197 protein-coding genes and 1 riboswitch are annotated in these 200,261 nt (G+C 70.2%); of the genes, 96 read left to right on the top strand and 101 right to left on the bottom strand.

Annotated features, from left to right (window positions below; translation table 11 throughout):
- Positions 1–193: 193 nt before the first annotated feature.
- On the bottom strand, positions 194–781 hold the full coding sequence (locus E8A49_RS18540) for a PEPxxWA-CTERM sorting domain-containing protein (protein ID WP_293384999.1): 588 nt from the start codon (positions 779–781) through the stop codon (positions 194–196).
- A gap of 488 nt (positions 782–1,269) precedes the next feature.
- Here E8A49_RS18540 and E8A49_RS18535 point away from each other — a divergent pair, with 488 nt between their 5' ends.
- Positions 1,270–3,120 (top strand): protease pro-enzyme activation domain-containing protein, encoded by a 1,851-nt coding sequence (locus E8A49_RS18535; protein ID WP_293384996.1) that lies wholly within the window; start codon positions 1,270–1,272, stop codon positions 3,118–3,120.
- 228 nt (positions 3,121–3,348) lie between these two features.
- A complete protein-coding gene (locus E8A49_RS18530) occupies positions 3,349–4,749 on the top strand; it encodes an amino acid permease (RefSeq protein WP_293384993.1) in 1,401 nt (466 codons plus the stop codon).
- On the opposite strand, the gene E8A49_RS18525 is transcribed toward E8A49_RS18530, so the two are convergent.
- The 8 genes from E8A49_RS18525 to E8A49_RS18490 all read right to left on the bottom strand — a co-directional run bounded on the left by E8A49_RS18525 (position 4,727) and on the right by E8A49_RS18490 (position 11,056).
- A complete protein-coding gene (locus E8A49_RS18525; RefSeq protein WP_293384990.1) occupies positions 4,727–5,737 on the bottom strand; it encodes a 2-oxoglutarate and iron-dependent oxygenase domain-containing protein in 1,011 nt (336 codons plus the stop codon). The two genes, E8A49_RS18530 and E8A49_RS18525, sit on opposite strands and share 23 nt — an antisense overlap.
- 11 nt (positions 5,738–5,748) lie before the next feature.
- Entirely contained in the window at positions 5,749–6,018 is a 270-nt protein-coding gene (locus E8A49_RS18520; protein WP_293384987.1) for a hypothetical protein, read from the bottom strand.
- Positions 6,019–6,029: 11 nt separating this feature from the next.
- Positions 6,030–6,590 (bottom strand): hypothetical protein, encoded by a 561-nt coding sequence (locus E8A49_RS18515; RefSeq protein WP_293384984.1) that lies wholly within the window; start codon positions 6,588–6,590, stop codon positions 6,030–6,032.
- Between the two features lie 24 nt (positions 6,591–6,614).
- A complete protein-coding gene (locus E8A49_RS18510) occupies positions 6,615–7,424 on the bottom strand; it encodes an ABC transporter ATP-binding protein (protein ID WP_293384981.1) in 810 nt (269 codons plus the stop codon).
- A complete protein-coding gene (locus E8A49_RS18505) occupies positions 7,421–8,299 on the bottom strand; it encodes an ABC transporter permease (protein ID WP_293384978.1) in 879 nt (292 codons plus the stop codon). Before E8A49_RS18505 ends, E8A49_RS18510 begins: the two co-directional genes overlap by 4 nt.
- A gap of 10 nt (positions 8,300–8,309) precedes the next feature.
- A complete protein-coding gene (locus tag E8A49_RS18500; RefSeq protein ID WP_293384975.1) occupies positions 8,310–9,410 on the bottom strand; it encodes an ABC transporter substrate-binding protein in 1,101 nt (366 codons plus the stop codon).
- Between the two features lie 77 nt (positions 9,411–9,487).
- Positions 9,488–10,465, bottom strand: a complete 978-nt coding sequence (locus tag E8A49_RS18495; RefSeq protein WP_293384972.1) for a TauD/TfdA family dioxygenase — start codon at positions 10,463–10,465, stop codon at positions 9,488–9,490.
- 132 nt (positions 10,466–10,597) lie between these two features.
- A complete protein-coding gene (locus tag E8A49_RS18490; RefSeq protein WP_293384969.1) occupies positions 10,598–11,056 on the bottom strand; it encodes an Rrf2 family transcriptional regulator in 459 nt (152 codons plus the stop codon).
- 254 nt (positions 11,057–11,310) lie between these two features.
- Here E8A49_RS18490 and E8A49_RS18485 point away from each other — a divergent pair, with 254 nt between their 5' ends.
- A complete protein-coding gene (locus E8A49_RS18485) occupies positions 11,311–12,282 on the top strand; it encodes a magnesium transporter CorA family protein (protein WP_293384966.1) in 972 nt (323 codons plus the stop codon).
- Between the two features lie 34 nt (positions 12,283–12,316).
- Here the strand turns inward: E8A49_RS18485 and E8A49_RS18480 are convergent, their stop codons facing one another.
- The 4 genes from E8A49_RS18480 to E8A49_RS18465 form a co-directional block, all read right to left on the bottom strand.
- A complete protein-coding gene (locus tag E8A49_RS18480) occupies positions 12,317–13,750 on the bottom strand; it encodes an efflux transporter outer membrane subunit (RefSeq protein WP_293384963.1) in 1,434 nt (477 codons plus the stop codon).
- Entirely contained in the window at positions 13,747–15,348 is a 1,602-nt protein-coding gene (locus tag E8A49_RS18475) for an MFS transporter (RefSeq protein WP_293384960.1), read from the bottom strand. Before E8A49_RS18475 ends, E8A49_RS18480 begins: the two co-directional genes overlap by 4 nt.
- Entirely contained in the window at positions 15,345–16,412 is a 1,068-nt protein-coding gene (locus tag E8A49_RS18470; RefSeq protein ID WP_293384957.1) for an HlyD family secretion protein, read from the bottom strand. Before E8A49_RS18470 ends, E8A49_RS18475 begins: the two co-directional genes overlap by 4 nt.
- A 116-nt stretch (positions 16,413–16,528) precedes the next feature.
- On the bottom strand, positions 16,529–17,227 hold the full coding sequence (locus E8A49_RS18465; RefSeq protein ID WP_293384954.1) for a CerR family C-terminal domain-containing protein: 699 nt from the start codon (positions 17,225–17,227) through the stop codon (positions 16,529–16,531).
- Between the two features lie 137 nt (positions 17,228–17,364).
- On the opposite strand from E8A49_RS18465, the gene E8A49_RS18460 reads away from it, so the two are divergent.
- The 3 genes from E8A49_RS18460 to E8A49_RS18450 are packed head-to-tail and all read left to right on the top strand — an operon-like array spanning position 17,365 to position 21,544.
- Positions 17,365–18,510, top strand: a complete 1,146-nt coding sequence (locus E8A49_RS18460) for an HlyD family secretion protein (RefSeq protein WP_293384951.1) — start codon at positions 17,365–17,367, stop codon at positions 18,508–18,510.
- A complete protein-coding gene (locus E8A49_RS18455; RefSeq protein WP_293384948.1) occupies positions 18,507–20,087 on the top strand; it encodes a DHA2 family efflux MFS transporter permease subunit in 1,581 nt (526 codons plus the stop codon). The genes E8A49_RS18460 and E8A49_RS18455 overlap by 4 nt, the downstream gene beginning before the upstream one ends.
- A complete protein-coding gene (locus E8A49_RS18450; protein WP_293384945.1) occupies positions 20,084–21,544 on the top strand; it encodes an efflux transporter outer membrane subunit in 1,461 nt (486 codons plus the stop codon). Before E8A49_RS18455 ends, E8A49_RS18450 begins: the two co-directional genes overlap by 4 nt.
- A gap of 21 nt (positions 21,545–21,565) precedes the next feature.
- Here E8A49_RS18450 and tdh read toward each other — a convergent pair whose 3' ends face one another.
- From tdh to E8A49_RS18435, 3 genes are all read right to left on the bottom strand, one after another.
- On the bottom strand, positions 21,566–22,591 hold the full coding sequence (gene tdh, locus E8A49_RS18445) for an L-threonine 3-dehydrogenase (protein ID WP_366928836.1): 1,026 nt from the start codon (positions 22,589–22,591) through the stop codon (positions 21,566–21,568).
- Between the two features lie 8 nt (positions 22,592–22,599).
- Positions 22,600–23,838, bottom strand: coding sequence for a glycine C-acetyltransferase (locus E8A49_RS18440; protein WP_293384940.1), 1,239 nt, complete (start codon positions 23,836–23,838; stop codon positions 22,600–22,602).
- A gap of 109 nt (positions 23,839–23,947) precedes the next feature.
- Positions 23,948–24,193, bottom strand: coding sequence for an alpha/beta hydrolase (locus E8A49_RS18435; RefSeq protein ID WP_293384937.1), 246 nt, complete (start codon positions 24,191–24,193; stop codon positions 23,948–23,950).
- A gap of 532 nt (positions 24,194–24,725) precedes the next feature.
- On the opposite strand from E8A49_RS18435, the gene E8A49_RS18430 reads away from it, so the two are divergent.
- Positions 24,726–25,082 carry a MerR family transcriptional regulator gene (locus E8A49_RS18430; RefSeq protein WP_293384934.1) on the top strand — a complete coding sequence of 119 codons (357 nt, stop codon included), beginning with the start codon at positions 24,726–24,728 and terminating at the stop codon, positions 25,080–25,082.
- 49 nt (positions 25,083–25,131) lie between these two features.
- Here E8A49_RS18430 and E8A49_RS18425 read toward each other — a convergent pair whose 3' ends face one another.
- Together E8A49_RS18425 and E8A49_RS18420 are read right to left on the bottom strand one after the other, a co-directional pair.
- Positions 25,132–25,731, bottom strand: a complete 600-nt coding sequence (locus E8A49_RS18425; RefSeq protein ID WP_293384931.1) for an XRE family transcriptional regulator — start codon at positions 25,729–25,731, stop codon at positions 25,132–25,134.
- 35 nt (positions 25,732–25,766) lie between these two features.
- Entirely contained in the window at positions 25,767–27,566 is a 1,800-nt protein-coding gene (locus E8A49_RS18420; protein WP_293384928.1) for a hypothetical protein, read from the bottom strand.
- A 150-nt stretch (positions 27,567–27,716) separates the two neighbouring features.
- Here E8A49_RS18420 and E8A49_RS18415 point away from each other — a divergent pair, with 150 nt between their 5' ends.
- From E8A49_RS18415 to E8A49_RS18395, 5 genes are all read left to right on the top strand, one after another.
- Entirely contained in the window at positions 27,717–29,300 is a 1,584-nt protein-coding gene (locus E8A49_RS18415) for a fibronectin type III domain-containing protein (protein WP_293384925.1), read from the top strand.
- Between the two features lie 112 nt (positions 29,301–29,412).
- On the top strand, positions 29,413–30,006 hold the full coding sequence (locus E8A49_RS18410) for a hypothetical protein (RefSeq protein WP_293384922.1): 594 nt from the start codon (positions 29,413–29,415) through the stop codon (positions 30,004–30,006).
- A 104-nt stretch (positions 30,007–30,110) separates the two neighbouring features.
- A complete protein-coding gene (locus tag E8A49_RS18405) occupies positions 30,111–31,382 on the top strand; it encodes a hypothetical protein (RefSeq protein ID WP_293384919.1) in 1,272 nt (423 codons plus the stop codon).
- A 111-nt stretch (positions 31,383–31,493) separates the two neighbouring features.
- Entirely contained in the window at positions 31,494–32,639 is a 1,146-nt protein-coding gene (locus E8A49_RS18400; RefSeq protein WP_293384916.1) for a phosphatidylinositol-specific phospholipase C1-like protein, read from the top strand.
- 124 nt (positions 32,640–32,763) lie between these two features.
- The gene (locus E8A49_RS18395) at positions 32,764–34,140 is read left to right on the top strand and encodes a sulfatase-like hydrolase/transferase (RefSeq protein WP_293384913.1); all 1,377 of its coding nucleotides are present in this window, start codon (positions 32,764–32,766) and stop codon (positions 34,138–34,140) included.
- Between the two features lie 16 nt (positions 34,141–34,156).
- Here E8A49_RS18395 and E8A49_RS18390 read toward each other — a convergent pair whose 3' ends face one another.
- On the bottom strand, positions 34,157–35,668 hold the full coding sequence (locus E8A49_RS18390) for a tetratricopeptide repeat protein (protein WP_293384910.1): 1,512 nt from the start codon (positions 35,666–35,668) through the stop codon (positions 34,157–34,159).
- 184 nt (positions 35,669–35,852) lie between these two features.
- Here E8A49_RS18390 and E8A49_RS18385 point away from each other — a divergent pair, with 184 nt between their 5' ends.
- Positions 35,853–37,307 (top strand): pyridoxal-dependent decarboxylase, encoded by a 1,455-nt coding sequence (locus E8A49_RS18385; protein ID WP_293384907.1) that lies wholly within the window; start codon positions 35,853–35,855, stop codon positions 37,305–37,307.
- On the opposite strand, the gene E8A49_RS18380 is transcribed toward E8A49_RS18385, so the two are convergent.
- Positions 37,260–38,483 (bottom strand): tetratricopeptide repeat-containing glycosyltransferase family protein, encoded by a 1,224-nt coding sequence (locus E8A49_RS18380; protein WP_293384904.1) that lies wholly within the window; start codon positions 38,481–38,483, stop codon positions 37,260–37,262. The genes E8A49_RS18385 and E8A49_RS18380 overlap by 48 nt on opposite strands.
- Positions 38,484–38,627: 144 nt before the next feature.
- Between E8A49_RS18380 and E8A49_RS18375 the strand changes: the two genes are divergently transcribed.
- Both E8A49_RS18375 and E8A49_RS18370 read left to right on the top strand, forming a co-directional pair.
- Positions 38,628–40,292, top strand: a complete 1,665-nt coding sequence (locus tag E8A49_RS18375) for a glycosyltransferase family 4 protein (RefSeq protein WP_293384901.1) — start codon at positions 38,628–38,630, stop codon at positions 40,290–40,292.
- Positions 40,293–40,304: 12 nt separating this feature from the next.
- Positions 40,305–40,502 carry a hypothetical protein gene (locus E8A49_RS18370; RefSeq protein ID WP_293384898.1) on the top strand — a complete coding sequence of 66 codons (198 nt, stop codon included), beginning with the start codon at positions 40,305–40,307 and terminating at the stop codon, positions 40,500–40,502.
- Positions 40,503–40,509: 7 nt separating this feature from the next.
- Here the strand turns inward: E8A49_RS18370 and E8A49_RS18365 are convergent, their stop codons facing one another.
- The 4 genes from E8A49_RS18365 to E8A49_RS18350 form a co-directional block, all read right to left on the bottom strand.
- Positions 40,510–41,727, bottom strand: a complete 1,218-nt coding sequence (locus tag E8A49_RS18365) for a glycosyltransferase (protein ID WP_293384895.1) — start codon at positions 41,725–41,727, stop codon at positions 40,510–40,512.
- Positions 41,728–41,737: 10 nt separating this feature from the next.
- On the bottom strand, positions 41,738–43,966 hold the full coding sequence (locus E8A49_RS18360) for a hypothetical protein (protein ID WP_293384892.1): 2,229 nt from the start codon (positions 43,964–43,966) through the stop codon (positions 41,738–41,740).
- 63 nt (positions 43,967–44,029) lie between these two features.
- A complete protein-coding gene (locus E8A49_RS18355) occupies positions 44,030–44,779 on the bottom strand; it encodes an ATP-binding cassette domain-containing protein (RefSeq protein WP_293384889.1) in 750 nt (249 codons plus the stop codon).
- A complete protein-coding gene (locus E8A49_RS18350; RefSeq protein ID WP_293384886.1) occupies positions 44,776–45,612 on the bottom strand; it encodes an ABC transporter permease in 837 nt (278 codons plus the stop codon). Before E8A49_RS18350 ends, E8A49_RS18355 begins: the two co-directional genes overlap by 4 nt.
- Positions 45,613–45,751: 139 nt before the next feature.
- Here E8A49_RS18350 and E8A49_RS18345 point away from each other — a divergent pair, with 139 nt between their 5' ends.
- Together E8A49_RS18345 and E8A49_RS18340 are read left to right on the top strand one after the other, a co-directional pair.
- Positions 45,752–46,831, top strand: a complete 1,080-nt coding sequence (locus E8A49_RS18345; RefSeq protein ID WP_293384883.1) for a glycosyltransferase family 2 protein — start codon at positions 45,752–45,754, stop codon at positions 46,829–46,831.
- Positions 46,828–47,205, top strand: a complete 378-nt coding sequence (locus E8A49_RS18340) for a hypothetical protein (RefSeq protein WP_293384880.1) — start codon at positions 46,828–46,830, stop codon at positions 47,203–47,205. The genes E8A49_RS18345 and E8A49_RS18340 overlap by 4 nt, the downstream gene beginning before the upstream one ends.
- On the opposite strand, the gene E8A49_RS18335 is transcribed toward E8A49_RS18340, so the two are convergent.
- Positions 47,186–47,935 carry a PIG-L family deacetylase gene (locus tag E8A49_RS18335; RefSeq protein ID WP_293384877.1) on the bottom strand — a complete coding sequence of 250 codons (750 nt, stop codon included), beginning with the start codon at positions 47,933–47,935 and terminating at the stop codon, positions 47,186–47,188. The genes E8A49_RS18340 and E8A49_RS18335 overlap by 20 nt on opposite strands.
- 1 nt (position 47,936) lies before the next feature.
- Positions 47,937–48,785 (bottom strand): GNAT family N-acetyltransferase, encoded by an 849-nt coding sequence (locus E8A49_RS18330; RefSeq protein WP_293384874.1) that lies wholly within the window; start codon positions 48,783–48,785, stop codon positions 47,937–47,939.
- Positions 48,786–48,900: 115 nt separating this feature from the next.
- Between E8A49_RS18330 and E8A49_RS18325 the strand changes: the two genes are divergently transcribed.
- Positions 48,901–50,283, top strand: a complete 1,383-nt coding sequence (locus E8A49_RS18325; RefSeq protein WP_293384871.1) for a hypothetical protein — start codon at positions 48,901–48,903, stop codon at positions 50,281–50,283.
- Here E8A49_RS18325 and E8A49_RS18320 read toward each other — a convergent pair.
- The gene (locus E8A49_RS18320; protein ID WP_293384868.1) at positions 50,229–51,041 is read right to left on the bottom strand and encodes a class I SAM-dependent methyltransferase; all 813 of its coding nucleotides are present in this window, start codon (positions 51,039–51,041) and stop codon (positions 50,229–50,231) included. The genes E8A49_RS18325 and E8A49_RS18320 overlap by 55 nt on opposite strands.
- A 152-nt stretch (positions 51,042–51,193) precedes the next feature.
- Here E8A49_RS18320 and E8A49_RS18315 point away from each other — a divergent pair, with 152 nt between their 5' ends.
- Positions 51,194–52,603: a hypothetical protein gene (locus E8A49_RS18315; RefSeq protein WP_293384865.1), complete on the top strand. Its 1,410-nt coding sequence runs from the start codon at positions 51,194–51,196 to the stop codon at positions 52,601–52,603.
- Here the strand turns inward: E8A49_RS18315 and E8A49_RS18310 are convergent.
- Genes E8A49_RS18310 through E8A49_RS18300 form a run of 3 tightly spaced genes read right to left on the bottom strand, consistent with a single transcriptional unit; the run spans position 52,600 to position 56,870 of the window.
- Positions 52,600–53,718: a glycosyltransferase family 4 protein gene (locus E8A49_RS18310; RefSeq protein WP_293384862.1), complete on the bottom strand. Its 1,119-nt coding sequence runs from the start codon at positions 53,716–53,718 to the stop codon at positions 52,600–52,602. The two genes, E8A49_RS18315 and E8A49_RS18310, sit on opposite strands and share 4 nt — an antisense overlap.
- A complete protein-coding gene (locus E8A49_RS18305; protein WP_293384858.1) occupies positions 53,715–55,793 on the bottom strand; it encodes a glycoside hydrolase family 99-like domain-containing protein in 2,079 nt (692 codons plus the stop codon). The genes E8A49_RS18310 and E8A49_RS18305 overlap by 4 nt, the downstream gene beginning before the upstream one ends.
- Before the next feature lie 42 nt (positions 55,794–55,835).
- Positions 55,836–56,870: a hypothetical protein gene (locus E8A49_RS18300; RefSeq protein ID WP_293384855.1), complete on the bottom strand. Its 1,035-nt coding sequence runs from the start codon at positions 56,868–56,870 to the stop codon at positions 55,836–55,838.
- A 122-nt stretch (positions 56,871–56,992) separates the two neighbouring features.
- Here E8A49_RS18300 and E8A49_RS18295 point away from each other — a divergent pair, with 122 nt between their 5' ends.
- From E8A49_RS18295 to E8A49_RS18285, 3 genes are read left to right on the top strand one after another with little or no spacing between them, the layout of a single operon-like run.
- Positions 56,993–58,945: a hypothetical protein gene (locus E8A49_RS18295; protein ID WP_293384852.1), complete on the top strand. Its 1,953-nt coding sequence runs from the start codon at positions 56,993–56,995 to the stop codon at positions 58,943–58,945.
- Positions 58,942–59,973, top strand: a complete 1,032-nt coding sequence (locus tag E8A49_RS18290; RefSeq protein WP_293384849.1) for a hypothetical protein — start codon at positions 58,942–58,944, stop codon at positions 59,971–59,973. The genes E8A49_RS18295 and E8A49_RS18290 overlap by 4 nt, the downstream gene beginning before the upstream one ends.
- A 2-nt stretch (positions 59,974–59,975) precedes the next feature.
- Positions 59,976–61,157: a hypothetical protein gene (locus E8A49_RS18285; RefSeq protein WP_293384846.1), complete on the top strand. Its 1,182-nt coding sequence runs from the start codon at positions 59,976–59,978 to the stop codon at positions 61,155–61,157.
- Here E8A49_RS18285 and E8A49_RS18280 read toward each other — a convergent pair.
- Positions 61,154–61,945: a DUF6270 domain-containing protein gene (locus E8A49_RS18280; RefSeq protein ID WP_293384843.1), complete on the bottom strand. Its 792-nt coding sequence runs from the start codon at positions 61,943–61,945 to the stop codon at positions 61,154–61,156. The genes E8A49_RS18285 and E8A49_RS18280 overlap by 4 nt on opposite strands.
- A gap of 223 nt (positions 61,946–62,168) precedes the next feature.
- On the opposite strand from E8A49_RS18280, the gene E8A49_RS18275 reads away from it, so the two are divergent.
- The 4 genes from E8A49_RS18275 to E8A49_RS18260 all read left to right on the top strand — a co-directional run bounded on the left by E8A49_RS18275 (position 62,169) and on the right by E8A49_RS18260 (position 69,263).
- Positions 62,169–63,896, top strand: coding sequence for a type I secretion system permease/ATPase (locus E8A49_RS18275; RefSeq protein ID WP_293384840.1), 1,728 nt, complete (start codon positions 62,169–62,171; stop codon positions 63,894–63,896).
- Entirely contained in the window at positions 63,893–65,305 is a 1,413-nt protein-coding gene (locus tag E8A49_RS18270) for an HlyD family type I secretion periplasmic adaptor subunit (RefSeq protein ID WP_293384837.1), read from the top strand. Before E8A49_RS18275 ends, E8A49_RS18270 begins: the two co-directional genes overlap by 4 nt.
- Before the next feature lie 213 nt (positions 65,306–65,518).
- Positions 65,519–67,468: a calcium-binding protein gene (locus tag E8A49_RS18265; protein WP_293384834.1), complete on the top strand. Its 1,950-nt coding sequence runs from the start codon at positions 65,519–65,521 to the stop codon at positions 67,466–67,468.
- Between the two features lie 139 nt (positions 67,469–67,607).
- Positions 67,608–69,263, top strand: a complete 1,656-nt coding sequence (locus E8A49_RS18260) for a glycosyltransferase family 4 protein (RefSeq protein WP_293384831.1) — start codon at positions 67,608–67,610, stop codon at positions 69,261–69,263.
- A gap of 204 nt (positions 69,264–69,467) precedes the next feature.
- On the opposite strand, the gene E8A49_RS18255 is transcribed toward E8A49_RS18260, so the two are convergent.
- Both E8A49_RS18255 and E8A49_RS18250 read right to left on the bottom strand, forming a co-directional pair.
- Positions 69,468–70,460, bottom strand: a complete 993-nt coding sequence (locus E8A49_RS18255; protein ID WP_293384828.1) for a M23 family metallopeptidase — start codon at positions 70,458–70,460, stop codon at positions 69,468–69,470.
- Between the two features lie 68 nt (positions 70,461–70,528).
- Positions 70,529–71,269, bottom strand: coding sequence for a sulfotransferase domain-containing protein (locus E8A49_RS18250; RefSeq protein ID WP_293384825.1), 741 nt, complete (start codon positions 71,267–71,269; stop codon positions 70,529–70,531).
- Positions 71,270–71,381: 112 nt separating this feature from the next.
- On the opposite strand from E8A49_RS18250, the gene E8A49_RS18245 reads away from it, so the two are divergent.
- The 8 genes from E8A49_RS18245 (at position 71,382) to E8A49_RS18210 (ending at position 77,698) form a co-directional block, all read left to right on the top strand.
- A complete protein-coding gene (locus E8A49_RS18245) occupies positions 71,382–72,077 on the top strand; it encodes an alpha/beta fold hydrolase (protein WP_293384822.1) in 696 nt (231 codons plus the stop codon).
- An 80-nt stretch (positions 72,078–72,157) separates the two neighbouring features.
- The gene (gene rfbF / locus E8A49_RS18240; protein ID WP_293384819.1) at positions 72,158–72,925 is read left to right on the top strand and encodes a glucose-1-phosphate cytidylyltransferase; all 768 of its coding nucleotides are present in this window, start codon (positions 72,158–72,160) and stop codon (positions 72,923–72,925) included.
- The gene (gene rfbG, locus E8A49_RS18235; protein ID WP_293384816.1) at positions 72,913–73,974 is read left to right on the top strand and encodes a CDP-glucose 4,6-dehydratase; all 1,062 of its coding nucleotides are present in this window, start codon (positions 72,913–72,915) and stop codon (positions 73,972–73,974) included. Before rfbF ends, rfbG begins: the two co-directional genes overlap by 13 nt.
- Positions 73,971–75,209 carry a class I SAM-dependent methyltransferase gene (locus tag E8A49_RS18230; protein ID WP_293384813.1) on the top strand — a complete coding sequence of 413 codons (1,239 nt, stop codon included), beginning with the start codon at positions 73,971–73,973 and terminating at the stop codon, positions 75,207–75,209. Before rfbG ends, E8A49_RS18230 begins: the two co-directional genes overlap by 4 nt.
- A complete protein-coding gene (locus E8A49_RS18225) occupies positions 75,209–75,739 on the top strand; it encodes a dTDP-4-dehydrorhamnose 3,5-epimerase family protein (RefSeq protein WP_293384810.1) in 531 nt (176 codons plus the stop codon). The genes E8A49_RS18230 and E8A49_RS18225 overlap by 1 nt, the downstream gene beginning before the upstream one ends.
- 8 nt (positions 75,740–75,747) lie before the next feature.
- A complete protein-coding gene (locus tag E8A49_RS18220) occupies positions 75,748–76,242 on the top strand; it encodes an acyltransferase (RefSeq protein WP_293384807.1) in 495 nt (164 codons plus the stop codon).
- Positions 76,239–77,048, top strand: coding sequence for an NAD(P)-dependent oxidoreductase (locus tag E8A49_RS18215; protein WP_293384804.1), 810 nt, complete (start codon positions 76,239–76,241; stop codon positions 77,046–77,048). Before E8A49_RS18220 ends, E8A49_RS18215 begins: the two co-directional genes overlap by 4 nt.
- Positions 77,045–77,698 (top strand): hypothetical protein, encoded by a 654-nt coding sequence (locus E8A49_RS18210; protein ID WP_293384801.1) that lies wholly within the window; start codon positions 77,045–77,047, stop codon positions 77,696–77,698. Before E8A49_RS18215 ends, E8A49_RS18210 begins: the two co-directional genes overlap by 4 nt.
- On the opposite strand, the gene E8A49_RS18205 is transcribed toward E8A49_RS18210, so the two are convergent.
- The 4 genes from E8A49_RS18205 to E8A49_RS18190 form a co-directional block, all read right to left on the bottom strand.
- Positions 77,695–79,971, bottom strand: coding sequence for a tetratricopeptide repeat protein (locus E8A49_RS18205; protein ID WP_293384798.1), 2,277 nt, complete (start codon positions 79,969–79,971; stop codon positions 77,695–77,697). The two genes, E8A49_RS18210 and E8A49_RS18205, sit on opposite strands and share 4 nt — an antisense overlap.
- Before the next feature lie 118 nt (positions 79,972–80,089).
- A complete protein-coding gene (locus E8A49_RS18200) occupies positions 80,090–80,359 on the bottom strand; it encodes a SemiSWEET family sugar transporter (protein ID WP_293384795.1) in 270 nt (89 codons plus the stop codon).
- 2 nt (positions 80,360–80,361) lie between these two features.
- Positions 80,362–80,826: a response regulator gene (locus E8A49_RS18195; RefSeq protein WP_293384792.1), complete on the bottom strand. Its 465-nt coding sequence runs from the start codon at positions 80,824–80,826 to the stop codon at positions 80,362–80,364.
- On the bottom strand, positions 80,823–81,518 hold the full coding sequence (locus E8A49_RS18190; RefSeq protein WP_293384789.1) for a sensor histidine kinase: 696 nt from the start codon (positions 81,516–81,518) through the stop codon (positions 80,823–80,825). Before E8A49_RS18190 ends, E8A49_RS18195 begins: the two co-directional genes overlap by 4 nt.
- A gap of 201 nt (positions 81,519–81,719) precedes the next feature.
- On the opposite strand from E8A49_RS18190, the gene E8A49_RS18185 reads away from it, so the two are divergent.
- The 3 genes from E8A49_RS18185 to phoB are packed head-to-tail and all read left to right on the top strand — an operon-like array spanning position 81,720 to position 84,323.
- On the top strand, positions 81,720–82,874 hold the full coding sequence (locus tag E8A49_RS18185; RefSeq protein ID WP_293384785.1) for an ATP-binding protein: 1,155 nt from the start codon (positions 81,720–81,722) through the stop codon (positions 82,872–82,874).
- A gap of 55 nt (positions 82,875–82,929) precedes the next feature.
- Positions 82,930–83,622 carry a phosphate signaling complex protein PhoU gene (gene phoU, locus E8A49_RS18180; protein ID WP_293384782.1) on the top strand — a complete coding sequence of 231 codons (693 nt, stop codon included), beginning with the start codon at positions 82,930–82,932 and terminating at the stop codon, positions 83,620–83,622.
- Between the two features lie 11 nt (positions 83,623–83,633).
- Positions 83,634–84,323: a phosphate regulon transcriptional regulator PhoB gene (phoB, locus tag E8A49_RS18175; RefSeq protein WP_293384779.1), complete on the top strand. Its 690-nt coding sequence runs from the start codon at positions 83,634–83,636 to the stop codon at positions 84,321–84,323.
- Here the strand turns inward: phoB and E8A49_RS18170 are convergent.
- Positions 84,320–86,443: a tetratricopeptide repeat protein gene (locus tag E8A49_RS18170; protein WP_293384776.1), complete on the bottom strand. Its 2,124-nt coding sequence runs from the start codon at positions 86,441–86,443 to the stop codon at positions 84,320–84,322. The genes phoB and E8A49_RS18170 overlap by 4 nt on opposite strands.
- A gap of 105 nt (positions 86,444–86,548) precedes the next feature.
- Between E8A49_RS18170 and purD the strand changes: the two genes are divergently transcribed.
- Positions 86,549–87,820: a phosphoribosylamine--glycine ligase gene (gene purD, locus E8A49_RS18165; RefSeq protein WP_293384773.1), complete on the top strand. Its 1,272-nt coding sequence runs from the start codon at positions 86,549–86,551 to the stop codon at positions 87,818–87,820.
- Between the two features lie 61 nt (positions 87,821–87,881).
- Here purD and E8A49_RS18160 read toward each other — a convergent pair whose 3' ends face one another.
- Positions 87,882–88,058 carry a hypothetical protein gene (locus tag E8A49_RS18160; RefSeq protein ID WP_293384770.1) on the bottom strand — a complete coding sequence of 59 codons (177 nt, stop codon included), beginning with the start codon at positions 88,056–88,058 and terminating at the stop codon, positions 87,882–87,884.
- A 210-nt stretch (positions 88,059–88,268) separates the two neighbouring features.
- On the opposite strand from E8A49_RS18160, the gene E8A49_RS18155 reads away from it, so the two are divergent.
- Positions 88,269–89,348 (top strand): phosphotransferase, encoded by a 1,080-nt coding sequence (locus E8A49_RS18155; protein ID WP_293384767.1) that lies wholly within the window; start codon positions 88,269–88,271, stop codon positions 89,346–89,348.
- 39 nt (positions 89,349–89,387) lie between these two features.
- Here E8A49_RS18155 and lpxK read toward each other — a convergent pair whose 3' ends face one another.
- Genes lpxK through E8A49_RS18130 form a run of 5 tightly spaced genes read right to left on the bottom strand, consistent with a single transcriptional unit; the run spans position 89,388 to position 95,340 of the window.
- Entirely contained in the window at positions 89,388–90,407 is a 1,020-nt protein-coding gene (gene lpxK, locus E8A49_RS18150; RefSeq protein WP_293384764.1) for a tetraacyldisaccharide 4'-kinase, read from the bottom strand.
- Positions 90,404–91,687 carry a 3-deoxy-D-manno-octulosonic acid transferase gene (locus E8A49_RS18145; RefSeq protein WP_293384761.1) on the bottom strand — a complete coding sequence of 428 codons (1,284 nt, stop codon included), beginning with the start codon at positions 91,685–91,687 and terminating at the stop codon, positions 90,404–90,406. The genes lpxK and E8A49_RS18145 overlap by 4 nt, the downstream gene beginning before the upstream one ends.
- Positions 91,688–91,698: 11 nt before the next feature.
- Positions 91,699–92,781: a cation diffusion facilitator family transporter gene (locus E8A49_RS18140; RefSeq protein ID WP_293384758.1), complete on the bottom strand. Its 1,083-nt coding sequence runs from the start codon at positions 92,779–92,781 to the stop codon at positions 91,699–91,701.
- Positions 92,782–92,812: 31 nt separating this feature from the next.
- Entirely contained in the window at positions 92,813–93,541 is a 729-nt protein-coding gene (locus E8A49_RS18135) for a lysophospholipid acyltransferase family protein (protein ID WP_293384755.1), read from the bottom strand.
- Entirely contained in the window at positions 93,538–95,340 is a 1,803-nt protein-coding gene (locus tag E8A49_RS18130; protein ID WP_293384752.1) for an ABC transporter ATP-binding protein, read from the bottom strand. Before E8A49_RS18130 ends, E8A49_RS18135 begins: the two co-directional genes overlap by 4 nt.
- A 142-nt stretch (positions 95,341–95,482) precedes the next feature.
- Here E8A49_RS18130 and E8A49_RS18125 point away from each other — a divergent pair, with 142 nt between their 5' ends.
- The gene (locus tag E8A49_RS18125) at positions 95,483–96,166 is read left to right on the top strand and encodes a sulfur transferase domain-containing protein (RefSeq protein WP_293384749.1); all 684 of its coding nucleotides are present in this window, start codon (positions 95,483–95,485) and stop codon (positions 96,164–96,166) included.
- 12 nt (positions 96,167–96,178) lie between these two features.
- Here E8A49_RS18125 and E8A49_RS18120 read toward each other — a convergent pair whose 3' ends face one another.
- Both E8A49_RS18120 and E8A49_RS18115 read right to left on the bottom strand, forming a co-directional pair.
- The gene (locus E8A49_RS18120) at positions 96,179–96,424 is read right to left on the bottom strand and encodes a DUF4170 domain-containing protein (RefSeq protein WP_293384746.1); all 246 of its coding nucleotides are present in this window, start codon (positions 96,422–96,424) and stop codon (positions 96,179–96,181) included.
- A 107-nt stretch (positions 96,425–96,531) separates the two neighbouring features.
- Positions 96,532–96,966 (bottom strand): helix-turn-helix domain-containing protein, encoded by a 435-nt coding sequence (locus tag E8A49_RS18115; RefSeq protein WP_293384743.1) that lies wholly within the window; start codon positions 96,964–96,966, stop codon positions 96,532–96,534.
- A gap of 126 nt (positions 96,967–97,092) precedes the next feature.
- Between E8A49_RS18115 and E8A49_RS18110 the strand changes: the two genes are divergently transcribed.
- Positions 97,093–97,716 carry a glutathione S-transferase family protein gene (locus tag E8A49_RS18110; RefSeq protein ID WP_293384740.1) on the top strand — a complete coding sequence of 208 codons (624 nt, stop codon included), beginning with the start codon at positions 97,093–97,095 and terminating at the stop codon, positions 97,714–97,716.
- A 35-nt stretch (positions 97,717–97,751) separates the two neighbouring features.
- Here E8A49_RS18110 and E8A49_RS18105 read toward each other — a convergent pair whose 3' ends face one another.
- The 4 genes from E8A49_RS18105 to E8A49_RS18090 form a co-directional block, all read right to left on the bottom strand.
- Positions 97,752–99,083 carry a TldD/PmbA family protein gene (locus tag E8A49_RS18105; RefSeq protein WP_293384737.1) on the bottom strand — a complete coding sequence of 444 codons (1,332 nt, stop codon included), beginning with the start codon at positions 99,081–99,083 and terminating at the stop codon, positions 97,752–97,754.
- A gap of 50 nt (positions 99,084–99,133) precedes the next feature.
- Positions 99,134–100,099, bottom strand: a complete 966-nt coding sequence (locus E8A49_RS18100; protein ID WP_293384734.1) for a hypothetical protein — start codon at positions 100,097–100,099, stop codon at positions 99,134–99,136.
- A 63-nt stretch (positions 100,100–100,162) separates the two neighbouring features.
- Entirely contained in the window at positions 100,163–100,564 is a 402-nt protein-coding gene (locus E8A49_RS18095) for an MAPEG family protein (protein WP_293384730.1), read from the bottom strand.
- A 78-nt stretch (positions 100,565–100,642) separates the two neighbouring features.
- Positions 100,643–102,169, bottom strand: coding sequence for a UbiD family decarboxylase (locus tag E8A49_RS18090; RefSeq protein ID WP_293384726.1), 1,527 nt, complete (start codon positions 102,167–102,169; stop codon positions 100,643–100,645).
- A 59-nt stretch (positions 102,170–102,228) separates the two neighbouring features.
- Between E8A49_RS18090 and E8A49_RS18085 the strand changes: the two genes are divergently transcribed.
- Positions 102,229–102,459 (top strand): hypothetical protein, encoded by a 231-nt coding sequence (locus tag E8A49_RS18085; protein WP_293384723.1) that lies wholly within the window; start codon positions 102,229–102,231, stop codon positions 102,457–102,459.
- Here E8A49_RS18085 and E8A49_RS18080 read toward each other — a convergent pair.
- The 3 genes from E8A49_RS18080 to E8A49_RS18070 form a co-directional block, all read right to left on the bottom strand.
- Positions 102,456–103,085, bottom strand: coding sequence for a PAS domain-containing protein (locus E8A49_RS18080; protein ID WP_293384720.1), 630 nt, complete (start codon positions 103,083–103,085; stop codon positions 102,456–102,458). The two genes, E8A49_RS18085 and E8A49_RS18080, sit on opposite strands and share 4 nt — an antisense overlap.
- A 122-nt stretch (positions 103,086–103,207) precedes the next feature.
- Complete coding sequence (locus E8A49_RS18075; RefSeq protein ID WP_293384717.1) at positions 103,208–103,555, bottom strand: MmcQ/YjbR family DNA-binding protein; 348 nt, start codon at positions 103,553–103,555, stop codon at positions 103,208–103,210.
- A gap of 20 nt (positions 103,556–103,575) precedes the next feature.
- Complete coding sequence (locus tag E8A49_RS18070) at positions 103,576–105,342, bottom strand: gamma-glutamyltransferase family protein (protein ID WP_293384714.1); 1,767 nt, start codon at positions 105,340–105,342, stop codon at positions 103,576–103,578.
- A 167-nt stretch (positions 105,343–105,509) separates the two neighbouring features.
- Between E8A49_RS18070 and E8A49_RS18065 the strand changes: the two genes are divergently transcribed.
- From E8A49_RS18065 to E8A49_RS18055, 3 genes are all read left to right on the top strand, one after another.
- Entirely contained in the window at positions 105,510–105,923 is a 414-nt protein-coding gene (locus E8A49_RS18065) for a DUF3830 family protein (protein ID WP_293384711.1), read from the top strand.
- 82 nt (positions 105,924–106,005) lie between these two features.
- Positions 106,006–106,335, top strand: coding sequence for a hypothetical protein (locus E8A49_RS18060; RefSeq protein ID WP_293384708.1), 330 nt, complete (start codon positions 106,006–106,008; stop codon positions 106,333–106,335).
- Positions 106,336–106,467: 132 nt separating this feature from the next.
- Positions 106,468–107,217 carry a methyltransferase gene (locus tag E8A49_RS18055; protein ID WP_293384705.1) on the top strand — a complete coding sequence of 250 codons (750 nt, stop codon included), beginning with the start codon at positions 106,468–106,470 and terminating at the stop codon, positions 107,215–107,217.
- A gap of 12 nt (positions 107,218–107,229) precedes the next feature.
- Here the strand turns inward: E8A49_RS18055 and E8A49_RS18050 are convergent, their stop codons facing one another.
- The gene (locus E8A49_RS18050; protein ID WP_293384702.1) at positions 107,230–107,634 is read right to left on the bottom strand and encodes a DUF3052 domain-containing protein; all 405 of its coding nucleotides are present in this window, start codon (positions 107,632–107,634) and stop codon (positions 107,230–107,232) included.
- 103 nt (positions 107,635–107,737) lie between these two features.
- On the opposite strand from E8A49_RS18050, the gene E8A49_RS18045 reads away from it, so the two are divergent.
- Positions 107,738–108,061, top strand: a complete 324-nt coding sequence (locus E8A49_RS18045; RefSeq protein ID WP_293384699.1) for a CHY zinc finger protein — start codon at positions 107,738–107,740, stop codon at positions 108,059–108,061.
- Between the two features lie 82 nt (positions 108,062–108,143).
- Positions 108,144–110,270, top strand: a complete 2,127-nt coding sequence (locus E8A49_RS18040; protein ID WP_293384696.1) for an ATP-binding protein — start codon at positions 108,144–108,146, stop codon at positions 110,268–110,270.
- On the opposite strand, the gene E8A49_RS18035 is transcribed toward E8A49_RS18040, so the two are convergent.
- Positions 110,267–111,136 carry a DUF2268 domain-containing putative Zn-dependent protease gene (locus E8A49_RS18035; RefSeq protein WP_293384693.1) on the bottom strand — a complete coding sequence of 290 codons (870 nt, stop codon included), beginning with the start codon at positions 111,134–111,136 and terminating at the stop codon, positions 110,267–110,269. The two genes, E8A49_RS18040 and E8A49_RS18035, sit on opposite strands and share 4 nt — an antisense overlap.
- 207 nt (positions 111,137–111,343) lie before the next feature.
- Here E8A49_RS18035 and E8A49_RS18030 point away from each other — a divergent pair, with 207 nt between their 5' ends.
- Positions 111,344–112,732 (top strand): Gfo/Idh/MocA family oxidoreductase, encoded by a 1,389-nt coding sequence (locus E8A49_RS18030; protein WP_293384690.1) that lies wholly within the window; start codon positions 111,344–111,346, stop codon positions 112,730–112,732.
- 70 nt (positions 112,733–112,802) lie between these two features.
- Here the strand turns inward: E8A49_RS18030 and E8A49_RS18025 are convergent, their stop codons facing one another.
- The 3 genes from E8A49_RS18025 to E8A49_RS18015 all read right to left on the bottom strand — a co-directional run bounded on the left by E8A49_RS18025 (position 112,803) and on the right by E8A49_RS18015 (position 115,580).
- Positions 112,803–114,023, bottom strand: a complete 1,221-nt coding sequence (locus E8A49_RS18025) for a pyridoxal phosphate-dependent aminotransferase (protein ID WP_293384687.1) — start codon at positions 114,021–114,023, stop codon at positions 112,803–112,805.
- Between the two features lie 182 nt (positions 114,024–114,205).
- A complete protein-coding gene (locus E8A49_RS18020; protein WP_293384683.1) occupies positions 114,206–114,958 on the bottom strand; it encodes a hypothetical protein in 753 nt (250 codons plus the stop codon).
- A gap of 10 nt (positions 114,959–114,968) precedes the next feature.
- Positions 114,969–115,580 carry an OmpA family protein gene (locus tag E8A49_RS18015; RefSeq protein ID WP_293384680.1) on the bottom strand — a complete coding sequence of 204 codons (612 nt, stop codon included), beginning with the start codon at positions 115,578–115,580 and terminating at the stop codon, positions 114,969–114,971.
- Between the two features lie 303 nt (positions 115,581–115,883).
- Here E8A49_RS18015 and E8A49_RS18010 point away from each other — a divergent pair, with 303 nt between their 5' ends.
- From E8A49_RS18010 to E8A49_RS17995, 4 genes are all read left to right on the top strand, one after another.
- Positions 115,884–117,005 (top strand): FAD-binding oxidoreductase, encoded by a 1,122-nt coding sequence (locus E8A49_RS18010; RefSeq protein WP_293384678.1) that lies wholly within the window; start codon positions 115,884–115,886, stop codon positions 117,003–117,005.
- 49 nt (positions 117,006–117,054) lie between these two features.
- A complete protein-coding gene (locus tag E8A49_RS18005) occupies positions 117,055–117,999 on the top strand; it encodes a carbohydrate kinase family protein (protein ID WP_293384675.1) in 945 nt (314 codons plus the stop codon).
- A complete protein-coding gene (locus E8A49_RS18000; RefSeq protein ID WP_293384672.1) occupies positions 117,999–118,649 on the top strand; it encodes a class II aldolase/adducin family protein in 651 nt (216 codons plus the stop codon). Before E8A49_RS18005 ends, E8A49_RS18000 begins: the two co-directional genes overlap by 1 nt.
- Before the next feature lie 69 nt (positions 118,650–118,718).
- Positions 118,719–119,441 carry an Ig-like domain-containing protein gene (locus E8A49_RS17995; RefSeq protein ID WP_293384669.1) on the top strand — a complete coding sequence of 241 codons (723 nt, stop codon included), beginning with the start codon at positions 118,719–118,721 and terminating at the stop codon, positions 119,439–119,441.
- Here the strand turns inward: E8A49_RS17995 and E8A49_RS17990 are convergent.
- Entirely contained in the window at positions 119,438–120,103 is a 666-nt protein-coding gene (locus E8A49_RS17990; RefSeq protein WP_293384665.1) for a heme-binding beta-barrel domain-containing protein, read from the bottom strand. The genes E8A49_RS17995 and E8A49_RS17990 overlap by 4 nt on opposite strands.
- Before the next feature lie 146 nt (positions 120,104–120,249).
- Here E8A49_RS17990 and E8A49_RS17985 point away from each other — a divergent pair, with 146 nt between their 5' ends.
- A complete protein-coding gene (locus E8A49_RS17985) occupies positions 120,250–121,260 on the top strand; it encodes a TIM44-like domain-containing protein (RefSeq protein WP_293384662.1) in 1,011 nt (336 codons plus the stop codon).
- Here E8A49_RS17985 and E8A49_RS17980 read toward each other — a convergent pair.
- The 4 genes from E8A49_RS17980 to E8A49_RS17965 form a co-directional block, all read right to left on the bottom strand.
- Positions 121,257–121,994: a sensor histidine kinase gene (locus E8A49_RS17980; protein WP_293384659.1), complete on the bottom strand. Its 738-nt coding sequence runs from the start codon at positions 121,992–121,994 to the stop codon at positions 121,257–121,259. The two genes, E8A49_RS17985 and E8A49_RS17980, sit on opposite strands and share 4 nt — an antisense overlap.
- A gap of 138 nt (positions 121,995–122,132) precedes the next feature.
- The gene (locus tag E8A49_RS17975; RefSeq protein WP_293384656.1) at positions 122,133–123,389 is read right to left on the bottom strand and encodes a Xaa-Pro peptidase family protein; all 1,257 of its coding nucleotides are present in this window, start codon (positions 123,387–123,389) and stop codon (positions 122,133–122,135) included.
- Positions 123,390–123,462: 73 nt separating this feature from the next.
- Entirely contained in the window at positions 123,463–124,722 is a 1,260-nt protein-coding gene (locus tag E8A49_RS17970) for a trypsin-like peptidase domain-containing protein (RefSeq protein ID WP_293384653.1), read from the bottom strand.
- A 67-nt stretch (positions 124,723–124,789) separates the two neighbouring features.
- Positions 124,790–125,131 carry a VOC family protein gene (locus E8A49_RS17965; protein ID WP_293384650.1) on the bottom strand — a complete coding sequence of 114 codons (342 nt, stop codon included), beginning with the start codon at positions 125,129–125,131 and terminating at the stop codon, positions 124,790–124,792.
- 139 nt (positions 125,132–125,270) lie between these two features.
- On the opposite strand from E8A49_RS17965, the gene E8A49_RS17960 reads away from it, so the two are divergent.
- Positions 125,271–125,696 (top strand): OsmC family protein, encoded by a 426-nt coding sequence (locus tag E8A49_RS17960; protein WP_293384647.1) that lies wholly within the window; start codon positions 125,271–125,273, stop codon positions 125,694–125,696.
- On the opposite strand, the gene E8A49_RS17955 is transcribed toward E8A49_RS17960, so the two are convergent.
- The 3 genes from E8A49_RS17955 to E8A49_RS17945 all read right to left on the bottom strand — a co-directional run bounded on the left by E8A49_RS17955 (position 125,693) and on the right by E8A49_RS17945 (position 127,781).
- The gene (locus E8A49_RS17955) at positions 125,693–126,532 is read right to left on the bottom strand and encodes a DMT family transporter (protein WP_293384644.1); all 840 of its coding nucleotides are present in this window, start codon (positions 126,530–126,532) and stop codon (positions 125,693–125,695) included. The two genes, E8A49_RS17960 and E8A49_RS17955, sit on opposite strands and share 4 nt — an antisense overlap.
- A gap of 38 nt (positions 126,533–126,570) precedes the next feature.
- Positions 126,571–127,233 (bottom strand): methyltransferase, encoded by a 663-nt coding sequence (locus tag E8A49_RS17950; RefSeq protein WP_293384641.1) that lies wholly within the window; start codon positions 127,231–127,233, stop codon positions 126,571–126,573.
- A gap of 137 nt (positions 127,234–127,370) precedes the next feature.
- A complete protein-coding gene (locus E8A49_RS17945; protein ID WP_293384638.1) occupies positions 127,371–127,781 on the bottom strand; it encodes a hypothetical protein in 411 nt (136 codons plus the stop codon).
- A 213-nt stretch (positions 127,782–127,994) separates the two neighbouring features.
- Here E8A49_RS17945 and E8A49_RS17940 point away from each other — a divergent pair, with 213 nt between their 5' ends.
- Positions 127,995–128,486 (top strand): GFA family protein, encoded by a 492-nt coding sequence (locus E8A49_RS17940; protein ID WP_293384635.1) that lies wholly within the window; start codon positions 127,995–127,997, stop codon positions 128,484–128,486.
- 142 nt (positions 128,487–128,628) lie between these two features.
- Positions 128,629–128,868: a hypothetical protein gene (locus tag E8A49_RS17935; RefSeq protein ID WP_293384632.1), complete on the top strand. Its 240-nt coding sequence runs from the start codon at positions 128,629–128,631 to the stop codon at positions 128,866–128,868.
- Between the two features lie 10 nt (positions 128,869–128,878).
- Here E8A49_RS17935 and E8A49_RS17930 read toward each other — a convergent pair whose 3' ends face one another.
- Positions 128,879–130,915 (bottom strand): amidohydrolase family protein, encoded by a 2,037-nt coding sequence (locus E8A49_RS17930; RefSeq protein WP_293384629.1) that lies wholly within the window; start codon positions 130,913–130,915, stop codon positions 128,879–128,881.
- A gap of 74 nt (positions 130,916–130,989) precedes the next feature.
- Positions 130,990–131,295, bottom strand: a complete 306-nt coding sequence (locus E8A49_RS17925) for a hypothetical protein (RefSeq protein ID WP_293384626.1) — start codon at positions 131,293–131,295, stop codon at positions 130,990–130,992.
- Positions 131,296–131,521: 226 nt separating this feature from the next.
- On the opposite strand from E8A49_RS17925, the gene E8A49_RS17920 reads away from it, so the two are divergent.
- Entirely contained in the window at positions 131,522–133,216 is a 1,695-nt protein-coding gene (locus tag E8A49_RS17920; RefSeq protein WP_293384623.1) for a hypothetical protein, read from the top strand.
- 6 nt (positions 133,217–133,222) lie between these two features.
- On the opposite strand, the gene E8A49_RS17915 is transcribed toward E8A49_RS17920, so the two are convergent.
- From E8A49_RS17915 to E8A49_RS17905, 3 genes are all read right to left on the bottom strand, one after another.
- Entirely contained in the window at positions 133,223–133,510 is a 288-nt protein-coding gene (locus E8A49_RS17915; RefSeq protein ID WP_293384621.1) for a hypothetical protein, read from the bottom strand.
- 90 nt (positions 133,511–133,600) lie between these two features.
- Positions 133,601–133,864 carry a hypothetical protein gene (locus E8A49_RS17910; protein ID WP_293384619.1) on the bottom strand — a complete coding sequence of 88 codons (264 nt, stop codon included), beginning with the start codon at positions 133,862–133,864 and terminating at the stop codon, positions 133,601–133,603.
- A gap of 78 nt (positions 133,865–133,942) precedes the next feature.
- Complete coding sequence (locus tag E8A49_RS17905; protein ID WP_293384617.1) at positions 133,943–134,302, bottom strand: helix-turn-helix transcriptional regulator; 360 nt, start codon at positions 134,300–134,302, stop codon at positions 133,943–133,945.
- 187 nt (positions 134,303–134,489) lie between these two features.
- Here E8A49_RS17905 and E8A49_RS17900 point away from each other — a divergent pair, with 187 nt between their 5' ends.
- The 3 genes from E8A49_RS17900 (at position 134,490) to E8A49_RS17890 (ending at position 137,304) form a co-directional block, all read left to right on the top strand.
- Positions 134,490–135,512 carry an NAD-dependent epimerase/dehydratase family protein gene (locus E8A49_RS17900; RefSeq protein ID WP_293384615.1) on the top strand — a complete coding sequence of 341 codons (1,023 nt, stop codon included), beginning with the start codon at positions 134,490–134,492 and terminating at the stop codon, positions 135,510–135,512.
- Positions 135,513–135,515: 3 nt separating this feature from the next.
- Positions 135,516–135,884 carry an MmcQ/YjbR family DNA-binding protein gene (locus E8A49_RS17895; RefSeq protein ID WP_293384613.1) on the top strand — a complete coding sequence of 123 codons (369 nt, stop codon included), beginning with the start codon at positions 135,516–135,518 and terminating at the stop codon, positions 135,882–135,884.
- A gap of 181 nt (positions 135,885–136,065) precedes the next feature.
- On the top strand, positions 136,066–137,304 hold the full coding sequence (locus E8A49_RS17890) for a hypothetical protein (RefSeq protein WP_293384611.1): 1,239 nt from the start codon (positions 136,066–136,068) through the stop codon (positions 137,302–137,304).
- Between the two features lie 3 nt (positions 137,305–137,307).
- On the opposite strand, the gene E8A49_RS17885 is transcribed toward E8A49_RS17890, so the two are convergent.
- Both E8A49_RS17885 and E8A49_RS17880 read right to left on the bottom strand, forming a co-directional pair.
- Positions 137,308–137,808 carry a GFA family protein gene (locus E8A49_RS17885; RefSeq protein ID WP_293384609.1) on the bottom strand — a complete coding sequence of 167 codons (501 nt, stop codon included), beginning with the start codon at positions 137,806–137,808 and terminating at the stop codon, positions 137,308–137,310.
- A gap of 50 nt (positions 137,809–137,858) precedes the next feature.
- Positions 137,859–138,821 (bottom strand): fatty acid desaturase family protein, encoded by a 963-nt coding sequence (locus E8A49_RS17880; RefSeq protein WP_293384607.1) that lies wholly within the window; start codon positions 138,819–138,821, stop codon positions 137,859–137,861.
- Between the two features lie 184 nt (positions 138,822–139,005).
- Between E8A49_RS17880 and E8A49_RS17875 the strand changes: the two genes are divergently transcribed.
- Complete coding sequence (locus E8A49_RS17875; protein ID WP_293384605.1) at positions 139,006–139,356, top strand: UrcA family protein; 351 nt, start codon at positions 139,006–139,008, stop codon at positions 139,354–139,356.
- Here the strand turns inward: E8A49_RS17875 and E8A49_RS17870 are convergent.
- A complete protein-coding gene (locus E8A49_RS17870) occupies positions 139,353–140,384 on the bottom strand; it encodes a UbiA family prenyltransferase (RefSeq protein ID WP_293384603.1) in 1,032 nt (343 codons plus the stop codon). The genes E8A49_RS17875 and E8A49_RS17870 overlap by 4 nt on opposite strands.
- 398 nt (positions 140,385–140,782) lie before the next feature.
- Here E8A49_RS17870 and E8A49_RS17865 point away from each other — a divergent pair, with 398 nt between their 5' ends.
- The 3 genes from E8A49_RS17865 to E8A49_RS17855 are packed head-to-tail and all read left to right on the top strand — an operon-like array spanning position 140,783 to position 143,628.
- Positions 140,783–142,570: an ABC transporter ATP-binding protein gene (locus tag E8A49_RS17865; protein ID WP_293384601.1), complete on the top strand. Its 1,788-nt coding sequence runs from the start codon at positions 140,783–140,785 to the stop codon at positions 142,568–142,570.
- Complete coding sequence (locus tag E8A49_RS17860) at positions 142,567–143,385, top strand: hypothetical protein (RefSeq protein WP_293384599.1); 819 nt, start codon at positions 142,567–142,569, stop codon at positions 143,383–143,385. Before E8A49_RS17865 ends, E8A49_RS17860 begins: the two co-directional genes overlap by 4 nt.
- A gap of 60 nt (positions 143,386–143,445) precedes the next feature.
- On the top strand, positions 143,446–143,628 hold the full coding sequence (locus tag E8A49_RS17855; protein ID WP_293384595.1) for a hypothetical protein: 183 nt from the start codon (positions 143,446–143,448) through the stop codon (positions 143,626–143,628).
- Here the strand turns inward: E8A49_RS17855 and E8A49_RS17850 are convergent.
- The 4 genes from E8A49_RS17850 to ppk2 form a co-directional block, all read right to left on the bottom strand.
- Complete coding sequence (locus tag E8A49_RS17850) at positions 143,625–144,695, bottom strand: hypothetical protein (protein WP_293384592.1); 1,071 nt, start codon at positions 144,693–144,695, stop codon at positions 143,625–143,627. The genes E8A49_RS17855 and E8A49_RS17850 overlap by 4 nt on opposite strands.
- Positions 144,696–144,698: 3 nt before the next feature.
- Positions 144,699–145,907, bottom strand: coding sequence for a winged helix-turn-helix domain-containing protein (locus E8A49_RS17845; RefSeq protein ID WP_293384589.1), 1,209 nt, complete (start codon positions 145,905–145,907; stop codon positions 144,699–144,701).
- 133 nt (positions 145,908–146,040) lie between these two features.
- Entirely contained in the window at positions 146,041–147,024 is a 984-nt protein-coding gene (locus E8A49_RS17840; protein WP_293384586.1) for an aldo/keto reductase, read from the bottom strand.
- Between the two features lie 39 nt (positions 147,025–147,063).
- Complete coding sequence (gene ppk2, locus E8A49_RS17835) at positions 147,064–147,840, bottom strand: polyphosphate kinase 2 (RefSeq protein WP_293384583.1); 777 nt, start codon at positions 147,838–147,840, stop codon at positions 147,064–147,066.
- Positions 147,841–147,885: 45 nt separating this feature from the next.
- Between ppk2 and E8A49_RS17830 the strand changes: the two genes are divergently transcribed.
- The gene (locus E8A49_RS17830; RefSeq protein WP_293384580.1) at positions 147,886–148,608 is read left to right on the top strand and encodes a 16S rRNA (uracil(1498)-N(3))-methyltransferase; all 723 of its coding nucleotides are present in this window, start codon (positions 147,886–147,888) and stop codon (positions 148,606–148,608) included.
- A 115-nt stretch (positions 148,609–148,723) separates the two neighbouring features.
- Positions 148,724–150,079, top strand: coding sequence for a glutamate--cysteine ligase (locus tag E8A49_RS17825; RefSeq protein WP_293384577.1), 1,356 nt, complete (start codon positions 148,724–148,726; stop codon positions 150,077–150,079).
- Between the two features lies 1 nt (position 150,080).
- Here the strand turns inward: E8A49_RS17825 and E8A49_RS17820 are convergent, their stop codons facing one another.
- Entirely contained in the window at positions 150,081–150,602 is a 522-nt protein-coding gene (locus E8A49_RS17820; protein ID WP_293384574.1) for a DUF427 domain-containing protein, read from the bottom strand.
- A gap of 181 nt (positions 150,603–150,783) precedes the next feature.
- On the opposite strand from E8A49_RS17820, the gene E8A49_RS17815 reads away from it, so the two are divergent.
- A complete protein-coding gene (locus E8A49_RS17815; RefSeq protein ID WP_293384571.1) occupies positions 150,784–152,547 on the top strand; it encodes an oligopeptide:H+ symporter in 1,764 nt (587 codons plus the stop codon).
- Positions 152,548–152,557: 10 nt separating this feature from the next.
- Here E8A49_RS17815 and E8A49_RS17810 read toward each other — a convergent pair whose 3' ends face one another.
- The 4 genes from E8A49_RS17810 to E8A49_RS17795 form a co-directional block, all read right to left on the bottom strand.
- The gene (locus E8A49_RS17810; RefSeq protein WP_293384569.1) at positions 152,558–154,678 is read right to left on the bottom strand and encodes a TonB-dependent receptor; all 2,121 of its coding nucleotides are present in this window, start codon (positions 154,676–154,678) and stop codon (positions 152,558–152,560) included.
- A gap of 217 nt (positions 154,679–154,895) precedes the next feature.
- Positions 154,896–156,326: a metalloprotease TldD gene (gene tldD / locus E8A49_RS17805; RefSeq protein WP_293384566.1), complete on the bottom strand. Its 1,431-nt coding sequence runs from the start codon at positions 156,324–156,326 to the stop codon at positions 154,896–154,898.
- Between the two features lie 242 nt (positions 156,327–156,568).
- Positions 156,569–157,477, bottom strand: a complete 909-nt coding sequence (locus tag E8A49_RS17800) for a hypothetical protein (protein WP_293384563.1) — start codon at positions 157,475–157,477, stop codon at positions 156,569–156,571.
- Between the two features lie 85 nt (positions 157,478–157,562).
- On the bottom strand, positions 157,563–157,934 hold the full coding sequence (locus tag E8A49_RS17795) for a DUF3140 domain-containing protein (RefSeq protein WP_293384560.1): 372 nt from the start codon (positions 157,932–157,934) through the stop codon (positions 157,563–157,565).
- A 257-nt stretch (positions 157,935–158,191) separates the two neighbouring features.
- On the opposite strand from E8A49_RS17795, the gene coxB reads away from it, so the two are divergent.
- The 10 genes from coxB to E8A49_RS17745 all read left to right on the top strand — a co-directional run bounded on the left by coxB (position 158,192) and on the right by E8A49_RS17745 (position 167,474).
- Complete coding sequence (gene coxB, locus E8A49_RS17790; protein ID WP_293384557.1) at positions 158,192–159,175, top strand: cytochrome c oxidase subunit II; 984 nt, start codon at positions 158,192–158,194, stop codon at positions 159,173–159,175.
- Positions 159,176–159,193: 18 nt separating this feature from the next.
- Entirely contained in the window at positions 159,194–160,879 is a 1,686-nt protein-coding gene (ctaD, locus tag E8A49_RS17785) for a cytochrome c oxidase subunit I (RefSeq protein ID WP_293384554.1), read from the top strand.
- 79 nt (positions 160,880–160,958) lie between these two features.
- Positions 160,959–161,960 (top strand): heme o synthase, encoded by a 1,002-nt coding sequence (gene cyoE / locus E8A49_RS17780; RefSeq protein WP_293384551.1) that lies wholly within the window; start codon positions 160,959–160,961, stop codon positions 161,958–161,960.
- Positions 161,957–162,109: a hypothetical protein gene (locus E8A49_RS17775; protein WP_293384548.1), complete on the top strand. Its 153-nt coding sequence runs from the start codon at positions 161,957–161,959 to the stop codon at positions 162,107–162,109. Before cyoE ends, E8A49_RS17775 begins: the two co-directional genes overlap by 4 nt.
- Positions 162,099–162,695: a cytochrome c oxidase assembly protein gene (locus E8A49_RS17770; protein ID WP_293384545.1), complete on the top strand. Its 597-nt coding sequence runs from the start codon at positions 162,099–162,101 to the stop codon at positions 162,693–162,695. The genes E8A49_RS17775 and E8A49_RS17770 overlap by 11 nt, the downstream gene beginning before the upstream one ends.
- Positions 162,696–162,833: 138 nt before the next feature.
- On the top strand, positions 162,834–163,700 hold the full coding sequence (locus E8A49_RS17765) for a cytochrome c oxidase subunit 3 (protein WP_293384542.1): 867 nt from the start codon (positions 162,834–162,836) through the stop codon (positions 163,698–163,700).
- Between the two features lie 7 nt (positions 163,701–163,707).
- Positions 163,708–164,064, top strand: a complete 357-nt coding sequence (locus E8A49_RS17760) for a DUF983 domain-containing protein (protein WP_293384539.1) — start codon at positions 163,708–163,710, stop codon at positions 164,062–164,064.
- Positions 164,057–164,818, top strand: coding sequence for an SURF1 family protein (locus E8A49_RS17755; protein ID WP_293384536.1), 762 nt, complete (start codon positions 164,057–164,059; stop codon positions 164,816–164,818). Before E8A49_RS17760 ends, E8A49_RS17755 begins: the two co-directional genes overlap by 8 nt.
- Positions 164,818–166,209, top strand: a complete 1,392-nt coding sequence (gene thrC / locus E8A49_RS17750) for a threonine synthase (protein WP_293384533.1) — start codon at positions 164,818–164,820, stop codon at positions 166,207–166,209. The genes E8A49_RS17755 and thrC overlap by 1 nt, the downstream gene beginning before the upstream one ends.
- A gap of 2 nt (positions 166,210–166,211) precedes the next feature.
- Positions 166,212–167,474: a pitrilysin family protein gene (locus E8A49_RS17745; protein ID WP_293385002.1), complete on the top strand. Its 1,263-nt coding sequence runs from the start codon at positions 166,212–166,214 to the stop codon at positions 167,472–167,474.
- 121 nt (positions 167,475–167,595) lie between these two features.
- Here E8A49_RS17745 and E8A49_RS17740 read toward each other — a convergent pair whose 3' ends face one another.
- Genes E8A49_RS17740 through E8A49_RS17730 form a run of 3 tightly spaced genes read right to left on the bottom strand, consistent with a single transcriptional unit; the run spans position 167,596 to position 169,790 of the window.
- Positions 167,596–167,913 (bottom strand): transcriptional regulator, encoded by a 318-nt coding sequence (locus tag E8A49_RS17740; RefSeq protein ID WP_293384530.1) that lies wholly within the window; start codon positions 167,911–167,913, stop codon positions 167,596–167,598.
- Positions 167,914–167,916: 3 nt separating this feature from the next.
- On the bottom strand, positions 167,917–168,528 hold the full coding sequence (locus E8A49_RS17735; protein WP_293384527.1) for a hypothetical protein: 612 nt from the start codon (positions 168,526–168,528) through the stop codon (positions 167,917–167,919).
- Positions 168,525–169,790, bottom strand: coding sequence for an acyltransferase family protein (locus E8A49_RS17730; protein WP_293384524.1), 1,266 nt, complete (start codon positions 169,788–169,790; stop codon positions 168,525–168,527). The genes E8A49_RS17735 and E8A49_RS17730 overlap by 4 nt, the downstream gene beginning before the upstream one ends.
- A 187-nt stretch (positions 169,791–169,977) precedes the next feature.
- Between E8A49_RS17730 and E8A49_RS17725 the strand changes: the two genes are divergently transcribed.
- Together E8A49_RS17725 and E8A49_RS17720 are read left to right on the top strand one after the other, a co-directional pair.
- On the top strand, positions 169,978–170,589 hold the full coding sequence (locus E8A49_RS17725; RefSeq protein ID WP_293384521.1) for a GNAT family protein: 612 nt from the start codon (positions 169,978–169,980) through the stop codon (positions 170,587–170,589).
- 123 nt (positions 170,590–170,712) lie between these two features.
- Positions 170,713–172,380, top strand: coding sequence for a bifunctional diguanylate cyclase/phosphodiesterase (locus E8A49_RS17720; RefSeq protein ID WP_293384518.1), 1,668 nt, complete (start codon positions 170,713–170,715; stop codon positions 172,378–172,380).
- Between the two features lie 6 nt (positions 172,381–172,386).
- On the opposite strand, the gene E8A49_RS17715 is transcribed toward E8A49_RS17720, so the two are convergent.
- The gene (locus tag E8A49_RS17715) at positions 172,387–172,950 is read right to left on the bottom strand and encodes a YqgE/AlgH family protein (protein WP_293384515.1); all 564 of its coding nucleotides are present in this window, start codon (positions 172,948–172,950) and stop codon (positions 172,387–172,389) included.
- A gap of 123 nt (positions 172,951–173,073) precedes the next feature.
- Here E8A49_RS17715 and E8A49_RS17710 point away from each other — a divergent pair, with 123 nt between their 5' ends.
- Positions 173,074–173,556, top strand: a complete 483-nt coding sequence (locus tag E8A49_RS17710; RefSeq protein ID WP_293384511.1) for a peroxiredoxin — start codon at positions 173,074–173,076, stop codon at positions 173,554–173,556.
- On the opposite strand, the gene E8A49_RS17705 is transcribed toward E8A49_RS17710, so the two are convergent.
- On the bottom strand, positions 173,553–174,257 hold the full coding sequence (locus tag E8A49_RS17705) for a thioredoxin family protein (protein ID WP_293384508.1): 705 nt from the start codon (positions 174,255–174,257) through the stop codon (positions 173,553–173,555). The two genes, E8A49_RS17710 and E8A49_RS17705, sit on opposite strands and share 4 nt — an antisense overlap.
- Before the next feature lie 110 nt (positions 174,258–174,367).
- Between E8A49_RS17705 and E8A49_RS17700 the strand changes: the two genes are divergently transcribed.
- Both E8A49_RS17700 and E8A49_RS17695 read left to right on the top strand, forming a co-directional pair.
- Entirely contained in the window at positions 174,368–174,928 is a 561-nt protein-coding gene (locus tag E8A49_RS17700) for a sigma-70 family RNA polymerase sigma factor (protein ID WP_293384505.1), read from the top strand.
- Positions 174,912–175,562 (top strand): DUF1109 domain-containing protein, encoded by a 651-nt coding sequence (locus E8A49_RS17695; RefSeq protein WP_293384503.1) that lies wholly within the window; start codon positions 174,912–174,914, stop codon positions 175,560–175,562. Before E8A49_RS17700 ends, E8A49_RS17695 begins: the two co-directional genes overlap by 17 nt.
- Positions 175,563–175,587: 25 nt before the next feature.
- On the opposite strand, the gene E8A49_RS17690 is transcribed toward E8A49_RS17695, so the two are convergent.
- The 6 genes from E8A49_RS17690 to E8A49_RS17665 form a co-directional block, all read right to left on the bottom strand.
- Complete coding sequence (locus E8A49_RS17690) at positions 175,588–176,376, bottom strand: EF-hand domain-containing protein (RefSeq protein WP_293384500.1); 789 nt, start codon at positions 176,374–176,376, stop codon at positions 175,588–175,590.
- A gap of 151 nt (positions 176,377–176,527) precedes the next feature.
- On the bottom strand, positions 176,528–177,247 hold the full coding sequence (locus E8A49_RS17685; RefSeq protein WP_293384497.1) for an amino acid racemase: 720 nt from the start codon (positions 177,245–177,247) through the stop codon (positions 176,528–176,530).
- Positions 177,247–178,263: a D-cysteine desulfhydrase gene (locus E8A49_RS17680; protein ID WP_293384494.1), complete on the bottom strand. Its 1,017-nt coding sequence runs from the start codon at positions 178,261–178,263 to the stop codon at positions 177,247–177,249. Before E8A49_RS17680 ends, E8A49_RS17685 begins: the two co-directional genes overlap by 1 nt.
- Before the next feature lie 79 nt (positions 178,264–178,342).
- Positions 178,343–178,723, bottom strand: a complete 381-nt coding sequence (locus E8A49_RS17675) for a DUF6491 family protein (RefSeq protein ID WP_293384491.1) — start codon at positions 178,721–178,723, stop codon at positions 178,343–178,345.
- A gap of 75 nt (positions 178,724–178,798) precedes the next feature.
- Positions 178,799–179,185 (bottom strand): hypothetical protein, encoded by a 387-nt coding sequence (locus E8A49_RS17670; protein WP_293384488.1) that lies wholly within the window; start codon positions 179,183–179,185, stop codon positions 178,799–178,801.
- Positions 179,186–179,249: 64 nt separating this feature from the next.
- Positions 179,250–180,074 carry an enoyl-CoA hydratase-related protein gene (locus E8A49_RS17665; RefSeq protein ID WP_293384485.1) on the bottom strand — a complete coding sequence of 275 codons (825 nt, stop codon included), beginning with the start codon at positions 180,072–180,074 and terminating at the stop codon, positions 179,250–179,252.
- 112 nt (positions 180,075–180,186) lie between these two features.
- Here E8A49_RS17665 and E8A49_RS17660 point away from each other — a divergent pair, with 112 nt between their 5' ends.
- Together E8A49_RS17660 and E8A49_RS17655 are read left to right on the top strand one after the other, a co-directional pair.
- Positions 180,187–180,945: a VOC family protein gene (locus E8A49_RS17660; RefSeq protein WP_293384482.1), complete on the top strand. Its 759-nt coding sequence runs from the start codon at positions 180,187–180,189 to the stop codon at positions 180,943–180,945.
- Entirely contained in the window at positions 180,945–181,724 is a 780-nt protein-coding gene (locus tag E8A49_RS17655) for a DUF1080 domain-containing protein (RefSeq protein WP_293384479.1), read from the top strand. Before E8A49_RS17660 ends, E8A49_RS17655 begins: the two co-directional genes overlap by 1 nt.
- A gap of 6 nt (positions 181,725–181,730) precedes the next feature.
- On the opposite strand, the gene E8A49_RS17650 is transcribed toward E8A49_RS17655, so the two are convergent.
- On the bottom strand, positions 181,731–182,429 hold the full coding sequence (locus E8A49_RS17650; protein ID WP_293384476.1) for a Crp/Fnr family transcriptional regulator: 699 nt from the start codon (positions 182,427–182,429) through the stop codon (positions 181,731–181,733).
- 378 nt (positions 182,430–182,807) lie between these two features.
- Positions 182,808–183,203, bottom strand: a complete 396-nt coding sequence (locus E8A49_RS17645; RefSeq protein WP_293384473.1) for a hypothetical protein — start codon at positions 183,201–183,203, stop codon at positions 182,808–182,810.
- 419 nt (positions 183,204–183,622) lie between these two features.
- Here E8A49_RS17645 and E8A49_RS17640 point away from each other — a divergent pair, with 419 nt between their 5' ends.
- Positions 183,623–183,985 (top strand): hypothetical protein, encoded by a 363-nt coding sequence (locus E8A49_RS17640; RefSeq protein ID WP_293384470.1) that lies wholly within the window; start codon positions 183,623–183,625, stop codon positions 183,983–183,985.
- 52 nt (positions 183,986–184,037) lie between these two features.
- Positions 184,038–184,508 (top strand): hypothetical protein, encoded by a 471-nt coding sequence (locus E8A49_RS17635; protein ID WP_293384467.1) that lies wholly within the window; start codon positions 184,038–184,040, stop codon positions 184,506–184,508.
- A gap of 22 nt (positions 184,509–184,530) precedes the next feature.
- Here the strand turns inward: E8A49_RS17635 and E8A49_RS17630 are convergent, their stop codons facing one another.
- Positions 184,531–184,737, bottom strand: a complete 207-nt coding sequence (locus E8A49_RS17630) for a helix-turn-helix transcriptional regulator (RefSeq protein ID WP_293384464.1) — start codon at positions 184,735–184,737, stop codon at positions 184,531–184,533.
- 120 nt (positions 184,738–184,857) lie between these two features.
- On the opposite strand from E8A49_RS17630, the gene E8A49_RS17625 reads away from it, so the two are divergent.
- The 4 genes from E8A49_RS17625 to E8A49_RS17615 all read left to right on the top strand — a co-directional run bounded on the left by E8A49_RS17625 (position 184,858) and on the right by E8A49_RS17615 (position 188,597).
- The gene (locus E8A49_RS17625; protein ID WP_293384461.1) at positions 184,858–185,205 is read left to right on the top strand and encodes a hypothetical protein; all 348 of its coding nucleotides are present in this window, start codon (positions 184,858–184,860) and stop codon (positions 185,203–185,205) included.
- A gap of 32 nt (positions 185,206–185,237) precedes the next feature.
- The gene (locus tag E8A49_RS23235) at positions 185,238–185,546 is read left to right on the top strand and encodes a helix-turn-helix domain-containing protein (RefSeq protein WP_366928835.1); all 309 of its coding nucleotides are present in this window, start codon (positions 185,238–185,240) and stop codon (positions 185,544–185,546) included.
- A gap of 28 nt (positions 185,547–185,574) precedes the next feature.
- Positions 185,575–185,670, top strand: a riboswitch (TPP riboswitch).
- A gap of 318 nt (positions 185,671–185,988) precedes the next feature.
- Positions 185,989–187,824, top strand: coding sequence for a phosphomethylpyrimidine synthase ThiC (gene thiC, locus E8A49_RS17620; protein WP_293384458.1), 1,836 nt, complete (start codon positions 185,989–185,991; stop codon positions 187,822–187,824).
- A 23-nt stretch (positions 187,825–187,847) separates the two neighbouring features.
- Positions 187,848–188,597: a pentapeptide repeat-containing protein gene (locus tag E8A49_RS17615; protein ID WP_293384455.1), complete on the top strand. Its 750-nt coding sequence runs from the start codon at positions 187,848–187,850 to the stop codon at positions 188,595–188,597.
- Between the two features lie 11 nt (positions 188,598–188,608).
- Here the strand turns inward: E8A49_RS17615 and E8A49_RS17610 are convergent, their stop codons facing one another.
- Entirely contained in the window at positions 188,609–188,818 is a 210-nt protein-coding gene (locus E8A49_RS17610; protein ID WP_293384452.1) for a hypothetical protein, read from the bottom strand.
- A 173-nt stretch (positions 188,819–188,991) separates the two neighbouring features.
- Here E8A49_RS17610 and E8A49_RS17605 point away from each other — a divergent pair, with 173 nt between their 5' ends.
- The gene (locus E8A49_RS17605; RefSeq protein WP_293384449.1) at positions 188,992–190,410 is read left to right on the top strand and encodes a M20 family metallopeptidase; all 1,419 of its coding nucleotides are present in this window, start codon (positions 188,992–188,994) and stop codon (positions 190,408–190,410) included.
- Positions 190,411–190,741: 331 nt separating this feature from the next.
- Here the strand turns inward: E8A49_RS17605 and E8A49_RS17600 are convergent, their stop codons facing one another.
- On the bottom strand, positions 190,742–191,182 hold the full coding sequence (locus E8A49_RS17600) for a cupin domain-containing protein (protein ID WP_293384446.1): 441 nt from the start codon (positions 191,180–191,182) through the stop codon (positions 190,742–190,744).
- 88 nt (positions 191,183–191,270) lie between these two features.
- Here E8A49_RS17600 and E8A49_RS17595 point away from each other — a divergent pair, with 88 nt between their 5' ends.
- Both E8A49_RS17595 and E8A49_RS17590 read left to right on the top strand, forming a co-directional pair.
- A complete protein-coding gene (locus E8A49_RS17595; protein WP_293384443.1) occupies positions 191,271–192,140 on the top strand; it encodes an SDR family NAD(P)-dependent oxidoreductase in 870 nt (289 codons plus the stop codon).
- 86 nt (positions 192,141–192,226) lie between these two features.
- Positions 192,227–192,556: a copper-binding protein gene (locus E8A49_RS17590; RefSeq protein WP_293384440.1), complete on the top strand. Its 330-nt coding sequence runs from the start codon at positions 192,227–192,229 to the stop codon at positions 192,554–192,556.
- 220 nt (positions 192,557–192,776) lie between these two features.
- Here the strand turns inward: E8A49_RS17590 and E8A49_RS17585 are convergent, their stop codons facing one another.
- Positions 192,777–193,670 carry a hypothetical protein gene (locus E8A49_RS17585; protein WP_293384437.1) on the bottom strand — a complete coding sequence of 298 codons (894 nt, stop codon included), beginning with the start codon at positions 193,668–193,670 and terminating at the stop codon, positions 192,777–192,779.
- 440 nt (positions 193,671–194,110) lie between these two features.
- Between E8A49_RS17585 and E8A49_RS17580 the strand changes: the two genes are divergently transcribed.
- Together E8A49_RS17580 and E8A49_RS17575 are read left to right on the top strand one after the other, a co-directional pair.
- Complete coding sequence (locus E8A49_RS17580; protein ID WP_293384434.1) at positions 194,111–195,898, top strand: long-chain-acyl-CoA synthetase; 1,788 nt, start codon at positions 194,111–194,113, stop codon at positions 195,896–195,898.
- Positions 195,899–195,966: 68 nt separating this feature from the next.
- On the top strand, positions 195,967–197,289 hold the full coding sequence (locus E8A49_RS17575; protein WP_293384430.1) for an amidohydrolase: 1,323 nt from the start codon (positions 195,967–195,969) through the stop codon (positions 197,287–197,289).
- On the opposite strand, the gene E8A49_RS17570 is transcribed toward E8A49_RS17575, so the two are convergent.
- Positions 197,273–198,058, bottom strand: coding sequence for a hypothetical protein (locus E8A49_RS17570; protein ID WP_293384427.1), 786 nt, complete (start codon positions 198,056–198,058; stop codon positions 197,273–197,275). The two genes, E8A49_RS17575 and E8A49_RS17570, sit on opposite strands and share 17 nt — an antisense overlap.
- Before the next feature lie 145 nt (positions 198,059–198,203).
- Between E8A49_RS17570 and uvrC the strand changes: the two genes are divergently transcribed.
- Positions 198,204–200,069, top strand: a complete 1,866-nt coding sequence (gene uvrC / locus E8A49_RS17565; RefSeq protein WP_293384424.1) for an excinuclease ABC subunit UvrC — start codon at positions 198,204–198,206, stop codon at positions 200,067–200,069.
- Positions 200,070–200,261 lie beyond the last annotated feature (192 nt).

Genomic DNA, 200,261 nt, shown 5'->3' with positions numbered 1-200,261 from the left:
GGCCATCGGGCCATGGACCGACGCTTACAACCTCACCCGACCCCACGCCGGCATCGCCGGCCTCACGCCCTCGGCCAGGGTGAACAACCTTCTTGGAAACGACACCCTAGGCCGCGGCTCCCGGTTGGACCCCCAACGGAAAACGCCGCCGGCTTGCGGCCGGCGGCGTTGCAGATCCGTGGCTGGTCCGGCGTCAGGCCGGCATGGCCGCCAGCGCCTTGCGTCGGCGCAGCATCGCGCCCAGGCCGCCGAAGCCTACCAGCATCAGCGCCCAGACGCTGGGTTCAGGCACCGCGGGAAGCGTGCCGAGCTCAATCGCCGCTTGGCCCGCGCCGAACGGCGACTGGATAGCATCGCCGGTGAGCGAGTAGACGCCGGGGTCCAGCGTCAGGGTGAGGTGGCTGTATTCCACGCCCAGACCGGGTTCGTCGAAGACCGCGCTCCAGTTGTCGAAGATGTTGTTGCCGTCGAAGATCGGCGTCGACGTGTCCAGCGTCTCGGTCGTGGCCGCCGTCAGGTTGTTGAGGGTCACCGAAAACTGGTCGCCGTCATTGTAGCCGTCGGTGATGCGCAGGGTGGTCGTGGCGGCGACGGTGAAGTCGAAGGTGATGGTATCGCCGAACAAGTCCTGGAAGGCCGGGAAATTGACGGTGTCGCCGAAATCGAAGGTGTTCCAGCCGCTGCCTTCGACGAGGGTTTCCGTGACCTGCGCCATGGCCGGCGCCGAGGTCAGCAGGGTCACCGCGGCCGCAGCCAACAACCCGTTGATGATCTTACGCATTTGACACCCCCTGTAACCGTCGCCTTGCGGCCGACGCCGATCGGTTAGAACCCGTTAAGAATGATGGCTAGCATTGCGGCGGGATTGCGACAAGTGCTGACACGCGACAGTGGAATTCGGGTCGCTTCTCAGGCGCGCGCAGGTTTTTTCTTGTGCAATAACGCCTTACGTCGGGTCGCCGACGTCCATCTACTCGCCTGAGAGGAGAAATCATGGAAATGTTAGCCCGCCAAATTGCGGCAAGCTGTGCCGTAGGCGCGCCAAGGCGCGATTGCGTGCTCTGATACTACGCTTTCAGACGGCGATAACTAGGCTGTCACCGAAATGCCGCGTGACCTACTTGCGCCGGGGTTAACCGTAAACTACCGTTTTGCAAAAGGGGGCGTCTGGGCGCCAGTCCAGCACTATCGGGTGGCGCTCCAGATCCGCTGCGGTTTTCTCAACGAAGGGCTGGGGCTATGAAAAGACATATCTTTGCTAGCGCGCTGATGGCGACGACGGTCCTGGGGACCTGCGGGGTCGCCAGCGCGACGACGCTGACCAGCGCCGCCACGCCGGTTCCGGCCACCCAGACCGTCAGCTTCTCGGTCTACCTGCCGTTGCGCAATACCGCGGCCATGCAGGCCCTGCTCACCGCGCAGCAGACCAAGGGCTCGGCGAGCTATCACAAGTGGCTGACGCCGGCCCAGGTGGCCGCGCAATTCGGTCCGACGCCGGCCGCCATGGCCCAGGCGCAGGCGGCCCTGACCGCCGCCGGCCTGACCGTCACCGCCACGCACCTGCGGTCCATCGACGTCTCCGGTCCGGCGTCGGCGGTGACCAAGACCCTGCAGGTCGCGCTGAAGACCGTGACCACCGCCAACGGCAATCCCCGGATTATCGCCAGCAGCAAGGTGGTCGTCCCGCAATCCCTGGCCGGCGCGGTCATCCCGACCTTCGCCGGGGTGCCGGAGCACAAGCCGCAGAGCGCGATGACGCCCGCGCCTGTCCCCGCCAACCGCAATGGCCCGGTGGGCTCCTACAACTACAACGACCTGAAGCAGGCCTACGACTATCCGGCCTACGGCGCCCTGGACGGCACCGGCATCAACGTGGCCATCGTGATGGAGGCCTCCGCCCGCAACGAAGACGTCGCGGCGATGTTCAACCACGAGGGCTTCACCGCCACGACCGGCAAGCCCCCGCCCACCTTCATCTACCAGCCGATCGACGGCGGCGGATCGTACGGCGGCCTCAACGACGGCGGCACGGACGAGGCCGAACTCGATGTGCAGATGGTGCTGGGCGGCGCGCCCGGCGCGACGGTCACCCAGTTCAGCATTCCGGATCTGAGCGACCAGCACATCATCGACGCTTACGTCGCGATCGTCGACTCGGGCGCCTATGACGTCGTTTCGTCGTCCTTCGGTGAATGCGAGCTTTTCTATACGGCCAACTACAACAACGGCTACGACTTCACCTCGACTCTGCAGCTCTACGACGAGATCTTCGAATTCGGGAGCCTTGAGGGCATCACCTTCATCGCCAGCTCCGGCGACGAAGGAGGCACGGGCTGCCCCTCGGTCAATATCATTCCGCACTTCGTGGCGAGCTTCAACGGCCCGGCGGTCACCGCCGGCAAGGGGGTCTCGACGCCCTCCGGCGACCCCAATGTGACCTCGGTCGGCGGCGGCAACCTGATCACCAGCTTCACGTCGGGGAGCCTCGACTCAACCTATGTGAGCGAGCAGGGCTTCGGCGATCCGGAGATTCCCTATGACGAGTTCGGCATCGGGGTGAACATCAACGGGCAATACTGGGGCGCCGGCGGCGGGGTCGGCACGATCTTCCCGCAACCGAGCTATCAGTCGGTGGTGAACACCGGATCCACCAAGTTCCGCACCCAGCCCGACATCGGCATGCTGGTCGGCGGTTGCCCGGGCGGCATCAGCCAATTGCCCTGCGGACCCGACCGGGCTTCCGTGGTGGTCACCATCGGCGCGCCGTCCGGCTCCAATGGCGTCGGGTTCCGGTTCGGCTTCATCGGCACCTCGGTCGCCGCGCCGGAGTTCGCCGGCGCCGTCGCCCTGCTCGACCAAGCCGCCGGGGGCCGGGTCGGCAATCTCAACTTCGGTCTGTATCAACTCGCGGCGCAGCAGATCGCCGCGGGCGGGGCCAGTGCGCCGGCCGCCATGCAATACTACCACATGAACCTTCCCGGCTTTGACGGCGTCTACTCCTCCGCGCCGCCCGCGGGGTACAACTACATCTTCGGCAACGGCAGCCCGGACATCCGCAACCTGTTCGGCCTGACGGCCCTGCCGGCGGCGGGAACTCCCCAGACCGCCAGCAACCCGTAAGACGCCGAGCTTCGGTCTTCCGGAGCGCGATCGTCGAACCGGCAGGAGGGGGCAGGCTTCACGGCCTGCCCCTTTTCCTTGCGCCCAGCCTGGCGGGTAGCGCCGGTGTCGCCGACCGCGTGAGGCCTCCTGAAATTCCGCGCGCGGAAGGCCGCCTCGTGTTGAAGTCGGCGATCCGGTGGGCGCCAACTGGCCATCGGTGGCGATCGGGACGTGGGAGAGGCAGTGATGGAACCGACCGCTTCAGGCGATCCGGGCGAGGGCCTGCGGCACACGCTGAGACGACGCCACATGACCATGATCGCCCTGGGCGGGGTGATCGGGGCGGGGCTGTTCGTCGGCAGCCGGGTGGTGATCCAGTCGGCCGGTCCGGCGGCGGCGGTCTCCTTCCTGATCACCGGCGGCCTGGTCATCCTGGTGATGCGGATGCTGGGCGAGATGGCCGTCGCCCAGCCGACCGTCGGCTCATTCTACGAATACGCCCGCAGCGCGCTCGGCGACTTCGCCGGCTTCCTCACCGGCTGGATGTACTGGTACTTCTGGGTGATCGTCGTGGCGATCGAGGCCATCGCCGGCGCCGACCTGATCCGCTTCTGGCTGCCGCAGGCGCCGCAGTGGCTGCTGGCCGGGCTGCTCATGCTGGCGATGACCGTCAGCAACCTGGTCTCGGTGCGCGCCTACGGCGAGTTCGAGTTCTGGCTGTCATCCGTGAAGGTCGCCGCCATCACCCTGTTCCTGGTGCTGGGCGCCCTGTTCGTCTGCGGCGCCTGGCCGGGCTGGACGCCGCATGTGGCCAACCTGAGCGCGCACGGCGGCTTCATGCCTCACGGGATCCTGCCGGTGCTGACCGGGGCGGTGGCCGCGACCGGCTTCTACTTCGGCGCCGAGATCGTCACCATCGCCGCCGCCGAGGCCCGCGAGCCGGCCGTCGCCGTGGCCCGCGCCACCAATTCGGTGATTGGCCGGGTGCTGGTGTTCTACGTCGGGTCAATCCTGCTGGTGGTCGCCATCGTGCCCTGGGATTCCAGCGCCATCGCCACGCCCTATGTGAGCGCGCTCAGCCTGATGGGCCTGCCGGCGGCGGCGCACCTGATGAACGCGGTGATCCTGACCGCGGTGCTGTCGGCGCTGAACTCCGGCCTCTACGCCTCGTCGCGGATCCTGTTCTCGCTGACCCGCAACGGCGACGCGCCGCAGGGGCTGGCGAAGATCGGCGCGCGCGGCGTGCCCCGGCGGGCGATCCTGGCCGGGACGGTCTTCGGGTTCGGGGCGGTGGTTGCGTCCTACGTTTCGCCCGACCTGGTGTTCGCCTTCCTGATCAAGTCCTACGGAACGGTCGCGCTTTTCGTCTATCTGCTGATCGCGCTGTCCGAGCTGCGCCTGCGCCGCCGCCTGGAACGCGAGGCGCCGGAGACCTTGACCCTGCGGATGTGGGGCTTTCCCTATCTCACCTATCTCGCCATCGCCGCCATGGTCGCCATCCTGGGCGCCATGGCCTTCATCCCGGACCAGCGTTGGCCGCTGGCCCTCGGCGTCGTGAGCCTTGCCGGATTGATGGCCGCCTATGCCTTGCGCCGCCGGTTCGGGGCGCCGGCGCACGCCGCGCCTAGCCCAGGGCGTTCTCGGTGAGCTGGGGGAAGACCTTGGCGACCTTGCCCAGCAGGTAGTCCCCGTAGGTCCCTTCGAAGGCGTGGACGCTGGCGCGGTCCCAGCGCTCGGCGCGGTCGGCCTCGATCCGCGCGGCGTCGACGGCGGCGACGGGCAGCGGATGCATGTGCGCGCGGAAATCCGGGTCGAAGAACAGCGGGAAGGACAGCCGGTCCTGGCCGCTGAGGTTGCGGACGCGGTGCGGCGTCGACCTGAACCGGCCGCCGGTCAGCCGCTCCAGCATGTCGCCGATGTTGCAGACCAGAGCGCCTTCGATCGGCGGCGCGTCGATCCAGCCGCCCGGGGTCTTCACCTGCAGGCCGCCGTGCCGGTCCTGGGCGAGCAGGGTGAGCAGGCCGTAGTCGGTGTGCTCGCCGACACCCCAGCTCCCGCGCCAGTCGGTCCCGGCTGGGCCGCTCGCCGGATAGTGGAAGATGCGGAACAGCACCGTCGGGTCGCCCGTGTAGGTCCGCGCGAAGAAGTCCGCGTCGAGGCCGAGGCTGAGCGAGACGCCCTGCATCAGCACCGCCGCCGCCGTGGTCGCGGCCGCCATGTAGGCGTTCGCCGCGGCCCGCAGGCCCGGCAGCTCCGGCGGCCAGAGGTTGGCGCCGTGCAGCGGCAGGCCGGCGCGGACGCGCGGATCGTCCGGCGGCAGCTCGGTTCCCAGGTAGAGGCCTTCCTTCAGGTCCGGGCGGCCGGAGGTCAGCTCGCCGCCGAGCGGGAAATAGCCGCGCCAGGCCCGGCCGCCGCGCGCCATGCCGATGGCCATCTTGGCCGCCTGCGGCAGGGCGAAGAAGCGGCGGCTCTCGGCCTCTAGGTCTCGCAGGACGGTGGGGGCGATCCGGTGGCCCACCAGGTAGAAGAAGCCGTGCGCCTCGCAGGCCGCGGCGATCTGGCCGGCGACCAGGACGCGCTCTTCGGACCCCGCGAACAGGGGCTCCATATCGATCACCGGCAGCGTGTCCGACATCGGCGGGTCCTTCAAGGATCGTCGGGCAGGGACCAGAGCACCTCGTCGATCGGCCGTCCGCCGGTCAAGCGGTATTCGGCCGCCTCGAAGCGCCGGACCCGTACGCGCAGCCGGCGCCGCGCGAGCTCCACCCCCAGGATGGCGGGCGAGAGGTCCTGCAGGCGATGTGCGCCGTCGCGGGCGGCGCCGAAGGCGGCGAGGCTGTCCGCCAGCAGGATTTCGGCCTGGGCCATCCCGGCCTTGGCCCGGTCGTAGTCCGCGAGGTCCTGGCGCCAGTCCATGCCGCGCTCCCTCAGTCCGCCGGGTAGCCGAGGGCGCAAAGGAAGTTGGCCCGCACCCGCTGACCGCGGAAGAACTCGAAGGAGGCGCCGGTGACGTCGAACTCGAACAGCACCGAGACCTCGAGGCCCAGGGCGCGCGCGGCGACGATCAAATAAGCGCCCTGCAGCATGCCGTTGCGCGAGGCCATCTCGTGCACGACCTCGGGGTTTTCCAGACAGCTGCGGCCGGCGGCGGCGCGCGGCAGGAACTCGACGAGCTGTTCGGCGAAGTCCACGTCGTAGCCGATCAGGGCGCAGGCCGGCGCCGCCAGGGCCTCCTCGCGCACCGCATCGCCCAGATAGGGCGACAGCCGCCGCTTGCCCCCGTCGCTGGCGATGAACAGCACCCGCGTCGGCGAGGCGTCGACCAGCGAGGGCCCGAGCGCCAGCAGGGCGTGCAGCTGCTCGATGACGTCGTGCGGGATCGGGCGCGGCGACCAGGCGGGATGGGCGGGCGCGGCATGCAGCACCTTGCGCAGCGCCTGCCGGGACGGCGTGGCGTGCTGGGCGAAGTCGTGGAGGGTGGCGCTCATCCGCCGAACGCCGCGAGGATGAGCCTAGGCTGTCGGGTCATGGCGGTCTCCGGGTTCGGCGGGATGGGACGTGGGTTCACGCTCGGCGACGCCGAGCCGGCCCAGCAACTGGCGGCGCAGGGCGGCGAAACGGACGCTGCGCTCAGGGTCTTCGGGCGGCAGGTCGACGGCGATGTCGGCGGCGACGCGGCCCTGCTCCAGGATCACCACGCGGTGAGCGAGCTCGATGGCCTCGTCGACGTCGTGGGTCACCAAGAGGACCGCCGGCCGGTGCGCTTCGGACAGCCGCTTCAGGAGCGCGTGCATGCGGATGCGGGTGAGCGCGTCCAGGGCGCCGAACGGCTCGTCGGCCAGCAGCACCTCCGGCTCGCGCACCAGCGAGCGGGCGAGCGCCACGCGCTGCTGCTCGCCGCCTGAGAGTTCGTAGGGCCAGGAGTCCTCGCGCCCCGGCAGCTCCACCTCCAGCAGGGCCCTGACCCCGCGGGCCTGGGCGTCGGCCCCGCCGAGTCCCAGGACCACATTGTCCAGCACCCGCTTCCAGGGGAGCAGCCGGGCGTCCTGGAAGACCACCGAGCGGCGTTCCGGCACGACGATCTCGCCGCCGCCCTCGGCCTCATGATCGAGGCGGGCGAGCGCGCGCAGCAGGGTGCTCTTGCCGCAGCCGCTGCGGCCCAGGAGCGCTACGAACTCGCCGCGGCGGATGTCCAGGTCGACGCCGTTCAGGACGCCCTTGGCCGTGAAGCGCCGGCTGAGGCCGCGGACCCGGACGACCGGCTCGGACGCCAGGGATTGGGACGCCAGGGATTGGGGCGGCGGGGCGAAGGGCGCGTTCATCGGCCGAAGGTCCGCCGCCAGCCGAGCGCGCGGGTTTCGATCTGCCGCACGGCGAGGTCGGAGGTCAGGCCCAGGAGGGCGTAGACCACCAGGCCCACGACGATGATGTCCGACTGGGCGTAGGTCCGCGCCAGGTTGATCATATAGCCGATGCCGCTGGTGGCGTTGAGCTGTTCGACCACCACCAGGGCGAGCCAGGCGGCCATCACCGCGAAGCGCAGGCCAAGCAGGAAGCCGGGCAGGGCGCCCGGCAGCACCACCTGCCGCACGAAGGCCCAGCGGCCGAGGCCCAGGGTCTCGGCCAGCTCGACGTAGCGGGTCTCGATGCCACGCAGGGCGGCGTGGGTGTTGAGGTAGATCGGGATGAAGGCCGAGATCGCGATGGCGGTGACCTTCATGGTCTCGCCGATGCCGAACCAAAGGATCAGCAGCGGGATCAGGGCCAGGGTCGGGATCGAGCGCTTCACCTGCACTAGGCCGTCGAAGACGTAGCCGCCCCAGAGGCTCAGGCCCGAGGCCAGGGCAACCAGGACGCCCGCCGCCACGCCGAAGGCCAGGCCCTGGGCGGCGCGCCAGGCGGAGATCGCCAGGTTGGCCTGCAGCCGGCCCTCGCGGATCAGGTCCAGGGCCGTCGACGCCGTGGCCCAGGGGGCGGGCAGCACCCGGGCGTCGACGAGGCCGCTCATGGACCCCAGCGTCCAGACCAGCAGCAGCAGGGCTGGGCCCAGCAGCCAGCCCAAGGGATCGGCCGGCGGTACGCCTAGGCGGCGGACGGGCCGTGGCGGCGCGGCGGCGGCGGTTGGCCGGAGCGCGGGCGCCGGGGCGGTGGGCCGCTCCAGGACGGCGGTCGACAGGGCGGGGCTGTGGGCGCGCATGGTCGTCCTTTCAGCGGGCGGCGAGGCTGGGCGCGCCGCCACCCGCCTGAGCGAAGGCGTCGGCGGGCAGGGTCTCGAAACGGCGGTCGAACAGGCGGTGGGCGTCGAAGGGCGCGTGGTGCGTGGCCTCGGCCATCAGGGCGATGGAGGCCTGCTCGCGGGCGATGGCCTCGGTCCAGTCGCGCGGCACGACGGTGCGGCCGAGCGCCTCGACCGTGTAGCGCGCGTCCTGCGGCGACAGGCCCTGGTCGCCCTCGTAGTAGACGCGGGCCCACTCATCGGGATGCTGGTTGATCCACGCCTGGGCGCGGGCCCAGACCTGCACCCAGACCCGCAGGGCGGCGGCCTTGCCGGGGTCCTTCAGCGTGCTTTCCGGCACGTACATGGTGACGAAATCGTCGCGCACGCCGGTGTTCAGCGCCTTGGCGCCTTGCGGCCCGAAGCGTTCCAGATAGCGCTTCAGCGCCGCGGCCGTACCCAGGGGCGCGACGTCGATCAGGCCGGCGGAGAGCGCGTTGACGTAGATGTCGGCCGAGGTGCTCGGCAGCTCCACCAAGGTGACGTCCCTGGCGCTCAGGCCCTGGGCCTGCAGCACCCGCTGGACGACCTCGCCCTGCACCTGGCCGGGGCTGTAGGCGATGCGCTTGCCGCGCAGGTCCTTCAGCGAGTCCACATGCGCCTTGGGCGAGATCGCGAGCTCGTAGGACGGGAAGGCCTCGGGGTCCGCGCGGAAGCGCACGGCGATCATCTTGACCGGCAGGCCGACCCAGATGGCGTGGATCGGCGGGATGTTGGCCACCGAGCCTACGTCGAGGGCGCCGGCGTGGAAGGCCTCGGTCACCGCCGGGCCGCCAGTGATCTCGGCCCACTTCACCTTGAACGGCAGGTCTTTGATCCAGCCGGTGTGCTCCAGCACGTGTTGAGTGACCGGGTCGCCGATGGCCAGCGTCACGCCCGGCGGCACGCTGGTCGGCAGGGGCGCATCGAGGGGTAGCCGCCCGGCGGTCGCGGCGGCGGCGGCCTGCGGGCCCGGCGCACGGGTCGCGGCATAGACCGATAGCCCCGCCGAGAGGGCGAGCAGGCCGATGGCGAGGTAGCCGGCGCGGATCACGCGGAGAGCCCTGCAAAGGGAGGAAAGGGAACGGCCCGCCGCCAAAGGGGGAGGAGCGGCGGGCCGGCCGGCGGCGTTCACCCGATCACGTTGAACAGCTCGCCTTCGAGCGCCTGCGACGTGAAGCCGTCGGCGCCCATGGGCAGCTCGCCGGCCACGGTGATGCGGCGCACCACCCGGGGCAGGTCGAAATGCTGGTAGTCGATGGGGCCGGCATGGGCGACGGCCTGGTTGTCCCAGACTACCAGTGAGTTGGGCGCCCAGCGGAAGCGCGCCTGGTATTCTGGCCGGGTGGCTTCATAGAACAGCAGGTCCAGCAGGGCCTGGCTCTCGGGCTCCTTCAGCTCCGGGATGTGGGTGATGACGCTGGGGTTGAGGAACAGGAGCTTCTCGCCGGTCTCCGGGTGGACGCGCACCAGGGGATGCAGCGAGACAAAGGGGCCCGTGGCGCGCCCGTCGCGTCGCGGCGCACGATTGGGCCCGCCGAACTCGGAGCCGGTCGTCTGATGGACCGCCTGCAGCTCGTCGATCAACCGCTGGACCTTCGGCGACAGGCCCTCATAGGCGGCGATCAGGTTGGTGAAGAGGGTGTCGCCGCCATAGGGCGGGATCTGCACACCGTGCAGGATGGAATAGCGGTTGGGGTTGGCGACGAAGGTGATGTCGATGTGCCAGCCCTTGTAGTCGCGCGGGCGGCGGCGGCCGGGCTTCAGGTTGTCGTTCTCGTTGCGCCGGTCACGGTACTCGCCGACCTGCCGCTCCCAGATTTCCGGATGGGCTTCCAGGCCCTCCGAGATCGGATGCGCCGGCGTCAGCGGCCCGAAGGCGCGGCCGAACGCCTTCAGCTGGTCGTGGGTGATGTCCTGGCCGCGGAAGAAGACCACCCGCCAGCGGTGCAGGGCCGCCTGGATGTCGGCGGCGGTGGCCGCGTCCAGCGGCTCGCGCAGGTCGACGCCGGACAGCTCGGCGCCGATGACCGGCGTCACCGGCTCCACGACAAGTTTCGATCCGGCCCGAACCTGGGCTTCGCGGGGCTGCAGTTCGGCGACGCTCATGACGATCCCTTTCGACAACGGCGACGTCGGAGAAGCGGCGTCGGCTGGGATCAAAGCCTATTCACGAGATATGGATTGAGGCCACGGCACTTCTCGTTGAAGCCCGCTCAGAATTTCTAGCTCGCCCGTCGCCTAAGCCGGGTCGCCTGGCGCCGCCTCGAGCATCGCCCGGCTGGCGGGCGAACCGGCGATGGCGTCGGCCAGGGTCGTCCGATCCAGGATCTCGGCGACCTGGTTGCGCACGCCGGCCATCACCCGGCGCAGGGCGCAGCCGGTCTCGTCCGCGCAGTCCTCACAGCGCTTGTAGAAGTTGCGGCTGGCGCAGGGCAGCAGGGCCAGCGGCCCGTCGGTCAGGCGGATGACCTCACCGAAGGTGATCAGGTCCGCCGGCCGCGCCAGGCGGTAGCCGCCGGACCAGCCGCGCGTGCTGTCCACCAGCTCGGCGCGGCGCAGTTCGGACATGATCGCCTCGAGATACTTCCGCGGGATCTGTTCGCTGGCGGCGATCGCGGTCACCCCGCGCGGTTCGCCGTCGCTGCGGCCGAGATGGAGAAGCGCCTTCAGGGCGTAGCGACCGCGTTGGGAGAGCATCAGGATCCATCTGTTCGCCGCGACGTCGCGGGCCTGCGCCTATCGGCCGGGAAGCAGCCCTTCCGCAAGGCCTGAATGCTTCAGCCAGCCGACAGTCTGCTGTGAGTCGAGGCGTGCGCATCGCGGCGCGCTTGACCCGCGGGGTGGGAGACGGCTTCTGACGTCGTGCGGGAACCTTGTGGCGGGGTCGTCCGCGGCGCTGCCCGTCAGGCGATTTCGGCTGCAGGGCTGTAGTTTTGGAAGGGCGTCGCCGGATGCTGAATTTCTTTCCCCAACCCCCGCCCCAGCCGTCTGGCGGGACCTCCAGCCCACCGCCGCCGATCTGGGCGGATCTCTGGGACGCCGACGCGGCTGAACTGGCCGAGGCCGAGCGGCGGCTGGGCGTGACCCTGCCGACCCGCGACCGCCTCAGCGAGATCGAGCGGTCCAGCCGCCTGCAGGTCCGTGACGGGGTCCTGACCATGAGCGTGCCCATGGTCGCCCATCTCGAGGCCGGCGGCGCGCAGGCGGCGCCGGTGGGGTTCGTGCTGTCGCGCGACCGCCTGGTGACCCTGCGCTACGCGCCCCTGCAGTCCTTCGACGCGGTGGCGAAGCGGTTCGACGATCCGGCGGCGCGGCCGACCTGTGGCCTGGAGGTGTTCGTCGAGCTCTGCGACGAGATCACCGACCGTCTGGCCGACGACCTCGAACAGGTGGCGGCGGATCTGCACGGCATCTCCACCGCGATCTTCCACGTGCCGGACAGCGAGGGCCGCGCGGCGATCCGCTCCAACCGCGAGATCCGCGGCCGGCTGCGGCAGGTCGGGCGTCTGGGGGACCGCGTGTCCGAGACCCGCGCCGCCCTCCTGGGCATAGGCCGGGCGGTGGACTTCGCCTGCGAGCTTACCACCGACTGGTTCGGTGGCGGCCTGGAGCCCAGGATGCGCAGCCTGCGCCAGGACGTGGCCTCGCTCAGCGACTACCAGGTCCACCTCTCGGACAAGATCCAGTTCCTGCTGGACGCCATGGTCGGGCTGATCGGCATCGCCCAGAACGAGGTCTTCAAGTTCCTGACCATCGTCTCCATCGTCGGCATCCCGCCGACCCTCATCGCCGGCATCTATGGGATGAACTTCAAGACCATGCCGGAATACGACTGGTCGTTCGGCTATCCCTACGGTCTGGCGGTGATCGCGCTCAGCGCCATCCTCCCACTGGTGTGGTTCAAGTGGCGGGGCTGGTTCTAGGCCGCCCCGAAAGCGCGCCTGACCGCGCGGGCCCTCAGGCCTGGCCCTGCCAGCCGCCGCCCAGGGCCTTGAACACCGCGATCTGGTCCTGCACCAGGGCGGCGTCGGATTGCGCCACCGCGGCGTTGGCCGCGATCAGGGTCTGCTCGGCGACCAGCACGTCCAGGGGGCTGATCGCGCCGGCCTCCAGGTCGCCACGCGCCAGGCGGAAGGCCTCCTGGGCGCGGGCCTGGACGTCGCCCAGGGCCTGGCGGCGGTCCAGCTCGGCGCTGTAGAGCGCCAGCGCCTGCTCGGTTTCCTTGAGCGCCCGCAGCACCACGGAATCGAAGCCGTCGAGGGCCGCCGCGGCGCCCGCCTGCGCCTGGCGCACGCGGGCCCGGGGGCCGGCCTGGTTGGGGAAGGTCCAGCTGATCGACGGGCCGACGCCCCAGACCAGGCCGGCGTTGCGGGTGAGGTCGGCGAGCGTGACCGCCGCGCCGCCGTAGAAGCCGCGCAGCGCCACGCGCGGATAGAGGTCGGCGGCGGCGACGCCCACCCGCGCCGTGGCGGCGGCCAGCCGGCGCTCGGCCTCGCGGACGTCCGGCCGGCGGCGCAGCAAGTCCGCGCCGTCGCCGACCGGGATCAGGGCGGTGAGCTTGGGCGGCGCCTCGCAGGCCAGCGCCTCCTGCGGCGCCTTGGCCGGCGTGCGGCCCAGCACCGCGGCCAGCTGGAACAGCGCCGCGCGCCGTTGGCCTTCCAGGGGCGGGATGGCGGCCCGCGCCTGGGCGGCCACGCCCTCGGAACGGGCCACGTCGAACTGGGTCCCGGACCCCGCCTCGCGGCGCTGGCGGGTGATTTGCGCCTCGCGGGTGGTCAGGTCGAAGGCGCGGCGGGCGACGGTGAGCTGGGCGCCCAGGGCGCAGACCTCGCCATAGGCGCGCGCTGTCTCGGCGGCCACGGTGGTCTTGACCAGGTCGCGGGCGGCGGCGGTGGCCTGGGCGTCGGCGCGGGAGGCCTGCACGGCGCGGCGGACCCGCCCGAACAGGTCGACTTCGTAGGAGACCTCGAAGGTGTCTTCGTAGAGCCAGATGCTCTCGGGCTTATGGCCGTCGATCTCCAGGATCTCGTCGGTCGCCGGGTCGCGGCCATAGACGCTCCCGGAGTTCAGCGTCGTTCCCGGATATCGGCCGGCGCGGGCGGCCTGCAGCACGGCCTTGGCGCCGGAGAGGTTGGCGTCGGCGGCCTTGAGGTCGGTGTTGGCGGCGAAGGCCTCGGCGACATAGGCGTCCAGGCGCGGGTCGGCGTAGAGCCGCCACCAGGCGTCGGGCGGCGCGGCGGGGCCGGCGGCCGTGGGCGTGGCGGCCGCCAGCGGCGCGGCCGCGCCGTCGGGCGGGGCCGGCGGCGCATACTTCGGGCCCACGACGCATCCGGCCAGCGCCGTGGCCGCCAGCGCCGCCAGGGCGCGGGGAAGGCGGCGCCGGGCGCTCACAGGACGGCCCTCCGCTGCGAGGCGAAGAGCGGCAGGTGCGAGGCGGGGCCGATCGGCGCCGGCTTGTGCGCCACCACCAGCATCAGGGCGATGGCCGTCAGGGCGCCGACCGCCACGAAGCTGTCGATCACCCCTTGCGTCGCCGCGGCGCTGCGGACGATGCCGGCCAGCGCGGTCGCGGCCTTGCCCAGGGCGGCGGTGGGGTCGCTGGTGCGCCGGAACACCGCCGCATAGGCGCCCAGCCGGTCCATCACCGCCCCGTCGCCGATCCGGACGTGCTGGCCGATCAGGTTGGAGGCGGTCTGGGTGCGGACGCGGGTCAGGGTGACCACGAAGGCCTGGCCCAGCTGGCCGCCCATCAGCCGCGCGGTCTGGACGGCGCCGCCGAAGGTCAGCGCATCCTCCGGCCGCAGGTGCAGCACCGCGAAGAACAGGATGCCGGAAAGCGCGAAGCTCTGGCCGATCGCCTGCAGCAGCTGGCTCGGCAGGAACTGCTCCGACCCCCAGAGCGGGGTCAGGTTGCGGGCCACCTGGACACAGGCCAGGCTCACGAAGATGAAGCCGATCGAGGCGACCAGCCGCGGGTCGGTGCGGCGCAGGAAAAGCGCCGCCAGCGGGCAGAACACCAGCTGCGGCGCGGCGATCCACACCAAGGTCTCGCCCACCTCCAGCGCCCGGTAGCCGCGCACCGCCTGCAAGTACTGCGGGATCAGATAGGCGGTCGACAGGATGGTGAGCCTGAGGAAGGCGACCAGGATCAGGAGCCGCGGCAGGGGCGGCGCGAACAGCACCTTCAGGTTGACCCCCGGATATCGCGTGCGGCTCTCGTGCAGCAGGAAGCCCGCGACCAGCAGGCCGCCGGCCGCCAGCAGGGCGACCACCACGCCGGAGTGCAGCCAGTCCAGGCGGTTGCCCTGGTCGAGGCCGGCGTAGATCAACGCCAGCCCGATGCCGCCGGCCGCCAGGCCGAAGAGGTCGGCGCGCGGCGGGTTCGGCGGCGGTGGCGTCCGCGCGATGCCGAAGTGCAGGCAGGCCACCATGCCCAGCGCCAGCGGCACGTTCTGCCAGAAGATCCACCGCCAGCTCATGTGGTCGACGTACCAGCCCTCCAGCGACGCCGAGATGTTGAGGGAGAGCTCCAGGTTCAGCGCATAGATCGCCACCCCGTAGGCCCAGAACTTCGGCGGCAGGGCCCGCAGGATGAAGCCGAGGGTGAGCGGCACGAAGAAGCCCGAGGCGAGGCCGCTCATGAACTGCAGGCCCAGGAACATCGGCAGGTTCACGGAGAAGGGGATGATCGCCGAAACCACCGCGAACGCCAGAGCGGCTTCCAGCAGCGCGCGGCGGGGGCCGTAGACGCCACCGACCCAGACCGCCACGGGGGCGATCAGCATCTGGGCCACGGTCTGGGCCGTGGTGATCCAGGCGCCGTCGTCGAAGCCGGCATGCAGCGCGCCGCGGATATCGGCCAGCCCGAAGGTGGAAAGCCGCCCGTTGAGGGTCGAGATGAAGGTGCCGAGCAGGACGGCGGCCAGGCCGAGCCAGGGGATCGGCGCGGGCGCGGCGGGCGCGGGATCGGCCGGAGGGGCGCCGCTCATCTGCGCGCCTCGGCGTCGATCCGGGCGACCACCGAGAGCCCGGGCCGGAGCCCGTCGCCCAGGCCCGCGACGTCGTCCAGGGCGATCTTCACCGCAACCCGCTGCACCACCTTGGTGAAGTTGCCGGTGGCGTTGTCCGGCGGCAGCAGCGCGAACTGCGATCCCGACGCCGGCGCGAAGGCCTCCACATGCCCGCGCAGGACGCGGCCGGGGAAGGTGTCCACGCGCACCTCCGCCTTCTGGCCCACCGCCATGTGGGTGAGCTGGGTCTCGCGGTAGTTGGCGATCACCCAGACGTGCGGCAGGGGCGTGACGGTGTCGACTTGGCCGCCAACGCCCACGAACTGGCCGGGCCGCACCTGGCGCTGGCCCAGCACGCCGTCCACCGGGGCGATGATGCGGGTGTAGCCGAGGTTGAGGCGGGCCTGCTGCAGGCTGGCCGTCTGGGCCGCGACGGAGGCTTGCGCCTGCTCCCGCTGGGCGGCCAGCACATCGCGCTGCTTGCGGGCCGCATCGGCCTGGGCGCGGGTCTGGACCAGCTGGGCCGAGAGCTGCTGGCCGGTGGTGTCCAGCCGCTCGCCGGCCTCCGCCGAAGAAGAGCCGCCCGCCACCAGGCGGTGCTGGCGGGCGACGTCGCGGCCGTTCTGCGCCAGGTTCGCCGAGACGCTGGCCACCTGGGCCGCCGCCGCGGCGACATTGGCCCCCTGCAGGGTCTCCTGCGCCGACAGGGCGGCTACCTGGGCCTTCGCCGCCGCCACGCCGGCTTCAGCCTGGGCCAGCGCGGTGCGGTAGTCATCGTCGGTGATCTCGGCGACCAGCTGCCCCGCGCGCACCCGCTGGAAGTCGGCGACCGGCACGATGCGCACATAGCCCGCGACCTTGGCGGCGATCGGGGTGATGTCGGCCTGCAGGTAGGCGTCGTCGGTGCTCTGCCAGCCCGTCCGGCCCTGCCAGCCGTTCCAGCGGGTGGTGACGACGATCAGGATGACCAGGGCCACGATGAAGACGAGGGCGCGCCAGGCGGCCTCCAGCAGAAAGCTCCGGTCGATCGTGAGCCGCTTCATGGAGAACCCCGTTCCCGCTCGCCATAAGCCTCCGGGATGACGGATTACCGCCGGCGCAGCAAGATCGTACAGCGCCCGTCAGGATTCTACCGGGGTCGGCGCCCGCGGCGCGGTCGCTAGGCGCCGCGCGGCGCCGTCAGCCGATAGACATGGTCGCGCAGCACCGCCATGGCCTCGGCGGCGCGCTCGCCGGCGAAGTCCTCCCACCCGAGGAGGGCGAGCAGTTTCTCACGGTGGGTGTGGAAGGCGTTGAGCTGGCTCATCAGGAGGATGCCGCGCAGCCGCGCCTCTTCATCGGCGGCGGGAAGGCCGAGCGTCTTGGCGACTAGGCCGATCACCAGGCTCTTGAACGGGGCGGAGATCCCCGCCTCGATGATCTCGAACGCCGGCCCGGAGTCGTCGGCCTGGCAGCGGTTGAGGAAGTGACTCCAGGCCTCGGTCTCCGCCTCGGCCATCGCCACCTCGGCCAGCCGCACGACGAGGTCGGCGAGGGCCGGCGCCGCGCCCGCCCGGTCAGGGGCGTCCAGCGCCGCCTGGGCGGCCTGGGTGGCCTCGGAGAGCTGGCCGGCGACATGGGCCACGACCGCCTCGGCGCAGGCCTTGTGCAGGCCTTCCTTGCTGTCGAAATAGTACTGCAGCGCCGGTGGGTTGACGCCGGCCTCCGCCGCGATCCGGCGGGTCGAGGCGCCCAGATAGCCCTCCTCGGCGAAGACGACGTAAGCCGCCTCGATGATCCGGTCCCGGGTTTCCGCGCCGCGGGCATAGCCACCTTCCGGGGGCCGCCGCCGGGGTCCGGGGACGTGTGATCCGTCCATTCCTGGTCCTCCAGAGGACAAGCTACACCGGCTTCATGAAATTTTCCATCCGACAAACATATTCCATTTGACAGACATCTGCCAACTGGACGAAATCGCGCATCCGGCGCTCCCCCGCCGGTTCCAGGATGACTCCGATGGCGGACCCAGCCCCTCAGTCCGACGGCGATGGCGCGCGCCCGCCGGGCGGACCCGACGTCCCGCCGAAGCGGCCGTCGCCGCTCGCCAACCCGCGGGTCCGCGTCGTGCTGCTGCTGGTAGGCATCGTCGTCGTGATCGGGGTCGCTGTCCTCGGCTTCCGCTGGTTCACCCATGGCCGGTTCGTGCAGAGCACCAACGACGCCTATGTCCGCGCCGACCAGGTGACGGTGGCGCCGAAGGTCTCGGGCTATGTCGAGGCGGTCTATGTCGCGGACAACCAGGCGGTCGCCGCCGGCCAGCCCCTCCTGAAGATCGACACCGCCAACTATGACGCGACACTCGCCACTCAGCGCGCCACGGCGGCGGCCCGCGAGGCCGACATCGAGGCGGCCCGGCGGCAGGTGGCCCAGCAGCAGGAAGCGGTGGCCCAGGCCTCGGCCCAACTCAAGGGCGCGCAGGACGCCGCCGCCTACGCCGACCATGAGGCCGAGCGCTACAAGCTGTTGTCGAGCCAGGGCGTCGAGACCCAGCAGCGCTACGCCCAGGCGGTCGACCAGCGCAATCAGGCTCAGGCCACCGCCCGCGCCAACGCCGCCGCCAAGGCGCAGGCCGAGCGCCAGGTCGCCACCTTGAGCGCCCAGGTCGGCCAGGCGGAGGCCCAGCTCAAGGCCGCGCAGGCGCAGGTGACCACGGCGCAGATCAACCTCGGCGACACCCTGATCCGCGCCGCCATCGCCGGGCGGATCGGCGACAAGAGCGTGCGCCTCGGCCAGTTCGTCCAGCCCGGCGCGCGGCTGATGTCGGTGGTGCCGGTGCAGGACGTCTACCTGGTCGGCAACTTCAAGGAGACCCAGATCGGTCGCATGCAGATCGGCCAGCGCGCCACGGTGAGCCTCGACGCCTTCGGCGGCCGCAAGATCGAGGCGGTGGTCGACAGCTTCTCGCCCGGCACCGGCGCCCAGTTCGCCCTGCTGCCGCCGGAGAACGCCACCGGCAACTTCACCAAGATCGTCCAGCGCGTGCCCGTCCGCTTCCGCCTGCGCCCGCCGCAGGACCTGCAGGGCCGCATCCTGCCCGGCCTATCGGCGACGGTCTCGGTGGACACCAGCGCGGCGCCCGAACGGCAGAGGGCGGCCCGGTGAGCGTCGCCGCCTCCGCCGGGGCGGAGCAACGCGCCTCCCTGGGGGACTGGATCGCGGTGATCGCCGGGGCGCTCGGCGCCCTGATCGCCTCCCTGGACATCTCCATCGTCAACTCGGCCCTGCCGCAGATCCAGGGCGAGGTGGGCGCCAGCGGTACGGAAGGCACCTGGATCTCCACGGGCTATCTGGTGAGCGAGGTGGTGATGATCCCGCTCGCCGCCTGGCTCTCGCGGCTGCTTGGCCTGCGTAACCTGCTGCTGATCTGCGGCGGGCTCTTCACCCTGTTCTCGATGACCTGCGGCCTGGCCCACGACCTGCCGACCATGATCCTGGGCCGGGTCGGGCAGGGGTTCTTCGGCGGCGCGCTGATCCCCACCGCCCAAACCATCGTGCGCACCCGCCTGCCGCCCAAGCAGATCCCCATCGGTATGACGCTGTTCGGCCTGATCGTGCTCCTGGGCCCGCTGGTCGGGCCGGTGATCGGCGGCTGGCTGACCGAGAGCGTCAGCTGGCGCTGGTGCTTCTTCCTCAACCTGCCGGTGGCCGGCGCGCTCTTCACCCTGCTGCTGCTCGGCCTGCCGCACGAGCGGATGAAGCTGGAGCGGCTGGTCGAGGCCGACTGGCTGGGCATCGTCGGCATGACCTTCGGCCTCTCCTGCCTGACCGTTGTGCTGGAAGAGGGCCAGCGCGACCGCTGGTTCGAATCCGGCTTCATCGTCGGCCTGACGGCGGTCTCGGCGCTCGGCTTCGTCCTGCTGGCGGTCGCCCAGGCCACCGCGCGCGAGCCGGTGATCAAGCTGCGGCTGATGCTCAACCGCTCCTACGCCAGCGTGATCCTGATCATCGTGGTGATCGGGATGGTGCTCTACGGCGTGCTCTATGTGCTGCCGCAGTTCCTGTCGCTGATCGCCGGCTACAACGCCGAGCAGTCGGGCCGCATTCTGGCGATTTCCGGCATCCCGGCCTTCCTGATGATGCCCCTGTTGCCGCTGATCCTGGGCCATGCGCCGCTGCGGCTGACGGTGCTGATCGGCCTGGGCTGCTTCGCGGTGAGCTGCTTCTTCAACACCAGCCTGACCGCCGACACCGGCGGCGACCACTTCTTCTTCTCGCAGCTGATCCAGGGCGTCGGGCAAATCCTCTGCTTCATGCCGCTGAACCAGGCCTCGGTCGGCTCGGTCTCGCGGGAGGACGCCGCCGATGCGGCCGGCCTGTTCAACATGGCCCGGAACCTCGGCGGCTCGCTGGGCCTGGCGCTGCTGGGCGTGTTCATCGACCGCCGGGTGGAATCCCACGCCGACGCCATCGGCCAGAGCGTCACCCAGAATTCCGAGCTCGCCCAGTCCCGCATCGCCGACCAGGCGGCCGGCTTCGCGGCGACCAACGGCGGCGACCTCGGGGCGGCGCAGACCCAGGCGCTGCGGAGCCTGGCGGGCACGATCCACCAGCAGGCCATGGTGATCACCTATGCCGAGGGCTTCTGGCTCCTGGGCATAGCGTTGATCTGCATGGCGCCGCTGGTCTTCCTGCTGCGCCCGCCGCCCAAGGCCGCCGCCGCGACGGAGATGATGCATTGACCCGCCCGCGCCTCACCCTCGCCCGTTTCTCCGCGCTCGGGGCCGCCGCGGCCCTGCTGGGCGGCTGCGTCGTCGGCCCGAACTACAAGGGCCCGCCTACCGTCGCGCCGCAGGCCGCCCATGCGCCGGCCTTCCACCGCGGCGACGCGGTGACCGCCGGCGAGCCCGCCTCGCACTGGTGGACCGCGCTGAACGACGCCGAGCTCGATGCGCTGGTCGACGAGGCCCTGCGCTCCAGCCCCGACCTGGCGGTGGCCCGCGCCCGCATCGTCCAGGCCCGCGCCGGGCTGAAGGGCGCGCGCGCCCAGGGCCTGCCCACAACCGGGACCACGGCGGCCTATCTGCGCGCCACGGGCCTGAGCGGCGCGCTGGGCGGCGGCCAGGCCAGCGGGCAGAGCGCCGCCGCGGCCGGCCTAGCCCTGCCCTCGACCCTGGAGATCTACACCGCCGACTTCGACGCCACCTGGGAGCTCGACCTGTTTGGCGGCAAGCGGCGCGGCGTCGAAGGCGCCAAGGCCAAGGCCCAGGCCGCTGACGCGGCCTTCGACGGCGCCAAGGTCAGCCTGGAGGCCGAGGTCGCCCAGGCCTACGTCACCCTGCGCCAGCTGCAGCAGCGCATGGCCCTGTCGCGCCGCGACGCCGACCTCGAGCGCCAGATGCTGGACCTGACCCGCCAGCGCCAGGCCGGCGGCACGGCCTCGGAGCTGGACGTCGAGAAGCTCAACAACCAGTTCCAGTCGACTCAGGCGCAGATCGTCCCGCTGCAGGCGCAGATCACCGAGCAGTTGGACCGGCTGGCGGTGCTCACCGGCCGCGAGCCGGGGGCGCTCGACGCCGAGCTCTCCGCCGCCGCCGCGACGCCGGCGCCGCCCGCCGTGGTGGCGGTGGGCGATCCGGCCGCCCTGCTGCGCCGCCGCCCCGACATCCGCCAGGCCGAGCGGCAGTTGCAGCAGGCCAACGCCGTGATCGGCGAACGCACCGCTGACCTCTTCCCGAAGGTCACGCTGCTGGGCTCCATCGGCTACACGGCCCCGGAGCTCTCGCACCTGTTCGACAGCTCCAGCCAGAGCACCATCCTGGCGCCCCTGCTGCAGTGGACGCCGTTCGACTTCGGCCGGGTCCGCGCGCAGATCGCCGAGGCCAAGGGCGCCGACGCAGAGGCGCTCGCTACCTACCGCAAGACGGTGCTGGAAGCCCTGCAGGACGCGGAGACCTCGCTCTCCCGATACGGCCGTCAGCGCGACAGCCTGGAGAGCCTCCTGCGGGTCCAGGCCTCGGCCGAGCGGTCCGCCACGCTGGAGGCCCTGCGCCAGAAGGGCGGCACGGCGACGACGCTGGAGGTGCTCGATACCGAGCGCCAGCGCGTCCAGGCCGAGCAGGGCGTCGCCGACGCCCGCGCCCAGCTCACCAACGACTTCATCGCCCTGCAGAAGAGCCTGGGCCTCGGCTGGAGCTGACGAGGCCGCGGCGTCGCGCCTCTACCAGCTCAGCACGACCTTGCCCGCCTGGCCGGAGAGGGCGGCGTCGAAGCCCTTATGGAAATCCTTGGCGTCCAGGCGGTGGGTGATCAGGGGCTCGAGGTCGAGGCCGTTGCGGATCAGGCCGAACATCTTGCGCCAGGTCTCGAACATCTCGCGGCCGTAGACGCCCTTGATGGTCAGCGCCTTCAGGATGATCCGCGACCAGGCCACGTCCATGGACTTTCCCGGGATGCCCAGCATGGCGAGCTTGCCGCCCATGGCCAGGGCGTCGACCGCCTGGTCGATGGCCTGGACCGCGCCGGACATCTCCAGGGCCACGCCGAAGCCGTTCTCGATCCCCAGCTCGTGCTGCACGTCGGCCAGGTCCTCGTGGGTCACGTCCACCGGACGCACGTCGGCGAGCTTCTCGGCCAGGGCCAGGCGATAGGGGTTCTGGTCGGTGATCACCACGCTGCGCGCGCCGGCCCGGCGGGCGACGGCGGCGGCCATGATGCCGATGGGACCCGCGCCGGTGACCAGCACGTCCTCGCCCATCAGGTCGAACTGCTGGGCGGTGTGCACGGCGTTGCCGAACGGGTCGAGCAGGGCGCCGACCTCGAAGCTCACCTCGTCGGGCAGGGGCACGACGTTGAAGGCCGGGATCGCCAGGTATTCGGCGAAGGCGCCCTGACGATTGACCCCGACGCCCTTGGTGCCGGGGTCGAGGTGGAAGCGGCCGGCCCGAGCGGCGGCCGAGTTCAGGTCGATGATGTGGCCCTCGCCGGAGACCCGCTGGCCCACGTGCAGCTTGCGGGTGACGGCGGAGCCGATCTCGACGATCTCGCCGGCGTATTCGTGTCCGACGATCATCGGCACCGGGATGGTCGCCTTCGCCCAGTCGTCCCAGCGCCAGATGTGCAGGTCGGTGCCGCAGATGGCGGTGCGGCGGATGCGGATCAGCACCTCGTCCGGCCCGCAAGCCGGCACGTCGGCCTCGGTGCTCCACAGGCCCTCGGCGGGTTTCAGCTTCGACAGCCCCAGCATGTGCATGGTCATCGGTCGGCTCCAGTCTGGGATGTTGAACGCGCGAGCACGGCGTCGCGCGCCTCGGCGAAGGCGCGGGCGGCGGTGTCGAGGTGCTCGGGCGTGTGGGCGGCGGAAAGCTGGGTGCGGATCCTCGCCTGGCCGCGCGGCACCACGGGGAACGAGAAGCCGGTGACGAAGACGCCGCGCGTCAGCAACTCCGCGGCCAGGTCCTGCGCCAGGCGCGCCTCGCCCAGCATGACCGGCACGATGGGATGCTCGCCGGGGACCAGGTCGAAGCCGGACTGCTCCAGGGCGCCGCGCCAGCGCTGGGCGTTGGCCGACAGGCGGCCGCGCAGGTCTTCGCCCTGCAGCCCGCGGGCGATCTCGATGGCCGCGAGCGCCGCGCCGCAGACCGCGGGGGCGAGTGCGTTCGAGAACAGATAGGGTCGCGCCCGCTGGCGCAGCAGGTCGATGACCGGCTTGCGGGCCGCCACGAAGCCGCCCATCGCCCCGCCAAGCGCCTTGCCGTAGGTGCCGGTCAGGATGTCGACGCGGCCTTCCACCTTGCGGTAGGCCGCCGAGCCGCGGCCGCCGTCGCCCAGGAAGCCCGTGGCGTGGCAGTCGTCGACCATCACGAGCGCGTCGTAGCGGTCGGCCAGCGCGGTGATCCCGTCCAACTGGGCGATGTGGCCGTCCATGGAGAAGACGCCGTCGGTGGCGATCAGGATGGTCCGCGCCCCGGACGCCCGCGCGGCCTTCAGTTCGCCCTCCAGGGCCTCCATGTCGCCGTTCGGGAACCGCCGGCGCTGCGCCTTGCACAGCCGCACCCCGTCGATGATCGAGGCGTGGTTCAGGCTGTCGGAGATGATCGCGTCGTCCTCGCCCAGCAGGGGCTCGAACACCCCGCCGTTGGCGTCGAAGGCGGCGGCGAACAGGATGGAGTCCTCGTAGCCGAGGTAGTCGGCAGTGGCCGCCTCCAGCTCCTTGTGGATCGCCTGGGTGCCGCAGATGAAGCGCACCGAGGCCATGCCGGCTCCGGCGTCTCGCGCGGCGCGGGCGGCGGCCTCCGCCACGCGCGGGTCGCCGGCCAGGCCCAGGTAGTTGTTGGCGCAGAAGTTCAGCGCTTCAACCGTGCGCCCGTCCGCCAGGCGCACCTCGACCAGCGGCCCCTGCCGCGAGCCGATCACCCGCTCGGGCTTGGTCAGGCCCTGGGCCTCGATGTCCGCCAGCTCGCCGGCGATCCGCGTGTAGAAGTCGTTGCGCATGACGCGGCCTCCAGATGGGGTGCGTTATGCAGGATAGAAGACGATGTGTCCATGATAGTGGAATTCCAGAGGTTTGGCCGGTCGCAGCCCGCGGCCCTGCGATTCCGAATCACGGACGTTGGTTGAGCTCCCGTCGCTGAAGAAGCTCCAGGAGCAGCGTCGCCACGGCTTCGGGCTTCTCGATAGGCGGAAGGTGGCCGCAGTCCGGGATGAGATTGAGCGTCGAGCCGGAGATCAGCCCGTGGATCTTCCGCGACAGGCTGATGGGTGTCATGCGATCCTGTTCGCCAACGATCACCGAAGTCGGCGCCCGGACTCCGGGCAGCACGCCACGCAGATCGCCCCGGGCGATCACGGCGCGGTTCTGCCGAACATAGGCGGGCGCCGACCCGCACGCTCATCTCCACCAGCTCCGTACGAACGTCCTGCGGCGCATCCGGATGGACGAGCGCCTTAAGGCTACCCTGCGCCTGGCGTCGGAAATCTCGCGTCGCGCCGACGACCAGATTGGCAAGGTGACGATATAGCTTGCGCCCAAGCTTGTCGGGCAGGGCGTTGGTATCGATCAGCGCCAGATGGCTGATCCGCTCGGGCGCGAGCCGCATCAGCTCCATTGCAACCATGCCGCCCATCGAGACGCCGGCGAGCGCGAAGCGGTCCGGCGCCTGGGCGAGGATGCGATGGGCCATCCCCGCTAGGGTGTCGTCGCTGAGCGTGTCGACGATCCGGCAATCGACGCGGTCTCCCAGAGCCTCGACCGTTCGCCGCCACACGGCGCCGTCGCTTCCGAGTCCGGGGATCAGGAGGAGCGTTGGCATGCAGTGTGAGCAATCTTGACCCATGGGACGGCCGCTCTACACCTTCAACCATGGTTGAAGGTCAAGGTCATGCGCATCGGTGAACTGGCGAAGCGGGCCGGCGTCAGCACTTCAAGAATCCGCTTCTATGAAGCCAACGGCTTGCTGCCGCCCGCCGCCCGGCTCCCCAATGGCTATCGCGATTACGGCGACCACGACCTGGACGTCGTGCGGTTCATCGCCCGGGCGCAAGGCCTGGGCTTCACCCTGAGAGATGTGGCCGCGCACCTGAGTTCGCCCCAGGGCGACGCTAGGAAGGCGAGGCTGCAGGCGCGCCTGGAAGACAAGCTGGCCGAACTGGACACCTTCCTGGAACAGGTGGGCGCGCGCCGCGCCGTGATGTTGAGTCTGATCGACGAGCTGCGGCTCACGCGTGCGTCAGCCTGACCTGGTCGCGACGGTCCGCCATGCGAGCCGGAAGCGGCCCTCTCAGCTCCTATCGTCCGTGCGCCACCACCAGGAGGGCCCGCGCGGGCGTCTTGTCCAGGTTGCGGATCGCGTGCGGCACGTCGGCGGCGTAACGGGCGGTGGCGTCCTGGCCGACCGCCACGCTGTCGCCGCCGGAGGCCACATGCAGCACGCCCTCGCGCACCGTCAGGTGCTCGCGCGCGCCGCGGGCGTGGGCGGAGGAGACCAGCGCCCCGCCCGGCTGCAGGACGAGGTCGTACCATTCGATCTGGCCGGCCGAATCGGTGGGGCTGAGGATGCGCAGGGTGCAGAGGCCGTCGTCGGTGCGGATCTCTGGGGTGAAGCCGCCGGCCATCAGCTCGATGCCCGGGTGGCTGACACTGGACTGCAGGCCGATCAGCTCCGGCAGCTCCAGGTCGAGCGCCGTGGTCAGGCTCCAGAGGGTGGCGAAGGTCGGGTTGGCCTGGCCGCGCTCCACCTGGCTCAGCATCGACTTCGAGACGCCGGAGAGCGCCGCCAGGTCGTCCAGCGACAGGTTGCGCGTGCGCCGGATCGCCTTCAGGCGCGGCCCCAGCAGGGGCGCCGGGCTGCGCGGCGGCTTGTCGGAGGCGGCGGTCATGACGGCCATCTAGGCGGCGCCGGCGCGGCTCCGGTCAAGGCCGCCTAGGCGGTGGCCGACAGCCCGAGGCCGGTCGGGTCGCTGGCGGCGGCCACCTTGGAGGCGGCCTTCTTGGCCTCGGTGATCGGCTGCCACTTCTGCATCTGGCCGCCCTTGATGGCGCTGACGAAGGCCTTCTGGTCGTCGGCGACCGCCTGCAGGGTCTTCATCGCCTCGGCCAGGTCGGGGTCGCCGTTGGCGTCGGTGGGCGTGAGGCCGAGGTCGGCGGGCGTCACGCTGTTGAGGAAGGCCTGGGCCTGGGCCGTCCAGCTGTCGCTCTGCTGGTCCATGTCGTGCAGGCTTTGCAGCTGCTGCAGGTCGGCCAGCGTCTTGGCCGAGCTCGAGCCGAGCTGGGTGAGGTCGCTGACCCCGTAGGCCTGGAGCACGTCGTTGTAGATGATCATGATGCTGGAGCGCGCGCTGAGGTTCTGCTTCTCGCTGCCCAGCGAGGCGAACATCACCGCGCCGTCGGAACTGGAGCCGGTCTGGCCGAAATAGGTCTGCTGGTCGTCCGGCGTCATGGAATTCAGGTGGTCCAGCATCTGCTGGTAGGGGTCCTCGCCGGGGACGAGGTAGTCTTCGACCCGGGCCTGGTCCTCCTGGGCGCGCTGGGCGTAGGGCGAGGCTTGGGCGTTCTGGACCACGGCCAACGAGCCCGGCGACAGCTGGCCCGCGCCGCTGGCGATGAAGCCGTTCAGGAGCTTCAGCGCCGAGATCTGGTCGCCCACCAGCACCGCGCCGTCGGTGTCGTCCAGCTTGGACAGCGCCTTCATCAGGGTCGCCGGATCGGGCGGCGTGTAGCCGGGCGGCGGGGCCGTCCCGGCCGGAGACGGGAAATACTGCCCGGTGTTGGGGTGCGAGGCGGGCGGCGGGCCGTTCGCGGTGAAATAGGACTGGGCGGCCTCTGTGAAGGCCGCGCTGTCGGACACAGACGCGGCCAGTTGCGCGAGCTGGGCGGTGGCCTGGTCGCCGGCGGCCTGCGCCGTGCTGGCCAGGGCGCTCGTCCGGCTGGCGAAGTTGTTCTTCTGGCCCTGGGCGTTGGTCTGGATCTGGGCGGCGTAGGCCGGGTTGTCCTGCGCCGCCTGCACCGCGCGGTCCACGTCGGCCTGGGCGAGCTGGTTCGCCTGATAGTCGGCGACCGAGGCGATCGGCGCGGCCTGCGACTGCAGGGCGTTCGAGAAGTTGGTCGCCGCCACATAGATCTGCTGGTCGTCGGCCGAGAGGCTGTTGAAGGCGGCCAGGCCCTTGTCGACGGTGTTGGCCAGGTCGTAGCCGTTGTCCTGGCCGCTGGAGTCCTTCTGGCCGTTCACCTGGGCCACCACCTGGTCGACGCGCACGGCGAACGGCGAGCCGACCAGGGCGGCCGCGTCGGTCGCCTCGATCATGCCGCCCGGCGGCGGCGTGGCCGGCGGCGCGAGGTTCGGCTGCAGCACCTGGCCCTGCGCCACCACATTGGTGAGCAGGGCATAGGCCTTGAGCTGGTCGTCCAGCGAGGTCTGGCCGCTGGTGTCGTTGAGCGCGGCCACGGCGGCGGCGATCTGGTCCTGGGTTGGTGGCGTGACGGCGGCGGGCGTGGAAGACGCCGCCGCGGAAGAGGCCGTGGGCGCGGCGGTCGTTGACGGCGCTGGCGGCGCCGCCTGGCCGTCCAGCACCTGTTGGGCCAGGGCCGACAGCGTCACGGTGTCCACCGGATCGCCGGACGCGGCGCTGGGCGCCGTATCGGTCGTCGCCGCGACCTGCGGCGACGCCGGCGGCGTGACGCGGTGATGAGGGGGTGTGACCGTCGATGTCGAAACTGAAACCATGGGCGCTCCCACGGACACTTTTCCGCCGCGCCGCCTAAATTTCGGTGAACGTGTTCGCCCATGCAGGCGCAGCGCACGAACTCTGGCGGTTTGCCGAACTGTCGCAGAGCTGGGATAGCTGGCCGGCATTCCTTGGGCGACCTGGCGGCCATGAACGCATCCGACGACGGTTCCGATTTCGAGCTCAGCCGGCGCCGGTTGCTGGCGGCGGCAGGCCTGGGCGCGGGCTTGGGCGCCGTCGTGGCTGGGACGCCGGTCGCCGCCGCAGAAGCTCCGGGCGCGCCCACCGATCCGGCGATCCCGCCCGTGGCGGGCCTTCACCTGCAGTTCGGGGCTGACGCGGCCGCGCAGATGACGGTGTCCTGGCACAGCCTGCAGCCGGTGCGGCGTCCGCGCGTCCTGCTGGGGCGCATGGACGGGCGGCTGGAGCAGACCGTCGAGGCCCAGACGGTCAGTTACGTCGACGGCAAGTCGGGCCAGACCGTCCACGCCCACCATGCGAGGCTCAGCGGCCTGCGGCCCGACACGGCCTATCTCTATGGCGCCCTGCACGAGGGCGCGGTCCCGCAGTTCGCCACCTTCCGCACCGCCCCGCGCGGCCGGGCGGCCTTCACCTTCACCAGCTTCGGCGACCAGGGCACGCCCAGCCTCGGCAAGGCTTATGTTCCGCCCGAGGGCGTGAAGCTGCCGGATACGCTGTGGGTCAACGACAATCTGGGTTCGCCGTCCGCCGCCGACACCACGGCGGGCGTGGAGCGGGTGCAGCCGCTGTTCCACCTGTTCAACGGAGACCTCTGCTACGCCAACCTGGCCCACGACCGGGTGCGCGCCTGGTGGGACTTCTGGGCGAACAACAGCCGCAGCGCCAGCCGGCGGCCCTGGATGCCCTCGCCCGGCAACCACGAGAACGAGCTCGGCAACGGGCCGATCGGCTATCAGGCCTACCAGACCTATTTCGCGGTGCCCGAGGCGGCGGGCCAGACGGAGCTGACGCGCGGTCTCTGGTACGCCTTCACCGTGGGCTCTGTCCGTGTGCTGAGCATCGCCAACGACGACGTCTGCTACCAGGACGGCGGCGATTCCTACGTCCGCGGCTATTCGGCCGGGGCGCAGAAGGCTTGGCTGGAGAAAGAGCTGTCGGCCGCGCGCGCCAGCCGCGACATCGACTGGATCGTGGTCTGCATGCACCAGGTCGCCATCTCCACCGCCGACAAGTTCAACGGCGCCGACCTGGGCGTGCGCCAGGAATGGACACCACTGTTCGACCGCTACGGCGTCGACCTGGTGGTGTGCGGCCACGAGCACCACTACGAGCGCTCGCATCCCTTACGCGGGCACGAAGCCAACGCCACTCTGACACCCTTGGCGGCGGCCACCGCCACCGACGCGATCGACACCCGCCAGGGCACGGTCCACATGGTGATCGGCGGCGGCGGCACCTCGCGGCCCTCGAACGCGCTGTTCTTCGACCCGCCGCAGTGCCGGGTGATCACCGCCGTCGGCCCGCCCGACCCCAAGACCGGCCGCCGCCCGCCGATCTATGTCACCGAACGAGCGCCCTGGTCGGCGGTGCGCAACGCCGCCCACGCCTACGGTTTCGCCGCCTTCGCGGTCGACCCGGGACGCCCCGGCGGCCTGACGACCATCAAGGTGACCTACTACGACGTGGCCGGGCCGGACGGGCGGCTGGCCCCCTTCGAGACCTTCACCCTGCGCCGTCCCCGCCGCGGCTAAGCGAGGCCGCGCGAGGCCCTGTTCCGGCAGCTTGAGCGGAACGGGCTCCGGGTCTAGCCTTCGCGTCCGGCCTTGAGCCGGCCGCACGCTGTCCTGGGGCCTCGGAGTCAGCATGAAGGACATTCTGCTCGTCGCCATCGCCGTCCTTGGCCTGGCCAACGCCGCCGAAGCGCGGGCGCAGGCGAAGCCCGCGCCCGATGACGCTCCGCAAACCGAAGAACTCACCGTGACGCCCCAGGCGGTCTGCGTGGAGCCGAAGGTGAACGACTTCGCGCCGCGGCCGAAGATCGTCAGCACCTTCCCCGCCTACGGCGCCACGGTGCGGCCCGGCGTGCTGGTGGTGCGCGTCACCTTCGACCAGCCGATGAGCTGCAAGGGTTTCTTGACCGGCGTGCGCAAGCTGAAGAACCCGTGCCCGGACGAGCATCAGCATTGGGTGCTGAGCTTCGACCGCACGACGATCCGCACCGTCTGCCGCACCGCGGCCGATGTGGCCTATGGCGTGGGCGTCAACGTCGACCCCGCGGTCGGCTTCCTGAGCCTCGCCGGCCGTCCGCCGGAACCCTTCGCGCTTCGGTTCACCACCTCGCTTGAACGGGAGGTGCTCTCCACGGGCGAGTCGCTGGACGAGGACCCGGCGTCCAAGCCGCCGCCGCCTGAGTTCACGCCGATCCCGCTGCAGGAAGCCCACGTCAAGAAGCAGTAGCGCCGGCGACGCCGGTCAGAGGTCGTTCACTCAATGGTTGTACGTTGTCGGCTCGCGCGGGCGCCCTTAGCGTGGGGCGTCCTGAACCGCCGTGGAGGTTTGAGGTGGCCGGAAGCGAAGGCCCGCTGAGCCCCTCTGCGGCCTCCGGGACTCCGGGCTCCGGCGCGCTGGCCAACATTCCCCGCCTGCTGTCGCTCGACGTCCAGGAGGCGGTCGAACGGTTCAGCGACCCGCAACTGATGGCGGCCGGCAAGCTCAACATCATCTCCGTCGAGGCCGTGCAAAAGCGGTTCGGCGCCCGATGGGCGCTGCGCAAGGACCAGGTGCTGGACTTCACCGACCGGGTCCTCGAGCGCGGCGTCGCCAACCAGGGCGCCTATCTGCGCGTCTCCGAGACCGACTTCTTCGTGGTCCATCCGGACCTCGGCCGCCTCGCCGGGCAGGCGGCCTGCCTGCGCTATCTGCGCGAGGTGCTGAACCATTTCCTCGGCGACTCGCACATGGCCGCCGCCGGGATCATGCAGGTGACCAGCATCGGCAAGGGGCGGCTGGAGGCCGCGGCGGTGGACGCCGTGCAGGCGGAAGCCTCGCTCGGCGAAATCCGGTCGCCGGAACCGGACGCCGCGAGCCCGCCCGCGGCCATCGTCAACGCCGAGGCCGAGGCGGCGGCCCCGGTCAATCGCTGGACGCCGTTCGTGTCCACCGACGGGCGGCGGCTGCGGGTCTCGGCCACGCTGGAGCCAGTCTATGAGCTCAAGGGCTTCACCCGCATCGGTTTCCGGATGATCCGCCGGGTGGTGGTGATCGCCACGGGCGAGGACCTCACGCCGAAGCAGGTGGCGGCGCTGTCGCCCGGCGACCTGCTCCGCGCCGACATGGCGACGATCACCCGCGGCATCGACCGGCTGAAGGCGGAGGCGGGCGGCGAGCAGCTATTGAGCCTGATCGTCCCGGTCTCATTCGTCAGCCTGTCCAGCCAGCGCGGGCGCGCCGAGGTCAGTGTGCCGCTGCGCGAGGCGGGCGGCCTGGTCAAACTAGGCGTGATCACCGAGATTCTCGACATCGACGGAGTGCCCCAGGGCGTCCTGCTGGCCGCCACCTCCATGGTGCGCCCGCTGGCGCTGCTGGTGGTCGGACGGGTCGCGGCGCCCAGCCCCAATGTCATCGCGCCCCTGGCGGGCGGAGGCCTGCAGGCCCTGTCGTTCGAGTGCCCGCAGGGCTTGGGCGACGCGGAGTTCATCGGATGGGCCACGGCGGCCATCGGCGCCGCCAAGAAGATCGCCAAGTCGGTGCTGGTGTTCCGGGTGGGGTCGGCGCAGCGGGCCGGCGCGCTGGCCTCGCTCGGGGCCACCCACGCCAGCCTTGTGGCCGCCTGAGCGCAAACGTCTGCAACGCCGCCGACGCCGCCGATACCGATGGCGAGCTGTCATGTTTCGCGGCTAGAAGTTCCGTCTACGTCAACCTGACCTTTCCCTGCTGGAGACGACATGCCCCGAACCCATCGCATCCTCGCTGGCGCGGCGGTCTGCGCCCTGGCCGTGGCCGGCGCCGCCTTCGCTGCCGGATCGGACGAGGATCTGCGGATCAACCAGATCCAGGTGATCGGCACGCACAACAGCTATCACGCTGGCCTGACGCCGGGCGTCGCCAAGATGTTGCAGGCGACCAACCCCAAAGCCTTCGACGGCCTGGACTATCAGCACGCGGGGCTGACCACCCAGTTCAACCACGGCATCCGCCAGATCGAGCTCGATATCTATGTCGACGCCAAGGGCGGCCGCTTCGCCCATCCGTTCGGCGCGACCCTGAACGCCGGCGGCGCGGCGGCCTTCGACCCGGAGCACGTATTCGCCAAGCCGGGCTACAAGGTCATGCATGTGCAGGACATCGACTATATCTCGAACTGCCAGCCCTTCGTGGGCTGCCTGAAGGAGGTCCGCGCCTGGTCCAAGGCGCACCCGAACCACCTGCCGCTGTTCATCCTGGTGGAGACCAAGACGCAGGGTCCGATCAAGGACGTGCCCGGCATGGTCGACTATGAGCGCTTCACGCCCGAGGCGCTGGACGCCCTCGACGCCGAAATCCGCTCGGTGTTCCCGGACAATGAGCGGATCACGCCGGACCAGGTGCGCGGCAAGTACGCGACCCTTCCCGAGGCGGTGGCCGCCAAGGGCGCCGGGGGCGGCTGGCCGACCTTGAAGGCCGCCCGGGGCAAGGTGGTCTTCCTGCTGGACCAGGAGAACATCACCCCGAACTACGTCGCCGGCCATCCGGCGCTGAAGGGCCGGGTGCTGTTCACCAACGCCAAGGCCGGCGCGCCGGACGCGGCCTTCGTGGAGCATAACGACGCCAACCCGGCGGAGATCGACGCCCTGGTGAAGCAGGGCTACATCGTGCGCACTCGCTCCGACGCCGACACCAAGGAGGGCCGCAGCGGCGACACCACCACCCGCGACAAGGCGCTCGCGAGCGGCGCCCAGATGGTGAGCACGGACTATCCCTGGTACGAGCCCGCCCGCTGGACCGGCTACACGGTGAGCCTGCCCGGCAAGGCCTCGGCGCGCTGCAATCCGGTGACCGCGCCCAAGGGTTGCTCGGACTCTGGCCTGAAGGACGCCGCCGTCGCCCAGTGATCCGAAGGCCGACCCGAAGGTGTCGCCTGCGTTTCGCGGCTGACGCATCGGCAGGCTTCACTTCGCCCTGATTGGGGGGTGTAGAGTCGCCCTCGGATTCGGCAGTCGCCGGCGGAGGACCTTCATGGATCGCAGACGTCTGTTGGCCGCGGGCGCGGCGGCGGCCTTGTTGGCCGAGGCCCGGCCCCTGGCCGCCAAGCCCGCGCCGCGGCCGCGGCCGCCGAACTTCATCGTCGTGCTGTGCGACGACCTGGGCTTCGGCGACGTCAGTCTCTACGGCAAGGAAGGGCTGAAGACCCCGAACCTGGAGCGGTTGGCCAAGGAGGGCGTCATCGCCACCGACTACTATTCGCCGGCCAACCTCTGCAGCCCGTCGCGGGCAGGCCTGCTGACCGGCCGCTATCCGGTGCGCACCGGCCTCGGCTACGAGGTCATCATGCAGCAGGACGACCGCGGCCTGCCGCTCACCGAGGTGACCATCGCCAAGGCGCTGAAGCCCGACTACGCCACCGCTCTCTTCGGCAAGTGGCACCTGGGCCACCTGGGCGCGGCCTGGCCGCCCACCAAGCACGGCTTCGACGCCTTCTTCGGGATCCCTTACAGCCACGACATGGCGCCGCTCTCGCTGTTCGAGAGCTATGCCGGCTCCGACAAGACGACCCAGAGCCCGGTCGACTTCCCCCAGCTGCAGCAGCAGTTCTACGAACACGCCGAGCACTTCATCGAGGCGCACAAGGACCAGCCGTTCTTCATCGAGCTGGCGCTCTCTTCGCCGCACCTGCCGGAGCATCCGCATCCCGGCTTCGACGCCACCACCTACGCCGGGCCCTATGGGGCGGTGGTGCAGGAGATCGACTCCATCGTGGGGCGCCTGATCGCCAAGCTGAAGGAGCTGAAGCTCGAGAAGGACACGGTGGTCATCTTCACCTCCGACAACGGGCCCTGGTTCGAGGGTTCGGCGGGCGCCTTACGCGATCGCAAGGGCGGGGGCGGCTTCGACGGCGGCTACCGGGTGCCCTTCGTGGCCTGGGCGCCGGGCCGGCTGCCGGGCGGCAAGAAGGTCTCGTCGATCATCATGGGCATCGACATCCTGCCGACCATCCTGGCCATGGCCGGCAAGCCCCTGCCGGAGGGCGTCACCCTGGATGGCAAGGACATCACCCAGGTGCTGGCCAAGAACGCGGCCTCGCCGCACGAGCAGCTGGTGCTGTTCGACAACGAGACGCCGATCGGCATCCGCACCCAGGACTGGAAGTACATCGACGCGGCCTACTACCGCGGCGCCAAGCTGCCGATGAGCCTCCTGGGTTACGACGAGCTCTACGACCACCGCGGCGACCGGCCGGAGAACTACAGCGTGGCCGCCAACCACCAGGACGTGGTCAAGCTCATGAAGGCGCGGCTGGAGAACGCCAAGAAGACCTTCGCGCCCTTCAAGCACGACGACATCCCGCAGGCCTTCAAGACCCTGCACGCCCAGTTCGCGCATATCCAGGACTAGGCGAAGAGCGGGACCCTCAGAGGGCCAGAGGAACGAACTTGCCGCGGTTCAGGACCTCCAGCTCGGCCTCGCGCCGGCGGCGCAGGGTGTCGTCGGCCCGCAGGGCCGCCATCAGCTCCGGCGGGGTGTTGTCGTCGAACAGCGGCGCATGGGCCATGCGGAAGACGCTGGCGTACATCTCGGCGTTGATCTTCTCGACCAGCGGCGCGCCGCGCGCGGCGGGCGTGCGCTGCATCTCGATCAGCCAGGGATGGCCATCCTGGTCGATCAGCACGTCGAGGCCGAACAGCTTCGGCGGATAGGCCCGGGGCGGCGAGGCCGCCTGGCGTGCGAACAGGCCCTCGGCGGCCACCATGCGCACCAGCCATTCCATCAGCGCCTTGATCTCGCCGAACACCTGGGCGGGGTCGAAGCCGTCGGCGGCCATGCGGCGCAGCAGGGCCGAGAGGCTGCGGATCGAGCCCGTGTCGTCCTGGCTGGCGTCCTGGCCGATCTGCAGGCCGGGATGGCCCAGGTGAAGGGCGGTGTTTGTGACGTGCATCGAGACCCCGCCGGCCTTGGCCGGATCGGGATCGTAGGGTTCCGGGGCGATGCGCACGATGCCCTCGGAATAGACATAGGCCCGCAGGGGGTCGGCCGAGGTGATCAGGCCATAGATGCGGCAATGGCCTTTGTGGCCTTCAATCAGATAGGGGCGGTCGAGATAGCGCTGCACGACCACGTCATCGCGCGCCAGCGCTGGGCGCAGGTCGGCGGTGACGCTGATCCCCTGGCCGCCGCTCGCGCGGATCGGCTTGACGATGTAGAGCGCCGGCGCGTCGGGCCCTTGGGCGAAGGCTTCCAGCGCTGCCCGGTCCTGAGGCAGGACGAAGCTCTCTGGGAAGCGCCCTGCCGGATCGACCGCGCGCCGCGCGTTGAACGAGGCCGCCAGCCGGGACTTGTCGGCATAGGGCGACCATTCGTGGAAATCGTCGGAATTGTTGCGGGCGATCAGTTTCGAGGAGACGCCAATCTTGTCGCGGCTGAACCGTTCGATCAGGTCGCGCAGGTAGTGGTCCGCGACGATCGGCCGGCCGGCGTCGCGCAGGGCGGCGGCCAGGCCCTGCAGGGCAAAGGGGATTTCGCCGCTGGTGGGCTGGCAGTTGGCCAGCAGGCGCTCGTAGGCCTGCACGGCCTCCTCCACGCGGCCCAGGCGGTGGCAGAGGAGCGCGATGAACCGCAGGGAGCCCGCGCCGGACAACAGCTGGAAGGCGTGGCGGAAGGCGGCCAGCGCGCCCTCGTAGTCGCCCATCGCCAGGAGGCAGAACCCCACGCTGCGCAGGGCCTCGTCGTTCTTCGGATCGAGCTCGACGGTCTCGCGGTAGTAGATCAGCGCCTGGGCGAGCTCCAGCCGGCGCAGGTGGGAGGCCGCCAGCAGAAGGTGCGCCTCCACCGAGCGCGGCATCGCATCGGCGACAATCCGCAGCAGCTGCTGGGCCTCGCTCGTCTCGTGCTCGATGAGGTCCTTGATGTCGTCAACTAGCGGCAAGCCGACCGTCTCCCTGATCTCCACTATGAGGCCCTTATGGGGACCCTGAGCCACGCTGTGCAAGCAAATCGGCGCCTGCACCCTGGCGTTGTGCGATCCTGGGGTTCCGGCGCGCGGCGGCGGCGGATATGGGACGTCCACGGCGTCCAGGCTGCAGGGACGCCCAACCGATTCGGGAGCCGCGATGAGCCAGGCGGACCGCAAGACCGACCTCGACCCCGCCGACTGGGATGAGCTGCGCGCCCAGGGCCACCGGATGCTCGACGACATGATCGACAATCTGGCCGGCCTGCGCGAGCGGCCGCTGTGGCAGGCGCCGCAGGCCGAGGCCCGCGCCCGCTACCGCGTGGAGCCGCCACGGGCGCCGCAGCCGCTGGCCGAGGTCCACGCCCAGTTCATGGCCGACATCGCCCCGTTCGGCAGCGGCAACCGCCATCCGGGCTTCATGGGCTGGGTGCAGGGCGGCGGCACGGCGGTGGGCATGCTGGCCGAGATGCTGGCCGGCGGCCTGGACGCCAACCTGGGCGGCCGCGACCACATGCCGATCGAGGTGGAGCGCCAGGTGGTGGCCTGGATGGCGAAGCTGTTCGGCTTCCCCGACGACGCCAGTGGCCTGTTCATGACCGGCACGTCGCTGGCCAACCTCTGCGCGGTGCTGATCGCCCGCGACCGGGCGCTCGGCGCGGACGTGCGCCACACCGGCGTGCATGGCGATGTGCGGCTGGTGGCCTACGCCTCGAAGGGGGTGCACGCCTGCATCCTGCGCGCCATGGACATGACCGGCCTCGGCTGGGACCGGCTGCGGCTGATCGAGACCGACGCCCAGCACCGCATCAGCCTGCCGGCCCTCGAGGCGGCCATCGCCGCGGACCGCGCCGCGGGGCTGAAGCCCTTCCTGATCGTCGGCACCGCCGGCAGCGTCGACGTGGGCGCCGTCGACGACCTCTCGGGCCTGGCCGACATCGCCGGGCGCGAGGGCGCGGCCTTCCACGTCGACGGCGCGCTGGGCGCGCTGGGGGTGCTGTCGCCGCAGGTGGCGCCGCGGCTGAAGGGGATCGAGCGGGCCGACAGCCTTGCGCTCGACTTCCACAAGCTGGCGCAGGTCCCCTACGACGCCGGCTTCCTGCTGGTGCGCGACGCCGCGGCCCACAAGCGCACCTTCACCTACAGCGAGGCCGCCTACCTGCGGCACGCTGAGCGCGGCCTGGCCGGCGGCGCCTGGTGGCCCTGCGACTACGGCCCGGACCTGTCGCGCGGCTTCCGGGCGCTGAAGGTCTGGATGTCGCTGAAGACCTATGGCCTCGACGCCCTGGGCGCGGTGATCGGGCGGACCTGCGAACTCGCCCAGGCGCTGGCGGCGCGTATCGAGGCCGAGCCGGAGCTGGAGCTCATGGCGCCGGTGGCGCTGGACATCGTCTGCTTCGCCTACCGGGGCGCGGACAACGCCGCCATCGTCGCCGACCTGCACGAGGCCGGCCGGGTTGCGCCCTCCACCACGACGCTCGGCGGCCGCACCGCCATCCGCGCGGCCATCGTCAACCACCGTACGGGGCCGGCGGACATCGAGGCGCTGGTCGACGGCGTGCTGGCCCTAGGCCGCGCCCAGCTTGGGACCTCGGCCAAGGCCGGCGACCGCTAGGTCGCCCAGCACCTCATCGACCGTCGCGGTCCAATCGCGCGGCGAGGTCTGCCGGTAGAGCCGCATGGTCGGGTACCAGGGCGAATCGCTGCGCCCGAGCAGCCAGCGCCAGTCGCAATGGATTTGTGGCAACAGGGTCCAGCAGGGCTTGCCCATCGCCCCGGCCAGATGGGCGACGGAAGTGTCGATGGAGATCACCAGGTCGAGGCCGGCGATGATCGCGGCGGTGTCGGCGAAGTCGGCGGCGCCGGTGTCCTCCGGCTGCAGGCTGACGGCGCCGGCGTCCAGCAGCCGCTGGGCGACCGCGTCGGGCAGGCCCTTGTTCGCGCCGTTGAAGCCCGTCGGGCTGGCCTTCCAGGCGAGGCCCACCCGGGCGCCGCCGCCGAAGCCCTGCCAGCGCGCCAGCCGGTCCGGCGGGGCGGACAGGTAAGGCGCGGTGGGCAGGGTCTCCAGGGTCACGCCCAGCCGGGCCGGCAGGGAAAAGTAACGGGTCCAGCAGTCATGGTTCTGGACCTCGACGGACTGCCCCGTGGCGACGGTGATCAGCTTGTCGGCGCCCGCCAGGGTGGTGAACAGGTGGGCGAGCGGCGGGTTGCAGGCGAGGGTGACCCGCGCCGCGCCCAGCGCCTTCAGGCTGTTCACGAAGCGGGCCATCTGGATCTTGTCGCCGAAGCCCTGCTCCACCCAGACCAGCACCGAGCGGCCCTCCACCGGCTCGCCCAGCCATTCGGGGTAGCTGACCGCCACCGGCGGGATCAGTCCGGGGTTGAGCTCCACCCGGGCGTCGAACAGCGGCCAGGCCTCGGCATAGCGGCCCAGCGACAGGCAGAAGCCGGCGAAGGCGAGCTGGGTGGTCTTGTCCAGCGGGTCGATGGCGAGGGCGGCGCGGAACTCCCGCTCGGCCGGGCCCAGCGCGCCGGCCTCGGCGTAGGCGACGGCCAGGACCCGGCGTACGACCTGCTGGCCCGGGCTGTGGCGTGCGGCCTGCTCCAGGTAGCTGATCGCCCGGCGCCGCTCGCCCAGCTCGCTCAGGCAGAGGCCCAGGTTGAGCGCCAGCCTGAGCGTCAGCGCCCGGCTGGCCAGGCCCAGATAGATCTCGGCGGCTTCGGCGTAACGGCGCGCCTGCTGCAGCTCCCCGGCCCGCAGGTGCAGCTCGTCATGGGTCTCGTCGGGCATTCGCGTCCAGGTGCGTGTTGGCGGGTCGGATCGGTCTTGGCTCACGCGCTTCGCGACATTGTCCGAACCGCCGGCAGTATCTAACCTTGAACCCTCGCCACAGGGAGCCCCGGCAATCGGCGCCGTCCCGTTTCAGGAGCCGCCGTGCCCGCCAGATTCTCGATTTTCCATCCGCAGGGCGAGGTGGGGCTTCGCCAGAACGTCTTCGGCAAGGACGTCGCCAACGCCGAGCTGCTGCGGGCCATGGCGCAGCACGGCGGCTTCGAACAGCTGGACGTGCTCAGCCTCAACCCGGCCAACGAGGCGCATCTGCGCGAGGCCCTGCTGGCCGACCCTGAGGACCCGATCCGCCTCACGTCCGGTTCGATCCTCAACACCCGGCCGGCCCGCGAGGCCGGCGTGCTGCTGCGCGGCCAGCCCGACCTGCAGAACCTCGCCTGGCTCCGGCGCATCACCGGCGGCGACCGCGGCTACAGCCTGATCGGCCTGATCCACACCCTGGCGCCGCCGGCCATCCGCCAGACCCTCGCCAACAGCATGCTGGCGCCGACCCACGCCTGGGACGCGATCATCTGCACCTCGCCCAGCGTGCGCGACGCCACCGTCGAGATGTTCGACGCCTGGGGCGGCTACCTGGCCGAACGCACCGGCGGCAAGCCGCCGCCCCGGCCCGCCCTGCCGGTGATCCCGCTGGGCGTCGAAGCCGAGCGCTTCGCGGGCCTCGCCGACCGTGGCGACGCCCGCGCCAAGGTCCGCGCCCAGCTCGGCCTCGGCGACGCCGATGTCTTGGTGCTGTGGGTGGGGCGGCTGTCCTTCTTCGAAAAGGCCTTCCCGCAGGCCATGTTCCAGGCCGTGCGGCAGGCGCGCGCCGCGACCGGGATCAACATCCACTTCGCCCTGGCCGGCTGGTTCCCCGGCGAGAACGACCGCGGCTTCTATGAGGAGGCGGCCAGGATCCACGCGCCGGACACGCCGATTCATTTCCTGGACGGCAACGACCGCACGCTGGTGGGCGAGCTCTGGGCCGGGGCGGACATCTTCATGTCCCTGGTGGACAACATCCAGGAGACCTTCGGCATCACCCCCGTCGAGGCCATGGCGGCGGGCCTGCCGGTGGTGGTCAGCGACTGGGACGGCTACCGCTACACGGTGCGCGACGGCCAGGAAGGCTTCCTGATCCCGACCCTGGGCGGCCCGCCCAACGGCATCGGCGTCACCATGGTCGAGCGGCACCTCTTCGGCCTGGCCACCTACCAGAGGTACGTGGGCGAGGTGGCGCTCTACACCGGCGTCCACGCCGGCCGCGCCGGCCAGGCGATCGCCGAGCTCGCCCGCTCGCCGGAGCTGCGGCGGCGGATGGGCGCGTCGGGGCGCGAGCGGGTGCGTTCGATGCTCGACTGGCCGGTGGTCGCCCGCCAGATCGCCGCCCTGGCCGACGAACTGGCCGAGGTCCGAAGGGCTTCGCCCGATCCGGTGATGCGCCGGCCGGGCGATCCGGTGCGCGGCGACCCGTTTGCGAGCTTTGCAGGCTTCCCGACCCGGGTGCTGGACGCCGACCTGCGGATCGCGGCCACGCCCGGCGTCAGCGGCGCCGACGTGCGGGGCCTGACCGCCACCCTTGACGTGGCCTTCCCCGGCCTGCGCGCGCCGTTGGAGGACTGCGCGGACGTCCTCGACCGGCTGGCGGCTGGCGGCCGGGCACAGACCGTGGGGGAGGTGCTGGCGGCCTATCCGCTCCCCTCGCGGCGCGGGATCGAGATGGGCCTGGCCTGGATGGCCAAGCTCGGCCTGATTGACTGGCTGGTCTAGGGCGACGGCCCGATGCAGGCGCGCGACCTGGTGGACATGGCCATCGACGAGGATCCCCGGGCGCCTTGCCCGTGGGTGCCTTCAGAGCTGTGGCCGGACTTCCTGGCGGCGGTCGGCCGGACGCCGAACCTGATCGGGGCGGTGATCTACCGTAACAAGACGGTCCGCGAGGGCGCCCCGCTCACCGACATCACGACCCGGCGGTACTGAGGGAGGCCTAGCCCGCGCGCAGCCGCTCGGCCGCGGCCTGGACCTGCGGCGGCAGGGTCGCGAACCAGGCCTTGGGCGACAGCCGCTCGGCGACGCGGGCGCGGGCGGCCTCGGCCAGGCGGCGGCCCAGGCCCGGTTCGGCGCGCAGGCGGGCCAGCATGGCGGCGGCCGCCTCCAGGTCCGGCTCGGCCCAGGCCTGGCCGCGGTAGACCCCTTGCGGATCGGCCACCGGCGTCGGCGTCGCGGGGACCATCAGGGCGCAATCCTCGTCCATGAAGTCGAGCACCCCAGACCAGGCGGTGGCGACCACCGGCGTGTCCAGCGCCATGGCCTCGGCCGGCGTCAGGCCGAAGCCCTCGGCGCGGTGCAGGGAGACCAGGACGTCGGCGCCGGCGATCAGGCTCTTCACCCGCTCATAGGGCCAGACCTCGTCGACGATGCGCACGTTGGACGGCGCCGAGGCGCACAGGGTCGCCAGCCGGTCGGGGAACAGCGCCCCGTTCTGGGTCTTCAGCGTCAGCACGCAGTCGTCGTGGCCGCCGAAGGCCCGCGTCCAGGCGATCATCGCCCCTTGCGGGTTCTTGCGCGCGAGCGAGGAGTTGAAGTCGAAGACGCTGACGCCCTGGAAGCCGGCGGTGCGCGGGGCCGGGGCGACGTTGGTGTAGTCCTCCAGGAACAGCGGATGCGGCACCACCCGCACCGGGGCCGCGGCGCCGGCCAGGGCGTGGGCGGTGTAGCGGCTGGGCGCCCAGACCTCGTCCACCAGGGCCGCGTCGCGCCGCCAGCGGAGCGGCGCGCGCGGCAGCTCCCAGGCCCAATAGCCGTAGCGCGGCCCAACCAGTCGCCGCGGCCCGAGGCAGGCCAGCGCCGCGAGCAGCTCCGGCGGGTTCAGGTGGAAGATCCAGGCCGAGGCCGAGACCGGCGCGGTCAGCCGCCCGGCCCAGTCCAGCTTGGCGTCGGTGACGTCCAGCCGCTCCACCGGGACGCCCAGGGCCTCGAAGGCCCGCGCCGCCAGCCGCGCCGAGGCGGCGATGCCGTGCGAACCCGCGAAGTAGCCGACCAGCTTGATCGGACCCTCGGTCCGTTCGGCCCCGTGCGCGGCGCGGGCGGCGCGGCGGACGTAGGTCTCGAGCGCGGTGTTCAACACCGGCGCGGCCAGCTTGCGCACCGGCTCCGGCAGGGCCTGGCGCCAGAGGCGGCGCGCCGAGGAGATCAGGCCCTGCAAGAGGGCGGGCTCATGCGGCGACCGACCCTTGCGTCTTCAACGGCCGGAACAGGCCGGCCGGCGCGGCGGGCGCCCAGACCTCGTCGACGAAGCCCAGGCCCACGGTGTCGGCGCCCAGGGCTTGGGCGGTCTCGGCATCCCAGACGCCCACCGCCCGGCTCCAGCGCACGCCGCGCGCGTAGAGCGCCACGGCGTCGGCGGGGACGAAGTCGGGGTGGCTGAGGAAGCGCACGAGATCGGCCTGGGCCGGCGCCCCAGCCGGGCCGCCGGGGCCCAGGAAGCAGCCGCCGCCGGTCTCGTAGACCAGCCGGTCGGCCGCGGCCTCCTTGGCCAGTTCCGCGCCCTCGACCACCCAGAGCTCGGCGACGCGGCGCTCTGGCGTGGCGCGCGCGGCGGGCTGGCGCTGGCGCACGGTCAGACGGGCGAGCTGCATCTGCGGGTGCAGGCGCACATGGGCCGGAAGGGCGTCGAACTCGACGCCGTATTCGGCGAGGCCGCCGCCCACCAGCCAGCGCAGGAACTTGAACCGCTCGCCGCCGGTGCGCAGCGGGAACAGCCGCTGCAGGTCGACGCGGCTGGCCCAGATCTCCAGGAAGAGGCGGATGAAGGGCGCGGGCTGTGCGGGGGCGGCCTCCAGCAAGGGTGCGCGCAGGGCCTCGGTGATCGCCTCGGGCCAGCCGGCTCGGGCGGCCACGCCGAAGCCGGCGGAGAGCCTGCGCTTCAGGTCGTTGGCGCCCGGATCGGCCAGCCGCGCGGCGGCCAGCAGGGGCGCCGGATCGTGCGCCAGATCCTCCAATACGCTGGCCGGCAGCAGGTCCGGCGCGAAGCGGCCGGCGGCGGCCTCGGCGCCCAGGCACCAGGCGATCAGGCCCTTGGGATCGCCCTCGAACTTGGCGCGCAGGTCAGCGCGGGCCGCCAGCAGCGCCTTGGCCGCGCGCGGCACGCCGTCGGCGGCGGGCTCGCGCAGCCAGTCGAAGACGCCCGACGCGGGCCCGCGCCACGGGGGCTCGGTCCAGATCGACAGCTCCGGCTCGCGCGTGCCGCTGCGCCAGGCGGCCAGCAACGCCTCCGCCGCCGAGCCGGCCAGCGCGTCGGCGCCCAGGGTGGTCGCATGCTCGGCGAAGAACTGGTGGAAGCCGACCCGGCCCACCTCGTGGTCGAGCTGGTAGCCGGTGGGGATGTCGCGCCAGACCTGGCTCATGGTGCGGGTGATGTCCGGCAGGCCGGGCAGGGCGGCCTCCGGGTCCGGCGCGTCCAGCCAGGCCTCGACCGCCGGGGTCAGGCCGGCGGAGAAGTCCTTGCCGTCGCGGGCGGCGCGCAGGGCCCGGCGGCGCATTGAGGCGGTGATCGGCCGCCCCGAGGGGAAACGCAGGTGGGCGTAGGGGACGGCGCGGCTGGTCTCGTGGCCGTTCTTCAGCATGGCCGCCGCATAGCCGGCGAGCAGCTCGCTCAGCGGTGTGCCGGGGTTCACCCGCACCCGGTCCTGGTGCTTGGAGAGCACGTCCGGCCGCGCCGGGTCGAAGCCCGAGAAGTGGAAGAAGCTCAGGGGATGGCCATCGACCGTCCAGCCGTCCGGCCCCTTGGCCAGGTCGCGGCCCTCCAGGTTCCAGTAGGCGAGGTTGAGGCCCGGATCGCGCAGCACCGCCAGGCTGTCGACGAAGCCCGGCGACAGGTCCATCCAGCGCTGGTCTGTGAAGAGGCCGTTCTTCAGGTCGACGCGGCAGTCGAACTCGCAGCGGTCGGCCCACCAGCTCATCAGGTCGACGGTCTTGGTCTCCGCCCGGGCGGAACAGAAGCCCAGGTTGAACGAGCCCGACTGCAGGATCGCGTGGTCGTTGGGCATGGCCGAGCCCAGCAGGGGCTTGGTCAGGTGCGGGGTGAGCGCGAGCTGGGCCTGCGCCAGGCCGGCGCGCACGGCGTCCAGCGGCCGGAAGACCACGATGTCCGGATCGAGGTAGGTGGCCGATCCCACGCCCGCCTGGCTGAGGAAGGTCTTGAAGACGTAGGGCTTGACCGCCGTGTTCAGCTCCAGCGCGTCGTAATAGACGCTCATGGCGTTGTACGGCGGGCCGAACTCGCGGGCGTCGATCACCTCGGCCAGGCGCTCGAGCTGCGGGATGGGCCCGTCGGTGGCCACCACGACGCGGCGGGCTTTGGGCTCCTGCGCGGCGACGCTCTCCATCAGGGTCGCGGCCTGGGCGGCGTAGTTGCGGGAAACGATGGTGAAGATGACGTCCAAGGCGATACCTAGCGGCCCCGCTGCCCAGCAGCGGTCTATCAGGGGTTGGCTTCGCGCCGCAATCTAGGCGGCCAAGAGCTCGTCGAGCTTCTTGATGTCGGTGACCGGCGAGGCGACGCCGCCGTCCATCCGCATGACCTTGTTGCAGTAGAGCCGCAGGAGCTCCACGTCGTGGGAGGCCAGCACCAGGATGCCGGCGCGCTCCACCAGTTTCAGGAGCCGCTTGTGGGCGATCTTCTGGAAGTCGGCGTCTCCCACCGCGATCCATTCGTCCATCAGCAGCACGTCGGCCTCCACCGCCGTGGCGGCGGCGAAGGCGAGGCGGGCCTGCATGCCGGCGGAATAGGTCTTCACCGGCATTTCCAGGAAGGCGCCCAGGCCCGAGAATTCCGCGATCTCCGGCAGGCGCTCGTCGACCTCGCGGGCGGTGAGGCCGGCGATGCGGCCACGCAGGCGGATGTTGTCCATGCCGGTCGCCGTGGGGTCGATGCCCAGGTTGAGGTCGAGGAGGGCGGCGATATGGCCCTGCACCTCGATCGAGCCCTCGTCCGGCTCATAGGCCCCGGAGAGCGCGCGCAGCAGCGTGGTCTTGCCCGAGCCGTTGTGGCCCACGAGGCCCAGGCGATCGCCGGCCTTCAGCTCCAGGCTCAGGTTGGAGATGGCGGTGACCTCGGCCGAGCCGTGGTGCGAGCCCAGCCGGCCGCCGACCGCGATCTTGGCCAAGTGCTTCTTCAGCGACTTGGCGTCGACGCCGTAGACCGGGAACCTGAGGGTCAGGTCCTTGCAGGAGATGGAAACGGGCGGCGGCTTCATAGGTAGTGGACGATCCGCCGGCGGGTGTTGGCGAACAGGCTGAAGACCAGGACCCAGCCCACCACCGCCATGCCGGCCAGGAAGGCGAAGGTGTGCGGCTCGACGCCCCGGCCCATCAGGGGCGCCCGGACCGCCTGCAGCAGGTGATAGAACGGGTTGGCGTCGAGGATCAGGTGATAACGCGGCGGGATGCGGTCCGGCAGCCAGAAGACCGGCGTCATGATCGCCGCGGACTGGGTGATCGAAGCCACAATCTGCGGGATGTCGCGGAACCGCGCCGAAATGATCGCCACCAGCATGGAGATCCAGGCCACGTTGACGATCAGGAAGAAGATCCCGAGCAGGGCGACCGGATAGTTCGCGATGCGCCAGAAGCCGTAATAGACCAGCACCGCCAGGACGATGACGATGTGGTGCGCCAGGTTGATCAGGTTCCTGAGCACCGTGCGCCAGATGAAGGTGAACATCGGCAGGCTGGTCTGCGACAGCATGCCGGCGGCCTGGACGAAGGTGTCGCAGCCTTCGTTGATCGTGGCGGTGACGACGCCGAAGAAGACGATGCCGAGCGCCACGAAGGGCATGAACTCGTGCAACGGCACACGGAACAGCTCGCCGTAGAGGACGCCGATCCCCAGCACCATCAGGCCCATGGACAGCGTGATCCACAACGGCCCCAGGATCGAGCCGCGGTAGCGGGAAACGACGTCGTGCCAGGCCAGCGACCAGGCCAGGTCGATTCGCTCCACCGACGCGCGCAGGTCCCGAAACGCCATCTGGTACTCGAACAGCGCGCCGCGCCGTCCGGTCCGAAGCATGTGGGTGGCGGTGGTCATAAGCGTCCTGGAAGGGCTGGGCGCCCCGCGAAGGCGCGCTCCTAACAGGCTAGCCTATTGCGGCGCAAGGACGGCGCCTGACGCCGCCCTCAGGGCATACCCGTTTTGCCACCCGCCCGCCGGCGTGTTAGCCGGGGGCATGGCGTCGCCCATCGAGAATAGCACGCGGGGCGCGGCCCAGCCTGCCGAGGAGCGGCGGCGCTTCCTGCGGGCGCCGGCGCCGACCCTGGAAGGCGCCGGTATCTGGTTGGTGGTGCCCTGCTACAAGGTCCGGGCCCATATCCTGGACGTCATCGCCAAGGCGCCGGCGTGGGTCGAGGGCATCGTCTGCGTTGACGACGCCTGCCCCGAGAAGTCCGGGGAGCTGATCGAGCAGAACGTCACCGACCCCAGGGTGGTGGTGGTCAAGCTGGCCCAGAACCAGGGCGTCGGCGGCGCCACCATGGCCGGCTACCGCGAGGCCATCGCCCGTGGCGGCCAGGTGCTGGTCAAGGTCGACGGCGACGACCAGATGGACCTGGGCTACATGGCCCACCTGGTGGCCCCGATCCTTTTGGGCGAGGCCGACTACGCCAAGGGCAACCGCTTCACCTCGATCAGCCACCTGGCGTCGATGCCCACCGTGCGGGTGTTCGGCAACGCCGCGCTCAGCTTCGCGGCCAAGCTCTCCACCGGCTACTGGAACATCTTCGACCCCACCAACGGCTACACCGCCATCGAGGCGCAGGTGGCGCGCATGGCGATCGAGAAGCGGGTGTCGCAGCGCTTCTTCTTCGAGACCGACCTGCTCTACCACCTGGGCACGCTCCGGGCGGTGGTGCGCGACGTGCCCATGCCGGCCCGCTACGGCGGCGAGGTCTCCAACCTCAGGGTCGGGGCCATCGTCGGGCCCTTCGCGCTCAAGCACGCCACCAACTTCTTCCAGCGGGTGCTGGGCCAGTACTTCGTGCGCGACTTCAACGCCGCCAGCCTGGAACTGGTTTTCGGCCTGATCTCCCTGGTGTTCGGGGTGGTTTACGGCCTGCAGTACCTGGCCAGCCACCAGCACGGCCAGCCGGCGTCAGCCGGCGTGGTCATGGCCGCGGCCCTGCCGATCATGCTGGGCGCGCAGCTCCTGATGCAGGCGATGAACTTCGATGTGCTGAACGTGCCCGGCCGGCCGATCCACCCCTACCTGCGCACGGTGGTGCGGATGGAAGCCGAGGAGGCCGCCGCGTGAACCTCAAGGACGCCGCCCTCTGCGCCGGCTTCTCGCTCGCCCTGCCGGTGGGCCAGACCCTGTTCAAGTTCGCCGCGGTGACCAATGCGCGGATGACCGGGCCGCTCCTGCTGCGGCTGGTCACCAACCTGCCGCTGATCGGGGCCTTCGCCTGGTATGGGCTGACGGCGCTGTTCTGGTTCTACATCCTGACGCGGGTGCCGCTGTCGCTGGCCTACGCCTTCTCCATCGTGGGCTCGGGCCTGGTGCCGCTGGTGGCCTGGCTGGTGTTCAAAGAGCCGCTCGATTGGCGATTCGCGCTGGGCTATCTGCTGATGCTGGCGGGCTTCGCGGTGATCATGCAGGGCCAGGGCCTCAGGCCGACCGGCGGCTGAGGAAAGCGTCGGCGGCGGCCCGCACCTCGTCGTAGGGCACCTTGAACATCCGTTCGTAGAACAGGCTGCCGGGATGCGGCCGCTCGCGGATGCGCGCCGGGTCCAGGGTCTGCACCCCGAAGCCGCGCCGCGCGTAGCTCCAGAACATCGCCGGCCAGAGGCCCAGCCAGGTTTTGGTCTGCGAAGGGAACACCGTCACCAGCCCCATCCAGGTCAGCCATTCGCGGAAGGATTGGCGCACCCGCCGCACCGGCCCGTTCTGCGGCAGGGGCGAGGCGCCGTGGTAGAGCCAGCCCGGCAGGCGTGGGCCGTTGTAGAGGCTGACGGTCTCGATGGGCGGCCAACCCCGCGCTGCGGCGACCTCGCAGGCCAGGAGCGCGCACATGTCGTGGTCCATGTGGCCGCCTTCCCAGGCGGTGCAGACGATCTTCGAGACCTCGACGCCCTTTAGCGCCGCCTCGATCGCCGCGTGGGCGGGCGCGAGCGCCTTGTGCACCGCCCCGTCCTGCGCCCCGGTCCCGGCGCCGACGTGAACCGCGCGGGCCGGGTCGACGCCCAGGCGCCGCAGCAGGACGCGGGTCTCGGCGTGGCGCGTGGCCGCGAGCTCCGGCGCCCGGTAGTCGGCGACGTAGAGGAACATCTGGTCCTCGCCCGCCGCCACGGCGGCCTTCACCAGCGGCAGGGCGCAGTACTCGTCGTCGAAGTGGGCGAAGATGTAGACGACGGTCATGTCAGTAGGGGTCGAAGTCCAGGAAGTTGAGCGCCACGGCGTCGGCTCTTAACGCGGCGGGGGCGGTTTCGCCCAGAGCCCGCCAGATCAGGTTTAGCGGCGAGGGCCTAAGGCGGTCGGGAATGGCCAGGAAACCCTGGCGGCCCAGCGACATCCTGGGCTCCAGGCCCAGGAACAGGCTGGCGCAGGGCGGCGCGCCCGCCACGCCGGTCGCCGGATGTCCCGGCAGCAGCGCCGCGCAGCGCACGAAAGGCAGATGGGTCTTGGCCCAGACGGCGGTCAGTTCGCCCCGCCGGGCGGCGACATAGCGGCCGCCGGGGTTGGCCAAGCGCCAGGCGAGGGTTTCGTCGCGCCAGGCGCCGGCGTACTGCGGCGTGGCGTCGGAGAAGCGTCGCGGCAGGCGCGCCATGATCCCGGCGTGCAGCGCGCCCACGTGCTGAAAGGCCAGCCGTCGCAGGAAGCCCGGCGTCGAGTTGGCGTTGGCGACGCCGATGACGAAGCCATAGCCGCTCTCCGCGCCCCTCGCGTACGCCGCCTCCGCCAGTTTCGTGAACAGGCCGCGGCCCTGGTAGTCGGGATGGGTCGCGGTGTTGAGCGACAGCAGGCCGCGCACGGCCTGGCCGTCGATCCGCGCCTCCAGCGGGCAGGTCACGTAGTGGGCCGCCAGCCGCTCGCCGTCCCAGGCGTCGGCGCCCACCACCGCGCCGGCCGGATTGTCCCGGTAGCGCCAGGCCAGGGCGGCGGGCGAAAAGCTCTCGGTGGCGAAGGCCGCGTTCAGGAGGCGCGAATAGGCTTCCAGCTGGGCGGGCGCGGTCCCAGCCGGCCGGATTGAGAGCGCCTCGGCGGTCATGGCGGCAACTCAACACGATTGGCCGGGCGCGCCAAGCGAGCCCGCCTTTTCGCTTCTCATTCGGCAAGGCGCGCCGTACCTAAACCTCGGGGATAAGAAGGATTTTGGCGGGCGCATGCTTGGGCTGGAGACAAAGATCAGCGCCCGCGCCGCCCTGCGCGCGGTGCTGGCGGTCGGCCTGGTCGGCATGCTGGGCGCGAACCTGCCCGGGCACCTTTCCTATGATTCCGTGGCCCAGCTCTACGAGGGCCATTTCCACATCCGCGAGACCTGGGGACCGGCGCTCTACGCCTGGGTGCTGGGCTTCTTCGACGGGTTCATCCCCGGGACCTCGCTCTATGTGATGGTGAGCGCGGCGCTCTTGTTCGGCAGCCTGGCGGCCATGGCCGACCTGCGTCCGCGGGTGAGCTGGCTCGCGCCCTTTGCGGCGGCGGCGGCGGTGCTGACCCCGCAACTCGCCGTCTACCAGGGCATCGTCTGGAAGGACGTGATGTTCGCCAACTGCGCGGTGGCGGGCTTCGTGATGATCGGCCACGCCGGCCGCCTCTGGGACGACCGTGCGCGCCGCTGGGCGCTGCTGACGGCGGCCCTGGTGCTGATGGCGGCGGGCGATCAGGTGCGCCAGAACGGCCTGATCGCCGGCGCCTTCGCCGCCCTGGCGCTGGGGGCGATCGCCGCGCGCGGACGCTGGCGGCGCGGCATCGTCTGGGGCCTCGGCGCCCTGGTCGCCCTGGTGGTCGTGGGCCAAGCCGAGACCCTGCTCTCCGAGCCGCCCAAGGCGCCCAACGACAATGCGATCGGCACCGGGGTGCGGATCGTCCAGAGCTATGACCTGGTGGGCGCCGTCGCCCTCGATCCCACCTACCGCACCGACATCCTGGCCGCCGCCAACCCCGCCGCCACCGCCATCGTCCGTAAGCGCGCCAAGCCGGACTACTCCGGCCGCCGGGTGGATTTCATGGACCGTGACACGGTCATGCAGGACGGTCTCGACAAGCTCTCCGACGCGGCCTTCTCCAAGCAGTGGTTCGACCTGATCCTGAAGCATCCGGCGCTCTACCTGCGGATCCGCTGGGAGGATTTCCGCTGGGTGTTCGCCCCGCCGGTGGTCGACTGGTGCCTGCCGATCTACGTGGGCGTCGACGCCCCGGCTGAGAAGATGGCGCCGCTCGGCCTACAGCACCGCTATGTGCAGTCCGACGTGATGCTGGCCAACTATGCGAGCTGGTTCCTGGACACTCCGGTGATGTCGCACGCCTTCTACGCGGCGGTGTCCCTGGTCCTGGCCGGACTGCTGCTCTGGCGGCGCGGGATGGGCGACATCGCCATGGCCGCCCTGCAGCTGGCCGGCGCGGCCTTCGCGTCGAGTTTCTTCATCATCTCCATCGCCTGCGACTACCGCTACCTCTACTTCACCGACCTCGCGGCCATCGCCGGCCTGGTCTACGCCGCCGTCGATCCGCCCTGGCCCCGGCGCAAGGCGCCCGCCGCCGGCTGAGCCCCGATGAAACGGGCTTCCCAGTCGGCGGCCACATCCAGGCGCGGCTTGCGGGCGGCCAGGAAGCGGTAGAGCGACAGCTGGCGGCCGAGGCCGAAGCTCTTCACCTCGACCTCCTCGAACAGGGCCCGCACCAGGATTTCGATCTCGCGGGCGTCGTTGACGTGCTCGTGGGCCATCAGGAGGCCGTAGTCGAAACCGTGGCGGACGCGGAACTCCAGGCCCGTGGTGGCCATCCAGCCCAGCTTCCAGAGCAGGCCGCCCTCGCTGGGGATGGCCGCGCGCAGGGTCCCGCCCGGCGCCAGGAGCCGCGCGGCGCGGGCCAGGACGAAGGGCAGGTCGCAGATGTGCTCCAGCGAGGCGATGCTGGTGATCCGCTGGTAGGTGCGGCCTACGGGCACGTCGCGGATGTCGGCGAAGGCGTCGCGCACCCCGCCCAGCCAGCGCGAGTCGGCGAACAGCGCCTGGAAGGGCTCGATGATGTCGTAGGCCCCGCCCGAGGGCTCATAGGCCATCTGGTTCAGGGTTCCCGCGCCCAGCTCCAGGGTCGCGCCGGGGTCCATTGCGCCCTTCACGTCGGCGGCCACCTGCCGGTGCAGCCAGCCCTCCAGCCGCTGCGACAACGACGAGGCCGGCGTCTCGCCGCCGCGGTTGGCCAGGTAGTACTGGGTGTAGATCGCCGCCAGCTTGGGCGGCAGGGACGGGCGGGTCTTGGGGAACCGGGCGAGCAAGGCCGCAAGGTCGCGCGCGCCGCTCATCCAGATCGTCTCCTCGCGTTCCCTTTGCGGCAGGCTTAGCAAGCCCGCGCCCGGCGCCCCAGCGGTTTATCGGCGAACCGCGATTGCCGCTTCCCAAGCCCAGGGCCGGCTTCTACCTAACATGGGAAGGCTTGGCGGGGACGGAACAGGCGTTGAGCGAGGCGGTCCAGACAGGCGGGAAGGTCGGCGGCGGCCGGGCGGGCGAAGCCTTCCGCGCGGCCATGTTCCTGGGCCTCCTGCTGACGCTGGCGGTCAATGTCCCCGGCCAGATGTCGCTGGATTCGGTGGTGTCGCTGACCGAGGCGCGCAGCGGGGTGCGCCAGACCTGGGCGCCGGCGGTCTCCTCCTGGGTGCTGAAGCCCTTCGACCACCTGGTGGCCGGGACCGGCCTCTACATTGCCGCCTCATCGGCCATCTTGTTCCTGAGCCTGATGTCGCTGACGCGGCTGCGGCCGCGCGCGACCTGGGCCGCCGTGGCCCTGGGCGCCCTGGTGGTGCTGACGCCGCAGGTCCTGATCTACCAGGGCATCGTCTGGCGCGACGTGTTGTTCGCCAACCTCAGCGTGGCGGGCTTCGTCCTCCTGGCCCACGCCGGCGAGCGCTGGGCGGCGAGACCGCCCGTCCTACCCCTCCTGGGCGCGATGGTCTGCTTGGCGATGGCGGGGCTCGCGCGGCAGAACGGGCTGATCGTGGCGGTCGCGGCGGCGCTGGTGCTGGCCTGGATCGCCTCGACGGGATCTGGACGGAGCGGCGCTTGGCGTCGCGGCGTCGCCTGGGGCCTGGGCGGCCTGGCGGCGGTGGTCGTCCTGGCGTTCGGCCTCAACCGCCTGGCCCAGCCGCCCCAGAGCTCGCCGACCCTGAAAGCCGACCTCGGCGTCCGCGTGCTGCAGCACTACGACATCGTGGGCGCCAAGGCGCACCACCCCGGCCTGAAGCTGAAGGAGATCGCCAAGGCCGACCCGGCCGCCGCGGACCTGATCGAGCGGCAGGGGCCCGCCGTCTATGACCCCAGCCGGGTCGACACCCTGGACAGCGACCCGGCCTTCCGCCGCACCCTCTGGCACGTCCCGGCCCAGGCGATCGGCGCCCAGTGGCGGCGGATTGTAATCCATTATCCGGCGGCCTACGCCCTGCAGCGGGCCGACGTCTTCCGCTGGACTTTCCTGACGCCGAAGCTGGAGGCTTGCCTGCCGGTGCAGGTGGGCGTGATCGGGCCGGCGGACCAGATCGCCGACCTCGACATCCTGGGCGGCGTCAGTCCGCAGAATAAGGGCGTCATGGCCTATGCGCGGCGCTTCTTCGGCACGCCGGTGTTCTCGCACCTGACCTGGGCCGTGGTCAGCCTGGCGCTGATCCTCTGGCTGTCGCGCCGCCGTGCGCCGGCGGACATTGCAGTGATCGGCCTCCTCGCCGGCAGCCTGCTGTTCGCCGCCAGCTTCGCGGTGATCTCGGTGGCCTGCGACTACCGCTACCTCTACCTGGTGGATCTGGCGGCGATGGTCGGCCTTCTCTACGCCGCCCTTGACCCGCCGAGTTGGCGCCGGGTCGCGAACGAGACCTAGGCCCGCCCGATCGCCTTCAGCCGCGCCAGCGCCCGTTCGCCGGCGGCCCGGACCGAATAGTGCTCGGCGATGAAGGCCTTGCCGCGCGCGCCCATGGCCCGCGCCTCCGCCGGATCGTCCAGCAGCTGCTCGATCAGCCGCGCGGCGTGCTCGGCGGAGGCGTCAGCCCAGACCTGGCCCTCGCCATGCGGATAGGCGCCCGGGGCGACCGGGACCAGATCGTAGTCCACCAGGAGGCCGGTTCCCCGGACCATGAAGTCGAGGTTGCCGGAATAGCCGGTGGCGATGGCCGGCTTGCCCAGCGCCATGGCCTCGGCCATGCCGCGCCCGAAGCCCTCCGAGCGGTGCAGGGAGACGAAGACGTCCGACGCCCGCACCAGGTTCTTGATCTCGTTGTCGGAGAGGTCGCCGTAGATCGCCTGGGCGCGCGGGCCGAGGGCCGCGAGCCTTGCCTCCAGCGCCGCCTGGGCCGCGTCGATGCCGCCGCCGCCGCGCGATTTGATCACGCAGTGGATGTCGGCGTCGGGCCGGCGCGCCGCCAGCCGCTCGAAGGCCTCCAGCACCGCGCCGGGGTTCTTGCGGTCGGCGAAGGAGGCGAAGTCGAAGAAGAACACCACCACGAAGGCCTCTTCCGGGATCGCGAAATAGCGCCGGCCCAGGAACGATGAGAGCTTCAGGTCCACCGGCAGGGGCATGCGGTGCACGGGCCGCGAGACCGCGTCCTCCAGCGCCGCCTGCACGAAGGCCGAAGGGGCCCAGATCTCGTCGAAACGGTCCAGCACCTCAGCCCACGCCTTGGGATAGCGGGCCAGCTCCCAGGCCGGATAGGCGATGTTGTAGCCGCGGGCGAAGGCGGCCTCGCCGACCTTGCCGATCACGCGCGCCGCCTCGTCGCCGTTGACCCCGAAGATGTTCACGCCCTCGCCCAGCGTCGGTGTCAGATGCGGAGCGAAGTCGCGTTCCAGGTCCGGATCGAAGGCGCGGTTGGCGTCGGCGACGTCCAGCAGCCGGGGCTTGAGGCCCACCGCCTGCAAGGCGCGCAGGGTGGAGCGCGCATGTTCGGCCATGCCGGTCGGCTGGAAGGGGTAGCCCACGACGGTGACGCGGGCGGTCACCGGGTGGCCTCCGCGGCGGGCGTCAGCAGGTCGGCGTCGGCGGCGTTGGCGACGGCCTCCAGCCAGCCGTGGCCGAAGCGGCGGTCGGGGCTGAGCGCAGCCCCGCTCTCCCAGTCGTTCCAGGCATGCAGGAACACCAGCCGGCGGTCGGGCGCGCGGGCGGCGGCCAGGTCGAGGGCGTGTTCGAGCCAGGCCTGCAGGGCGCCGGGGCTCGCGCCATGCCAGACCACCGGGGTGTCCTGGGCGCGCGGCGTGGTGTCGTGGGCGGCTGCCACGAGCGGGAGCTCGTCCTGCGCCAGCGCCGCGGCCATCCGCTCGGCCATCAGGGCGCGGTGGTCGTGGACCAAGCCGCGGAAGTCGGGGTTGATCACCGGCCCAGGCGGGCCCTCCGGCGCGCGCGGCGGGGCGAGGTCGGGCAGGCGGGCGTCGAAGCCGGCTGCGGCCGCGCCGCCGCGCTGGACCAGGAATAGGTCGCCCGCCGCGCGCCAGGCCGCGACGTCCGCGCGAGGCGGCAGCACCAGGATCGGCCGGCCGTCGAGCTTCAGCGCCGGGTCCGAAGCCAGGGCCGCCAGCACCGCCGGGGCTGCAACGGGGCCGCTCCAGGCCAGGCAGAAGGGGAAATCGGTCGCCGTCACCGCCGTCACCGCTGCGGCGCTGGCGACCTCGTGGCAGAAGCCGGCCAAGCCGTAGCGCGCCGCCAGTTCGGTGTCGCGGCGCAGCACCTTGGGGTCGGCCGGATCGACCGAGCCGTCCGCCGGCAGGCGCGGCTGCAGGTGGCCGCGGAAGTTGGGCAGGGCGCGCACTACCGCCGACCAGTCCGGCGAGCGGCTGTGGCGGAAGGCCACGACCTTGACCGGCGGCCGCGGCGTCCCGCCGGCGCGCGGCTGGCGCAAGGCCTCATAAGCGGCCGTGTCGTAAGCCGCCGGATCGGGATCGGCGGCGCGCCGCAGGTCGGCGAACAGGGCCTCGGCCGAGACCTCGCGGCCTACCGAGGCGCCTCTGGCCGGCCGCGCGGCGCGGCTGCGCACCCAGTGCTCCAAGGCGCTCAGCCCGCTTTCGGCGGCGTCTGGATAGGCGGCGAAGTATGCGGCCTCGTCGAAGTCCGGCGACGGCCACAGGCCTTCGAAGCTGCCGAGCGTCAGGTAGTGCTGCAACGGATTGGCGGCGGCCTGCGGCCGGTCGACGGCCTCCTCCAGGTAGTAGGCGGGACTGAAGTGTGGGTTCGGGCTCACCTTGGCCCGCGCGCCGCCGGCCAGGTAGTCGAGAAGCGCGTCGCCCGCGCCGCTGTGGCGCTGGCGGCGATAGGCGGCCACGTCGAACAGCGGATGCGGGTCCAGGCCATCCGCCGCGCCCTCCGTCAGATAGTGCAGCAGGGGTGCTATCCCCGCCGCCTGGGCGTGCGGATAGCGCTCCAGGTACCAGGCGCCGGCGAACAGCGGATGCGGCTCCAGCCCCTCGCGCCAGCCCCGGCGCAGGTAGTGGAGCAGCGGGTTCTCGCCGGTCTCGGCCAGTTCGTCGGACTGGGCCACGTAGTCGCGCACCCGAAACAGCGGATGCGGATCGGTGCCGGCCGCCGCGCCCTGGAAGATGAAGTGCTCGAGGGCGGTGAGCCGGCCCGCGCTCATCTCCGCCCCGTGACGGGCGCGGTAGGCGGAAAGGTCGAACAGCGGATGCGGGCTGAGGCCATGGCTGTCGCCCACCACCAGGTAGTGGGCCAGCGGCGGCCAGCGGCTGCCGGCCAGGGCCGGGGCGGACTTCAGGTAGCAGGCCTGGTCGAACAGGGCGCGGGGTTGGGCGGCCGGGTCCGGCCCGGCGCGGACATAGGCCGAGAGCGGCAGGGCCGGTCCCGGCGCGGAGCCAAGGCTCATTTCCAGCTCCGGCGCCCACAGGCCGGAGAGCCGCAGCAGCAGCACGCGGCCCGGCGTCTTGCCGCGGGCCAGCAGGCGGGCGAGCGGCGGCGGGACGCGGCGGGCGGCGGACCCGGCGTAGCGCTTGCGGCTGGCGGCCTGGAAGGCCTCCCAGCGCGCCTCGCCCAGCCGCTCACGCGCCTCGCGGGCCGCGCGGCGGCGCGCCATCAGGGCGCCTGGATCGGAGGGAGACGCCGTCACGCGCGCGGCCTAGTCCTGCGCCAGGAGGGCGTCGAGCCGCGCGCCGGCCGCCGCGGCGTCGCGGCGCAGGGCGTCGACGTCGGCCTCGAGGAACTCCAGCCGCTGGCGGGCCTCGAGCAGTTCGGTGCGCGCCGCGTCCAGGTCGCGTGTGGTGGGCGAGACCAGGACGCCGACCTCCCGCTGCCGTTCCGCCAGCGCCCGGGCCGGCGCGGCGAGGCCGTCAGGATCGGGCGCCTGGTCCGCGGCGGCGGCCTCGAACCAGGCCAGCACCTGGCCGGCGATCTCGCCCGCCCAGCCCAGGGCCTTCAGGCCCCGGCCCGCGTCGTTGTGGCGAAGGTCGGGGGTCAGGAAGCCGTCGATGGCTTCGGCGGCGGCCTCGGTCATCCGGGGCAGGGGCGCGCCGTGGGCCGCCTCGATCCGACTCACCTCAGCGCGCCAGTCGCCCAGGAGGCCGTCGTAGCCCACGAAGGCGCGGGGCAGGTCGCGGGTATAGGCCTCGGCGGCCAGCATGTAGGCGGACCAGACCAGCACCGACTTCTCCGGCGCGAAGCCGTCGCGCCGGCCCAGCGAGCCGGCCACCGCCAGGGGATGGCGCACCGGGATCACGCAACGCGCGCCGACGCCGACCCCGTCCAGCACCGCGCGCCAGAAGGGCAGCAGGACGGTCACCCGCGGGTCCTTCAGCAGGGGATGGCGCACCCCGCCGTACTCGTCCTCGAACAGGGCCAGGGCGCGGTCCAGCCAGCCGCGCTCCGCCGGGGCGTCCAGCGGCCGGTGGGGAAAGGCGAAGACGTCGTCCCAGGCCGAGCCGCCGGCCCTCAGGCGCTGGTTGTTGAACATCGCGATCTTCCAGGGCTCGAAGTAGCCCTTGGCGTTGTGCGTATCGCCCGGCATCACGTTCTGCGGCAGGGTCGCGCCGGCGAGCGCCAGCACCTGGGTCACCGCCGAGGTGCCCGAACGGTGCATGCCCAGCACCAGATAGGCGCTGCGCCCCGCGCCTGGCGCACCCGGGCCGGCGGTCTTGGAAGCATTGCCGGTGGTCATGGAGATCGGGTCTAGGGTCGGGCGGCGGGCGCGGCAAGCCCCGCCCGGTTGATCTCCCCCGATTGATCCCCCAGGCCTTCTGTTGCACAGGAGCGCTGACCGCTGAGAGGAATTTGCGCCGCATGGCCGTCAAGGCCCGACTGAAGGCTGAGGGCGACGGGGCCTATCAAGCCGTCGCCACCGCCTTCGACGGCGCCTTCTACTGGACGGTCAATCCGGACCTGCGCGGCGCCGAGCTGGACGTGGTTCGCCACTACCTCACCGCCGGATGGCGCGAGGGGCGCGACCCGGCGCCGTGGTTCTCGACGCGAGCCTACATGGAAGCCTATCCGGAGGTCGCCGAGGCCGGCTGGAACCCGTTCCATCACTACCTGGTCCGCGGCCGGGGCGAGGGACGCGAGGTGGTCCGCTCCGCCTTCGCCGAGGCCTATCTGCTGGAGGCGGCGCGGCGCGGCGCGGCCCCGGCCTGGAGCTTCCAGGGCCTGGGCGCCGACGGGCCGATCGCCCGGGCGCGCGACGCCGACCGCGCGGTCGCCGGCCAGGAATTCGACGCGGACTTCTATCTGGCGGTCAATCCGGACGTGGCGAAGACCGGCTACGACCCGCTCGACCACTTCCTGACCTGGGGCTGGCGCGAGGGGCGCGATCCCAACGAAGGGTTCTCGCTGGCGCACTATGTGGAAACCAATCCGGACGTCGCCGCCGCGGGGATCAACCCCTTCGTCCACTACCTGGCCGCGGGCCGCGCCGAGGGCCGGACGCCGCGCCTGGAGCTTGGCTTCCGGTATGAGATCATCAAGCGCCTGGCGCCCCTGGCCGAGCACGTGGCCCTCGTGGAGCGGGCCGCGGCGCGGCTGGCCCAGGGGGACGAGGCGCAGCTGGCCGCCGCCCTGGCCGCCAGGGCGCGGGCCGGGCTCGCGGCCCTGCACGTCACCTTCAGCCACGACGACTACACGGCCAACACCGGCGGCGTGCAGCTCTGCCTGCAGCGGGAGGGCGCGCGGATGGCCCAGCTCGGCCGCGACCACCTGCACCTCTATCCCGCCAAGCCCTGGCCGGTGGTGCGCCAGCGCAGCGAAGCCGGGCCGCTGGGCGTGCTGCTGAACGGCCAGGCGGTCGGGTTCTTCGCGGCGGCGACGGTCGCGGCGGCTCTGTCCAGGGCGGCCGGGCGCGACAGCGCGCAGCGCAGCTTCGCGATCCACAGCCTCTTGGGCCACAACGCCGGCGAAACGGCGGAGATTGTCGAGGCGCTGGGCCTGAGCGCCGGCTTCTTCTGGCTGCATGATTTCGCGAGCCTCTGCGCCGGCTACCACCTGCTGCGCGACGACGTGGCCGACTGCGCCGCCCCGCCGCCGGGCAGCGCGGCCTGCGGCATCTGCGTCTACGGCCCCTGGCGGGCGCGCCACATCGCCGAGCACGAGCGGCTGTTCGGCCGCCTGTCGCTGACGGTGGTGAGCCCGGCTGCGACCACCCTCGGCCTCTGGAAGGCGCGCGCGGCGGTCCCGGTCGCCGGCGAGGTCGTCCTGCCCCACGCCCGCCTGGTCGACCGCGGGCCCGCGCCGCCGACCCCGGCCAACCGGCCGTTGAGGATCGCCTATGTGGGCATGCCCTCGGCCCACAAGGGCTGGGAGGTGTTCCGCGACCTTATCGTCCGCCACGCCGCCGACCCGCGCTACCGCTTCCTGCACCTGGGCGGGCGCACGCAGCCCCGCCTGCCGCTGGAGTTCCACAAGGTGAGCGTGAGCGAGGCCGCGCCCAACGCCATGCGTGACGCCATCGCCCGCCACGAGGTGGACGCCGTGCTGATCTGGCCGCTCTGCCGCGAGACCTTCTCCTTCACCGCCTACGAGGCCGTGGCCGGCGGGGCGGCGGTGATCACCGGGCCGGACAGCGGCAACGTCGCGGCCTTCGTGGCCGGGACCGGGCACGGCCAGGTGCTGGCGGACGAGGCGGCGCTGGCGCAGGCCTTCGACGGCGGCGGGATCGCGGCGCTGTCGCGCGCCGCCCGGCGGCCGCAGCTCTACGACCTGGCGTTCAGCGGGCTGACGGCCGAGCTCCTGGAGGCCGCGGGATGAAGGTCCTTTGCTATTCCAGCTTCACCTTCTCCTACCTGAACCGCGCGCGCGTGCTGTTCCAGAGCCTGCGGCGCTTCCATCCGGACTGGGAGCTGGTGGCGCTGATCACCGACGAGCCGCCGCCGGGCCTGCGGCTCTACCTGGCGGCCGAGCCCTTCGACCGGGTGGTCTGGGCCAAGGACCTTGGCGTCGCCGACTTCGCGGCGTGGCTCTTCAAGCACGACGTGGTGGAAGCCTGCACGGCGGTGAAGGGCCCGTTCCTGCGGCAGGCCTGCGCCGGCTCCGGCGCGGACGCGGTGATCTACCTCGATCCGGACACCGCCCTCTTCGCCAGCCTGAGCCCGCTGGAGGCCTGGCTGGAGGACAGCGACATCCTGCTCACCCCGCACCTGATCGAGCCCAACCACACGCCGGAAGCCATCGCCGACAACGACCTGTCGGCCTCGCGCACCGGCATCTTCAACCTGGGCTTCGTGGCCGTGCGCGCGGGCGGCGAGGGCGCGCGCTTCGCCGAATGGTGGAACGAGCGCCTGCTGGATTGGTGCTACGACGACATGCCGCTGGGCCTCTTCGTCGATCAGCGCTGGTGTGACCACGTCCCGGCCCTGTTCGACAAGGTCAAGGTGATCCGCGACCCGGGCTACAACGTCGCGAGCTGGAATCTCAGCACACGGACGGTCGAGATGCCCAAGGGCGGCGACATCACCGTCAACGGGGTTCCCCTGCGCTTCTGGCACTTCACCAAGCTGGGGCCGCTGGGCGACGCCATGACCCGCAAGTATGGGGGCGACAACTATCCGGTCTATGAGATCTGGAACTGGTACAAGGACCAGGTGGCCGCGGCGACCGATCCGGTGATCCCAGACGGCTGGTGGGCCTACGGCGCCTATTCCGACGGGACGCCGATCGCCAAGCCGCACCGGGTGATCTACCGCCAGCGCCCCGACCTGCAGGCGGCCTTCCCCGATCCCTTCGACGCGGTTGAGGGCGGCTACCTCGGGTGGCTGGCGCACGAGGGACTGCTCTGACCATGGCCCGGACCGCGCCCAAGCCCGTCGGCCTCGCGCAGAAGGCCGCCGCGGTAGCCAAGCTGGTCGAGCGCCTGCGCGGCGAGCTCGCCGCCGCCCACGGCCTCGTGCACCAGGCGCAGGTGCGCGAGGCCCTGACCCGCACGGAGCTCACCCTGGCGCTGACCGCGGCGCTGCAGGGCCGCGCCGAGGCCCTGGGCGCTGCGCGGACCGATGGCCTGGCGCGGTTGGCGCCGCGGGCCCGTCCGCTGCCCGCGCCCTTGGGCCGAAACTGGCAAAGGCTGCTGCTGCGGGCCGGTACGGCCGGCGAGGCCCGGCTGATCGCGGCCAGCGGGGTCTGGCGCGACGGCGGCCTCGCGGAGATCGCCGCCTACGCCCGGCGCAAGGCCGATCCCGCCGCGACGCCCGCCAGCCTGTTCGACCAGGCCTTCTACCTGGCCGCATACCCCGAGGCCGCCGGCTTCGGCCACTCGCCCCTGCTGCATTATCTGGTGCGCGGCGCGGCCGCCGACGCCCAGCCGCATCCGCTGTTCGATCCCGCCCACTACCGGGCCGGCGGCGAGGCGGACCTGGGCGGGGCCACGCCGCTCGGCCACTTCCTGCATCGCGGCGCCTGGCTGGGCCGCGATCCGCACCCGCTGTTCGACCTCGCCCATTACGCCGGCCAGCGGCCCGGGCTGGCGGCCGGCGAGGACCCCGTCTCGCACTACCTGCGCCAGGGCTGGCGCGACGGCCTTACGCCGCATCCGCTGTTCGACCCGGCCTGGTACCTCGCCCAGGCCCCGCAGGCGGCCGAGACCGCGCCGCTTCCGCACTATGCGAGCGTCGGCTGGCGCGAGGGCCTCTCGCCGCATCCGCTGTTCGACCCCCGTTGGTACCTGGCGCAGTACGAGGACGTCGCGGCGGCAGGTTTCGAGCCCTTGGCGCACTTCCTGGGCGGCGGGGCGGCGGAGGGACGGAGCCCGGGGCCGTGGTTCGACGTCCCGCACTATGTCGCGGCGCGCGGCGAGGGTCTCCGTCCCGGGGCCAATCCGCTGATCGACTATCTGCGCGGCGGCGCTTGGGCGGTGGCCGAGGCGCGCCCGGGTTTCCCCACCGCGGCCTATCTGGCGCAGAGCCCCGAGCTGGTGGCTATGGGCATGACGCCCTTGGAGCACTGGGCCCGCAAGGCGGCGGCCGCCTAGGCGGCGAGCGCCGGGCGCAGGCCCAGGGCCTCGAGCTGGCGCCAGACCTCGGCGTAGTAGGCCGGCACATAGTGGAAGGGGCTGAGCCCCCAGAGGTGCGCCTCGTCCGCCAGCCGTTCGGCGGGCGCCGCCACGCGGGCCAGCGGCGGCATCAGCGCTTCGAAGGCCTCCTCGTAACGAGCCAGGAGCGCGTTGTGCCCCTCAATATCCGCCGGGCGGCCAGGCAGGATCTCGACGCCGGCGATCGGCGCCGGGCGGCCGTTCGCCGTGCGCTGCTGCTGCGCCCAGCGGGCGGAGTGCAGGATCAGCCGGGCCTCGGCGAGCGGCGTGGCGCGGACCAAGGCCGCCAGCTCGCTACAGGCCTCCAACCAGAGCCGGTCGCAGGCGGCGGACAACCGCGCGATCCGCCGCGCGCCGCGGAGCGCCGGACGCTCCAGATAGCCGCTGGCCTCCAGCTCCCAGCTGTCGGTGACCAGGCTGCCTGCGACCGAGAGCAGGTCGAACCGCTCATCGATGAAGTCGAAGATCAGATGGGTCGGGCGAAAGGCCACCAGCTCGGCGAGCGCGGTCTTGCGCAGATCGGCGACCAGCGCCCGGTGCGGCTGCGGCCGCAGGCCCTCCGGCGGCCTGGCCGCGGGGCGGAAGCCCGCCACGGGTGTGGCAAAAAGGCTCGGCAGGCTGGTGCGCGAGACATAGAGCAGTTCCGCCGGCGCGGCGCCCTGCGTCTCGCCACGGAACCGCCACAGATCGCGGCTTATGCAGCTGCCGACAATGGCGACCCTGGACATCAGACCTCTCGGCGGCGCCGTTTCCGTGGGCGGCCGCTATGCTTGTAGCACGGCCCCTTCGCGCCAGATTGACATCGAGAGGGGCGCCAAGCATCTGTCCGCCGGCTTTGGGCGTTCAGGATTCGGTGCGTGGCGGTCGATGAATTTCGACTCGCGTTCATCCTTTTAGGTCATCCTGCTTATTATTAACGGCGGAACGAACGGACACCACGGCTCGGCGCGCATGAAGATATTCACCTTCCTTACGAATCAGCCCGACAACGTGCTGACCCGCGCCTTGGGCGAAGCCAAGCATCCCTTCGCGGTCGCCGCCTCGTTCAGCTTCTTCTCGAACCTGCTCTACCTGGCGCTGCCGCTCTACACCTACCAGGTCTACGGCCGGGTGATGGTGAGCCAGAACATCCCCAGCCTGGTGGTGCTGAGCGCGATCACCCTGTTCGTCTTCGCCGTGTCCAGCGCCATCGACGACTTCAGGGCGCGCATCCTGATCAACTATGGGGTGATGCTCGACCAGCGGGTGTCCGGCAAGGTGTTCTCCGCCCTGTTCGACGCCGCCGTGCGCGGCGACGAAGGCGCGCGCTCCCAGGCGCTGCGCGACCTCGACCAGTTCCGCCAGACCCTGACCGGCGCGGCGGCGGCGGTGTTCTTCGACGTGCCGTGGATGCCGGTCTTCCTCATCGCCCTCTATCTCATCGACCCGGCGGTGGGCGTGCTGGCGACGGTGGGCGCGGTGATCCTGTTCCTCCTGGCGCTGGCGCAGAGCAATGCGGTCCGCACCGTGGCCAAGGACGCCAGCGATGGCCAGCTGCGCAGCTATGCGTTCACGGAGGCCGCGCTGCGCAACGGCGAGGTGGTGCGCGCCATGGGCATGCTGCCCACCCTGGGCGGCTCCTGGGCCGGCCACCGGAAAGTGGCGATCGAGCGCGGCGCCGCCGCGGCCGAGATCTCCAACATGTACACCGACATCATCAAGGCGGTGCGCATGGGCATCCAGGTGCTGATTATCGCGATCGGCGCCTTCCTCATCATCAAGGGCAAAATTCCCCAAGGTTTGCTGTTCGCCAACATGATCCTGGCCAGCCGCGCCCTGGCTCCGATCGAGAAGATCGTGGCGTCGTGGGAGCCGCTCAACAACATGGTCCGCGCGCACGGGCGGCTGATGACCCTGCTGTCCAAGGCCGAACCGCAGACCTCGGCGACCTCTCTGCCGCGCCCCAAGGGCCGGCTGAGCGCCGAAGCGGTCAACTTCGCGCCCCCCGGGGCGACCAAGCTCCTGCTGGGCAACATCAACTTCGCCATAGAGCCGGGCGAGACCCTGGGCGTGATCGGCCCGTCGGGCGCCGGCAAGTCGACGCTGGCGCGCCTGCTGGTCGGCATCTGGCGGCCGCTGAACGGTGTGATTCGCCTGGACGGCGCGGACGTGTTCACCTGGAACCGCCCCGACTTCGGCCGCCACGTGGGCTACCTGCCGCAGGACACCGAGCTGTTCTCCGGGACCATCCGCGACAACATCGCCCGCTTCCGCACCGACATCACCGACGCTGACGTGATCGCCGCTGCACAACTGGCGGGCGTGCACGAGCTCATCCTGCGGCTGCCGAAGGGCTATGAGACCGAGGTCGGCGCCGACGGCCACACGCTGTCGGCCGGGCAGCGCCAACGGGTCGGCCTGGCGCGCGCCATGCTGGCCAATCCCGCCTTCGTGGTGCTGGACGAGCCCAACGCCAGCCTCGACGCCGAGGGCGAGGAAGCCCTGATGCGGGCGATCGACGCCCTGAAGGCCAACGGCTCGACCGTGGTGATCATCTCGCACAAGCCGTCCGTGTTCCGCGCCGCCGACAAGATGCTGGTGCTGCGCGACGGTCGGATCGACCTGTTCGGCCCACGCGACCAGGTGATGAGCCGGCTGATGAAACCGACCGAAGTACGCGCCGTTGAGGCTGGACGATGAAGCTCGACCTTACCCCCATCCGTTCGTCCTACGTCGCCCCGACCTTCGGCGACGACCAGCACCTGCCGGTGGATCCCGCGCTGCACCAGCGCATGCGCCGGCCGATGCTCATCGGCGGGGCAGTGATCCTCGTCCTGGTGGTGGGCCTGAGCGTCTGGGCCTCGGTCAGCCCCTTGAGCACCGGCGTCAGCGCCCAGGGCGAGGTGCGGGTCGAGATGAACCGTAAGAGCGTGCGCCACAAGGAAGGCGGCGTGGTTCGCCAGGTTCTGGTGCAGGAAGGCCAGCACGTCCGCGCCGGCCAGCCGCTGATCATCTACAACGACGTCGAGGCGCGCGCCGCCCACGACGTGCTGCAGCATGAGTACGACAGCCTGCAGGCCCAGGTCGCCCGCTTCAGCGCCGAGGCCCAGGGCAAGACCAGCGTCGACTTCCCGCCCGAGCTCATGTCCCGCATGGCCGATCCGCGGGTCTCCGGCCTGATTCGCGACCAGCAGGTGCTGTTCACCACCCGCGAGCAGCTGTTCCAGAGCCAGAACTCCGTGCTCAGCCAGCGCATCGATCAGCTGCAGAGCCAGATCGAGGGCGACCAGACCCAGGTCGATTCGGCCGATGAGCAGATCAAGCTCACCAAGGACGAGATGGATGGCTACCAGATCCTCTACGACAAGGGTTTCGCGCCCAAGCCGCTGATCCTGCGCTATCAGCGCTCCATCGCCGACCTCAGCGGCCACAAGGGCCAGCTGCTCTCCGACATCGCGCGCCTGAAGCAGCAGCAGGGCGAGACCCGCATGCAGATGGCCGCCAACCGCGACACCCGCACGAGCCAGGCCGCCGAAGGCCTCCGCGATTCGCAGGCCCACATCGCCGACACCGCGCCGCGCCTCACCGCGGCCGACCAGGCCCTCGACCAGACCGTGGTGCGGGCGCCGGTCGATGGCTATGTCTTCAACCTGACCCAGTTCACGGTGGGCGGCGTCACGGCCCCCGGCGAGGAGCTGATGAACCTGGTGCCCTCCAACGCGCCGATCATCGTCGAGGCGACGATTAAGCCGCAGGATATCAACAAGATCCACGAGGGCATGCCCGCAAAGGTGCGGTTCACCGGCCTGAATTCGCGGTGGCACGGCCCGCTCGACGGCAAGGTGATCATGATCTCGGCGGACAAGATCTCCGCCCGGGCGTCGGGACTGCAACCTGCAGGACCTAGCGCGTCGGGGGCGGGCCCGGATTCCTTCTATCGCGCCGACGTGAGGATCGATCCGCAGGAGCTGACCAAGCTCGCCAAGACCACCCAGATTACCCCCGGCATGCCGGCGAGCGTGATGCTGGTGGCGGGCAAGCGGACGGTCATGGGCTCGCTGCTTTCGCCGATCACAGACACCATGCGCGGGGCGCTGTCCGACCAATAGATGCGTCTCGGTGACAGGGGTTAAGTGGAAGGAATCCGCGGCCTTTTAGCTGTTGCGTAAATTGCGGGCTTCCGATACCTCTTCCCTCGGGCTCGTTTAACCTTCGCCGCAGCCATGCTATGGCGCTTGGGACAAAGGGACCGTCGGGACAGCCCCATCGGGGATGGGGGTCAGGCGTGCCGAGGGTCCGTGTGACACAGACTGGAGAGATCTATGGCGACTTATATCTTTGAGACCATCACCGCGGCCCAGGCGCTCGCCTTCGGCGCGAGTGACAGTCTGGTTTTCTCGAATTCGACTTCGCACGGTTCAGCGATGACCGTGACCTATGTGGCGCCGACCGCGCTGACCTCCGCTGAGGTGATCGTCACCGACAACGCCGATGGCCATTCGGTCGTCTTCGGCACGGGCGTCTACGGGCTCGGCGAAACCGGCGGCCACGCCGCGGTCTTCTCGGACGGCTCGACCCTGGTGGTTGGCGACAACGTCGCCGGCGACAACGCCACGGGCACCGCCCAGGGCGATGGCCTGTTTGGCGGTGGCGGGGACGACACCCTGACGGGCGGCAACGGCGCCGACCTGATGCAAGGCAATGGCGGCAACGACAGCATCGTTGGCGGCACGAAGGGCATCGACACCATCTTCGGTGGCCAAGGCAACGACAACATCGAGGTCCAATCCTCGGGCAGCTTCGTCCAAGGCAACCTCGGCAACGACAACATCGACGGCACGACCGTCACCGGTCACCTGACCCTGCTGGGCGGCCAAGGCGACGACAGCATCCACGGCGGTTCGGGCGACGACATCCTGTCCGGCGACAAGGGTGATGACACCATCGCCGGCGGCGGCGGCAGCGACAGCATCGCTGGCGTCGACGGCGACGACTCGATCACCACCAGCGGCGCCGGCAGCGACACCCTGGACGGCGGCAACGGCGACGACACGATCACCGCCGGCGCTAGCGGCAGCTCCGTCATCACCGGCGACGCGGGTGACGACTCGATCACCGTGAGCGGCGCGGGCGCCACCACGACCGTCCAAATCCAGGGCGGCTCGGGCGACGACACGATCACCGACGGCGGGCTCGGGACCGACACCATCCTGGGCGGTCAGGGCGACGACTCGATCGACGTCACCGGCAGCGGCTTGAAGTTCATCGACGGCAACCTGGGCAACGACACCATCGTCGGCGGCGCGGGTATCTCGACCGGCGACGTGGTTCTCGGCGAGGCCGGCAACGACTCGATCAACTTCAGCGCCGCCGCGGGCACCATTGCGGTGCATATCGACGGGGGCGCCGGCAACGACGTCATCGTCGGCACGACGGGCTCGGGCGCCGACTCGATCACCGGCAACGATGGCAACGACACCATCACCTCGGGCACCTCGGGCTCGGCCACCCTCGACGGCGGCAACGGCGATGACTCGATCGCGCTCAACGGCGCGGCCGGCACCTCGGCCGACACCGTCACGGGCGGCGCGGGCAACGACACGATCACCGCCGCGGCCGGTCACGGCGCGGATGTGATCATCGTCGGCGATGGCAACGACTCGATCAACGTCAGCGGCGCCATCGGTCCCCAGACGATCACTGCCGGGGCTGGTCACGACCACATCATCGGCAGCTCCGGTAACGACCTGATCCAGGTCGGCGCTGGCGGCGACCACATCGATGGCGGTTTGGGCTCCAACACCATCGTGGGCGGGGCCGGCGACGACACCATCCATGGTGGCGCGCACGGCGCCGGCACCGACGTCCTGACGGGCGGCGGCGGCGCTGACGACTTCACGTTCTCCGCCGGTGACAGCCAGGCCACGGCTGCGTCGACCCCGAACGCGGGTATCACTCAGATCCGCGATTGGACGTCGGCCGACTCGCTGGACTTCGGGCTCGGCCATGCCTCCGGGACGAACTTCAGCACCACGACGGCGACGGACTTCAACGACGCCATCACCGAGGCCAACGCTCACCTTGGCACGGGCAGCTTCGTTGCGGTGCAGGTCGGCACGGACGTGATCGTGTTCGCCGACACGAGCACCTCCGCCGCGGGCTCTACCCCGGCGATCATCGGGACGCCGGACCACCACATCAGCGCCGCCGACGACGCGGTGACGCTGGTCGGTAAGACCCTGGCGGACATCAACTTCTCGAACATCATCTAAGCTTCGGCTTCGGTGACAAGGCTTGGGGCCGCCCTTCGGGGCGGCCCCTTTCTTTTGCGCGCTAGGCTGGCTAGAGCCGCATGACGCGCCGAGCGGGCGTGCGGGATTTCCACCTGAGATTTCCGCCTAAGATTCTCCGATGACCAACGCCGCGATCTTCCTGCACACCGACGCCCTCGACACGACGCGTCCGCGCTTGCTGGGGCGTCATTCGGCGGGGGAAAGCTTCCTGCGTGGCTTCCTGCGGCACGCTGATGTCGAGGCGTTCTACCTCTGGCACGGCGGCGGCTCGACGCTGGAAGAGCTGCAGGCCCTCGTCGGCCGGATAGAGCCCGTCGGCAAGCCGATCCGCTGGCTCCGAAACACCGAGCGCGCGCGCCTGGCCGAGGTCGGCGCGCTGAACCTGCCCGGGCCCAGCATCGACGACGAGGCCTGGGCGCGGCAGCCCTACAAGGCGGCGTCCTATTCGATCTGCGGCCTTACCCACACCACCGCGACTGCGCGGACGATGACCACACTTTCCAACCTGCTGATCGCGCCGGTGGAGGCGCATGACGCCCTGATCTGCACCTCGGCCGCCGTGCGGGCCAGCGTGGAGACCCAGCTCGAAGGGGTGCGCGACTATCTGGCGGCGGAGTATGGCGGGCCGCGCCGCCGCGCCGAGCTCCAGCGGGTCGTCATCCCGCTGGGCGTCAACGCCCGTGACTTCGCCGCCTCCGCCGAGCACCGCCAGGTCTGGCGCGAGCGCCTGGACATCCCGGCCGACGCCGCCGTCGCCCTCTACGTCGGCCGCTTCAATGCGCGGGAGAAGATGAACCCCGCGCTCATGGCGCTCTCTCTCGAGCGCGCCGCCCAGCGCCTGGACCAACCGCTGTACTGGGTGAACTCGGGCTGGGCGGGCACGGAGGCCGAGGCGGAGCTCTTCCACGACCAGACGCGGGCGCTCTGCCCGTCGGTGCATTACCGCGTGGTCGACGGCCGCCCGCCGGACACCCGCTTTTCCATCTGGTCGGCCGCCGACTTCTTCATCAGCTTTTCCGATAACATCCAGGAGAGCTTCGGCCTGACCCCGGTCGAGGCCATGGCCGCGGGCCTGCCCTGCGTCGTCACCGACTGGGACGGCTACCGCGACACGGTCCGCCACGGGCTGGACGGCTTCCGCGTCGACACCACCGCCCCCGGCCCGGGCAGCGGTTTCGACCTGACCTACTGGCACGCCGCCGGCTGGTCGGACTATTCCGCCTATGTGGGAGCGGCGGCCCAATACACGGCCATCGATTTCCGCCACGCGACCGACGCCATCTGCGCCCTGGCCGCCAGCCCCGAGCTTCGCCGCACCCTGGGAGCCCAGGCCGCCCAACGGGCGCGCGAGGTGTTCGACTGGTCGGCCGTCGTGCCGCAATACCAGGCCCTTTGGGGTGAGTTGGCCGCCCGCCGCCGCGCCGCGCCGCAGGTGGCTGGAGCGATGGGCAACCCGTTCCGCCCCGATCCCTTCACCCTCTACGCCAGCTACCCGACGCGTCACCTCGCCGACGGCTGGCGCGCCACCCTCTGTCCCGACATGGACTGGCCGGCGGCCCAGGCCGTGCTCTCCCGTCCGCTCGCCGCCTACGGTTACATCAACCGGCCGAACGCCGCCGAGTGCGAGAAGATCCTGGCCTGGCTCGCCGAGCGGCCCGGGGCCCAGGTGTCGGAGATCGTCGAGCTCTTCCCCGCCTTCCGCCGCCCGGCCATCGCCCGCGGCCTGCTGTGGATCGCCCGCTTCGGGGTGATCGAGTTGCGGCCGGGCGGCTAAACACGCCAGAGCACGAGGCCAAAACACAAAGGCCGGGAGGCGGACCTCGCGATCCGCCACCCGGCCAAAGCGACACAGCCATGGAGAGCTCGGCTGACCCTGAAACCTAACCCAGAGCTTCGGCGTCCGGAAGTGGCCCGCCGATCACGTCTGGGTTAACTTGACTATGACCCGCCTCAGAGCCGGCGCCGATGAGACCAGCGTCTAGAGCGTGGCCTGCCAACGCTGGCTGATCACCACCTGGCCGGCCCGCCGGACCTGCAAGGTGGCGAGGTAGACGCCGCGCGCCCACCCCTGCGCCGGCCGCTTGTGCCCAAGCTGGGCGGGGAACTCGTCCTTGTCGTGGTTGAGCGGGGGCAGCGCGCCCTTGGAGATCACCTTGCCGTCGGGGCCCAATATCGACATGTCGATCACATCGCCCTGTTCCAGGCCGATCAGCCGGGCGTAGGCGACCAGCGCGGGCGCATCAGGGCTGGCGGGCAGCGTTGTGCGGTTCTCGATAGCCCCCTGGCCGACCAGCGCCGCGGCGAAGCCGGTGTTCAGCACGACCCCGCGCTTATAGGTCATCTGCCGCGCCGCCTCCGGGGTCCACAGCGACCCGGCCTGGGCCTCACAGCCCTCGAGGGAGGATGGCGCGAAGGGATCGACCACCTGGTTCGCATGCCGCACGCTGAAATGCAGGTGCGGGAACTCTGTGTCGCCGGACAGGCCCACGTGAGCCAGCGGCTGTCCGACCCCCACCGTGTCGCCGACCCTCACTTTGAGACTGCCCTCCGCCAGATGGCAGTAGTCGAGGATCCAGGCGTCACCGAGCGCGATCGCGACCCGATTGCCGCAGTGGTGACCCTCCGTAGAAGGCGCGCCGGGCGCGCGGATCGAGATGTCCGGGACTCCGTCCCGGATGGCGATGACCCGACCGGGCGCGGCGGCCAGCACGTCGACCCCGGCGCGTTGGGCGACCATGTCGAGCAGGCGGATATCGACGCCGTCATGCTTATCCTCGACCCGATGGCCGCAGCGGTAGTCCAGGAGGCCCGGGCCCGGATCGCGGTCGACGTAGTGCTGGATCTCACAGGTGCGGCCGATCTCGCAGGCGAGCGGGAAGGCGAGGGTGGGGGCGGCCTGTGCGGCGCGCGGCGCGGCCAGGGCCGAGAGGGCGGCGGCGAGAGCCAGGATCGCGAGGGGCGCCAGGCGCATGGGATCTCCTTGGCGGGTGCGCCGTCTTCGCCTCCGCCCGCGACGAAACTATGGCCCCAGCTCGGGCGTCAGGCGAACCGCAGACCGGTCAGGTCCGCCAACCGCTCGGCGTCCCGGGCGTAGACGCCGCGCAGGTGGGCCACGTCGGCCGCGGTGAGCGCCGAGCCATAGTCCATCTCGCGGCCCACGTTCGCCTCGCGGGCGCTGGGCGCGGGGCCGGGCGGCAAGCCCAGGAACCGCCGGACCTCAGCCAGCACAGCCGCCGGATCGCGCCGCAGGTCGGACGCCCGCAGCAACAGCAGCTGCTCGCGCGGGAAGAGGCCCAGGAGCGCCGCCACCTGCTCGCCGTAGAAGCCGCGCTCCACATAGGAGAACTCCCGGTGGAAACCCCAGGGTTCGGCGTCGAATAGCCGCTGACGGCCTTGGCGCACGCACCAGGCGAAGGGCTCGGTCTCGGCGCCGCGGGCGTATTCCATCTTCCAATGCGACCAGGCCCGCTCCACCGGATCGCGCAGCATGACGATCAGCTTCATGGCGGGGTTGTAGGCCCGGATCCGTTCCAGACTGCCTGGCCAGTAGAGATAGGCTGGCGTCGCCTCGCCGCGCGGCCGGCCATCGAAGGGCGCGAAGGCCGCGTGATAGGCGCCGTAGTCCGGCTGGGCCCAGTCAAGCGCCGCATCGTCGAAGAAGTGGACCTCCTTCCCGCGCGATAGCGAGAGGCCCGGCTCCTCGTCCAGATAGTCGAACAGCGCGGTGGTGCCGCCCTTCTGGACGCCGGCGATGATGAAGGCGACGCGATCCTCAGCCATGCGTCCTCGATCGGGCCCGGCCCGGCGCATGGCAAGCGCAAAGTCGCCAAGCGGGCTTTCAGCCCCTAGGTTCGGCCGTGGCGCCGCCGACTCGGGGGCTTCGGATCTCGACGTGCAGAACCACTTCACCGCCACCTCCGAAGGCCGCGCCGTCCTCTCCGCCGATGGTCCCCACCCGCGCGTGCTGATGATCCACGGCTTCAAGCGCCAGGCCGCGCAGCTCCTGCCCTGGCGCGCGCGGATCGCGGACCTGGGCTTCCTGCACCTGCCCGGCCACAGCGGCGCGCCGGAGTTTTCAGAGGTCTCGGTGGAGGCCTGGATCCGCGGCTTCCGCGAACTCCTGGCGACCTTCCCCGAGCCGCCGCTGATCGTCGCCGAAAGCCTGGGCGCCATCGTCGCCATGTCCCTGCCGAGCCGCGCGCTGATCGCGGTCGAGCCGCTCCTCTCGACCCACCAGCTCTGGCCGCTGCACCGCACGATCCGCAACGCCCGCGCCCGCGGCGTCGAGATCGATCCCGCCCTGGAGGCGCTGTTCGACAAGCCCTTCGACTGGGCGCCGGCGCGGATCTCCTCGCCCGCCCTGGTGCTGGCGGGCCTGGAGCCCCTGTTGCCGGAGCGTCCGGTCTTCCCGGAGCCCAGTCTGCTCACCGACGAGGACTTCGCGGTCTATGCCGGCCATCCGCTGGTGGAGGCGCACCGGATCGCTGGCGGCCACACCCTGCTCGACCACAATCCCGAGGGCGTGCTGTCGGCGGGCGCGGCGTTCATGGCCCGGCACGGCTTCCGGCCCGCCGCCGCCGGCGGCTAGCTGGGGATTGCCGCTTCTTCGGCAAGATCGTCCGCGATAAGAGGAGCGGCGAGAGCGGGGCAGGGCCTTAAGGGACAGAAATGAAGACGGTGATCCTGGCGGGCGGGCTTGGCACGCGCATCTCGGAAGAGAGCCACCTGCGTCCGAAGACGATGATCGAGATCGGCGGCCGGCCGATCCTCTGGCACATCATGAAACTCTATTCGCACTATGGCTTCAACGACTTCATCGTCTGCCTGGGCTACAAGGGCTACGTCATCAAGGAGTACTTCTCCAACTACGTCCTGCACAACGCCGACCTGACCGTCGACCTGGCGAAGGGGGCGATCGAATTCCACGCCACCAACCATGAGCCGTGGAAGGTGACCCTGGTCGACACTGGGGCCGAGACCATGACCGGCGGGCGGCTGAAGCGGGTGGCGAAGTACCTCGATCCCGGCGAGCCCTTCTTCCTGACCTATTCCGACGGGGTGGCGGACCTCGATCTGGGCGCGTTGGCGGCCTTCCACCGCCAGCATGGACGCGAGGCCACGGTGACCGCCGTCTCGCCGCCCGGCCGCTTCGGCGCCCTGGAGATCGTCGAGGGCGCCGTGCAGCGCTTCGTGGAGAAACCGCCGGGCGACAACGGCCTGATCAACGGCGGCTTCTTCGTCCTGCAGCCCAGCGTGATCGACCGCATCGCCGGCGACGAGACCATCTGGGAGCAGGAGCCGCTGACCGGCCTGGCGCACGACGACCAGCTGATGGCCTTCCGCCACGACGGCTTCTGGGCGCCCATGGACACCCTGCGCGACAAGAACGTGCTCGAGGCGCTGTGGGCGTCCGGCGAGGCGCCGTGGCGGCGCTAGATCCCGGCTTCTGGCGCGGCAAGCGGGTCCTGCTGACCGGCCATACCGGCTTCAAGGGCGGCTGGGCGGCGATCTGGCTCGCGCGGATGGGGGCGGACGTCACCGGCCTGGCGCTGGCGCCTGACCAGGAGCCAAGTCTGTTCGACCTGGCCGGTGTCGAGGGCCTGGTCCGCTCGACGATCTGCGACCTGCGCGACGCCCAGGCGGTGGAACAGACCCTGGCCGGCCAGGATTTCGACCTCGTCCTGCACATGGCCGCCCAGCCGATCGTGCGCACGGCCATCGCCGATCCGGTGGCCACCTTCGCCAGCAACGTCATGGGCGCGGTCCACCTGCTGCAGACCCTGCGCGCGCAGACGGGGCTGAAGGCGGTGCTCGCGGTCACCTCCGACAAGGTCTACGCCAACGCGGAGACCGGCCGCGCCTTCGCCGAGGGCGATGCGCTGGGCGGCAAGGACCCCTATTCGGCCTCCAAGGCCGCGACAGAGATCGCCGTGGCGAGCTTCGCCAAGAGCTACTTCGGGCCGGCTGGCGTGCCGCTGGCCACGGCGCGCGGCGGCAACGTCATCGGCGGCGGCGACTTCTCCGCCGACCGCATCGTCGCCGACATCGTCCGCGCCGCCCGCGCCCAGCAGCCGGTGGTGCTGCGCCATCCGGAGGCGACGCGGCCCTGGCAGCACGTCCTGGACTGCGTCGCGGGCTATCTCGTCTACCTGCAGGCCCTGGCGACCGAGCCTGCGACGCCGCGCGCCATGAACTTCGGTCCTCGGCCCGGCGGCCGGGCGGTGAGCGTCGGCGAGCTGGCGACCCTCGGCGTCGAGGCCCTGGGCGCCCAGTCCTGGCGCCATGAGCCGGACCCGGCCTCCCTGGAAGCCCAGTCGCTGGCCATCGACGCCAGCCTCGCCCGCCGGACCCTGGGCTTCGAGAGCCGCTATGACGCGCCCCGCGCCGTGGCGCTGACCATGGACTGGTATCGCCGCCAGGCCGACGGCGAGGCCGCGCTCGACTTGTGCCGGGACCAGATCGCGGCCTACGAAGGCGGCGCATGACCACGCCCCTTTGCCGCTTCTGCAAGACGCCGCTCACCCACACCTTCCTGGACCTGGGCGAGCAGCCCCTGGCCAACAGCTATCTGACCGCCAAGCAACTCGCGGCCGGGACGGAGCGGGCCTATCCGCTGCACGTCCGCGTCTGCCACGCCTGCTTCCTGGTGCAGGCCGACGACGCCGTGCCCGCCGACCATATCTTCGACGCCGACTACGCCTACTTCTCCTCCTATTCGACCAGCTGGGTGAACCACGCCAAGCGCTACGCCGAGGCCATGACTGAGCGGTTCAGCCTGGGTCCGGAGTCGCTGGTCGTCGAAGTGGCGAGCAATGACGGCTATCTGCTGCAGCACTTCGTCGAAATGGACATTCCCGTGCTGGGGATCGAGCCGACGGCCAACACCGCCCAGGCCGCCGTCGCCCGCGGCGTGCCCACCGAGGTGATGTTCTTCGGCGACCTGACGGGGCAGATCCTGGCCGCGCGCGGCGACCGCGCCGACCTGATGGCGGCCAACAACGTCCTGGCCCATGTACCGGACATTGGCGACTTCGTGGCCGGCTTCCAGGCGGTGCTGAAGGACGAGGGCGTGCTGACCTTCGAATTCCCGCACCTCTTGAACCTGATCGAGAAGGTGCAGTTCGACACCATCTATCACGAGCACTTCTCCTACCTGTCGCTGCTGGCGGTCGAGCAGGTGCTGAGGGCCAATGGGCTTAGGCCGTTCGATGTCGAACGACTTTCCACCCACGGCGGCTCGCTGCGGCTCTACTGCTGCCACATGGGCTCCGGCCACGAGGAGACCGAGGCCCTGGTGGCCCTGCGCGAGCAGGAGCACGCTGCGGGCCTCGACCGCATCGAGAGCTACGCCGGCTTCGCGCCCAGGGTGGCGGCGGTGCGCGACAGCTTCCGCGGCTTCCTGGCGGCGGAGAAGGCGGCGGGCCGGCGGATCGCGGCCTATGGCGCGGCGGCCAAGGGCAATACCTTCCTGAACTACTGCGGGACCACGCCGGCCGACATTGCCGCGGTCTATGACGCCAGCCTCGCCAAGCAGGGCCGCTTCCTGCCCGGCAGCCACCTGCCGATCCTGCCGCCCACGGCGATCGGCGAGCTGAAGCCGGACGACCTGGTCATCCTGCCGTGGAACCTGAAGGACGAGATCATGGGCCAGATGGGCTTCATCCGCGACTGGGGCGGCCGTTTCGTCACCGCCTCGCCGGAGACGAAGGTCGTCGGCTGATGCAGTTCGCGGAGACCGGCATCGCTGGCGTCCTGCTGGTCCTCCCGGAACCGCACGAGGACGAGCGCGGAAGCTTCGCGCGTCTTCAGTGCCCGGACGAATTCGCCGCGGCGGGCGCGTTCTTTGCGCCGGTCCAGACCAGCCTGTCACGCAACCCCGGGCCGGGGACCCTGCGCGGCCTGCACTATCAGCCGGACCCGCACGGTGAGAGCAAGTTGGTGCGCGCCGTCCGTGGACGGATTTTCGATGTCGCCGTCGACCTGCGCACGGGCAGCCCAACCTATCTGAAGTGGGCCGGGACCGAGCTCTCCGCCGAAAACGCGGCGGGCCTCTTCATCCCCGAAGGCGTCGCCCACGGCTTCCTGACGCTCGAGCCGGACACCGACGTACTCTACCAGATCAGCCCGAAGTTCGCGCCCGGCCACGAAGCCGGCGCACGCTGGGACGACCCGGCCTTCGCCATCGCCTGGCCCGCCGCCCCGGCATTGATCTCCGAGCGCGACGCAACCTACCCTGACTGGCGGGGGTGAGGGCGGCCATGGTGCTGAAGATCGATCCCACCGCGAAGATCTCGCCGCTGGCCGACATCGAGGATTCGGTGCGCGGCACCCTGATCGAGATCGGCCCGCGCACCAGCGTAGACGCCTTCGTGAAGATCAAGCCGGCCGGCGGCGTGGGCGATGTGGTGATCGGCGCCGACTGCGCGATCAACTCCGGCGTGGTGATCTACACCGGCAACGGCGTGACCATCGGCGATGCGGTGGCGATCGCCGCCAACTGCACGCTGGCGCCCACCAACCACGCGGTGGCCGATGTGACCCGCCACATCCGGCTGCAGGGCTTCCAGCCCTCCAGGGGCGGCATCGTCATCGAGGAGGACGTCTGGCTGGGGGCCAACGTCGTGGTCCTTGACGGGGCGGTGATCCGCAAGGGCGCGGTGATCGCCGCCGGCTCCGTGGTGCGCGGCGAGGTGCCGGCCTACGAGATCCACGCCGGGGCGCCGGCGCGGCGCATCGGACGGCGCGGCGAATGACGGGCCTGGCCACCATCATCGGCGCCACGGGCTTCGTCGGCCGCCGGCTCCAGGCGCGGCTGACCGGCGAAGGTTGGGATGTCTACGCCCCGGCCAAGGGTGACACCTCGCTGTTCGGGCGCGACATGGGGGTGGTCTTCTACTGCGCGGGCCTGACCGCCGACTACGACCGCCGGCCCTTCGACACCGTCGAGGCCCACGTCACCCTCCTGAGCGCGCTGATCCAGGCCGGCCGGTTCGAGCAGCTGATCTACCTGTCGTCGACCCGGCTCTACGACGGCCAGGCCGCGCGCCTGTTGGACGAGGCCGCGCCGCTCCTGTTCGACCCCACCGATCCGCGCCGCATCTACGATCTCTCCAAGGCGCTGGGCGAGAACCTGACGCTCACCCGCACCGACGGGCGCGGCGCGGTCGCCCGGCTCTCCAACGTCTTCGACTGGGAGGCCGAGGCGCCAGGCTTCCTTTCCGAATGGCTGATCGAGGCGGCGCGCACGCGGGCGCTCAACCTCGATTCCAGTCCGCACATCGCCCGCGACTACATCCACCTGGACGATGTGGTGGCGGCCCTCGTCGCCATGGCCGAGAAGCCGGCGCATGGGGTGGTCAATGTGGCCAGCGGGGAGACCATGGCCAATGGCGAGATCGCCAACCTCTTCCTGCAGGCCGGCTGGCAGGTGAGCTTCGCCCGCGACGTCTCGCCGCTTTCGCCGCCCACCGCCGACGTCGGCCGGCTGCGCGCCCTTGGCGTCGATCCCGCGCCGGTCAAGGATGTGGTGCGCCGCTATCTGGAAGGGCTGAAGGCTTGAAGCTCCGGGGCCACACGCGCGCGAGCCTGCTGGCCTACACGGTCGCCCAGTGCGCCCACGTGGTTCCCGACGGGCGCGAGGCGACTTTCCGCACCGTGGCCGACGCCTATCTGGACGAGGCGCTGGAGCGGCTGCACGGCTGCATCAACGGCTGCGCGCCCTGGCGGCCGGATGAGTTCAACGTGCTGCAGTCCTCGCAGCACACCATCTTCCTCTACTACTTGGCCAACACGATCTGGACGCGGTCCGGCGACACCGAGGCGCCGACCCGGCTGTTCCTGATGAACAAGGCCTTCAACGGCATCGACCTGTTCTACGAGATCGCCATGCCGAAGGTGTTCTACATCGGCCACAGCCTGGGCATCGTCCTGGCCAAGGCGACCTATGGCGAGCACCTGGTGCTCTACCAGAACTGCACCGTGGGCCGGCATAAGGACCAGATCCCGGTGATCGGCGCACGCGTGGTGCTCTATCCGGGAAGCTCGGTGGCGGCGGGCGCGGTGATCGAGGACGACGTGGTCCTCTCGCAAGGCGTTCGCGTGATCGGCAAGCGCGCGCCCAAGGGGATGATGGTGTTCTCAGGCGCCGCCGGCGAGCTCACCTTCCGCCCGCGCCCCGACGACCTGCTGCAGGAATATTTCCGGCTCTAGGCTCCCTCAACCGTGCGGGCGACCAGATCGTAGAAGTCGCTGGCGAACTGCTGGGTCTGACCGAGCGGGCCGGAGCGGATCTGGTCGCGCAGGGTCCGGCGCAGGCTCTCGCGCCGCGGCTTGTCCGCCGCCAGCGCCGCGGCGATGCGGACGAACTCGTCCGGGTCGGGGGTCGCCAGGTCAGCCAGCCCGCTGTTGGCCAGGATCGAGGCCGACAGCCGCTCGAAGAAGGCTTCGCCGACCAGGCTCACCACCGGCACGCCCATCCACAGCGACTCGGTGGTGGTGGTGCCGCCGGTGAGCGGGGCGGTGTCGAGACTGATGTCGATCTCGTTGTAGAACGGCATGTGCGCGCCGCGGATCGTGTGGAAGACCACCCGTTCGGCGGCGATGCCGCCACGCTCGAACTCCGACAGGATGTTCTTGCGGAAGGTGGGGGATGAGCCCTCCGGCCGGACAAAGACGAAGCGCGAGCCCGGAACCGCGTGCATCGTCCGCGCCCAGAGGCCGAAGAGGCTGCGGGTGTATTTGTGCGGGTTGTTGGCGGTGCCGAAGCTGATCACCCCGTGCCGGTCCTGCGGCGTGGCCGGCGCGATCATATGGGCGTCGGAGAAGATGGTGCGGCCCAGCGCGATCCAGGTCTTGGGCATCATCAGCGGCGTCTCGAGCAGGAGATCGCGGCGGGGCGGGGTGTTGTAGGGGTCGGTGACCAGGTAATCGATCGCCGCGACGCCCGCCGAGTGCGGATAGCCCAGCCAGCTCGCCTGCTTGGGCGCCGCCCGGTAGGTCATCAGCTCCAGCCGGTTCATGTGCGTCGAGCCGCCGAGCTCGATCAGCATGTCCAACTGGTCGTCGGCGATGGTCTGGGCCGCCGCCGGCGTGCCGATCTCCGGGTACCAGCGATAGGCCTTCGACTTGGACGCGAAGTACTTCTGCATCGCGTCTTCGGCGCCCGTGTAGAACGAGTAGCAATAGAGATCGAAGCGCGGGTCGACGTGGTCGAACAGCGGCTGCGCGAAATAGCCCACCGGATGCGCGCGCAGGTCGGAGGAGAGGAAGCCCAGCCGGATGCGCCCGTCCTTGGGCCGTGGCGCGGGCTTGCGGATCGGCTGGCGCGCGGTCCGCTCCTCGATCATCCGGCCCCAGATGCGGTGCTGTTCGAGGAGTTCGTAGCGGTCCTCCAGCGTCTCGACCCGCGCCAGCTGCTTCAGGAGCGCGGTGTGGCGGCCGCTGCTGGCCCAGAAGCGGCCCAGCGTCGCGAAGTCGCCGAGCGCGGGCAGCTCGTCGTAGGCGCAGACCCGGATCAGCACCTCGTTGAGGATCTTCAGCTGGCCCGGCCCGGTGGGGTTCAGGGTCAGCGCGTGGCGGGCCAGCTGGTAGGCCTCCTCGATGTTGGCCCCTTCATCGCCGGTGCGGGTCCGCTCCAGGCTCTCGACCAGCCCCAGCACATAGTCGAGGGCGTTGGGCTCCAGCTCGACCGCCTTGCGCATGAAGATGTTGCAGCGGTCGCGGTCGTAGTCGGCGACGGTGGCGCCCAGCTGGTAGTGGATCCAGGCGGCGGTTCCGAGCCGCGGCAGGAGCTCCAGCAGGTAGGCCTCGGCCCGCCGATACTCGCCCGCTCGCCGCATGGCGACCACCCGCGACTCGATCAGCCTGGGATTGTCGGGGTTGGCGGCCAGGGCCTTCTCCGCCAGCGCCTCGCCTTCGGCCAACTGCCCCTGCTCGAGGGTGGCGCTGATCAGGTCCATCCAGGCGTCGACCAGGGTCTTCTGCAGGGCGACGGCCTGGCGGAAGCGGCTGAGGGCGGCGGGCAGCTTGCCCTGCTTGAACAGCGCACGGCCGAGCTGGCGGACATGTTCGGCGTTGCGGGGATCCTTGCGGACCAGGGTGGTGAACACCGGCTCGGCGCGCGCGCCCTGGTCCATGTCGAGCAGCACATTGCCGCGGTTGGTCTGGACGTGGACATTGCCGGGGCCGAGCCGCGCCGCCTGGTCGAAGGCCGCCAGGGCCTCGGGATAGCGGCGCAGGTTGCGCAGGCAGACGCCCTGCAGGTTCCACAGGTCGAGATCGCGCGGATAGCGCTTCGTCCCGGCCTCGCTCCAGGTCGCGCCTTCCTCGAATCGCTTGGCCAGGTAGAGCTGGGTCACCAGGACGCGGTAGGCGGGACTGCCGGTCCCGGGATCGGCCTCGATGGCGGCGGCCAACAGCGCGATGCCGTCGTCGCGGCGGCCCGCTTTCAGCGCCGCATCCGCCGCGGCCAGTCGTTCGTCCATGCGTCTGCTCGAAAGGTCTTGGTCGGAGGATCTTCGTCGCCGCCGCTCTGACGGCCAACCGCGGCAGCCTTAAGGCCGCCCGCCCGGCATGGCTAGGCTGTCGCCGACACGCCCTCGGTCAGCTGTGGCGGCTGAAGCGCCACTTGAGCGCCAACACCGTCGCCGACATGCCCAGGCAGACGAAGTTGGAGACCACCACCGGCCAGCTGCGGGTGAAGAGGCCGTAAGCCGTCCAGAGGCAGAAGCCGGTCACCGTCACCAGGTACATGGCCAGCGAAATCTCGCCGGCGTCGCGGTCGCGCCAGATCTTGGCGATCTGCGGCGCGAAACTGGACATGGAGCAAAGCGCGGCCAGGGTGCCGACGCTGTTGGCGACCAGGCTGGACAAGCTCAGCCCGTCTCGGCGAGGCCGCCGTCCCACAGCTCGCGGTAGCGCGGCGAGAGAGTCAGGCCGAGCGGCGGCGGCCCGGGCGCACGGCCGTCGCGCAGGCAGACCTCCAGATAGGCGAGCGCGGTCTTCACCGCGCGCTCGGAGTAGGGTTTGCCGATCACCCCGCAGGCGCCGGCGTAGTCGCTGGGCAGGCGGGCCACATTGGCGGTCATGAACAGCACCACCGCGCCCACGTCCTGCACGATCAGGCGCGCGGCCTCCACGCCGGTCGGGCCGTCACGCAGGTGGACGTCGACCAGGGCGAGGTCGGGGGTGAGCTCGGCGGCCAGCGCCACGGCCTCGCGCGAGCTCATGGCGCGGCCCACTTCGCGCAAGCCCGCTTCGCGCACCAGGAAGGCCAGCTCCTCGGCGAGCAGCACCTCGTCTTCGACGATCAATACGTCGAGGGGATCGGGGGCGGTCACGGTGAGGCCCGATCGGGTTTCGGAACGGCGGTCATGGGGACAATAACTGTCGCGCGCACGCCGGGTTGCGCGTCCTCGACCTGCACGTCGGCGTGAAGCTGCTGGCCCAGCAGTTTGACGATCGTCAGGCCGAACCCCGGCGGCTGGCCGCCCAGGCCCACGCCGTCGTCGGCGATGGTCAGCCGGCAGAGGCCGTCGCCGTTGCTGAGGCGCACGCTCACCCGCCCGCGGCGTCCGGGCGGGAAGGCGTGCTTCACCGCGTTGCCCAGCAGCTCGTTGACCACCAGGGCGAAGGCCGCGGCGGAGGCGGCGGGGATGGCGATGTGATCGAGGTCCAGCGCGATCTCCAGGTCGTCGCGGCCGGCCGAGGCGGCGAGGTCGCCGGTCAGGTCGCGGATGAAGTCCGCCACGTCGAAGCTCAAGGGGTCGTTTTGGAACAGCCGGCGGTGGACGGTGGCCACCGCGGCCACCCGCTCCAGAACGGTCTTCAGCGCCGCGCGGGCGGCCGGATCGGCGGTGCGGCGGCTCTGCAGCAGGATAAGCGAGGCGATCAGCTGCAGGTTGTTCTTCACCCGGTGGTCGATTTCGTGCAGCAGGGCGCTCTTCTGCGCCAGCGCGGTTTCGAGCGCGCCGGCGTCGGGACCGGCGCCAGACTCTGGGCCGGGGAGTCCTGCCTCGGGTTGATCGTTCATCGCCACGACTTGACTGGAGCCACCCCTGCTGACGCCAAACAACGGCAACAGCCAAGGTCGGGTTCCCGCCACATTGGGCGCGATCCGGGCTCCGGGCCCAACTCCAGGCTTAACTGTCACCGATCTGACACGGGACTGGCGATGTTAGAGTCCTGACAACGGAGAATCGCCCTGGCCCTGACCGAACCCCGTCCGTCGACCATGCCGGCCGCGCAGCTCTACGCGGCCCTGATCGACGCCTTGCCGGACCCGATCCTGGTGGTCGCGGGCTTCGAGGCCGAGGACCTGACCGCGCGGCGCTACATCCTGGCCAACGCCGCGGCGCGCGAGATGCTGCGGATCACCGCCGAGGAGGGCATGCTGCTGTCGGCGGTGCGCGACCCCGTCGTGCTGACCACGGTGGACGCGGCCCTCTTCGACGAGACCGACGCCGAGGGCGCCTATGAGACCACCGGCGCCCAGACCCGCAGCCTGCGGGTGCGGGCGCGCTGGCTGGGCTTCGGCCACGATGGGGCGCGGCTGGCGCTCTTGACCTTCCATGACGAGACCGAGGTCCGCCGGGTGGAACGCACTCGGGTCGACTTCCTGGCCAACGCCAGCCATGAGCTGCGCACGCCGCTGGCCTCGCTCTCCGGCTTCATCGAGACCCTGCGCGGCCACGCCCGCGACGACGTCGCCGCCCGCGACAAGTTCCTCGGCATCATGCAGGCCCAGGCCGACCGCATGGCGCGCCTGATCGCCGACCTGACCTCGCTCAGCCGCATCGAGCTGGACGAGCACGTGCCGCCGCGCGGCGTCGTCGACCTCGTGATGGTGGTGGGCGAGGTGGTGGAGGCCGCCTCGCCGCTCGGCGCCCAGCGGCGGGTGAAGCTGGACTGGCGCTCCTGCGCCGGCGCCTCGATGACCGTGCGCGGCGAGCGCGACCAGATCGTGCAGGTGGTGCAGAACCTCCTGGACAACGCCATCAAATATTCCCCCGACAACGCCAGCGTGCGCATCGAGCTGCAGAGCGGCCTCAGCGACCTGGCCGCCGCCGCCAGCCAGGAGGGCGTGCCGCGCCTGTCGCTGGTGGCGCCCGACCCGTCGCAGGAGACCTACGCGGCGCTGCGGGTCACCGACCTCGGGCCCGGCATCGCCCGCCAGAACCTGCCCCGGCTCTCCGAGCGCTTCTACCGGGTCGATGGCCAGAAGAGCGGCGCGCGCTCCGGCACGGGCCTCGGCCTCGCCATCGTCAAGCACATCATGAACCGCCACCGCGGCGGGCTTGTGGTGGCCAGCGCCGAGGGCGAGGGTAGTACGTTCACGGCCTATTTTCCCATGGCCCACGCGCCGGAAGGCGTCGTCAAAGCGTCATGAGACTGTAGCATAGGGGCAAGCGCCGGGCCCCGGCGGGCCCGAAAGGCGAAGGTGAATGAGCGAGCACATCGTCAAGTCCTACGAGGATGAGTTGAACAGCCTCGCCGCCGAATGCGTCCGGATGGGCGGCCTGACCGAGGCCCAGGTGGCTGACGCCGTGAACGGCGTGGTCAAGCGCAACCAGGAGCTCGCAGCCTCCGTCGTCGTGCGCGACGACAAGCTGGACGAGGCCGAGCGCGACATCGAACGCAAGACCATCCGCCTGATCGCCCTGCGCCAGCCGGTGGCCGACGACCTGCGGCGCGCGGTGGCGGCCATGAAGGTGGCCAGCAACCTCGAACGCTGCGGGGACCTCGCCAAGAACATCGCCAAGCGCACTCTGGTGATCATCGAGAGCGATCCGCTGACGCCGCTCACCCGCTCCATCGAGCGCATGGGCAAGCTGGTGCTGGGACGGCTCTCCAGCGTCATCGACGCCTACTCCCGCTCCGACCTGGAACGCGCGCTCGCCGTCTGGAGCCAGGACGACGAGGTCGACGAGCACTACAACGCCCTGTTCCGCGAGCTGCTCACCTACATGATGGGCGACCCGCGCACGATCACCGCCTGCGCCCACATGCTGTTCGTGGCCAAGAACCTCGAGCGGATCGGCGACCACGCCACCAACATCGCCGAGATCATCCACTACGAGATCACCGGCCAGGAGATGGTGGGCGGCCGGCCCAAGACCGACGCCCTGCAGGTCTGACCGCGATGCAGATGACGCCGCATGTCCTGGTGGTCGAGGACGAGGATTCGCTCGCGACCCTGCTGCAGTACAACCTGCAGAAGGAAGGCTATGACGTGGCCCTGGCCGGCGACGGCGAGGAGGCCCTCCTGCTGGTCGACGAGCGCCTGCCGGACCTGATCGTGCTGGATTGGATGCTGCCCAAGGTCTCGGGGATCGAGGTCTGCCGCCGCCTGCGCCAGCGCAACGAGACCCGCAACGTGCCGATCATCATGCTGACCGCCCGCGGCGAGGAGACCGACCGGGTGCGCGGCCTCGACACCGGCGCCGACGACTATGTGGTCAAGCCGTTCTCGATGACCGAGCTCACCGCCCGCATCCGCGCGGTGCTGCGCCGCATTCGTCCGGGCCTGGCCGAGGACCGCGTGCGCCGCGGCGACCTCTTGATCGACCGTGTGGCCCACCGGGTGAAGCGTGCGGGCCAGGAGATCCATCTCGGCCCTACCGAGTTCCGCCTGCTCGACTACCTGATGCAACACCCCGGTCGGGTGTTCTCCCGCGAACAGCTGCTGGACGCCGTCTGGGGCTCCGACGTCTACGTCGAGGCCCGCACCGTCGACGTGCACATCGGCCGCCTGCGCAAGGCCCTCGGCGTCTCCGACGCCGACGATCCGATCCGCACGGTCCGTTCCGCCGGCTACTCCCTCGACCTCGAAGGCTAGGGCGCGGCCTCACGCGCCAGGGCCGCCAGCTCGTCCTGCACCTGATCCATGACGCTCGCCCAGTCGCCGGGCGCGGGCTGGATGAACAAGCGCGCGCTGGGATACCAGGGACTGTCGGTGCGGCCGTCCAGCCACCGCCAGCAGGCGTCGAAGCGGTTGAGAATCCACACCGGCTTGCCCATGCCGCCCGCCAGGTGCGCCACCGCCGTGTCGCAGGCGATCACCAGGTCGAGGTTGGCGGCCAGGGCGGCGGTGTCGGCAAAGTCCTTCAGCTCCCCCGTCAGGTCGACGATCTCCGGCCCCGCCCAGCCGCGCGCCCGCGCCTCGGCGAGCCCGGCGGCCGGCGGTCCCTTCTGCAGGCTGTAGACCTCGATGCCATCGATGGCGGCCAGCGGCGCGAAGGCCTCCAGGGCCAGCGAGCGGCGCTTGTCGATGCTCCCGCCGATCAGTTGGCCCGGCTTCAGCCCGCCGGCCCAGCAGAGCCCGACCCGCAGCCGCCCGGAGCCCGGCATCCGGCCCGCCATGGCCACCGCCTCGTCCGGGTCGGCCTGCAGATAGGACCCGTCCCAGGCGTCGAGCGTCGCGCCAAGCGCGAACGGCAGGCTCATCAGCGGGGTCTGCAGGTCGTGCGGCGGCAGCGGCTCGCCCCGGGTGACGACCCGCGCCACGCCGGGCAGCCGCGCCAGCAGCCGCTCCAGTCCCGGCTGGACCTCCAGCACCACCTTGGCCCCCAGAGCGGCGGCCCGGGGGACGTAGCGGCAGAACTGCAGGCTGTCGCCCAGCCCCTGCTCGCAATGGACCAGCAGGATCTTGCCCGCCGGACTCGCCTCGCCGAGCCAAAGGGGCGCAGCGAACGGCCGCGGCCGCGAGCCGAACTGGCTGGTCCGCCAGCGCCATTCGTACTGCGCCCAGCCTTGCGCGAAATCGCCCAGCAGCAGCAGGCACATGGCCCGGTGGTGGTGCGCTTCGGCGAAGTCCGGCTTGAGCGCGATCGCCTGGTCATAGCTCGCCAGCGCCGCGTTCGGCCGCCGCATGTCGTAGAGCACGACGCCGCGGTTGCTGTGCGCCTCGGCATAGTCGGGCTTCAGCGCGATCGCCCGGTCATAGCTCGCCAGCGCCTCATCCAGCCGGCGCAGGTCGTAGAGCGCGCCTCCGCGGTTGTTGTGCGCCTCGGCATAGTCCGGCTTCAGCGCAATGGCCGCGTCCGTGGCGTCCAGCGCCTCGTCGGCGCGCTCCAGCTCGCGCAGCGCCGGCGCCCGGTTGCTGAGCGCCTCGACGTAGTCCGGCTTCAGCACCGTGGCCCGCGCGTAGCTGGCCAACGCCTCGGCGGGCCGCCCCAGGTCGACCAGCGCGTTGCCGCGGTTGCCGTGGGCCTCGGCGTGGTCCGGGCTGAGCGCGATGGCCCGGTCCTGGCTGGCAAGGGCCGCCTCGGCGGCGCCCAGCTCGCGCAGCGCCTTGCCCAGGCTGACGTGGGCCTCAGCATAGGCCGGGTTGAGGGCGACGGCCCGCTCGAAGCTCGCCAGGCTCTCCGGCAGGCGTCCCAGGTCGCCCAGCGTGATCCCCCGGCTGCGGTGGGCCTCGGCGTAGTCGGGCTTGAGCGCGATGGCCTGATCGTAGCCCGCCAGCGCCTCATCGAGGTGGCCAAGCTCGCGCAGCAAGGTCGCCTGGTTGAACGCGGCCTGCGCCGTGGGCCGCAGCGCCACCACCCGCTGGTAGCTGGCCAGGGCCTCCAGCGGGCGGCCCAGGCGCCGCAGCGCCTGGCCGCGGTTGCCGTGGGCCTCGGCGAAATCCGGGTCCAGGGCGATAGCCTGGTCTGAGGCCGCGACGGCGTCCTCATGGCGGCCCAGGCCGTTCAGCGCATTGGCGAGGTTGCCGTAGGCGCGGGCCACATCGCCCTTCACCGCGATCGCCTGGCCGATCAGATCGACCGCCGCCTCCAGCTGACGGGTCTGCACGGCGTAGACGCCCAGCAGGTGCAGGGCGTCGAAGTGGCGCGGATCGGCCGCCAGCACGTGCTCGTAGTGCTGGCGCGCCGCCTCCAGCCGGCCGGCCTGATGGTGCGCCAGGCCCTGGTCGCAGATCGCCTGCAGCGTCGCGGCGTCCGGTTCTTGCAGTCCCATCCGTTCGCCGCCTCCACGCGTGGGGATTCGAACCTTACCGCGTCATCGCCCGGGGCTGTAGCCGCGCCCTTGACCGAGCTTTCCGCGCGGGCGAAAGCGCGGGGCATGAACATCCTTCTGGTGGGCTCCGGCGGGCGCGAGCACGCGCTGGCCTGGAAGATCAAACAGTCGCCGCTCGTGAAGCGCCTGGTCTGCGCGCCGGGCAATCCGGGCATGGCTGGGATCGCGGAGATCCGCGATCTCAAGCCGACCGAGGTCGCCCGCCAGGTGATGCTGGCCCAGGAGATCGCCGCCGACCTCGTGGTGATCGGGCCGGAGGTCGCCGTCGAGGCCGGCCTCGCCGACGCCTTGGAGGCGGCGGGCATCCCCTGCTTCGGCCCCACCGCCGCAGCCGGGATGCTGGAGTCCTCCAAGGCCTTCACCAAGGCCTTCTGCGACCGCCACCACCTGCCGACCTCGCAGTACCGCATCTGCGACACCGCCGAGGAGGCCAAGGCGGCGCTCAGCCATTTCGAGCCGCCCTATGTGGTCAAGGCCGACGGCCTGGCCGCCGGCAAGGGCGTGGCCATCGCGCCGGACCGCACGGCGGCGGAGGCGGCCATCGACGACGCCTTCTCCGGCCACTTCGGCGCGGCCGGGGCGCGGGTGGTGATCGAGGAATACCTGGAGGGCGAGATCGGCTCGCTGTTCGCGCTCTGCGACGGCAAGCATTCGAAGCTGTTCGGCTGGGCCCAGGACCACAAGCGCGTCTTCGACGGCGACCGGGGCCCCAACACCGGCGGCATGGGCACCTATTCGCCGGCGCCGGTCTTCACCTACGACCTGATCGAGCAGACGCGCACCCTCCTGGCCGAGCCCGCCTTCAAGGGCATCGCCGCCGACGGCGCGCCCTACCGCGGCGTGCTCTTCGTGGAGCTGATGGCCACGCGGCACGGGCCGAAGCTGATCGAGTTCAACGCCCGCTTTGGCGACCCGGAGACCCAGGTCCTGATGCTGCGCCTGGAGAGCGACCTCGTCCCCTACCTGATGGCCTGCGCCACCGGCCGGCTGAACGAACTGCCCGACCCGGTCTGGCGCGACGAGGCGGCGATCTGCGTGGTCCTGGCCACCGAGGGCTATCCCGGTCCGGCCAAGGCCGGCAGCGTCATCGGCGGCCTGGACCAGGACTTCGGCGAAGGCGTCGTGGTCTTCCACGCCGGAACCTCCGCCGGCCCCGACGGGACCGTGCTGGCCGGCGCCGGCCGCGCCCTCAACGTCTGCGCCCTGGGCCGGGACTTAGCCGAGGCGCGAGAGCGGGCCTATGGCGCGGTGGCCCTGATCGACTGGCCGGAGGGCTTCCACCGCACGGACATCGGCTGGCGGGCGCTGGGGCGGTGAAACCCTATGTGGGGTAAGTCGTGATGGACTCACCTCCGGCTGGCTATCAAGCCGCCGGCCTCTAGGCGTCGGGCGCCTTCTGGCTGAACGCGAGCGACAGGCCCAGGGCGAGAAGACCCAGGATCCCGACGACCTTGACCGCCGCGATCAGTGCTGACCGTTCACCCGACAAGCTCAGCAACAAAGCCCCGGCGGTCACGATGCAGACGGCCAGGGACGGGATCGCCTCTCTTCTCACGCGGCCATCATAACCGCGACCTCGCCGAGGCGGAATGCTTGTCGGCGGCGCCAAATTCCAAACTGAGACGCGACCCCATTCGGTCGTCGAGGCGGCGCAGCCTTAGCCATTCCAACGCTTCGTCGGTGGGCCCGATGCGCGATAGCAGCGCCTTGCTCCGTCCCCGCACGCCCCGGTAAGGTGCTTCAAACAAACGTACGAGGGAATGCCATGGCCGCCGTGGACGCCGCCGAGCAGGAACGCGAGCAGCTCAACACCGGCACCAAGGACGTGGCCGTGAGCCATCGTTTCGACGAGGCGGCCCTCGCGGCCTGGATGAGCGCCAACGTCGAGGGCTATGCGGGTCCCCTGGAGGTGCGCCAGTTCAAGGGCGGCCAGTCGAACCCGACCTACCAGCTGATCACCCCCGGCAAGAAGTACGTCCTGCGCCGCAAGCCGCCGGGCAAGCTGCTGCCGTCGGCGCACGCGGTGGACCGCGAGTACAAGGTGATCACCGCGCTCGGGACGACCGGCTTCCCGGTGGCCAAGACCTACGGCCTCTGCACCGACGACGGAGTGATCGGCACCTGGTTCTACATCATGGACATGGTCGAGGGCCGGATTCTCTGGGACCAGACCCTGCCGCAGTATGAGCCGGCCGAGCGCCACGCGATCTTCATGCACAAGATCAAGACCTTGGCCGACCTGCACAACACCGACTACGCCAAGATCGGCCTCGAAGACTACGGTCGGCCCGGCAACTACATGGGCCGCCAGGTCGACCGCTGGACCAAGCAGTACAAGGCCTCCGAGACCGCCCACATCCCGGAGATGGAGCGGCTGATCGACTGGCTGCCCAAGACCCTGCCGGCCCAGGAACGGACCGCCATCGTCCACGGCGACTACCGGCTGGACAACATGATCTTCCATCCGACCGAGCCCCGGGTGATCGCGGTCCTGGACTGGGAGCTCTCGACCCTGGGCGAACCCCTGGCCGACTTCACCTATCTCCTGATGAACTGGGTCAACGGCTCGATCTCGACCGTGCCGGACCTGAAGGCCCACGGCCTGCCGACCCTCGACGAGACGGTGGACTACTATTGCAGCCTGACCGGCCGCACCGGCCTGCACGATCTCAACTGGTTCTTCAGCTACAACGCCTTCCGCCTGGCGGGCATCCTGCAGGGGATCGTGGGACGGGTGCGCGACGGCACCGCCAACAGCCCCCACGCCGCCCAGCAGGCCGACCGCGTGGTCTCCCTGGCCCAGGCCAGCTGGAAGTTCGCGGAAAAGGCCGGCGCGCTCGCCTAAGCGGCCGCAAATTCCTCCCCCAGAGGGGGAGCAATTGGCTCAGACCCCGGCGCTCGCCAGCAGGGCGTCGAGCGCCGCAGGGTCGTCGAAGACGGCGGCCACGGGCCAGGCCGTGACCTTGGCGCGCCAGGCGCCGGGCAGGCGAACCCAATCCTTCTCCGTAGTCACCAGCCCCGCGCCGAAGACCTGGGCGCGCTCGGCCAGGCGGGTGAGCGTCGCGTCGTCGTAAGCCGCGTGATCTGGGAAGGGTGCGAAGTCCTTCAGGTCGCAGCCGGCGGCCTTCAGGGCGGCCTCGACCTTCCAGGGCTTGCCGACCCCGGCGAAGCCGACCTGCGGCCCGGCGGGCGGCGGGGCGGCCGGCTGCAGATGCGCGCTCAGCAGGGGCGGGCCGCGCAGCTGGGCGGCGAGCTCGGGATCGACCTCGGGCAGGTCCGCCGGCAGCAGGACGATGATTGCGTCGGCCCGCGCCAGGCCGGCCGCCAGGGGCTCGCGCATCGGGCCGGCGGGGAACACCCGGCCGTCGCCGAACGGCCAGGCGCGCCCGCGGGTCTCGCCATCCACCACCACCAGGGACAGCGCCTTCCTCACCGAGGGGTTCTGGAAACCGTCGTCCATGACGATGGCCTGGGCTCCGGCGCCGGCGGCGGCCTTCGCGCCCGCCAGCCGGTCGCGGGCCACCCAGACCGTCGCGTCGCGCGCCAGCATCAGTGGCTCGTCGCCGACGTCGGCGGCGCTGTGGACCGCCGGATCGACCCGCACCGGGCCCTCCAGCCGGCCGCCATAGCCACGCGAGAGCAGGCTGACCGCGTGGCCGCGCGCGCGCAGCCGCTCGGCGACCGCGCGGGCGATGGGCGTCTTGCCGGCCCCGCCCATGGTGACGTTGCCGATGCAGATCACCGGCGCGCCGGCCTCGGTCGGCGCCGTCCTCGCGATCCGCCGCGCCGTCACGGCGGCCCAGATCCAGGAGAGCGGGGTAAGGAGGGCGCGGGCGAATGGCATGGCGCCGCTGCGGGCCGCGCCGTCGCGCTCGTACCACCAGCGGGGCGTGGAGAGCTTCATGCGGGCAGCAGGGGTTCGATCAGGGTCATGGCCTCGGCCAGCGCCGCGCCCTGCCGCCCGGCGAAGTCCGCCGCCGCCTCGCCGGTCCTGCGCGCGATCGCCGGATTGGCCAGCAGGCCGCGAAGGTGGCGGGCGAGGGCTGCGGGGTCGGCCGCCTCGATCGCCGCGCAGTCGGCCAGCATCCCAGCGTAGATGTCGGCGGCGTTGAAGGCGTGCGGGCCGGTGACGATGGCCGCCTGCAGCCGCGCGGCCTCCAGCGGATTGTGGCCGCCGACGCCCGCCACGAAGCTCCCGCCCATCACCACCGCGTCGGCGACGGCGTAGAAGGCGCCCATCTCGCCCAGGGTGTCGGCGACATAGGCCGTGACGTCCGAGGTCAGGGCCTCGCCCGCGGCGCGGCGCGCGGCCGTGAAGCCGAGGCCGGCCAGCCCGTCGGCGACGCCCGGTCCACGGTCGGGATGGCGCGGGGCGACGATCAGCAAGGCTGGAGGGGCGTCCGCCGTGGCCGCCTGGAACGCCTCGGCGACCGGGCGCTCCTCGCCGGGATGGGTGCTGGCGGCCAGTACGACCTTGCGGCCGTCCGCGCCGCGCCGCAGGGCCTCGGCCAGCCCAGCATCCACCGGCGGTGCGCCGCCCACCAGCTTTAGGTTCAGCTGCGGCCCGACCGCGCCGCCCAGCCTGGCCAGCCGCGCCGCCGTGGCCGCGTCCTGCGGCAGGATCAGGTCGAAGGCGCCCAGCAGCGCCCGCGCCGTGGCCGGCGCCCGGCCCCAGCCCTCGGCGCTCTTCTGCGTGATCCGCGCGGACAGCAGGGCGAGGCGCACGCCGCGCCGGGCGGCGGCGGCGATCAGGTTCGGCCAGAGCTCGCTCTCGACGAACAGCGCTGCGCCGGGCCGCCAGTGGTCCAGGAACCGCCCGGCCGCGCCCGGCGCATCCACCGGCGCAAACTGGTGGATGACGCCGGCGGGCAGGCGTCTGGCCAGCACCTCGGCGGAGGTCACCGTGCCGGAGGTGACCAGGATCGCCAGGTCCGGCCGCCGCGCCCGCAACGCCTCGATCAGCGGCAGCAGCGATAGGCTCTCCCCGACGCTGACCCCGTGCAGCCAGACCAGCGGGCCGTCCGGCCGCGGCGCCGCGGCGCGGCCCAGGCGCTCGGTCAGGCGCTGGGCGTCCTCCTTGCCGCGCGCGGCCCGGCGGCGGAGCAGGGCCGGCGCCAGCGGCTCGACCAGGCCGGTCGCCGCGGCGTAGAGCGCCAGCGGCAGGCTTCGCGGGGGCCCCTTCACGTCACCGGGGCTCACACCACTCCGACCGGGGCGAGGTGGCAGGCGCTGTCGGCCTCGGTCTCCACTTGCAGGGTGCAGTGGCCGATGTTGAACCGCCGCGCCAGGCCCTCGCAGGCGGTGTGCAGGAAGCGGTCGCCGTCATCGTTGGCTGGCCGGATCACATGCGCGGTCAGTGCGGTCTCGGTGGTGCTCATGGCCCAGACGTGCAGGTCGTGGATCTCCTCGACACCGGGCAGGGCGGCCAGGTAGGCGCGCACCTCCGCCACGTCGATCTCGCGCGGCGCGCCGTCCAGCGCGAGGTTCACCGAGTCGCGCAGCAGGCCCCAGGTGCCGAACACGATCACCGCGCCGATGCCGAGGCTGAGCGCCGGGTCGATCCACTGCAGGCCGGTCAGCGCGATAATCCCCGCGCCCGCCACGACCGCGAGCGAGATCACCGCGTCGCTGGCCATGTGCAGGAAGGCGCCGCGGACGTTCAGGTCCGAATGGCTGCCCCGCATGAAGAAGAGCGCGGTGAGCGTGTTGATGAACACGCCGACGCCGGCGGTGATCATCACGGTCGTGGTGGCGATGGACGACGGCTGCGTCAGCCGGTGGATGGATTCCGAGGCGATTCCGCCGATCACCAGCAACAGCACCACCGCATTGGCCAGCGACGCCAGGATGGTGCCCTTGCGCAGGCCATAGGTGCGCCGGCCGGACGGCGCGCGCTTGGCGAGGATGATCGCGCCCCAGGCCATCAGGAGCGCCAGGACGTCGGAGAGGTTGTGCCCGGCGTCGGCCAGCAGCGCCATGGAGTGCGCCCAGAAGCCCGCGCCCACCTCAACCGCCACGAAGACGGTGTTCAGGGTCACGCCCACGGCGAAGGCCAACCCCATGTCGGCCGGGACGTGGTGGTGATGGCCGCCGGGTCCGTGGCTGTGGCCGTGGGCATGCCCGTGGTCATGCGCCGCGTGATGGCGGGCATCGTGACCGTGAGCGGCGTGATCGTGCTCGCCGTGGTCGTGAGCGTCATGATCGTGACCGTGCGCCTCGTGATCGTGGTCGTGATGATCGTGATCGGCGTGCGCGGAATGGTCGTGGGGATGCGCCATGGGGCCTATGTCTCACCGTGCGGGGACGGGATCAATGCGCTCTCGACGCCGCTGTCGGCCGAGGCCCTCGTCCGACCAGGACCTCGGCGCGGCGCGTGGCCGCCGACAGCTTGGCCGACAGCTCGACGATCAGGGCCTCGATGGCCTCGGCGTCGGCGTCCTCAGGCACATGGTGCGGCCCGTCCCAGACCACCGCGCCGCGGCCGAAGGGGGCGGCGATCATCACCTTGTCCCAGGTGTCGAGCTGGATCGCGGGATTGGCGGCGATGCCCAGCAGGAAGATCGGCTGGCCCGCCCGCTTGGCGATCTGCAGGGCGCCGGCGGCGATCACCTCGTTGGGGCCTCTGGGGCCGTCCGGCGTGACGATCAGCCCGCCGCCGCCGGCCACCCAGTTGCTGGCCTCGCGCAGGCCCGCCACCGCCTGGCGCGCCTTGGCCGCGTCGCCCTTCTTGGCGCTGGAGATGCGGATGGTGGCGCAGCCGTTCATGGCGAGCGCCCGGGCCACGAATTCCCCGTCGCCGGAGGGCGAGACCAGCGCCTTGGTGATCTTGCGCCACCAGGGCGGGGCGATGGCCAGGCAGATCGGCACCCGGCCATGCCAGTGCAGGCCGATGGCGCCGGTGTCGGCGGCCAGGACGGGGTCGAAGCACTCGGCGTTCTCGTGGCGCCAGCGGATGGTGATCAGCATCAGCCGGATGTAGACGCCCAGGATCCAGCCCAGGGTCGCCTGCACCGCGGCGCTGCGCAGCAGTCCCTTCAAGCCGCGGTCTCCGCCTCCGTCGGCGCTTGGGCCGCCGGCTCCGCCTCCAGGTCCTGGGTTTTGGCGAGGCGGGCGTAGAGGCCGCGCTTGGCCACCAGGCTGCGGTGGTCGCCGGTCTCGACGATGCGGCCCTTGTCTAGGACATAGATGCGGTCGGCGCCGCGCACGGTGGAGAGGCGGTGTGCGATCAGGATCACCGCGCGGCCGGCCATCAGCCGCTTCAGCGCCGCCTGCACCTGGGCCTCGCTCTCGGTGTCCAGCGCGCTGGTGGCCTCGTCGAGCAGCAGGATCGGCGCGTCCTTCAGGAAGGCCCGTGCGATGGCGATCCGCTGCCGCTGGCCGCCGGAAAGCCGCGCGCCGGCCTCGCCGACGCCGGTGTCGTAACCCTTGGGCAGGGAGAGGATGAAGTCGTGGGCCGCGGCCTCCCGCGCCGCCTGCTCGATCTCCTCCTGGCGCGCGTCCGGCCGGGCGTAGGCGATGTTGGCGCGGATGGTGTCGTCGAACAGGAACGGCTCCTGGGTGACCAGCGCGATCTGGTCCCGGAGCGAGGAGAGCGTCACCTCGCGCACCTCATGGCCGTCGATGGTGATCCGCCCGGCGGTGGCGTCATAGAAGCGCGGGATCAGGTTCAGGACCGTCGTCTTGCCGCCGCCGGAGGGGCCGACCAGGGCCACCGTCTCGCCTCGCCGCACCTCGAAGGAGATGTCGGAGATGGTCGGGCCGCCGTCATCGTAGGCGAAGCTCACCTCGTCGAAGACGATGTCGCCGCGGCCGTGGGGCAGGACGCTCGCCCCGGCGGCCTCGCGCACTTCCGGCTCGACGTCGAGGGCTGAGAACAGCCGCCGCGCCGCCGACATGCCCTCGGCGAACACGGTCTGCAGGTTGGCGAGCTGGCGCAGCGACTGCGAGGCCATCAGCAGGGCGGCGATGAAGGCGGTGAATCCGCCCGGCGTCAGCCCGCTGTGCAGCGAGCGCCAGCCGGCATAGACGAACACCGCCGCCAGGATCCAGCTGGTGACCAGCTCGGTGATCGGCGCGGCCAGGGCCCGCGCGTTGGAGCCCTTCACCAAATGCCGTTCGCGCCGGCGGATCACCTCGGCGACACGGGCCTCCTCATAGGCCTCGCGGTTCTCGATCTTCACCACGCGGACGCCGTCGAGGCTTTCCATGATCGCCGTGGACAGCGCCGAGGTCTCGGCCATGGCGCCCTTGGCGGCCTTGACGCTGCGCCTGGAGAACCGGCGCATGACGGCGCTGGCGAGCGGCGCGCCGGCCAGGACGATGGCGGTCAGGCTCCAGTCGATCCGCACCATGACCCACAGCGCGCCGACCACGATCAGCAGGTTCTGGGTGTAGTTGATCACCCCGGCGGTCGCCGCCTCGCGGGTCAGGCCGGCGTCGTAGAGCACCGAGGAGACATAGGCCCCGGAATGCTGGCCGCGCAGATGGGCGAGGTCGGCCCGCACCAGCTTGCCGAACAGCTGGCGCTGGATGTCGGCCACCACGCCGTTGCCGATCCGGTTGACCAGGGCCGCCTGCACGACCTGCGCCAGGGTGCGGATCAACGCCAGGCCCGCGATGGTCGCCGGCAGGTAGATCAACGCGTTCGGTTTGTGCGAGACCAGCAGGTCGTCGACCGCCGGCCGCAGGATCTGCGCTAGGCGCGCGCTGATCGCGGCCACCACCACGGCGGCCAGCATCGCCACGGTCCAGCCCTTCCAGCGCGGCCGCATATAGACCTTGGCCACCCGCGCGCTCAGGGCGCGGGCGGAAAGCTCCGGCGGGGCGGTCTCGCTCATGGAACCTGGGGTCGTCCGATGCGGGAGGGAAGTCAAGAAGACCCCGAGACGCGGACCGCGCAAAGCTAAACGCGGGCGACGCAAACGGGCGCGGCGCCGGCGCGCCTTCCTTCGGCGCCGTGGAACCCTTAGATGGGGCGCGATGAGCGTCGCGCAAACCCGCCCTGGATTCGACCTCGCCACGCCGGGCGGGCGGTTCAAGACCTATGCCGACTACCTTTGGAACGACCACGCCTACCTGCGGCTGGGCTTCCAGAACGCCCACTGGATCTCCGACGAGCTGGTGCGCACCAATCAGCCCTGGCCGCACCAGCTGGCCGCTTGGAAGGCGCAGGGTATCAGGACCATCGTCAACCTGCGCGGCGGCTTCGACGCCAGCTTCCATGCGCTGGAGAAGGACGCCTGCCGCCGCCTGGGCCTGGAGATGGTCGACTTCACCATCACCTCCCGCGAGGTCCCCAGCCGCGACCGGGTGCTGGGCGCCAAGCGGCTCTACGAGACCATCGCCTATCCGGCGCTGATCCACTGCAAGTCCGGCGCGGACCGGGCCGGGATCATGAGCGTCTTCTACATGCACTTCCGGCAGGGCAAGACGATCCGCGAGGCGCTGGACCAGCTATCCCTGCGCTATCTGCACATCAAACAGGGCAAGACGGGGGTCCTGGACTACGTCTTCGAGCGCTACCTCGCCGAGGGCGAGCCGGCGGGAATGAGCTTCCTCGAATGGGTCGAGAGCCCGATGTACGACCCCGCCGGCATCAAGGCCGACTTCCGCGCCGGCATGATCGGCTCGGCCCTCACCGAGAAGCTGCTGCGCCGGGAGTAGACCCTCCGCGGATCAGTGGTGGTCGTGATCGGCGTCCGAGTCCGGGTCGAGCAGCTTGTGGGCGTGGATGATGAAGTAGCGCATCAGGGCGTTGTCCACCGTCGACTGCGCCTTGGCCCTCCAGGCGCCGAGCGCCTGCTGATAGTTCGGGAAAGCGCCGACTAGGTCGACCTTGCGGTAGTCGCGGAACTCCGGCGGCCCTTCCAGCGACTTCAACTCGCCGCCGATCACAAGGTGGAGCAGGTCTTTTTCGGCCATGGCCAGGACTCTCGTGTCGCGTGAAACTGTTGGCGCAGCCGATAGGCCGGGCGCGGCGCGGGATCAATGCCTGGGGCGGACGACAGCCCAGACCGTGGCGGTTCGAACTAGGCGGTCCTGACCCGCACGCCGATGTCATCGAGCGCGACCTCGGTCCCGCAGCCCTCGCAGGCGACCGTCTGCTTGATCACGCCCCCGCAGCCGCGATGGATGTAGTCGATCGGACCGGACCCCAACCATCGCTCGCCCCAGTCGTTCAGCGCGATGATCACCGACTTCAGCCCGCGGCCTTTGGCGGTGAGGTGGTATTCGCGCGCTTCCCCCGAGGGTGTGTCCAAGGTCATCAAGCCGTCGGCGACGAAGCTCTCCAGACGCTTGGTCAGGATGTTCGGCGCGATGCCAAGGCTGCGCTCGAAATCGGAGAAGCGCGTATACCCACGAAAGAGCGCGTCGCGGAAGATCAAGAGGCTCCACCGCTCCCCGATCAGCTCCAGGGCGCTCGCCGCGGAGCAGGTCTGGCCGGGGTAATATCGTCCCAACATTCCGTCTGCGTATCACATCCCGCTTGCATCACGCTACTTGCATCATGCAAGCTATGGAACTAGCGTGATGCAAGTATCTGCTGTCGGCGGGGGCCGAAGCCAGCGGGCCTTGAGGGGGAGATGGAAATGGGGATCAAGCTGTACGGCGTGGCGGGCAGTCCCAATGTGCGCGGCGCGATGCTGGGGCTGGCCGAAAAGGGCGTGGACTACGAGCTGGTCGACGTCTTCCCGCCCTTCAAGGCGCCGGATCATATGGCGCGCAACCCGTTCGGCCGGGTGCCGGTGCTCGAGCATGACGGCTTCCTGCTCTACGAGACCCAGGCGATCCTGCGCTATGTGGACCAGGCCTTTCCGGGGCCGGCTCTCCAGCCGGCCGATGCGCGTGAAGCGGCGCGCATGAACCAGATCCTCGGCATTGTGGACTGCTATCTGTTCGAGACCTGGAGCGGAGCCATCGGCTTCGAACGGTTGATCGCCACCAGCTTCCTGGGCCGGCCGTGCGACCTGGCGCAGGTCGAGGCGGCGGTGCCCCTGGCGCGCTGCTGCGCAGAGGCGCTCGAGGCGGTGATCTCCGCGCCCTATCTCACAGGCGGGACCTTCAGCCTGGCCGACATCCGGCTCATGCCGCACTTCGATTGGCTGCGGCGGACGCCGGAGGGCGAGGCGATGTTGGCCGACAAGGGTGGGCTCGTCCGGTGGTTCGAGCAGGTGAGGGCGCGCCCGAGCGCCCAAGCGGTCCTGCAGCCCTAGCGTCTCGCCTGGCGGACCTCGACCGCGGGCCGCCCTTAGAGGCCGGCGATGGCCAGGGCGTCGACCAGGATCGAGGGCGAGTTCGCCGCGCCGCGGATCTCCAGGTCGGCGCCCGGGACCAGGCGGGCATAGATGTCGATCAGGTTGCCGGCGACAGTGATCTCGTTGACCGGATAGGCCACCTCGCCACCCTCGAACCAGAAGCCGGAGCAGCCCACCGACCAGTCGCCGGTGTTGCCGTTCAGCGAAGGGCCGAACATCGAGGTGACCAGGAGGCCCTGGCCAGCGTCGGCCATCAGCCCGGCGCGGTCCCGCGATCCCGGCTCCAGGGTCAGGTTGGAAGGCCCGACGCCGGGCGGCCCGGCGAGACCCCGCGAGGCGTGGCCAGTGGTGGAAAGCCCGAGCTGGCGCGCCGAGGACGAGTTCAGCAGCCAGGTGGTGAGCACGCCATCGTCGATCAGGCGGATCGGTCCGTTCGCGACCCCCTCGTCGTCGAAGGGCGAGGAGCCCAGGCCGCGCCGGCGGTGCGGATCGTCGCTGACCCGGATCCCCTTGGCGAAGATCGCCTCGCCCAGCTTGTCCTTAAGGAACGAGGTGCCGCGGGCGATCGAGGGGCCGGAGACCGCGCCGATCAGCGGGCTGAGCAGGGCCACGGCGATGCGGTTCTCGAAGATCACCGGGGCGGTGGTCGAGGCGATCTTGCGTGCGCCCAGCCGGCCCGCGGCGCGGCGGCCGGCTTCAGCGCCGATGGCCTCGGCCTCAGGCAGGTCGCCCTGCCAGCGCACCGCGCGGCCGTCATAGCCGGTCTCCATGCCGCCCTCGTCGCCGGCGATGGCCGAGGCGCCCAGCGAGAAGGACGAGGCGCGGTGCAGGCCTGAGAAGCCTCCGCTGGTGACGATCCGCCACTGGCCCGCCGACCAGCTGGCCGAGCCGCCGTCGGAGTTGGTGACCTTGGGCACGGCGCGGGCGGCGGCTTCGGCGGCGCGGGCGGTCTCCTCCAGGCCCGCGGCGCTGGGCTCGACGGCGTCGTAGAGGTCGAGATCCGCGAACGGGCCCTGGGCCAGCCGGTCGGGGTCGGCGAGGCCGGCGTAGGGGTCCTCGGGCGCGAGCCGGGCCATGGCCACGGCGCGGGCCACCAGCTTGCCGCGCGCCTCGGCGCTGATGTCGGAGCCGGAGACGGAGGCCTGGCGCTGACCGATGAAGACGCGCAGGCCGAGGTCGCGGCTTTCCTCGCGCTCGACCTCTTCCAGGTCGCCGTTGCGCACATTGATCGAGAGGGAGCGGCGCTCGGCGCCCACGGCCTCGGCGGCGTCGGCGCCAGCGGCCAGCGCCGCGGCCACGACGTCGTTCAGCAGGTTTTCGTCCATGCCGGCCATATGGCCGAGCGGACGGGCCCGCACAAGCTCAAGGCCGTGCGCTAACGAGAGCCGCCGTCTTCCGCAGCCTTCTTCATCTCACTCTCGATGCGGTCGGCGATCGCCATCCGCTGCTGCGAGCCGGACACCCGGTCGGCGACGGCGTAAAGCCCCTTCAGGAGGCCGATGTCCGCCGGGGTCGCGGTGTCGGGGACCTGGTCGGTCTCGCAGCCGTCCGCCATCAGGTTGAGGATGGTCGGCATGGTGTTGCACTGCTCCACCCCCTGCCATTTCGCCAGCGCCAGGACGGCGATGTAGTCGGCGACGGCGCCGATCTTGGCGTCGGCCACCTTCTTGGAGTCCGCCACGATCAGGGTGTGCATCAGGTCGCTGCGCATGTCGCTGCCCAGCCGGCTGCCGGCCCGTCCCTTGGGTGGGTCGAGATAGGCTGAAGGGTCGTGCTGCTCCAGCCGGCTGATGTCGAACTGGTCGAGGGTGCGGGTGACGTACCAGCTGCCGATCGTGCGGTTAAAGGTCGACATCTGCTTCAGCTGCCGGTCGTTCCAGTAGAAGCCCAGCAGGATGTCCCTGCGCCGGGCGATGTCGCTCATCAGCGCCTGGGGCTCCGGGTCGAAGATGACGTGGATGTTCGCCCGGCAGTCGCTCGACGACGCGACCCGCGCGTTGACCGACGCGGCGAGATCGACCACCCGCTTGGCGACGAAGGCGTTGAACTCCGCGGGCAGACCCTGGACCTTCACACAGATCGGCTCGTGGAACCGGGGATACTGCTCGGTGAAGGTGCTGACGGGCAGGTGGCTGCGCACGTATTGCGAGGCGGCGTCGACCAACGGGTCGTTCTGCGGCGCGACGATGGTGACGCCGCTGAGGTTCGCGCCGGCCGGAGGCTTGGCCGCGGGCGCGGTCTCACCGGCCTGGGGCGTCGCCTGGGTGTCGGCGTCGGCTTGCGCGGCCGGAACCGCGAGGGCGATGGCCGCCAGCGCCAGCGACAGGCAGAACCGCTTCATCCCCACATCTCCCGCGATGCGCCTGGGTTCGTCGACCCACGATAGCGCAGATCTCGGGACTGGCTAAGGGATGGCGTAGAACAGCAGCGCCACGGCGCCCAGGATGTAGGCGACCCAGGTGGCGATCACGCCCGCCGAGCGCAGCAAGGACGAGCCGCCGCTGCGCGACAGGCCGACGGCGTGGGCGACGCGGCCCACGAACAGCACCAGGCCCACCGCATGCACCACCATCGGCGGGGCGCCGAGCGTCGCCAGGACCGCGATGGCGATCAGCCCGCCGGGGATATATTCCGCCGCGTTGCCGAAGGCCCGCACGGCCCGCGCCAGCTCCGGGATGTCGGCGTCGCCCAGCACCACCTGGTGCTTGCGCCGCTGGCGCACGACCATCACCGACAGCACCAGCAGCAGGATCAGGTGCAGGCCCACCCAGAGGGCGGCGGCGTGGGCGGAGGGCGTGATTTCCATGGCGTTTCCCCCCGTCTTCCCGACAAGGAGTCGGGCGGCGGAGTAGTGCTCAGTTCGCCGGGGCTGGCAAGCTGAAGCCTAGGCCAGCGGCTTGCCCGATCCCGGCAGGCCGAGCCGTGACCACATCTCGCTCACCTGGGCCACCGTGGTCTCGTCCATGGCGAGCTTGGTCCCCCATTCGCGATGGGTCTCCGGCGGCCATTTGTCGGTGGCGTCCAGGCCGATCTTCGAGCCCAGCCCGCTCTCCGGCGAAGCGAAGTCCAGGTAGTCGATGGGGGTGTTCTCCACGACGGTGATGTCGCGCGCCGGGTCCATCCGGGTGGAGACCGCCCACATGACGTCCTTCCAGTCGCGGGCGTCGATGTCGTCGTCCACGACGATCACCCATTTGGTGTACATGAATTGGCGAAGGTAGCTCCAGACGCCCATCATCACCCGCTTGGCGTGGCCGGCGTAGGCCTTCTTCATCGAGATCACGGCGATGCGGTAGGAGCAGCCCTCGGGCGGCAGCCAGAAGTCGACGATCTCCGGGAACTGCTGGCGCAGCAGCGGGATGAACACCTCGTTCAGCGCCTCGCCCAGCACGCTCGGTTCGTCCGGCGGCCGGCCGGTGAAGGTGCTGAGGTAGATCGGGTCCTTGCGCATGGTGATGGCGCTGACCTGGAAGACCGGGAACTTCTCCACCGAATTGTAGAAGCCGGTGTGGTCGCCGTAGGGGCCTTCGTCCTCGTAGTCGTCGAGCAGGACGTGGCCCTCGATGACGATCTCCGCCTGGGCCGGCACCATCAGCGGCACGGTCTTGGCCGGGACCAGCTCGACCTTGGCGCCGCGCAGCAGGCCCGCGAACTGGTATTCGCTCAGCGTGTCCGGCACCGGCGTCACCGCCGCCAGGATGGTCCCGGGATCGGCGCCGATCACCGCGCAGGCGGGCAGGGGTTCGCGCTTGCCTTGCGCCTTCCAGCGCCGGTGGTGCTGGGCGCCGCCACGGTGCGCCAGCCAGCGCATGATGGTGCGGTCCTTGCCGATCACCTGCATGCGGTAGATGCCGAGGTTGTAGTCGTCCTCGCGGTCCGCCGACGGCCCCTTGGTCACCACCAGCGGCCAGGTGATCAGGGGCGCGGGCTCGCCCGGCCAGCAGGTCTGCACCGGCAGCTTGGAAAGGTCGATCCTGTCGCCGGTCCAGACCACCTGCTGCACCGGGGCGGACTTCACGGTGGACGGGCGCATGGACATCACGGTCCCGGCGAGCGGCAGCATGCCCAGCGCGTCCTTCATCCCGCGCGGCGGCTCCGGCGCGCGCAGGAAGGCCAGCAACTCGCCCACCTCGCGCAGGTCCGCGGCGGTGGTGCGCGCGCGGCCCTCCAGCGTCACGCCCATGGCCACGCGCTTCACCGTGCCGAACAGGTTGACCAGGCAGGGCATGGGCGAGGGCTCGCCGTCGGCGCGGATCACGTTCTCGAACAGCACCGCCGGCCCGCCCTCCGCCAGCAGCCGCCTGTGGATCTCGGTCATCTGCAGGACCGTGGAGACCGGCTCGGTGACCCGCACCAGCTCGCCGGCCGCTTCCAGCTTACCGATGAACTCGCGCAAGGACTTGTAGGCCATCACCCCTCCGAACGGCGCGGACCCTAGAGGCGCGGCCGCCCGCGGTCTAGGATCGGGGCATGAAGCGCCTCGATCTCGACGAGCTGCCGCCGAAGGCCGCCGCCCTGCTGGTCGGCGCCCAGCCCGGCGAGGAGGTGCTGCTGGTCCGGAACGGCGCGGTGGTGGGCCGGCTGACCGGCGGGGCCGCCGAGCCTCAGGCGCGGAGCCAGGAGGACCCGAACCAGCTGCCGGAAGAGCGCGCCAAGGAGATCTTCGAGCAGTTCCGCGCCAGCATCGAGGACGAGTTCTAGCCCACCGACGACCTCTTGCCGATCACCTGGTCGGTGACCTCGTCGACCGTGTGCCGCAGGAAGATCAGCCGGCCGCCCGCGTTGCTCAGCGGCGTGTTCACCGCCTGCCAGTGGCGCTCGACGAAGACGCCGTCGGCGTCGCGGACGTCGTAGCGCAGGGTCGGCATGGCGTCCGGCAGGCCGGTGCTCGCCACCCGGCGCAGCGAGGCGTAGAGGTGCGAGGTCCCGTCGGCGTTGGCTTCGCTGGGGTTGTCGGGGAACAGCATGAACAGCGCCTGGCCCACCACCTGGTCGCGGCTGAGGCCGGTGGCCTGTTCGAAGGCCGGGTTGACGTCGACGAATTCCAGCCCCGGCGCGGGATCGATGAGGTAGGCCACCTGCGGCGAAGCCCCGAACCGGCCGCGGAATTCCGCGATGAGGCGCGCGCGTTCGGCCGCGAGGCCTTCGCTGTCCCCGATCGGCCAGGGCGGCGAGTCAACGCCGGCTTCGGAAGCCTCCAGCAGGGCCAGTTCGCGCTCCACGGCGGACAGCATGGTCCGCAGCCGGCGGCGGTCGGTCGGGTTCGAGGCCTCGGCCAGCCGAGTGCGGAAACGCTCCACATTCTGCTGTAAGATGAATTTCTGCACGCGTGGATTTCTGGCGGCAAAGCCGCGCTCTAGGGTTGTGCTCTCCCAGATTCCCTACCAGACGCTCAGCACGCTCGCTACGGCCGCGCGCCCCCTGCGACGTCAAGCGTCAGGCGGACGGCTCAGCTCGCGTTCGCCGCGTCCCAGTCCTTCACCAGCTTCTTGGGCGCGATCTTGCGCCAACGGCGCTCCAGGAAGTTGCGGAACGAGCCGGGGTGCAGGCTCTCGATGCGCGCCAGGACGCACGGATAGTCCTTGTAGTGAGCGGTCAGGTGGAAGGTCTGCGGCTCGGCCTCCATCAGCATTTCGCGCTCGTCGAAGCTGATGTCCATCAGCACCATCGAGCCGTCGTCCCGGCGCAGGCGGGTGAAGAACTTGCCGTTCACCTTGTAGGCTGGCGAGCCGTAGCTCACGCCCTTCTCGGCGCCCGGGAAGGCCATGACGATGGCGTCCATCTCTTCAGGGGTCATGACCGGCTCCGCCTTCGCGCTCAGTACGCGAGCGCGGCGCCATCCTTGCGCATCTCGGTGGCCGCCGCATAGCGCCCGGGATAGCGCCGGATCGCCTCATAGCCGCCGTAGACGCCGGGATTGGGCGCCAGCGGCCAGCCGAGGTCGGCCAGCGCCTTCTTGGTCGCCTCCGGCACGCCGCTTTCCAGGTTGAGCTTGCCAGGGTCGCCCAGCTGTTCGCCGGTCGGCTCATTGCCGCCGTCGTGGTGCCAGCGCGGGCTGTCGCCGGCCTCCTGCAGTCCCAGATCGAAGTCGACGATGTTGGAGACGATCTGCGCCTGACCCTGCGGCTGCATGTCCCCGCCCATGACGCCGAAGCTCATCAGGGGCTCGCCGTCGCGGGTGGCGAAGCCCGGGATGATGGTCTGGAACGGCCGCTTGCCCGGCGCATAGATGTTCGGGTGGCCGTCGGTCAGGGCGAACATCTCGCCGCGGTTCTGGAACATGAAGCCCAGGCCGTCCGGCATCAGCCCAGAGCCCATGCCGCGGTAGTTGGACTGGATCTGGCTGACCATCATCCCGTCCTTGTCGGCGACGGTGAAGTAGGTGGTGTCGCCGTGGCTGGGCGCCTGACCGGGATAGGCGGGCGTCAGGATCCTGTCCGGCCGGATCAGCTTGGCCCGCTCCTTGGCGTAATCCTTCGACAGCAGCCAGTCCGTGGGCTGGTTGTAGAAGTGCGGGTCGGCGTAGAACCGCGCGCGGTCCTCGAAGGCCAGCCGCTTGGCCTCCACCGAATGGTGCAGGGCCATGGGCGACTGGAAGCCCATGCCCTTGAGGTCGAATTGCTCCATGATGTTGAGCATCTGCAGGGTGACGAACCCCTGGCTGTTCGGCGGCAGGCCCCAGACGTCGGTCCCGCGGTAGTTCACGAAGCGCGGCTCGACCCATTCGGTGTGGTGGGCGGCGAGGTCGGCCTTGGTCATCCAGCCGCCGATCCGCTTGAAGTAGGCCTCGATCTTGTCGGCGATCTCGCCCTCGTAGAAGGCCCGCCCGCCGCCCTCGGCGATCAGCCGGTAGGTGTGGGCCAGCATCGGGTTGCGGAAGACCTCGCCCTCGCGCGGGGATTTGCCGTCCTTCACCCACAGGGCGTTGAAGTTGGCCACTTCCTCGATGTGGCTCTCCGGCTTGTTGAAGATCCGCTGCGAGGAGCCGACGTAATAGGCGACGTTCTGCACCACCGGCGCGCCTTCCTCAGCGTGGCGGATGGCCGGCTGGAACAGGTCCTTCCACGGCAGCTTCCCGTACTTGCCATGCAGCGTCCACCAGGCGTCGACGGCCCCCGGCACGCTCACCGAGACCGCCCCGTAGGAGTTGATCAGGCCCTTGGCGTTGGCGCGCTTGCGCTGCTCGGCCAGCGTCAACGCCTTCGGGCTGCGGCCCGAGCCGTTGATGCCCACGACCTTCCTGACCTTCGGGTCCCAGATCATCGCGAAGCAGTCGCCGCCCACCCCGCAGGAGATCGGCTCGCCGAAACCCAGCACCGCATTGGCCGCCACCGCGGCGTCCACAGCGCTGCCGCCGGTCTTCAGCATCTCGATGGCCGCCAGCGTCGCCAGCGGATGCGCCGTCGCCGCCGCGCCATGCAGCCCCCAGGCCGCGCTGCGCCCCGCCCAGGTCGCCCCGTCGATCCGGTCGCCGCCATGCACGTCCGGCCGGTCGCGCACCGGATTCTCCTGCCGGCTGGTGGCGAACACCCGGTTCGCGAACGCGGCGGCCGGTACGGCGGCGATAAAGCTACGACGGTTCAAGGAAGGCCTCCCCAGGATGACGCTGCGGTAGTGTTAGCAGAGGCGTAGCGGGAGGCGAGGGGGAGATCGAACGCTCCGTCCGCGACTCATTGCGGACCTTGGAAGTGTCCCGTATCGGGCTATCCGGCCCGCGCATTGCGCACCGCCGCCCAGCTCAGGGATGCCTCATGACGAACGTCAGTATCGCGGCCGGCCCGTTCAGGTTCGCCGCCCGGCTGGAGGAGGACCGCGCACCCAGGACCTGCGCGCGCTTCCGCCAGTGGCTGCCCTACCGTCAGAAACTCATCCACGTCCGCTGGAGCGGGGAAGGCTGCTGGATTCCGCTGGGGTTCGACGATCCCGGCCTGCCCTATGAGAACGCCACCAGCTATCCCGCGCCCGGCCAGTTCATCCTGCATCCCGGAAGCGCCAGCGAGGTGGAGATCCTGCTGGCCTATGGCGCGGTCCAGTTCTCCAGCAAGGTCGGCCAGCTCGCCGGCAATCACTTCCTGACGATCACCGAAGGCCTCGAGCACCTTCCGGAACTGGGCCGCCTGACCCTGTGGGCCGGCGCCCAGGACATCGCCTTCGAACTCGGCTGATAGGGCGGGTCGCTTTCCTCCCCGCGAAGGAGCGGGCGGCGCAGGGGTGGATCGGACGCGCCGGCCGGGCTAACTGCCGCACATGGCGCGAACGGATCAAAGCTCGGAGTTCCAGATCGAGGTGGGCGGCGAACCCTACGTCTGGCGGCTTCAACGCAGGCCCGGCTGGTCCAGCGACACGGCGGGATGGACCGGCATGGCCATCGCCGTGCGTCACCGGAAAGGCAAGCGCGAAGCGGTGATCGAGTTTCCGCCGGGCCGGCAGCCCCGATTCGGCGCCCCGCAACTGCAGCCCTCGCAGATCGCGCCGGGGCTTGTCGCGAAAGCCATCGGGTCCGCCATCGCCGCGGGATGGGAGCCGCTGTCCCGTGGCAAGACGGTCGCCATCGTCGTGGATGAGACCGGCGGCTGACGCGCGGCGACAGGCTGGCCGAATGACGCATGGCGCGTCCGTTCATCGCAGATCGGCGTTCGTCCGCCGCGGCGGCGCTGCCCTCTGGCGACGGCGCGGGCAGGGTGGACGCCGTTCCTGGGGAACCTGTCCATGAGACCGATCTCGCTCGCCGCCGCCGCGGCCTTCATCCTCTCCGTTGCCACCGGCGCGCTCGCGGCGCCGCCGCCCGGCTATGTCGTCAAGGCGGTGGGCGACCCCGCCCGGCCGCAGGCAGAGGTCGCCGCCGACGCTGACCGCGCACCGGCCGAGACCCTGGCCTTCGCCGGCGTGAAGCCCGGCATGACCGTGGCCGAGCTGTTCCCCGGCGGCGGCTACTACAGCCGCATGCTGAGCGACATCGTCGGGCCGAAGGGCCGGGTGCTGGGCGTCGAGAACGCCGGCTGGAAGGGCGCTGTCGCGCTCGACCGGAAGATCCCCGCCGAGGCCGGCCACGGCAATTTCACCCTCGACGTCGAGCCCTTCGGCCAACTGGCGTTGCCGCCTGGCCAGGTCGACCTGTTCTGGATCACCCAGAACTACCACGACCTGAAGATCGCCAAGTACGGCGCGGTGGACCTGGGCGCCTTCAACCGCAGCGTCTTCCAGGCCCTGAAACCCGGCGGGATCTATTTCATCCTCGACCACGAGGCCAATCCGGGGATCACCCCCGAAGGGATCGCCAAGCTGCATCGGGTGGAGAAGGCCACGGTGATCCGCGAAGTCACCGCCGCGGGCCTCAGGCTGGTGGGCGAGGGCAAGTTCCTGAACCGCCCGGGCGACGACCACACCAAGGAGATCTTCGACCCCGCGATCCGAGGCAAGACCGACCAGTACGCCCTGAAGTTCGTCAAGCCCGCCTGATCGCAAGCGCCCTCACCGCAGGTCGCGGCGGATCACCAGCTTCAGGCCGGACCACGTCTCGTCGACGGCGCAGACTTTGATGTCCACCAGGCCCGTGGGCAGGCCGATCCGGCGGATGTCGTCCTCGTTCACTTCGCTGGCGAGGCCGGAGCTCTTCTTGGGCCACGAGACCCACAGGAATCCGGCCGGGGCCAGGACCGGCCGCAGCTCGGCGACCGCGGCCTCCAGCTCGGCGCGGCGGGTGACGAAGACGTGGGCGGCCTCGACCGGCGGCTCCGGCGCCGACAGGTGGATCAGGCTGAGGCTCGCCGCGTCGATCTCCGCGCGCACGGACGCCGGCATGGCGGGCCACCAGGCGCGCAGGCCTTCCTTCAGGCTGAGCTTGCGGGCGAGCGGGGTGGCGGAGTAGCCGGCCATGACGCGATCCTAGCGCCGTGCGCCGGCCCGGCCAGGGGCCTGCTTGCCGGGCCGGCGCGGGCGTGGGACGTGGCGCGGCCATCCGCTCATCGGAGCCCGCCCTTTGCGTCCGCCTGTCCGGGGTCTCGACCTCGATCCGCAAACCCGCTGCGCCCATTGGCATAGCGACCTCGACGTCATCGCCATCAAGATGGCCTGCTGCGGGACCTACTACGCCTGCCACGACTGCCATGCGGCGCTGGCCGGCCATCCGCCGCGGGTCTGGGCGGTGGAAGAATTCGATGAACCGGCCGTCCTTTGCGGGGCGTGCGGGACCGAGCTCTCGGTCAGCGCCTACCTGGCCTGCGGCAGCCGCTGCCCGCACTGCGGCGCAGGCTTCAATCCCGGCTGCCACAAGCACCGCCGCCTCTATTTCGCGGCGGGCTAGGCGCAAAGGCCGCAGGCCAAAAGCTTATCCGGAATTAATCGTTGCCTGGGATAATCGCCGGCCAAAAGAGGATCATCGACGGGTGTTCAGCGTTCTGGATCGCGGGCTCGACGAGATGGCCGCGGGCGCGCGGGCCGGCTTCGGGCCGCGGGCGGTGGCCACGCTGGGCGTCGGGCTGGTGGCCTTGGCCTTCCTGCCCTGGCCGATCTGCCTGGCCTGGGCGCTGGTGGTGTCCGGGCTCGACCTGACCAGCTTCATCTGCACCCGCGACCAGTTCCTGGGCCGCCCGGTGACCCAGGCCGTGCGGCTGCAGCACGTGGCCTGCCTGGTCGGCGGCGTCCTGGGCTGGGTGAGCCTGGGCGTCCTGTTCTGGCGGACCGGCTCGGCGGCGGGCGCGGTTTGCGCGGTGGTGATCTGGCTGGCCGTCATGGGCTTCGCCCAGGTCCACGCATACCAGTCGCGGGCGGGCTACCTGCTGTCCGGCATCTTCCCGGCCGCGGCCATGCTGGTGACCCCGCTGGTCTCGCCCAACCGCGCCCTGCCGGACGGCCTGCCGGTCTGGCTGATGATGGCCGTGGCCGTGGGCTTCGCGGTCTCCGGCGCGCACCAGACGGTCAGCGCGCGCCGCCGCTATGAGCAGGCGCTCAACGACCTGCGCGAAAGCGAGCAGAGCTACCGCCTCCTGGCCGACAACGTCACCGACGTGATCTCGCTGGCCTCGAAGGACGATGAGCGGCTCTACGTCTCGCCGTCCATCGAACGCATCCTGGGCTTCGCGCCGGGCGAGCTCTTGGTGACGCCGAACTACAAGTACATGCACCCCGACGACACCGAGGCGGTGCAGACTTTCATCAACGAGACGACTGAGGAGACCGGCCCCAGGACCCTCGATTACCGGGTGTTCGCCAAGGACGGCTCGGTGATCTGGGCGGAGACCACCTTCTCGCGCCTGAACGACGGCAGCGGCCGGCTGCTGGGCGTTTCCCGAGACATCGGCCACCGCAAGGCTTTGGAGGCCGAGCTGAAGGACGCGCTGGCCCGCTCCGAGGCCGCCGCCGCCGCCAAGACCGACTTCCTGGCCAACATGACCCACGAGCTGCGCACGCCGCTCACCGCAATCCTGGGCTTCGCCGGCGTCCTGCGTCAGTCGCAGGCGCTGTCGGCGCAGGACGCGCACCACGTCGGCCTGATCTATGACGCCAGCCAGACCCTCCTGGGCGTGGTCGGCGACGTGCTGGACTATTCCAAGCTGGAGGCCGGCGCCTTCGAGCTGGACCCGCAGCCCTTCGACCCGGCCGCCGCGGCGCGCTCGGCGGTGGCCATCGTCGCCGAGCAGGCCGCCGCCAAGGGCCTGCCGCTGGTCACCCACATCGACGAGGCGGCGCCGGCCCTGATCGGCGACGCGCCGCGCCTGCGCCAGGTGCTGCTGAACTTCCTCTCCAACGCCATCAAGTTCACCCGCGAGGGCGCGGTGGAGCTGGCGCTCAGCCAGCGGATCGAGGACGAACGCTGCCACCTGCGCCTCGAGGTGCGCGACAGCGGCATCGGCATCGACCCGGAGCACATCGGCTCGCTGTTCACCCGCTTCACCCAGGCCGACGCCTCGGTCTCGCGCCGGTTCGGCGGCACGGGCCTGGGCCTGGCCATCTCCCGGCAGATCGTCGAGGCCATGGGCGGGCGGATCGGCGCCGACAGCGTCATGGGCGAAGGCTCGACCTTCTGGTTCGAGGTCGAGCTGCCGTTGGCCGGCGAATGGACCGGGCGCGCCGAGCCGGAACGGACCGACGCCATCCTGGAGCGGCCGATCCGCGCCCTGGTGGTGGAGGACAACGCCGTCAACCGCGAGCTGATCACCACCCTGCTCAGCCCCTTCGACATCGAGATCGACACCGCCTGCGACGGCGCCGAGGCCGTGGAGGCGGTGAGCCGCCAGCGCTACGACGTGGTGCTGATGGACATGCAGATGCCGGTGATGGACGGGCTGACCGCCACGCGCCGCATCCGCGCGATGGCCGACCGCGAGGCCGCGCGCGTGCCGATCGTCGCGATGACCGCCAATGTCCTGCCCGAACAGGTCGCGCGCTGCCGCGAGGCCGGCATGGACGACCACCTGGGCAAGCCGATCAACCTGACCCAGCTGCTGCACGCCCTCGACCGCTGGACCACGCCGGCGGATGAGTCGGCCGAAGGATTGGCCCGGGACGGCTAGGCCGCCGGCCGCCAGCCGCTCTTGGCCAGGAAGGCCTTCGGGTCGGTCAGGTGGTAGATGTCGAGCAGGGCCTGGTGCTTGTCGGCCGCGTGCTCGTAGTAGGATTTCACGATCCGGTAGCCGACCCAGTAGCCGAGGTCGCCGGGGTAGGCCGCGTCGCCCGGGCCATTGTACATCCAGTGCGAGAGGTCCGTGCTGTCCTCGTCGCGGACGAAGGCGGCCTCGATTTCGGCCTCGTGGCCCTTGGTCCAGGCCTTGTGCTGATAGTTGCCGATGTCGCCGGCGATCAGCTCGGCGGTGAACTCGCCGCCGCCCTCCATCAGCGACATGGCCAGCACCGTCGCCCCGGGATCGCCGGGGCTCAGGTCGTTCAGCGCGGTGTCCTGCTGCACGTGGCCGTATTCGTGGGCGATATTGTAGACGAAGCGGTCCTCGAGGTTGGGGTTCATGAAGTCGGCGCTGCACAGCGCTTCCAGCCCCATGAAGACGCCGTCGGTGTTGGTGATGCCCACCGGCCGGCCGCGCCCGATCACGAGGGTCACCGGCGGAAACCGCGCCTCCGGATAGAGCCGCGCCAGCTTGGCGAAGGCCGCGGTCAGCCGCGTCTTGACCGCAGGCAGCACGCGCGTGCAACGCCGCGCCTCGGTATAGATCTCGGGCCGCTTCTCGACAGCGTCGGCAATCCGCGCGCCGGTGACGTTGCGGGCCTTGGCGAAGGAATGCAGGCCCGGCGAACCGGGCCCCAGATAGTCGCGGTCCAGCTGCTCGGCGCTCGGATGGCCGCCCGCGGCGTCATAGACGCGGAAGAACAGGGCCACATCGTCGGTGACGATCTGCGGGCCTGTGGCCGGTTGCGCGGGGCTCACCTTCGGGGCTAGGGCGACGAACGACGCGATCAGGACTACCGGCCAAAGGCCAAAGCATGTTTTCAGGCCCATCGGCGGCACATCGGCTCCCCAGTTCACGCGTGCGGTCTTGCAAAGCCTGGGCAGCCTAGGCCAACTGCCGCCCGAACCGGAAGGCTGCGGGGGCTCATGATGTCGGCTTATGATACGAACGGTGGACGGCTCACGATGGCCGGCTTCACACGGCGGGGCCTCTTAGGCGCCGGCGCGGCGGCCATGGCGGCGCCGGCCTTCGCCCGCACCATCTCGCCCAGCGACAAGGTCAACATCGCGGTGATCGGGGCGGGCGGCCAGGGCGCGGCCTGCATGGGCAAGCTGACTGGCCAGAACATCGTGGCCACCGCCGACGTGGACTACGACCACGTGCTGCACGCGCTCACCGACCGCAGCGGCTGGATCAATCCCCAGAAGCAGCCGCTGAAGGACGGCTACGACAAGGCGACCCGCTACGCCGACTACCGCAAGATGCTGGACAGCCAGAAGGACATCGACGCGGTGCTGATCGCCACGCCCGACCAGCACCACGCGGTCGCCGCCCGCATGGCCATGGAGCGCGGCTACCACGTCTACGTCCAGAAGCCGCTGACCTATACGGTGGAGGAAGGCCGCAAGCTGCTCTCGCTGGCCCAGGCCAATCCCAAGCTGGTCACCCAGATGGGCAACCAGGGCCACTCCGGCGACGATGGCCGGCGGGTGATCGAGCTGATCCGCGGCGGCGTCATCGGCCAGGTGCGCGAGGTCCACGTCTGGACCAACCGGCCGGTCTGGCCGCAGGGCGTCAACCGCCCGCCGCCGGAGTCCAAGCCGGACAGCTTGAACTGGGACCTGTGGCTGGGCCCGTCCACCGTCGACTGGGGCTACAACGCCGCTTACGCCCACTTCAACTGGCGCGGCTGGACGCCCTTCGGCTGCGCGGCGCTGGGCGACATGGGCGCCCACCTGATCGACTTCCCGTTCTGGGCGCTGGAGCCTGGTCTGCCGACTCGCGTGGAGACCCGCCACAGCCGCTGGCCCGGCACGGCCAGCCTCTGGGACCTGAAGCAGCCGGCCAAGCTGGAAGGCTTCCCGCTGGCCACCGTCACCCACTACGAGTTCGGCCAGGCCAAGGGCGGGCCGGTGACGATGATCTGGTACGACGGCGGCATCCTGCCGCCGACGCCGCCCGGCTTCCCCGCGGAGCTGAAGATGAACCCCGACGGCGGGGTGCTGTTCGTGGGGTCCAAGGGCATGCTGATGCACGAGACCTATGGCGAGAAGCCGCAGCTGATCGGCGCGGGCCTCGACGCCAAGGCCGCCACCGTGCCGCGCACCCTGCCGCGCATCCAGGGCGGCATGGCCGGCCACGAGATGAACTGGGTCCGCGCCATCCGCGGCGAGGAGAAGATCTCCTGCCCGTTCGAGTACGGCGTGCGCCTGAACGAGACCATGATCCTGGGCATCGTGGCGCTGAAGAACGAGCAGGCCATCGAGTGGGACGGCGCGGCCGGCCGGGTCACCAACTCGCCCGCCGCCAACGCCTACCTGACGCGCACCTACCGCGAAGGCTGGTCGCTCTAGCGGCCAAAACGAAACGGGCGGACCGCTCTGCAGCGGCCCGCCCGGTATTCCGCGCCTTGACGAGGCGGGTCTAGGACAGGAAGGCCTTGCCGCCGGCGCCCTTGATCGAAGGCATGTCGAGGGCGGCGGTGGTCGCCGGCGCGTCCATCACCTTCTTGAAGGCGGTGCGGAAGGCGGCCATGTCCTCGGGCGAGCCCACGGAAATGCGGACGGCGTTGGGCCACACCGGCCAGACGCGGCCGATGTAGACCTTCTCCTTCTGCATGGCGGAGATCACCGTCTTCGCCGGACGCCCGGTCTCGATCATGAAGCAGTTGGAGACCGGATTGCCGACCGGCTTGTAGCCGTTGGCCTTCAGCCAGCTCAGGGTCTCGTTGCGGCTGTCGGCGATCCACTTCTTGCGGGTCGGGATCAGGTCCTTGTCGGCGATGGAGGCCCGCGCCGCGGCCAGCGCCGTCACCGGCATGGCGTTCTGGTAGTAGGGCATTAGTTGCGCCAGCAGGTCGGGCCGGGCCACAGCCACGCCGCAGCGGATGCCGGCCATGCCGTAGATCTTCGAGAAGGTGCGCAGGACGACGATGTCCTTGCCCGCCGCCACCTGGTCCATGACGGTCTGCTCGTCGGACAGGTGGATGTAGGCCTCGTCCACCAGGAGGACCGAGCCCTTCGGCTTGTTCTCCAGCGCCCAGAGGATGTCCTCGCGCGCGGTGACCGTGCCGGTCGGGTTGTTCGGGTTGACGATGTAGATCAGGCCGGCGTTCGGATCCGCGGCGACCATCTTCTTGACGTCGTGCGCATAGGTCGAGGTCAGCGGCACCTTGTGCACCGGCGCCTTGCTGATCTGTGCAGCCATGTTGGCCGATTCATAGGACGGGTCGGCCATCACCAGGCTCTTGGTCGGCGAGGTGAAGGCCAGCGTCGTGTAGTGCAGCGGCTCGGATGAGCCGGCGTAGACGGCGACGTTCTCCGGCTTCACGCCGTGCATCGCCGCATATTCGTTGGTGAAGGCGTCGAGGTAGCCCATGCGGTCGTAGCGGCCGCCCAGCGGGCCGATCTTGCCGATCGCCTCGCAGGCCGCCTTGCACGGGCCGAGCGGGTTCTCATTGGCGTTGATGATCACCGCGTCGGGCGGCAGCACGCCCATGGACTGCGAGGCGAGCTTGGCCCAGGCCATGTCGGCCTCGCTCATGATCGGGGCGGCCGTCGCGATCGCCGCGCCCCACAGGAAGGCCCGGCGGCCCACCTTCGGAAGCGCTTCTTGAACCGTGTCAGCCTGGGTTTCTTCGCTCACCGCCGGTCATCCCTCTTCTTCGGTCGCGGCGGCTCACAAGTCCGCACGCGGAACAGCGCTAGGGATTGCGAACCGGGCCTCGGCGCCTGGCAAGCGGAATCTGTCCGGAGGTCCGGGACGCGCCCGCCCGCCCGCCCGGCGCCTAAGCCGCGCGCAGGAACTGACTGTCCAGAGGTCAGAGATCAGCCGCCGGCGTGGGGCCGCAGCAGGTCCGACCAGCGCCAGTCGCCGCCGCCCATCACCAGGCGCCCCGAACCGCCGTCGTTGAGCGACAGGAGGACGAGGCCGTGCACCCGCTCGGCGCGGCAGGTCTCGGGCGCGAAAGCCACCTCCCACATGATCGCCTCGCGCACGGCGGCCAGGCCATTGCCGTCCTGGCCGGAGCTGCGGATCCAGTCGCCGTTCCAGACATAGAGCGCCCGGCGGCCCTGGCCCGGCGCGTGGTCGGCCTCGGCGACGGCGGCCTGGATGCGGGCGTCCTTGCGCAGCGCCGCCTGCAGCCGGCGGACCATGTCGCAGGGCTGGCCGCCGGCGCCCGCGCCGCTGCCCTCGGCGGTTCCGGACCCGGCCGTCGCCGCGGAGGCCACCTGGGCCTCGCTGAGCGAGGGCGGCGCGGGCGTGGGCTCGGGCCGCTCGCTGGCCGGGATGGGTTTGACGTCAGGCCGGGGCGGCGTCGGTTTCACCGGAGCCTTCGGCGGCTCCGGGGGCGTGGTCGCCGCCTGGGCGGCGGCCGGCGGCCCGCCGTGGTCGGGCTCTGGCGTCAGGCCCACCAGGGCCACCACCATGGGCGGCGGCTCGGCGGGCAGCGTCTGATGGCGCGCCGAGAGCAGTGCGGCCAGCACCGCCAGGTGCGCCGCCAGGCTCAGGGTCAGGGTGAGCAGGCGCCGTCGCCCCGCCGCGCGGCGGCGGGGCGGCCCAGCGCCTGTCGGCCCCACGGACCCGACCTTAGGTCAGGACGATCAGCACCACCCGGCGGTTGGCCTGACGCCCTGCGCGGTTGGTGTTGGGCGCAGCCGGCTGATCGGCTCCGTAGGAGATGGTGCCGATCCGGTTCAGCGCGACGCCGTGCTCGTTAAGATAGCGGCGCACCGCCTCGGCCCGTTCCTCGCCGAGCTTGTAGTTGAGGTCCTTGTTGCCCGTGGCGTCGGTGTGGCCCTGGACCTCGACGTAGACGTTGCGGTTGTCGGTCTTCAGCTTGTCGATGAAGGCGTCGAGCCGGGCCTGGGCCTCGGGCGAGAGGGCGGCTTTGGACACCCCGAACTTCATCGAATCGTCGGTCAGCACCTCCGAATAGAGGAACTTGCCCTCGGCCAGCTTGCCCGCCGCCTCGGCCCGTTGCAGGGCGTCGCGCGACGTCTGGTCCAGGTTCGCCAGTTTGGCGTCATGGTCGTTCACGCGCGTCGAGACGTCGGACACGCGGTTGTTCACGTCGTTCACCTGGGTGGAGACTTGGCCCACCTGCTGATTGACGTATTTCTTGGTGGCGCAGCCGCCCAGGCTGACGACCCCCAACACCATCGCCCCCGCGATAACCACCCTCGACACACGCTGGCTCATTCAAATTCCTCCATCGCAGTTTATTGCCAAACCGCAGTTAGCCTCCCAGCGCTGCAATGATGTGAGGTTGAAGAGGGCGGTTTCTGAGTCTGAAGAGGGCCGTTTCTGGGCGCAGCTTGGCCGTATTGGACGCGTTCCTGGGGTAACGTTCCGAAAAGGCTCGCCTAATCTTGCCGGTGCGCGGGCTGAACTCGCCGCCGATCCCGGCGATCTCGATGCGACGTGGAAACACCGCGAAGGCTAGGCCCGTGGGGCGGTGAGCCGCTATGAGAGGCGCCAATCCGCCGCCGGGAGCCGCCGCCCTTGTCCGCCTTCGATGTCCTGATCATCGGCTCTGGGATCGCCGGGGCCGGAGCGGCCTACGAACTGTCGGCGGGCGCCCGCGTGCTGCTGCTCGAACGCGAGGACGCCCACGGTTATCACACCACCGGCCGGTCGGCGGCCCTCTACATGGAGACCTATGGCAACGCGGTGATCCGCGGCCTGACGCGGGCTAGCCGGGCGGCCTTCGAGGCGCCGCCGGAGGGGTTCGCGAGCGTGCCCCTGCTGACGCAGCGTGGGGTGCTGCACATCGCCCGCGCCGACCAGCTCGACCTCCTGTCGCAGGTTCCGGAGAAGGCGGACGGCGGCGAGATGATCGCGCTGGACCAGGCCGCGACGCTGGAGAAGGTCCCCGTGCTGCGCGCCGACTATGTGGCCGCCGGCATGTACGAGCCCGCGGCCATGGACATGGACGTGGAGGCCATCCACCAGGGCTTCCTGCGTGGCGCGCGGACCAGAGGCGCGGAGGTCCGCACCGGCTGCGAGGTGACGGCGATCGCGCGGGAGGGCGAGGGCTGGCGGGTCGCCTGCGCGTCCGGCGAGACCTTCACGGCCAAGATGCTGATCGACGCCGCGGGCGCCTGGGCCGACCGGGTGGCGGCGATGGCCGGAGTGCGGCCTGTGGGCCTGCAGCCCCTGCGGCGCACGGCGCTGATCGTCGACGCGCCCGAGGGGCTCGATATCCGCGCCTGGCCGGCGGTGATCGACGTGAGCGAGGAGTTCTACTTCAAGCCCGACGCCGGCCGCATCCTGGCTTCGCCGGCCGACGAGACACCCAGCGACCCGACGGACGCGGCCCCCGACGAGCTGGACGTGGCGATCTGCGTCGACCGCATGCAGCAGGCTGCGGACATCCCGGTGCGGCGCGTCGTGCGGTCCTGGGCGGGCCTGCGCAGCTTCGTCGCCGACCGTTCGCCGGTGATCGGCTTCGACGATCAGGCGCCCGGCTTCTTCTGGCTGGCCGGGCAGGGCGGCTATGGCGTGCAGACCGCTCCCGCCGCCGCCCGCGCCGCCGCGGCGCTTGCCCGCGGCCAGGCCCTGCCGGCGGATATCCTGGCCGAGGGCGTCACCGCCGAAGCGCTGTCGCCGGCGCGGCTGCGCTAGGGCCGTCGCCTGCTATAGAAGGCCTAGGCGCCTCGCTGTCGGAGACCTCATGGGCCTGGACCTGCTCTGCATCGGCCTGACCACCCTGGACGTGGTCGCCCGGCCCATCGACCGCCTGCCGGAGCGCGAGCAGACGGTGATGGTCGAGGGCATCGAGATCGTCCCGGCCGGCACGGCGGCGGGCGCGGCCATGGTCGCCGGCGCGCTCGGCGTGAAGGTCGGCCTGGCGGGCGCGGTGGGCGACGACCGCAAGGGCCGCTTCGTGCGCCAGGCTCTGGCCGAGACCGGCGTCGACGTGGGCCTGCTGGAGACCATCCCCGGCCAGCCAACCTCGACCACAGTGCTGGCGGTCGACTCCGAGGGCCGGCGGCCGGCCTTCCACGCCCTGGGCGCCAGCCACCGCTACGAGCTGACCCCGGCGGCGCAGGACGCGGCCAAGGCCGCGCGGTTCGTCCACTGGGCGGGCGTCGGCAGCCGCAACCTCGACCGCGGGCCGGGCGAGGCCCTGCTGGCGGCGGCCAAGGCCGCTGGCGCCACGGTGACCTGCGACCTGATCTCGCCGGGGCCGCGGGCGCTGGAGGAGCTGACGCGCCTCTTGCCGCACGTGGACTGGTTCCTGCCCAGCGCCGTGGAGGCGCGCGCCCTGTCCGGCGAGGACGATCTCGACCGTGCGGCAGCCTTCTTCCGCGGCCTGGGCTGTGGCGGCTGCATCGTCAAGAACGGCCGCGAGGGCTCGCTGGTCGGCCTGGTCGAACGCACGGTGAGCCTACCGGCCCACGCCATCGTCCCGCTCGACACCACCAGCTGCGGCGACAGCTATTGCGCGGGCTTCGTCGCCGCCCTGCTGCGTGGCTTCGACCCGGTCGAGGCCGCCCGCTTCGCCACCGCCACCGCGGCCTTGGTGGCGCAGGGCCTGGGCACGCTGGGCAAGCTGGAAAGCTTCGAGGCGACGCTCAACGCCATGCGCACGCTCCCCATCCACGAGGCTGCCTGATGCCGACCCCGACCGAAGCGCAAGCCCGCGAGGCCATCGTGCGCGCCATGCGCGCCCTGGACGCCAAGGGCCTCAATCGCGGCACCTCCGGCAATGTCTCGATGCGCTGGGAGGACGGCCTGCTGGTCACGCCCAGCGGCGTCACGCCCGAAGCGCTCACCGCCGACAGCATCGTGCGGCTTTCTATGGACGGGACCGCCGACCCGGGCGCGCTCAAGCCCTCCAGCGAGTGGCGCATGCACGCGGGCCTGCTGGCCCGGCGGCCGGACGTGCGCGCCGTCGTCCACTGCCATGCCCGCCACGCCACCATCCTGGCCTGCGCCGGCAAGCCGATCCCGGCGGTGCACTACATGGTGGGCGTGGGCGGCGGCTCCGGCGTGCCGATCGCGCCCTACGAGCCGTTCGGTTCCGACGACCTGGCCCGCGTCGTCGCCGAGACCCTGGAGGGCCGCTTCGCCTGCCTGATGGCCAACCATGGCCTGATCGCCGTGGCGCCCAGCCTCGGCCGCGCCATGGCCATCGCCGAGGAGATCGAGGAGCAGGCCGCGGTTTATTGGGGGACGCTGGCCATCGGCGGGCCCAACCTCTTGAGCGAGGCCCAGATGACCGACATCCTCGAACGCTTCGGGACCTATGGGCAGAAGCGCTGAGGCCCCGGCCACAGAAGATTGAAACCCTGCGGCCTTGTTCCTGTCGATCTTGCCGGGCAGTGTTATGGCATGCGCCACACCGCCGCTTCCGCCTTCGCCGCCGCCCTCGCCGCCTGCGCCAGCGCCGCGCTCGCGGACCCGCCGGCCGCCGCGCCGGCCGCGCCGGCCGCGCCGCCGCCGGCGGGCAACACCGTCTCGCCCCTGACCATCTTCCCGAAGACCGACGCACCCAAGGTGGTGAAGTCCTATCCGGCGGCGGGCCAGGCGATGTCGGCCGGCGTGCTGGTGATGACCGTCACCTTCGACCAGCCGATGAAGCCCGGGGCCTTCGACTTCGGCCCTGCGTCGGGTGGCGAGCAGCCGCACTGCCTGAAGATCCCGCGTCTGCTGGACGACACCAAGACCTTCGCCCTCCTCTGCACCACCGATCCCGGCAAGACCTACGCCCTGACCCTCAACGCCAGCGCCCAGGGCGGATTCGAGAATGTGGCCGAGCACCGCGCCGAGCCCTCGACGCTCAGCTTCAAGACCACCGATGGCGAGGGCCCGCAGGACATCCACGAGGCGATGAAGGCCGCGGGCCTACGGGACAACCTCGACATGCCGGTCCTGGAGTCGCCGGACCGCCGCAACGAGAAAGCCCCGACGGTGGCCACCCCGATCGTGTCGTCCGGCCTGGCCGGTGAATTCCGGGCGCGGATGTTCAACGGAAAGCCGGGAATCCCCGGAGGCGCCAGCTTCCTGAATAGCCTGGTCGTCCCGAACGGCCCGTCCGGCCGGACGGGGCCCTAGGCCAGTTCCGGCGCGCCGCGCTTGGCGGCCTCAATGAGCGCCAGCGGGTTGGGCGTGGGCTCGGCCACCTTGCTGAGCGTGTTGCGGTCCCGGTGGCGGAACGGCTCGGTGCGGCCGTGCACGCTCAGCATGGTGTCGGAGACGTAGCTCCAGCTCCCATCCGGATTGAAGGTGATCTGCAGCTCGTAGGAGTCCGTGCGGAAGGCGTATTCCAGGAAGGCGGTCGAGGTGATGCCGTACTCCGTCGAGCCGCGCTCGGCCCGCACGCTCAGGCCCGACCCGTCGGCCTTGGCCCGGCCGGCCGCCAGCGCCGACTGGCCGCGCGGGATCGCCAAGGTCTGCAGGATCAGGCCCGTCGCCGGCTCCCACAGCCAATAGCCCACCTGCTCGTGGAAGGTGATGTCCTCTTCCTCGGTGTTGATGTGGATGTGGTAGCGCAGCCCGTAGAACAGCTGCGGCCCGTTGGCCTGCGGGTCGATCGGCTGCATCTCGATGCGCTCGAGGTACGCGCGCCGCTCCGGCCCATCGGCCTTGGGGTTGAGGTCGATGCCCTTGCGGCCCTCCCAAACGCCGGCCAGCGCGCGCAGCGGGCCGAGGTTGGCGAGGGTGTCGGGATCGACGTCCTCCGGCTCGGTGAAGACGTCTTCGGGGAAGGGATTCATAGCGCCGGCCTTTAACGAACCTGTCCTGCGCCGAAACCTCGGGACCCGCGGCCTCCGGGTCAAGGGCCGCGCGTTTTTGCGCACGCCCTTTCATCTGGAAGCGGCTTCGGCGGCGACCTACATGAGAGGCCTCAGGGGAGACTTTCATGACCACCTCACGGTCACCTTCGAAGATGCGATCCGGGATCGCCGCGGTGCTGGGCATAGCGCTGGCGATCGGCATGCTGGCGGCCGCGCCCGCCGAGGCGCGGCGCGGCGGCAGCTTCGGCAGCCGCGGTTCGCGCACCTATTCCCAGCCCGCGCCTACGGCCACCGCGCCCGGCGGCGCAGCGCCGGTGCAGCGCTCCATGACCAGCCCGACGCCGGGCGCGACGACCTACCAGCCGGGGTATGCGGGCTATCGGCCGGGCTTTGGCGGCCCGTTCGGCGGCTCGCCCTTCGGCGGGTTCATGGGCGGCCTCCTGGCCGGCGGCCTGATCGGTGGGCTGTTCGGCCACCATTGGGGCGGCGGCTGGGGCGGCTATGGCTGGGGCGGCGGCGGGGGCGGTCTGCTGACCATCATCGTCCAGCTGCTCATCCTGTTCTTCATCGTCAACCTGGTCATGCGGCTGATCCGCCGGCGCAGCGGCTATGCGCCGGAGCCGGCGTTCGGCGGGCCGCAGCCGTTCACCGCCGCGGGCCCCGGCGGCTTCGGCGGACCGCTCGGCGGCGGGGCCGCGCCAGGGACCTATGTTCCGACCACCGCGGGCTGGGAGATCCCCATCTCGGCGCAGGACCAACAGGCCTTCGAGCGCCTCCTGATCGAGGTGCAGGAGGCCTTCGGGCGCGAGGACTATGCGGCCTTGCGCGAACGCTGCACGCCGGAGGTGATGGGCTATCTGGCCGAGGAGCTCAGCGACAACGCCACCCATGGGCGGCGCAACGAGGTTTCCGGCACGCGCCTGCTGCAGGCCGACGTGGGCGAAGCCTGGCGCGAGGGCGACACCGAATACGCCACCGCCGCCATGCGCTTCGAGAGTATCGACCTGATGCGCGACCGGACCACCGGGGCGATCCTGTCGGGCGATCCGAACACCCCCAGCCAGGCCACCGAGCTCTGGACCTTCGCCCGCCACCTGGGCGGGCCCTGGAAACTGTCAGCGGTGCAGCAGACCTAGTCGAGTTCGCTGGGCGGGGCGAAGGAGCGCGACGCGCCGGCGCTGGGGCCGCTACGGCCCGAGGCCGGCAGCGGGATGGTCAGCGTGAACTTCGCGCCGCCATCGCTCACCGCCTCCAGGAGACCGTTCAGCTGGCGCACGATCGCCTCGACGATGGTCATGCCAAGGCCGCTCGAGACCCTGGAGGCGCGTTCGGCCGCGAAGCCGTGGCTGAGGCCCTGGCCCTCGTCGGCGACGGTGAGCACTAGGCCTCCATTACGCCTCCGGCAGACGATGTGCAGCGGCCCCCGCGCGCCCCACGGATAGGCGTGCTTGGCGGCGTTCATGGCCAGCTCGTTGATCACGATGGCGAGTTGCTGGGCGATCTCGCCGGGCGCCTCGATGGGATCGGCCTCGACGTCGCAGATGAGGCCCGTGCTCTCGCCGATCAGTTCGGCCAGCCCCACCAGGAAGGGCTCCAGCTCCACCCCGCTGGCCTGGCGGTGAGCGGCCAGGAAGCGGTGCATCTGGCCCACCGCCGACAGCCGGTCGGCGGTCGCCATCAGGGCGGCGCGCGCCTGCGGATCGGCGATGCGCATATGCTCGAAGATCAGGAAGTCGGCCGCCAGCTGCAGGCTGTTGGCCAGCCGGTGGTCCAGCTCCCGGCGTTCGTCCTGGGCGCTCACCGGGCGGGTTTTGGCGGCCGCGCCATCGAAGGCGTGCGGCACCGCGTTGGGTTGCGCAGGGTCGGTCACACCTAGGGCCTCCGATCAAGGAGCCCCCCTCAACCGTCGCTCCATGGAGCGGCCAAACATGTATAGATGCCGTCAACAAACATGGTGTACGGGCGTTTACGCCCGAGGCCTTTTGGGGGCCATTTAGGGGCGATTTGCCTAGATGGGATCCTCCGGGGACCGCGCCAACGGGGTAAACAGCTTCGGCCCCTCGGCGGTCATATGCCAGCAGTCCTCCAGCCGGATCCCGAACTCGCCGGGGATGTAGATGCCGGGCTCGTCGGAGAAGCACATGCCGGGCGCGAGCGGCGTCGCATCGCCGTGCACCAGATAGGGCGGCTCGTGGCCGTCCAGGCCGATGCCGTGGCCGGTGCGGTGTGAAAGGCCCGGCAGGTGGTAGCCTGGGCCCCAGCCTTCCTTCTCGTAGTAGGCGCGCACGGCGTCGTCGATGGCGCCCACCGGCGTTCCCAGCCGGGCGGTGGCCAGCGCGATCTCCTGGCCCTTCTTCACCGTGTCCCAGACCTTGCGCTGCTTGGGTGTGGGCGTCCCCATCACCCAGGTGCGCGAGATGTCCGACTGGTAGCCGTGCACGGTGCAGCCCACGTCCATCAGGATCACCGAGCCTTCGCGCAGGGTCTGCGGCTGGTGGCTGCCGTGCGGATAGGCGCTGGCCTCGTTGATCAGCACCAGGGCGAACTCCGGCGCGCCGCCGAGCTTCACGGTGGCGCCGTCCATCAAGGCGCCGATCTCGCCCGGCGTCATGCCGACGTGGACGTTGGCGTGGACGTGGCGCAGGGCGGCCAGCGTCACGTCATTGGCGGTCTGCATCAGCCCCAGTTCGGCCGGCGTCTTGATCAGCCGCACGCCCTTCACCAGGGCGTCGCCGGAGACCACGCTGTAGGCCCCGCCGCCGGCCTCGCGCACCCCGTCGACGATGAACAGGCGCGTGGTGGACTCAAAGGCGATCGGCCCGGAATTGACGCCGCGGTCCTTCAGCGCCTGGACGATGCGGGCGAAGGGGCTCTCGTGCTCGTCCCAGGGCCGCACGTCGCCGCCGACCGCCAGGGTCTCGCGCACCGAGGGCTCCTCGAAGGCCGGGGTGACGATCACCGTCTCGCCCTTCACCGGGATCACCGCGGCGGTTGTGCGCTCGGAGCGATGCCACTGGACGCCGGTGAAGTAGTCGAGGCTGGAGCCGGACTCCATGATCATGGCGCCCACGCCCTGGTCGGCCATCGCCCGCTGCAGCCGCCCGATCCGCTGCCGGCGTTCCTCGACGGAGATCGGCTTGGCCCCGCCGGTCATGGACTTGAGCTCGCCCGCCGGCGCGGCGGCGGCGCGGGCCAGGCCGGGCAGGGCAAAGGCCGACGAGGCCGCGAGCCCCGCGGCGGCGGTCAGGAAGGCGCGGCGGCGCATCGGCGGCCCCTTGTTTCAGTGAACCTAAGCGAGACTGTGGGTTGAGTCGCAGCCCGGACCCTAGACGGTGTTCCTAGCCGCCGCCCTTCAGCGCCAGGAAGTCGAGGGCGTCGCCAATAGGGATGAAGAAGTTCAGCGACGATCCCTTCTCGGCGGGCACGCCCCAGTCTGTCAGCCCGATGACCGCGCCATGCTCATCCAGTAACGGGCCGCCGCTGTTGCCGTGGGTCACCGGCGTATCGCTCTGGATGAAGCTGAAGCCATCGACGATGCGCTGGGCCGATACGATGCCGCGCGTAACGGTGCTTTGGAGGTGGGGATCAAGTGGCGCGCCGACCGCGTAGACAGGGGTCCCCGCGGGCGGGACCGTTCTATTCAGCGCCAGCGCGGTGCGGCCTCGAGGCTCCGTCTTCACCAACGCGACGTCGCGGCGCTTGTCAGAGCGGACGACACGGCCCGTCGTCTCGAAGCCGTCCGACCAACGGATCCGCACCTCGGGCATCTCGCCGACCACGTGATGGTTGGTCAGCAGGTAGCCGTCCGACGAGACCAGGACGCCGCTCCCGAACGCCGATCCGGCGAATATCGTGACGACCGAGCCGACGGCGTCGGGGATCGACGTCGGGCGTGTCGTCGCGCCGGACAATACGATCGGGGTCTTTGCCGCGGCCGCCACGACCGCGCTCGGCGCAGCTTCGGCCGGCCCGGTCACGATCTTTCGGAATGTCTCGTTGGACAGGAGGCTGCGTACGTTTGCGGCGAACGCTTCCTGATAGACGGTGCGACCTTCCTGGGAGTCGGTTGCGTTTCTGATCTTCTGGGCGCCCTCGTGGGTCACTAAGGTAGCGACTACCTCGCGTCGCAAGGTCGAATAGACCTGCCACTCGATTTCAACCCGGACGGTTTGCGTGAGGTGGAACGTCGTCTTGCAGATGTCGACGTCAGCCGATTTGAAGAGGGCTCCGACCTGGAGATCGGTCAGCGAAGCTTCCTGGTCGGGAAACAGATTGCCTGGATCGGAATCTGGCTTGAAGCCCGCCGCCTTCAACTCCTCACCGAAGATGTCCTTCAGCCGTGAGAAGTTCGGTGAAACCTGCTTCCACGGTATGTAGACCTGTGGCCGGATGCAGACGATGCCCGCCTCAATGTAACCGACCATGAGGTTATCTGCGATCTGAGCCTTGGCGCGCGCGAGCGCGACGGGCTTCGGCTTGGACTCCGGTGGGAGAGCCGGGACAGTCACGACGGCCGGCGTAGGGATTTCCGCCCACCCCAAAGCTGGCGAGCAGACAGAGATAGCCAAGGCCGCCAAGGCCGAATTGAGCAGCTTCATCCTCGTCCCCCCGGACCTCACTCTGAGCTAGCCGCTGAGCGATGAAAAGAGTCCTACAACCGGGACGTTAGCTCTCGCTCCAGACCGCCAGTTCGTTGCCGCTGGGGTCGGTGAAGTGGAACCTCCGGCCGCCGGGGAAGGTGAAGATCGGGCGCACCACGCCGCCGCCGGCCTCGCGCACCCTGGCCTCCATGGCCTCCAGGTCGTGGGCGTAGAGGATCACCAGGGGCTTGGCCGCCTGGTCCGAGGCGTCGGCGTTGAAGCCGCCGTCCAGCCCCTCGCTCATCGCCGCATAGGCCGGGCCGTAGTCGGTGAAGGCCCAGCCGAACGCCTGACCATAGAAGGCCTTGGTCGCCGTCAGGTCGCCGCCGGGCAGCTCCACATAGTCGATCTTGCCGTCCTCGCGCATCTCGCCGCTCCAGAAGTTGCCCGTTTGTTCCAGCTTAAATCGGCGTTCGACGGGAGTCGAGGGCGTTGTCGTGGAAATGAGGTGGCGCGGCGCGGGCCGCCTCCCTAGCTAGGCGCAAGGCAACCCATGGAGGTTCAGGATGATCCGCAAGGCGAACGCGGTGTGGCGCGGCACGGGCCGCGACGGGACCGGCGATCTCACCACCCAGTCGACGGTGCTGAACGCCACGCCCTACAGCTTCAAGACGCGGTTCGAGGACCAGCCCGGCACCAATCCCGAGGAGCTGATCGCCGCGGCCCATGCGGGGTGCTTCACCATGGCGGTGGCCTTCGCCCTGCAGCAGGCGGGCCTGACGGCGCTGGAGCTGCGCACCGAGGCGCAGGTCTCCCTCGATCCGGACGGCGCTGGCTTCAAGATCAGCAAGTCGGCGCTGACGCTGCGGGCCAAGATCCCAGGCGTCGATGACGCCAAGTTCCAGGAGATCGCCAGGGGCGCCGAACAGAACTGCCCGGTCTCCAAGGTGCTGAACGCCGAGATCACCCTGGACGCCCAGCTCGAGGCCTAGCCGGCCAGCAGGATCGCACCCACCGAGATCGTCAGGGCGCAGACGCCTCGGCGCAGGGTGAAGCGCTCCTTCAGGAACACCGCCCCGATGATGGCGGCGAACAGGATGGCGGTCTCGCGCAGGCCCGACACCTTGGCCATGGGCGCTCGCGACAGCGCCCAGACCACGACGCCATAGGCGGTGAGGCCCATGATCCCGCCGCCGACCGCCTTCAGGGTGTCGGCGTCGGGCCGCAGGGGCGGAAAGCGCTTGCGGATCGCCAGATAGACCAGCGGCATGGGCAGGCCCTGCGCCAGCGTCATCCAGGCGAAGTAGGACAGCGCGTGGCCCGACAGCCGCACGCCGACCCCGTCGGTCACCATGTAGCCGGCGATGAACACCCCGGTGATCAGGGCGTCGCGCATGGCGGCCAGGCCCAGGCGGTCCTTGCCGAGGCTCAAGGCCACGATGCCGCCGGAGATCAGGGCGAGTCCGGCGATGGCCTGCGGCGCCAGGCGCTCGCCGGCGAACACCGCCGCGCCGATCGCCACCAGCAGCGGCGCGGTCCCGCGGGCGACGGGATAGACCTGTCCCAGCTCGCCCTTCTCATAGGCGCTGACCAGGAACAGGCAGTAGCCGACCTGCAGCAGGGCCGAGAGCCCGGCGTAGGGCCAGGCGGCGGGCGCCGGCAGGGGCAGGAAGGGCGTCGCCGCCGCGCAGGCCGCCGCGCCCACCGCGCACATCACGGTGACCGACCACAGCCGGTCGGCGCCGCTGCGCAGCATGGCGTTCCAGGCGGCGTGCAGCAGGGCCGCGCCCAGCACCATCGCCACGACCAGCGGCGGGACGGCGGTCACCGGCGCATGCTCAAGGAAGGAGGCTCAAGGAACGAGGCTCAAGGCAGGGCCCAGACCGCGGTCTTCTTCACCGCCATGTCCTCGAGCTCGCGCGTGGTCGGCACCTGGTACTCCGCCAGCCTGGTTAGGCCCGTGCGGGGGAAATAGCTGCGGCCGGGATCGCCGATCAGCACGACCGCCCCCTGTCGCCGCGCCACGCCCAGCCAGGCGATCACCCGCTCGGCCAGCGGCTTCTCGTAACAGATGTCGCCGGCCAGGACGACGTCGGCCCAGGCGGGCGGAGCACTGTCCAGCAGGTCCGTGTCCGTGAAGCCGCAGGCGACGCCGTTGGCCTGGGCGTTCAACGCCACGGCGGCCTCGCAGAAGACGTCGATGTCGGCGCACAGCGCCTCCTCCGCGCCGGCCTTCATGGCGGCGATCCCGACCAGGCCGGAGCCGGCGGCGAAGTCGATCACCCGCTTGCCGGCGACGGTTCCGGGATGGTCCAGCAGGTAGCGCGCCAGGGCCTGGCCGCCGGCCCAGGCGAAGGCCCAGAAGGGCGGCGGCAGGCCGATCTCCTCCAGGGCCTCTTCGGTCAGTTTCCAGATGGGGGTGATCTCGTCGGCGAGATGCAGCTCGATCTCGGGGACGTGCGGCGGCCGCTGGGCGCGCGTGTTGGCGACGATGAAGTCGCGGCGGCCCTGGGCGGTGGCGGGGATCATGCCGCTTCGTCGGCGGCGTCGACCCTCAGGTCAAGCGATCAGGGCGGTCAGGGAATCGATGCGCCCGCCGCCGCGGACCGGCATCCCTCTCCAGGATGCGCGATCCGCCGACACGCGGGCGTCGGACACGGGACTAGTTAGCAGGGGACCCAGTCATACTGCCCCCGCGAGGCGTTCCAGGACCAGTTGCCGCAAGCGGCTTGCGGTCCGTTAGCAGCCGCGGGCGGCGGGCCCGCATCGTAGCCGTAGTAGCCAGGGTCGGCGGGGTAGTCCGGCCCGTAGTAGCCGTAGGCGGGGTAGCCGTAGCCGTACCAGGGGTAGGCGCCGAGGGCGAGGCCCAGGCCGAAGCCGCCGACGAAGGGCGCGCCACGGAAGCCGCCGCCATAGTAGCCGCCGTGGAAACCACCACCGCGGAAGCCACCGCCGCCATGGAAGCCACCGCCGCCATGGAAGCCGCCGCCACCGTGGCCGCCGGCGTGCTGGGCGCTCGCCGCGACAGGAGCGGCGATCAACGCTGCGCCGGCCAAGGCGCCGAGAATGGGTTTCAAGATCGATTTCAAAGGGACCTCCTATATTCCAGAGGCCGAGGGTCACTATGGCCAACGGTCGAACTGGCCCGCGTCACAACGGGCATCACTAGACATAGGCGCCCGCCGACCGCTCGCCATACTGAAACGTGATGTAATTGAGGTCATTAGGTGACGATTGCGGGGCTATCCGCACGACCCCGTGATCTGGCTTTGGAAAGGGGAACCAAACGCATGCCAGGCGCGCGCAAAGCCTCCGCGGTCCAGTCGGCCGGCGCCTGCGCCTGCGGGGCCGTGCAGCTGGAGATCGACGTCCCGGCGCGCTGGGCCTGGCACGATCACGCCGAGGCCAGCCGCCGGGCCCAGGGCTGCGCCTACGCCACCTACGTCGGCAGCTACCGCAGCCGGTTCCGCTGGCTGGCCGGCGAGGAGCACCTGACCCGCTACACGGACGCCGGGGCCGGAACCACGCGCAGCTTCTGCGCCCGCTGCGGCACGCCCATGCTCTATGAGCGGGCCCGCGCGCCGACCATGGTCAACATCCCGCGCGCCGTCTTCGCCGGGCGCACCGGGCGCGAGCCGCGCTATCACATGAACCTCGCCGAGCAGGCTGACTGGACCTACCTCGGTGAGCCCCTGGCGCCGCTGAAGGGCTATCCCGGCGTCATGTGGGAGCGGCCTCGCCGCGCCAAGCGCCAGGCGTCCGACCCGATGTTCGAACTCTGAAGCCAGCAACGCCCGACGATCGTCCCAGAGCCGCCCGACGAACGCCATGAACCTGAGCCACACTCGGGTGTTGTCATGAGGCGACGTCCGCCGCCCGCCGTCATTAGGGTCAAGGGGCGTTTCTCGGGGAGTGCGTGTGGATATGTTGTCGGGCCTAGCCCTGCGGACCTTGGTCCGGCAGGGCGTCAATCTCGAACTGGATGCGCGGCAGGTCGACGCGGCGCTGGCCTGCGACCTGCTGCAGCTGGGCGGCGCCAGCCACTTCACCTTCATCGCCGCCGGCCACTACGACGCCTCCACCCTGGAGCGCATCGCCGCCCTGGGCCACTCGCGCATCACCTTCCGGTTCGACACCGACTTCGGCGGGTCCTCGGCGGCCTAGCCCTGGCGGCCTAGCGCGCGGGGGTCACCGCCGGCGCCGTCGTGAACGGCTGGATGCCGAAGTGCGGATAGACCTCGCTCGGGTAGTAGAAGGTCCCGTCCTTGACCACCATGCGGATGGTCTTGATCGCCCTCAGGTCCTGGGTGGGATCCCCGGGGATCAGGAAGAAATCCGCCAGCTTGCCCTTCTCGATGGAGCCCATGCGCTGGTCCTGGCCGGTGTACTTGGCGGAGTCGTAGGTCGCGCGCTTGACGATCTCAGCCGGGGTGAAGCCGGCCCGCTGATAGAGCTCCAGCTCGCGGTGGTAGGTGAAGGACCCGCCGGTGTCGGTGCCGAAGACGATGAAGACGCCGCGGTCGTGCAGCATCTTGGTGGTGCGCAGGATCTGCTCGAAGGCCTCGCGGTAGGCCTTGTCGTCGCCGGGCGCGGAGGTGTCGACCCAGGCCTTCATGGCGCCGCGCCGATAGCCGATCGGCATGTGGTCCAGGTAGTCGACGGCGCCGGGCGGGACCTGGCCGTCGCGGTTCTGGGTCAACTGCTCGTGGATGCCGAGCGTCGGGTCGATCGCCTTCTTGCCGTCGACCATCATCTGGATGGTGTGCTGCACCTTGGGGCTGTTGAGGTCCAGGGCCGGCAGGCGCTTGAGCGCGGTCAGGCGGAACAGGGTGCGGGTGTCCTCGCCCGGCGTCATCACCCAGCCCAGCATGAACTGGTTGATGTGGGTCATCTCGTCATAGCCGGCCTGGATCATGTCGTCGGCGGTGGAGAAGGCCGGGACGTGGCCGGCGACCCGCATGCCCAGGAGGTGCGCCTCCTTGGCCATGGCCGGCACCCAGGCGGGGTTCATGGAGTTGTAGATCTTGATCTGCCAGTAGCCGCGCGCGCCGTACCAGCGCACCGCGTCGATGGCCGCCTGCTGGTTGTCCACCAGGATGCCGTTGTTGGCGGAATAGGGGCTCTTGCCCTCGATGAAGCCCGAGCGGATCACGTGCGGGCCGCCGATCTCGCCCGCATCCATGCGCCGGATCAGTTCGTCCAGCACGGCGTTGTCGTTTCCCATGTCGCGCACGGTGGTGATGCCGGCGATCAGGTTCAGCAGGGCCCCGTCCTGGCCCAGGTGGGCGTGCATCTCGTAGAAGCCGGCGACCAGGGTCCCGCCGGCGCCGTCGACGGTGACCTCGCCGGGCGTGGGAGGGCTGTCCAGGGGCTCGACCGCGGCGATCTCCTTGCCGCGCACCACCACCGAGACCGGGCCGGTCAGGCTGGAGGTCTTGGGGTCGAACAGGCGGACGTTCCGGATCCGCACGGGCCCCGCGTAGCGGTGCGCGACCTCCTTCTCCATGTTGACGAAGCGGGCGGCGGACCAGTCGGCGGCCAGCTTGCGCAGCCGCACCTCCTCGCCCTCATAGCCCTTGCGCACGATGATCGAGGAGGCGTCGACCTCGGCGAACATCTCGCCCTTGGCGTCGAGCAACAGGGTGGTGGGCGTCAGGTCGATGCCCAGCAGATCGTAGCGGGTGACCTGCAGCGGCCCGCCTTCGCCCTGCACGGTCAGGGTCTCGCCCTTCTCCAGTCGGAGCGTGCCGCCGGGCAGGGCGGCCATGGTCATGTTGGGGGCTTTCAGGAGCTGTTTGGCGATGATGCCGTCGCCCCAGGGGCTGCCGGCCTGGGCCACGTAGAGGCCGGGCTTGGCGATCGCGGCCTGGCCCTTGCCGGTGGAGTCCTCCCACTGCGCCTTGCCGGCCTCCTGGTGGAAGCCCTCGGACACCTTGGAGCCGAAGGTGGTGGCCCCGGCGATCTTCCAGTCCACCGGCAGGCCGTCGGCGTTGGACTTGATGACCTCGGCGTCGGTGGGGCCGCGGCCGTTGTTCTTGATGTCGAAGTCGATGACCGTGACGTCGCCGGTGGTCTTGGCGATCAGGTGGCCGACGTTCTTGCCGCCGAACACGGCGGTGAAGCTGTCGGTGCGTGTGATCCCTTGGGCGCCGGCCGGGTCCGCGGCGAGTAGGGCGATGGCGGAGGCGCTGAGCGCGAGGAGCTTGAGCATGCCTCGGTTAGAGCATCGGCCCCGCTCAGCGTAAAGCTGGCCCCGCCGCGGGATACGGCGGGGCCTTGGCGAGCCTAGAAGCGGCGGTCGTGGCGACCGTCATGGCGGTCGTATCCGCCATGCCAGACGGGCCGCACGTCGCGATAGCCGTAGGTGGGATAGGCGTCGTAGCCGTAACCGTAGTCGCTGTAGCCGTAACCGTAGCCGTAGGCCGGGACCTCGCGGCGGACGTCGCCGGCGAACCGGCGGTCCTCGAAGCGGCGGTCGCTGCGTGCTTCGTAGCCGCCGCCATGGCGGCCCCAGTCCTGGGCCATGGCCGCGGCGGGGACCAGTAGGCTGGCGGCGGTCGCGGCCGCCAGGAGCATCGTTTTCATCGGCATGTCTTCGTCTCCTGAGCGCGGCGCGTCCCAGGAGCGGAACGACGTCGGATCGAGGACCACCCTAGGCGCGGCATGCTGAACGGCGCGGGGATGGGCGGTTGTCCGCTATTCACCGCCATTGGACGCGGCGCCCGGAGTGTTCGGCGGCCATTCCTCGGCTGGCCGGTTGTCAAAGCCCGTCGCTTCCGCCTAGCGTGCGCCGGCATTTTTCCGGGGGATCATCACGGTGCTGAAGAACGTCTTGCTGGCCGGCGCGGCCTTGTTCCTGGTTGTGGGCGCGGCCGCCGCCCAGCCGCCCACGCCCAGCCAGCCGGCCGCGGCGCAGGCGTCGGCGGGTAAGAAGCCGGAGACCGGCGCCACCGCCGAGCCCAACGCCGGGGTGCTCTTTAAGCCGGAACGCTCCGACAGCGACGGCTCGGTCACCGTCGAAGGCCAGGTCGTCCCCTACCACGCCGTGGCCGGCACCATCGTCGTCCATCCGCGCGGCTGGGATGACTCTGCGCGCCGCGAGGCGGCTCCGGCCAGCGGGGCCAACCTCGGCGCCGGCGGCAATCCCGAGGCCGAGGCCTCGATGTTCTATGTGGCCTATTTCAAGAAGGGCGTTCCCAGCGCCGACCGGCCGATCACCTTCATCTACAACGGCGGCCCCGGCTCCTCGACCATGTGGCTGCACATGGGCGCCTGGGGGCCGAAGCGGATCGTCACCGCCGACAACGGCCAGCACACCCCGGCCGCGCCCTATTCGCTGGTCAACAATTCCTATTCGATGATGGACGTCAGCGACATGGTGTTCATCGACGCGCCGGGCGTCGGCTTCAGCCGCATCGCCGGCCGCGACAAGGAAAAGGCCTTCTGGGGCGTCGACGAGGACGGGGCGGCCTTCAGCCAGTTCATCCTGGCCTTCCTGTCGCAGTACGGCCGCTGGAACAGCCCGAAGTACCTGTTCGGCGAAAGCTACGGCACGCCGCGCTCGGCGGTGCTGATCAACGACCTGGAGACGGGCGAAAGCGTCGACTTCAACGGCGTGATCCTGCTGTCGCAGATCCTCAACTTCGCCCTCAGCGTCGATGGCGCCGAGAACAACCCGGGCAGCGACCAGGCCTACATCACCGCGGTGCCGACCTACGCGGCCAGCGCCTGGGCCCGCAAGATGGTCCCGGGCGCGCCGGCGACCATCGAAGCCTACATGAAGGAGGTCGAGGACTTCGCGACCGGCGACTATGCGCTGGCCCTGCAGAAGGGCTCGGAGCTCGACCCCGCCAAGAAGCGCGCCATCGCCGAGCGCTACGCCCACTACACCGGCCTGCCGGTGGACTACGTCCTGCGCGCCGACCTTAGGATCACCGGCGGGGAGTTCGAGAAGGAGCTGCAGGTCGACCAGGGCCTGACCACCGGGCGTCTCGACACCCGCTTCTCCGGCCCCGACCTCGATCCGCTGGCCAAGGAGTCCGGCTACGACCCGCAGTCCTCGGCCCTGTCCTCGGCCTATGTCAGCGCCTTCAACGACTACGCCCGCCGGACGCTGGGCTATGGCGAGGGCAAGATCTTCAAGCCGTCGGTCAACGTCTTCCGCTTCTGGGACAACAACCACGTGCCGCCGGGCCGCGGGTTCGGCGCCCCGCGCGCCATGCTCAACGTCATGCCCGACCTGGCCAACGCCATGAAGCAGAACCCGGGCCTGAAGGTGATGCTGCTGGGTGGCTACTACGACCTGGCCACGCCGTTCTACGAGGGCTGGTACGAGATGCATCACCTGCCGATGCCCGACAGCCTCCAGCCGAACATCAGCTACCACTACTACGAGAGCGGCCACATGGTTTACGCCAAGGAGGCCTCGCTGAAGGCCATGCACGACGACGTGGCGGCCTTCATCACCCACACCGACAATCTGCGCCCCGCCGCGCCGGCGGCGGCGAAGTAGGCGCGCTCAGGACGCCTTGTCGCGCCGCCGCTCGCGGCGCGGCATGGCCCTGCGCCGCTCCACGTGCTGGAAGAACTGGCCGCCCTGGTTGATCAGGAGGGCCACGTCCATGGCCCCGATCAGCACTGTGCCGACCAGACCGCTGGGCGAGGCGAGGTCCTTGGGCACGCTCTGCACTTGGTGGATGATGCCGAGGACGAGGCCGATGCCCAGGAACAGGTTGTAGGGCCGCCCGAACTTCTCCTGCAGCCACTCGTCGAGGCGATAGGCGGCGCGCGCCAAGTTCATGATCATCTGGCTGTCCCCCGAGAACCCTTGCGGGGACAGTCTAGCGCGGCGGCGGCGGTTGTCTGCTGCGTCCCGGCTATGGCGCGGCGCGCGCGGTCAGGCCGCCGGCTTGCCGAAGCGCCGCTCGATATGGTGCGACAGCACCCCCAGCTGGTGGATCAGCAGCATCGCCTCCACCGCCAGTTCCGCGACGACCCAGACCAGGCCGCGCGGCGAGCTGAACTTGCCAGGCAACTCCATGACGCGGTGGACGATCTCCAGGACCAGCATCACGGCCAGGATGGCGTTGTAGGGCCGGCCCAGCCGGTCCTGCAGTCCATGGTCGAGCCGGTAGGCTCCGCGCAGCACCGCACCGATCATCGCACTCTCCCCGGACAGGCTCCGGGGCAGTCTAGCGACCTGGCGGCGATTGTCTGTGGGGGTTGTCCGGCGGCGGCCTCAGTCGCGGACGATGTGAGGGTCTTCCTTGCGCCACAGCTCGGGCGCCGAGAGGCTGTCGTAGAAGTAGGAAACCGGGGCCTCCAGGGCCATGGCGATGCACCAGAGCTGCGAGGCCGACATGGCGCAGAGCCCGGATTCGTACTTGTGCACCTGCTGAAAGGTCACGCCGCAATGCTGCGCCAGGTCCTCGAGCGTCATGTCCAGCATGCGGCGGCGCTGGCGGATCGCCCGGCCCAGCCGCTCCTGGATATAGCGGTTGGTCGCCGGGGTGATCGGCGCGGGACGCAGGCGACGCAGGGCGTCGTTCGCCGCCTGCAACTCCACGGTGTTCGGTTCGAGGGTCTGCTGCATCGTCATGACGTGACTCTCGGGCGCCGAGGTCGCGACGTGGAGTTGCAGCGCAGCGCTGCGCGATGCACGAAGTTGCACGCTGTTCGGTGAACTTTCGCCGCACTGCACACCCCCGGCGTTCCCTTGCGGAATGGCCGGCGATATCTTAGCAGTGTAAACATCGAATGGGCGGCAGACGCGGGGCGGACGGACAATGAGCGGCGAAACGGTGCTGGTGACCGGTGGCTCGGGCTACATCGGCGGGTGGTGCGTGGCGGGCCTGCTGCAGCAAGGCTATGTGGTGCGCACGACCGTCCGGGACCTTGGCAAGGAGGCTGCGGTCCGCGCCTCGTTGGGCAAGATCACCGATCCCGGCAACCGGCTCAGCTTCCACGCCGCCAATCTGACTTCCGACGACGGCTGGGACGCCGCCACCGAGGGCTGCGACTACGTCCTGCACGTGGCCTCGCCGCTCGGCGTCGCCGATCCCAAGGACCCCGATGAGCTGATCGTGCCGGCCCGCGAGGGCGCCAAGCGGGCCATCGCCGCGGCGATCAAGGCCGGCGTCAAGCGGGTGGTGATGACCTCCTCGGTGGCGGCGGCCGCCAAGGGCGTCGGCGGCTCCGACTGGACGGCCGACGAGACGGTCTGGACCGATCCCAAGACCCCGCGGCTCAGCGTCTACGCCCAGTCCAAGACCCTGGCCGAACGGGCGGCCTGGGAGCTGATCCACGCCTCGCCGAGCAACACGACGCTGGCGACCGTCAACCCGGCCCTGGTGCTGGGTCCGGTGACCAGCGGCGACTTCTCGGAGTCGGTGCAGGTGGTGGAGCGCCTGCTGTCCGGCCGGGTGCCGGGCCTGCCGCGCCTGGGCTTCAACGTGGTCGATGTCCGCGATGTGGCCGACCTGCACATCCGCGCCATGACCGACCCCAAGGCGGCGGGCGAGCGGTTTATCGCCGCGGCTAACTTCGCCTGGATGACCGACATCGCCGCGCTCCTGCGCCAGCGCCTCGGCCCACAGGCCGCGAAGGTCCCCACCCGCAAGGCGCCCGATTTCGTGATCCGGCTGGCCGGCCTGTTCGACAAGGACCTGGGCTCGGTGACGCCGGGCCTCGGCCATAAGCACGACTATTCGCACGACAAGGCCGAACGCATCCTGGGCTGGAAACCGCGGCCTCTGGAGGAGACCGTCCTCGACTGCGCCAACAGCCTGATCGCCACCGGCGCGGTCTAGGCCATGCTGGCGGCCGATCCCGACGCGGTCCTGGATCGCCTGCGGACGGCGGCCCTGGGCCTGCCGGAGACCGACGAGGTGATCTCCCACGGCATCCCGGCCTTCCGGGTGGCCGGTAAGATGTTCGGCTACTTCCGGCACGACCACCACGGCGACGGCATGACCGCGGTCTGCGTCAAGACCGGCGGCCGCGACGAGCAGGAGATGCTGATCGAGGCCGACCCCGACCTCTTCAGCCGCCCGGCCTATCTGTGGCCGTCCGGCTGGGTGGCTATGAGCGTGGCTGATCCGGATCTGGATTGGACCCACGTCGAGGCCCGCCTGCTCGCCAGCTGGCGCCTGGCCGCGCCGAAGCGGCTGGCGCACATCTGATCTCCAGTGCGGTGTCATCCCGGTTTTACGGAGTTAAGGACCGGGACCCATGCGCACCGATGGTCGGGGATTGATCAGCAGGCGCGGAGTCTATGGGTCTCGGACAAGCGCCGCGTGCTTTCCGGGATGACAGCGCGGGGCGGCGCGCCATAGTCGCGTTTCGGTTGGCAGGGAGCGGGACATGCGAAAACTTGGCGCTTTGATGATGGCGGCGGTGCTGGCGACGAGCTGGAGCGCGCACGCCCAGGCGCCGCAACCCGCCCAGCGCCGCCAGCCGCAGGAGGCCAACGGCTACACTCGCTATGAGCTGCTCGCGCCGGGGTCGGGCAAGTTCCGGATCATCTACGACATCACCGCCGTGCGCACCGGCGCGACGGCCTTCTTCAACCCGATCCGCAAGGGCTCGGTGGCCTCCGACGAGAGCGTCACGGACATGGCCACCGGCAAGCCGCTGAAGTTCGCCCAGGTCTCGGGCGAAAGCGCCAAGACCACGGGCCTGCCGGACGCCGATCCCACCTACGACTACATCCGGGTGGAGCTGGCCCATCCGGTGCCGGCGGACGGCGGCGAAGCGCGCATCCTGATCGAGAAGACCTATGAGGACGCCAAGAGCTACTACGTCCAGGGCGCCGACCTGATCTTCGACCGGCCGCTGGGGATCAAGAAGAACGCCGTGGTGCTGCCCAAGGGCTATGTGCTGACGTCCTGCAACTATCCGTCCCAGGTGACCCAAGAGGCCGACGGGCGCTTGCGGATCAGCTTCTACAACATCACCCCTGGCGAGGCGCCCCTGAAGCTCAGAGCCTCGCCCGGCCAGCTCTCGGCCACGCCCACCAGCGTCAAGGGCAAGTTCGGCGAGCGGGCCAAGCAGACGCGCGACATCGTCTACTTCCTGCAGCCGCCGGAGACCCACGCCTTCGACCTCTACCACGACTACACCGAGGAGAAGGCCGGGGTCAGCCGCTACATCAACGTGGTCCGGCCTGGCTCGGTGGCCACCAACCCCAGCGCCAAGAACCTCGATACAGGCGAGTCCATCCCCGCCGTCCACATGAAGGGCGCGGAGATCACCAAGGCCGGCATCGACGACCCCGAACTTGGCAAGGTGACGCCGGAGAGCGAGATCGTGGTGTTCAACTTCAAGCCGCTGCAGCCCGGCCAGTCGATCCGCCTGCGGATGAGCGAGACCTACACCGATCCCGGCCGCTACAAGCTGGTGGGCGACGAACTGGTGTTCGACCGCACCTTCGGGCGGGCCGAGAACGCCGTGGTCCTGCCCAAGGGCTGGATGCTGACCAATTCCTCCGCGCCGGTCACCGTCAGCCGCACCGACGACGGCCGCGTGCGCCTCGACTTCAACAATGCCCGCCCCGACGAGGTCGAGGCGCTGTTCACGGCCAAGCGGGTGAGCGCGCCCTAGGTCTCACGCCACCCAGAGGCCGCGGGACTTGTGCCAGTCCTCCAGGGACTGCTCGGGATAGAGGTCGAAGAGGGCGTCGTCCGGCCCCTGGTTCACAATCACCCAGGCCGGCTTGTACTTCAGCATCAGGTGGACCTTCGACGGCGCGGCCGGCAGCTCGGAGTCGATGGCCGAGGCGAAGGGGTGCACGAGGTCCGGCCACTCGGGCGAGAACAGCCACAGCGCCGTGGCGCACTTCGAGCAGAAGCTGCGCTCGCCGGTGGAGACCTCGCAATGGCCGTCGTCCTCGTCGGCGATCTCGGCGTGGAAGACGCGGATGGCCTTGCCGGGGTCCTCGACCTTCAGGGTGCGACGGTCGGCGCCCAGATTGATGGCGTAGCCGCCGCCGCCGGCAGTCTTGCGGCAGATCGAGCAGTAGCAGCGTTGATAGGGAACGGGCGTGTGGCTTTGCATCGTGAAATGCACGGCGCCGCAGCGGCAGGAGCCTTCGAGCTTAAGGGGCATGGGTCTCCAACCGGCGGGCTCCGTCCTGCGTTCCCGCCGCCGGTGCGCGCCTAGGCGGCGAGGGCGACGGCGGCGGCCTTGGCGCTCGCCAGGGTGAGGACGCTGAGATAGCCCGGCGCGGTCAGCATGCCCCCCATCACGCCCTTGGCCTTCAGCAGGCGGTGCGCGCGGGGCAGGTTGTAGCAGGGCACATGCATGAACATGTGATGCTCGCAGTGGTAGTTCACGAAGTAGGGCGCGATCACCGCCCGCTCCAGCCAGTTGGCGTGGGTGGTGCGCGCGTGGCGCAGCGGGTCGGGCTCGTTCTTGGCCACGCAGGCATGCTCGGCGATGTTGCGCAGACGGGTGATCATCGGCAGCCAGGTGGCCTGCGGGACCAGCCACAGCACCGGCCACACCCACCACAGGCCAAAGGGCGCGGTGAGCGCCAGGGTCACCACCATGCCGCTGAGGAAGCGGCGGCGGGCGTAGACGGCGTCCTTCAGGATCGGCCAGAGCGGCTGGTCCGGCTTGCGCTCGGCGAGGCGCTTGAAGAGGCCGCTCCAGCGCTGTTTCCAATAGGTCTGGCCGGTCAGGTCGCGGACTATCTTGCGGCGCAGGGAGGTGCGCGTGATCGGGAAGGGCGCCGACAGCACCAGGTCCGGGTCCTCGACCTGCTGGGCGAACTTGTGATGCTGCAGATGGTAGTTCCGGTAGTCGAGCAGCCCGCCGGTGGTCAGGTGGTTGCCGACCCAGTCGTTGATCTTCAGGTCCGGGTGCAGGGCCGCGTGCGCCGCATCGTGCATCAGGATGGCGATCCCGAGCTGGCGGCCGCCGATGACCACGATGGCCAGCGGGATGGCGATGAGCTTCCACCAGCTCGGCGCGGCCACGGCCAGCGCCATGGCCAGGCCGATTACGAGCCAGGCGTGCGCCAGCAGCGCGAGGCCCTTCCACGGCGAACGGCGCGCCAAGGGCGCCCACTCCTCGGGCGTGAAATAGGTCTTCGGGTCTACGCGGGCGGCGACAGCCATGCGGGCGATTATAGCCCGGGACGCCGCGCGAGGACAGGAGGACGCCGCGCCTGCCAAGGCGCAGAAGAAGCCGCCGTTTATCCGCCCAAGGCCGATTTTATCGGCGAAAGCCGGCGCTTGTCTCAACCTGTCCCATGGCTGGCGGCGACGAGACTAGCCTCCTGAGATCGAAGGAGGACTTTTCATGCGCACCCCCATCTTGATCGCGGCGTCGGCCGCGCTTTCGCTCTGCCTGGCGCTGAGCGCGTCCACGGCGATCGCGGCCGACGCGGCCCCGGCGGTGAAGATCGCCTACCAGGACCTGGACCTGAACTCCGCCGCCGGCGCGCGGACCATGCTGGACCGCATCGGCCGCGCCGCCGCCGACGTCTGCCGCGCCGACCCGCGCAATCTGGGCGTCAGCCTGGGCGCCATGGAGCAGATGGCCGATTGCTACCGGATGGTGGTCAAGACGGCGGTGCAAACCCTGGACGCCCCGCGTGTCACCGCCGCGCTCGGCGGGACCGACGGTCTGGTCCGCGAGGCGCGCCGCTAGTCACCCAGGAAAAAGCGGGTCCCGGCGAAGATGGCGAAGACCAGGATCAGGCCCGACCAAGCGTTCGACTTGAAGAGCCTGAGCGCCAGGGGGCCGTTGTCCATGCGCACCTTACGGGCCTGGGAGCAGAGCTGGATCCCGTAGGCGATCAGGCCCAGGAAGTAGATCGGCCCGAGGCCGGCCACCGCGCCCAGGCCGAGCAGGATGGTCAGGCTGGCCAGGTAGAAGCCGAGGATCGCCAGCGGCGCCTGCGCCCCCAGCCGCCGCGCGGTGGACTTCACCCCGGCGAGCGCGTCGTCCTCCAGATCCTGGATGGCGTAGATGGTGTCGTAGCCCAGGGTCCAGAACACGCCCGAGGCGTAGAGCAGCACCGCCGGCCAACGCACCGCGCTGTCGGCCAGGGCGCGCATCAGGAAGGTGTTGTCCTGGGAGGTCAGCACATAGGGCGCCATGCCGCGCCAGAACTGCGGTCCCGCGCCGGTCGCCGCCGAGAAGCCCAGCAGCGCGCCCCAGTTGAAAGTGAGGCCGAGCCAGGCCTGCGGCCACCAGGTGATCCGCTTCGTGAACGGATAGGCCGCCACCAGCGCCAACGAGCCCACGCCCAGCAGGACGGCGGTGGGCGGCAGGGTCAGGAGGATGGCCAGCGAGACCAGGCAGCAGGCGATCACGAAGGCCCAGGCCTGCCGCACGCTGATCTGCCCGGCCGGGATCGGCCTAAGCGCCGTGCGCGCCACCTTGGCGTCGATGTCCCGGTCGACGATGTCGTTGTAGGCGCAGCCGGCCGCGCGCATCAGCGCCGCCCCCACCGCGATCAGCCCCATCAGGCCGAAGTTCGGCAGCCGGTGCTCCAGGGCGTCGGCCAGGACCACGCCCTGCCAGCCCGGCAGCATCAAGAGCCAGATCCCCACCGGCCGGTCGAACCGCCCGAGCCTCAGCCAGGGCCGCAGGCCGCGCGGCGCAAGCCGGTCCACCCAGTTGGCGGGACGGGCGTCGGGCAGGGGAGCGTCGGGCGCGGGCGCGGTGGTCACAGAAGGGTTCTAGAGCGAGTGTGGCCGGCCTGCCACCCGGCTCACAAAGCCGAACCGTGTTCGCCGTTCGCCCCGATGCCCGCCTTGACGCTCGAAAGTCGCGCGCCTAGCTTCCGGCTCCTCAGCGACCCGAAAGGAGGGGGCATGATGACGCTTTTCATCCCGACCGCTCCTCGACGGTTCGCCGGGCCGCCGCCGCGCTTCTAACTCAACCGGACCGCTTCGTCTGAGGGCCTGACCGGCCCCGGTTTCGAAGTCGCTCCGCGCGCCCGCGGCCCGCCAGGCCTTCCCGCCAAGGCCCCGCTCCGCCCAACAGACCTTCATTCGCGCCGCCGCGCGCCGCCGCCTTCTAGAAGGCCTTCCCGCGGCCCGTCGGCGCCGAGACCCTGAGTTGCAAGATGACCGACCACTACGAGGATACCGAGGACACCAAGACCCGCGTCCTGAAGAACAGCCAGGTGCTGGGCTTCATCGCCGCCTTCTGGCTGCGCCGGCCCGGGTTGCTCGCCGGCACGCTCAGCCTGGTGATCGCCGCCATCGCCTTCGACCTGGCGACCCCCTGGGCGTCGGGCCGGCTGGTGGACGCCGTGACCCACGGCCCTTCCAACGCGAGCGGCGCCTGGCGCGCCTGGGCGGTGTTCGTGGGCGTCTATTTCGCCTTCTCGCTGATCCGCAACCTGTCCATGCGGTTCTGGATCCCGCTCGCCTCCTCCAACATGAAGGAGATGACCGACGAGGGCTTCAAGAAGGTCCAGTCGTTCAGCGCCGACTGGCACGCCGACACCTTCGCCGGCGCGACGGTGCGGCGGCTCAGCCGCGCCATGTGGGGTTATGACAGCGTCTCCGACGCGGCCCTAGTGTTCCTGGGGCCGGCGGTGATCGTGCTGGTCGGTCTGTGCCTGATGATGGCCCTGCGCTGGCCGATGGTGGGGCTGTTCTCCACTGTCATGGTGACGCTCTACATCGTCTCGAACATCTACTTCACCAACGTCTACGCCCGGCCGATGAACCTGCGCTCCGTGGCGCTGGACAGCCGGATCGGCGGCGCCCTGGCCGACTCCATCTCGTCCAACCCGACGGTGAAGAGCTTCGGGGCGGAGGCGCGGGAGGAGGCCCGCGTCGGCGGCGTCACCGAGATGTGGCGAGTGGCCGCCAACCGGACCTGGAACCGCTTCACCGACATCTGGCTGATGCACAACATGCTGTTGGTGGTGCTGCAGGCGGGGCTCACGGGCCTTCTGCTGCGCCTGTGGGTGAAGGGGCAGGCGACTCCCGGCGACGTGGCCTTCGTGATCACCGCCTTCATGCTGATGACCGGCTATCTGCGCAACATCGGCGACAACATCCGCATGACGCAGAAGGGGCTGGACGACACCGAGGACGTGGCCCGCTACGCCACCATGGACCCGCAGGTGATCGACCGCCCCGAGGCCCGGCCCTTCCGCGCCGAGCTGGGCGAGATCGTCTTCGACCGGGTGGTGTTCCGCTACAAGTCCGCCGAGCGGCCGCTCTACGACCACTTCACCCTGCGCATCGCGCCGGGCGAGCGGGTAGCCCTCGTCGGCCCGACCGGCGCGGGCAAGTCGACCTTCGTCAAGCTGATCCAGCGGCTCTATGACGTGGACGGCGGCCAGATTCTGGTGGACGGGCAGGACATCGCCGAGGTCTCCCAGGGGTCGCTCCGCCGCGCCATCGCCGTGGTGCCGCAGGACCCGGCGCTGTTTCACCGCACCCTGTCGGAGAACATCGCCTACGCCCGGCCCGACGCCACCCAGGACGAGGTGGAGCTGGCCGCCAAGCGCGCGCGGGCCGACGACTTCATCAAGCGCCTGCCGCAGGGCTACAAGACCCTGGTCGGCGAGCGCGGGGTGAAGCTGTCGGGCGGCGAGCGGCAGCGGGTGGCGATCGCCCGCGCCTTCCTGGCCGACGCGCCGATCCTGGTGCTGGACGAGGCGACCTCGTCGCTGGACGTGGAGACCGAGCGGCAGGTGCAGGCGGCGATGGAAGAGCTGATGGTCGGGCGCACCACCATCGTCATCGCCCACCGCCTGTCGACCATCCGCGGCGCCGACCGCATCCTGGTCTTCGAGGACGGCCGGATCGTCGAGGAGGGCAAGCACGCCGACCTGGTGCAGAAGGGCGGCGCCTACGCCCGGCTGCACGCGGTGACGGAGGGCCTGGCGTGAAGAGGCGGATCCGCGGGCCGGCCTTTCTGCTCGCGGCCGCGGTCCTGGCGTCGCCGCTTGGCGCGCACGGGGCCCCGGCCGAGGGCCGTCACGAGGACCTGACCTTGGGCCCGGCCGGCGCGCGGACCGCCGCCCAGGCCTGGGTCGGGGCCTCGGCGGGCGCCCATCCGCCGCTGATCGTGGTGCTGCACGGCGACGCCCCGTTCGTGAAGCCGAGCTACCAGTACGTCTTCGCCCAGCACGCCGCCGCGACGGTTCCACAAGCGGTGGTCGTCGCCCTGCTCAGGCCCGGCTACGCCGACCGGCAGGGGCGCCGCTCGGACGGCGTGCGGGGCCGCACCACCGGCGACAACTATACGCCGCAGGTGCTGGACCAGCTCTTCCGGGCCATCGGCGAGGCCAAGGCGCGGTACGGGGCCGGCGAGGTGGTCGTGGCCGGCCACTCCGGCGGCGCGGCCCTCTCGGCGCTCTTGCTGGAGCGCGGCGTCGCCAGCCGCGCCCTGCTAGTCTCCTGCCCCTGCGATCTCGGCCCGTTCCGCCGGCACATGGCCGTCAAGCAGTTCAGCCCCATGTGGCTGCTGCCGGTCCGCAGCCTCTCGCCGATGGCGGGAGTCGGTCGCATCAAGCCGGGCGCGCGGGTGACGCTGGTTTCGGGAACCGCCGACGACATCGCCCCGCCGCCGGAGAGCCGGGCCTTCGCCGAGGCGGCGCGCAAGGCCGGCGCGACGGTCGTCCTGGTCCCGATCCCGGGCGGCCACGAGGTCTTCCTCGACCCGGCCGTCCAGGTGGCCCTAAAGGCCCTGGTCGAGGGCTAGTCGCCGCGCAGCCGGGAACCTTCGGCAAGCGGCGCTGTTGGCTTGGTGAAGGAGACCCGCATGTCCGACGACGACACGCCTAAAACCCCGCCCGGCAAGGCCCTGCCCGGGGAACCGCACACCGTGAAGGCCGGCATGTTCGACGCCTTCCTGGGCCACAAGGGGCCGAATGGCGAACTGATGATCGATGGCAAGCCGGCGATGGTCACCGACCTGCCGGACAATGACGACGAGGACGACTAGGCCCCGTCGGGATAGCCGCCGCGGTGCAGGATCATCGGATAGGCCGGCAGCGTCGCGGGCGGCCAGGATTTGGCGCGCCAGCCGCGCGGGTCCGGCTGCAGGCCCGCGAACAGCGGTGAGCCGCCCGGCGTCCCGTCGCCGACGATCAGCGCCAGGGCGGCGGCAAGTTCAGCGCCCAGCGGATCGGCTATCCAAGCGGCGTTCACGGCGGTCAGGCGCTTGGCGGCGGCCGCGCGGGCCGCCTCGCCGCGGGCAGTCAGCCGCACGGTGCGGGCCCGCGCCAGGGTTGCGATCTCAGCCAGGCCGCGCTTCTCCAGGAAGCCTACCGCCATGGCCACGGCCGGCGGCGCGACACCGGCGGCGACGGGGAGGTCGCGCAGGCGCTGGCCCTCCGCCGCGTCGAGGCGGGAAAGGACGTTGGCGACGACGGCCAGGGATATCGGCGAGATGGCCTCGAAACTGTGGGTGAAGGCTATCAGCGCCCGGGCCAACAGCATCGGCAGCTCGGGGTCCGCCGCCGATGGCGCGGCGGGGGTGTCGGCGGACGAATTGGCCGTCATGGCGTAGCCCAGGATGGGCATGAAGTCGGGCAGGGGCGTCTCGATCCGGGCGCTGACGGCGGCCAGCGCCGCGCGCAGCCGCGCCATGGCCCCCAGCCCGAACCTTTCGCTCCAACGCGCCTCGATCTCGTCTGGCAGCGGCGCCCAGACCTGGCCCGCGCGTTCGGCATGCCGCGTCGGGCGCAGCACCCAGCCTGGCCGCGGCGCGCCGGAGACCCGCCTTCCAGGCCCCGCATCAATCGTGAGGTAGCCCCAACGGCGCAGGCCATCGAGCGGCAGCTTGTCGGTTCGCGCCGCGCGCCGCAGCTCGCCCACGGTGGTCCCGCTTTCCGGGACGTAGCGCAGGACGTTCGCCCACATGGCCCACGAGACCAGCCACGGCCCCGCGCCGCCGCCCTCGGTGGTGCTGTGCGGCATACGCGCCTCGAAGGCGTTGTCGAGCTCGATGGTGAAGGCCACCAGGGCCCAGGACAGCAGGGTCGCCAGCGGGGGGCGATCCTGAGCCATCGCCTAGCCCGCCAGGGCTGTGGCGAGGGCCGGGGCGAGGTCGCCCTTGCCCTCGACCCGCACCCGCTCGAGCCCAAGCCAGCCGGCCATCAGCCGAAGCTCCCGCGCCAGCCGTTCCGGCGTGGCCGCGCTGGCCCAGGGCTCAGCGTGGGCGGCCTGGACGACGAGCACGCCGGCCTTGCGGTCGCTCTTCAGGTCGACGCGGGCGGTCAGCGCGTCACCCTCAAGGAACGGCAGGACGTAATAGCCATGGGTGCGCTTGTGGGCCGGCGTGTAGATCTCGATCCGGTAGCGCACGCCGAACAGCTTCTCGGTGCGCTCGCGGAACCAGATGAGGTTGTCGAAGGGCGAGAGCAAGGCGTGGGCCTCGACCTTGCGCGGGCGCTTGGCGGCTGCATCGAGATAGGCCGGCTCGCGCCAGCCCTTCACCGTCACCGGCAGCAGCGAGCCTTCCTCGACCAGCTCTGCGATCCGGTCCTTGGCGCCTTCCACCGGCATGCGGAAATAATCGCGCAGGTCCTTCGACGTCGCCACGCCCATGGCGCGCGCGGAGATGCGGTAGAGCTGGCGGTGGGCGTCGTCCCGGTCCGGCGTCGGGGTTTCGAGGATCGCCTTGGGCAGCACCTTCTCCGGCAAGCCGTAGACCCGCTCGAAGGTCCCGCGGCGCGTGGCGGTGGTCAGCTCGCCCGTCCAGAATAGGCATTCGACCGCGCGCTTGGCCTCGCTCCAGCCCCACCAGCCGCCCTCGCCCTTGACGCCCATCTCCAGGTCCGAGGCGGCCAGCGGGCCGCGCGTGGCGATCTCATCCAGCACCTTGTCCACGAAGTCGCGCCGCTCGCGCAGGAAGCGGGCGACGCCCTTCCAAGTGCCACGACCCTCGTGTGCGTCCTCCATCCGCCAGCGGAACAGCGGCTGGCTGGCGAGCGGCAGCAGCGAGGCCTCGTGCGCCCAGTATTCGAACAGTGGCCGTTTCTTCGCCCAGGCGACCGCCTCCAGCATCTCGCGCGGATAGGCGCCGAGGCGGGAGAAGGCCGGCAGGTAGTGGGTGCGGCTGACGACGTTGACGCTGTCGATCTGCACCACGCCGAGCCGCTCCACCAGCTTGACCAATTTGCGCCTGGCGATCGGTCCGGCCGGCCGGGGTGCGGCGAAGCCCTGCGCCGCCAGCGCGATGCGGCGCGCCTCGCCGACGGTCAGCCTGTCCTTGGGCATCGCTCCCCCAGATCGCGGATTCGCCCGCTGAGCCTAGCCTAACTCCAGCCAGAACAAAGTCAGAACTTCAATTCCCTAACGAATGGTTAACAGCTTGACCATGGCCGTCTTACGTGTCGGAACAAAACCGGAATCAGGCGTGGTCCAACACCGGTTTCGGTTTGTACGGAGCTTCCAGCCGTTTGACCTCGTCGTCGCTGAGTTCGATCCCCACGGCGGAGACCGCCTCGTCGATGTGGCCGAGCTTGCTGGCGCCGACGATCGGGGCGGTGACGGCCTTGTGGCGCAGCACCCAGGCGAGCGCGATCTGCATGTTGGAAAGGCCGCGTTCCTTGGCGATTTCGCCCACAACGTCGACCACCTGCTCGTCAGCGGGCGTGTAGTAGAGCCGCGGCGAGAACTCGTCGGTGCGGGCGCGCTCGGTGTTGCCTTCCTTGGGCGCGGAGCGGCCGCCGGCCAAGTAGCCGCGGGCCAGGGGCGACCAGGGGATCACGCCGATCCCCTCGGCGCGGCAGAGCGGCAGCATCTCGCGCTCCTCCTCGCGGTAGACGAGGTTGAGCTGTGGCTGCATGGAGACGAACTTCACCCAGCCGTGCTTCTCGCTGGCCGCCAGCATCCGGGCGAACTGCCACGCGTACATGGACGACGCGCCGATGTAGCGGGCCTTGCCGGCCTTCACGACGTCGGACAAAGCCTCCAGGGTCTCCTCGATGGGGACGTCGTAGTCGAAGCGGTGGATCTGGTAGAGGTCGACATAGTCCATGCCGAGCCGTTTCAGGCTGGCGTCGATCTGGGCCATGATCGATTTACGGCTGAGGCCCTTCTCGTTCGGCCCCTTGCCCATCGGGCCATTGACCTTGGTCGCCACCACGATCTCCTCGCGGTTGGGCGAGAACTCGCGCAGCCAGTGGCCGGTGACCACTTCGCTCTCGCCGATCGAATAGATGTTGGCGGTGTCGAAGAAGGTGATGCCCTTCTCTATGGCGCTCTGGAAGAAGGGCTTGGACTGCTCCAGGTCCAGCACCCAGCTTCGCCATTTCGGCGAGCCGTAGGTCATGCAGCCGAGGCATAGGCGCGAGACCTTGAGGCCGGTCTTGCCGAGGCGAACCTGTTCCATGGGCTAAGTCTCCGTAACGGTTGAACCGCGGCCCCCGGCTCAGCGCTCTAGGCGACCGTCGGTGAGCGCGTCTAGCTCGAAGTCGAAAAGCACGTCCGGATCCGGCTTTTGGAACCCCTTGGCGATGTCCTTGGGGGCCAGGGTCCTCAGGAGGTGGCGCATGATGGCGATGCGCGCGGCCTTCTTCTTGTCGGTGTGGACGACGGTCCAGGGCGCCACGTCCGTGTGGGTCCGGCGCAGCATCTGGTCGCGGGCCTCTGAGTAGGCGTCCCATTTCTCCTGGGCGACCTTGTCGAGGCTGCTGGTCTTCAACGCCTTCAAGGGGTCGTCCTCGCGCGCCTTCAGCCGCTTGGCCTGTTCGGCCTTGGAGACGTCCAGCCACAGCTTGATGATCCGCGTGCCGTCCTCGGCCAGCATCTCCTCGAACCGCGGAGCGTCGCGCAGGAAGGTCTCGTGCTCGGCGGGGGTGCAGAAGCCCATCACCGGCTCGACCCCGCCGCGGTTGTACCAGGAGCGGTTGAGGATCACGAGTTCGCCGGCGGCCGGCAGGTAGCGGACGTAGCGCTGGAAATACCACTCGGTCCGCTCTCGATCGCCGGGCTTGGGCAGGGCCACGACGCGGGTGTTGCGCACCGACAGGTGCTCGACGATGCGCTTGATCGCCCCGTCCTTGCCGGCCGTGTCGCGGCCCTCGAAGATCACCAGGGCCTTCTCGCCCGAGGCGATGGCCGCCAGCTGGTAGCGGACGAGCCCGATCTGCAGCAGCTCGATCTCACGCGAATAGTGGGGGCGGTGGTGGTTGTCGTCCTTGGCCATGGGGAACCCTATGCCGGATGCGGCGTCGGGCGCTAGAACGGCGCGATGATCCGCTTGTTCATTCCGCACGACCTGGCGGCGGGCGCCGAGATGGCCCTCGATCCAGGGCAGAGCCGCTATCTGGCCGCGGTGATGCGCCTCTCCGTCGGCGACGAGCTGCTGGCCTTCAACGGCCGCGACGGCGAGTGGCGCGTCCGGGTGAGCGCGGTGACCAAGCGGGCGGTGGCGATCCGCGCCGAGGCGCTGGAGCGGCCGCAGGCGACGGGGCCGGACCTCGACCTCATCGTGGCCCTGGTGAAGCGCGGGCGGGTCGAGACCATCGTCGAGAAGGCCGCCGAACTGGGCGCGCGCCGCGTGCGCCTGGCGCTGACCGAGCGCACCAACGCCGACCACGCGCGTGTCGAGCGCCTGGGCGCGATCGCCATCGAGGCCGCCGAACAGACGGGCCGGCTGGACGTCCCGGAGGTCCTCGCGCCGACGAAGCTCGAAAAGCTGATCGAGGGCTGGGAGGCCGGCCGGCGGCTCCTGTTCTGCGACGAGGCGGGCGACGCGGCGCCGATCCTGGACGCGCTGAAGGCCGCGCCCGCGGGTCCTTGGGCGATCCTGATCGGCCCGGAAGGCGGGTTCTCGCCGAAGGAGCGGGCCATGCTGCGGGCGCTGCCCTACGCCACGCCGGCCTCGCTGGGACCACGCATCCTGCGCGCCGACACCGCCGCGATCAGCGCGCTGACGCTCTGGCAGGCGGCGCTCGGCGACTGGCGGGCCTGAGGCCGGATTTGCCGGCCCCCTTGAGCTTCGTCCGATTGCGCCCACCTATCCCCTCAACGTAAAGAGCACGGCCCGCCTGACGGCGCGGTCCCGTTTGGGCTGGGGAAGAAACCGTATGGCCGAGGCCGCCTGTGACGATCGTCCCCTGACGTTCGAGGATTTGGTCGCCTGGTTCGCCAAGGGCTCGAAGCCGAAGGACCAATGGCGCTGCGGCGCCGAGCACGAGAAGTTCGTCTTCCGTCTGGGGTCCCACGAGCCGGTGCCTTACGAACCGCAGGGCATCAAGGCGCTGCTGGACGGCATGACCCGCTTCGGCTGGGCGCCGGTGCTGGAGGCCGGCCATGTCATCGCGCTCGAGCGCGGCAAGGCCAACGTCAGCCTGGAGCCCGGCGGCCAGTTCGAGCTGTCCGGCGCGCCGCTGGAGACCATCCACGACATCTGCGAGGAGACCGGCCAGCACCTGCAGGAGGTCAAGGTCGTCGCCGACGAGCTTGGCCTGGGCTTCTTGGGCCTGGGCTTCACCCCGGTCTGGCGGCGCGACCAGGTGCCGGTGATGCCCAAGGGCCGCTACAAGATCATGCGCGAGTACATGCCCAAGGTGGGCGGGCTCGGCCTCGACATGATGTTCCGCACCTGCACGGTGCAGGCCAACCTCGACTTCGGCTCCGAGGCCGACATGGCGGCCAAGTTCCGCACCAGCCTGGCGCTGCAGCCGATCGCCACGGCGCTGTTCGCCAATTCGCCGTTCATTGAGGGCAAGCCGTCGGGCTTCGTCTCGGCCCGCGCCAACGTCTGGACCGACACCGACGCCGACCGCACCGGCATGCTGGCCTTCGTGTTCCAAGACGGCTTCGGCTTCGAGACCTACGCCCGCTATGCCCTCGACGTGCCGATGTATTTCGTCAAGCGCGGCGACCGCTACATCGACGTGGCCGGCCGCTCCTTCCGCGACTTCATGGACGGCAAGCTGCCCGAACTGCCGGGCGAGCGGCCGACCATCAAGGACTGGGCCGACCACACCACCACCATCTTCCCGGAGGTGCGGCTGAAGCAGTACCTGGAGATGCGCGGCGCCGATTCCGGCCCCTGGAGCCGGCTCTGCGCCCTGCCGGCGCTGTGGATGGGCGTGTTCTACGACTCCGCCGCGCTCGCGGCCGCCTGGGACCTCTGCAAGGCCTGGAAGATCGACGACCACGAGCGGCTGCGCGAGGACGTGGCGCGGCTGGGGCTGAAGGCCGAGATCGCCGGGCGCAGCGTCCAGGCCGTGGCCCAGGACCTGCTGGCCATCGCCCGTGAGGGCCTGAAGGCCCGCAACCGCCTCTCCGGCGGCATGGTGGACGAGACCGGCTACCTCGCCGAACTCGACGAGATCGCCGCCAGCGGGATCACGCCGGCCGAACGCCTGCTGGAGCTCTACAACGGCCCGTGGGCCGGCGACGCCAGCAAGGTGTTCGAGGCCTTCGCCTACTAGCTCAGCGCACCGCGCCGTCGTCGGCGCCGGCCAGCGTCGAGACCGTCGCCGGCCAGGGTTCGCGCTGCGAGGCGCCGGAGCCGGAATCGGTGTGCTGCACCACCTGGTCGACGGTGACCTCGGCGTCGTGGTGCGAGACCTCGTGGCCCGGATTCACCGCCGCATCGTCGACCTCATAGACCTTGATCTTGTCGGTGTAGAAGGCCAGGCGGCCCTCGATGGCCTCCATAGCGGGGAACGGCTGGTCGTAGGTCCAGACGGCGTTCTCGGCGAAGTGGCCGTCCATCAGCACGGTGTAGTAGCTGGCGTCGCCTTTGTAGGGGCAGTGCGTGCCGCGGTCGGTGCGGGTCAGGTACTCCATCGCCACGTCGTCGCGCGGGAAATAGACCACCGCCGGATAGTCGGCCTCGCGCAGGATCAGGGCGTCGTTGCTGTCGGCGATCACATGGCCGGAGAACTCGGCGCGCCAGCGCCGTTTGGCCGGCTCGAGGGTGATCGGGTGGTCGGGACCGGGGATCTTCATCGGGAAACTCCTTCACCGGCGTAACGCGGAGGCTGCGGCGCGGCTCCGCGTGGGCGCGTCGCCCCTAGATGGGGTCGCGCCTTGCTTGTGCTGAGGGAGTCTAGGTGATTTTCTGAGCCGGATTCATGACAGCGCGCTCGGGGGAGCGCGTCTTCCAGCAAAACACAGGCGGACCGCTCGCATGGACATCGTCATCGTGGCCGGCATCCTCATCGCCGCGGTCACGGCCATCCCGGTCTTCCTGCAACTGCGGCGTCATCCGCGCGGCCTGACCATCCTGTTCTTCGCCGAGATGTGGGAGCGCTTCTCCTACTACGGCATGCGCGGGCTTTTGATCTTCTACCTGACGCAGCACTTCCTGTTCGACGACTCCAGGGCCCAGGGCCAGATGGGCGCCTATGCGTCGCTGGTCTACCTGCTGCCCGTGGTCGGCGGCCTGCTGGCGGACCGCTTCCTGGGCGCGCGCAAGGCGGTGGCCTTCGGGGCGCTGCTGCTGGTGGCGGGCCACATGACCATGGCCATCGAAGGCCGGCCCGCCGAGCAGGCGCTGACCTGGCATGGGACGACCTACAACTTCCAGATCACCGGCCGCGCCGAGAGCCGTCAGGTGAAGCTGAAGGTGGGCGGCCAGGCCTTTGCCTACGCCCCGGCCGCGGACGGCGGACTGGACATCAAGGATCTGCCGGCGGCGGCGCCCCTGCCGGCGCACCTCGCCAAGGGCGACTACCAGCTGAGCGTGGTGCGGCCGGATTCCACGTCCCTGCCGATCCTCTTCCTGGCGCTGGCGCTGATCGTCATGGGCGTCGGCTTCCTAAAGGCCAACATCTCGGCCATCGTCGGCCAGCTCTACGAGCAGGGCGATCCCCTGCGCGACCCGGGGTTCAGCCTCTACTACTACGGCATCAATCTGGGCTCCTTCCTGGCCTCGATCACCTGCGGCTGGCTGGGCCAGTCGGTCGGCTGGTGGGCGGGCTTTGGCGCGGCCGGGGTCGGCATGGCCCTGGGCTGGCTGGTCTTCGTGCTGGGCAAACCCCTGCTGGAGGGCAAGGGCGAGCCGCCGGACCCGGTGGCGCTCGCCAAGCCCATCGTCGGCCCGATCAACGGCGAGTGGCTCATCTACATCGCGGGCCTGGCCGGCGTCGGCGTGATCTGGCTGGTAGTGCAGAGCTTCGCCTTCGTCACCGACCTCCTGATGGCGGGCGCGGTGGGCGTGCTGGGCTACCTCGGCTGGTACATGGCCGCCAAGGCTTCCAAGGTCGAGCGTGAGCGGCTGATCCTGGCGATCGCGCTGATCCTGGCCTCGGTGGTGTTCTGGGCGCTCTACGAGCAGGGCGCCTCGTCGCTCAACCTGTTCGCCGAGCGCAACGTGAACCTGCACCTTTACGGCGACCAGACCATGACGCCGGCCCAGACCCAGTCGTTCCAGTCGGGCTGGATCCTGGTGTTGGCGCCGGCGATGGCGGCGCTCTGGACCTGGCTCGGCCGGAGCGGGCGCAATCCCAATCCAGCGGCCAAGTTCGGCGTGGGCCTCTTGCTGATCGGCGCGAGCTACTTCGTGATCATCCTGGGCGGCCAGTTCGCCGGCGCGGACTTCAAGAGCCCGCTGATCTTCCTGGCGGCGGCCTATCTGATGCAGACCACCGGCGAGATGTGCGTCTCGCCTGTCGGCCTGTCGGAGATGACCAAGCTCGCCCCGCCGCTCCTGATTTCGACCCTGATGGCGGCCTGGTTCCTGGGCACCGCCGGCGCCGAAGGGGTCGCGGCCAAGATCGCCCAGCTCACCGCCTCGGACACCATCGGCGGCCAGGTGCTGGACGCCGGCAAGGCGCTGGCCACCTACAGCCACGTCTTCGGCATGATCGGCCTGTGGGGCCTGGGCGCCGGCGTGGTGATGCTGGCGCTCTCGCCCTGGCTCAAGAAACTGGCGCACGGCGCGGACGGCTAGCGCCGCCGCGCTAGCTGCCGAAGGTCTTGCGCAGGCGCAGGTAGATCACCCGGCCGGGGTGGACGCTGCGCTCCTCGGTGTAGGCCAGCGGGAACAGGTCGCGCGGGCCGTCATAATTCTCGAAGGTGTGCTTGAAGCCGCGGGCGAAGACGTTGTCGAGCTCGATGCGGAAGCTGAGCTTCGGGTTCGGCTTCCACTCCCAGAACGGGGTGACGTAGGTCCCCAGCTTGTCGATCTCGATCTGGTTGAAGCGGTAGAGGCGCTGCTGCCAGCCGCCGTAGAGGTCGACGCCGTAGCTGACGTTGCCGATCGGCTGGATGAAGTGGGCGTCCCAGTCGGTGGGGTGCAGCGCGCTGATCGGCCGGCGCAGGCCGGTGGTCGGGTCGGTCACCTCCGACCAGCGTCGGGTCAGGTCGTAGCGGAACTGCGCGCCCTTCAGCCCCAGCTTGTCCAGCGGCAGGGTCAGGTTGACCACCGCGTCGTTCTCCCAGCCGTTGCCGATATTGGCCGGGGTGTCGAAGAAGGTCCCGTCGCTGGCCTCCACCGGGGCGCGGTCGACCACGTCGGTGATCTCCAGGTGGCGGGCGGTCAGCACGATGGCGCCGCCGCCCCAGAAATGCTGCTCCAGCGCCACCTCGCTCGCCCAGTCCTGCTGCGGCTCCAGGTTGGGGTTGCCGGCGGTGATCACGCCCGCCACCAGCGAGGTCGAAGCTACGAAGGAGCTGAAGTCGAGCTGGCCCACTTCGCGCTCGTAGCGCACGCGCACCTGGGTCTTGTCCGTCGGCGCCCAGGTCACCACCAGGCGCGGCTTGGTGAAGTAGAGGCTCTTTTCCAGCAGCACGTCGCCGGTGGAGGAGATGTGCGAGCCCTCCTCGCGCAGCACGCCCTCGACGGTGATCTGCGAGATCGGCCGCCAGACCGCCTTGGCGAACACCTCGCCGCGCTTTTCCTCGACGGTGACGTCGGCGGCGGGGATCACCTGGGGGACGCCCTGGTCGGTGAAGGTGGTCACGCTGGTCTGGGTGTTGAGCGCGCCCTCGGCGCCGCCTTCCCAGGACAGCTTCGGGGTCTGTTGGAACTTGATCACCCCGCGCAGGATCGATTCGGCGCTGCGGGTGTCGAGGCGGAAGTTCTGGATGTCGCCGACGGGGCGGAAGTCGTCGGCGACCAGCTCGTGCTTGTCCTGGCGCAGAGCGACGATCTCGATGCTGGTGCGCGCCCCGAAAGCGCGGTTGTAGCGGGCGCCGACCTCGGTCTGCAGATAGTTGTCGTCCTGGTGGTCGTGCTCGGTCTCGTTGGCCGGGACCTGTAGGGTGTCGAGCTCGGCGGAGTCGTAGACCTGGGTGTTGATCCGGGCGTTGATCCGCAGGCGGCCGTCCTCGAACGGGGTCTCGCCGGCGCCGGTGGCGGTGACCTGGGTGCCCCAGCCCTGGCTGTGGATATGGCCGCCCAGCAGGGTCGAGCCGTCGGGGTTGATCTCCTTGCGCGGCCCGTCGCCCAGGCCGTCGTCGATGAAGCCGGAGACGGTGAGGCCGCCCTCCCAGGTGCGCGGGCCGAGGTTGCCGGAGCCCTCGACCCTGAGCGTGCCGAAACGGCGGCCGTCGCTGACGTGCTGGTCGGCGTAGTGGAGGATGCCGCGCGCGCCATTGCCGCCCTTGGTGATGACGTTGGCGATCACCGTCTTGCCCTGCATGTCGATGCCGGGCGCGCCGCCGCGGATCACGTCGATGCGCGCCACGTGGGTGGCCAGCATCCGCTGCAGGATGGAATCGATGCCCTCGGTCTTCACCGCCGGGCGCTGGCCGTCGATCAGCACATTGCCGGCCGCGCCTTCATAGCCGCGCACGCCGGAGCCGGTGTCGAGGGCGAAGCCCGGCAGGTAGTTGACCATGTCGAGCGCGGTGTTCGGATGCGCCGGGGTGAAGAAGTCGTTGGCGTAGCTGGCGACGCCGGTCTGCGGCGGCCGGGCGGCGGAGTTGGCCTGGTCCGGCAGCGACTGGCCCGCGCCGGTGACCGCCGGCGCGGTGTCGGCCGGAGAGGCGGCCGGCGGCGACGCGGCGATCTCGGACGCCGTCGCAGGAACCGTCGCGATGGCGACGGCCGCGGCTTGCGCCAGGACGAAGAACAACATGAACACAGGCTCCCCAAGCAACGGGTCGCAAGTGACCTGCGCCGGTCCGCCCAGACCAATTAAATGGCCGTAAGGTGGATTAATTCGCGGAAAGGTTCGCCGGCAGTTGCATCCGATTGCTGTAGTTTACATATGTAATTTACATAAGCAATCGAAAGCGGTTGCGCGATAGCGCCGCGCCCTGGCGGAATCTTTTGAGGCGGCGGTCGGCGGCGCGCTAGACGCTCGTCCCGCCCACGGTCAGGCCTGTGATCTTCAGCGAGGGCTGGCCCACGCCCACCGGCACGCTCTGGCCGGCTTTGCCGCAGACGCCGACGCCGTTGTCGAAGCAGAAGTCATCGCCGATCATCGTCACCCGCGTCAGCGCCGAAGGCCCGTCGCCGATCAGGGTCGCGCCTTTGACCGGGGTCGTCACCTTGCCGTCCTCGATCAGGTAGGCCTCGGTGCACTGGAAGACGAACTTGCCGTTGGTGATGTCCACCTGGCCGCCGCCGAAGTTCGCGCAATAGAGGCCGCGCTTGGTGGAGGCGATCATCTCCTCGCGGGGCGTGTCGCCCGCCATCATGCCGGTGTTGGTCATCCGGGGCATCGGCAGGTGGGCGTAGGATTGCCGCCGGCCGTTGCCGGTGGCTTCCAGGCCCATCAGCCGCGCGCTCATCCGATCGTGCATGTAACCCACCAGGATGCCGTCCTCGATCAGCACGGTGCGGCCGGTGGGCGTGCCCTCGTCGTCGACGGTCAGCGAGCCGCGGCGGCCCTGGATCGCCCCGTCGTCGAAGACGGTGACCCCGGGCGCGGCCACCCGCTCGCCGATCCGGCCGGAAAAGGCCGAGGTGCCCTTGCGGTTGAAGTCGCCCTCCAGGCCGTGGCCGACCGCCTCGTGCAGCAGGACGCCGTTCCAGCCAGGGCCCAGGACCACGTCCATCTCGCCCGCCGGGCAGGGGACGGCGTCCAGGTTGACCAGGGCCTGGCGCAGCGCCTCCTCAGCCTGCTCCTGCCAGCGGTCGGGCGTGATCCAGGCCTCGAAACCGGCGCGGCCGCCGGCGCCGGCGTAGCCGTTCTCACGCTTGCCGTCGCGCTCGACGGTGAGCTGGATGTTGATGCGCGCGAGCGGCCGCACGTCGCGGATCAGCCGCCCGTCGGCGCGCAGGATCTCCACCGTGCGCCGTTCGCCGGCCAGGGAGGCCATCACCTGCACGACCCGCGGGTCGCGCGCGCGGGCCCAGGCGTCGATCTCCTGCAGCAGGGCCACCTTGTCGGAGAAGTCGGGGGAGGCGAGCGGATCGTCCTCGCCATAGAACTTGGCGTTGGTGGCGCGCGGGGCCTCGGCGGCGGTCCCGGCGTAGCCGCGCTTGGCCAGCGAGGCCGAATCGGCGGCGCGGGCGATGGCGGCTTCCGAGATCTCGCTGGCGTGGGCGTAGCCGGCCGTCTCGCCGGCCACCACCCGCAGGCCGAATCCTTCGGTGGCGTCGAAGGCCGCCGATTTCAGCCGGCCGTCGTCATAGAGGAAGCTCTCGCTCTCCGAGCGTTCGACGAACAGCTCCCCGTCGTCGGCGCCCCTCAGGGCCTCGCCCAGCAGGGCTTCGGCGCGCTTGGGATCGACGCCGGCGGATTCGAGGATCGACGGAGCGGGGGACATGGCGTTCATGCCGCAAAGATAGGGAGCGCGGACGCGCGCGTCACCCGGCTTCGGCGCCGCGCCGCGATGTCGCGGGCTGGCGGGGCCTGAGGCCGGCATCCCCCGGCGCAGGAGGGGGGCGCGCGCCGGGGGACACTCGGTACTCAGGTACATCGGCGCGTTGGGGGTCGCGGCCGAGCGGCAGGTTCGCCCGCGGCGGTTAGCGCCGGGTAAGGATTTCAGCCGATTTGCGGGAGACGGCGGGGCGGCGGCTATTTCCCCGCCGTCTCCTCATGGCGCGCGCCCGCGAGGATGCCGGGCAGGGCGTAGTTGCCCTCGTGGCAGGCGAATTCGAACAGCGGGCCCTTGGCGGCGCGGAGCACCAGCTGGGCGCGCCACGGACGCGCGTAGACCGCCGGGTCCTCCACGGTGAAGTCGTAGACGATCTCGCTGGCCGAGACGCGGGTGAACCGCTCGGTCACCTTGGCATCCTTGGAGATGTAGAGGGCCTGAGGCGACTTGAACTGCTCGCCGGGATTGAAATTGGTGGTCTCCACCACCAGCGTCGCACCTTCCCAGTGGCCGATGGAATCGCCCATCCAGGGCCGGATCGCTGGCGGCAGGTGGCCGCTATCCTTCAGCCGGATGATCCGTGGATCGCGCCCGGACTCCATGCGGATGGCCACGAAGTCGCCGGTCTGGACAATCTGGTAGAGGCTGTTGTCCCAGTGGGGCATCATCGGCACGCTGGAGGAGCTCGACCCGCCCATCAGGCAGCGTTCGGTGCTCGTTCGGTCCTCCGGATTGTCGAAACCGGCGGTGCGGCTCTTCAGCTTGCTTTCCATAAGGGCGCGCCCGGCGGGCGTGTAGGGCAGCCTGCCGTCGGCGGGCTCGACGATCATGGCGGTGTGGACCTGGCCATTGATGCGGATCATCGGGCCGCCGTATTCCCACCATTCGGTCTGCCGGCCGCCGATGTCGTCGATGTCCGCGGCCTGGAAGGCTTGCGGATTGGCGGCTTCATAGGCCTTGGCCCGGGCCTCGGTGGTGGTCGGGCCGTCGAAGGCGGCGGGCCGTTCGATCGGCGTGACGGTGACGTTGGTCCAGAGCCCGCTGAGGTCGGAAGGCGCGGGCTTCCCGCCGGCCAGCGCCGCACCCGCCGCCAGCAGCGCGCCCGCCATCACTGCCGCTGCAACGATTGTCCGCCCCATCTGGCGACCATGCGCCTAGACGGCCGAGCTTGGCAGTGCAGATTTTTGACGGAAATCAGCCGCCGCGCCGCCCGCGCAAGGGGTCGTGGCCCCAGTTCATCAGGCTCCAGCGCCAGCGGGTGTCGCACACGTCGCCGCCGGTTTTCCGGGCCAGCGGCCGCTGCGCCAGGTGGCGGCGGCAGAAGCCGATCACCTTCTTCATGTGGGCGTAGTCGGCGTCGGTCAGGTCGTGGACGGCCTTGGCCTTGATCGCCAGGATTTTCCGCGCCGACTGGCGGCCGACCGATTCGGTCTCGCCGCGCCGCACCATGCCGACCTTCTGGCTCTGCGGCGTCCGCAGCCAGGCCGTGAGTTCGGCTGGCTCCAGGTTCACCAGGGCCTCGAAGTCCTCGCGGATGGCGCGTTCCTCGTCGGGGCGCCGGTGCATCGGTTCTCGCATGGCCTTTACCCGAACGTGAGTCGCCGAAATCGCCACGCCGCGGGGCGGTTCAGCGTTCTTTTGCGCCCCCGGCGCACGACGCGCCCGTGGGGGCCGGCTTGCGCCTTGGCAAGCCCCAACGATGCGCGTATGCACCCGCGATGAAGGGCCGGGACGGCGCGCGAGCGTCCGTGCGCGCCGTTCTGTACAGTCGTCCAGATCGCCAGATTCGGGTGCGGCTGGCGGGCCAACCAGACCGAGGGGACATGCAGTCTAGGTTTCAGGGGATGCGGGCGCTGGCGGCAGGGATCGCGACGGGCGCACTGACGGCGTTCTGGGGCGCAGCCGCCATGGCCGACGAGCTGATCGGCCAGCCCACCGACAAGGCGATCGGCATGGTCGCGGGGGTCACGCCCCTGAAGAAGGACGCGATCTTCTTCCACAACATGATCCTGTTGCCGATCATCACGCTCATCACGGTGTTCGTGGCGGTGCTGCTGCTGATCTGCATCTTCCGGTTCAACAAGAAGGCCAATCCGGTTCCGGCGAAGTGGAGCCACAATACGCCGCTGGAGATCGTCTGGACCCTGGTCCCGGTGCTGATCCTGGTGGTGATCGCGGTCTTCTCGTTCCGCCTGCTGTTCGAATACCACGACATGCCCAAGCCCTACATGACCGTGAAGGCCACGGGCTATCAGTGGTACTGGGGCTATGAGTATCCCGACCAGAAGATCCCCGAGTTCGTCTCCAACATCCTGCCCGAGGACAAGGCAAAGGCCGCCGGCGTGCCCTATAAGCTGGCCACCACCGCGCCCCTGGTGGTGCCGGTCAACCAGACGGTGCAAATCCTCACCACCGGCGCCGACGTGATCCACGCCTGGGCGGTGCCGTCCTTCGGGGTGATCATGGACGCCGTGCCAGGCCGGGTGAACTCCACCTGGTTCAAGGTCGACCGCATCGGCACCTATTACGGCTCCTGCCGTGAGCTGTGCGGCGTCGACCACGCCTTCATGCCCATCGAGGTGAAGGTGGTCAGCCAGGCCGACTTCGATGCCTGGGTGGCCGCCAAGAAGCCGGCGGCGCCCGCCGCGACGCCGACGGCCAACGCCGCGGCCGCCGGCGCGCCCAACACCCCGGCCGCTGCGGCGCCCGCGCCCGGCGCGGCCACCGCCGTTCCGGCCAACCAGAACAATCCGGCGGCGCCCGCGCCCGCCTCCAAGCCCGCGGCCGCGGCCGCGGCCAAGCCTTGATCCTAGGATAAGCGTCAGATGGCTTCCGCCGCTCACGATACTCACGATCACAGCCACGGCGATCACAGCCACGGCCACGACAGCCACGACCACAAGCCGGGCTTCATCACCCGCTGGCTGTTCTCCACCAATCACAAGGACATCGGCACCCTCTACATCCTGTTCGCGATCTTCGCGGGCCTGGTGGGCGGCGCGTTCTCCGGCCTGATCCGCTGGGAGCTCTATGAACCCGGCATCCAGCTCTTCCAGCCGCATTCCTGGCTCGCCCAGATCGGCGTGATCGAGGGCTCCAAGCACGGCTACAACGTGGTGGTCACGGCCCACGCCCTGATCATGATCTTCTTCATGGTCATGCCCGCCATGATCGGCGGGTTCGGCAACTGGTTCGTGCCGCTGATGATCGGCGCGCCGGACATGGCCTTCCCGCGGATGAACAACATCTCGTTCTGGCTGCTGATCGCCTCCTTCATCATGCTGTGCGTGTCCATGTTCGTGGACGGCGGGCCGGGCCGCGGCTTCGGCGGCGGCTGGACCATGTACGCGCCGCTCTCCACATCGGGCCATACCGGCCCGGCCATGGACTGCGCCATCCTGGCGCTCCACCTGGCCGGCGCGAGCTCGATCCTGGGGGCGATCAACTTCATCACCACCATCTTCAACATGCGTGCGCCGGGCATGACCCTGCACCGCATGCCGCTGTTCGTGTGGTCGATCCTGGTGACGGTGTTCCTGCTGCTGCTCTCGCTGCCCGTCCTGGCCGGCGCGATCACCATGCTGCTCACCGACCGTAACTTCCACACCCACTTCTTCGACGCGGCCGGCGGCGGCGACCCGGTGATGTTCCAGCACCTGTTCTGGTTCTTCGGTCACCCCGAGGTCTACATCCTGATCCTGCCCGGGTTCGGCATGATCAGCCACATCGTGTCGACCTTCTCGCGCAAGCCGGTGTTCGGCTACCTCGCCATGGCCTACGCCATGGTGGCCATCGGCTTCATCGGCTTCCTGGTGTGGGCGCACCACATGTTCACCACGGGCATGAACGTGAACCTGACCGCCTACTTCGTGGCGGCCACCATGGTCATCGCCGTGCCGACGGGCGTGAAGGTGTTCAGCTGGATCGCCACGATGTGGGGCGGCTCCATCGACTTCAAGACGCCGATGCTCTGGGCGATCGGCTTCATCTTCCTGTTCACCGTCGGCGGCGTGACCGGCGTGGTTCTGGCCAACGCCGGCGTCGACTACCAATTCCAGGACACCTATTACGTGGTGGCGCACTTCCACTACGTGCTGAGCCTGGGCGCCGTCTTCGCGATCTTCGCGGGTTTCTACTACTGGTTCGAGAAGATGTGGGGCGTGAAGTACCGGGAGTGGCTGGGTTGCCTGCACTTCTGGATCACCTTCATCGGCGTGAACGTGATCTTCTTCCCGCAGCACTTCCTGGGCCTGCAGGGCATGCCGCGCCGCTACGTGGACTATCCGGAGGGCTTCGCCTTCTGGAACAAGGTGTCCTCGATCGGCTACGCGATCACCCTGGTGGGCGTGGGCGTCTTCATCCTCGTGCTGATCGACGCCATGGTCTTCCGCCGCAAGGCCGAGGCCAATCCCTGGGGCGAAGGCGCCACCACCCTGGAATGGACGCTGCCCTCGCCGCCGCCGTTCCACCAGTTCAACGAACTGCCGGTGATCAAGGCCGACGCCCACTAAGGACGTCAGTCCCAGACAAGACCCCGAGGGGCGCGGACTCTAGGGTTCGCGCCCCTCGATCATTTTAGAGTATCGTCCGATGGCCATGTCCGAGGCCCTGTCCCCACCCGTCAAATCCGCCGAGGCCAAGCCCGCCCGCTGGCAGGACTTCATCCAGCTTCTGAAGCCCCGGGTGATGTCGCTGGTGGTGTTCACGGGCCTGACCGGCCTGGTCTGCGCCGGGACCCCGGTGCATCCGGTCCTGGCCGCCGTCGCCATCCTCTGCATCGCCGTGGGCGCGGGCGCGTCCGGCGCGCTCAACATGTGGTACGACGCCGATATCGACGCCAAGATGCGCCGCACGCGCGGGCGGCCGGTGCCGGCGGGCCGGGTGCAGGGCGCCGACGCGCTCGCCTTGGGCGTCGTGCTGTCGCTGTTCTCGGTCATGCTGATGGGCATGGCGCTGAACTGGCTGGCGGCGGGCCTGCTCGCCTTCACCATCTTCTTCTATGCCGTGGTCTACACCGTCTGGCTGAAGCGCTGGACGGCGCAGAACATCGTCATCGGCGGCCTAGCCGGCGCGCTGCCGCCGGTGATCGGCTGGGCGGCGGCCACGGGGACCGCGCCGCTCAACGCCTGGATCCTCTGCGGCATCATCTTCATGTGGACCCCGCCGCATTTCTGGGCGCTCAGCCTCTACACCAGTGAGGACTACAAGAAGGCCGGCGTGCCGATGATGCCGCTGGTGGCCGGCCCCGCCTCCACCCGCGGCCAGATCCTGATCTACAGCCTGCTGTTCACGCCGCTCTGCCTGACCCCGACGCTCACCGGCCTCGGCGGCCCCGCCTATCTGGCGGTGGCGGCGCTGGGCGGCTTGGTCTTCCTGCTGCTCGCCTGGCGCCTGTTCCGCAGCCACGCCGGCGAGGCGGGCCTGCAGCGCAAGGATGACGGGCTCTATGACGTCAAGGCCGGCGCCAAGGACGCGCGTAACCTGTTCGCCTTCTCGATCCTCTACCTGACCCTGTTGTTCGCCACCCTGCTGGTCGAGCACCTGATGGGGCTGAAGCCTCTCGACCTGCACGCCTGGGGACTTCTGGCATGAGCGATCCGTCCCGCGAGACGCAAGCCGAGGCCCGTGCGCGTCGGGGCCGCAATATCGCCTTGGCGTTGGGGCTGGTGATCTTCGTGCTGCTGGTCTTCGTCGTGACCCTTGTGCGCCTGGGCGGGAATGTCGGAAAGAATGTCTTCTGAGCCGCAACCGCCAAGGGCCAAGCCGCGCCGCAGGCTGAGCCGCAACGCCCGGGTGGCCGCGCTCTGCGGCGTCGTGTTCATGGCCATGGTGGGCGCCGCCTTCGCCGCCATCCCCTTCTACCGCGCCTTCTGCCAGGCCACCGGCTACGGCGGCACCATCCGCAAGGCCGAGACCGCGCCCACCAAGGTGCTGGATTCGTCCCTGCTGATCCGTTTCGACACCAATGTCCGCGGCCTGCCGTGGGACTTCACCGCCGAGCAGACCGACCAGACGGTGAAGATCGGCGAAACCAAGGTCGCGGTCTTCAAGGTCACCAACCACGCCGACCATCCGGTGACGGCGCGCGCGGTGTTCAACGTCTCGCCCGACCAGGCCGGGGTCTATTTCCGCAAGCTGTCCTGCTTCTGCTTCTCCGACCAGACGGTGGCCGCCGGGGCCACGGTGGAGATGCCGGTGCTTTACTTCGTCGATCCCAAGTACGCGGACGATTTCGAGACCAAGAACGGCAAGGTGGTGACGCTTTCCTACACCTTTTACCCGGCGACAGACGTCAAGCCGCCGGCTGGGGCGAAGACGACCGACTAAGCGGCCTTTCCGACGCCCTTTCCCCTTGGCGGAGCGGGCTGGGCAGGGCTATAGCGTGACGCGAACCGGCCTGTCCGCGGGGTCCTCTGAGTCCCCGCGCTTCGGGTCGTGGGGTTTGTGAGGGACTTGGGACCACCGATGGCCGAAGGCGTGAAGCACGACTACCACCTGGTGAACCCGTCGCCGTGGCCGCTGGTCGGCTCGATCTCGGCGACGATCATGGCGCTGGGCGGCGTGACCTGGATGAAGGGCCTGTTCGGCCTGCCGGCCCACACTTCGTGGCTGTTCTTCCTGGGCCTGGCCGGCGTGCTCTTCACCATGATCGTCTGGTGGCGCGACGTGGTGCTGGAAGCCAACGAGGGCGACCACACCCCGGTGGTCTCCATCGGCCTGCGCTACGGCATGATCCTGTTCATCGCCTCGGAGGTGATGTTCTTCGTCGCCTGGTTCTGGATCTTCTTCGAGATGGCCCTGTTCCATCACCACCGGACGCTGTCGTCCATCGAAGAGGTGCGGACCGCCTGGGCCACTTGGCCGCCGCACGGCGTCGAGGCGGTGCCGGCCTTCCAGCTGCCGTTGGTCAACACGCTCACCCTGCTGCTCTCCGGCACCACAGTGACCTGGGCGCACCACGCCCTGCAGACCGGCGACCGCCGCGGGGCCAAGATCGGGCTCTTCCTGACCATCATCCTGGGGATGCTGTTCACCTCGATCCAGGCCTACGAGTACCATCACATCCTCGAGCACAAGTACTTCTTCTCGGAGGAGGCGGCGAACGCCGGGCTCTACGGCTCGTCCTTCTTCATGGCCACCGGCTTCCACGGCTTCCACGTGCTGATCGGGACCCTGTTCCTGATCGTCTGCCTGGCGCGCCTGCTGGGCGGCGGCTTCACGCCTCAGAAGCACTTCGGCTTCGAGGCGGCGGCCTGGTACTGGCACTTCGTGGACGTGGTGTGGCTGTTCCTGTTCGCGTTCATCTACGTGATCTTCGGAGCGCATAGCTGAGCCGGCGATGAGCAAACCCGATCCGCTCCTGTCGGGCGCAGCCGGCCGCTGCCCCAACTGCGGAGAGGGCCATCTCTTCGAAGGCTTCCTGAAGGTCTCGCCGCTCTGCGAGGCCTGTGGCTTCGACCTGGCGGCGGCCGACAGCGGCGACGGGCCGGCGGTGTTCGTGATCCTGATCGCGGGCCTGATCGTGGCCTTTGGCGCGCTTTTCACCATGGTGGCCTGGCGCACGCCCGTATGGCTGACCCTGCTCATCTGGCTGCCGATGACCTTCGTCATCGTGCTCGTTCTGCTTCGGCCTATGAAGGGGCTGATGCTGGCCGCCCAGTTCAAGAACAAGGCCTCCCAAGCACGCCATGACTGAGGCCTGGGAGCCGAGGGTGGAGGCCGGGCCCGTGCGGCCCGAGCCGAAGGGGTTCCCCGTCGGCCTGACGGTGGCCACCGTGATCGTCTTCGTCATCCTGATCGGCCTGGGCGTCTGGCAGCTGCAGCGCCTGAAGTGGAAGGAAGCCCTGCTGGCCGGAATCGCCCGCGCTGAGGCCTCGCCCGCCCAGCCGCTGGCGCCGGTGCTGGACGGCTTGGCCGCCGGCCGCGACGCGGAATTCCGGCGGGTGACGGTCACCTGCCCAGGCTTGGCGGGCGCGCCGGCGCTGGAGCTCTACAGCCTGCGCGAGGGCCAGATCGGCTACCGGCTGATCTCCGCCTGCCAACTGGCTGACGGCCCCTACAGGGCCATCCTGGTGGACCGCGGCTTCATCCCCGACACGGTCAGCGCCCGGCCGCCGGCCGACGCCGCCAACCACGATCCGGTCGCCCTGACCGGCGTCCTGCGCAAGGGCGACCGGGGCAACTTCATGACCCCGCCCAACACCCCGCAGCGCTGGTACCTGCACGACGCCAAGGCCATGGCCGCGGCCCTGCGCGCCCCGCCGCCGGTCGCGCCGCTGTTCCTGATGGCCGAGACCTCGGCCAATCCGGACTTCAAGGCGTTGATCCCGGCGCCCTTCCCGGTGGACATCCCCAACCGGCACTTGGAGTACGCGCTCACCTGGTTCGGCCTTGCCGGCGCCCTGGCCGGCGTCTATGGCGCGGCGGTCTTCAAGCGGATGAGGGGCTGATGCGCTACGTCTCGACGCGCGGGCAGGCGCCTCATGTCGGCTTCGTGGACGCCGTGCTGGGCGGTCTCGCGCCCGACGGCGGCCTCTATGTGCCGCAGGCCTGGCCGCTGCTGCGCCCCGAGGAGATCGCGGGCTTCGCCGGCCAGCCCTACGCCAAGGTGGCGGCGCGGGTGATCGGCGCCTTCTCCGAGGGCGAGATCGCCGCCGCCGACCTGCGCCAGATGTGCGCGGAGGCCTATTCGACCTTCACCCATTCGGCGGTCGTGCCGCTCACCCAACTCTCGCCCAGCGTCTTCCTGGCCGAGCTGTTCCATGGCCCCAGCCTCGCCTTCAAGGACGTGGCGATGCAGATCCTGGCCCGGCTCTACGACCACATCCTGGGCGACGCCGGCCGCACCCAGACCATCCTCTGCGCCACCTCCGGCGACACCGGCGGGGCGGCGGTGGAAGCCTTCCGCGGGCGCAAGAACGTGCGCGTCGTGGCGCTCTTCCCGGAAGGCCGCATCAGCGAGGTGCAGCGCCGGTTCATGACCACGGCCACGGAGTCCAACATCGCCGGCGTGGCGGTGAAGGGCTCGTTCGACGACTGCCAGGCCATCGTCAAGGCGGCCTTCCAGGACGTGGGCCTGCGCCAGGCGGTGGACCTCTCCGGCGTCAACTCGATCAACTTCGCCCGCATCGCCGCCCAGGCGGTCTATTACTTCACCACCGCCGTGGCGCTGGGCGCGCCGGAGCGGCCGGTCAGCTTCGCCGTGCCCTCGGGCAATTTCGGCGACGCCTTCGCAGGCTACGTGGCCCACAAGATGGGCCTGCCCATCGCCCGCATCCTGGTGGCCACCAACGCCAACGACATCCTGGCTGAGGCCTTCGCGACCGGCCGCTACGCCCGGGGCAAGGTGCACCCGACCATGTCGCCGGCCATGGACATCCAGTCGGCCTCCAATTTCGAGCGGCTTTATTTCGAGGCCGTCGGGGGTGAGGCTGTCGAGACCGCCCGCGCCTTCGAGGCCTTCGCCACGGCCGGCGCCATCGACCTCCCGCCTGTAGCGCTCACCGCCATGCGCCAGCTCTTCCGCGGCGCGGCGGTCAGCGAGGCCGACACGGCGCGGGCCATACTCTTGACGCTCAATGAGACCGGCCAGCTGGTCGACCCGCACACCGCCGTGGCGCTCTCGGCGCTCGCCCGCGCCAAGGACCTGCCGGGGCCGGTCGTGGCGCTCTCCACCGCTCATCCGGCCAAGTTCCCGGAAGCCGTCGCCAAGGCCTGCGGGGTGACGCCCAACCTGCCGCGCGGGGCCACGGACCTTGCCCAGCGCCCCGAACGTTTCGACCGCCTGCCCGCCGACGCCGAGACCATCAAGGCCTATGTGCGCGCGTTCTCGGAGGCCTGAGCATCACCCCCAAGGTCCACACCCTGTCGAACGGCGTGCGCGTGGTCTGCGACCCGATCGCCGGCCTGCAGACGGTGGCGCTCTCCGTCGTGGCGGGCAGCGGCGCGCGGGCCGAGGACGAGGCCCACTCCGGCTGGTCGCATCTCCTGGAGCACATGGTCTTCAAGGGCGCCGGCGGCCGCTCGGCGCGCGGCATCGTCGAGGCTATCGAAGCGGAGGGCGGCCACATCAACGCCGCCACCGGCTATGAGCGGACGAGCTTCCAGGTCCGCGCCCTGGCCGGCGGCCTCGACCTCGGCTCGGCGGTGATCGCCGACCTCGTGCAGCGCCCGGCCATGGACGCTGGCGACCTCACCCGCGAGAAACAGGTGGTGGGCCAGGAGATCGCGGAGGCCGCCGATGCTCCCGACGACCTGGTCTTCGAACTGGCCCAGGGCGAGGCCTTCGCCGGCCAGCCGCTCGGCCGCCCGATCCTCGGCACCCCGGCCTCCATCGGGACCGCCGCGCCGGACAGCCTGAACGCCTGGCGCGAGCGGCTCTATGGGCCCCAGACCCTGGTGGTCAGCGCCGCCGGGGCGGTGGACGAGGACGAGCTCCTGGCCCTGGCGGAACGCGACTTCGGGCAGGCCCGGGGCGTGGCCCCGCCGACGCCGGCGCCCGCCCAGTTCGCCGGCGGCCGCCGCGCCCAGGCCAAGAGCCTGGAGCAGGCGAACCTCGTCCTGCTGTTGCCGGCGGTGGGCGCCACGGACGACGCCTATTTCGCCCTGCGGCTGCTGGCCGAGGTCCTCGGCGGCGGCATGGCCTCGCGGCTGTTCCAGGAGGCGCGCGAGGTGCGCGGCCTCGCCTATGCCATCGACGCCTATTCCGAGACCTACGCCGACGTGGGCGTGCTGGGCGTCTACGCGGGCTGCGAGGCCAAGGACGCCGAGGAGCTGGCGCGGGTGGCGGCGGGCGAGATCGCCGGCATGCTGACGCCGGTGGGGGAGGCGGAGCTCAGCCGCGCCAAGGCCCAGCTGAAGGGCGCCATGTTCATGGGCCGCGAGAGCGCGCTGGCCCGCGCCGAACAGGCCGCCGGCCAGGTCCTCCTGTTCGGCCGCACCCTCGATCCGCTGCAGATCGCCGCCGAGGTTGACGCAGTGACGCCGGCCGACCTCGTGGCGCTGACCGAACGCATCCTCAGCCAGAAGAAGGCCGCGGTCGCCGTGCTGGGGCCCAAGGCCTCGCTGAAGGCCGCCCCGGCGTTCGAGACAGCGCTGTTCGGCTGATCCACTCCTCCGCTCATCCCGGCGAAAGCCGGGATCCAAGCTGAGACCGCCAAGGGCGCTCCGCTGGAAACCCAAGCGCCGCTTGGGTCCCGGCTTTCGCCAGGACAATTGGAGAAAAGAGCTAGCTCCCCTGCGGCCCGATCAGCGCCCCCAGCGCCTCCAGATAGATCGCGAACGCCCTGCGGCCGGCCGACGTGATCCGCACCTGGGTGCGCGGCTTGCGGCCGAGATAGCCCTTCTCGATGGTCACGTAGGCGGCGTCCTCCAGCTTGCGCAGCTGGACCGACAGGTTGCCTTGAGTCACCTCCAGCACCGCCTTCAGCTCGTTGAAGTCGGCGACCTCGGCGTTGGCCAGATAGGCCATGACGCCCAGGCGCAGGCGACCGTGGATCACCTCGTCGATCCGGCCGATATCGAGGCTGGGTTTGGCGGCGGCCAAGGTTCAGGCGTCCCGGCTGGCCTGGCGTGCGAGATAGAGGCCGGGCGTCAGCATGAAGCAGACGACGCCGACGGTCGCGGCGGCGACGTAGCCCACCATGTTGTCGATGAAGATCGCCATGGCGACGCCTGTCGCGAACCAGCCGACGGCGACGGCCAGCAGCCACGGGCGCCGCCGCATCATGAAGGCCACCATCCAGGCCAGGCCCTGCAGCACCATCACGACGCAGGGATAGATCAGCCAGATGGTCTGGCTGTGCAGCCGCAGCGCCACCGAGCCGATGCTGGCGCAGAGCGCCAGGTTGGTGAAGCCGACCGCGGCGAACACCGCTCCCACCGCGCGCGAGGTGACGCCGCCCGGCTGCGGCCCGTCGCGCCGCAGGATCCAGAACAGGATCCCCAGGAAGACGATCGACGGCCCCCAGCCGATCGCCTGGGCGCCCAGGCCGTCCCGAGGCGTGACGTTCAGGAACTGGCCGATGTGGAGCAGCATCTGGATCGCGTAACAGACGCCCGCGGCGGCGTAGATCCTGCCGAACTGCCGCTGCCAGTGGTCCTCGGGGGCGACCAGGGCGCGGATGAAGGCGAGGTCGTCGCGGGCGTCATCGACGTTCATTCGGCGGGCTCCGGATGGGCGGTCAGGGGCGCGGTCTTGGCCGGCTTCGGCGCGCGCCGTCCGTTCAGGATGGCGCCGATGAAGGTGCGGCGCACCATCAGCTGGTAGCTGGCGAACATCAGCGGGAAGGCCACGCCCAGGACAATCAGGATCTTCACCTCCGCCGGCAGGTCCAGCTTCACCACCGCCGCCTGCAGCGCCATCACGATCGGCATGTGGATCAGATAGAGCCAATAGGACGAGTCGGCGATGTAGCGGCGCGTCGGGCTCTCGCCGGACAGGAACTTCAGCGCCAGGCCGATGGCGGCGAAGGTCCACGCCCAGCTCGCCACGGCGTAGGCGGCGGCGTAGGCGGCGGTCTTGGCGCCCAGCGGGAAGATGTCGATCCGGGGCTCCACGCCTGCCAGGCTGAGGCAGGCGGCCGTCAGGCCCAGCGCCAGGGCGAGGTTCAGCGGCCAGCGGCGCGCGAAGATGTTCATCAGCCCGGCGTGGCGGTTGATCAGCCAGCCCAGGCCGAAGGCGGTGAAGTAGGCGACCAGGGCCTCGATGTTCGGCAGCAGGGACGAGTCCGGCGTCATCACCCCGAACCAGCCGCGCCACGGGCCGCCGAACAGGAAGGCCAGCGCGGCGGGAACGGCGACCACGACGGCCGCGAAGGGGCTCTCGATCACCGCGGCCAAGCCGGCGTCGACGGCCTTGCGCAGCCGCCCTTGGGCGTCGAGGCGGTTCACCGCCGCGCGCAGCGCGAGCGTCGCCGCACCGAGCCACAGCAGCAGGTACAGGAACCAAAGGTGCGTGAGCGGGAAGGCGAGGGGCGGCGGCTTCGGGGCCCTGGCCGCAGCCGCGACGTGCTCGGCTGCCGTCGGCAGGTGCCCGGCGGTGGCATAGGCCCCGTAGATCGAGGCCGCCACGATCAGGCCGAACAGGATCGGCCAGCCCACGACCAGCGGCAGGGCGATGCGCTTGGCGCGGTCCTTCACCCAGGCCTTCACGCCGCGCTTCTCCACGACCATGTGGCCGAAGAAGCCGGCGATCAGGAAGAAGGTGGTCATCCGGAACATGTGGGACACGTAGAAGACGCCGGAGAGCAGCAGGCTCTTGTGCGGGTCCTCCACCACCCAGATCGGCTGTCCCGGCAGGAAGGACATGGTGGCGTGGTAGAGGATGCCCAGCATCAGGGCGTAGCCCCTGACGGCGTCCAGTCCGTGCAGCCGGTCCGAGCCGCCGGCGGTCGCTGCGATCGATCCCTTCGAGGCGCTCATCGCCCGTTCTCCATCTGAAGGCGGCCTCCTGGCCGCGTGAGAGCGTCGTACATCAACTAGTCTATGATGTAAACTAGTCTGCTCTCGGCCTCCCTCAGCCGCGGAGGCGGCGGGGGAGGCTTTTTGCACCGCCCGCCAGCGCCCCCCGCCTTGCTCCTCGCGCCAAATGAGGCGACGCTTACCGCCCATGGCCCTGCTGGACTGGATCGCGCCGGAGAGCGGACTTCGCGTCGATGGCGAGGGGATCAGCCTGCGGCCGCCGCGCGCGGCGGACTATGCCGAATGGCGCGAGCTGCGCGCGGTCAGCCGCGGCTTCCTGCAGCCCTGGGAGCCCACCTGGCCGGCCGACGACCTGAGCCGCGCCGCCTATCGCCGCCGGCTGATCGCCTACGCCCGCGACCGCGAGGCCGGTGCGGCCTATCCGTTCTTCGTCTTCCGCCAGGAGGACGGGGCGCTGACCGGCGGGATCACGCTCTCCAACGTCCGCCGCGGCGTCGCCCAGATGGGATCGGTGGGCTACTGGTGCGGCCGGCCCTTCGCGCGCCATGGCCACACGCTCTGCGCCGTCCGCGCGCTCAGCGACTTCGCCTTCCGCTCGCTGGGCCTGCACCGGCTGGAGGCGGCCTGTATCCCCGAAAACGCCCCCTCGCGCAGCCTGCTCGCCAAGGCCGGTTTCGACGAGGAGGGGTTCGCCAGGGCTTATCTGAAAATTAACGGCGTCTGGCGAGATCATGTCCTGTTCGGCCTGATCTCGCCCTTCAAGAGACCAGACGGGCTGGACGAAGGTGTGTCGGTTTGAAACCGTCACGCTTGAAACCGGGTGTCTTGGGAGCCTTTCGGAAACCATAGGGCTCTAGGATCGAGTTCTTGGGGCTCGCAGTACGCGCGCTCGTGAAGGTGGCGGGGCGGTTTTCCCTTGGTGATGCCGAACGACCGTTGGATGTGGGACGCCACCTCGACGCTGGAAGCGTTAGGCGCGGCCGACGTCGCGCTCTGGGTCTGGGAGCCCGAGAAGGACCGCATGCGCCTGACCGGCGCGACGCGGGCGCTGGGCCTGGGTCCGCTCGCCCCCGACTGTTCCTCCGCCGCCCTGCGCGCGCTGACCCTGCCGCAGGACCGCGCCTACGCCGACGACATCCTGCGCGTCCAGGAGGCGGGCGCCGAGGTGGCCGTGCGCCTGCGCATGCGCGGCTCTGGCGTCTCCATCTGGCGCGGCGTCTGGCTGGAAGAGGGCTGCCGCGCCGCGGGCGTGGTGGCGCCCGAGACCCGCTTCGCCGCCTCCGACCAGGACATGCTGACCGGCCTGCTCGACCGCCGCAGCTTCATCACCCGAGCCCGCGAGCAGCTGCAGGTCCCCGGCCACTATGAGCTGATCGTCGCCGACCTCGACCGTCTGCGCCGCCTGAACGAGGCCCTGGGCCACGAGCGCGCCGACCTGGTGCTGGCCGCGCTGGGCTCGCGCCTGGCCGCGGCCTTTCCCGCCGAGGCCATCCTGGCGCGGATCGGCGAGGACGAGTTCGCCGCCCTGGCCGCCGCCGGCTCCTCGCCGGGCGCGGAGGCGCTGCGCCGCGCGCTGGAACAGCCCTTGCGCGTGGCCGGCTTCGACATCCATCCGACTCTCTCCATCGGCGCCGTGGACGCCCACGGCGGCATCGACGCCCCGGAAGCCGCCGAACTGCTGCGCCGCGCCGAACTGGCGGTGGAGGCGGCCAAGAGCCATGGCCGCGGCGGCGCGGCCGCCTACGGTCGCGGCCTGGAAAGCGATGGGCTCTCGCGCCTGGCTCTGGAGGGCGACCTCAAGGGCGCAATAAGCCGTGGCGAGCTGGTGCCCTTCTACCAGCCGATCGTGCGGCTCTCGACCGGGGCGCTCTCAGGCTTCGAGGCCCTGGTGCGCTGGCGCCACCCGCGCCGCGGCCTGCTGATGCCCGACACCTTCCTGCCGCTCTGCGAGGAGATGGGCCTGATGGAGGAGCTGGGCGCGATGATGATGCGCCAGGGCGCCCGCCAGCTCGCCGCCTGGCGCAACAAGCACCGGGCCGCCGGCGAGCTCACTGTGGCCGTCAACCTCTCGACCCACGAGATCGACCGCCCCGATCTGGTCTCCGACGTCGCCGCCATCCTGCGCGAGACCGGCTTGCCGCCGCGGGCGCTGAAGCTGGAGGTGACCGAGGGCGACGTCATGCGCGACCCCGACCGCGCCGCCGTCATCCTGGGCGACCTGCGGGCCGCCGGCGCGGCGCTGGCGCTGGACGATTTCGGCACCGGCTTCTCGTCCCTGAGCTACCTGACGCGCCTGCCCTTCGACACGCTGAAGATCGACCGCTACTTTGTGCGCACCATGGCCACCAACGAGGGCTCGCTGAAGATCGTCTCCTCGGTCGTGAAGCTGGGCCAGGACCTGGCGCTGGAGGTGGTGGCCGAGGGCGTCGAGAACGCCGGCATGGCCCGCCAGCTGCTCTCGCTGGGCTGCGACTACGGCCAGGGCTTCGGCTACGCGCCCGCCCTGTCGGCTCAGGAAGCCGAGGTCTACCTCAACGAAAGCTACGTCGACGGCGCCGCCCCGGTGAAGGCCAAGGGCTCGCGGGGCTGAACCGCCTCAGGCCCGTCCGCCCTCGGCGCCCAGGCGCTGGGGATCGACGCCCAGCTTGGCCAGGGCCAGGCTCCATTTGCGGGCGTGGTCCTGGCCGAAGACCAGCTCGTCGTCGGCCTCGCAGGTCAGCCAGACGTTCTCCTTGATCTCGTCCTCGAGCTGGCCCGCGCCCCACCCGGCGTAGCCCAGGGCCAGCACGCTCTTCGACGGCGCGCCGTTGTCGCAGGCGATGGCCTCCAGCACCTCGCGGGTGGCGGTGAGCGCCACGCCGGGGCCGACGTCGAGGCTGGCCTCGCCGCCGTAGTCGGTGCTGTGCAGCACGAAGCCGCGCTCGCGCTCCACGGGACCGCCCAGCAGCACCAGGTCCGGAGGCAGCTCGATGGTGGACTTGACCTCCAGCCGCTCCAGCAGCTCCGGCACCGTCAGCCCCTCGACGGGATTGTTCACCGCCAGGCCCATGGCATGGCGCCGGTCGTGGGCGCAGACCAGAATCAACGCGCGTTCGAACCGCGGGTCGGAAATGCCCGGCATGGCGATCAGGAGCTGACCGGAGAAGAAACCGCCTGTCATCGCTGCAAGTTTCCGCCGTGGCCGGGGCGCTTTCAAGGAAAAGGGCGCCTCTTCGCTTGCGGTGCGCGGAGATGACGCTATGCCCGCTAGGCGACAAAACCCGCGCTCAGAGGAACGGATCCCATGACCATCAAAGTTGGCGACAAGCTGCCCAGCGTCACCATCACCCTGGCCACCGCCGAGGGTCCCAAGCCGGTCTCCAGCGACGAGTTCTTCGCGGGCAAGACGGTGGCCCTGTTCGCCCTGCCGGGCGCCTTCACGCCCACCTGCTCGGCCAAGCATCTGCCGGGCTTCAAGCAGCTGGCCAGCGACATCAAGGCCAAGGGCGTCGACGTCATCGCCTGCCTGTCGGTCAACGACGCCTTCGTCATGCGCGCCTGGGCCGAGGATCAGGCGGTGGGCGAGGACATCGTGATGATCGCCGACGGCGGCGCGGCCTTCACCGACGCGGTGGGCCTCAGCTTCGACGCCTCGCGCTTCGGGATGGGCAAGCGCTCGCAGCGCTATTCCATGATCGTCAAGGACGGGACGGTCACCGAGCTCAACATCGAGGAGGCCGGCGAGTTCAAGGTCTCCGCCGCCGACTACCTGCTGGCCCAGCTCTAGCCCTTGGCGGCGGCCAGGATCGGGCCTCCGGGCCCGGCCTGGAGCAGGACCGCGGCCTTCAGGTCCGGCGGCCCCTTGGGCAGGGCGAAGCGTTTCTCGCCGCCGGACCACTCGCCCAGCCGCACCAACTGGCGGACCGCATTCTTGATCGGCAGGGTCTTGCCGTTGTTCTCGCCGCGCTTGACCGGCACCTGCTCGACCTTGGGATCGTAGCGCACCAGCCAGACCGCCGCGGACTTGGCGGGCGCCGCCCCGGAGACCGAGACCTCGGCCGCCGTCAGGCCGACCTGCGGCCCGCCGGCCGGCAGGGCCGCGGCCCGCAGCGCCTGGTCGATCTCGGCCACGCTCTGGCCCACGGTGTCGGTCCGGCCGTTCACCACCACCTGCGGCGTGCCGACATTGTTGTGGCGCAGGCCCCGGGCGTAGGCCCACTGGCGGTCGGTGAAGGCCTGCTGGGCGAAGGTGTCCTTCCAGCCCTGGTCGTCCCAGTAGGTGACCCCGAAGGAGAGCGCCAGGATCTCCGGCCGCGCCGAGATCGCCGCCACCGCCAGGTCGGCCGGCGGACAGGAGGAGCAGCCCTGGCTGGTGTAGAGCTCGACCACCTGGATCGGCCCGGATTGCAGAGCGGCGGGCTGGGCGAGGGCGGGCTGGCCGAGGACCAGGGCTGCGGCGCCGGCCAGGGCGGCGGTCAGGGCCTTCATGGCGATCTCCAGTGAAGCTCTATCCGGGTTCGCTCAGACGCGCGCTTAGGTTACGAAGGGTCAAGGCGTAACTTTTCTTTGGCCTTGAGCGAACCCTTCAGTCGGCGGCGTTGGACGAGATCGAACCCAGATTGCGAGGCTTGATGCTCGCCGGCCTCGCCGGGGAGGCCGAGCCCTATCGCCGGCTGTTGGACGAGCTCAGCAGGCTGCTGCGCGCCTTCTACGGCCGCCGCTGCCCGCCGGGCCTGGACGCCGAGGACCTGGTGCAGGAGACGCTGATCGCCGTGCATAGCCGCCGGGCCACCTATGACCCGGGCCAGCCCTTCACCGCCTGGGCCTATGCGATCGCGCGCTACAAGCTGATCGACGCCCTGCGCCGCGCGCGTCTGCACCTGCGCGCGCCCGCCGAGGAGGCCGACGCCCTGTTCTCGGCTCTGGACGCCGCGGGCGGGGCGGAGGCCGCCATGGCCGCGCGCGACCTGGAGCGGGTGATGGCGGTCCTGCCGGCGCGGACCCGCGACCTGATCCGTGAGACCAAGATCGACGGCCTCTCCACCCGCGAGGCGGCGCAGAGGCACGGCATGACGGAATCGGCCGTGAAGGTGGCGATCCACCGCGGGCTGAAGTCGCTGGGCGGCCAGTACGGAGGCTCAGATGTCGAAGGCGACTGACGAGCTGATCGCCCGCCTGTCGGCCGACGTGCCGAAGGTCGCGCCGGGCGCGGTGGCGCGCCGGCTGGCGCTGGGCCTGGGCCTGGGCGGCGTGGTCTCCACCGCGCTGATGCTGGTGTGGCTCGGCCCGCGGCCGGACCTTGCCCAGGCGCTGTCGACGCCGATGTTCTGGATGAAGTTCGGCTATGCGGCCATCACCGGCCTGATCCTGGCCGCGTTGCTCGGGCGCCTGGCGCGGCCCGGAGCGCGCGCCGGGGTGTTGGCCGGGCTCGCCGCCGCGCCCTTCGCGGTGGTGGCGGCCATGGCGCTGGCCCGCTTCGCGCTGGCCCCGCCACAGGCCCAGCACGACCTCCTGATGGGCCACACCTCGATGATCTGTCCCTGGCGGATCGCGACTATCGGTCTGCCGCTCCTGGCCGGGGCGGTCTGGGCGGTCCGGGGCCTGGCGCCCACCCGGCTGGTGCTGGCAGGCCTGGTGGCCGGCGGCTGCGCCGGCGCGGTGGGGGCGGCGGTCTACGGCTTCGCCTGCGACGAGACCTCCGCCCCGTTCCTGGCGATCTGGTACACCCTGGGCATGGCGCTGGTAGCCGCGCTGGGCGCGGCGGCGGGAACCAGGCTGTTGCGCTGGCGCTGAAGGCCCAGGCCTTAGGAGATGGGCCCTAGGGCTTGCGGTGTTCCTGCCGCGCGAGCTCGATCTGCGCCACCGTCAGCGGCAGTTCGTCCATGGTGAGCTTCCCGTCGTGGCGCTTGTCCAGGAGCTTGAAGCGCCGCTCGGCGGCGGCCATGAACTCGGCCTTGGTGACGCGGCCGTTCAGGTTGGTGTCGGCGGCGCGCACCGGCTCGGTCTCGCCGAAGAAGTTGTACTTCGCCGTGCCGACATATTCCTTGGGCGGTGGGCGCCGCGCGCCGAGGTCTTGGCCCGGCCCCCTGGCCAGGTCGCCGGGCATGTAGTTTTCGTTGGGGTGGGTGCCTTCGACCGGCGAGGTGCCCTGGCCGAACTGCGCCAGGATCAGCCGCCCCTCGCCGCCCCGCAGGACCGCATCGGCCAGCGCCGGCGCGCCGGCGTCGCCGCGCGGCGGGACCAGCAGGCTCACGTGGCCCGGCCCCAGGACGTCGGGCACCACCTGATTCTCGTAGAAGGCGATCTCGGGCCCATCGAGGATGCCGTCCCCGTCGGAATCCAGGGCGTCGAAGAAGCCGGCGTGGTCGGCCATGAACTCGGTCTTGTCGACCACCCCGTCATGGTTAAGGTCGGCCTGCTTGAACCACAGGGCCGACGGATAGGGATCGCCCCGCTTGCCGCGATAGGGCTCACCGCAGGGGCTGATGAACAGCTGGGTGAAGCCGAAGGCCTCGGGCCCCGGACGCACCGGCGCGGGCGGCTGGGCGGCGCTGTGCTGGGCGGAAAGACCCGCCAGTCCACCCGCCAGACCCACGGCCGCCGCCAAGGCGCCGATCCTCCGCCGCTTCCAAACCCTCATCGAATCCGCCTTTTCTCACCTAAGAGCGCACACCAAGCCTAGGACGGAAGTTCGGCGCAAGGGCGCCCGGACTGTTTCAGGCGTGACAATCCCGCGCGGGGACGGAAACCGTTCGTCTTCAAGCCACCGGTAGGGCCGGCACGGGCTCCAGGCCGAGGCAGACCGCCACGCAGCGCTTGGCCAGCCGTTCGCCGGGATCGATCAGCGGCGCGCGTACGTCGGCCGGGCCCAGCACCAGGGGCACCTCGGTGCAGCCGGCGACGATCGCCTCGGCCCCCGCTGCGACCAGTTCGGCGGCGTAGGCCGCCATCTCCCGGCGCGAGGCCTCGCCCACTTCGCCAGCCTTGATCCGGTAGATCAGGCCCATGAAGTCGTCCTGCCGCTGGGCCGGCAACTGCACCAGGCCCATGGCCTGGGCGGCCAGGTATTCGCGATAGAGCTTGAGGCCGCCGCGGGTGCCGAGCACGCCCACCCGCCGCGCGCCGGAATCGTGGGCGGCGGTGGCGCCGGTCTCGATCAGGTCGATCAGCGGCAGGCCGCTCGCCCGCTGGATCAGGTCGGCGTAGGCGTGGGCGGTGTTGCAGGGGATGGCCAGGACATCGGCCCCGGCCCCGGCCAGGGCGCCGGCCATCTCGGCCAGCACTGCGCCCGCGCCGGATCCCGGAACGTTGCGGTCCGGCACCTTGGGATTCATGTCCATCAGGACGCGGATATGGTCCTGGTCGGCCGCCGCCGGCGTGTAGGCCTGCAGCTTGGTCAGGAAGTCCAGTGTCGCCGCCGGCCCCATACCGCCCAGCACGCCCAGAACGAGCGACTTATCGGGCGAGGGGCCGCTCATCAAAGGTGGCCGTCCAGGACGGATTGGTAGCCGAACAGGCCCTGCGAGCCGCCGGTGTGCAGGAAGACCACCGTCTCGCCGTCGAACTGGCCGGCGCGGGAGAGCGCGATCAGCCCCTTCATCGCCTTGCCGGTGTAGACCGGGTCCAGGAGGATCGCGTCGGTGCGCGCCGCCAGCTTTAGGGCCTCGATGACCTCCTGGTCGACGAGGCCATAGCCCGCGCCCACGTAGTCGCAATCCGCCACCACCAGGTCGCGGGTGACGCGGTCCTTGTGGCCCAGGATGTCGGCGGTCTCCTGCGCTAGCTTGAAGACGCTGGCTTCCTGCGCCCCCTTCGGCGCGCGCACGCCGATGCCCAGGATCGGGATGTCGGCGCCCATCACCGCGATGCCCGCGACCAGCCCCGCGTGGGTCCCGGCGCTGCCGGTGGCGGTGACGATACGGTCGATTTCGAGGCCCATCTCATTGGCCTGGTTCACCAGCTCCAAGGCGCATTCCACGTAGCCCAGCGCCCCGATGACGTTCGAGCCGCCGCCCGGAATCACATAGGGACGCCCGCCGCGCTCCGCCACTTCAGCCGCGGTCTTGGCAAGCTCGGCGTTCATGTCGGTGCCGCCCGGCACGCGGCGGATCTTGGCGCCCATCAGCTCGTCCAGCAGGACGTTGCCCGACTGGGTGTAGTCGATGGCGTTGGAGCCGGTGCGCTCCTCCAGGATGATCTCGCAGTCCAGGCCGAAAAGCGCCGCCGCCGCCACCGTCTGGCGCACGTGGTTCGACTGCACAGCGCCCTGGGTGATCAGCGTGGTGGCGTCGTTGGCCAGCGCGTCGCCCAGCAGATATTCGAGCTTGCGGGTCTTGTTGCCGCCGCCGGCCAGGCCGGTGCAATCATCGCGCTTGATCCACAGGTTGGGGCCGCCGCCTTCCGCCGTGGACAAGGCCTCGGTGAGCCTCGGCAGAGGCTCCAGCGGGGTCGGAAGATGGGCGAAGCGGACGGGATTGAAGCGGGAAAGATGCATGGCCCCGCGCTTACATCGAACTTGACGCTAGGGACAGCCCCTCCAGGCCCAGAATCCGGTCTCCGATGCGCAAGAGAGACTAGGGCTTGATACGCCGAGGGAGGGCGGCGGCCTCGGCCGGCGTCAGCTTGGTCATGTCGGAGACGATACAGCGGGCGCCGCGGACGCCGAGGTCCAGGTCGAGCTTGTTGCAGACCTGGCCGCTGGAGGTGCGGTCGCGCAGCACGATCGGGTCGCTGGAGGAGACCGCCGCCAGGCAGTTGCCGCTGGTGGTCACCCGATAGACGTCGCGGCCGCCGACGTTGAAATAGAGGGTGTGCGGGTCGGCGACCGTGTGGTTGCGCAGGTCGCGGGTCCAGAAGCAGGTCTGTTTGGCGTCGGGCTGGGCGGCGGACGGTGACGCGGAACCGAGGGCGGCGGCCGCGGCGAGGCCGGCGGCGGCGAGAACAAGACGCTTCATGGGGGTTTCTCCCGGATCGTTTCTGTTGTGTTGGACCATTGTCTCGGCCAAGGCAGCGCGTCCCCGCGCGGCGGATCAGGGCTGCTGGCGCTTTGGCAGCGCCGAGGCCTCGGCCGGCGTCAGCCGGGTGATCTCGTTGACGATGCAGCGCGTGCCGCGCACGGCGAGGTCGAGGTCGATGGGCTTGCAGATGCGGCCCTGGCCGCGGTCGCGCAGGACGATCGGGTCTGACGCGGTCGCCGCCGCCAGGCAGGGGCCCGCGGTCTTCACCCGGTCGGTCCACTTGCCGTCGACGTTGAAATAGAGGGTGTGGCCGTCGTCGCCCACCGTGTGCCCGCGCAGGTAGCGGGTCAGGAAGCAGCTGTCGCTGGACTTGTCCGCCGGCTGGGCCGCGGCGGGCCCGGCGGCGGCGGAGAACGCGGCCACAACGACCGCGGCGGCGGCGGGAACAAAAGCTTTCATGCCCAGGTCTCCTGAACCGTTGCTTGCCCCCGACGTCAACCTAGCATGGGCGCCGCTGGCGGGACTAGCGCCCGGCGAAGGCCGGCTGGCGCTTTTCCACGAAGGCGGCGGCCGCCTCGCGGTGGTCGTCGGTGCGCGAGGAATGCACGTGGTGGGTGGCTTCGATGTCCAGGCAGTCGTCGACCTCGCCGGCCATGGCCCGGTTGAGGTTCTCCTTCATGTAGCGGAAGCAGATGGCGGGGCCGGCGGCGAGGCGGACGGCCAGCTCGCGGGTCTTGGCCGCCAGTTCGTCGGGCTCGCAGACCCAGTTGGTCAGGCCCAGGCCGAGCGCCTCCTCGGCGCTCACCCGGTCGGACAGGAAGTAGAGCTCGCGCGCCTTGGCCGAGCCCACCAGCTGGGTCAGGAAGTAGGTTCCGCCATAGTCGCCGGCCAGGCCCACCTTGGCGAAGGCGGTGGTCAGGAAGGCGCTCCTGGCCATGATCCGCAGGTCGCAGGCCAGCGCCAGCGACAGGCCCGCCCCGGCCGCCGCGCCGGGCAGGGCGGCGATGGTGGGCTTGGGCATCTTGAAGAGCTTGCCGGCGGTGGCGCGCTGGTTGACCCGCTGGCGGGCGATCTGCTCGTCGATCGACAAGCCGCCGCCGGGCCCGGCGTTGCGCTCGTTCATTCCCTTGACGTCCCCGCCGGCGCAGAAGCCGGCTCCCGCGCCGGTCAGCACCACGCAGCGCACCTCCCTCGCCAGCTCGGCCCAGGCGAGCTGGGCGGCCAGGGCCTGGTTCATCCCGTCGCTCATGGCGTTGCGCGCCTGGGGGCGGTTCAAGGTGAGGGTAAGAACGCCCTCATCCAGTTCGGCGAGCAGGTCGGGGGTTCCGGTGTCGAGAGCGTCGGCCATGGCGGTTCCTCGTCTTTCCTTTTGGGCTTTGCCGCAATCGATAGACCCTGGCGGCGCCTGAGCGGAAGCCTGTAGCTTAGGGGCCAACGACAAGACCTTGGGGAGGACGTCCATGCGCCTTCGACAGATCGCCCTGGTGGGCGAGGACCTGGCGGCCTGCGAGGCCGACATCCGCGCCATCCTGGGCGTGGACTACGCCTATGACGATCCGGGCGTCGGCGCGTTCGGCCTGAGGAACGCGGTCTTCCCGATCGGCGAAACCTTTCTGGAAGTGGTCTCGCCCAAACAGGACGGGACCACCGCCGGACGGCTGCTGGAAAAGCGCGGCGGCGACGGCGGCTACATGGTCATCCTGCAGGTCGAGGACATGCCCAAGGTCCGCAAGCGCATCGCCGGGGCCGGCGCCCGGGTGGTCGCCGAGCACAACCGCGAGGACGGCGCGGTCGCCTACAGCCACATCCATCCGCGCGACATCGGCGGCGCCATCGTCTCGGTGGACTTCATGGAGCCCTGGGACCGCTGGGAGTGGGGCGGCCCGGCCTGGCGCGAGCATGTGGACACCGACGTCTCCGTGGGGATTGTCGGCGCCGAGGTGCAGGCCGACGATCCGCCGGCCATGGCCGGGCGCTGGAGCGAGGTCCTGGGGGCGCCGGCGCGCGAGCATGCGAACTTCTGGTGCATCCCGCTGGACGGCGGCGGCGAAGTCCGCTTCGTTGCGCCATCGGACGGGCGGGGCGAAGGCCTCTCCCGCTTCGACGTCAAGGTGCGTGATCCGGCCAAGGTTCGTGAGGCCGCCAGCGCGCGGGGTAAGCTTCGGGAGGATGGAGACGTGACGATCGCCGGAACGCGTGTGCGCTTGGTGCAGGCCTGATGCGCGCAGCCCTCATCCTCGCCGGAGCCCTGCTCATGGCCATCCCCGCCGCCGCCCAGCCGCCCGCCGGTGGCGCCAAGCCCCAGGACACCGAGATCTATTCGCCGGTCCCGCCAGTGGTGACGCCCGGCCGCCGCGACGCCGACCCGCCGTCGGACGCCATCGTCCTGTTCGACGGCAAGGACCTCAGCCACTGGGTCAACACCAAGGACAAGGCCCCGGCCGGCTGGAAGATCCAGGGCGGGATCCTGGTCGTGGAGAAGAAGGCCGGCAACATCGAGACCAAGGAGACCTTCGGCTCCTACCAGCTGCATCTCGAATGGCTCGAGCCCAAGAACATCGTGGGCACGGGCCAGGGCCGCGGCAACTCCGGTGTCTTCCTGGCCTCCACCGGCCCGGGCGACGACGGCTACGAGCTGCAGATCATGGACAGCTACAAGAACGACACCTACGTCAACGGCCAGGCCGCCAGCGTCTACAAGCAGTCGATCCCGCTGGCCAACGCCATGCGCCCGGACGGCGAGTGGCAGAGCTACGACATCATCTGGACGGCGCCCAAGTTCAACGCCGACGGCTCGCTGAAGTCGCCGGCCAAGGTCACGGCGATGCACAACGGCGTGCTGGTCCAGAACGACTATGTGCTGACCGGCGAGACCCGCTACATCGGCAAGCCGTTCTACAAGGCCCACGGCAATACGCCGATCAAGCTGCAGGCGCACGGCGACCCCAGCCCGCCGATCAGCTTCCGCAACATCTGGGTCCGGCGGCTGGCCGACTAGGGACGGCTAGTCGCCGCCGCTGCGCAGGGCCTCGAACTGGCGCTCGCTGACCGGGTAGCACTCGCAGGCCCGTGCGATCAGGCCCTCGCGGTCCAGGATGGTGAGCTGGCCGCGGGAATAGTCGATGACGCCGGCGGTCTTCAGGGCGTTGGCCATCAGGCTGACGGTGGTGCGCTGCACGCCGGTCATCACCGACAGGTAGTCCTGGGTCAGCGGCAGGATCCGGTCGCCGACCCGGTCCTGGGTCATCAGGAGCCAGCGCGCCATCCGCCCGTCGGCGGGGTGCGCCAGGTTGCAGCCTACGCCCAGCTCCGCCTGCTGCGCCGAGGCGCGCGCGTGGCGCAGGGTCAGCTCGACCAGCGGCAGGCTGGCGGACATCCGCTGACGGTAGACCTGGGCTGGCAGCGCCAGGGCCGAGCCGCCCACCTGCACGAAAATCCGCGAGGCGGTCGGTTGGCCGGTCACGGCGTCCAGCAGAGCCGCGGCGCTCTCGCGCCCGATCGTGGCGGTCTCGATCTGCCGCCCGTCGCGCATGACAGTGACGACGGAGATGCAGGCGCTTGAGGGGAAGTAGAGGGTCTCGATGGTATCGCCGGGCTCGAACAGCGGCTGGCCGCGGCTGAGACTTATCTCTCGCAAAAGCGGGGTCAGGTGCGCCGCGTCTTCGGCCTGTAGGGCGCGGAGCAGAAAATTCCTGAAATACATTCCTGTTCTCGGCCGCGAATCTCCGCGTTTCGGAACTCTTCGTGCGCCGATTGGTAAGAGGATCCCAAGCAAAAACGTAGGAATGAGGGTGATTTCGATCTGTCCTGCAAAAGTTATTGCCGGGCTATAGCGCTCATATGTCGGGTGATGTATTTATAATGTCGGGCAAAAGACATTTGATTTCTTGCTCAAACAACTTCTGATGGTCAGGCCAAAGCCAAGCTGCCATCTGTCCGGGGGACGCTTTCTGGGCTTCGCCGGTCGATAGGGCGGTCGCATCCTGAGTGGCGGACAAGAGGTCTCGCTGACCGCCGCCGCCGCGGTGGAGACACAACGCCGCCTCGCCGCGGAGCTCCGCGCCAGGCGCCTGCTGACGGCCTAGGGCTTGACGCCGGCGGGCAGGGCCGCCGTCTCGGCGGGGGTCAGCTTGCTCACGCTGTCGACCACGCAGTGGGTGGCGAGCCCGCCGCCGCCCGCCAGGGTGGCGCGGACGTCGAGGTCGCCCGCTTCGCAGACGCTCCCGCCCTCGCCATGGCCGCTGATCTGGATGGGGTCGCTGGACTGGATGCCCGCCAGGCAGATGTTGCGCATGCTGGCCCGCCAGACCGTCTTGCCGCCGACGTTCAGGTAGAGAGTGTGGTCGTTGCCCACCGTGTGGCTGCCGATGTCCTGGGGTTTGAAGCAGGACTTGCCGGCGGCGGCCTTCGGCGCGGCGAGTGTTGGCGTCGCGGCGGCCAGGGCGGCGGCGCAGATCAGGGTGAAGGTCAGCCTCATGACATTTGCTCCCTAACTTGTTTTTTCGAGAACAATACTCGCGCCGCCATGGCGGTCCAGGGTGGTGAAGCTTGCAAAGCGGCTTTCCCTCGGCGCGCTTCGGGCCTAACGTCAACACCTCCTCGGGGAACCGCGCGTGAGCGGTTGAGAGGCGGGTGATCCCGCGACCCGTCGAACCTGATCCGGGTTTAGTCAGCCAGCTATCGCTGACAATTGAAATCATTAAAAATCAAACTCTTACGTCAGATCTGCGTGGAGAATAAAAGGTCGTAGACGACTTTAGGGTGCTTTAGAAACACTCAGGAATTCGCGTTTGCGTGTGAGTTGCGTGTGAGCGGGGCGTCCCACCGTTGTGTCGGATCGGCGAATCTCCATGTTCGCTCAAATAGCGGGCTTTTAGGCCTAGAGGGGGGGCAAGGATGAGCCTGGAAACGATCGCGAAGTTGGGCGTGCCGATTTTTGCGCTCCCGTTTCTATGGCGGTTTTTGGTGCTTGGCGTGCTCGGTGCCGTCCTCTCGATAGGAGCCGGCGAATGGGTCCGCGCAGCGACCTATAAGCCGGTGTCCGCAGAAACTGACGTTGCCAAGAAGACGGCAGCTGAGCACCAACGGCATGCCGGGCCGGTACCGCCGGCGGCAAAGGACAAGGTTCCGACCAAGGCACCTCCCTCGGCAGCCCCAAACGTCAGCGTCGGTCCAGTCAGCTCCTCAAATCAGACCGGCGGGATCACTGCCGGCTACGTCGGATCCGTTGAGCAAAATGCATCGCAACCGAAGCGTTAACCTGGGTCTAGGTTTCCTGACGTTGGCAGGGTCGTTGGCAGTAGGAGGTGTAGTGAGCGCGGCTGAGCAACCGAGCGCCCCGGCAGTGACTGTGGGACCAGTCACCGCCACATCGCCGAACGGGCAAGCGGTCACCGCCGGCGCGATCGGCACCGTCAATCAAATTATGCCGACGTTGGTGCGTGGCCCTCTATTGGACAAATTCAAGCAAGTCTACACGACTGGCGCTAGAATGAGATCCGATCTCTTGAGTGGAGATCTAAGTGATCAGCAGTATCAATCGCTTGTGCAGCAGGTAAACGACTGGCTGAACAGCACATATTTTTGGCTGAAATCAGATGTAAGTGAATATGCTGCCGAGAGATTTAATTTTAGGCCGATGACTGCCATGCACGTATCATTGGCGGGAAATCACGATCCAGATATCGCTAGATCTAGAGGTAACGCCATTGTCGCTATGGATGCGCTCCTGCAGAACCTAGACGTGCTGATGAGGGAGCCGACGATTTATCCCGATAAATGAGAGTGGGAAGCGGGGCCGTCGCTTAGCTGATCGCGGCCGCGACAGCGATGAATGCAGCACTCTCGTCCGCTCCCGCCGCCCTTAGAAACTCAATGAACTCCACCACGTCTACGCGGCGCTCTTTCAACTCCACCTTGGCAACATAGGATGGCGGCTTGCTCAGCCGTTTCGCCAGCTCGGCTTGGCTCAGGCCTGCGGACTCGCGCGCGGCCCTGAGGACCTGCACCACGACAGCGTAGCTCGGTGACGAGACCCACCGCCGCATCTGAAACCGCCTTTACGACCGTGGCGGTTTTGGTAGTCATGCGGCGGGTTACTCCCATTTTGGGAGTGAACCTCGGGGGCGGAAATGTCGAAGATCGGATTGGCAGTCTGCCTGGCGTTGGCGCTCACCACGGTCGCGCTGGCGAAACCCACAACCTCAAGCCAAGCGCGCGTTAAAGCCGCGCAAGTGGCGGTCTCTGAAGACCTCAAGGACCCCGAGGCCACCAGATTTCGGAAGGTTGTCGATCATTGGGATGCCAAGGGCCGATACAGCCGCATCTGCGGCGAGTTCAACGCCAAGAACAGCTACGGGGCTTACACCGGCTACAAGCCTTTCCTGGTTTTCGTGACCGACGAGAACAAGGTGGCGATGAAAATTCTCGGAGAGGACGAGGCCACAGCGATGGCGGCGCGTGAGAAATGCGAAGGCTAGGAGGCCAGAAGGAAGGCGGATAATTGTCAGCCGTGACTGACAATCTGCCCCGTCTCTTTACGGAAGAGGAGGCTGCGGCCTACCTCCGCCTCAATCCTCGGACGCTGGCGCGCCTTCGCCAAGCCGGCGAGATCCGTCACATCAAGATCGCCGCGAGGCGCTACCGCTACCTTGAAGAACACCTGATCGCGTTTCTCGCGGCGCGGGGTGCCGGACCGAAGTCGGAAGAGCCGCCATTACACGGACCGATCAGCCCGTCGAAATCAAGAAAGCGGGTTCTCCCTGACTCACGCGTTCCGTTCTTTCCTAAGCCTCGCAGAAGAGATCCACGCCGAGATTGATTGACCCGTCATGCGGACTGCGCGACGTTGTCTTCAGCCGGGGTGCCCATGATAGCGGGCTGAGATCATACCCGTTGAACCTGCCTGGGTCGTGCCAGCGAAGGGAGCCAGAATGAATTGTAAGAACCCTTAGATCGCTCGCCCCGTAAGGGGCGAAAACGCCGCCCGCCTAACCTGTCTCAGGTTAAGCGGGCAGATAGTCAGGCAAAATTGACTGACTTAGAAGTTGAAGGATTTCAGGGAGTTAGGCGGATTTGAACGGACTGGAGCGCACTTTTTGCGTGTGAGTTGCGTGCGAGTCCGGGTTCTCTAAGTCCATGAAGTTATTGAATTTGTTGGATAACATAACGATGTTATCCGCCTGATCCGGGTCATGCCGGCGAAGGGAAGGACCAGCCCTCCTGACCGACGCCCGTGATCCGTCCGCACGGAGCGCCACGCCATGAACAAGCCCGCCGGTCCTCTCGAACCCGCCCAGATCCCCACCGGCGAGCGGCCGGGGTCGAAGAAGGTCTATCAGGCGGGCAGCCTGTGGCCTGACATCCGGGTGCCGTTCCGCGAGGTGGCCGTCCACCCCTCGGCGAACGAGCCGGCGCTGACGCTCTACGACCCCTCCGGTCCCTACACCGACCCCACCGTCAGCATCGACATCGAGAAGGGCCTCTCGAAGACCCGCGAGCCCTGGGTGGTCTCCCGCGGCGATATCGAGGTCGTGGAAAATCCCCGCGAGGTGAAGCCGGAGGACAACGGCTTCGCGAGAGGCGCGCACCTGGCGCCCCAGTTCACCGCCCAGCGCCGCGTCTACCGCGCCAAGGCCGGCGCCAATGTCACCCAGCTCGAATATGCGAGAAGGGGGCTGATCACCCCCGAAATGGAATACGTGGCCATCCGCGAGAACCTGCGCCGCCAGTCCGGCGACTTCTGCATCCGCGATGGGGAGGACTTCGGCGCCGAGATCCCCGACCACTGCACCCCGGAGTTCGTGCGCGACGAGATCGCCCGCGGCCGGGCCATCATCCCGGCCAACATCAACCACACCGAGCTCGAGCCGATGATCATCGGCCGCAACTTCCTCGTGAAGATCAACGCCAACATCGGCAACTCGGCCGTGCTCAGCCACGTGGCCGACGAGGTCGACAAGCTCGTCTGGGCGACCCGGTGCGGCGCCGACACGGTCATGGACCTCTCCACCGGCCGCAACATCCACAACATCCGCGACTGGATCGTGAGGAACAGCCCCGTGCCGATCGGCACGGTCCCGATCTACCAGGCCCTGGAGAAGGTGAACGGCGTCGCCGAGGACCTGACGTGGGAGGTGTTCCGCGACACCCTGATTGAACAGGCCGAGCAGGGCGTTGACTACTTCACCATCCACGCGGGCGTGCGGCTCGCCTATGTGCCGCTGACCGCCACGCGGGTGACCGGCATCGTTTCGCGGGGCGGCTCGATCATGGCCAAGTGGTGCCTGTCGCACCACCGCGAGAACTTCCTCTACGAACACTTCGAAGACATCTGCGAGATCATGAAGGCTTATGACGTGTCCTTCAGTCTCGGCGACGGCCTGCGGCCTGGCTGCATCGCCGACGCCAATGACGCGGCCCAGTTCGGCGAGCTGGAGACCCTGGGCGAGCTCACCCAGATCGCCTGGAAGCACAACGTCCAGACCATGATCGAAGGCCCCGGCCACGTGCCGATGCACAAGATCAAGGCCAACATGGACAAGCAGCTGAAGACTTGCGGCGAGGCGCCGTTCTACACCCTGGGTCCGCTGACCACCGACGTGGCTCCCGGCTACGACCACATCACCAGCGCCATCGGCGCGGCCATGATCGGCTGGTTCGGCACGGCCATGCTCTGCTACGTGACGCCCAAGGAGCACCTGGGCCTGCCCAACCGCGACGACGTCAAGGTGGGCGTCATGACCTACAAGCTCGCCGCCCACGCCGCCGACCTCGCCAAGGGCCACCCGACCGCGCGCGCCTGGGACGACGCCATCTCCAGAGCCCGCTTCGAGTTCCGCTGGGAGGACCAGTTCAACCTCGGCGTCGACCCGGAAACCGCGCGCGAATACCACGACGAAAGCCTGCCGAAGGAGGCGTTCAAGACCGCCCACTTCTGCTCCATGTGCGGCCCCAAGTTCTGCTCGATGAAGATCAGCCAGGACATCCGCGACGCCGCACGAGGCCAGAACGACGTTGACGCCGGCATGGCCGAGATGGCCGAGAAGTTCCGCGACAGCGGCGGGGAGATCCTGGTCCCGGTGGCGCCGGCGGAATAGCTCCGCCGGGACGCACCGAAACAATGGCCGACCTTCCTGACCTCGAAGCCGGCGGAGCCTACGAAGGCCTGGACCTGTCGGCCTACGGCTTCGCCGAGCGGGACCTGACGGACGTCAAGCTCACGGCCTGCACGCTCGCCGACGCTCAGCTCAGCGCCGTCATCTTCCAGGGCGCCCGGTTCACCGAGTGCCGGTTCACCCGCTGCCGGTTCGCCCATGCCGACCTGCGCGAGACGGCGTTCATCCGTTGCAACCTCGCCGATCCGGACAGCCATTCAGGCGTCGAGATCGCCTTCTCCCAGCTCGACCGGGCGGTGTTCGAGGCCTGTGACCTGTCCTTCGCCGACGTCTCCCGCACCAGCGCGTGGTCGGCGGCGTTCAGGGAGACGAACCTCCGTGGGGCGCGCTTCCACCGGGCCGACTTCACCCGCGCGATCGGTCCGAGGACCCTGCACACCGCCGCGGTGTTCGCCCGCTGCAATCTGGAGCTGGCCGACCTGTCGGACGCGGTGCTGAAGGGCTGCGACCTGTCCGGCTCGTCCCTGCGCGAGGCCGACCTGACGGAGGCGGATCTTTCGGGCGCGGACCTGACCGGCTGCGACCTTTTCCAGGCGCTGACCGCCGGCGCGAAGCTGGCCGGCGCCGACCTGCGCGGCGCGGAGGTCTCCGGCCTCAACCTGGCGGAGCTTGGCAGCTATAGCGGGATGAAGGTGACGCTATCGCAGCAGCAGGCCCTGCTGAACGCCATGGGCCTGGACGTGCACGCGGGCTAGCCGCGGGGGGCCTAGTCGCGCTGGATGCGCGCCTTGATCTTGGTCTCGGCGGGCCAGACGCGCAGGGCGACCGCCAGGGTCACCGAACCTAGCACCGCGCAGGCCGCGCCGGCCCATTGCACCGGGTTCATGCCTTGCGCCGCATAGTGGCCGGCCAGGGCGCCGGTGATCACCACCACGAAGGCGGAGGCCCATTCGGCGAACTCTTTCCAGTTGATCATGGCGAGGTCCCTGAGATCTGGCGCGCAGGCGCGGACGATAAGCGACTCGCACCTAAGCCGCCTGTTGTTTACCGAAAGCCTTCCAGGCGCCGCGATGCGGCATTGGGGCGCACGAGCCGCCCAGCTATAGGGATTGGGTCGCCCCTTCCAGCCCCAGCCTCACGAGCCCCGCAATGGATGACGCCGCCCTCAACCAGTTCACCGCCGAGGTCTGGGACCATGAGATCACGCCGGCGCTGGTCGACTACATCCGCATCCCGGCCAAGTCGCCCGCCTTCGATCCGGACTGGGAGAAGAGCGGCTTTATCGACCAGGCCGTCGAGCACATGGCCGGCTGGGCCCGCGGCAAGCTGGCCGACCTGCCCGGCGCGACCCTGGAGGTCGTCCGCCTGGAGGGCCGCACGCCGGTGATCCTGATCGAGGCGCCGGGCGACGTCGACGACACCGTCTTGCTCTACGGCCACCTCGACAAGCAGCCGGAGATGACCGGCTGGTCCGAAGGCCTCGGCCCCTGGGAGCCGGTGATCAAGGACGACAAGCTCTACGGCCGCGGCGGCGCCGACGACGGTTACGCCATCTACGCCTCGGTCACCGCGCTCCTGGCCCTGCAGGCGCAGGGGGTGAAGCGCGCCCGCTGCGTGGTGCTGATCGAGGCCTGCGAGGAGAGCGGCTCCTACGACCTGCCGGCCTATGTCGACCACCTGGCGGCGCGGATCGGCTCGCCCTCGCTGGTGATCTGCCTGGATTCCGGCTGCGGCAACTACGATCAGCTCTGGCTGACCACGTCCCTGCGCGGCCTGGCCGGCGGCCTGCTCAGCGTCGAGGTGCTGACCGAAGGTGTCCATTCCGGCGACGCCTCGGGCGTGGTGCCCGACAGCTTCCGCCTGGCCCGCGCCCTGCTCTCGCGCCTGGAGGATGAGGCGACGGGGGCGATCAAACCGGGGCCCTTCAACGTCGAGATCCCCGCCGAGCGGAAGACCCAGGCCAAGGTCGCCGCCCAGGCCCTGGGCGAGACCGTCTGGAAGAAGTTCCCCTTCGCCGGCCACACCGTACCGCCGACGCGCGACACCGCGGAGCTGATCCTCAACCGCACCTGGCGCCCGGCGCTGACCGTGATCGGGGCCGGCGGCCTGCCGCAGCCGGGGAACGCCGGCAATGTGCTGCGCCCCGGCACCTCGCTGGCGCTCAGCGTGCGCATCCCGCCCACCGCCGACCCGGAGGCCTGCATCTCCGCCCTGGGCCAGACCTTGACCGCCGATCCGCCGCAGGGCGCCCAGGTGCGGTTCGAAGGCAAACAGGCCAGCCCCGGCTGGAACGCCCCGCCGCTGGAGCCGTGGCTGGAGGCCGCTGTCCAGCGCGCCAGCCACGCCGTCTTCGGCCGCGAAGCGGCGATGATGGGCGAGGGCGGCACCATCCCCTTCATCGGCATGCTGGGCGAGAAGTTCCCGCAGGCGCAGTTCCTGATCACCGGCGTGCTCGGCCCGGCCTCCAACGCTCACGGGCCCAACGAATTCATCCACCTGCCCACCGGCCGCAAGGTGACCGCCGCCGCGGCCCTGATCCTGGCCGAGCACGCCGCGCGGCCGCGCTAGGACCCCTCGACGAAATCCTCCTTCCCTCGTGGGCGGGGACCATCCCCGTGGCGCGTGTCGGAGGTGGGCTTTCCCAGCCTTGCGGCTCTACCCGAAGCGCGATTTCGAGCGGAGAGCGGCCCCGTCCGCGCGCACCGCCGCTGAACGGACGCCGCCTGCAAGTCGCGGCCCGGCGCGGACGCCGGGCCGCGAAGCGCCCCCATCGGCCCGGGCGTCCAACCACCGGCCAACGATGACGTTTCAGGCGGACGCTGGACCGTCGCCGCCTGAAAGCTGGAAGCTAAAGTGCTCCGCGTCCGGCGCCATAGTGCAAATGCACTATCCTGGCGCCTCAGGACCCCGGCGGCAGCATGACGTTGAGCTCCTTGTCCCCGGCGCCGGCCAGCGAGGCGCATTGCAGTTGGGCCGGCGCGCTGGCCGAGGCGTTGCGGAAATAATGCACGGTGACGCCGGGCGGCTCATAGGTCACCGACCCCTCGGGCGCCGTCCGCTCGGGCGCGTCGCCGATCCGCGTGCGGAACGCCCCCTTGGCGACGAAGCAGATCACCGGGACCGTGTGCTTGTGGGCCGGCATCTCCTGGCCCGGCGCGAAGTCCACCCGGTTGGTCTCCACCCGCGCCACCGCCTTGGCCGGCGCGATCGGGACGACCGCCAGCGGGGTGCGCGCCGGGATCGGCGGCGCCTGGGCGAGGGCCGGCTGGGAGAAGGCCAGTTGGGCGGCCAGGATCGTCGTCGCGGCGCAAAGCCCCGCCGTAAGCTTGCAAGACATCATCGCATCGCCCCCTTGTTCGTCAGTCCGTCTCAATCCCATGGTTGACGGGCGGGCCCAAGTCCGCCGCCCGCCCAGAAGGAGCCCCGCTATGCCCGTCCAGGACCTTTCGGTCTCCCATCCCGCGCTGGAGCCCGGCGCCTCAGCGGTGATCACCGGCGCGGGCGGCGGCATTGGCCTGGCCGCCGCCAAGGCCTTCGCCCGCGGCGGCCTGAAGGTGGTGCTGGCCGACCTGCCGGGTCCGGCGCTCGACGCGGCCCAGGCCGCCGTGGCCGCCGAGGCGGCGGGCGGCGGGGACGCAGTGCTGGCCGTCGCCACCGACGTCTCCGATTTCGCCGCGGTCGAGCGCCTGCGCGGCCTCGCGGTCGAACGCTTCGGCGTCCCGGCGGTGTTGATGAACAACGCCGGCGTGGGCCTAAACCCGGGCGGCGCGGCCCAGGACCTCGACGGTTGGAAGCGGTTGATGGACATCAATTTCTGGGGCGTGGCGCACGGCCTGCACGCCTTCGTCCCGGCCATGGCGGCCAGCGGAAAGCCCGGCCTGGTGATCAATACGGGCTCGAAGCAGGGCATCACCACCCCGCCCGGCAACGCCGCCTACAACGTCTCCAAGGCCGCGCTGAAGGCGCTGACCGAACAGCTGGCGCACGAGCTGCGCAACACCGATGGCGCGCGGGTCACCGCCCACCTCCTGATCCCGGGCTTCACCTTCACCGGCATGACCGCCCGCGCGGCGGAGAAGCCGCCCGCCGCCTGGACACCGGACCAGGTGGTCGACTTCATGCTGCAGAGCCTGGCGCGCGGCGACTTCTACATCCTGTGCCCGGACAACGACGTCACCCGCCCGGTGGACGAGCGGCGCATGGCCTGGGCCATGGGGGACATCATCGAGAACCGTCCGGCGCTGTCACGTTGGCATCCCGACTGGAAGGGCCGGTTCGCGGCCTTCATGGCCCGGTAGGCATGGCCAATAGGGCGGCGCGACGCGATGGTGGAGGGCCGCCCGGGAACGCCCTATCCTGGCGCCGGCATCCAAGGAGAGACCCGATGATCCTGCGCACCGCCGTCCTGTCGCTGGTCCTGCTGGCGGCCGCCGCCCCCGCGGCCCTGGCTCAGGCGCCCGCCGACGCCGCAGCGGCCCAGCCACCGGCCGGCCGCACCGCCCAGGGGACCGGCGTGGTGGCCAGCATCGACGCGGCGGGCGGCACGGTGCAGCTGAAGCACGATCCGATCCCCGCGCTGGGCTGGCCGTCGATGACCATGGATTTCAAGGCCGCGCCGGCGCTGATCGCCAAGCTGAAGGTCGGCCAGAAGATCGCCTTCGACGTTAGTGAAGGCCATGGCGTTCCGGAGATCACCGCGATCCGCAAGCCTTAGCGCGCGGTATCGCGTGCGGCTTCAGGCCGCGCCTAAGACTAAAGACCTAGGCCTTTGGTCCAATATACGGCCCCAGCTCGACGGCGTAACCTGTGGTTGCGTCAATTGAGCTTCTCCGAGCCGCCAGACTGACTGGACCTTGTGGTTGCGGAAAAGAAGAGGGCCGCTCTCGCCACAAGAGCGGCCCTCGACGCTTTTTCTTCTCTGGATCGCCGTCGGACTATTGCGGCGGCGCCGAGGTCGGCGGGGTCGCGGGCGTAGTGTCCGACGGCGCCGCGGCGGTGGGCGCTGCCTGCTGGGCCGGCGGCGTCGCGGTCGTCGCCGGGGCCTGCGGCAGGTTCAGCACCAGCGGCGGGTTCGGCGTCGCGGCCGCGGCGGGCGGCTGGGCGGCGCTGGCGGCCGGCGGCGCGGCCTGCACCGGCGCCGGTTGGGCCTGAGTCGGGGCGTTGGCGCTCACGTCGGCGGTCTCGTCAGAGGCGCTGCGGCTGGCCGCGGCGCGGTGGCTGGCGGCGGGACGGCCCGAGCTGTGCGTCGTCGTGGTCGTAGTGGTCTTGGCCTTGGCCACCGGCGCGGGCGGCGGCGTGGTCTGGGCGAGCTGGTCGCCGCCGCTGCTGTCGGTGGTCGTGGTGGTGGTCGTCGCTCCGCCGGGGGTCAGCTCGGCCACACCGGTGTTATGCGGCTGGCTAGCGTACCAACCCGCTGCGGCCAGGCCGCCGACCAGGATGATGCCTGCGGCGATGGCGATCGGCGCCGTCGAGGTGTTGCGGCGCGCGCGGCCCGAACTCGCGAAGGCCGGACCCGCGATGAAACTGGTGTCGGTGGGATCGACGCCGCCCATCTGGTCGACGGCGGGCCGGGTCGCCACGGGATCGGCCATCATCGGCCCGGTATGCAGGGGCGCGGCCGAGACGCTGGGCGGGCTCAGGTCATCGGCGGGGGTGAAGCTGCGGGGCTCCGCCGCCACCTGGGCCGCCACGGGAGCAGGGGCGCGTCGGGCGCCGAAGCCGCGGCGCTTCTTGCCGCGCTCCCACGCCGGGATCGGCGCGAACATCGGTGTGTCCGACTCACTGTTGGTCGGGCTGTCTTCGGGGGTGGCGCTGAAATCAACAGTCATGGATAGACCCTCCAGGGATATGTCGTTCGGAGGATGGAAACGGAAAGTTCCCGTGACGGTTCCGGAATTGAAATGTAGAAGCTTGGCCGTATCTGGTCCTGGGTTCTATTTGGTCGCGAATGATCCTGTTGGCAATTCTCAACCAATACAGCCGTGTGGCGCTGGGTGATTGAGGATAACCTTTTCGACCGTGGCGGCTTCTTGGCGGCCGACGCCCCCAAATGACCTTAATTCCCCGTGGTCGAAGAGGCTCCGTTTCGTCAGGAACATTCTGGCGCCGGCGCTTGCGCAGTGGGGCCTGGGAAAGGTTCTCTTAAGGATTTGTGGCCTGAAGGTCGCGTTCGGCGGGGCGCCGCCGGCCTGCGGCGACTGGGCCGCCTGCAAAACCTTGACCCCGCCCACCGGGCGTCCGCAAGTTGGCGGGGTCGTCGGAGGTGGGGATGCCGCTCAAGGCCAGGCTTCAGCGCGATTGGCGGTTTGCGCGCGGCCTTAACCGGACGCTGAAGCGCGTGAAGTCGATCGCGTCGGACAGTCCCAACCTGATCTGCGACGACCTGCAGGCCGCTGTCGACCAGTGGCGCGACCGCAGCGCCATCACCTTCGAGGGCCGCACGCTCAGCTATGGCGAACTCGACGCCATGGCCAATCGCTTCGCCCATTGGGGCAAGGGCCAGAACCTGCGGCGCGGCCAGACCGTGGCGCTGTTCATGCCCAACCGGTTGGAATATTTCGCCATCTGGTACGGCCTGTCGAAGATCGGCGTGGTCACCGCCCTGATCAACAACCAGCTCTCCGGCCTGGCGCTGGCCCACTGCCTGAACATCTCCGCCGCAGCCTGCGTGATCGTCGATGCGGAGACCTCGCCGGTGTTCGAGGCGGCCAAGACCCTGCTGGAGAAGCCGCTGAATCAGTGGATCCTCGGCCCCGCCCACGGCGGTCAGCGTGACCTCGTCCAGGCGCTGAAGAGCTGCAGCCAGCTGCCGCCGGACAAGATCGTACGCGAGGACATCCGGGCCCACGACACCGCGCTCCTGATCTTCACCTCGGGCACCACCGGCCTGCCCAAGGCCGCGCGGATCACCCATGTGCGCGCGCAGCTCTATATGCGCGGCTTCGCCGGCGCGACGGGAGCCAAGTCCACCGACCGCATCTATGTGACCTTGCCGCTCTACCACGCCACCGGCGGCCTCTGCGCCCTGGGCGCGGCGCTGCTGAACGGCGGCTCGGTGTTCCTGCGGCGAAAGTTCTCCGCCACCCACTTCTGGGGCGAGGTGGTGGACGAGGGCTGCACCATGTTCGTCTACATCGGCGAGCTCTGCCGCTACCTGGTGAACCAGCCGCCCGGCGAGGCGGAAACCCGCCACAAGATCCGCATGGCCTTCGGCAACGGGCTGCGGCCCGACATCTGGCCGGTGATGAAGCAGCGCTTCCGCATCCCGGAGATCCTGGAGTTCTACGGATCGACCGAGGGCAATGTGTCGATGTTCAACTTCGACGGCCGCGAAGGGGCGATCGGCCGCGCGCCGAAGTGGCTGCGCAAGCGCTTCAACGTGCGCCTCGTGCAGTTCGACGTGGAGACCGAGGAGCCGATCCGCGGGACCAATGGCCTGTGCATCGAGTGCGGTCCCGGCCAGATCGGCGAGTGCATCGGCGAGATCGGCGGCGACGCCCGCAGCGAATATTCCGGCTATGTCGACAGGGCCGCGTCCGAGAAGAAGGTGCTGCACGACGTCTTCGAGAAGGGCGACCGCTGGTTCGCCACCGGCGACCTGATGAAGTCCGACGGCGACGGCTACTTTTATTTCGTCGACCGCATCGGCGACACCTTCCGCTGGAAGGGCGAGAACGTCTCCACCAACGAGGTGGCCGAGCGCCTGCTGGGCGTGGCCGGCGTCAAGGAGGCCAATGTCTACGGCGTGGCCGTGGAGGGCGCCGAGGGCCGCGCCGGCATGGCCGGCCTGGTCGTCGGCCCGGAGTTTGATATCAAGCTCTTCGGCGAAACGGTGGCCCGCGACCTGCCGCCCTACGCCCAGCCGCTGTTCGTGCGCGTCCTGCCGGCGCTGGAGACCACCGGCACCTTCAAGACCCGCAAGATGGACCTGATCGCCGACGGCTACGACCCCGGCAAGATCAAGGGCCCGCTCTACTTCAACGACGCCAAGCGCGGGTACGTGAAGGTCACCAAGGGTGTGTTCGAAAAGATCGCCGCGGGTCTGGTGAAGCTCTGAGCGCGGACGGCTCCTGGCGCGGAGCCAGCGGCTGCGGCTAAGGTGCGGCTTCAGTCAGGGGTAGCCGCATGAGTCAACACCGCGTTCTTCGATCCGTCCTGTTCGCCGGCGCAGCGGCGCTGATCGCCACGGCGGCGGAAGCCAAGATCGACGTGGCCAAGGACAAGGCCCAGATCGACGCGGCGCTGGTGCGCGACTACCCGCACCTCGAGGCCCTCTACAAGGACATCCACCAGCACCCTGAGCTCGGCTTCCAGGAGACCGAGACGGCCGCCAAGCTGGCCAAGGAGATGCGCGCCCTGGGCTTCGAGGTCACCGAGCACGTCGGCAAGACCGGCCTGGTGGCGATCTACAAGAACGGCGCCGGCCCGACGGTCATGGTGCGCACCGAACTCGATGCGCTTCCCATGGAGGAGAAGACCGGCCTGCCCTACGCCAGCCATGCGACCCAGATGTGGAACGGCAAGGTCACGCCGGTGGCGCACAGCTGCGGCCACGACATCCACATGGCCGCCTGGGTCGGCGCGGCGCAGCAGCTGGTGGCCATGAAGGCCGCCTGGCGCGGCACGCTGGAGTTTATCGCCCAGCCATCGGAAGAAACCGTCGGCGGCGCCAAGGCGATGATCGCCGATGGCTTGTTCACCCGCTTCCCCAAGCCCGACATCGGCTTCGCCCAGCATGTGGGCCCGGCCCCGGCGGGCGACGTCTTCTACCGCGCCGGGGCCAACACCTCGAACGCCGACGGCTTCGAGATCACCTTCCAGGGCCGCGGCGCGCACGGCTCGCGCCCGCAGCTCTCCATCGACCCGGTGATGGAGGCGGCCCGCTTCACGGTCGAGGTCCAGACGGTGGTCAGCCGCGAGAAGGACCCGGCGGCGTTCGGCGTGCTGGGCGTGGGCTCGATCCAGTCCGGCAGCGCCGGCAACATCATCCCCGACCAGGCGGTGCTGCGCGGCACGATCCGCAGCTATGACGACGCCACCCGCGCCCTCCTGAAGGAGGGTCTGGGCCGCACGGCCAAGGCGGTGGCCGAGATGGCCCGCGCACCGGCGCCCACGGTGGTCTTCGACCAGGGCGCCGCGGCGGTGGTCAACGACGCCGCCGTCACCGCGCGCACCGCGCCGGTCTTCCAGGCCGCCTTCGGCCCGCACGCCATCGCCGCGACCAGCCCGGGTTCGGCCAGCGAGGACTATTCGGAGTTCATCATCGCCGGCGTGCCCTCGCTCTACTGGTCGCTGGGCGGGGTCGATCCGAAGGTGGTCGCCGATTACCGCGCCAAGGGCCAGGAACCGCCCGGCAACCACACGCCGCAGTTCGCGCCGACGCCCGAGCCGTCCATCAAGACCGGCGTCGAGGCGATGACCCTGGCCGTCCTCAACGTGCTGGGCTGACCTCGCCGCGCCGGCGCCGCGCCAGCGAATCCGCCACCACCCAGGCCGCGCCGATCAGCACCAGGTTGGTGGCGTTCTCGGTCCAATAGAAGTGCCTGGTCGGGTCGGCCAGGAACAGGGGCACGTGCACCAAGGGCGTGAAGGCTGCGAACATGACGGTGAGCAGGATGGCCGCCAGCCGCGCCTGGATCCCCGTCAGGATCGCCACGCCCGCCGCGATGTGGAACACCCCGGTGGCGTAGCCCCAGAACAGCTGGCTGGGCGGCAGCCACCTGGGCACCAGGGGCGCGGTCATGCCCATGTAGGCGAAATGCGCGCCGCCGAACAGGATGGCGCTGATCCCGAAGGCGACCTGGCCGGCCTTCGTCAGGCGCCCCGCCCAGACCGGGTCGATCTTGGCGTAGGTCGCGAAGACGATCACCGCGCCCGCCGCGATGGCCAGCTGCTCGGCGGTGTTGCTGTAGGCCATGAACTGGTCGGCGTTGCGCAGGATGACCCGGCCGTCCATCACCACGACGACGAGCAGGGTGTAGTAGGCGGCCAGCGCGCCCGAGGCCCAGACGAGGGTGCGCCGCCACTCCATCGCCGCGCCGGCGACCAGCAGGAAGCCGGCGGCGGCGTAGGCCAGGATCTGCCGGTCGGGGAAGGCCTTGGGCACCGGCTGGCCGGGATCGAAATCGCGGATCGCGAAGGCCACCAGGGCCAGCGCGATCACGCCCAGGCCATAGACCCGCCAGCCCAAGGCCAGCGCCGGCTTCTCCGCGGTCATCGCCGTGTCCCCCGTCCGATCCCGAACCGTCGCAATCTTGCGCGGGGCCGCGCGCGCGCGGCCCGGAAAGCGTCGAACCGCCGCGTCGGCGAGACGAGGAGCCGCGGCCCCTGCGCGGACCAGATGACTCGCCTATATTCGCCGTATGCCGAGCGAAGTCGCCGAACCGCCCCTCAAGGGCGCGGCCCTGATCAAGGATGAGGTGACCCGCCTGCCGGACCGGCCGGGCGTCTACCGGATGATGGGCGAGGACGGCGAGGTCCTCTACGTCGGCAAGGCGCGCAGCCTCAAGAAGCGGGTGATCCAGTACGCCCAGGGCCGCTTCCACACCAACCGCATCGCCCACATGGTCGACGCCACGCGGTCGATGGAGTTCGTCACCACCCGCACCGAGACCGACGCCCTGCTGCTCGAGATCAACCTGATCAAGCAGCTCAAGCCCCGCTTCAACGTCCTGCTGCGTGACGACAAGTCCTTCCCGGAGATCGTCATCCGCCGCGAGCACCCGGCGGCGCAACTGCGCAAGCACCGCGGCGCCCACACCATCAAGGGCGACTACTTCGGCCCGTTCGCATCCGCCAACGCGGTCAACAAGACGCTCAACACCCTGCAGAAGGCCTTCCTGCTCCGGTCCTGCTCCGACAGCGTCTACGAGAGCCGCACGCGGCCCTGCATGCTGCACCAGATCAAGCGCTGCGCCGCGCCCTGCACCGGCCTAGTCAGCCTGGAGGACTACGCGGGCCTGGTCGAACAGGCCGAGGCCTTCCTGCGCGGCAAGTCCCGCGCCGTGGTCGCGGGCCTCGCCGAACAGATGACCGCCGCCGCCGAGGAGATGGAGTTCGAGCGCGCCGCGCGCCTGCGCGACCGCATCCGCGCGCTGGCCTCCGTCGCCCAGGAACAGCAGATCAACCCGGAGACGGTGGACGAGGCCGACGTCTTCGCGCTCTTCGCCGAGGGCGGCCAGGCCTGCGTGCAGGTGTTCTTCTTCCGCGCCGGCCAGAACTGGGGCAACCGCGCCTATTTCCCCCGCGTGGACAAGTCCGACGAGGACGCCGACATCATGGGCGCCTTCCTGGGCCAGTTCTACGACGACAAGCCGATCCCCAAGCTGATCCTCGCCAATGTCGAGCCGGCCGAGCGCGACCTGCTGGCCGACGCCTTCTGCCTCAAGGGCGGCCGCAAGGTGGAGATCGCCAAGCCCCTGCGCGGCGAGAAGCGCCAGTTGGTCGACCACGCGCTGACCAACGCCCGCGAGGCGCTGGGGCGGAAGATGAGCGAGAGCTCGGCCCAGGCGAAGCTCTTGACGGGGGTCTGCGAGGCCTTCGGCCTGGAAGGCCCGCCGGAGCGGATCGAGGTCTACGACAACTCCCACATCATGGGGACCAACGCCGTCGGCGGCATGATCGTCGCCGGCCCCGAGGGCTTCCAGAAGAGCCAGTACCGCAAGTTCAACATCCGCGGCGCCGACATCACCCCGGGCGACGACTTCGGCATGATGAAGGAGGTGCTGCGCCGCCGGTTCGGCCGGCTGGTGAAGGAGGAAGAGGAGGGCGCCGACGCCATCCGCCCGGACCTCGTGCTGATCGACGGCGGCATGGGCCAGGTGGGCGTGGTGATGGAGATCATGGCCGACCTGGGCGTCGACGACATCCCGGTGGTCGGCGTCGCCAAGGGCCCCGACCGCGACGCGGGCCTGGAGCGGTTCTACATCCCCGGCAAGCCCTACTTCATGCTCGAGCCCAAGAGCCCGGTGCTCTACTACCTGCAACGCCTGCGCGACGAGGCCCACCGCTTCGCCATCGGCACCCACCGCACCCGCCGCGCCATCGACCTGAAGCGCAATCCCCTGGACGAGATCGAAGGCGTCGGCCCAGGCCGCAAGCGCGCCCTGCTGCAGGCGTTCGGCTCAGCGCGCGGGGTGAGCCGGGCGGGCGTGGAGGATTTGGCGAAGGTGGAGGGGGTGAGCCAGGCGCTGGCCGAGCGGATCTATGGGTTTTTTAGGAAGGGGTAGGGGGCGGGTTGAAGGTCGGCTTTGCGCCATCAGCGGACCTTGGCTTTCGGCCGATGAGCGGACATTCAGTGCGGGTGCTCGCTTTGTGGACAGTCATCTCCAGCCCGCAGGAAATCTTCCGCGCGAGCTGCCTTGAACCAGTCCGGCGTCCGCCAGCGGCCCGGGATGTGTACCTCACCCCAGGCGGACAGC

It is taken from the genome of Phenylobacterium sp., assembly GCF_004799515.1.
Taxonomy (GTDB): Bacteria; Pseudomonadota; Alphaproteobacteria; order Caulobacterales; family Caulobacteraceae; genus Phenylobacterium.
Note: the sequence above shows the minus strand (reverse complement) of the source record. Positions and strands in the feature narration are given on the sequence as shown.

What these genes read in the sequence shown, in the direction of transcription:
- E8A49_RS18540 (WP_293384999.1), bottom strand. Translation starts at nt 781, where the DNA reads ATGCGTAAGATCATCAACGGGTTGTTGGCTGCGGCCGCGGTGACCCTG.
- E8A49_RS18535 (WP_293384996.1), top strand. Translation starts at nt 1,270, where the DNA reads ATGGCGACGACGGTCCTGGGGACCTGCGGGGTCGCCAGCGCGACGACG.
- E8A49_RS18530 (WP_293384993.1), top strand. Translation starts at nt 3,349, where the DNA reads ATGGAACCGACCGCTTCAGGCGATCCGGGCGAGGGCCTGCGGCACACG.
- E8A49_RS18525 (WP_293384990.1), bottom strand. Translation starts at nt 5,737, where the DNA reads ATGTCGGACACGCTGCCGGTGATCGATATGGAGCCCCTGTTCGCGGGG.
- E8A49_RS18520 (WP_293384987.1), bottom strand. Translation starts at nt 6,018, where the DNA reads ATGGACTGGCGCCAGGACCTCGCGGACTACGACCGGGCCAAGGCCGGG.
- E8A49_RS18515 (WP_293384984.1), bottom strand. Translation starts at nt 6,590, where the DNA reads ATGAGCGCCACCCTCCACGACTTCGCCCAGCACGCCACGCCGTCCCGG.
- E8A49_RS18510 (WP_293384981.1), bottom strand. Translation starts at nt 7,424, where the DNA reads ATGAACGCGCCCTTCGCCCCGCCGCCCCAATCCCTGGCGTCCCAATCC.
- E8A49_RS18505 (WP_293384978.1), bottom strand. Translation starts at nt 8,299, where the DNA reads ATGCGCGCCCACAGCCCCGCCCTGTCGACCGCCGTCCTGGAGCGGCCC.
- E8A49_RS18495 (WP_293384972.1), bottom strand. Translation starts at nt 10,465, where the DNA reads ATGAGCGTCGCCGAACTGCAGCCCCGCGAAGCCCAGGTTCGGGCCGGA.
- E8A49_RS18490 (WP_293384969.1), bottom strand. Translation starts at nt 11,056, where the DNA reads ATGCTCTCCCAACGCGGTCGCTACGCCCTGAAGGCGCTTCTCCATCTC.
- E8A49_RS18485 (WP_293384966.1), top strand. Translation starts at nt 11,311, where the DNA reads ATGCTGAATTTCTTTCCCCAACCCCCGCCCCAGCCGTCTGGCGGGACC.
- E8A49_RS18475 (WP_293384960.1), bottom strand. Translation starts at nt 15,348, where the DNA reads ATGAGCGGCGCCCCTCCGGCCGATCCCGCGCCCGCCGCGCCCGCGCCG.
- E8A49_RS18470 (WP_293384957.1), bottom strand. Translation starts at nt 16,412, where the DNA reads ATGAAGCGGCTCACGATCGACCGGAGCTTTCTGCTGGAGGCCGCCTGG.
- E8A49_RS18465 (WP_293384954.1), bottom strand. Translation starts at nt 17,227, where the DNA reads ATGGACGGATCACACGTCCCCGGACCCCGGCGGCGGCCCCCGGAAGGT.
- E8A49_RS18460 (WP_293384951.1), top strand. Translation starts at nt 17,365, where the DNA reads ATGGCGGACCCAGCCCCTCAGTCCGACGGCGATGGCGCGCGCCCGCCG.
- tdh (WP_366928836.1), bottom strand. Translation starts at nt 22,591, where the DNA reads ATGCTGGGGCTGTCGAAGCTGAAACCCGCCGAGGGCCTGTGGAGCACC.
- E8A49_RS18440 (WP_293384940.1), bottom strand. Translation starts at nt 23,838, where the DNA reads ATGCGCAACGACTTCTACACGCGGATCGCCGGCGAGCTGGCGGACATC.
- E8A49_RS18430 (WP_293384934.1), top strand. Translation starts at nt 24,726, where the DNA reads ATGCGCATCGGTGAACTGGCGAAGCGGGCCGGCGTCAGCACTTCAAGA.
- E8A49_RS18425 (WP_293384931.1), bottom strand. Translation starts at nt 25,731, where the DNA reads ATGGCCGTCATGACCGCCGCCTCCGACAAGCCGCCGCGCAGCCCGGCG.
- E8A49_RS18420 (WP_293384928.1), bottom strand. Translation starts at nt 27,566, where the DNA reads ATGGTTTCAGTTTCGACATCGACGGTCACACCCCCTCATCACCGCGTC.
- E8A49_RS18415 (WP_293384925.1), top strand. Translation starts at nt 27,717, where the DNA reads ATGAACGCATCCGACGACGGTTCCGATTTCGAGCTCAGCCGGCGCCGG.
- E8A49_RS18410 (WP_293384922.1), top strand. Translation starts at nt 29,413, where the DNA reads ATGAAGGACATTCTGCTCGTCGCCATCGCCGTCCTTGGCCTGGCCAAC.
- E8A49_RS18400 (WP_293384916.1), top strand. Translation starts at nt 31,494, where the DNA reads ATGCCCCGAACCCATCGCATCCTCGCTGGCGCGGCGGTCTGCGCCCTG.
- E8A49_RS18395 (WP_293384913.1), top strand. Translation starts at nt 32,764, where the DNA reads ATGGATCGCAGACGTCTGTTGGCCGCGGGCGCGGCGGCGGCCTTGTTG.
- E8A49_RS18385 (WP_293384907.1), top strand. Translation starts at nt 35,853, where the DNA reads ATGAGCCAGGCGGACCGCAAGACCGACCTCGACCCCGCCGACTGGGAT.
- E8A49_RS18380 (WP_293384904.1), bottom strand. Translation starts at nt 38,483, where the DNA reads ATGCCCGACGAGACCCATGACGAGCTGCACCTGCGGGCCGGGGAGCTG.
- E8A49_RS18370 (WP_293384898.1), top strand. Translation starts at nt 40,305, where the DNA reads ATGCAGGCGCGCGACCTGGTGGACATGGCCATCGACGAGGATCCCCGG.
- E8A49_RS18355 (WP_293384889.1), bottom strand. Translation starts at nt 44,779, where the DNA reads ATGAAGCCGCCGCCCGTTTCCATCTCCTGCAAGGACCTGACCCTCAGG.
- E8A49_RS18350 (WP_293384886.1), bottom strand. Translation starts at nt 45,612, where the DNA reads ATGACCACCGCCACCCACATGCTTCGGACCGGACGGCGCGGCGCGCTG.
- E8A49_RS18345 (WP_293384883.1), top strand. Translation starts at nt 45,752, where the DNA reads ATGGCGTCGCCCATCGAGAATAGCACGCGGGGCGCGGCCCAGCCTGCC.
- E8A49_RS18335 (WP_293384877.1), bottom strand. Translation starts at nt 47,935, where the DNA reads ATGACCGTCGTCTACATCTTCGCCCACTTCGACGACGAGTACTGCGCC.
- E8A49_RS18330 (WP_293384874.1), bottom strand. Translation starts at nt 48,785, where the DNA reads ATGACCGCCGAGGCGCTCTCAATCCGGCCGGCTGGGACCGCGCCCGCC.
- E8A49_RS18325 (WP_293384871.1), top strand. Translation starts at nt 48,901, where the DNA reads ATGCTTGGGCTGGAGACAAAGATCAGCGCCCGCGCCGCCCTGCGCGCG.
- E8A49_RS18320 (WP_293384868.1), bottom strand. Translation starts at nt 51,041, where the DNA reads ATGAGCGGCGCGCGCGACCTTGCGGCCTTGCTCGCCCGGTTCCCCAAG.
- E8A49_RS18305 (WP_293384858.1), bottom strand. Translation starts at nt 55,793, where the DNA reads ATGGCGCGCCGCCGCGCGGCCCGCGAGGCGCGTGAGCGGCTGGGCGAG.
- E8A49_RS18300 (WP_293384855.1), bottom strand. Translation starts at nt 56,870, where the DNA reads ATGACCACCGGCAATGCTTCCAAGACCGCCGGCCCGGGTGCGCCAGGC.
- E8A49_RS18295 (WP_293384852.1), top strand. Translation starts at nt 56,993, where the DNA reads ATGGCCGTCAAGGCCCGACTGAAGGCTGAGGGCGACGGGGCCTATCAA.
- E8A49_RS18290 (WP_293384849.1), top strand. Translation starts at nt 58,942, where the DNA reads ATGAAGGTCCTTTGCTATTCCAGCTTCACCTTCTCCTACCTGAACCGC.
- E8A49_RS18285 (WP_293384846.1), top strand. Translation starts at nt 59,976, where the DNA reads ATGGCCCGGACCGCGCCCAAGCCCGTCGGCCTCGCGCAGAAGGCCGCC.
- E8A49_RS18280 (WP_293384843.1), bottom strand. Translation starts at nt 61,945, where the DNA reads ATGTCCAGGGTCGCCATTGTCGGCAGCTGCATAAGCCGCGATCTGTGG.
- E8A49_RS18275 (WP_293384840.1), top strand. Translation starts at nt 62,169, where the DNA reads ATGAAGATATTCACCTTCCTTACGAATCAGCCCGACAACGTGCTGACC.
- E8A49_RS18270 (WP_293384837.1), top strand. Translation starts at nt 63,893, where the DNA reads ATGAAGCTCGACCTTACCCCCATCCGTTCGTCCTACGTCGCCCCGACC.
- E8A49_RS18265 (WP_293384834.1), top strand. Translation starts at nt 65,519, where the DNA reads ATGGCGACTTATATCTTTGAGACCATCACCGCGGCCCAGGCGCTCGCC.
- E8A49_RS18260 (WP_293384831.1), top strand. Translation starts at nt 67,608, where the DNA reads ATGACCAACGCCGCGATCTTCCTGCACACCGACGCCCTCGACACGACG.
- E8A49_RS18255 (WP_293384828.1), bottom strand. Translation starts at nt 70,460, where the DNA reads ATGCGCCTGGCGCCCCTCGCGATCCTGGCTCTCGCCGCCGCCCTCTCG.
- E8A49_RS18250 (WP_293384825.1), bottom strand. Translation starts at nt 71,269, where the DNA reads ATGGCTGAGGATCGCGTCGCCTTCATCATCGCCGGCGTCCAGAAGGGC.
- rfbF (WP_293384819.1), top strand. Translation starts at nt 72,158, where the DNA reads ATGAAGACGGTGATCCTGGCGGGCGGGCTTGGCACGCGCATCTCGGAA.
- E8A49_RS18230 (WP_293384813.1), top strand. Translation starts at nt 73,971, where the DNA reads ATGACCACGCCCCTTTGCCGCTTCTGCAAGACGCCGCTCACCCACACC.
- E8A49_RS18225 (WP_293384810.1), top strand. Translation starts at nt 75,209, where the DNA reads ATGCAGTTCGCGGAGACCGGCATCGCTGGCGTCCTGCTGGTCCTCCCG.
- E8A49_RS18220 (WP_293384807.1), top strand. Translation starts at nt 75,748, where the DNA reads ATGGTGCTGAAGATCGATCCCACCGCGAAGATCTCGCCGCTGGCCGAC.
- E8A49_RS18215 (WP_293384804.1), top strand. Translation starts at nt 76,239, where the DNA reads ATGACGGGCCTGGCCACCATCATCGGCGCCACGGGCTTCGTCGGCCGC.
- E8A49_RS18205 (WP_293384798.1), bottom strand. Translation starts at nt 79,971, where the DNA reads ATGGACGAACGACTGGCCGCGGCGGATGCGGCGCTGAAAGCGGGCCGC.
- E8A49_RS18190 (WP_293384789.1), bottom strand. Translation starts at nt 81,518, where the DNA reads ATGAACGATCAACCCGAGGCAGGACTCCCCGGCCCAGAGTCTGGCGCC.
- E8A49_RS18185 (WP_293384785.1), top strand. Translation starts at nt 81,720, where the DNA reads ATGCCGGCCGCGCAGCTCTACGCGGCCCTGATCGACGCCTTGCCGGAC.
- phoU (WP_293384782.1), top strand. Translation starts at nt 82,930, where the DNA reads ATGAGCGAGCACATCGTCAAGTCCTACGAGGATGAGTTGAACAGCCTC.
- phoB (WP_293384779.1), top strand. Translation starts at nt 83,634, where the DNA reads ATGACGCCGCATGTCCTGGTGGTCGAGGACGAGGATTCGCTCGCGACC.
- E8A49_RS18170 (WP_293384776.1), bottom strand. Translation starts at nt 86,443, where the DNA reads ATGGGACTGCAAGAACCGGACGCCGCGACGCTGCAGGCGATCTGCGAC.
- purD (WP_293384773.1), top strand. Translation starts at nt 86,549, where the DNA reads ATGAACATCCTTCTGGTGGGCTCCGGCGGGCGCGAGCACGCGCTGGCC.
- E8A49_RS18155 (WP_293384767.1), top strand. Translation starts at nt 88,269, where the DNA reads ATGGCCGCCGTGGACGCCGCCGAGCAGGAACGCGAGCAGCTCAACACC.
- lpxK (WP_293384764.1), bottom strand. Translation starts at nt 90,407, where the DNA reads ATGAAGCTCTCCACGCCCCGCTGGTGGTACGAGCGCGACGGCGCGGCC.
- E8A49_RS18140 (WP_293384758.1), bottom strand. Translation starts at nt 92,781, where the DNA reads ATGGCGCATCCCCACGACCATTCCGCGCACGCCGATCACGATCATCAC.
- E8A49_RS18130 (WP_293384752.1), bottom strand. Translation starts at nt 95,340, where the DNA reads ATGAGCGAGACCGCCCCGCCGGAGCTTTCCGCCCGCGCCCTGAGCGCG.
- E8A49_RS18125 (WP_293384749.1), top strand. Translation starts at nt 95,483, where the DNA reads ATGAGCGTCGCGCAAACCCGCCCTGGATTCGACCTCGCCACGCCGGGC.
- E8A49_RS18120 (WP_293384746.1), bottom strand. Translation starts at nt 96,424, where the DNA reads ATGGCCGAAAAAGACCTGCTCCACCTTGTGATCGGCGGCGAGTTGAAG.
- E8A49_RS18115 (WP_293384743.1), bottom strand. Translation starts at nt 96,966, where the DNA reads ATGTTGGGACGATATTACCCCGGCCAGACCTGCTCCGCGGCGAGCGCC.
- E8A49_RS18110 (WP_293384740.1), top strand. Translation starts at nt 97,093, where the DNA reads ATGGGGATCAAGCTGTACGGCGTGGCGGGCAGTCCCAATGTGCGCGGC.
- E8A49_RS18105 (WP_293384737.1), bottom strand. Translation starts at nt 99,083, where the DNA reads ATGGACGAAAACCTGCTGAACGACGTCGTGGCCGCGGCGCTGGCCGCT.
- E8A49_RS18100 (WP_293384734.1), bottom strand. Translation starts at nt 100,099, where the DNA reads ATGAAGCGGTTCTGCCTGTCGCTGGCGCTGGCGGCCATCGCCCTCGCG.
- E8A49_RS18095 (WP_293384730.1), bottom strand. Translation starts at nt 100,564, where the DNA reads ATGGAAATCACGCCCTCCGCCCACGCCGCCGCCCTCTGGGTGGGCCTG.
- E8A49_RS18090 (WP_293384726.1), bottom strand. Translation starts at nt 102,169, where the DNA reads ATGGCCTACAAGTCCTTGCGCGAGTTCATCGGTAAGCTGGAAGCGGCC.
- E8A49_RS18085 (WP_293384723.1), top strand. Translation starts at nt 102,229, where the DNA reads ATGAAGCGCCTCGATCTCGACGAGCTGCCGCCGAAGGCCGCCGCCCTG.
- E8A49_RS18075 (WP_293384717.1), bottom strand. Translation starts at nt 103,555, where the DNA reads ATGACCCCTGAAGAGATGGACGCCATCGTCATGGCCTTCCCGGGCGCC.
- E8A49_RS18065 (WP_293384711.1), top strand. Translation starts at nt 105,510, where the DNA reads ATGACGAACGTCAGTATCGCGGCCGGCCCGTTCAGGTTCGCCGCCCGG.
- E8A49_RS18060 (WP_293384708.1), top strand. Translation starts at nt 106,006, where the DNA reads ATGGCGCGAACGGATCAAAGCTCGGAGTTCCAGATCGAGGTGGGCGGC.
- E8A49_RS18055 (WP_293384705.1), top strand. Translation starts at nt 106,468, where the DNA reads ATGAGACCGATCTCGCTCGCCGCCGCCGCGGCCTTCATCCTCTCCGTT.
- E8A49_RS18050 (WP_293384702.1), bottom strand. Translation starts at nt 107,634, where the DNA reads ATGGCCGGCTACTCCGCCACCCCGCTCGCCCGCAAGCTCAGCCTGAAG.
- E8A49_RS18030 (WP_293384690.1), top strand. Translation starts at nt 111,344, where the DNA reads ATGGCCGGCTTCACACGGCGGGGCCTCTTAGGCGCCGGCGCGGCGGCC.
- E8A49_RS18015 (WP_293384680.1), bottom strand. Translation starts at nt 115,580, where the DNA reads ATGAGCCAGCGTGTGTCGAGGGTGGTTATCGCGGGGGCGATGGTGTTG.
- E8A49_RS18005 (WP_293384675.1), top strand. Translation starts at nt 117,055, where the DNA reads ATGGGCCTGGACCTGCTCTGCATCGGCCTGACCACCCTGGACGTGGTC.
- E8A49_RS18000 (WP_293384672.1), top strand. Translation starts at nt 117,999, where the DNA reads ATGCCGACCCCGACCGAAGCGCAAGCCCGCGAGGCCATCGTGCGCGCC.
- E8A49_RS17995 (WP_293384669.1), top strand. Translation starts at nt 118,719, where the DNA reads ATGCGCCACACCGCCGCTTCCGCCTTCGCCGCCGCCCTCGCCGCCTGC.
- E8A49_RS17990 (WP_293384665.1), bottom strand. Translation starts at nt 120,103, where the DNA reads ATGAATCCCTTCCCCGAAGACGTCTTCACCGAGCCGGAGGACGTCGAT.
- E8A49_RS17985 (WP_293384662.1), top strand. Translation starts at nt 120,250, where the DNA reads ATGACCACCTCACGGTCACCTTCGAAGATGCGATCCGGGATCGCCGCG.
- E8A49_RS17975 (WP_293384656.1), bottom strand. Translation starts at nt 123,389, where the DNA reads ATGCGCCGCCGCGCCTTCCTGACCGCCGCCGCGGGGCTCGCGGCCTCG.
- E8A49_RS17970 (WP_293384653.1), bottom strand. Translation starts at nt 124,722, where the DNA reads ATGAAGCTGCTCAATTCGGCCTTGGCGGCCTTGGCTATCTCTGTCTGC.
- E8A49_RS17965 (WP_293384650.1), bottom strand. Translation starts at nt 125,131, where the DNA reads ATGCGCGAGGACGGCAAGATCGACTATGTGGAGCTGCCCGGCGGCGAC.
- E8A49_RS17960 (WP_293384647.1), top strand. Translation starts at nt 125,271, where the DNA reads ATGATCCGCAAGGCGAACGCGGTGTGGCGCGGCACGGGCCGCGACGGG.
- E8A49_RS17950 (WP_293384641.1), bottom strand. Translation starts at nt 127,233, where the DNA reads ATGATCCCCGCCACCGCCCAGGGCCGCCGCGACTTCATCGTCGCCAAC.
- E8A49_RS17940 (WP_293384635.1), top strand. Translation starts at nt 127,995, where the DNA reads ATGCCAGGCGCGCGCAAAGCCTCCGCGGTCCAGTCGGCCGGCGCCTGC.
- E8A49_RS17935 (WP_293384632.1), top strand. Translation starts at nt 128,629, where the DNA reads ATGTTGTCGGGCCTAGCCCTGCGGACCTTGGTCCGGCAGGGCGTCAAT.
- E8A49_RS17930 (WP_293384629.1), bottom strand. Translation starts at nt 130,915, where the DNA reads ATGCTCAAGCTCCTCGCGCTCAGCGCCTCCGCCATCGCCCTACTCGCC.
- E8A49_RS17925 (WP_293384626.1), bottom strand. Translation starts at nt 131,295, where the DNA reads ATGCCGATGAAAACGATGCTCCTGGCGGCCGCGACCGCCGCCAGCCTA.
- E8A49_RS17915 (WP_293384621.1), bottom strand. Translation starts at nt 133,510, where the DNA reads ATGATCATGAACTTGGCGCGCGCCGCCTATCGCCTCGACGAGTGGCTG.
- E8A49_RS17910 (WP_293384619.1), bottom strand. Translation starts at nt 133,864, where the DNA reads ATGATCGGTGCGGTGCTGCGCGGAGCCTACCGGCTCGACCATGGACTG.
- E8A49_RS17905 (WP_293384617.1), bottom strand. Translation starts at nt 134,302, where the DNA reads ATGACGATGCAGCAGACCCTCGAACCGAACACCGTGGAGTTGCAGGCG.
- E8A49_RS17900 (WP_293384615.1), top strand. Translation starts at nt 134,490, where the DNA reads ATGAGCGGCGAAACGGTGCTGGTGACCGGTGGCTCGGGCTACATCGGC.
- E8A49_RS17895 (WP_293384613.1), top strand. Translation starts at nt 135,516, where the DNA reads ATGCTGGCGGCCGATCCCGACGCGGTCCTGGATCGCCTGCGGACGGCG.
- E8A49_RS17890 (WP_293384611.1), top strand. Translation starts at nt 136,066, where the DNA reads ATGCGAAAACTTGGCGCTTTGATGATGGCGGCGGTGCTGGCGACGAGC.
- E8A49_RS17885 (WP_293384609.1), bottom strand. Translation starts at nt 137,808, where the DNA reads ATGCCCCTTAAGCTCGAAGGCTCCTGCCGCTGCGGCGCCGTGCATTTC.
- E8A49_RS17880 (WP_293384607.1), bottom strand. Translation starts at nt 138,821, where the DNA reads ATGGCTGTCGCCGCCCGCGTAGACCCGAAGACCTATTTCACGCCCGAG.
- E8A49_RS17875 (WP_293384605.1), top strand. Translation starts at nt 139,006, where the DNA reads ATGCGCACCCCCATCTTGATCGCGGCGTCGGCCGCGCTTTCGCTCTGC.
- E8A49_RS17865 (WP_293384601.1), top strand. Translation starts at nt 140,783, where the DNA reads ATGACCGACCACTACGAGGATACCGAGGACACCAAGACCCGCGTCCTG.
- E8A49_RS17855 (WP_293384595.1), top strand. Translation starts at nt 143,446, where the DNA reads ATGTCCGACGACGACACGCCTAAAACCCCGCCCGGCAAGGCCCTGCCC.
- E8A49_RS17850 (WP_293384592.1), bottom strand. Translation starts at nt 144,695, where the DNA reads ATGGCTCAGGATCGCCCCCCGCTGGCGACCCTGCTGTCCTGGGCCCTG.
- E8A49_RS17845 (WP_293384589.1), bottom strand. Translation starts at nt 145,907, where the DNA reads ATGCCCAAGGACAGGCTGACCGTCGGCGAGGCGCGCCGCATCGCGCTG.
- E8A49_RS17840 (WP_293384586.1), bottom strand. Translation starts at nt 147,024, where the DNA reads ATGGAACAGGTTCGCCTCGGCAAGACCGGCCTCAAGGTCTCGCGCCTA.
- ppk2 (WP_293384583.1), bottom strand. Translation starts at nt 147,840, where the DNA reads ATGGCCAAGGACGACAACCACCACCGCCCCCACTATTCGCGTGAGATC.
- E8A49_RS17830 (WP_293384580.1), top strand. Translation starts at nt 147,886, where the DNA reads ATGATCCGCTTGTTCATTCCGCACGACCTGGCGGCGGGCGCCGAGATG.
- E8A49_RS17825 (WP_293384577.1), top strand. Translation starts at nt 148,724, where the DNA reads ATGGCCGAGGCCGCCTGTGACGATCGTCCCCTGACGTTCGAGGATTTG.
- E8A49_RS17820 (WP_293384574.1), bottom strand. Translation starts at nt 150,602, where the DNA reads ATGAAGATCCCCGGTCCCGACCACCCGATCACCCTCGAGCCGGCCAAA.
- E8A49_RS17815 (WP_293384571.1), top strand. Translation starts at nt 150,784, where the DNA reads ATGGACATCGTCATCGTGGCCGGCATCCTCATCGCCGCGGTCACGGCC.
- E8A49_RS17810 (WP_293384569.1), bottom strand. Translation starts at nt 154,678, where the DNA reads ATGTTGTTCTTCGTCCTGGCGCAAGCCGCGGCCGTCGCCATCGCGACG.
- tldD (WP_293384566.1), bottom strand. Translation starts at nt 156,326, where the DNA reads ATGAACGCCATGTCCCCCGCTCCGTCGATCCTCGAATCCGCCGGCGTC.
- E8A49_RS17800 (WP_293384563.1), bottom strand. Translation starts at nt 157,477, where the DNA reads ATGGCGGGCGCGCTGCTGGCGGCGGGTGCGGCGCTGGCCGGCGGGAAG.
- E8A49_RS17795 (WP_293384560.1), bottom strand. Translation starts at nt 157,934, where the DNA reads ATGCACCGGCGCCCCGACGAGGAACGCGCCATCCGCGAGGACTTCGAG.
- coxB (WP_293384557.1), top strand. Translation starts at nt 158,192, where the DNA reads ATGCAGTCTAGGTTTCAGGGGATGCGGGCGCTGGCGGCAGGGATCGCG.
- ctaD (WP_293384554.1), top strand. Translation starts at nt 159,194, where the DNA reads ATGGCTTCCGCCGCTCACGATACTCACGATCACAGCCACGGCGATCAC.
- cyoE (WP_293384551.1), top strand. Translation starts at nt 160,959, where the DNA reads ATGGCCATGTCCGAGGCCCTGTCCCCACCCGTCAAATCCGCCGAGGCC.
- E8A49_RS17775 (WP_293384548.1), top strand. Translation starts at nt 161,957, where the DNA reads ATGAGCGATCCGTCCCGCGAGACGCAAGCCGAGGCCCGTGCGCGTCGG.
- E8A49_RS17770 (WP_293384545.1), top strand. Translation starts at nt 162,099, where the DNA reads ATGTCTTCTGAGCCGCAACCGCCAAGGGCCAAGCCGCGCCGCAGGCTG.
- E8A49_RS17765 (WP_293384542.1), top strand. Translation starts at nt 162,834, where the DNA reads ATGGCCGAAGGCGTGAAGCACGACTACCACCTGGTGAACCCGTCGCCG.
- E8A49_RS17760 (WP_293384539.1), top strand. Translation starts at nt 163,708, where the DNA reads ATGAGCAAACCCGATCCGCTCCTGTCGGGCGCAGCCGGCCGCTGCCCC.
- E8A49_RS17755 (WP_293384536.1), top strand. Translation starts at nt 164,057, where the DNA reads ATGACTGAGGCCTGGGAGCCGAGGGTGGAGGCCGGGCCCGTGCGGCCC.
- thrC (WP_293384533.1), top strand. Translation starts at nt 164,818, where the DNA reads ATGCGCTACGTCTCGACGCGCGGGCAGGCGCCTCATGTCGGCTTCGTG.
- E8A49_RS17735 (WP_293384527.1), bottom strand. Translation starts at nt 168,528, where the DNA reads ATGAACGTCGATGACGCCCGCGACGACCTCGCCTTCATCCGCGCCCTG.
- E8A49_RS17730 (WP_293384524.1), bottom strand. Translation starts at nt 169,790, where the DNA reads ATGAGCGCCTCGAAGGGATCGATCGCAGCGACCGCCGGCGGCTCGGAC.
- E8A49_RS17725 (WP_293384521.1), top strand. Translation starts at nt 169,978, where the DNA reads ATGGCCCTGCTGGACTGGATCGCGCCGGAGAGCGGACTTCGCGTCGAT.
- E8A49_RS17720 (WP_293384518.1), top strand. Translation starts at nt 170,713, where the DNA reads ATGCCGAACGACCGTTGGATGTGGGACGCCACCTCGACGCTGGAAGCG.
- E8A49_RS17715 (WP_293384515.1), bottom strand. Translation starts at nt 172,950, where the DNA reads ATGACAGGCGGTTTCTTCTCCGGTCAGCTCCTGATCGCCATGCCGGGC.
- E8A49_RS17710 (WP_293384511.1), top strand. Translation starts at nt 173,074, where the DNA reads ATGACCATCAAAGTTGGCGACAAGCTGCCCAGCGTCACCATCACCCTG.
- E8A49_RS17705 (WP_293384508.1), bottom strand. Translation starts at nt 174,257, where the DNA reads ATGAAGGCCCTGACCGCCGCCCTGGCCGGCGCCGCAGCCCTGGTCCTC.
- E8A49_RS17695 (WP_293384503.1), top strand. Translation starts at nt 174,912, where the DNA reads ATGTCGAAGGCGACTGACGAGCTGATCGCCCGCCTGTCGGCCGACGTG.
- E8A49_RS17685 (WP_293384497.1), bottom strand. Translation starts at nt 177,247, where the DNA reads ATGAGCGGCCCCTCGCCCGATAAGTCGCTCGTTCTGGGCGTGCTGGGC.
- E8A49_RS17680 (WP_293384494.1), bottom strand. Translation starts at nt 178,263, where the DNA reads ATGCATCTTTCCCGCTTCAATCCCGTCCGCTTCGCCCATCTTCCGACC.
- E8A49_RS17675 (WP_293384491.1), bottom strand. Translation starts at nt 178,723, where the DNA reads ATGAAGCGTCTTGTTCTCGCCGCCGCCGGCCTCGCCGCGGCCGCCGCC.
- E8A49_RS17670 (WP_293384488.1), bottom strand. Translation starts at nt 179,185, where the DNA reads ATGAAAGCTTTTGTTCCCGCCGCCGCCGCGGTCGTTGTGGCCGCGTTC.
- E8A49_RS17665 (WP_293384485.1), bottom strand. Translation starts at nt 180,074, where the DNA reads ATGGCCGACGCTCTCGACACCGGAACCCCCGACCTGCTCGCCGAACTG.
- E8A49_RS17660 (WP_293384482.1), top strand. Translation starts at nt 180,187, where the DNA reads ATGCGCCTTCGACAGATCGCCCTGGTGGGCGAGGACCTGGCGGCCTGC.
- E8A49_RS17655 (WP_293384479.1), top strand. Translation starts at nt 180,945, where the DNA reads ATGCGCGCAGCCCTCATCCTCGCCGGAGCCCTGCTCATGGCCATCCCC.
- E8A49_RS17650 (WP_293384476.1), bottom strand. Translation starts at nt 182,429, where the DNA reads ATGTATTTCAGGAATTTTCTGCTCCGCGCCCTACAGGCCGAAGACGCG.
- E8A49_RS17645 (WP_293384473.1), bottom strand. Translation starts at nt 183,203, where the DNA reads ATGAGGCTGACCTTCACCCTGATCTGCGCCGCCGCCCTGGCCGCCGCG.
- E8A49_RS17640 (WP_293384470.1), top strand. Translation starts at nt 183,623, where the DNA reads ATGAGCCTGGAAACGATCGCGAAGTTGGGCGTGCCGATTTTTGCGCTC.
- E8A49_RS17625 (WP_293384461.1), top strand. Translation starts at nt 184,858, where the DNA reads ATGTCGAAGATCGGATTGGCAGTCTGCCTGGCGTTGGCGCTCACCACG.
- thiC (WP_293384458.1), top strand. Translation starts at nt 185,989, where the DNA reads ATGAACAAGCCCGCCGGTCCTCTCGAACCCGCCCAGATCCCCACCGGC.
- E8A49_RS17615 (WP_293384455.1), top strand. Translation starts at nt 187,848, where the DNA reads ATGGCCGACCTTCCTGACCTCGAAGCCGGCGGAGCCTACGAAGGCCTG.
- E8A49_RS17610 (WP_293384452.1), bottom strand. Translation starts at nt 188,818, where the DNA reads ATGATCAACTGGAAAGAGTTCGCCGAATGGGCCTCCGCCTTCGTGGTG.
- E8A49_RS17605 (WP_293384449.1), top strand. Translation starts at nt 188,992, where the DNA reads ATGGATGACGCCGCCCTCAACCAGTTCACCGCCGAGGTCTGGGACCAT.
- E8A49_RS17600 (WP_293384446.1), bottom strand. Translation starts at nt 191,182, where the DNA reads ATGATGTCTTGCAAGCTTACGGCGGGGCTTTGCGCCGCGACGACGATC.
- E8A49_RS17595 (WP_293384443.1), top strand. Translation starts at nt 191,271, where the DNA reads ATGCCCGTCCAGGACCTTTCGGTCTCCCATCCCGCGCTGGAGCCCGGC.
- E8A49_RS17590 (WP_293384440.1), top strand. Translation starts at nt 192,227, where the DNA reads ATGATCCTGCGCACCGCCGTCCTGTCGCTGGTCCTGCTGGCGGCCGCC.
- E8A49_RS17585 (WP_293384437.1), bottom strand. Translation starts at nt 193,670, where the DNA reads ATGACTGTTGATTTCAGCGCCACCCCCGAAGACAGCCCGACCAACAGT.
- E8A49_RS17580 (WP_293384434.1), top strand. Translation starts at nt 194,111, where the DNA reads ATGCCGCTCAAGGCCAGGCTTCAGCGCGATTGGCGGTTTGCGCGCGGC.
- E8A49_RS17575 (WP_293384430.1), top strand. Translation starts at nt 195,967, where the DNA reads ATGAGTCAACACCGCGTTCTTCGATCCGTCCTGTTCGCCGGCGCAGCG.
- E8A49_RS17570 (WP_293384427.1), bottom strand. Translation starts at nt 198,058, where the DNA reads ATGACCGCGGAGAAGCCGGCGCTGGCCTTGGGCTGGCGGGTCTATGGC.
- uvrC (WP_293384424.1), top strand. Translation starts at nt 198,204, where the DNA reads ATGCCGAGCGAAGTCGCCGAACCGCCCCTCAAGGGCGCGGCCCTGATC.